This window comes from Actinomadura madurae, from assembly GCF_900115095.1.
Lineage (GTDB): Bacteria > Actinomycetota > Actinomycetes > Streptosporangiales > Streptosporangiaceae > Spirillospora > Spirillospora madurae.
Genome location: NZ_FOVH01000009.1, coordinates 55,836 through 276,548 on the forward strand (window position 1 = coordinate 55,836; position 220,713 = coordinate 276,548).

A 220,713-nucleotide genomic window follows, 5' to 3' on the forward strand; every position below is an offset into this window, starting at 1 on the left:
ATCTAGTTCGTCGCGTTCGGTGCGTAGCGCGGCAAGCTGGTCGCGGGTCTCGGCCAGGGCACCTTCGGTCCGAGCCGCGCGAGCGGCGGCCTCCTCCGCGGTGGCGCGGGCGGTGGCAAGCTCGTTGCGCGTGGTTTCGAGTTGCGTGGTCAGGTCGCGGATCGTCTCAGTGTCGGTGACGTGCTGCCGGTCGAGCTCGGCCTGTGCAGCGCGGGCCGCATCGCGGTCAGCGGATGCCTGACGCAGTTCCTGGGTGATGGTGCGGAGCCGGTCACGGGCGTCCTCGCCGGCCTGAACCGCCAGTCGGGTCTCTCGCTCGGCGGCTTGGCGGGCCTGTTCGGCCTGCTGGGCGAGGCGCTCTGCGGCGGTGGCGCGTTCGTCGGCACGCTCTTGCCCGGCGGCCGCCTGGTCGGCGGCGGTGCGGGCTTCGTCGGCCTCGGTTCGCGCGGCTTCGGCGGCGCGCTCGGCGGCCTGTTGCTCTCGAACAGCCTGCCTGGCCCGTTGTTCCAGGGAGGCGTTGCGTGTGGCGATGGTGCTCTGGAGTTCCTCCAGCGTGGTGGCGAGGCGCTCATCGCGGGCTGCGGCGTCGGTCAACCGCCCGCTCAGTTCCGTCAGTGCGACTGCGTGTGCGCGCCGGGCGGCGGCCTCCTCACCGGCCGCTGCGATGAGGGTGGTCAACGGCTGCTCGATGGCGATGCCGGTTTCGGTGCCGCGGGCTCGGCGGGCGGCCTCCCTGCAGTCGATCCCGCCGGGACCGTGGCCGCGTGCGTGATACTCGCGCGGCCGCCCGGTGGCCTTCGGTGGCGGCAGTGGACCGAGGCAGTGCAGGCAGCGGCCGTGTGGCGCGGCCGGATCGGGAACCGCAGGGTCGGCCACGCCTGAGCCGCCGTCCGTCGGTTCCGCGTCGACGTCGGTCATTTCGCACCTCCGGTCACCCGACAGAGGGCGGCAGGCGCGGCGGCCGCGGCCAGCACTTCACCGGTTCCGAGCGCTACGGCAGCGGAGTGACTGGGGGAGTGGGCGGGGCGGTCACCGCGTGCGGAAGGTCGAGCATCCACGGCCACAGACATGATCATGATCGCCATCCTAGCGTTTCGCGGTCCGGAAAACCCAGAAACGCGAAACAGTTTTGCGGATTTATCGATGACGAAAATCTCTCGGTTTCGTAGGGAAGTATTAGAAGTTCTTCCCTACCTTGATGATCATGCCTGGGTAGGATCGGCTGTCGAGCGGCCGTCGGCGACGGCCTTGCCCGATGGGAGCACTGCTACATGACGCCTACCGACCACCCCGCGACCGAGTCGGCGGCCGACGCCGATGTCCCAGCGCTCGGTCGCACACCGGCCATCTCCAGGTGGGCGACGCCGCCGATCGAGGCCGGGGAATTGGGCGAATCGAGCGCGCGCGCCGCGTACCAGGACGCTTCGACCGTGCTGAGCGGTGTGCCGGTGCGGGCACCCCGACCGGCCGCCGTACCGGCTCCCGAGACCGAGGCCGATCTCGACGCCACCGGCCAAGCCGGCGACGAGGCCGCGCACTGGAACCAGCTCGACCGGACGCTGTCGGCGGGCGCCACCGAGCGAATCGAACGGTCGCTCGCGGCCGGAACCCGAGCGGTGTACGCGCGCGAGTGGGCAGCGTTCGCGCGCTGGTGCTGGCTGACCGGCCGCACCACGCTGCCGGCCAGCGCCCAAACCCTGGCGTCCTACCTCGACCACCTCACCCGGACACCGACCAGCCGCGGCACCCCGCCAGCGCCCGGCACCCTGAACAAGGTGCTGGGTGCCCTGCAGGGTGTACACAAGGCCGCCGGGCACTCAGTCGACGTGCGGCTGGCCCGCAGCGTCCTCAAGGATTACGCGCGCGAGCGCAGCGCCGCCGGGCACCGGCCTCGTCGCTCGGCACCGATCACCGCCCAACGGGTCCTGCCGCTGCTGGTGCACGCGACACTGGACGCGGTCACCACCCCCCGACTGGCCGACCGGATCAGCCCGCTGCGCGCACAGCAGACCATCGTGTCCCTGGTACTGGGGCTGGTGCTGGGCGGTCGCGCCAGCGAGATGGCCGCCCTGGACATCGCAGACGTCACCTTCACCGCAGACTGGATGAGCGTCACCATCCGTGCCTCCAAGACCGACCAGAACGCCGGTGGCTCGGTCCAGCACGTCCAACGGGGCAAGCATGTGGAGACCTGCCCGGTCCGCCTCACACAGGCATGGATCGACACCTTGGCCGCACAGGGCGTCACCGCCGGGCCGTTGATCCGAGCGGTGGACCAGTACGACCGGCTGTCGGGCACGCCGGGCTACGCCGCCCGCGCCTCCACCGACGGCCGGGTCGGCAAGAACTACCTCACTGACCTGGTCCGCGACGCGGTAGCCCGCGCCAACGCCGACGCGGTAGCCCGCGGCCGCAAGCCCCCACTTGGCGACCCGCGCGCCTACTCCGCCCACGGGCTCCGCGCGGGCCTGGCCACCAGCGCCGGCGAGGCCAACATCCCACCGACCACCATCGCCGACCGTGGCCGCTGGAAGACGCTGCTGATGGTGATGCAGTACTGGCGCGACGGCGCAGCGCTGGCCCGCCAACTGGAGGCCGAGATCGGCCTGTAGCCGTAAGACTCGTTGCCCACCCGTTCGCTGCCATTGACGTCGCGGCAGCGCCACGTGACCACCCAGGAGGACACGACAGCATGCGCTTCCAACTGAGGAATAACCCCAGAGTTCCCTGAGCCGCCTCCAGCCTCTGTAGTCCCTGGACCAGGGCTTCCTCTGCGGATCTATGCCTGTTCTGGTATCTGAAATGACTTCAGGATTTCTGAAGGTCCATCGTTCCTCGTGTTCGTCTTGTGACGATAGTGAAGGCGAGGAGGCCGGGGTTGACGCTGGCGGTGGTGCAGGACTTACGAGTCGCGCGTGCTCCGACGACTGCGGAGGATCTGAAGGCGCTGGAGACCGACGTCCTCGCGGGGTTCGTGCTCGCGCGGGCGGCGGCAGGTTTGTCGGACGGGACGATCTCCTCGGACGTGGTGCACCTGGAGCAGGTGCGGGCCTGGTTCGGGCGGCCTTTGTGGGAGATGGAGCCCGCCGACGCCGACGTCTACTTCGGCAAGGTGCTGCGCGCCACGGCGAAGGGCACGCGATTGTCCCGGGCCCAGGCGCTGAAGACGTTCTTCCTGTTCCTCCCTGTTAACTGCCCCTCATCTGGATCACCGACCCGGCATAGGCCGCGGTCTGCTGAGAGGGTGAGGCGTGGTCGAGGACGTACGGCGTGCGTTGGAGGAGGGGCGGGCGACGGTACCCTTGGTGGGGGCGGTCGTTGCCGGGGAGAGCGTGCAGTTACCGTTCCTCGTGGTGGACGAGGGCAGCGAGGAACTCGGGCCGGTGAGCGCCTACCTGCGGGATCTGATGCTCGGGGATGCCAGCCCGTTGACGTGCCGGAGCTATGCGTTTGATCTTCTGCGGTGGCACCGGCTGCTGTGGTTCCTCCACCTGGACTGGGAGAAGGTGACCGAGGCCGAGGTCGCGACGATGGTCGGCTGGCTGCGTACGGCCCGGAACCCGCAGCGAGAACGCAAGCGGCCGGGTGCGGCTCCAGCGGGATCGGTGAATTTGAAGACGGGCAAGCCGTCGCTGCGGGCCGGGTACGCGCCGAGCACGATCAATCACGTGCTCACCGTCGTCCATGGCTTCTACTCCTTCCACGGCCGTTTCGGGGCTGGCCCGGTGGTGAACCCGGTACCGGTCTCGGCGCAGCGTCGGCAGGTGCTGGCGCACCGCAGCCCACTGGAACCGGTGCAGCTGGTTCGCCGGGCCCGGTTGCGGCAGCGGGTGCCGCAGCAGACGCCGCGAGCGATCCCGGACGACCACTTGGACGAGTTGTTCGCCGCGATGGGCTGTGATCGCGATCGGGCGCTGCTGGAGTTCTACGTCAGCTCAGGGCACGAGCGAGTGAGCTTCTGGGCCTGACCTTGGAGAACATCGACTGGGGCGGCCAGCTGATCTACGTCGTCTCCAAGGGCACCCGGCTTCGCCAGCCGATCCCGGCCTCCCCGAACGCATTCCGCTACTTGGGCCTCTACTTGGCGGCAGACGGGCTGTCGACGCCTGGGCAGCCGATCTGGCGGACCCGCCGCGGTGAGCAGCGGCCGATGACGTACTGGGCGATGAGGCGGGTGCTGCAGCGGGCCAACGAGCGGTTGGGCACCAACTGGACGCTGCACGACGCCCGCCATACGGCCGCCACCAGGATGGCCGGCGACGAGCGCCTGACGCTGGCCGAGGTGCAGACCATCCTTCGCCACGCTCACCTGGACACCACGGGGCACTACCTGGTGGCCCGGATCGAGGACATGCACGACAAGTTGCACGAGCACTACACCCGGCCTCGCCCGCAACGTTCCTACCCGGCCGGTTACGACCCCGACGACATCAAGGTGGTCTTCGGTAGCTGAACCGACCACGGCCGCGGAGGCACCTGGTGAAGCCACGAGGCTGGTGCCGACACGGTTCGCGGGCCTGGAGGGCGCTCCCGCCCCGCCGCCCACGGTCCCGCCCGGCCCCTTTGGCCGTCATCTCGTGAGCGCTGACGTCGACGAGATCGAGGCGGCGATGCGCCGGGTCTGGCCAGGTGGCCGTGACTCCGAGCGGAGACGGGCCCGCGGAGCCCGCCTTCTCTTGGAGCACCTCAGCGGTGTCCCGGGAGAGACCTGGCAGCATCGGTGGGAGGCCAGCGGGCTCAACGAAGCGGACCAGCCGGTCAACGTGATGATCCCCGGCGGCCAGGCGCGCAAAGAAATCTGCACCGGCACGGCCTGCCTGTTCGCCCTGCGCGTCATCCGCCCGTCGTTGCTGGCTCTGCGGTCGACCCGGTTTGCCGGCTTCGGCGGACGGTTTCTGGAAGCTCAAAGCGACTCGCTGCTGGAGGAGTTCTGGAAGCGCGTCCAGGACCAGCCGGTGCATCCGATGCACCACACCGCAGCGTTGTTCGACGTCGCGGTCGCGTTGACCACCCAGGGCATCGCCTTGACAGACCTGACGCCCGAGGCGTTCCTGCACTACATCTGGCAGTCTCGCGATCAAGGACTGACTATGAAGGCCCGCGGCAAGCAGAACCGCGGTCAGTTCCCCGGCCAGCTCGCTTGGCCGATCCTGCACGAGATGGGCCTGTTCCCCTCCACCGCACCGGCGACAGTGCGCGCGGCCGTGCTCCCAAGACGGCGGACGCTGGAAGAACTCGTCGACCGCTATGCCATCCAGCACCAGGGAGTGCGGCAGCTGATCCTGGACTACCTGGCCCGGCGCCGCAGCGAACTGGACTACAGCTCCCTCGACCAGCACGCCCGATCCCTGGCCGGGGCGTTCTGGGCCAAGATCGAAGCCCTCTCACCCGGGCAGCCCGACCTGCGCATCGACGCGGACCTCTACGAACGGTGGCGCGAGGCGCTCAACATCCGCGAAGACGGCCAGGGCAAGCGGCACGAGGTCGAACGCATCCTGCGCACAGTGCGCTCCTTCTACCTTGACCTGCACAGCTGGGCGGTCGCGGAACCCGAAACATGGGCGCCGTGGGTCGCTCCCTGCCCGATCCCCGACAACGCGCTGCGCGGGCTCACCGTCCGCAAGCGGCGCACCAAGGAACGCATCGACGACCGGATCCGCCGCCAACCCCTGCTACCCACCCTGGTGGCGCACCTGGAAGACCGCTACCACCACCTGCGCGGGCTCCTGCAACACGCCTCCCCGCTCCCTCCTGGCGTGACCTTCACCCTCGACGGAGGCGTGTACCAGCGGATCTGGACTGCCGGTGACGAGCGGCGGCAACGCCACGGCGGGCAGGCCAACGTCCGGGTCCGCGACATGACCGCCGACAGGGACCTGAACCTCACCGTCGCCTAGGAGCTGGCCTTCTGGGAATGGGCAACCACGGAGGTCCTGAGGCACAGCGGTGTCCGGGTCGAGGAACTTCTCGAGCTCACCCACCTCAGCATCCGCCAATACCAGCGTCCCAACGGGGACGTTATCGCGCTGCTGGTCATCGCCCCGTCCAAGACCGACCGCGAGCGGGTCATCCCGATGTCGGCGAGCTCTTCGCGGTCATCGCCGCCGTCGTCCGCCGACACACCGACGGTGGCCGGACCATACCGCTCATTCAACGCTACGACCAGCACGAACGCCGGATGAGTGAGCCGATGCCGTTCCTGTTCCAACGTCAGCTCGGCACCGTCCGCCGCGTCATCTCGCCCGCCACCGTCCTGGTCATGCTCCGCCGACGCTGCGCCGAACTGGCCGAGGACCACCCAGATTTCCAGACAGCCGGCTTTACCCCACACGACTTCCGCAGACTGCTGGCCACCGAGCTGGTCAACAACGGGCTTCCCATCCATATCGGCGCAGCCCTACTCGGGCATTTGAACCTTCAAACAACTCGCGGATACGTCGCGGTGTTCAACGAAGACCTCGTCCGCCACTACCAGGCCTACCTCGACCGCCGCCGCCAGGCCCGACCGGCCGATGAGTACCGTCGGGTGACCGAGACTGAATGGTCCGGGTTCGAAGAACACTTCGACCAGCGCAAAGTAGAGCTCGGAGGGTGCGCCCGGCCCTACGGGACACCTTGCCAGCATGAGCACGCCTGCCTGGGATGCCCCATGATCAACATCAACCCGAAGATGCTTCCCCGCCTCGACGAGGTCGAGGCCGACCTCCTGACCCGCCGGGCCCGCGCCGAGACTGAGGGCTGGCTCGGCGAGATCGAAGGCCTCGACCTCACCCTCACCTTCCTGCGCCAGAAGCGGGACCAGACCCGCCGGCTCGCCAAGGTCGCCCCGCTCAACCTCGGCATGCCAGGCATGCCTTCCACATGACGGGGGTTGAGGAACCCAGGAACAGTAAGCTCTCGCCGAGAACGATCTTGGATAGGCGGGCGATCGGAACGTTCGCTTTGTGACGTGTTGGTCGCTCAGGGGTGGACTATCTACTGCCCGGTGGCCACGCCCTCCACATTTCGGGCTACCTGCCGGGTGGGTTCGGGTGGGCCGGGATGGGGTGTTTGTGGACCTTGGCCAGCGCGGTGCGGGGCATCGGCGTCAAGATGGCGATCATGGGTAAGGGCAAGGGCTGGTGGCCGTGGCTGGCGGTCCTGGCGGCGGTGGCCGGAGTGCTGGCGCTGGCCGGGTGGACCTTCGAACCGCTGCTGTTCGGCAAGGACAAGGACTGGCTGGAGGAGGCGGCGAACCGCGCGCAGTTGACCGGGGGGCTCCTGCTCGGCGCCGCAGTGGCCCTGGTCACCACGGTGCGTTGGGCCCGGCAGCGCTCCCGCCGACTCGGCGCCGCACCGGCCGCGGACACCCTGGCACAGGCCAAGCAGGTGCTGGCCGAGCTGGTGGACCAGCAGTGGAAGCAGGAGGCGCGGCTGCGGTCGCTGGATGACCCCGACCCGATCCCGGTGCGGTGGCGGACCCCGGACGCGGCCGAGCTGATGGACCACGCCGTCAACATCGACCCGTCCGCCGGGCCGCCCGGTGGGCCTGCGGGTGGATCGGCGCGGTTGTGGTGGGCGGCCTCCAGCGCCGACATCGGCGCGCTGGCCGACCGTTTCCGCCGCACCCGGCGGCGCCGGCTGGTGATCCTGGGCGGACCGGGCACCGGCAAGACCACCCTGGCGCTGCAGCTGCTGCTGCATCTGCTGGCCACCCGCACCGCCGATGAGCCGGTACCGATACTGCTGCCGGTGGCGGGCTGGGACACCCGACGCCATCCCCGCCTGCAGGACTGGATCGCCGACCGGCTCACCGGCGACTATCCGGCGCTGCGCGCACCCGAGCTGGGCGCCGAGGTGGCACGGGCCCTGGCCGGGCGCGGGCACATCCTGCCGGTCCTGGACGGGCTGGACGAGCTGCCCCCACCCGCCCACACCGCGGTGATCACCGCGCTGAACCGCTCCCTGGGCGGAGACGACCAGCTCATCCTCACCAGCCGCACCACCGAGTTCACCGCCGCGATCAGCGCCGCCGGGGACGTGATCACCTCCGCCGCCGTGCTGGAACCACGCCCGCTCACGCCCGCGGCCGCCGCCGACCACCTCACTCGCTGCCTGCCGCCCTCCCCCGGACCGGCCTGGCAGCAGACCCTGACCGCGCTGCGCGCCACACCCCCCGCCGGTCAGAGCCCGCCCGGCCAGGGCCACCGGCCGGCGGCGGCGCTGGCCGATCTCACCGCCACCCCGCTGGGACTGTGGCTGGTCCGCACCGTCTACACCGCACCCGGCGCCGACCCCGCCCCACTGACCGACCCGGACCGCTTCCCCACCCCCGCCGCGCTCCAGGCCCACCTGCTCGACCAGCTCATCCCCGCCCTGATCACCACCCGCATCCCCAGCGACAATCCCGCCGAGCCGTTCCGACCCCGCCGCCGCCACGACCCCGCCCAGGTCCACCACTGGCTGGGATACCTGGCCCACCACCTCACCACCCAACCCGCAACCAGCGGTCAAGGCACCCGCGACCTCGCCTGGTGGAGATTGGCCGCCACCACCAACACCTTCACCGCGACCACCCGGCTCGTCATCACCCTCACCATCGCCCTCACTACAGGACTCACAACCGGGCTCGCGGGCGGCATCACGGAAGGACTTTTCCTGGGCGGGCTCATGGCAGGGCTCGTGTACGGGCTCGCGGGCGGCGCCACGCTCGGGCTCGCGGCCGGCCTCGCGGTCGGCATTACAGCACGATCATGGACGCACGACCCACCCGGATACGCCGACCTGCACCTTCGCCGACGCTCGGCCACCCTCGCCCGCAGCCTCGCAACCCGGCTCCCGCACGGGCTTGCGGCCGGGCTCGCGGTCGGGTTCGTACTGAACCTCACGGCCACAGTCGGGGAGTACTACCTCGCCGTGAACAGCCACACCTCCTACTACAAGTTCCGCGGCAGCGGCGGCTTCTTCGCAGCGGACGGCTACGTTCCTACGGGTTACGAGGAAGCGGGCAACCTGGCTGACTTCCTCACGGCAAATCCCGTGAAAACACTCATGGATTGCCTCCTGATCGGGCTCATCCTCGGGCCCCCACTCGCGATTGGGCTGGGGATCATGGCTTGGGCAGCGACACCAGCGCGAACTCATCACGCCACAACACCGATGAGCAGCTGGCGCACCGACCGGCGACTGAACCTGCTCCGCTTCTTCACCGCAACGTTCGCCTTCGTCCTCACGGGCACACTCGTGTCCGGAATTGCGGCCACGTTCTTCGAGAGCACGGACGAGTTGGTGGTCGGGCTCGTGTCCGGGCCGTTGTACGGGCTCCTGGTCGGGGCCCCGACCGGGTTCGCTTTCGGGCTCATGTTCGGAAAACACCGGGCCTGGTGGGCTTACCTGATCGCCACCTGGAAACTGGCACGGGCCGGTCACCTGCCACACCGGCTGATGCCCTTCCTGGACGACTGCCACCGCCTCGGCCTGCTACGCACCGTCGGCCCCTACTACCAGTTCCGCCACGCCGAACTCCACGACCACCTCGCCGCAACCCACCCGCCCCCACACAACACCAGCAGGCGCCACCGCCGCCTCACCTGACCGGCAACACCAACACCGCCCCGCCCAAGACCGCGGGCGGCACAACAGAAGGCTGCCCCACGGGCCGCCACCCCCGCGGCACCGGTAGCACAGCCGGCCGTCCAGAAAGATGCTCTGCTACCTGGCGCCAAGGTCACGTTCGGGAGAACACCGCCAGCTCCGATGCTCTGGTCAACCCCCTAACCCAAGCCGGGCCCGATAGCACGCCACTAGTCGTTCGGCTGCTGGCACCAGGCCCCGCACAAGATCAATCAGCGATAACTACTGTTCCTGCCAGCAACCCCGATGACCGTGCGCCACCGAGCCCGGCCAAAACCGGAGCGTGCTTGACAAAGTGCAGAGAATGGAGCTGCGACACAAGGTCGAGATCCACCAGATGACCGGCCGGGTCGTCGAGTGCCCGATCGACGAGATGAACCGGCCGCGCGGCCATCAGCAGGCCAAGATCCGGATCCCGCCGACCGCTGAGCAGGTCGGCCGCCTGTTCTCTGGATGGCGGGAGGAACTGGCGACCTGCCGGAAGTTCGCACCGGCCGCGCGGAACTACACGGCCTGCCGGTTGATGGCCGACGTCGGGCTGCGCGTCAACGAGACCTGCAAGCTGGATCTCCCCGACGTCAAGTGGGACCTGGGCCGCTTCGGGAAACTCCACGTCCGCCTGGGGAAGGGCGGTCGCGGCTCGGGCCCGCGGGAGCGGATGGTCCCGTTGATCAACAACGCGGGCGGGACGCTCCGCTGGTTCGTCGAGGATGTGTGGGGCCAGTTCGGCGACGACCACACCCGGCCCGGTGTTCCGCTACTGCTGTCCGAGCGGAAGAACGCCGACGGGAGCTCGGCGCGGGTCGGGGACGAGACGATCCGCGCCGCGCTCGCCAAGGCCGCCGCAACGCACCTGCCGGACTGGCCGGACGTGATCACCCCGCACATCCTGCGGCACTTCTGCGCCTCCCAGCTCTACGCCTCTGGCATGGACCTGATCGCGATCCAGGAGATCCTCGGCCACGCCTGGATCGCCACGACCATGCGATACGTGCACGTCACCGGCACCCACATCGAAGACGCCTGGATCGCCGGCCGGCAGCGCGCCGCCATCCGGTTGGAAGGACTACGGCGATGAAGTGGAACCTGCGGCTCGCGGCCGCCAACCGCGGCATCTGGAAGGCCAGCGAGCTCCAGCGGATGCTGGCCGAGCACGGCCTGGTCATCAGCGCCGGGAAAATGTCCGGACTCTGGTCCGGCGAACCCGCCAGCATCAAACTCGACGACCTCAACATCATCTGCGCCGTCCTCGGCTGCGGAGTCGACGAACTCCTCATCCCACAGCCAGAGAAGGTCCAGCGGGTCAATGAGCGGCAGGATCTCCCGGCCGCGGCCTCGGCGAGCTCGACCGTGACGCCGCGGCGCAAGGACGGGCGGACGCTGCCACCAGCCTGATGGGCTACATCTCCCCGACCAAACCGGCCGCGAGCTGCGTCGGATGCTTCGCATGGGGCGTCCTGCCCGGCCGCTTCTGCCGGGCCTGCTTCACCTACGGCCAGCTCCACAACGAGGGCGAATGCACCTTCTGCCACCGAGCCGTCCCGATCAAGCGCGGTTACTGCCGCCTCTGCTGGCTCCAAGCCAGCCAGGACGCCAAAGGCCACGTCACGGTCCTCGACCCGTTCCTGCGAACGCTCACCCACCAGCAACTCTTCTTCGCCGGGATGCACCGCATCCGCCAACGTGGCACCCCGCTCCTCGGCAAGGCTGGTCGCCGCAAAGGCCGAAAGCCCACGCCCCCACCAGAGCCGCCCGCGCCCGCCTCAACTTGGATCCAGCTCCGGCTCCCGATCGACATCCGCCGCGACTACTCGCACTTCAACCGCCGCGACCACGCCGACCCGCTCCTAATCGAAGCCAGGCGCATCGCCACCGACCTCGGCGAACGCAGAGGCTGGACCCGATGGGTCGCCAGCGACGTTGACCGAGCCCTGGTCATCCTCCTCTCTTGCCACGGCACGGCGACAAGATCAGGTACTCGGAGCTGTTCCCCAAACTCCGCCATCACGGCCTAAGCGCGGAGCGAACCTGCGAGGTCCTGGCCCTCCTCGATCTGCTCGACGACGATCGCGTCTCCGCCTTCGAGGGCTGGTTGGACCGCAAGCTCGACGACCTCGCACCGGGGATCCGATTTGAGGTTGAGCAATGGCTCAGAACCCTGCGCGACGGCGGACCCAGATCCCAGCCTCGCAGCGCCGATACTGTCTGGGCCTACCTACAAGCGATTCGCCCTGCCCTGCTGACCTGGTCAGACCGCTACGACCACCTGCGGGAGGTCACCCGCGACGACATCCTCGCCGTGATCGACGCGCTGACCGGCGCCGAACGACGCCACACGCTCAGCGTCTTCCGTTCCCTCTTCCGCCACTGCAAGAAGAACCGCACTGTCTTCCGCGATCCAGCCGCCCGACTGCGGATCGGAGAGCAACCCCGCAAGCTGATCACTCCGCTTGCGGACGAAGAGATCGACGAGGTCGTGAGCGCCGCGACCTCACCCCGGGACCGGCTTGTTCTCGCCTTGGCCGCCATCCATGCCGCCAGGTCCAAGGCCATCCGGGAACTGCGACTCGACGACATTGACCTCGGGAACCGGCGCCTCACTGTCGCCGGCCGGACCCGCCCGCTGGACGACCTCACCCACGAGCTGCTTCTCGCCTGGCTCGCCTACCGGCGCACTCGCTGGCCGAGCACCGCGAACTCCCACCTGATCATCAGCCAGCAAACCGCGATGGAGACCGGGCCGGCCAGCAAAGTCCACCTCACCGACGCCTTTCGTGGCCAGACCGCCACCCTGGAACGACTACGCGTCCAGCGACAGCTCGACGAAGCCCTCGCGCAAGGCCCGGACCGACTCCACCTCGCAACCATTTTCGGCCTCGCCCCTAAGACCGCCATCCGCTACGCCGAGAACGCCCGCACACTCCTCGCCGCAACAGCCGAGGAACAAGACCCCGCCAGTCGCAGCGAACCCAAGGGCCGAAACCGCCCATGAACCCTGAACATCCAGCAGTTCAGCCTGAAGAACCTTCAGTTCGCGTGAACTCTGGGCAATCACGGCCTGGGAGTCCTAAAGCTGCGGTGAGCCGCAAGGTAGCGGGATGGGTCCAATATTCGTCGCGCGGTGTCCTAAGTGGGTCGTACCGGCTCGTAGCCGGAGGATTGCTCTTGAGAGTGATGCGTGCACGATGAACTCGGCCCGCTGCTGGCCGTCGGTTGTCTGCGCATGGACAACGCCCGCACCACCCCCTACGGGTGATCTCGCCGAGGAGGTAGACCAGGCCGCCGCGATCATCAGGATTCGCATCGTCTGGGCGTCGCCGGTGCCGTGGCCTGTGTTCGCGCCCCGCTCCGCCGACCTGGACGACCAGCGGTTCTGGCGCGCCGACGTCCCCGACAGCGACACCCCGAGCGACTACGGGCCGCTGGGGGCGATCGCCCGCAACAAGATCAACCGGCGGTTGATACACACCCAGTGGTCGGACATGATCCGGGTCGCCGGATCGCTGGTGACCAACCAGGTCCGCGCCTACGACCTGCTGCGCATGTTCGCCCGCAACGGACGCCCGACTCCGCTGGGGCAGGCGTTCGCCGAGTACGGGCGGATCGACAAGACGCTGCACCTGCTGTCGATCCCGGACCCCATCGACGACACCTACCGCCGCAGGCTCAACAAGCAGCTCACCGTGCAGGAGTCCCGGCACCGGCTCGCCCGCAAGATCTGCCACGGCGCAGGCGGGCAGATCCGCAAGGCCTACCGGGAGGGCCAAGAGGATCAGCTTGCCGCTTTGGGGCTAGTCGTCAACGTCGTCGTGCTGTGGAACTCCCGCTACCTGTCGGCCGCCGTCGACCAGCTGCGCGCCCTGGGTGTTCCGGTGAAGGACGAGGACGCCGCCCGGCTCAGCCCGCTCGGCCACGCCCACCTCAACTGCCTGGGCCGGCCTCCTCCACACCGACCGCGGGCCTGCGGCCACTCGGACAGGTCCCCGACGGCGACGGCCGGGCAGACGAGGACGCGTGTACCCCGGCACGGGCGGCGATCAGTCCTTGCGATCCGTCGTTGCCAGGCACGTGACCGTGGGAAGGACGACCGTATGGACGCGGCGCCGGCCGCAACGACGAACAGGCAGGCGCCGACGGTGCAGATCGGCCCTGCGGTCTGGACGCTGACCATCATCGAGACGACTTGGCCGGCCGCTCGCCTACCTGGCCGCCGGGGATACGTTCCGGAAGAAGGACGTCGGCCAGACGGCCCGGTGGCGTCCGCAGGACGGATGAAAACATGACACAAGATGTCAGGCTTTGAAGCGATCATGGGTTCACCGGTCGGCGCCGATGGTGGACGCGGACCGGATCCCACGAACAGACAAGGAGGAGCTGCATGCGCGAAACGCGAGAAGATCTCAAAGAGCTGCAGGCCCTGCTGGACGCCTCTCTGTCCCGCTCCACCTCGCACCTCCGCTCGATCATCAACACCGAGAGCACACTGACCGCAGAGCAGCTCACCGGGGTCCTCACCGGCATGTGCACCCTGGCCCTGTCCACCGTGACGGCGAAGGGCGAACCGCGGATCAGCGGCGTGGACGGGCATTTCCTGCACGGCAAATGGCACTTCGGCACGGCGCGCGGTGCCGCCAAGGCCCGTCACCTGGCCGCCCGCCCGGCCGCCAGCGCCGCGCACATGCGCGGTGAGGATCTGGGTGTGTTCACGCATGGCACGGTGGAAATCCTCAATCCCCAGGACGGCGAGCCGGCCGCGGACTGGCCGGATCTGCTCGCCTACTTCAAGGACTTCTACGGCGCCGACTCCTTCGACTGGGACAACGACGTGGTCTACTACCGGCTGCGTCCGCACTGGATGAGCGTCTACGCCGCTGATATCGCCAAGCTCACTGCGGTGTCCCGGTCCTGATCGGCGGCACGGGCCGTATCGGGACGGCCACGTGCTGGCTGACAGATCTGGTGAAGCGGCCGCTCGACGCCATTGGTGACGAGCGGCCGTCGCGTAGTGGCGTGATCGGTTTGTTCGGCATGGGTGGGGGGCCTGCCCGTCATGTCCTGCTGCGTTGCGAGAGGGTGGACGAAGGTTGACCGTATTCGGGGTGCCGTTAAGGACCGCTACACCGCGGGCGAGGTAAGGGTGATCAGCGGGTGCGTCGGCGGGCGGCGGTGACCTTGGCGGAGGTGGCCTCGCCGAGGCGGACATAGGTACCCAGGCTGGCCAGGTGGGCGTGGCGGGACTTGGCCTGGAGTTCGGCGGCGGTGCGGCCGGCGGCCGCCAGGTGCTGCAACGCCGAGTGGCGCAGCTGGTGCAGCGTCCATCCCTTGCCGTGCGGGTCGAGTGCGCGGGTGGCGGTCTTGAACAGGTACTCCGCGCGCGGGTACGACAACCGGCCGCGGCCGGTGGCGGGGCAGATGTCGGCGGCCGCGGGCGCGCGGGGGCCGGAGGCGGGGGCGCGGCGGTCGGCCAGGAACACCGGCCCGGTCGTGCGGCCCTTGAGCAGGCGGGGCAGCAGGCGGGCGGTGCCGGTGGCCCAGTGCACGTACTCGATCGCGCCGCCCTTGGAGGTCACCCGGGCGCGGCGGAACTCCAGGTCCAGGTCCTCGAAGTTGAGGGAGAGGATCTCTTCGGCGCGGGGCGGCGGTCTCGTAGAGCATCCGCCACAGCACCCGCTCGCGCGGCCCGTGCGCGTCCTCGCCGAACAGCTTCTCCAGCCGGGCGAGCGGGACGGCGCGGGCGCCACGGCGGGCCGGCTTGCGGCGAGTCAGCCGCCGGGCCGGGTTGGTGGCCAGGAGCTCCTGGCGCTGCGCCCAGGTGGTGAAGGAGGTGAGCGCGGACAGGTGCCGGTTCCAGGTGGCGGCCGCCGCGGTGTTCCACCGCTGCATCACCGCGGCGAAGTCGTCGGGCGTCAGGTCGGCGACCGGACTGGCGCCGCCCGCGAGGTCGATGAGGCGGGCGAGGGTGTCGTCGTAGCTGGCGCGGGTGGTGGCGGCCGGGATGGAATCCAGGTAGCGGTCGACGGCGGCCGCGAGCGTCGCCGCGCCGGTCGGGCCGAGGCGGCCGGGGAAGGCGACGACGGACACGGCGGGAACCTCCACGGCGGTGATGTGACACATAACGTTGCCGAGTCACCTGCGCCGCGGCGGGCGGCGAGCTGGGCGGACGCGGCCCGACGCCCGTCAATGTGACAGGTAATCGGAATTCTGTGTCACACCCTGCCCGCGGGTTGGCGGGTGGCGGGTGGTCAATCCAGGAACGCCTGCAGTTGGGTCGCGAGCGCGGCCGTGCTGGAGAGGTCGGTGATGCGGGTGCTCTCGCGGCCGGCGGTGAACAGGATCAGGGTGGGCAGGGTCATGATCTGGTAGCGCCGGGCGAGGTCGGGGGCGTCGTCGAGTTTGACGGTGGCCACGCGCAGTCGCCCGGTGTGCTCGGCGGCGAGGTCGCGCAGGATCGGCATCAGGGCCTGGCATGGCCGGCAGCCGCTGGCCCAGAACTCCACCAGCAGGGGCTGGGATGCGGCGGTCAGGTACTGGTCGAAGTCGGTGCTGCTAAGGGCGGTCAGGGCAGGTGGCGGCGTCATGATCGTCCTTGCCTGTCGGGAACGGTGGGGTGGGCGTCGGGGCGGGTGGCGGTGCCCAGGATGTGCGGGGTGAACGGAAGCCGCCGGCGGGTCTCGGGCCAGTTCACCCGGCGGAGCCGCCGGTGAGTGAAACCGGCACGGTCGATCGCGGTGTCGGTGTTGGTGGCCAGATGGCACCCGCCGTTCAGCAACGGCCACACGGTGGCGTCCAGCATCCGCTGCGCGCGGCGCAGCGCGGAGGTCTCAGCGCTGACGTGCTCGAAGACGTGCAGTCGCCCGCCGGGTCGCAGCACGCGGTACATCTCGGCCAGGGCGGCGTCGCGGTCGCCGATCGAGCACAGCACCAGGCAGGCCACCACGGCGTCGAAGGCGGCGTCGGGCGCGGCCAGGTGCTCGGCGACGCCGTCGATCACGGTGACCGGGACCGGGGCGTCGGGCGCGGCGCGTTCGGCCAGGGCGCGCAGACGGGGTTCGGGCTCGACCGCGACCACGTCGGTGACCTGCGGCGGGTAGTGGGCGAAGTTGGCGCCGGTGCCGGCGCCGACCTCCAGCACCCGCCCGGCGATGCCGGTCAGCAGTTCCCGGCGGTACATGGTGACGCCGCCGCTTTCCATCGCGGGGGCGAGGCGGGCGTACATGCGGGCGAACAGCGGGTGCCCCTGCCTGCGTGGCGCGGCCGGAGTGCTGCTGCGGTCCATCGGTGTCGCCTCCTTCTACGGGTCCGGGCGGGACGCTACGCTCGATTTCGGAGGTTACGACATAGTGAAGCAACTTCACAATGATGCAGGCTCAGAATCTGTGGATGAGACGCCGGGTGCCGGGGCGGGGCATGCGCTGGAGAAACTGTTCGCGCTGGCGGTGGTGACCCACCAGTTCATGGAGGCCGGGCTGGCCGATCGGGGGTTGTCGCGGGCGCGGGCCACGGTGCTGTGGAACCTGCGGCACGGTGGGCCGATGACCCAGCGCGCGCTGGCCGAGGCGATCAGTGTGTCGCCGCGCAACGTGACGGGCCTGGTGGACGCGCTGGAGGCCGACGGGTTCGTGGCGCGCGGCCCGCACCCCAGCGACCGGCGGGCGACGCTGGTGGCGCTGACCGGAAAGGGCGAGGCCACCATGGACGGCCTGCGCGGCGAGTACGACGTCGGCGCGGTGCGGCTGTTCGACGGGGTGGCGGCGGCCGACCTGGAGGGATTCGTGGCCACGGTGGACCATCTGCTGGAGCGGATCGCGCAGGAGACCTGCTGATCGTCGCGTCTCCGGCCACCGCCTGCGGCGGCTGGAGGCTATCGGGCGGCCGCCGGGTCGGCCAGGAGGCGGTGGACGGTGACGGCGATGGCTTGGGCGGCGTGGTCGATATCGGCGCCGGTGGTCCAGCGGCCCACGCTCAGCCGCAGCGCCGCCAGCGCCTGGTCGCGGTCATGGCCCATGGCCAGCAGTACCGGGGAGGGCTCTGGGGAGCCGGTGTGGCAGGCCGAGCCGGTGGCGGCCGCGACGGCAGAGGTGGCGGCCAGCACGTCGTCGCCGCCGACGCCGGTGATGGTGAGGTGCAGGGTGCCGGGCAGCCGCGGCGCAGGGTGGCCGGTGACGGCGAGGCGGCCGGGCAGCAGGTTCTCCAGCCGCCGCTGCAGCAGGTCGCGCAGCCGCGCGTGGTGGTCCAGGGTGCCGTCAGTCAGGTCGGTGCGGGCCAGATCGGCGGCGGCGCCGAGCGCGACGGCCAGCGCGACGTTCTCGGTTCCGGCGCGCAGCCCGCGCTCTTGGCCGCCGCCGGGCACCATCGGCTCCAACGGCACACCGGTACGCACGTACAGGGCGCCGATGCCCTTGGGCGCGTACAGCTTGTGCCCGGCCAGGCTGAGCAGGTCCACGCCCAGCCGCGCCACGTCCAAGGGGATCTTTCCGGCGGCCTGGGCGGCGTCGGTGTGCAGCAGCGCGCCGTGTGCGCGGGTGAGGGCGGCCAGCTCGGCCAGGGGCTGCAGCACGCCGGTCTCGTTGTTGGCGGCCATGATCGACACCAGCGCGGTGCGGGGGGTGAGCGCGGCGGCCAGGTCGGCGGGGTCGACGCGGCCGCGGGCGTCGACGGGCAGGTAGGTGATGCGGGTGCCGTGGCGGCGGTGCAGCGCCCGGCACGCCTGCAGCACCGCCGGCCACCTGCCGGCGGGCCAGGGCGAGCGCCTGCCGGGGCCGGGCGCCGTAGGGATGACCGCTGGAGGGGTTGCCGAAATGGGTGGTCAGATAGGGCAGCATCGCCTCGGTCACCCGCGGGTCCACCGGTGTGGTGCTGTTGTAGTCCAGGTAGACCGGCCCGCCGGCCAGCCCTGGATGCGGCGGCACCGGGCCGGTCACGCCGGCGCCCCGACGGCCACGGGCAGGTCGGCCAGCCGCCACTCCAGCATGCCATCGTGCAGCCGGATCGCGCGGCGGCCGCGGCCGGTCAGCAGCCGCACCGCGTCGTAGGCCAGCACGCAGTACTCGCCGCGGCAGTACACCACGATCTCGACCTCGTCGGGCAGCTCACCGATCCGGTCGGCCAGCTCGGCGACCGGGACGCTGACCGCGCCGGGAATGTGCCCGGCGCGGTACTCCTCCATCGGCCGCACATCCAGCACCAGCACCTCGCCCGCCTCGGCCCGGACGAGCAGCTCCTCGCGGCTCATCTCCACACCGCCGTCGTCGCCGAGGTAGGCGCCCCGGGCCGCCGGGACGGCGGGCTGGTGGGTGTCGGCGACCTTGCGCAGCAGTGCCAGCAGCTGCGCTACGTCGTCGCCGGCGAGGCGGTAGTGGATGCGCACGCCCTCGCGGCGGGTGGCCACGAACCCGGCCTGCTTGAGCGTCTGCAGGTGCGCCGAGGCGGTGGTCAGGTTCAGCCCGGCCGCCTGCGCCAAAGCATCGACGGTGCGCTCGCCCTGGGCCAGGAGGTCCAGCAACTCCAGGCGCTTTCCGCTGGCCAGCGCCTTGCCGCTGGTCGCGAACGCCTCGTACAACCGCGCCTTGGCCTGGGGGGCCGTGTTCTCCACCATGACATCCTCCATAAATCCATGGAATATTGTAGTCGATGGCGGGTGCTGCCACCAGCATCCCCGCCACCGTGCCGCACTGCCTTGGGAGGACCGCCGTGGGCTTCGCCGACGATCATCTGATTCCGCTGGTCGATGAGGGGCTGGGCAACAGCGCCTACCTGGTCGATCTGGGCGACGGCCGTGCCCTGGCCGTGGACGCCAGCCGCGATCTGCGCGCGCTGCGCGCCGCCGCCGAACGTCGCGGCCTGAGCGTCGCGTTCGCCGCCGACACCCACCTGCACGCCGACTTCCTGTCCGGCGCCGTCCAGCTCGGCCACGACACCGGTGCGACGGTGCTCGCCTCGGCCGCCGGGCGCCGCGCCTTCCCCCACCGGGGCCTGGCCGACGGCGACGAGGTCGACCTGGGCGGTCTGATCCTGCGGGTGCTGGCCACGCCCGGGCACACCGACGAGCATCTTGCGTTCCTGCTGCTGGACGGGAGCCGGGAGCTGGGGGTGTTCACCGGTGGGTCGCTGATCGTGGGCTCGGCCGCCCGCACCGACCTGCTCGGCGCCGACCGCACCCAGGCGCTGGCCCGCGCGCAGTACCTCTCGCTGCACCGCCTGGCGATGCTGCCGGACGCCACGGCGGTGTGGCCCACGCACGGGGCGGGCTCGTTCTGTTCAGCCCCGCCCGGCGCCGAGCGCACCACCACCATCGGCGCCCAGAGGCGCACCAACCCGCTGCTGGCCGCGCCCGACGCCGACACCTTCGTCCGCGACCTGGTCGCCAGTCTGGGCTCCTATCCGGCCTACTTCGCCCGCCTGACCGAGGCCAACCGGCGCGGCCCGGCCGTGCTCACCGCCCCGCCTCCGCTGCCCGGGCTGGACGCCGCGCAGGTCAAGGCACTGCTGGACGACGGCGGGTACGTGGTCGACGTGCGGCCGGCGGCCGAGTTCGCCGCCGGGCACATCCCCGGCGCGATCTCGATCCCGTTGCGCGAGCAGTTCGCCACCTGGCTGGGCTGGCTGCTGCCCGCCACCGCCCCCCTCGCCTTCGTCACCGGCCCCGGCCCCGGCCAGGACCTCAACGAGATCGCCTGGCCCGCCTACAAGATCGGGTACGAGCGGCTCGCCGGGCACCTGACCGGCGGCATGGCCGCCTGGACCGCGGCCGGGCATCCGGTGGCCACCACCGCGTTCGTCCCCGCCGACCGGGCCCCGGACGGCCCCTACATCGACGTGCGGCAGCAGGCCGAGTACACCGCCGGGCACGTTCCCGGCGCCCTCAACCTCGAACTCGGCGACCTGCCCGGCCACGCCGCCGGCGCCCCCGCGGGCGCGATCGTGGCCTGCGGGCACGGCGAGCGCGCCATGACCGCCGCCAGCCTGCTGGAGCGCGCCGGCCGCACCGACGTGACCGTCCTGGACGGCGGCCCCGACCAGTACGCCGCCGCCCGCGACCTGAGCCTGGAATACGGCCCGCAGGGAGACGCGGCGTGAGCGCGACCGCCAAGGCGCCGCAGGCCGGGCGCCCGGTCCGGCTGGGTTTGCGGGAGAACTGGCCGCAGTTCACCGTGCTGGTCATCGTCAACGTCTGCGTCGGCGGCCTGGTCGGGCTGGAGCGCACCACCGTCCCGCTGATCGGCAGCCAGGTGTTCGGGCTGACCAGCGACCTGGTGGTGTTCTCCTTCATCATCGCCTTCGGCATCACCAAAGCGGCCACGAACCTGGCCGCCGGGGCGCTGACCGCCCGGTTCCGCCGCAAGCAGCTCCTGCTGGCCGGATGGCTCGTCGGCGTCCCGGTGCCGTTCGCGCTGGCGTGGGCACCGTCCTGGTCCTGGATCATCGCCGCGAACGTGCTGCTGGGCGTCAACCAGGGCCTGACCTGGTCGATGACGGTCAACATGAAGATCGACCTGGTCGGCCCGGCTCGCCGCGGCCTGGCCACCGGCCTGAACGAGGCCGCCGGCTACGTCTCCGTCGGCGCCACCGCCCTGGCCACCGGCTACCTGGCCACCGCCCACGGCCTGCGCCCGGCCCCCGAACTCATCGGGGTGGTGTTCGTGGCCGCCGGGCTGGCGCTGTCGCTGATCGTCCGCGACACCGCCGCGCACGTCGCCGTGGAGCTGGCCCAGCACCCCCGGCCCGCCCCGGCCGGAGAAGCACCCGGGCTGGCGACCGCGTTCGCCCGCACCTCCTGGCGGAACCGGTCGCTGCGCGGCGCCAGCCAGGCCGGCCTGGTCAACAACCTCAACGACGGCCTCACCTGGGGCGTGTTCCCGCTGCTGTTCACCGACCACGGCCTCGGCCTGGCCGCCGTCGGCCTGATCAAGGGCCTCTACCCGATCCTGTGGGGCCTCGGCCAGATCCCCACCGGCCACCTCGCCGACCGCATCGGCCGCAAACCCCTTATCGTCACCGGCATGCTCGTCCAGGCCGCCGGATTCGTCCTGGCCCTTGCCCTGCTGGAGTGGCCGCTGCTGGCGGGCGTCGGCTCGGCGATCGCGCTCGGGATCGGCACCGCGATGGTCTACCCGGCGCTGATCGCCGCCGTCTCCGACCACGCCCACCCCACCTGGCGCGTCAACGCCCTGGGCACCTACCGGTTCTGGCGCGACATCGGCTACGCCGCCGGCGCCCTGCTCGCCGGCATCCTCGCCGACCTGGCCGGACTCAACACGACCGTCATCGCCGCCGCCGCCCTCACCGCCGCATCCGGCCTGCTGGCCGCCCGCTGGATCACCGACCGTCCTGCCTCCACAACGATCACGAAATAGGTGGCGACGCCGCCCGGACGTTCACGGTGCCTTGCCCGCGGTCGCAGGTCCTGGCGGCGCGGCCAGCGCGGCCCCCAGGGACAGCCGTTTGCCAAGATCGAGGTGAACCTCGCCGTAGGGCAGGACGTGGGTCCAAAACAGCGGAGTCAGGCCGCGGCGTCGGCGTCGGTGAGCGCGTCGGCCCACTCGGGCTCGCCGAGCACGTCCTGGATCATGAGCATGTTGATGTAGACCAGGGCGGCCTGCAGGATGTACAGGCACAAGATCTCCAGCTCCTGCTCGTCGCGGCGGTTGGAGGCGATGTCGCCGCGCTTGCCGAAGTGGATGATGTCGTTGGCGCCATTCCAGGGCTCCATCACATTCGGCCCGTCGTTGACTTCGCGCTGCATGTCGCGGATGCGCAGGTAGCGGGCGAGGAAGCAGGTCTTCTCGGCGCGGCCGACCTCCAGCATGGCGGCGTAGGTGGGATGGGAGGCGCTGCGGGTGAAGCGGCGCGGGATCGCCTCGGTGGAGGCGGTGCCGGTGCGGATCGCGGAGGCGTACTTGACCATCTGGTCGTACTGCTGGGCGATCAGGTCCCAGCGGATCGGGCGGGGCGCCAGCGCGGGCGCCAGCCGCGGGTAGTCCTCACGCGTTCCGGGGCTAGGCAGGTACAGCTTGCACCGGTTGATCTGCTTGATCCGCGGCATCAGCTTGAACCCCAGCATTCGGGCCACGCCGAACCCGATCTCAGTCTGGCCGTGCGAGTCGATGTAGGCCTCGTTGATGGTCATGTCAGTGCCGTGCCGCACCACGCCCTCGATCATCGCGGCCACCTCGGACGCCGAGCATTCCAGCAACTGGCTATGGGACGGCGACCGACCCGGTCTCGATGTGCCAGTAGATCAAGATGCCGCGGCCCCCGTACCGGGAGTGCCACTCGGTGAAGATGTTCTGATCGAACGCCGAGAACTGGGTGGAGTCGGCCGCGACCGCCGTACTGCCCTCGCCCCACAGCCAGGCCTGCCGGGCGGCGAAGGTGGCGGTGGCGATCGCAGCGGCGACCAGCCGGGCGGCTTCCTCGCTCAGGTAGCAGCGCCGCACGTACCGCAGAGGGCGGATCTCCCGGATGAACGCCTGCTCGACCCGCTTGGTCGCGCGCGCCTTGATCCGGTGCACCGCGGAGATCAGCAACTCCACCAGCGCGGCCAGCAAAACCAGCCGGACCGGCTCCGGGTGGGCGCGCAGGTGGCTAGGCGACTCGGCGAAGGCCCGGTCCCGCCACCCCTTCGATCTTCGGGGAGATCCCTGCGAACAAGCCGTCCGGCAGCTGGAGGCCCCGCGTCAGGTCCAGTTTGGAGATCTCGGTCAGCATCGAGTTCAAACTGACGTCGCCCGGCGCCTGCTTGATCTGTCCCAGGACGCCGGCGGCCTCGTCCTCAACCTCCTCCCGGTCAGCCTGCTCACCACTCGCATCGCCGTCACCGCTGCCGGGACGGGCCACCAGAGCAAGGATCCGCTGTCGCGCCTCCGGCCCGGACCGCGCCTGCACGCGGGCGATGAGCAACTGCTCCCCCTGGTGCAGCGCCGACCGGACGATCGTGTCGATGCGCAACGCAGTCGGCGGCTCTATCTTGTCGGCCCTGCAACGGGACAACAGCTCGACGCGGACCTGCTCGGGACGGCGTTCCTTGGTGCACAAGTCCTCCGCCAGCGACGTGGCGAGCTTCTCAGCGTCGGGCACGCCGCACGGACGCCACCCCAGCGCCTCGCGCAGCTCCCTACGGTCGCCCTTGATTGTCCGGCCGCCGAAGTCGTAGAAGGCGATGTCGGCCGCCGACACCTTGACCTGCCTGGCCACGAACTCCACCATCTCGTCCGGCAGGTCCGACCGTCCCCGCGGGAACCGGCCCCTCCACGGCAGATACCTGGCCATCAGGGCGAAGCCCAGCCTGGTCGCACCGGTCTTGTTCCGCCGAGCCCAACAAACCCAGCGCCACTCACCCCCCGAATACGGGTCAATGCTGGCGGTAACACTCTCCCCGTGTCCCCAAAACCGCCCAACTGCGGTGGCAGGAAGCGGCCTACCGCCACTTCGCCCCTGATGCGGCGATCCTTAACGGCACCCCTATTCGTACGGGACGTCGCGAGTATGGAGCGCGAGAAAATCGACGTGGTGAGGGCTCGTACCAACAATCTGCGCGCGCCGACCGACGCCAGGCAAACCGGACTTCATCGAACCCGGTGGGCTTCAGTTTCACGGGGTCGGTGTATCCGGCGGTGTGGAGTTTCCAGCTCGCTGCCCCGGACCTTCGGGCCGGGCACTTGTCTGTCGCCGCTCACCTCCGCTATGCCGCCGAGCGGATATCCTCGGCCTGCTCGACGAGGGCCACAGGGTGGGCGACATAAGCGGGGCTGTCGGCGCACAGATCCCTGTGCAGAGGTGGTCGGGTGTCTTGTCGCCTAACCAGGTTTGATTGGTGATAGCGGGTGTGGTGGTGATAGTGAGGCCGGTGGTAGTGAGGCACCGTCGATCACGCCGGGGTGGTGCTGAATGACTTTGAGTCGGTGCTTGATCATGCGGGTGAGGTGGTCCAGGTCGGTGGCCAGGAAGTTGGCCATGGAGCGTTTCATTAGCGACCACACGCTCTCGGCCGGGTTGAGTTCGGGGGCGTAGGCCGGCAGGTAGAACACCGACAGCCAGTCGGCGTGGGCGTCGATGAACGCCCGCATCGCCGCCGAGTGGTGGATGTTCAGGTTGTCCCAGATCAGCACGATCTTCCCGCCGGGCAGGTGCTGGTGGGCGCCGTTCAGCATGCTCTTGTACTCGTTCAGGGTGAAGGCGGCGCGTTCGCCTTTGCGGCGGCGGTAGTGGTGCAGCCGGTAGATCAGCCGGGACCGCTCGCCGGGCCGGTAGCAGACCATCCCGGCGACCGAGATGCGGGCACCGTGTTCGCCGCCGTGCACCCTCACTTGCGGCCATACCTGGTCCTTCCACACCTGCACGGCGTGATCGTCGCGTTCGATGGCGCGGCTTCCGGCCACCTGTACCGACCAGCCGTTGCGGCGCAGCAGCAGCGACACCCCCGGCAGGGTGTAGTCGATCCCGAGCAGCCGGCGAATCAGCGCGGCCACCCGGCCCAGCGTCCACCGCTGGTCATCGGCATACCCGTGCGCGGCCGGACCGCGGTTCAGGTCGGCCTCCAACCGCGCGAAGGCGGCCTGGTCCAGCCGCGGCCTGCGGTGCGGGCCCTTGGACCGCAGCGCCTCGGCCCCGCCCTCACGCCAGGTCCGCCGCCACTTCTCCACCTGCCGCAGCCCGACTCGGAGCTCGGAGGCGATCCATTAGTGCTACCTACTCTTGTGATCTCATCGCGTTTGCCAGTTGCGCGATCGGGTCGGCGGTGACGCGATGACGAGACCGTCCGGTGGGCCAGGTCGAGAATTCGTCGTCCGGCCAACGCGGGATCAGATGGAAGTGCAGATGCGGAACCGATTGCTCCGAGCCGTGCCCGCTGGCATGAAGAATGTTCACACCGCTGGCATCAAGGGTGACGCGTATGGCCTTGGCCAGGCGCTGGACCAATGCCATGGCGTCGGCAAGCGGCCCGGACGGCGTGTCGAAGATATCGGTGTAGTGATCTGTCGGGATGACCAGCGCGTGTCCTGGCGCGAGGGGGCGTAGCGGCGTGAACGCGGCGGCGGAGGACTCACGAGCGACCCAGCGCGCGCTGTTCGACTTGAGTAGGTCACAGAAGACGCACTCCATGAGGAGCGATACTGCCGCTTTCGGATAATGAAGGAAACTCAGCCGCGTACGGGTGAACGTATCGGGACCAGCCCAGCCAACGCGACCGGTCGAGGCCGCCGAGAACCCGTGGGGTCGGGTCAGGTTGGATGTGGCGCGCTGTTAGGTGGTCGGGTCTTTCTGCCAGATCGATAAGTGTTTGGTGCTCTCAGCAGTGAGCTTCGAGCGGTACCAGTCCGCCCAGCGGTACTTCAGGCTCAGCCCGGCGATGCGCGCCATGAGGTCCATCTCGGACGGCCAGGCATACCGGAAGGGAATGCGGCGGAACCGCCCCGTCCCGTCTGGCGACACGGTGACGTGGTTCGACGTGAACTCCTGCGTGACGACGTCGTACTGGTCGAACCCGACATAGCCGCCGCCGTCGGCGTCGGGCGCCACCGCGAACGGGACGACGTCCTGTCCGGGTGGTAGGCGACGCAGATCCGGCAGGCCCACCTCGATGAGGAACAGCCCGCCCGGCCGCAGGTGCGCAGCCGCATTGCGGAAGACGTTGACCTGCCCGTCCTGTGTGGTCACGTTGCTGATCGTATTGAACACCAGATAGACCAGCGAGAACTGACCGGCCACCCGCTTCGTCGTCATATCGCCGATCGTGACTTCGACCGCGTCGCCCCCCGGTTTGCCCGCGATCCGTGCCGCCATCGCCCGGCTCAGTTCGATGCCGCTCACCGGAACCCCGCGAGCGGCCAGCGGCACGGCGATCCGCCCGGTGCCGACGGCGAACTCGAGTACCGGGCCCTCGGCAAGGTCTTCGAGGACGTCCACAGCAGGCGTCACCACCTCGGGTGCGTTCGCGCCGCCCGGAGCGTCGTAGCGCGCGGCCACGCTCTCGGGGAACCAGCCGTCCGCCGGGTCATCTCCCGTGTTCGCCTCACTGGTCATGGTCGCCGACGCTACGCCCATAACCGTGCGCTCCTCACCCCATTTTCGACGTCCAGTAAGGCCACGACATCCGATCGCCTGTCATCGCCCCGATCATGGGGGTCGGCTTCAGCCACCGGCCACCAACCGTATCCAGATCGCCGAGCGGGCGATCGAACTAACCCCACACGCGAGCACGCTGGTCAGTACGCCGACAGTGGGCACCGACTCCTTTGGGACGCGTCGGAGTTCCCTCCGCTTGACCAGGAGGAACAGAACGAAAAACGAACGGCAAAATAAATGACTGAACGGGACACGGTGGCATGACCAGTACCCGCCCGGCGAGCGTTCATCAAACGGATAGCTAGACGAACGTCCCGATGCCCGAGCCGGTCACCTGTGGTGTCTTTCTGTCGTTTGTCCGGCCACGCCCTACAGTGTCGATCATGGGTGCCGACTTGCATGAGAGCGCGGTGGTGGCCGACGCGCACAACGACCTGCTGATGGCGGTGGTGGCCCGTCCGCCCGCACGGTGGGCGTCCTTCTTCAGGGAGCGGTGGCTGCCGCAGCTCCGCGCCGGCGGAGTCGATCTCCAGGTGCTCCCGGTGTTCATCGACGGCCAGTTCAGGCCCGAGGGGGCGCTGCGCGAGACGCTGCGGATGATCGAGTGCGCGCACGCGATCGCCGAGGGGAACGCCGAGGACGTCCGGCTCTGCCTCGACGGGCCGCAGATCGACGCGGCACTGGTCGAGGGGAAGATCGCGCTGGTCCTGGCCCTGGAGAGCATGCCCGGACTGGACGCGAACGTCGAGCTCCTCGCGACCGTGCATCGGCTGGGCGTCCGGGTCGCCTCGCTGGCGCACTGGGGACGCACCCCGCTCGCCGACGGCAGCGGCGAGGACGCCACCGCAAGCCGTCTGACCGCCGCGGGCGTCGAGGCCGTGGTCGAGATGGAACGGCTCGGCATCCTGCTGGACATCTCCCATCTGGGCGCGAGCGGCGTGGAGCACGTTCTCGAGATCGCGTCCCGGCCGGTGATCGCGACCCATTCCAGTGCCCGCGCCCTGCGCGATCACCACCGCAACCTGACCGACGACCAGATCCGGGGCGTCGCGGCGTCCGGCGGCGTGGTCTGCGTGAACTTCCTGCCGGGCTTCCTGGCCGACGATCCGTCCGGCTACACCGTCGCCCGGCTGGCCGACCACATCGAGCACGTCGCGTCTGTAGCGGGCCTCGACCACGTCGGCCTTGGCCCGGACTTCGTCCGCGAGGTCTTCACCGACCTCACCCCGCCCTGCTGCGAGGACCCTGCGGCGACCGTCGGCTTCGACGTCATGGCCACCCTCCCCGGCCTGGCCGGCCCCTCGGGCCTCCCCCTGCTCACCCGCGAACTTCTCGCCCGCGGCCTGCCCGAGCCCGACATCCGCAAGATCCTCGGTGGCAACCTCCACGAGCTGCTCACCACCCATCTCGCCTGACCTCAAGACCTGCCGGCTCCGTCCCGTCCCGGCTGAACGAGCAGTTCGCCAAGCGGTCGGCATGTCGATCCGCGCCCTGGGCGTCCCCGTACACGGCAAGGCCGAGGGGCACCAGGGCCCCATGGTGGACGTCCGTCACTGGCGGCGCCGGTGGCGCTGGCGGATTTGGGGCCGCCATCGCGACAGTGGGCCGGGTGGCGGGCAGGTAGTCAGGGGTCCAGAAGAACAATGGTCGGCACCGTCGGAACGTGGTGGAACGTAGTCGTGGCACGGTGTGGGCGCGTTGCCAGTGCGGGGCGTCGGGCAGGGGTGGCGGTCGGTGTTCGATGGCGGCCTTGGGTGCTGGTCTACAACGCGCAGTTCAACACGTGGTTGCCGTCCAGGCCGTTGTAGAAAGGCGCGGCGATCAGCCCTTCGGCGGCCAGCACCCTAGTTCCGGCGGTGAACAGGTCGGCGGGCAGTGCCCGAGCACGGTCGGGGGCGGGGCCGTCGAAGGTACGGGTGACCAGTACCGCGCACCCGGGCTCGGCCACCTCGCGGTGCACTGGGGTGCTGCCGCCAGGTGCGCCGCCCTATTCGCTCGACTGGCCAAGCGAGTGCCTTTGCGTGGGCCATCCGCGCGGCGGGGGTCCTGCCTACGGCCGTTTGGCTTGTGGCCGCGAGGGTTGTGGTGCGGGAAGTGGGAGGGCCAAGCCGGTTTTGATGGTGTCGAAGACGACCAGGGTCTCGTACCGCTTGATGTTGTCGTCCGCTTTGAACAGGCGGTCGCCGAGCCGGCTGCAATCGCGCATGCTCCGCGCGGCTAGAACGACCACGTAGTCCCACGGTCCGGCGACCCGGTAGGACTGCTGGACCTGGGGTTCTGCGCGCATCCGTTCGGCGAATTCTCGGTGGTGCTCGAACGACTCCTGGGCCAGAGTCACCAGGACCGTGGCCAGGATGGTGGGGCCGAAGCGGTGCGGGTCGAGGACGGTGACCTGCCTGGTGATGAGGCCGTCCTTGCGGTAGCGGGCGATCCGGCGCTGGACGGCGCTGGGGGAGAGCCCGACCTGTTCGCCCAGGTCGTGCAGGGTGCGTCCGGAGTCGTGTTGGAGAAGGTCCAGCAGGAGTGCGTCGATCTCGTCGAGACGCGGGGGTGGCGGTTCGGGCATGCAAGATTATTGCGTGGCGGTGCAAGAATTCTCAATCGGTTCGATCGGGGGTTCCATTAGCGTCGGGCAGGTCCGGGAGGCCCCGAAGGAAAGGTGAGGCGCGTGGATCTGGACCTGGCGCGGATCGAGAAGGCCATGCAGGTGATCGATCCGGTGTTTCTGCACACCCCGCAGTACGTCGACGAGCAGTTGTGCCAGGCGCTGGGCGGCCGTGCGGTGACGGTGAAAGTGGAGACGGCCAATCCGGTGCGCAGTTTCAAGGGCCGAGGCGCCGATCTGATGCTGAGCACGCTTGCCCCCGGCACGCTGTGGTGTGCGCGAGTTCGGGCAACTTCGGGCAGGCCATCGCTTATGCGGGACGGTCTCGCGGGATGCCGGTCGAAGTGTTCGTGTCCGAGACGATCAATCCCCGCAAGCGGGAACGGATAGAGACGTTCGGCGCCGAGGTCCTCGTGGCCGAGGGCGACGGGGCCTCGGCGCGAGAAGCCGCGGCCGCTCACGCTCGGCGCCATCCCGACCGCGTCTACCTGCAAGACGGTGTCCAGGCCGCGATCTCCGAAGGCGCCGGGACGATCGGGGTCGAACTGACCCGTGGCGGACCGGACGGCGCTGGTGGTCCGGGATTTGACGCCGTCGTGCTTCCGGTAGGCGACGGCGCGCTGATCAACGGCGTGGGACGTTGGATGAAGGAGCACGCTCCCGGCACGCGGATCGTGGGGGTCAACGTCGAAGGCGCCCCCTCGATGCTGGAAAGCCTGCGCGCCGGCCGCGCGGTCTGCATCGAGCGCACTCGCACCTTCGCTGACGGCATCGCGGTGCGCAACCCGCCGGAGGCCTCGGTGCGGCGGGCTCGCACCCTGGTGGACGAGATCATCCTGGTGACCGACGAAGCCATCGCCGCCGCCATGGAGCTGGCGGCGCACACGCTCGGGATCGTCTTGGAACCGGCGGGAGCGGCGGGCCTGGCGGCGATCGCCGAGGGCATGGTCCCCGGCGATCGATTGGCGACGGTGTTGACCGGCGCCAATCCGCGTCCCGAACAGGCATTGGGGCGGTTGAGGGCGAGCGAACAGGAGGCGCGCTGAAGGGGCGCGGCACAGAGGAATAGGAGCAGGTTCATGTCGGTATCAGTGCTTGACATGTCGATGTCGCTCGACGGGTACATCGCGGGCCCGAACGACAAACCGGGCAACGCCGGTGGCGACGGCTTCGTCCGGCTCCACGAATGGGGCCTCACGGCGGACGGGGAGTTCCGCCGGTCCGGTCCGGCCGGGGAGGTGCTCGGCGAAATGGCGACGTCCGGCGCGGTCCTGGCGGGACGGCGTACCGCGGAGCAGGTCGATCACTGGGGCGGTGATCACAACGGCCAGGGCATCCCGATCTTCGTGGCCAGCCATCGGCCACCCGACCCGTCCGTGGCGAACTATCCGCTGGTCACCTACGTGACCGACGGCATCGAAAACGCGATGGCGCAAGCCAAGGCCGCCGCCGGGGATCGGCACGTGCACGTGATCGGCGCCTACACGGCGCAGCGGGCGATCGAGGCCGGGGTGCTGGACGAGGTGCAGGTCCATCTGGTGCCGGTGCTGTTCGGAGGTGGCCGGCGATTGTTCGACGTGCTGCCGTCGCGCGTGGAGCTCCACGTCGTCCGGGTGATCGACACACCGGAGGCCACCCACATCCGCTACCGCATCCGCCGCTGAGCCGTTTGGAGACGCTGGGCCGGGCCAGGACGGTCCCCATCCGGCAGCTCTCCTGGCCACCACTGCCGTGGACGAGGGTCGCGGCCGGTGAGACCGGCTCTACTGATACCGACTTATCGTCGCCGACCCGGACCGATTTGGGTTATGACCACCACACAACAATGGAGGTAAGCGCAGTGAAGCGCATCGGCATCATCGGAGTGGGCGAGATCGGCCGGGCCATCGTGACGGGTTTGTGTGACGGGGACGACGAGCCGCCGGCAATATTCCTCTCACCTCGAGGAACGGGCACGGTCGCGGAACTGTCCGAGCGCTTCGAGGGCGTGTGGGTGTGCGCCGACAACCAGGATGTGGTGAACCGGTCCGAGGTGGTGATCATCGCCGTACGCCGCCAGGACCGGGACGAAGCCCTCACCGGCCTCAGAGTGGAGGGCGACAAACCGGTGGTCAGCGTGATGGCCTGCGTTGGCATCGATGATCTGCGTCAGACACTGGCCACTGACGTCCCGCTGGTCCGGGCCATTCCTCTGCCCGCCGTACGCGAACGCCGCTCCGTCACGGTGACGTGCCCGTCGCATCCGACGGTGGACGCCCTCTTCGAGCGCCTGGGCGGAGTGCTTACGGTCGGGGACGAGGCGGCCTTCGACGTCTTCTCCGCGCTGACGGGCACGCTGACCACCCACTACTGGTATCTCGCCACCCTCACCTCGTGGGCCGCCGGCCACGGCATCGCCCCCGACGACGCTGACAGTTACGTTCGCGGCCTCTTCCAGGGCGTCGGCCGCGCCCTGGGCGACAAGACCCGCTCCCTGCACCTGCTCGCCGCCGACCACGAGACCCCGAACGGAATCAACGAACGCATCCGCACCACATGGTTCGACCAGGCCAATTCCGAAGCCCTTAACAAGGCCCTCGATGACCTCCTCACCGACCTTCAGGGACAACGGGACAGCGGTCAGCGATAACAGCAACTTCACATCCCGTCTTCCGCAACTATCCATTCGGCACGTGGGACGTGACGAGGCCAGGGCACGCCTGCGATCGATCAGTCGTCGAAGTAGGCCCTCGCAACGGCGTAGGTGTCCTCGTAGAGGTGGTAGCGGGTGATCCGCCCGTCCCGGACCGTGGTGTGCAGAGCGAACGCGGTGTCGATTTCCCGGCCCGTCTTCTTGACCTCGGAGAGCATGCGCCCAATGAGCACAACGTCGTCGCCTTCGGCGATTACCTGATGGAGTTCGAACTCCTTGGCCTGCACATGGGTCTGGAGCAACTCGAAGAACGTCCGCATGTCCTCCGCCGAGCCGACCTCCGGCACCCATGGAATGCCCGGCGGATGCGGGATCGAGAACGACACCGAGTCAGCGAACAATGCCGCCGCCTCCGCGCTCTTCCCCTCGGCCAGCAGGGGGAACAAGCGTTGTACAGTCTGCGCCGGTGACTCTGCCGTCATGGGCGTCGACTCTACAGGTCGAACATTTCCTGCAAGCCCATCATGTCCCGATTCATCGATGAGCTCAACCGCGCTGAGAACCCAGTAATGACGCCCGCCCACAGGTGTGTGCCGACTCCGGCAGCCCCGGGCGACGCCGGCGCTTCAAGGTCGACCATTGCGGGAGCCGTTGACCGACGTGTCACCAGCCGCAAATGAGGGCGATGTGGGCGGCCGAGTTGGACCGGGTGCGGGGAGCCCGGCAGGCGGTGAGGACGGTCAGCGCTGCTGCGGCGGGCAGAGGGGCGGCGTGTCGCCGGGGTGCGCCGTCCGGAGGTGGGGGCGCGCGACGGTCGGTCATGTATGCCCACCCGGTGGTGCGGCCTTTGGGCAGGCGCGGGAGGACCCGGACGGTGCCGAGAGCCCAACACGTAATCGACCGCGCCACCCTTGGAGGCCCCTGGGCGAGGCGTGTTACCTCATCGTCGTGCGGTGCGTCCTGGTGGTGACACCGTCGTAGACCGGGGGACCGGTGACCGAAGAGGAACAGCTCGCTGCGAAGTTCGATGGCCAGCGCCCTTACCTCCAGGCGATCGCGTTCCGCGTGCTCGGGTCGCACGCCGACGCCGACGACGCCGTCCAGGAGGCGTGGCTGCGGCTTGCGCGGACCGGCGGCGGTGAGATCGAGGATCTGCGCGGGTGGCTCACCACGGTGACGGGCCGGATCTGCCTGGACATGCTCCGCAGGCGCGGGGCACGGGGCGAGCAGCCGCTGGAGTTCGACGTCGGCGTGCTGCAGCGGGAGACGATCACCGACTCCCGGCTTGATCCCGAGGCAGAGGCGGTGCTCGCTGATCGGTCGGTCTCGCGCTGTATGTCGTCATGGACGCCCTCACCCCGGCGGAACGGGTGTCGTTCGTGCTCCACGACGTCTTCGAGGTCCCGTTCGACGCGATCGCGGCCATCTAACCCACCTCACACGGGACCATGCACAGGCATCCCGGCGACGCTGGCTCGCCCTCAAGTCGCCGTCCTCACCCACCTCATCGGGCTGGACGAGCTCGAGTCCACGAACTGACCGGCTCCTGCGCATCGAAGGGCCGTCCCTTCGGGCATGACCGCACCGTGCGGCGGTTCGCGCCCGTCGGAGGCCGCGTTGCCATCGGGAGGTGGAGCCGGGCGGGCACGAGTGGCCCGCCCGGCTCCACCTTCGCTAGTACCCGGCCATCAGGGTGAAGGTGAAGCCGGTGCTCGTCGTGCGGCGCAGCGGAGTGTCGCACTTGATCCGCCGCAGTACCTCGTTCCTGCTGAGGCCGAGCCCGCGCGCGATGAGCCGATCCGGGCGGACCGGGACCGGGTCCTCGAGGACGACCTGCACCTGTACCGGCCACGCCTCGTCCAGCGGAACCGGTGTGGTGTGCAGCCTCCAGGCCCCCCTCCAGTCCAGGGTGTAGCGGTTGCGTCGGGCGAGCAGCGGATCCAGCAGCCTGGACGCCACCATTTCCGGATCGTTGACGCGGTAGGCGTGGAGTGCGGCCGGATCGAAGGATCGGACCGGTACTCGCTGGTGCACGGTGAGCTTGCTCGTCCGGTCGCAGGACACGCATTGGACCAGCAGCCACACGTCCAGCAGCTTGCCGTTGGCGTTGACCCGGAACCTGCCCTCGCCGGTCGTGGCCGTCTCCGACCGGCAGTCCACGCACCGCAGGGACAGGAGAGGCAGCCTGGTTCGGCGGACGACCCAGGGCAGCCCAATATGAGGTTGTGAAGACATGATCTCTCTAGACCTGACACGAGGCCGATTACGCGCGGCCTCGAACGCTGTATGACCGGGCGCGCCTGGGCAGCCCGGCGGAACCGACGGCAGCGTCGGCTACAGGTGAGCGGAAGAAGGTGTCAGGTCTAAAGAGCAGGCGGGGTCACGCGGTCTGTCCTCTGTCCTCACTACGACGGGCCGTAGGCAACCTATGGGAGCGCGGAAGGAAGCATCAAACGGTTTATGGCCGAGGTTCCGTCAAGGTCAATGGAGGTCCCTCGACGCGAAGGCGGCTCAGCTCCCGGCCCGGCCGAGGACGCAGAACTCGTTGCCCTCCGGGTCCGCTAGGACGGTCCACGGGACGTCGCCCTGGCCGAGGTCGATGTCGACCGCCCCGAGGGTTCGCAGGCGGGCCACCTCCGCCTCCTTGCCGTCAACGGGGTCCGGTAGAAGGTCGAGATGGACGCGGTTCCACCATGACCTCTCGCCAGGTGCGCGGAGGAACTCCAGGTAGGGTCCGATGCCCTCGGAAGAACGCAGCACCGCGTGATCGTCGGTGACCTCGTGCAGGGTCCAGTCCAGCGCCTCGTCCCAGAACCGGGCCATGGCCCGCGGGTCCGCGCAGTCGACCACCACCACGGCGATCGGCCCGGTGTCACGGTAGATCTCCCGGGGCTCCAGCACGCAGAACACGTTGCCCTCCGGGTCGGCCAGGACCGTCCACGGGACGTCGCCCTGGCCCACGTCCGCGGGCGTCGCCCCGAGATCCTTCAGGCGCGAGACCAGCTCCGCCTGGTGGGCCTCGGAGGTGGTGGCGAGATCGATGTGCACGCCGTACTTCACCGTTTCGGGGTCCGGGACGGCGACGAAATCGATGCAGACGGCGCTGGGATCCGGCCAGGAGAAGCCCACGGGTTCGACGTTGGTCACACCCGGTCCCTCGCTGGAGACGCCCCAGCCGAGCGCCTCCGCCCAGAACCGGCCGAGGCGCGAGTCGTCCCCAGCCTTGTAGTTCACCTGAACAAGTCGCAGCGTCATAGCGCCCAACCTATGCCCAGACGAATGAGCGATAGGTATGGCCAGCGGGCCCCACCCCCTGGACTTGATCTTCCGTGTCCTCCCCGGCGGGCGCTCATGCCCTCGTGGTCCGTCCGACACGCCAGGGACACGGTCGCCACCGCCGACTCGGCGCCGGGTCGCGTTCACCGGTTGGCGGCTAGTACTGCCGCGAGGCCTTCTTGCAGGTCCTTGACGAAGTACCCGGGGACCTCCAGCGACGGGAAGTGCCCGCCTTTGGCGGGGGACCTCCAACGGACGATCTGTCGGTACCGCTCCTGCGCCCAGGGGCGCGGGCACTTCTCGATGTCGCGGGGATAGATGCTGATCGCTGACGGGACGTCGACCCGAAGTTCCGGGTCCATTGAGGCGTGGCTCTCGTAGTAGATGCGGGCTGCCGATGCGCCGGTCCGGGTCAGCCAGTACAGCGTGACATCGTCGAGAATTCGGTCTCTGGAGATCGTCTCGAACGGGCTGTCTTCGGTATCTGACCAGTCGGCGAACTTGTCGAGGATCCAGGCAAGAAGCCCGACCGGTGAGTCGACGAGCGAGTAGCCGATGGTCTGCGGTCGGGTCGCCTGCTGCTTCGCGTACGGCGCCCGGTGGTGCCAGAAATGGTGGGTTTCCTCAGTCCACCTGCGCTCGACCGTTGTCAGCCCGTCCGTTGTCAGCCCGGGTGGTCCCTCCGCGAAGGTGGTGTGGATGCCGAGAACCTGCTCCGGGAACCTGCCGCCGATGACCGTGGTGATATTTCCTCCCCAGTCACCGCCGTGGGCTGCGAACTTGCTGTAGCCGAGCCTTCCCATCAGCTCCACCCACGCGGCCGCGATCTTCTCGGTTCCCCATCCGGTGGTGGCCGGCTTGTCGCTGTAACCGAAGCCTGGCAGCGATGGACACACGACGTGGAACGCCGGCGTGCCCGCGTCTTTTGGATCTGCCAGTTCGTCCACCACGTCGATGAATTCGGCGATGCTGCCCGGCCAGCCGTGCGTCAGGATCAGCGGCGTGGCGTCTGCGCGCGCGGATCGGCGATGCAGGAAGTGGATCCCCAGATCGTCAATGGTCGTGCGGAACTGGCCGATCTGGTTGAGGCGCTCTTCGAACGACCGCCAGTCGTACCCGGTGCGCCAGTAGTCCACGACATCGACCAGGTCGGCGAGAGGAACGCCCTGGTCCCATCGGCGAGGGTCAGGCGCGGCGCGATGCACCGTCTCGGCCTCTGGCAGGCGCGCCGCGGCCAGTCGCCCGCGCAGATCGTCGAGGTCAGCGTCAGTCGCATGGGCTTCGAATGCCTGGACGTCGCTGGTCGGACGGAACATGAGACCTCCTGGCCTTGACGGAACCGGCTAAGACGGTTCTAGTGTGTCTTCATGCCCGCGCGCAACCCGCCGGCCCCGGGATCCTTCAGGAAGCCCCACCCCGGGGGCGGGGCGTTCACAGCGCAACCCGTGACCAGCCGCCGGCTCGCATACACGCCCGCCTGCCCCCGCGGCTTCGGGGTGCCGGATGGGCGATCGAGGCTAAGGTGGTTCCATGCGTGCTGGGTTCCCTGACTTTCGCCTCGGTAGCGTGCTGGCGACAAGCTTCACGGGGACTCTGACGGAACGTAATGGCACCCCTGTGGAGCGCATTCCCACACCGCAGCGACTCGTCGACTGGCTGGCAGTGAACGACCTAGCCGTGGACTCCTGCACCACTGCCCAACTCGAGCGTGCTCGGGAACTGAGGGAAGCGATCCACGCCGCCGCGACGGCGGCCGCGCTTCAGAGCGCTCTCCCTGTGTCGGCGATCCAGATCATCAATGACTGCAGCATTCAGGGTCGGGCCGCGGCCATCCTGACGCCCGACGGTGATCGTCAGTGGCGTTTCGGTGCGGATTCCTGTGTAGAAGATGCCCTGAGCGTGATCGCCGCCGATGCGATCAGCATCCTCGCAGGTGAGCGAGACGGAAAGTTGGCCTTGTGCGCGTCGCCAACGTGCCAGGCCGCCTTCTTCGACACCAGCCAGAGCCGCACCCGCAAATGGTGCGACATGAACACGTGCGGGAATCGCCAGAAGAAGGCACGCTTCCATGCCAACCACCGCAAGAATGAGAAAGCCACGCCCACGGGTGTCATCTAACCTCCTGAGACGCTAGACAGCGTGGAGATTGTGACTTCTCTGCGGCATAGGTGTTCGCCGTCTGATCAGCGTCCCAGGTGGAGCAGGCGGAGCACGTTCAACCCGAGTGCATGAGGATCGATAGTTCGACTCTGCCATCATGGGATATGCATGCGCCGTCGAGGTCGGGGGCCGGGACCCGGCGCGCCAGGTTGTGCGCGCCGTGGTCCACAGCACCCGATCAGATGGCCGGTCGGCAAACGGACCCAGGGAAACGCCGGGGTCGCCATCGCGGCGGCCTGCTGCGACCCCCGTGTCGACGGCTCAGCGGCTCAGGGCGGTCTCCTGCTGCACGCGTGACAGCTTCTCGGGGTTGCGGACGAAGTAGAGGCCGGTGATCAGGCCGTTCTCCACGCGCATCGCCAGGACGCCGTCGAGTTCCCCGTTCAGGCGGATGATGAGGCCCGGCCAGCCGTTGACCTGGACCGGCTCGACCGACGCGTCGTGGGTGAACCTGGTCAGGCCGGCGGAGAGCACGCGTCCCACCTTGCGGGCTCCCACGATGGGCCGCGGAACGGCCTGCTTGAGTCCGCCGCCATCGCTCAGGGCGACGACGTCGGGCGCGAGGATGTCGAGGAGGTCCTGCAGGTCGCCGGTTTCGACCGCTTTCTGGAAGGCGGCGAGTGCGGCTCGGGTGTCGGCGGGGGAGACGACGACGTCACGCGGGCGGCGGGCCGCGACGTGCGCCCGTGCCCGGTGCGCGATCTGGCGGACGGCGGCCGCGCTCTTGTCGACGGCCTCGGCGATCTCGTCGTAGGCCAGATCGAACACCTCGCGCAGCACGAACACCGCCCGCTCGGTCGGGGAGAGCGTCTCCATCACCAGCAGCATCGCCATCGAGACGCTGTCGGCCAGCTCCACGTCCTCGGCGACGTCCGGCGTGGTGAGCAGCGGCTCGGGCAGCCAGGGTCCGACGTAGGACTCCTTGCGGCGGCCGAGCGTGCGCAACCGGGTGAGCGCCTGGCGGGTGGTGATCCGAACCAGGTAGGCACGCTGGTCCCGGACGGTGTCCAGATCGACGCCCGCCCATCGCAGCCAGGTCTCCTGGAGGACGTCCTCCGCGTCCGCGGCCGAGCCGAGCATCTCGTAGGCCACGGTGAACAGCAGGTTGCGGTGGGTGACGAACGCCGCGGTGGCGGAGTCCACCTGATCGCCGGGAGTGCGAGGCTCGTCCGCCCCCGTGGTGTCCTCGCTCATGGCCCGCTCCTTCGGTCTCGACTGTGCCACACGCACAAGACAGCGGTACCCACTGATTTGTGACGGTGGTGTACGACACATCGCGGCGCTGTCACAGGGATCGGACCGCCGGCATCTCCATGTGCGTCAGGACGCCGCGCCGACGATTCGCGCGGCACGCACACCTCGCGGACAAGGACGCACTCATGGCAACCACGAAGGCGCCGGGCCCGGCGGTCTCGCCGCGCCGCTGGGCCGCGCTTCTCTTCATCGGCCTGGGCCAACTAATGATCATCCTGGACGCCACCGTGGTGAACATCGCGCTGCCGTCGCTCCAGCGGGACCTCGCGATCTCCGACGGCGACCGGCAGTGGATCATCACCGCGTACACGCTGGCGTTCGGCAGCCTGCTGCTGCTCGGCGGCCGGATCGCCGACTACACCGGCCGCAAGCGGGCCTTCCTGGTCGCGCTGCTCGGCTTCGCCGCCGCTTCGGCGCTCGGGGGCGCGGCGGCGAACGTCGAGATGCTGCTGGTGGCCCGTGCCCTGCAGGGAGGGTTCGGCGCGCTGCTCGGGCCGTCCGCGCTGTCGCTGCTGACGGTGACGTTCACCGAGCCGAAGGACCGCGCCAAGGCGTTCGGGATCTGGGGCGGCATCGCCGGAGCGGGCGGTGCGGTCGGCCTGCTGGTCGGCGGGGCGCTGACCGACTACCTGGACTGGCGCTGGTGCCTGTACGTCAACATCCCCATCGCCTTGCTCGCGGCGGTCGGCGGGTTCGCGTTGCTGGAGGAGTCGCGGCGCGACGGCAAGGCCAGGTTCGACGTCCCCGGCGTGCTGCTGGTGACCGGCGGGCTCGTCGCGGTCGTGTACGGCACCGGCCAGGCCGAGTCCGACGGCTGGGGCTCGGCGAAGGTCGTCAGCCTCCTGGCCGCCGGCGCGGTGCTGCTCGCCGCGTTCGCCTTCGTCGAGAGCCGGGTGCGGCAGCCGCTGCTGCCGCTGCGCGTGGTCGCCAGCCGCACCCGCGGCGGCGCCTACATGGCCGTGGGCATGGCCGTGATCGGGATGTTCGGGGCGTTCCTGTTCATGACCTACTACATGCAGGTCGTCAAGGGGTACTCGCCGGTGAAGACGGGCGTGGCCTTCCTCCCGATGGCCACGGTGGTCCTGCTCTCGGCCGGCGGGCTCACCACCCGGCTGCTGCCCAAGGTGCCGCCCCGGGCGCTGATCGTGCCCGGGATGGTCATCAGCTCCGCCGGCATGCTGTGGATGCTCACCCTGGAGACCGACACCGGGTACGCCGCCGGCGTGCTGGTCGCGCAGCTGCTGCTCGGCTTCGGCGCGGGCATGATCATGCCGGTGGCCATCAACTACGCCACCCACGGCGTCGCCAGGGACGACGCGGGCGTGGCCTCGGCCACCGTCAACACCGCGCAGCAGATCGGCGGCTCGATCGGCACCGCCCTGCTGAACACCATCGCCACCAGCGCGACCGTGGACTACCTGGCCTCGCACGGCACCAGCCCCGTCACGGCCAGGCAGGCGGTGGTGGAGGGGTTCGCGACGGCCAGTGCGTGGGCCGCGGGCATCATCCTGGTCGGCGCGCTGGTCGTGGCCGTGCTGATGAACACGCCGCGTCCCGACAACGCGCCCGTCGAGGACGCCGACGGCGCGGTGGACGCCGACAGCGCCGAGGCGCTGCTCGCCCACCCCTGATCCTCGGCGGATCACCCCGATGCGGCGTGGTCAAGGAATCACCGGATACGCGGTTCCCTGACCGCGCCGCCGGCGTGCCCGCCGTCGGCTCAGGCGTCGGGGCCGCCGGGCTTCACAGGCGGGAGGTTCGCGGCAACGTCCGCGAGGGCGCGGATGCGGGCGTTCTCGCGGGCGGTCACCCAGATGGGGCCGATCGGAACCGCGGGCAGATCGCGGATGGGAATGAGCTTGAGGTCGTGGCGGTGGGTCAGCAGCGAGGTGAAGGCGTCGACGCTCGGGTGGACGAGGTGCCCCCGGGCGACCGCGGCCGTCATCACGCCGTAGTCGTCATCACCGAGGTCGTAGGTGCGGTGGATCGGCTTGCCCGAGGGGGTGGCCGGCGGCACGAAATGGTCGAAGAGGACGCGGGGGAACCGGGGCGGCAGCGCGCTGGTGCGGCGGCCGGCGAGGTCTTCCACCGAGATCGAGTCCTTGGCCGCCAGCGGGTCGGCCGCCGCGGCCACCAGCACCCGGGCGGTGTGGTCGATCGCCGGGCCCGCGGTCAGGTCGGACTGCTCGTCGCGATCGAGGATGAGATACGAGATCAGGACGTCGATCTCGTTGCCGCGAAGCGGCTCGTAGAGGTCGGCGTACGGAACGTTGCTCAGGGAGAGGCGCCTTCCGGGGTGGCGGGCCTCGTAGGCGCGGATCAGATGGCTGAGGGCCTCGCCACCGGTTGGCAGCAGGAATCCGACGCGCAGCGTTCCGCCGGCCTGGCGGGCCTCGGCGCGGGCGTCGCGGAGAGCGTCCAGCAGCAGGCGGTAGGCGGGTTCGGCCTCGGCGCGGAGGCGGCGGCCCAGCGGGGTGAGGCGGACCCGGCGGCTGGTGCGCTCGAACAGCGGGGCGCCGATGTGGCGCTCCAGTGCGGCCACGGCCCGGCTCACCTGCGGCTGGGTGAGATGCAGCCGGTCGGCGGTGTGGCCGAAGTGCAGTTCGTCGGCCAGCGTCAGGAAGACCTCCAGCTGCCGTAAATCCATCGTCGACGTCTCCGGCCAGGTCGGTCACTATCCATGCGGCGTCCGCATCGATCGTTGCACAGATCGGTGTTGCCGGTCGATCCCGCCGATGCCCACTCTCGTAGGCAGTACGGGCTGCTCCTCCAGGTCTGAAGGTCTCCATGACACATGTGCTCAAGTCTCCGGTCACCGCCGCCGGCGGGCTGCGGCTGTCGCAGCCCGCCGGCCGGTGGGTGGTCGTGGCCACCTCGCTGGGGGCGGGCCTGGTGCTGCTGGAGACCACGGTCCTGAACGTCGCGCTGCCGGAGATCGCGCGCGAGCTGGGGACGGGCATGGCGGGCATGCAGTGGACGGTGAACGCGTTCGCGCTGGCGCTGTCCGCGCTGATCCTCGTCGGCGGCGCGCTCGGGGACCGCTACGGGCGGCGGCGGATGTACCTGGCGGGCCTCGTCCTGTTCGCGGTCGCCTCGCTGCTGGGCGGCTTCGCGCCGACCGTCGGCTGGCTGGTGGCCGCGCGGGCGCTGCAGGGCGTCGGGGCCGCGCTGCTCGTCCCGGGGTCCCTGGCGCTCATCCAGGCCTCGTTCCGGCCCGGCGACCGGGCGCGGGCGGTCGGCGCCTGGTCGGGCATGAGCGGGGTGGCCGGCGCGGCCGGGCCGCTGCTCGGCGGCGTGGTGGTCGATGTCGCGGGATGGCGCTGGGTGTTCTGGATCAACATCCCGATCGCGGCGGTGGTGGCGGGACTGGTGCTCCGCCACGTCCCCGAGACCCGCGACGAGGCGGTGCCCGGCCGTTTCGACGCGGCCGGGGCCGCGCTGGCGGCGATCGGTCTCGGCGGCCTGACCTACAGCCTCACCGACGCTTCCGGCGGCCTGCCGGTCGCCGTCGCGGCGGCCGCGGTCGGCATGCTCGCGATGGTCGCCTTCGTGCTGGTCGAACGGCGCGCCTCGGCGCCCATGCTGCCGCTGGGACTGTTCTCCGCCCGGGAGTTCAGCGCGGCGAACCTGGCATCGTTCTGCCTCTACGGGGCCGTCGCGGGGCTGTTCTTCCTGCTGCCGATGCAGCTCCAGATCACCAGCGGCTACTCGCCGCTGGCCACCGGGACGGCGCTGCTGCCGATCACGGTCGTGGTCCTCGTCCTGTCGCCCCGCGCGGGCACGCTCGTCACCCGCGCCGGCTCCCGCGTCCTGCTCACTGCGGGGTCCGTGGTCTGCGCGATCGGGGCGCTGATGGCGGTGCGGGTCGGCCCGGACGCCTCCTATGTGCCCGACGTGCTCCCGGTCATCGTCGCCACGGGGCTGGGCATCTCGGCGATCACCGCGCCGATCAGCGTGACGGTCCTGTCCGCCGTGCCGGACGGTCGCGCCGGCATCGCCAGCGGCGTCAACAACGGCGTCGCCCGCGCGGCGGGGCTGCTGGTCGTGGCCGCGCTGCCGCTGCTCGCGAACCTGCCCGAGGACGCCACTCGCAATCCAGAGGCCTTGAGCCAGGGGTTCGGTGTGAGCATGTTCGCCTGCGCCGCGCTGTTCCTGCTCGGTGCCCTGGTGGCCTGGTGGGGGATCGGTCGCGCGCCCCGTTCGCGGTAGCCGGAGGACGCCTCACTCGGGCATCTGCCGTCCATGGTGTTCGGCGACGGCGGTGAACGCCTCGGAGCCGAAGCGCGCGTTGCCGACCGCCCCCTCGTAGACGATCCCGGTTTCGTAACTGATGCCTCTGGCCCGCATGTCACTCCCCATCAATAGGTACTAGCCGTACCGCCGCTGGCCGAGCCGCGTCGTGCTCGGGATTTGCCGCTTACCGGCGGCTGACCACGACGGTGCGGCCGCCCGACACCGGCAGTCTCCGCGGCGACGCCGTGCTGCTGCTGCGCAACCAGTTCGTGGTGCGCGGGGTCCCGAACGCGCCCCGTCCGGCCCGTCAGCGGGCGAGAAGGCCGTCGATCACCCGGCGGACCTTGGTCATGGCTCCGGCGTCGCCGACGCGCAGGGCGGTGTTGGCGGACATCAGCACCGCGTCGATCTGGAAGGCGGCCAGGTCGGCGTCCAGGTCCGCGATCTCGCCGGCGTCGGCGGCGTGCCGCAGCTCGCCGGCGAGGACCGACAGCCACTCGCCGTGCTGGCGGAACAGGGCGTCGCGGACGGGCCCGGGGCGGCTGTCGAACTCGGGCAGGTTCGCCGCCCAGAAGCAGCCGCCGGTGAACAGCGGCGTCTCCGCGTAGACGATCCAGCGCTCGATCAGGGCGCGGAGCCGGGTCACGCCGGGAGACGCGGCCAGGGCGGGGCCGACGACCGCGTCGGCGAACTGCTCGCGCGCCGACTCGACGGCGGCGAGCTGCAGGTTCTCCTTCGTCCTGAACAGCGTCTGGATACCGCTCTTGGACAGCCCCAGGTCGCCGGCCAGCCGCCCGAGGCTGAGCCCGTTGAGCCCTTCGAGGGACGCGACGTCCACGGCATGGCGCGCGATGGTCCGCCGCGTCCGCGCACCGCGCACCAGGCGCCCGTCCGTCACCGCTGCTTCGTTCATCGGCGCCATCCTGCCACATCCCGCCAAACTAGACATACGACCGATCGTATGTTTAACTCCGAGCCCGGGCAACGGCCGCACACCAGAGGGAGAGCCGATGAACGGAGATCGGATGTTCGAGCTGGCGCAGGCGCTGGCCGTGGCGAAGAGCCGGCAGGACGTGCCCGCGGCCATGCGGCTTCTCCACCGCGACATGGTGCTGGAGACCCCCGCCTTCGGTACCAGGGCGAGGGGCACGGCCGAGAACGAGAAGGTGCTGACCCTGTTCTTCAGGGCCTTCCCGGACTACGACGTCGAGCTGGAAGGACACGCCTCCAACGCGGACTCGCTGGTCTGCTGGGGGACGGTGCGGATGACCATGACCGGTGACCGGTTCGGCGTGGTCCCGAACGGCCGCCGCGCCGAGCTGCCCGTGTTCATCCGGTTCACCTTCAAGGACGACCTGATCGCCGGTGAACGGTTCTTCTTCGACCTGGCGACGCTGTGCGCTCAGAGCGGCGTGTCGACCGACGCCGTCCGCAAGCTCCTGTTCGGGGACGCCGCGATGGGGGAGGAGCGGTGACCTCCGACACGCGCGTCAAGCCGATCGGCGGCATCGAGACGGAGCACCTGTTCGACATCGTCGTCGACCTGGATCCTCCGCTGGTCATCGGCGGACCCTCCGGCCAGCGGGTCCTGTTCGGCAGCGCCGGGGGGACGTTCGAAGGCCCCGACCTGCGCGGGGACGTGCTGCCCGGCGGCGGCGACTGGGCGGTGTTCCGCCCGGACGGGTCCATGACGCTGGACGTCCGGCTGACCCTGCGCACCCACGACGGCGCCCTGGTGCAGATGACCTACGAAGGACGCTGGATCGTCCCGCCGGAGCTGCGAGCCGACATCGCCGACCCGGAGAAGCGGCACCGGATCGACCCGGCCCGCTACTACTTCCGCACCAGCCCGCTTTTCGAGACCGGCGCCGAGCAGTACGCATGGTTGAACGGCATCGTCTGCGCCGGCTCGGGATACCTGGTCGAAGGCGGCGTCGCCTACAAGGTCTCCCGGATCCTCTGACGGCCCGTCAGCCGTAGCTCAGCGGCAGCGACGGCCACACGAAGGCATGCGCGTACCAGGCGCCCGCGTCGCCGCGGGCGGGCCGCCTGCCGTAGGTGACCGCGATGGCGGCGATGTGGGCACCGCGGCCGCCTTCGCCGTCCGCCGCGTCGTCGCCGGACGGCCCCGCGGTCGTCTGCTGCAGGATCTCGCCGAGCAGCAGGCGGGTCGGCGCGTGCAGCTCCAGCCGCAGGACGAGCGATCCGCGGCACCGGGCGGTCGCCCGGGCGACGAAGTCCTGCAGCAGCGGCGCGAGCCGATCGGTGAGACTCGCCGCCGCCGGACCCGGCTCCCATACATGCAGGGCGTTCTGGACGATCGAGCGGACGTGGCCCGCCGCGGCCCGCCCGCTCGGCAGCTGCCATCGGCCCGTGTGCGGAACCGGCCGCGATGCACCAGGGCCGGGAAGGATCGTCATGTGCTTTCTCCGATCACGAACATGCTCCGGGCCCGCGGACCCTCGCCCGGCGTCGCCGGGCGGCACGCAGTCGTCACCTCATCGGATTGGTGCCCCGCGTGCCCGCGCTCATGCCACCGGCACGGCGCGGATCACCCGGCGTACCGCAGGTCAGGTGTTCCTCGACGATACGCCCCGCCGGCGCCGTCCGCCGGAGCGGTTCCGGCGTGGCTCGCCGACCGGTGCCGGGGCGCCGGCGGCCGGGGAGCGGGCGCCGGTGATCCTGGCGAGCTCGCCGTCGCCCGGCCGCACCTCGGTCGCCCGCGGGGTGATGCCCGCCGCGGCCATCAGCGCGTCGGTCTCCCGGCGCTGGTGCGGCAGGACGAGGGTGACGACGGTGCCGGGCCGCCCGGCGCGGGCGGTGCGTCCGCCCCGGTGCAGGTAGTCCTTGTGGTCGGCGGGCGGGTCGACGTTGACGACCAGGTCGAGGTCGTCGACGTGGATGCCCCGCGCGGCGACGTTGGTCGCGATCAGGACGGCCACGTCGCCCGTCCGGAAGCCCGCGAGGGTGCGGTTGCGCTGGGACTGGGTCTTGCCGCCGTGCAGGGCCGCGGCGCGGATGCCGCGGGACGCCAGCTTGCGGGCGAGCCGGTCCGCGCCGTGCTTCTTGCCGACGAACATGATCACACGGCCGTCCCGGGCCGCGATGTGCGCGATCGTCTCGTGCTTGTCGGTGTCGCTGAGGTGCAGCAGGTGGTGTTCCATCGTGGTGACGGCCCCGGAGGGCGGGTCGACCGAGTGCGTCACCGGGTCGGTGAGGAACCGCCGGACCAGCTTGTCGACGTCGCCGTCGAGCGTCGCGGAGAACAACATCCGCTGGCCGTCGGCGGGAGTCTGCTCCAGCAGGCGGGTGACCTGCGGCAGGAACCCCATGTCGGTCATCTGGTCGGCCTCGTCCAGCACGGTGATCTCCACCTGGTGGAGGCGGCAGTCGCCGCGGTCGATCAGGTCGGCGAGCCGTCCCGGGGTGGCGATCAGGACGTCCGCCCCCTGCGCCAGAGCGGCGGACTGCCGTCCGATCGACATTCCGCCGACGACGCTGAGCAGCCGCAGGCGGAGGGCGCCGGCGTACGGGGCGAGGGCATCGGTGACCTGCTGGGCCAGCTCACGGGTGGGCACGAGGACCAGGGCCAGCGGGCGCCGGGACTCGGCCCGCCGACCGGTGAGGCGGGCGAGGAGTGCGAGACCGAAGGCGAGGGTCTTGCCGGACCCGGTCCGGCCGCGTCCGAGGACGTCCCGGCCGGCGAGCGCGTTCGGCAGCGTCGCCGCCTGGATGGGGAACGGCGCGGTCACGCCCTCGCGGGTCAGCGACGCCAGCAGCTCCGGCGGCATCCGCAGCTCGGAGAAGGACGTGACCGGGGGGAGGCCCGGAGTCGCGGGCGGCCGCCCGCCGTCACCGTCCGGGCGGGTCCCCCGGCGGTGCCGGCCGGGGCGGGACCGCGCGGTGCGGCCCCGGCCTGATGATCGATTCGATCGGTCGGGAAACGGCAAGGTGGAACCTTCCTCGCAGATAGCACGTGTCGAGGAGTGCTCCGCTGCGCGACAAGGCGACGCAACGGGGGCCCTCACGGGGCCGCCCGCTGCGCCGCCGGGGAGATTCAGGCGGGGACGATGTTCTCCGCCTGCAGCCCCTTCTGGCCCTGAGTGATGTCGAACGACACCTTCTGGCCCTCCTGGAGCTCGCGGAAGCCCTGGGCCGCGATGTTGGAGTAGTGGGCGAAGACGTCGGCGCCGCCGCCGTCCTGCTCGATGAAGCCGAAGCCCTTTTCCGCGTTGAACCACTTGACGGTGCCGGTGGCCATGGTCATCTCCTTTTGGCTCGGTCCCGGTCCCACACCTTGTGGGTCCGAGGACGCCGCGATGACCCATCCGGAAGATCCAGAAAACAAAAAGTGCGCCTGTGGTTGATCCGCAGGCGCACGCAAATGCTTGGGAACCGCAACTGAACCGAACGTTACCACATGCCTCGGCGATGGCCAGGGCGCGGGGACGGCGCGGCGCGGGAAATTCCAGATCAAAAGCGGATCCGGTTCCCGCCACGCCCCGGAGAGGCGCATACTGGCGGTGATGAAACCCCCTCGAGCCGCACGGCGGCGACACCTGCCCACCAGCCCCTTCGAGCCACCGCCGCCCGCCCCGCCCGTCAAGGTCTTCGACGTGGCGGACCGGGTCACCCACGACAAGTACGGCCTCGGCCGCGTCACCGAGGTGGAGGCGCACGCCGTCCTCGTCGACTTCGGAGCGCGCACGGTCCGGATCCTCGCCCCCTACGCCAAGCTCTTCCCGCTCTGACACGCGGTCGCCCGCGTCACGGTCGTCCACGGCCGCCGTCAGGAGGTCGCGTGCGCCCCGTCCGCCGGCGCGGGCCCGGCCGCACGCCGCTCCTCGGCCAGTTCGATCAGCCTCGCCCCGAGGTCGGCGAACAGCAGCAGGTCCCGCGCGAGCGCGGCGGTGAACGGCGGTGCCCCCGGCGAGCCGGCGACCGCGAGCACCCCGCGGATGGCCTCACCCGTTTCCAGCGGCAGCATCAGGATGGGCCCGGCCGGCAGCTCGCTGAGCCCCTGGTCCACCGCGACACGCGATGACAGGGGCCGCCGCGAGCTGAACGCCCGGCCGATCATGGAACGGCCCCGGCGGACGGTCAGGCCGCGGATCCTGTCGGCGGCGGGTCCCACCGCCACATCGATGCGCAGCGTCCCGCCGCCCTCCTCGGGCAGCGCCACGAACGCGAGCGGCACGCGTGCCATGGCGCGGGCGTGCTCGGCGAGAAGGGCCAGGGCCTCCACCGGATCGGCGCCGGCCAGGACGGCCGCCATCAGGTCGAACGACGCGGCCAGGCGGTGCCGCCCGTCGGCCGGCCGTGGCCCTGCGGGGGGCCGCCACCTGATCGGCGGGCCCTCTTCCCCGATGATGGCACCACTGCGGGGGGCCTCCCGGGGAGCGTCTCGCTCCTGCGATGCTGCGGGATCCGCCATGTTCAGGCCGCCGCCGATCCGCCGGCGAGCCGGGCGGCCGGGGCGGGAGGGTCTTTGATGATCATGTCGGGTCTCCGATCCGAGGTCCGCGGGCGCCGCGGGCCGGTGCGGCCGGACCCGCGCCGGCACTGAGGAGCACCCGAATCCGGGTGATGTGATCGTGCGGCGTCATCGGCGCCGGGCCTGTCCGGGCCCCCGAAGGAGACCAAGTAGTGGGAACCAGGGGGACGCAGGCCTGGTCGCCGGCATCGAGAACCCCTCGCTCGCCGCCGAGTCTACGCTCTTCAGGTCCGGTCTGACGGCAGGGCGCTGGCGATGCAGTCCAGCACGCGGTCCAGGCCGTAGCGGAACTGCTCCTCGGTGGTCATGTGGGGCAGGCGCGCGTCCACGACGATGCGCTTGAACATCGGGTACCGGCCGCTGTCGAGGAGCTTCCTGACGTAGGGAGCGCTCTCCAGCATCCAGTGCTCCGGGGTCATGCCGCGCTCGCTCTCCCGTCTCCAGGCGATCTCGCCGCGGACGGCGCGCTCGACATAGCCGTTCAGCATTTCGAGCAGGGTGAGCATGTCGTCGATGGGGATGCCGACGTCGAGGGCGCCGAACGCGAACTCCATCAGCCGCAGCCGGTTCGGGCCGAACGTGGCGCGCGGGCGGACCAGTCCGGCGAGCCAGGGGTGGCGCAGGCCCACCGCGCGGGTGTTCTCGGCGATCAGCGTCAGGTCGGCGCGCCAGTCGCCGCTCGGGCGGTCGGGGACGTCCATCTCCAGCGCGGCGTGGTCGACCATCAGGTCGATCAGGTCGTCGCGGGACGGGACGTAGCGGTACAGCGACATCGCGCCGGTGCCGAGCTCGGCCGCGATCCGGCGCATCGACGCCGCCTCCAGGCCCTCGGCGTCGGCGATGCGGATCGCCGCCTCGGTGATCTGGGCGCGGCTGTAGGCGGGGCGCGGTCCCCGGCCCTGCCGTTCGGGGATCGACCAGATTCCGCCGGACCGCTCGCCGCCTGCCACCTGACCTCCTCGCCGTCCGCCTCCGAGCATCCTAGTTGCGTACATCGTACCCAGTTGTTTACCGTAGCTGCGTACGCCGTACTCAGAAGGAGGGATCGTGACGGACGAACCGATCGTGGTGGCCGAGGCGCTGCGCAAGCGCTTCGGGGACACCCGGGCCCTGGACGGCCTCGACCTGGCCGTCCCCGCCGGAACGGTCTGCGGGGTCCTCGGCCCCAACGGCGCCGGCAAGACCACCGCCGTGCGGATCCTCGCGACGCTGTCGGACGCCGACTCCGGGCGTGCCCGCATCGCCGGGTTCGACGTCGCCCGCCGGCCCGACCAGGTCCGCGCCCGCATCGGGCTGGCCGGGCAGTACGCGGCCGTGGACGAGAAGCTGACCGGGCGCGGCAACCTGCGCATGTTCGGCCGCCTCTACCACCTGCCGCGCCGCGAGGCGCACCGCCGCGCGGACGAGCTGCTGGAGCGGTTCGGGCTGATGGAGGCCGCCGACCGGCAGGTGGCGGGGTACTCCGGCGGGATGCGCCGCCGCCTCGACCTGGTCACCAGCCTGATCCTGCGCCCGCAGGTGCTGTTCCTGGACGAGCCCACCACCGGCCTCGACCCGCGCAGCCGCGGCGAGATCTGGGACGCGATCCGGGGCCTCGTGGCGGACGGCACCACCGTCCTGCTCACCACGCAGTACCTGGACGAGGCCGACCAGCTCGCCGACGACATCGCCGTGATCGACCACGGCCGCGTCATCGCCACCGGCACGCCCGACGAGCTGAAGGCCTCGATCGGCGACCGCCTCGACGTCGTCCTGGCCGACCCGGGGATGGCCGGCGCGGCCGCCGAGCTGCTGCACACCCTCGCCGGCGCGTACCCCACGCTGGACGGCGACCGCCTCTCGGTGCCGCTGCCGCCGGGGAGCGTGCGGCTCGCCGACGTCGTCCGCGACCTCGACCGCGCCGGCGTCGCCGTCGGGGACGTCGCGCTGCGCCGCCCCACTCTCGACGAGGTGTTCCTGCGCCTCACCGGAAGCGGCGCCGACACCCCCGAACGTGAGAAGGAGACCGTCCGATGACCGCCCTCACCGCCCCCGCGTCGCCGTCCGGACGGCTGCGCTGGGCGCTCGCCGACGGGCTCACCCTCATCGGCCGCGAGATCAGCCGCATCCGCCAGGAACCCGGCGAGCTGGTCGCCGCGCTGATCTTCCCGGCGGTGATGGTGGTGCTGTTCGGGTACGTGTTCGGCAGCGCCATCTCCGTGCCCGGCGGCGGCAACTACCGCGAGTACCTGATGCCGGGCCTGTTCGCGATGGTCACCTTCACCGCGACCATCGCGGTCACCATGCGGGTCGCCACCGACGCCTCGCGCGGCGTCATGGACCGGTTCCGCTCCATGCCGATGGCGCGCTCGGCCGTCCCGTTCGGGCAGACCGGCGCCGAGATCCTCAACGGGATCCTCGGCATGGTCATCATGGCCGTCGCCGGGCTCGTCGTCGGCTGGCGCGCCCACAACGGGGTCTGGCAGACCGCCGAGGCGTTCCTGCTGCTGGCGCTGATGCGGTACGCGCTGAGCTGGGCCGGCTGCTACCTGGGCCTGGTGGTGAAGAACGAGCAGACCGCCGACCAGCTGATTCCGCTGGTGTTCCCGGTGACCATGCTGTCCAACTCGTTCGTCCCCACCGGCGGCATGCCGAAGCCGCTGCAGGTCATCGCCGACTGGAATCCCGTCAGCGCCCTCACCGCCGCCTGCCGGGAGCTGTTCGGCAACCCCGGCGTGTCCACCGGGGACGCGGCGTGGCCGGTCGCCCATCCCGTCGCCGCGACCATCGGCTGGTCGCTGGTCCTGTTGGCGCTGTTCGTCCCGCTGTCGGTGCGGACGTACCGGCGCCGCGGGCGCTGAGGGCCCCCGGCCCGCGGACGGACCCGCGGGCCGGGGACCCCGGTGGTCAGACGCCGAACGGCGCCGGATACCCGACCGTCCCGGACGGCACCGGGCCCGGCCCGTCCAGCACCAGCGCCATCAGCGCCTCGTCCGGCACCTGGAACGGCGCCGTGACGCCCAGGCCCGATGCGCGGACGAACCCGAACCGCGGGTAGTACTCCGGATGCCCGAGCACCACGACCAGCCGTTCGGCGCCGGCCGCCGCCCGCCCGGCCGCGGCGTCGAGCCCGGCCCGGACGGCGGCGGCACCCGCGCCCCGCCGCTGGAACTCCGGCAGCACGGCCACCGGCGCCAGCGCCAGCGCGGCCTCGCCGCCGACCGTGCACCGCGTGAGCAGCGCATGGCCGGCGACGCGCCCGTCCGGGGTCTCGGCGACCACCGACAGTCCCGGCACCCACGCGGCGTCCTCGCGCAGCGCGTCCACCAGGTCGGCCTCCTGGACGGTCGGGAACGCCGCGGCGACCACCGCGCGGATCGCGTCGGCGTCGCGTGCCGTCTCCGGCCTCGTCGTCCACCTCATCGGTTCCGCCCCCGCTCCCGGTACATCTGCCGCTGCCAGCGGCTGATCGCCTTGCGCTGGTTCTCCCGCTCGGCGCGCAGCCGCTCGTCGGTGCGCGACGCGGCCCACGCGTTCTCGCGCAGGAGCCTGCGGTAGCTGTCGAAGCGGCGGCGCGGCAGCGTCCCGTCCTCGACCGCGGCCAGGACGGCGCAGCCCGGCTCGGTGCGGTGGGCGCAGTCGCCGAACCGGCACGCGGCGGCCAGCTCCTCGACGTCGGCGAACGTCCGCTCCAGCCCGCCGGACGCCTCGAACAGCCCGACGCCGCGCAGGCCGGGGGTGTCGATGAGGACGCCGCCGCCGGGCAGCGGCAGCAGCTCGCGCCGCACCGTGGTGTGCCGGCCCTTGCCGTCGGTCTCCCGGACGGCCCCGGTCGCCAGGACCTCGCCGCCCAGCAGGGCGTTGCCGAGCGTGGACTTGCCCGCGCCCGACGGCCCGACCAGCACCACCGTCCCGGCGAGGACGGCCCGGACGGCGTCGACGCCGTCCCCGGTCGTGGCGCTGCACGCCACGACGTCCACGCCCGGCGCGGCGGCGGAGACCTCGATCTCCGCCTCGGCGGCGCCAGCGGCCTGGTCGGACTTGGTGAGGACGACCACCGGCCGCGCCCCGCTCTCCCAGGCCAGGGCGAGCAGCCGCTCGACCCGTCCGAGGTCGAGGCGGGTGGCGAGGGAGACGGCGATCGCGACGGTGTCGACGTTGGCGGCGAGCACCTGGCCGCGCGAGTCGCGGGACGCCGACGACCGGACGATCGCGGTGCGGCGCGGCAGGAGCGCCGCGACGGCGGGCCGCCCGTCCGGTCCGGACGGGTCCAGGGCCGCCCAGTCGCCGGTGCACGGCGCCGCGAGCGGATCGTCGACGGCGGCCGGGCCCGTGGAGGCCCGGACGGGGCCGTCCTCGGTGACCACGTCGCACAGGCCGCGGTCGACGGCGGCCACGCGGCCCGGCGTCAGGCCCGCGGCGCGATGAGAGGTGAACTCGTTCTCCAGGGTGTCGTCCCAGCCATAGGCGGCCAGACGGGACGAACCCGTGAACATTGAAGACAACGGAATGGAACCCTTACGTGAAGGGGCCCCGGCGTGGACGTGCCGCGGATGCGTGAGCGCGGAGGTCAGCCGGCGGCCAAGGGAAGAAGGACTGGCTGAGTGCTGCGGGCAGCAACCACCGCGGCGACGGCCATACGTCCTCACCTCCCTTTCGGTTCCGGGCGCGACTCTACCGCCCCCGCCCTGCCCGGCCAAGCGGATTACCGGGCCGAGCAAGCCATGGGTGTTCCCCCGCGCGGGGGAGGGGGATCGGCCACCGCGGGGAGGCGTGGGCCCGGCCGCCACGCGCACGATCGTGCTCATGGTCACCACGTTCACCGGCCGCGCGACCGGCAGAGGCCGCGCCCTCGGACACCGCCTGCCGGCCGTCGCGCTCGCCTGGGTCACCGCCTACGGGATCGTGCGCGTGTACTGGGCGTCCGGTCACCAGCCGGATGACCTGTCACCGGTCGGGGACGACCTCGTCGCGTTCACCGGGTGGGGAGGCGTCGCGTTGTGCGGTGCCGCCGCGGCCGTCCTGGCCGTGCTCGCGCTGCCGAGTGCGGACCGTCTCGGCCGCGTGCCCCGGCTGGCCGTGACGGCGACGGCCTGGGCGACCGCCCTGTGCCTTGTGGCCTCCGGCGCGCTGCTGCTGCTCGACGTGGTCGGCGGGATCCTTCCCGGGCTCGGCATCGGGTTCTACCCGCTCGGCGCGCTGTCGCGGATCGCGGTCGTCGGCGCCGGGATCATGACCGGCCTGTCCGCCCGTGCCTACACCGCCCGTGCCCGCACCGGATGCGCCGCCTGCGGACGTCCCGGCACGGCGCCCGGCCCCCTCGCCCGCACGCCCGCCTGGGCGTTCTGGGCCGCCTCCCTCGCGGTCGCCGGATGCGTCGCCCGCATCGCCGCGCAGGCCGCGGTGGGGTTCGGGGAGTCGCCGATGTCGAGCGGCCCGTCGGTGGTCCTCTTCGAGGCCGGGTTCGTGCTGGGCGGGAGCCTGCTGCCGCTCGCCCTCGTCCACTCCTTCGGGCGGGTGTGGCCGCGCTGGGTCCCCGGTCTGGCCGGACGGCGCGTCCCCCGCCGGCTGGTGCTGTGGCCCGGCGCGGCGATCTCCGGCGGCCTGGTCGTCTACTTCGGGCTGATGCTGCTGGAGATGTGCTGGGAGCGCCTCCACGGCCGCAACCCGTTCCCGCCCGAAGGGGGGCTCGACCTGCCGGAGGCGTTCTTCTGGGTGGCGGTCCCCGCCTACTTCGCGTGGGGCGCCGGCATGGCCGTCGCCGCCCGCGCCTACGCGCGCCGCACCCGCACCCCCTGCGCGTCCTGCGGGCGGTGACGGTCAAACCGGGGGAGTGACATGGTCAATCGGAAGTTATGGTGAGTATGGGCGGATCGCGATGAGGGGGCGTGACCGTGGAGGACAACGACGAACGGCCGGGCGGGCTCGCGGAGCGGGCCGGCAGGGCCGACCGGGCCGCCGCCGAGCGGCTTGAGGAGATCTGGGACGGGCTCGCCCCGGCCGCGGCGTCCGCCGCGCGCGCGGCCGTCTCCGCGGGCGAGCCCCTTCGCGACGCCGCCCGCGACACCGCCGCGCTCGCCGCCTCCCGCATCGTTGAGCGGCTGGCGGGGACGCCCGCGATGAAGGCCGTCGAGCAGGCCGCCCGGGACGCCGCCGTCAGGGTCGCCCGGGGCGCCGCCGAGCGCGCCGTCACCGAGGCCCGCGCCGCCGCGGCGGCCAACCCCGCCACCGCGGGCGCGGTCGAGGCCGCGACCGCCGCGATGGTCCTCGCCGAGCAGGCCGCCCGCCACCCCATGGCCGCCGCCGCGCGCCGCCTCGCCGCAACCAGCCCGCTCGCCCGCGCCGCCACGGCCACCGCCCTGGACGTCGCCGGGCGGACCGTCACCGCGACCGCGTCCCAGCCCGTCGTACAGGCCGCCACCAAGGCCGTCGTGGACGCCGCGGTGGACACGGTCGCCGACGCGGCGGTCGACGCCGCCATGACCGCGGGCCGCGACGTCGTCGCCCGCGTCGTCCGCGAGACCGCCGAGCAGGCCGCCCGCGACCTGGCCGCCGCGCTGCGCGACACCGCCGAGGACACCGGGGTCGCCGCCGAGCTGGCCCCGCTCACGGGCGCCGCCGCCGACCTGGCCGCGCGCGCCCGCCGGTCCGACGCCGCCCGCGGCGCCGGGGAGCTGCTGGCGGTCGCGGCGGGCAGCGCCGTCGCCCGCACGGCCCGCGACCTGGCCGTCCGTGCCGCGGCCCGCGCCGCCACCGCCGCCATCGAGGCCGTCCTGCGGGAGCTGCTGCGCGACGCGCTCAAGCTCGCCATGCAGGACACCCTGCGCGGCATCATCGTCGACGTCTCCCGCGACGTCGTCGTCGACGTCGCCAAGACCACCTGGGCCACCGCCACCCGCCCCGCCCCCGTCCCGGGCGGGGGCGCCGTCGTCGTCCAGGCGAGCGTGGAGAGCACCGACGTGTGGGCCGAGGTCACCGGCGAGACCGGAGCGCCCGGGGACCGGGCCTCCTGAACCGCCCCTCAGAAGATTCTGAGAGAACCATGAGAAAGGCCCTCCGGCGGTCAGGGCCCCCACCGGGGGTGCTTACCGTGAGTACATGGAGCTTGGCATGCGGGGGGCGCGGCCTGCGCGGATCCTGGTGGTCGACGACGAGCCCGCGGTGCGCGAGTCACTGTCCAGCAGCCTGGAGTTCGAGGGATACCGGGTCGCCGGCGCCGCCGACGGCGTCATGGCGCTCGACCAGGTCGAGAAGGAGGCCCCCGACCTGGTCGTCCTGGACGTCCTCATGCCGCGGATGGACGGCCTGACCACCTGCCGGCGGCTGCGCTCCCTCGGCGCCACCATGCCCGTGCTCATGCTGACCGCCCGCGACATGGTCGGCGACCGCGTCACCGGCCTGGACGCCGGCGCCGACGACTACCTCGCCAAGCCGTTCGAGCTGGACGAGCTGCTCGCCCGCGTCCGCGCCCTGCTGCGCCGCGCCGCCATGAACACGGCCGCCGCCGGCGACGGCGAAGGCGAGGACGTCCTCGCCTTCGACGACCTGCGCATGGACACCCTCACCCGCGAGGTCACCCGCGCCGGCAGGCCGGTCGAGCTGACCCGCACCGAGTACATGCTGCTGGAGATGTTCCTCGCCCACCCCCGCCAGGTCCTCACCCGCGAGCAGATTCTGGAGACCGTCTGGGGCTTCGACTTCGAGCCCGCCTCCAACTCTCTGGACGTCTACGTGATGTACCTGCGGCGCAAGACCGAGGCGGGTGGGCTGCCGCGGCTCGTGCACACCGTCCGCGGCGTCGGGTACGTGCTGCGGACGGCGGCGTCCCCGTGACCACCCGGGCGCCGGTCACGCGGCGGCTGACGCTGCGCGCCCGGATGGCGCTGCTGACCGCCGCCGCGGTCGCGCTGGCCGTGGCCGCCTGCGCCACCGCCGGGTGGCTCCTGACCCGCAACCAGCTGTACCGCGAGCTCGACCGCCGCCTCGGCGCCGTGTCCGGCGGCCCGCCCGGCGAGCGGGCCGGGCCGTTCCGCGAGCCGCGGCTGCCCCGCGGGGTGCAGGCCGAGGCCGCCCTCGGCGTCTGCGCCTCCGGCCCGACCGGCAGCCCCGGGCAGACGCTGCCGCCGGGCCCGTTCGAGATCCTCCAGCTGGTCGACGCCGAGGGGCGGCGCTGCACGGTACCCGGCGCGGGCGCCCTGGCGGTCACCGCCGAGGACGCCGAGGTCGCCCGCGGCGAGCGCGAGTACGTCTACCACGACGGGAGCGGCGTCACCGCCGCCGGCGCCGAGGACGACGTCCGCATCCTCACCCGCTCCTTCCTGACCCGCGACGGCACCCCCGCGGCCGTGTCCTACGCGATCTCCCTGGACGAGGTCGACGGTCCCCTGGGCAACCTCGCGCTGCTGCTGACCGCGGTCACCGCCCTCGGCGTCCTGGCGTCCGCCGGGGCCGGCCTCATGATCGCCCGAGCGGCGCTGCGTCCGGTGGACGAGCTGACCGGCGCCGTCGAGCACATCGCCCGCACCGAGGACCTCGGCACCCGCATCCCGGAGGAGGGCACCGACGAGATCGCGCGGCTCAGCCGCTCCTTCAACAGCATGACCGCCGCGCTCGCCGCGTCCCGGGGGCGGCAGCAGCAGCTCATCGCCGACGCCGGGCACGAGCTGCGGACCCCGCTGACCAGCCTGCGCACCAACATCGATCTGCTGCTGCGCTCGGAGGCGACCGGCCGCGACCTGCCGCGGGCCGCCCGCCGCAACCTGCTCGTCAGCGTCAAGGCGCAGATGCGGGAGCTGTCCAGCCTGGTGGGGGACCTGCTCGAACTCGCCCGCCCCGCCGATGCCGAGCCCGTGCACGAATCTGTCGCGCTCCACGACGTCGTGGCCCGCGCGGTCGACCGCGCCCGGCTCCGCGGCCCCGGCCTCGACATCGAGGCCGACACCGAACCGTGGCACGTGCTCGGCGACCCGGCGTCCCTGGAACGCGCCATCGTCAACCTGCTGGACAACGCCGTCAAGTTCAGCCCGCCCGGGGGGACCGTCGCCGTCCGGCTCAAGTCCGGTGAGCTGACCGTCCGCGACCACGGCCCCGGCATCCCCGCCGAGGACCTCCCGCATGTGTTCGAGCGGTTCTGGCGGTCCCCGTCCGCGCGCAGCCTGCCCGGGTCCGGGCTCGGGCTGTCCATCGTCGCGCGGGTCGTCGCCGAGTGCGGCGGCCGCGTCGCCCTGGAACCCGCCCCCGGCGGCGGCGTCCTGGCCCGCGTCCGGCTGCCCGGAACCTCCGCCCCCGCCGACTGACGGCCGCCCGGCGCCTTTCTCATGCGGCGTTAATGGACGGCTCACGGCCCTCCCACGCCCGCCGCCGAACCTCGGTCACATGAGTCACCTTGCCACCGAACGGGGCACGCCCGCCGCGCCGCCTCCGCCCCCGCACGGCCACGGGGGACGGGGACGGCTCGTCGAGGTGGTGGTCCCCGTCCACAACGAGGAGCGCGTCATCGCCGCGAGCGTGGAGCGCCTGCACGCCTACCTGGCCGGCACGTTCCCCTACCCGTTCCGCATCACCGTCGCCGACAACGCCAGCACCGACGCCACCTGGCGGATCGCCGAGGAGCTGGCGGCGCTGCACCCCCGCGTCCAGGCCGTCCGGCTGGAGGCCAAGGGACGCGGCCGGGCGCTGCGGCACGTGTGGGGGACCAGCGACGCCGACGTCGTCGCCTACATGGACGCCGACCTGTCCACCGACCTGGACGCGTTCCTGCCGCTCGTCGCGCCGCTCATCTCCGGGCACAGCGACCTGGCCATCGGCTCCCGCCTCACCCGCGGCTCGGCAGTCGTGCGCGGCCCCCGCCGCGAGGTCATCTCCCGCTGCTACAACCTGCTCCTGCGCACCGCGCTCGCCGCCCGCTTCACCGACGCGCAGTGCGGCTTCAAGGCCGCCCGGACCGAGATCGTCCAGGCGCTGCTGCCCTCGGTCGAGGACGAGGAATGGTTCTTCGACACCGAGCTGTTGCTGCTCGCCGAACGCAACGGGCTGCGCATCCACGAGGTCCCCGTCGACTGGGTCGACGACCCCGACAGCCGCGTGGACGTCCTGCGCACCGCCCGCGACGACCTGCGCGGCATGGCGCGCGTCGCCCGCCGCATGCTCACCGGCGCGTTCCGCGCCCCCGTCGGCGGGCGGCCCGGCCCCGCCGCCGCGCTCCCGGACGGGATGGCCCGGCAGCTGCCCGCCTTCGCCGTCATCGGCGTTCTCAGCACCCTGGCGCAGCTAGTGCTGTTCGTCCTGCTGCGCCTGGTCATGGGGCCGCTGGCGGCGAACGCGCTCTCCCTGGTGATCACCACGATCGGGAACACCGCCGCCAACCGGCGCTTCACCTTCGGCGTCACCGGCACCCGCCGGGCGTTCCGGCAGCAGCTCGAAGGGGGGCTGGCGTTCCTGCTCGGCCTGGCCCTCAGCACCGGCGGCCTGGCCGTGCTGCACGCCGCGGCGCCCGGCGCGTCCCGGGCCGTGGAGGTCGCCGCGCTCGTCACCGCCAACGCCGCCGCGACCCTGGTGCGGTTCCTGCTGATGCGCGCCTGGATCTTCCACCCGCGCCGCCTCGGCGGGCGCCCCGCCGGCGGGGACCCGGTCCCGGCGGCCGAGGAGACCGGAGGGACCCTCCGATGACCTCGACGATGGCGCCGCCCGGCTCCGCGGCACGGTCCGCCGCGCGGGGAGACCGCGTCCGGCGCGTGCTCCTCGGTCGCGACGGCGACCCGCGCTGGGCCAGGCCCGCGCTCTGGATCATCCTCGCCGCCGCGTGCGTGCTGTACACCTGGGGGCTGTCGAAGGCGGGATACGCCAACTCCTACTACTCGGCCGCGGTCAAGAGCGGCACCCAGAGCTGGAAGGCGTTCTTCTTCGGTGCCCTGGACGCCGGCTCCTTCATCACCGTCGACAAGCCGCCCATGGCCCTGTGGGTGATGGGCCTGTCCGCGCGGGTCCTCGGATTCTCCACGTGGAGCCTGCTGCTTCCGCAGGTCGCCGAGGGCGTCGCCGCCGTCGCCGTCCTGTACGCCACGGTGCGGCGCGCCTTCGGGCACGCCGCCGCGGTCATCGCCGCGGCCGTGCTCGCCCTCACCCCGATCACCGTCGCGATCAACCGCGACAACAATCCCGACACGCTGCTGGTCCTGCTGATGGTGGCCGCCGCGTGGGCCTGCGGGCGGGCCATCGACACCGGACGGCCGCGGTTCCTGCTGCTCGCGGCGTTCTTCGTCGGCTGCGGCTTCAACACCAAGATGCTGCAGGCGTTCCTCGTCGTCCCGGCCCTGGGCCTGGCCTATCTGGTGGCGGCCCGGCCGGGCCTGGTGCGGCGCGTCGTGCACCTGCTCGCCGCCGGCGCCGTCCTGGCCGTGTCGTCGTTCTGGTGGATGCTGGTCGTGGACGCCGTCCCCGCCAGCTCGCGCCCTTACGTCGGCGGCAGCACCGACGGCACCGCCTGGGACCTGGTCATCGGGTACAACGGGCTCGGCCGCGTCTTCGGCGATAACGGCGGACCGGGCGGACGCGGCGGCCCCGGAGGCGGAGGCGGTGGCGGGTTCGGCGGCCAGTCGGGCGCCGGGCGGCTGTTCAACGACATCCTCGGCGGCCAGATCTCCTGGCTGATCCCGTTCGCCGTTCTCGCGCTCGCCGCCGGGCTGATCCTGCTGCGGCGCCGTCCCCGCACCGACACCGCACGGGCCGCGCTCCTGCTGTGGGGCGGATGGCTCGCCGTCCACTACGTCGTCTTCAGCTTCGCTGAGGGCATCTTCCACCCCTATTACGCGACCGCCATGGCTCCCGCGATCGGCGCGCTCACCGGCGCCGGGGCCGTCCTGCTGTTCGGGGCGCACCGGCGGTCGGCCGCATGGGCGTGGGTGCTGCCCGCGGGCGTCGCCGTCACCGGCGCGTGGGCGTTCGTGCTGCTGGACCGCACACCGTCCTGGCATCCGTGGCTGCGATGGGCCGTCGCCACCGCCACCGTCCTGGCGGTGCTCGGCCTGCTCGCGGGACGGTTCGGCGGCCGCGCCGGGACGCGCGCCGCCGTCGCCGGGCTCGCTCTCGCGGTGGCCGCCGGGCTCGCGGGACCGGGCGCCTACGCCGTCTCGGCCGCGTCGGCCGTGACCAACGGCACCAACCCGCTGGCCGGACCGTCCTCGGGGAGCGGCCCCGGCGGCCCCGGGCGGGGCGGGTCTCCCGGCGTGCCTGGCGGGCAGGCGCCCGGCGGTCTCCGGCCGCCAGGGCAGCCGTCCGGTCAGAACGGGCCGCCCTCGGACGGGCGCGGTCAGCGCCCCGGGGGCTTCCGCGGCGGGCCCGGCGGGCAGGTGGACGCGGGGATGATCTCCTACCTGGAGAGGAACCAGGGCGGCGCCGGCTGGCTCGTCGCGGTCTCCAGCGCCCAGGAGGCGTCCTCGATGATTCTGCGGACCGGGCGCCCGGTCATCGCGATGGGCGGCTTCACCGGCAGGGACCCGGCCATGACCGTCGCCAAGCTCCAGCGGTACGTCGAGGAGGGCGAGATCCGCTACATCCTGCTCGGCGGACGCATGGGGCCCGAGGGCCGCGACGCCGATGTCACCGCCTGGGTCGAGCGGAACGGGACCCTCGTCGACGCGAGCGAGTACGGCGGCACGTCGTCCGGCACGTCGTCCAGCGCCCAGCTGTACAGGCTCGGCTGACCGCAGGGAGACGACATGACCTCCACGATCCACGACGCCCCGCCCACGCCGAGCGCCCCGCGAGGGTGGGGCGGCCTCCCGCGCCGGCTGCTGCGAGGCCCCGCCGCCGATCCCGCCTGGGCCCGGCCCGCGCTCCTGGCGCTGCTGACCGTGACCGGCGTCCTGTACGTCTGGGGGCTCGGCGCGTCCGGCTGGGCCAACGCGTACTACTCCGCGGCCGTCCAGGCCGGCGCCACCGGCTGGAAGGCGTTCTTCTTCGGCTCGTCCGACGCCGCGAACGCCATCACCGTCGACAAGGCGCCCGGTGCGCTGTGGCCGATGGCGCTGGCGGCGCGCGCCTTCGGCGTCAACTCCTGGAGCATCCTCGTCCCGCAGGCGCTCATGGGCGTCGCGACCGTGGGCGTCCTGTACGCGGCGGTCCGGCGCCGGTTCCCCGCCTGGGCGGCCCTGCTCGCCGGCGCGGCGCTGGCGCTGACGCCGGTGGCGGCGCTGATGTTCCGCTTCAACAACCCGGACGCGCTGCTGGTGCTCCTGCTCACGCTCGGCGCCTATGCGCTGCTCCGGGCACAGGAGACAGCGAGCACCCGCTGGCTGGTGCTCGCCGCGGCCTGCGTGGGGACGGGGTTCCTGGCGAAGATGATGCAGGCGTTCCTGGTCGTCCCGGTGTTCGCGCTGGTGTACCTGGTGACCGCGCCCGCGCCCGTCCGGCGGCGGCTGTGGCAGCTGATCGCCGCCGGAGGCGCGCTGCTGGTGTCGGCCGGGTGGTGGGTCGCGGTCGTCGCACTGGTGCCGGCCTCGTCCCGTCCCCATGTCGGCGGGTCGCAGCACGACTCCGTGCTGGAGCTGGCGCTCGGCTACAACGGTCTCGGACGCCTCAACGGCGACGAGACCGGCGGCCTCGGCAACCTGAACCAGGACGCCGGGTGGGGCCGCATGTTCGGCACCGTGATCGGCGGCCAGATCTCCTGGCTGCTGCCCGCCGCGCTCGTCCTGCTGGTCGCGGGGCTGTGGGCGACCCGGCGCGCGCCGCGCACCGACCCGGCCCGTGCCGCGCTGGCGCTGTGGGGCGGGTGGCTGCTGCTCACCGCCGCGGTCTTCAGCTGGATGCAGGGGATCTTCCACGAGTACTACACGGTCGCGCTGGCGCCCGCGATCGCCGCGCTCACCGGCATGGGCGCCGCGCTGCTGTGGGAACGGCGCCGCACGCCCGAGGCCGCCGCGATCCTGTCGGCGACCGTCGCGGTCACGGCCGTGTGGGCCTACGTGCTGCTCGGACGCTCCCCGGACTGGCACCCCTGGTTCGCGCCCGTGGTCGCCGCCGCCGGGCTCATCGCGGCAGCCGGACTCGCCGCCGTGCGGCTGCTTCCCGGGCGGCTCCTCGGCGGGGTCGTCATCCTCGCGGTCCTGTCCTGCCTTGCCGGGCCCGCCGCGTACGCGGCCGAGACGGTCCGGACGCCGCACACCGGCGCCATCGTGACCGCCGGCCCGGCGACGTCCGGCGGCTTCGGACCGGGTCGCCGCGGTCCGGGCGGCGGATTTCGCGGTCCGGCCGGCAGGCCGCCCCAGGGCTTCGGCCCGGGCGCGGGGATGCCCGGTGGCCCCCGGGGCGGCGGCCCCAATGCAGGACGGCCGGCCGGGGGCGGTCCGGGCGGGCTCCTGGACGCCGGGACCCCGAGTGCCGCGGTGGTGTCCGCGCTCAAGGCAGGTGCGGCCTCCTACACCTGGGTCGCGGCGGCCGTCGGGTCGAACACCGCCGCCGGCCACCAGCTCGCCACCGGCGAGCCGGTGATGGCGGTCGGCGGCTTCAACGGCACCGATCCGGCGCCGACCCTTGCCGAGTTCCAGCGCCTCGTCCGGCTGGGGAAGATCCACTACTTCGTCGCGGGCGGAGGGCGCGGCGGCCCCATGAGGGGCGGCGGCAGCGGCAGCGACGCCGCGCAGAGGATCAGCGAGTGGGTCGCCGCCGGCTTCCCCGCCACGACCGTCGACGGCACCGTCCTTTACGACCTGTCGTCCGGCATCGGGTGACCGGGCGGGCCGCGGTGGGAAGGGAGAAGGTCATCAGCGCCCACGACCAGGGAGTGACCCGATGGCCGACACGCTCGACGACGCCGCGGTCGCCGACCGCCTGCGCGACCTGCCCGCCTGGAGCCGGGACGGCGACGAGATCCGCCGGCGGGTGAAGGCGCCCTCGTTCCTGGCCGGGATCGACGTGGTCACCGACGTCGCCCGCGCCGCCGAGGACGCCGACCACCATCCCGACATCGACATCCGCTGGCGCACCCTGACGTTCGCGCTGACCACCCACAGCGCGGGCGGCCTCACCGGCAAGGACTTCGACCTCGCCGCCACGATCGACGAGATCGCGGCCCGGCACGGCGCGGAGTAGCGCGCCGTGGCCGTCCAGGTGGCGGTGTGCGGGCCGGGCGAGTGCACCGAACGGGAATGGGACCACGCCTACGAGACCGGCCGGATCCTCGCCGAGCACGGGGCCGTGGTCGTCTGCGGCGGCCACGGCGGCGTGATGGCCGCCGTGGCCGCCGGCGCCCGCACCGCCGGCGGGACGGTGGTCGGCGTGCTGCCCGCCGCCGACCGCGCCGCCGCCGGGCCGGACCTGACCGTCGCGGTCCCCACCGGCCTCGGCCAGGCCCGCAACAACGTCATCGTCAACGCCGCCGACGCGCTCATCGCCGTCGGCGGATCGTGGGGGACGCTGTCGGAGATCGCCCTGGCCATGCGCGCCGGCCGGATCCCCGTGGTGCAGCTCGGCGGATGGCGCGTCCACGACGAGGACGGGCGGCCCGCGGGCGGCATCGTGCACGCCGCCGACCCGGCCGCCGCCGTCGAGGCCACCGGCCTGTTCGGCCGGACGGCCCGGGGCGCGGACGCGGGCTAGTGGGCGGAGAAGCCGCCGTCCACGAAGATCGACTGGCCGGTGACGTAGGCCGCCGACGGTGACGCCAGGAACACCGCGGCGCCGGCGAAGTCATCGGCCATCCCGTTGCGGCCGACCATCGTCCGCTCGGCGAGCGCGCTCACCATCGCCGGATCAGACGACAGGCGGGCGTTGAGCGGCGTCATGACGAACCCCGGCACGAGGGTGTTGGCGGTGACGCCGCGGCTCGACCACGCCTCGGCCTGCGACCGGGCCAGCGCGACCAGGCCCGACTTGGAGACCCCGTAGGCGCCGCTGGTGACCGACGCCCGGAACGCCTGCTGCGAGGCGATGTGGATGAGCCGCCCGAACCCGCGCTCGGCCATGCCGGGGCCGAACCGCTGGCCGAGCAGGAACGGCGCGTCCAGGTTCACCGCCATCGTGGCGTCCCACACGTCGGTGCCGAGCTCGTCCATCGGCGGGCGCAGGTTGATCCCGGCCGCGTTGACCAGGATGTCCGGCTCGCCGAACGCCGCGGCGGCGTCCTCGGCCGCCCGCGCGACCGCGTCCCGTGACCCGAGGTCCGCGCTGACGGACGCGGCGCGGCAGCCGTAGGCCTCCAGGTCCTGGACGGTCGCGGCCAGCTCGGCCTCCCGCCGCGCGACGACCACGACGGACGCGCCCGCCCGCGCCAGGGCCTCGGCGATGGCCCGGCCGATCCCGGAGGTGCCGCCCGTCACCACCGCGACCCTGCCCTCCAGCGAGAACAGCTCCGACAAGTACGAGGCGGTGGACGGCCGATCGCTCATGATCGCAGAGTCTACGCAGCGCCGGGATCGTCCGGCGGTGGCCCCGGCGGTGGGTCGTCGCCGCGGCGGCGGTCCCGCCACACCACGAACACGATCACCGCGACGACGATGAACGTCGGCACGAAGAACGGCACCGCGGTGATGATCGGATGGGACGCCAGCGTCCCTTCCGCGACCGTCATGCGCCCGCCTTCGCACGCTCTCCGGACGCGGCGGGGGCGGCCGGCTCGGGGAGCCGCCGCGCGATCCGCGACACGCCCCAGCCGAGCGACAGCACCAGACCCAGCGTGCACAGCAGCACGACCGCCGAGCAGGCCGCCCACAGCCAGCCGGGCACGTCGGTCTTGAGCTCCCTTTGCAGGACGGTCCGCTCGCCCTGCAGGTCCCGGGTGAAGCGCTGCGGGGCGGGCAGTTCCCGCGCGCCGATCGCCGGGTCCTCGGGCATGTAGACGGGGACGCCGGCCAGCGTCCGGCCGTCGTGGACGCGGATCAGCGTCTTCCAGTCGCCGTGCAGCGGCATCGGACCGCTCGTCCGGTAGACGCCGTCGCGTTCCTTCACCAGGTGGGCGACGTGCAGGCCCTGCCCCTGCCAGCCGGTGACGGTGACCCAGGCCGGGCCGTCGATCGCGTCCGCGGGCGCGAACTCGATACGCGCCCCGGCCGTGCGGTGCGCGGCGTCGCCCCGCACATCGGTGAGCGTGACCGTGGCGGTCCGGTCGGGCGGGACGGAGATGATCAGCCCGTTCGCCACCGCCGCGGCCACCGCCAGGATCGCCCCCGCCAGGATCCCGCGCGCCACCGCCGGACGCGGCGTCCGACCTTCCAGGCCCTCGGCCAGCAGCGCCCCGCACAGCCCGCCCGCGACGCCGCCCACGACGGCCATGGCCATGCCCTCGGCGAGGATGTCGGGCGTCCATGGCAGCCGGAACGCGATCTGGGAGAAGGCGTACTCGCCGCCGAACCCGGCGGTGCCGATCAGCACGCCCGACACCGCGCCCAGGGCCAGCGGGCGCCGCGCCAGCAGCAGCGCCGCCGCCTCCACGCACAGCGCCTCGGCGAAGTACAGCGGCACCGCCGCCCACAGCTCCCCGATCGCCCCGCCGACCAGGACCGAGACCCCGCCGCGCACCAGCATGTAGAACGCGACGGCGAACACCGCGCCGCCGCGTCCCGCCCACAGCCGCACCGCGACCAGCGCGCAGCCGGCCGCCAGCGCGATGAGCAGCGGCTGGTGGACGAGCCGGAACTGCGGCACCCCGAAGTCGTACTCGGCCTGGAACACCGACAGCCCGATCAGCAGGCCGCCCCCGTGCATGCAGCGCCGCACGTACCGCACCCAGCCGGACGGCTGCTCCAGGTCCGCGCCGGCGCGGCGGCCCTCCCGCTCCAGGATCATCATCGCGACCAGCGACAGCCCGGCCCCGCCGATCAGCATCAGGTGCGTCGGGCCCCACAGCGTCACGTCCTGGCCGAAGATGCGGTGCCACACGTCGTCGAGCGGGAAGCCGAGCAGCGCGTAGAAGCCGGCGCCGGCCAGGAGCACGCCGCCCGCCGGGGCGTGCCAGTCCCGGGTGATCCGCACGGACGCGGCGCCCGGACGCTCGCCCTTCGGCAGCACCACGGCCAGCACGCCGGCGGTGAAGATGCCGAACAGCCCGATCAGGATCGGGTAGTGGGCGATGTTGGCGAGGGGCCCCTCGTCCCGGCCGTGGGAGATGTGCAGGGAGATGTCCCAGTACATTCCGAGCAGCGCGGTGAGCAGGGACACCATGGCGACCGGGGTCGGCAGCGCCGCCCAGCCGGGCGTGCCGCGGCCCGGACCCCGCGCGGCCGCCTCCGCCAGGCGCGCCAGGAGCGTGACCCGGCCGGTGCGGTGGCCCCAGCCGAGCACCAGCAGCACCGCGGTCAGGACGGTGGCGCCGCCGGAGGCGATGAGGATCTGGTCGAGTGCCGCACCGCCCGCGGGTTTGGCGGGCGCCCCCGCGGCGAAAGGCACCGCGAACGCCGCCTCCATGCCCGTGAGGTGATCCAACACCGCTCCTCCCTCGCCGAGCGAACCCGGACAGAACGGGGGCGAACACCCCCGCATGGAGTATGTCACTTTCCAATGTGTCATTGTCTAGTGTCACAATGTGTGGTGTGGGACACCGGGACGGAAGGGGCACGATGAGGCTGCGGACGCGGGCGAGGTCGATCGCGGGGGCGGTCGTGGCCGCGGCGGCACTGGCGACGGCCGCCGGCTGCGGGGAGCCCGCGCCGTCCAGATCGTCCAGCACCGGATCGTCCAGCGCCCCGGCCACCGGGCCGGGCGGTGGTCCGTCGGCGTCCGCGCCGTCCGCGATCCGCATCAGCGCCACGGTGACCGGCGGGAAGGTGCGCACCGCGCACCGCCGGGTGAAGGTGCCGCGCGGCGCCACCGTCGAGATCACCGTCACCAGCGACACCGCCGACGAGTTCCACCTGCACGGCTACGACCGCGAGCTGGAGCTCCCGGCCGGGCGCCCCGCCACCCTGCGGTTCACCGCCGTCACCCCGGGGGTGTTCGAAGCCGAGCTGCACCATTCCGGGGCCCGCGTCTTCGAACTGCAGGTCGGGTGACCCGTGCACGTCCTCGCCCACGGGCTCGGCGGCCGGACCGACCTGCCCCTGGACGCCGTCGCCGCCATCGTGGGCGGCGGCGCCGCCGTGGCCGCCTCGTTCCTGGCGCTCACGGCGGCGTGGAGACGTCCCCGCCTTCACCCGGCGGCCGGGCGCCCGCTGCCCGCCGCCCTCGCCCGTGCGTTGGACGCGCCGGCTCTCACCGTCTCCGGCCGTGCTATCGCGCTCGCCGCGGCCGCCTTCGTCGTCACGGTCGCGTTCGCCGGACCGCCCTCGGAGGCCGCGAACCTCGCGCCCTGGGCGCTGTTCGTGACGTTCTGGGTCGGTCTCGTGCCCGCCAGCGTCCTGCTCGGCCCCGTCTGGCGGCGCGTCAACCCGCTGCGGACGCTGCACGCCGCCCTGTGCCGCCTCACCCGGACCCCGCCGTCGGGGCGCCGCGCGCTCCCGGCCCGGCTCGGGTACTGGCCCGCGGCGGTGTGGCTCGCCGGGTTCGTATGGCTGGAGCTGGTGGCCCCGCACCGCTCCGACCCGCGCGTCGTCGGGACCCTCGTCGTCGCCTACGCGTCCGTCAATCTGGCGCTGGCCTGGTGGTTCGGCCGCGACTGGTTCGCCCGCGGGGACGGGTTCGAGGCCTACTCCAGCCTGCTCGCCCGGCTCTGCCCGGTCGGGCGGCGCGGCGACGGGACGCTCGTCCTGCGCACGCCGCTCACCGGGCTCATGAACGGCGCCGCCGAGCCCGGCCTCACCGCGACGGCGTGCGTGCTGATCGGCTCCACCGGGTTCGACGGCATCACGCGCACCACCTACTGGCGCGACACCGTCGACCCCTCCAGCGTCCCCGCCGGAACGCTAGGACTCGCCGCCGCGATCGCCGCCGTCACCGGCCTGTACGTCGCGGCGCTGCGGCTCAGCGCCCGGCTGACCGGCCAGGACCCGGCCGCCCTCCCCGGACGGTTCGCCGCGACCCTGCTCCCCATCGCGCTCGGCTACACCGTCGCGCACTACTTCTCCTTCCTCGTCCTCGAAGGGCAGACCACGTTCATCCTTGCCAGCGACCCGTTCGGGACGGGCCTGAACCTCCTCGGCTCCACCGGCAACCGCGTCGACCACGACCTCGCCGGCCCCACCCTGACCGCGCAGGTCCAGGTCAACGCCATCGTCCTCGGGCACATCGCCGGGACGATCGCCGCGCACGACCTCGCCCTGCGCGGCCCCGGCGCGACCGCGCGCGGGCAGCTCCCGATCGCCGCCGTCATGGTCACGCTCACCTGCGCCGGGCTGTTCGCCCTGCTGAGCGGCTGACCGCTTGCGGCGCTCCACCTCCTTGGCCGCGACGCCCACCGCGACGAGGATCGGCACCGCGTACTTCGCCGCCGCCAGGATCGCGCCCACCCACGGCGGAACGGACACGTCCGGCAGGTCGGGCCACGGAGCGTCGGGCCAGGGGATGTCCGGCCACGGGATCGACGGCGGATCGAGGTCGGGGAACCGGACGTCGGGCCACGGGACCCAGTCCAGCAGCACCTTGACCAGCGCGCCCAGCCCGAGCAGCGGGAACAGCACCTGCCCTGTCGCGATCGCCACGTGCCGGGAGGCGTACAGGGTCGGATGGGCCCGCGCGAACGCCTCGCGCCGAGCCGCCCGAGTCCCCGCGGGCGGCTCGAACGTCACCGGATCGGCGGGCGACTCGTCTTCCTCGTCCTTCTCCTCATCCTCGGCGTCCTCGCCGGGCTTGGGCGGGCGCAGCTCGCAGTGTGCCGCCTGCCCGTCGAGCAGGCCCCTGGCGTCGAACGCGACCACCACGCTCAGCTCCCCGTAGGCCAGCGTGGCCTTGGGGAAGCCCGTGGCCTCCTCCGTGCGGTCGCCGTCCACGTACAAGCGCGCCTTGTGGTCCCAGCCGGCGCGTTCGGTCTCGACCTCCAGCCGGTGCCCGTCGTGGACGAGCGTCCAGCGGCCGGCGGGCGCGCCGCTCGGCGAAATACCCCCTGTCATGCCGCCAGTCTTTCCAGCGCCCGCGGCCGGTCCATCGCCCGATGGGCCACGGCGGGTAGACCAAAGTCGGCACCGCGGGCCGACCGTCAGCGCTCGAAGTCCCACCCCATCGCGCCGAACGGCTCCACCGTCCCGACCGTGAACACCGTGTGGAAGGTGATCCGGTAGAGGTACCAGGGCGGAGGGCCGGCGCTCTGCGCGCTGTAGGGCGCGGTGAAGGCGTCGCCGTCCACCTGCGCGGGCCAGCCGCCCTCCCGGTATCCGGCCGCGACCGGCTCCAGGACGGCCGGGTCGGTGACGCGCTCGGCTTCGCCCTCCAGCACCACGTCCCCGATCGGCGTGCGGACCGAGATCGTGCATGCCGGGTTCGCCGCGAGGTTCCGGGACTTTCGCGTGCCGGGGCCGCTGACGATGTACAGGTCGCCCTCATACCACAGCGCGCCGACGCCCGCCGAGTGCGGGCGGCCGTCCGGCCGGACCGTGCCGAGGTACACCGGCGTCTCCGGCTTCGGAAGCGCCGCCGTCAGCGCGTCGCGGACGGTGTCCCAGGCCAGCTCGCCGCTGCCGTAGATGTCGAGGTTGCGCGCCCGGACGGGTTCACGGTCACTCATCGTCGTCCTCCCTGGATTCGGCTTCGATGGGTAGACGGGCGACCGCGCGAGAACTCATCGGTGCGGGGGTCCGTAAGGTTGCGGCATGGCTCCTTCGATCGCCACCGCGAACCACGTCGACCGTCCCGAACTGCTGGAATTCCTGCGTCCCCGGCATCACGCGCTGCTGTCCACCGCCCGGTCCGACGGACGCCCCCAGATGTCGCCGGTGACCTGCGGGGTCGACGATGAGGGCCGCATCGTGATCTCCACCTACCCCGAGCGGGCCAAGGCGCGCAACGCCCGCCGGGACGCCCGTGTGTCGGTGTGCGTGCTGTCCGACGAGTTCAACGGCCCCTACGTGCAGGTCGACGGGACCGCCGAGGTCATCGACATGCCCGAGGCGGCCGACGCGCTGGTCGACTACTACCGGTGCATCGCCGGGGAGCACCCCGACTGGGACGAGTACCGGGAGGCGATGCGCCGCCAGGACAAGTCCCTGATCCGCGTCACCATCGACCGGTGGGGCCCCATAGCGACCGGCGGCTTCCCCGCCCGCCTCGTGGACTGACCGGCCTCGAAACGAGAACCGCGGCCACCGCCCTCTTCGGAGGGGGTTGCGGCGGTGCGGCCCGATGCCTATCTTGGAACGATCGTTCCAAGATAGGGGAGGGGTCGTGCCCGACGTCAAGCACTTCGATCCCGAGCACGTGCTGGACCAGGTGGTGGAGCTGTTCTGGCGACGCGGGTCGGCCTCGACCGGAGTCGGTGACGTGGTGGCGGCGACCGGACTCAGCCGCTCCAGCCTGTATGCCACCTTCGGCGGCAAGCAGGAGCTCTACCTGGCGGCGTTGCGGCGCTACGTCGAGCGGCGGTCCCGGCCGGTGCTGGAGGCGCTGGCCGCCGACGGCCGCGGCCTGCCGGCGATCGCCGCCTTCTTCGACCAGCTGATCCGGGCGCGCTGCGAAGGCCCGCACGCCCGCTGGGGCTGCATGGTCTCCAACGCCCACGCCGGGGCCGGCGGTCCGGATGAGCTGGACGGCCAGGACGCCCAGGTGCGCAAGCTGCTGGACGAGCACCACGCGCGGCTGCGAGCGGCCATGGCCGCGGCGCTCGGGACCTCGCGATCCCGTTCCCAGCTGCGGCGCGGCGTGGAGGTGGAGGCCACCGCGGACGTGCTGGCACTGCTGGCCTACGGGGTGAATCTGCGGTCGCGGGCCGGGGCGCCGGCGGCCGATCTGAAGGCGACCGTGACGGCGGCCCTGCAATCGCTGAGCCTGCCGGAGCCCTCCGAAGGAGAATGAGAATGGCCGAGTTCACCGTCCATGACGAGACCACCGCGCCCGAAGCGGCCCGTCCCCATCTGGAGGCGGCGAAGAAGCGGATGGGGTTCGTGACCACCCTCAACGCCGTGATGGCCGAGTCGCCCGAGTTGCTGGCCGGATACAACGCGCTGGCCGAGCTGTTCGGCAAGTCCTCGCTGCCGGTGAGGGCCAAGCACGTGGTCTGGATCACCGCCAGCGTGGAGAACGGCTGCGAGTACTGCGTGGCCGCCCACTCCACCATGGCGCTGCGCTCGAAGGTGTCACCCGAGGTGGTGGAGGCGCTGCGGGCCGGCAAGTCGCTGAACGACCCCGCCTTGGAGGCGGCGCGCCGCTTCACCCAGCTGATGGTGTCGGGCCGCGGCTGGGTCGAGGAAGCCGAGGTGCAGGCGTTCCTGGACGCCGGATACACCCGCCGCCACGTCATGGACGTCATCCTGGGCGTGGGGATGAAGACGCTGTCCAACTACACCAACCACATCGCCCACACCCCGCTGGACCCCGCCTGGGCCGACCAGCAGTGGACCCGCACCGGCGGCTAGGTCAGTGTGCCTGAAAGTGGTAGGTGTCGGTGGCGCAGGCGGTGACGCGCCAGCCGCCCGGCACTTTCACCGTTCGCATCGACGTCATGCCGGACGTGGTGAGATCGGGGCGGGTTTCGCCCGGTATCCAGATGTCCAGGCGGCAGTTGCCGGACGGCCCGGTTGTGCCCGTCAGTGACAGGCGTCGTGGTGAGGACGAGGACGACAGCGCGGTCAGCCGTCCGGGCGCGGCCCGTGGGAAGGGGCGCGACAGCGGTCCGGTGAACGCGGCCGGGCGGCCGAGCGGCGTGCCGTCCGGGCAGCGCAGCCGGTTCAGGCCGCCGGCCGTCGTCGTCCCGCCGTCGCCGATGCTGTGCGGGTCGCCGCACGCCTGCCGCCACACCCACCAGGCGCCGCCGGCGCGGTGCGCGTCCTCGGCCGCCGCGTACCGGACGACCTTCGGCCCGTCGGTCCCGGGGTCGCCGAACCAGCCCCACTCGCCGCTCCACAGCGCCGCCCCGTAGTGGTCGGCGGCGGCGCGGGCGAGCGCGAAGCCGCGCTCGATCGAGATCAGCGCGCCCGAGTTCTCCAGCGTGATCGACTCGTTGTACAGGTGGGGGGAGAACACGAGCCGGTCGTCGCGCAGCGCCTCCCGGGGCGGCAGCGCGTCGATGCCGAAGGCCGACCACAGCGCGGACGGTTCGACGATCATCAGCCGCCGGGGCGCGCCCGCCGCGTCCTCGGCCGCGCGGATCGCGGCGATCGCGCGGCCGTAGAAGCGGCCGAGCTGCGCGGCCGCGGTTCCGGGCGGTCGCAGGCCCGGGTTGGGTTCGTTGAGCAGGTCGTACCCGGCGACGCCGGGTTCGCGGGCCAGCGCGGACGCCAGCCGCGCCCAGGTGCGCACGAGGTGGCTCTGGACGCCGTCCTTGTCGTCGTAGAAGTTCTGGAACGCCAGCGCGACGGCGGGGGACACCTCCCGGATGCCACCCAGTGTGCAGGTGGTGACGCCGCCCGTGAGCGTGGCCCACGCGGGCGCGCCGTCCCAGCCGCGGGCCCTCTGCATGAAGGGCGGGCACGTGGCGTCGGGCGGTGTGCCGACGGCCTTGCCCCACGCGTCCTGGTGCATGTCCAGCACCGTGTACATGCCGTGGTCGGCGGCGTCGCGGACCGCTTTCCGGATCTTGGCGACGTAGCCGGTGGCGAACGCGTCCGGACGCGGCTCCAGCGCCGACCACGACACGTTCAGCCGGACCACGGTGAACCCGAGCGTCGCCATCTGCGCGAAGTCGTCGCGGGTCAGCGGCACGACGGTGGGGAGGGCGGGGTCGTTGACGGCGTAGTCGACGAGCTGGTTGACGTTGGCGCCGCGCAGCAGCACCGTCCGGTCCCGGGCGTCGACGATGTCGCCGTGGGCGACGCGCAGCGGTGACGGCTCCCAGGCCGCCCCGGCCCAGGCGGGGGTGCCCAAGGTGGGAACGGCCGCCAGTGACGCGGCGAGGGCGGCGGAGGTCGCGAGCGCGGACGCGCGGCGGCGCAGGGTCATGATCGGATCCTCTCCGTCCGGAGATCGGATCCGGCCTGCGGGCGTTACACCGCCGCGGCGGGCAGCCGGGCGAGGTCGCGGCGCAGGAAGCCGGCCGTGACGGAGGACGGGGCGTCCGGCAGCTCGGCGGGCGTCCCGGAGAAGACGATCTCGCCGCCGTGCCGGCCGCCGCCGGGACCGAGGTCGATCACCCAGTCGGCGTGCTTGACGACGTGCAGGTCGTGCTCGACGACGATGACGGTGTTGCCGGCGCCGACGAGGCGGTCCAGGAGGGCGAGGAGGGCGTCGACGTCGGACATGTGCAGGCCGGTCGTGGGCTCGTCCAGGATGTAGACGGTGCCGGTGCGGTGCAGCCGGGTCGCCATCTTGATGCGCTGGCGCTCGCCGCCCGACAGGGTGCCGAGCGGGCGGCCGAGGGGCAGGTAGCCGAGCCCCACCTCGTCGAGGGCCCGCAGCCGGGCGGCGATCCCGCGTTCGTCCGGGCCGGTGAAGAAGTCGCGGGCCTCCTCGGTGGTCATCGCCAGCACGTCCGCGATCGTCCGGCCGCGCAGGGTGTGCGCGAGGGCCTCCGCGCGGTACCGGCCGCCCCGGCAGGCCTCGCAGGTGGTGGTGACGGGGTCCATGAACGCCAGGTCGGTGACGATGACGCCGTTGCCGTCGCAGTCCGGGCAGGCGCCCGCGGAGTTGTGGCTGAACAGGGCGGCCTCGACGCCGTTGGCCCGCGCGAACAGGCGCCGGAGCGGGTCCATCACGCCGAGGAAGGTGGCGGGGGTGGAGCGGCGGGACGCCGCGATCGCCGACTGGTCCACCACGACCGCGCCGGGGTGGCGGGCGGCGAACTCGCCCAGGACCAGGCTGGTCTTGCCCGACCCGGCCACGCCGGTGACCACCGTCAGGACGCCGGCGGGGAACCGCGCCGTCACGTCCTTGAGGTTGTTGGCGCGGGCGCCGGCCACCGCCAGCCAGCCGGACGGCCGCCGGAACCCGGTCTTGACCGGCGCGGTCCGCCGCAGTGCGCGGCCGGTCGGCGTGGCGGCGCCGCGCAGCTGGGCGACCGTGCCGGTGAAGACCACCTCGCCTCCGTGCACGCCCGCGCCGGGCCCCATGTCGATCACGTGGTCGGCGGCGCCGATCACGTGCGGGTCGTGCTCGACGACCAGCACGGTGTTGCCCTTGTCGCGCAGCCGCCGCAGCAGCGCGTTCAGCCGGTCGACGTCGCGGGGGTGCATGCCGGCGCTGGGCTCGTCGAAGATGTAGGTCAGCCCGGTCAGGCTCGACCCCAGGTGCCGGACGACCTTGAGGCGCTGCGCCTCGCCGCCCGACAGGGTGCGGGTCGCGCGGTCCAGGGTGAGGTGGCCGAGGCCGATGTCCTCCAGCCGCCGCAGCCGGGTGACCGCGGCGCCGGCGACCCGCGCCGCGACCGGGTCGGTGATCTCGCCCAGCGCGGCGATCAGGTCGGCGGTCTCCATCCCGTGCAGGTCGGCGATGGTGCGGCCGCCGATGCGGGACGCCAGCGCGGCCGGGTTGAGCCGGGCGCCGCCGCAGGCGGGGCAGGGGTCCTCGCGGGTGACGCGGCGGGCCGCGTCCCGCGCCTTCGGCGGCAGCGAGCCGATGTCGCGCCGGATGTAGAGGCGGTGGAACCGTTCGAGCATGCCCTCGTAGGCGTTGTGGCCCATCGAACCGGTGCGGTTCAGGCGCGGCACGCGGAACCCCTTGCCGTGCAGGAGCAGGTCCCACTCCTCGTGGGTGAAGTCGCGCAGCGGCTTGTCGGGGTCGAACAGGCCCGACTCGGCGTACAGCTGCCACACGAACGTGCCGACGCCGAACGGCGGGAAGTCGACCGCGCCCTCGTTCAGCGACCGTCCGGTGTCCAGGAAGCGGTCCAGGTCGACGCGGACGACGGCGCCGAGCCCGTCGCACTCGGCGCACATGCCGCGCGGATCGTTGAAGGAGTAGGCGGCGGCCTCGCCGGCGCTCGGCGTCCCGTGCCGGGAGAACAGCACCCGCAGGACGGGCGAGATGTCGGTGATCGTGCCGACCGTGGACCGGGCGTTCCCGCCGATCGGGCGCTGGTCGACCACGACGGCGGGGGCGAGGTGGTCGATGGCGTCGGCGTCCGGCCGCTCCCGCTTGGGCATCCGGTCGCGGGCGAACCAGCTGAGCGTCTCGCCCAGCTGCCGCTGCGACTCCGCCGCGACCGTGCCGAACACGATCGAGGACTTCCCCGACCCCGACACTCCGGTGAACGCCACGAGGCGGTTCTTCGGGATGCGCAGCGACACGTCCTTGAGGTTGTTGTGCCTGGCCCCGGTGATGACGATGTGGTCCGTGCTCATGACCGCGACGCTAGGCGGCAAGGAGGTCAGGACCTGGCCTCATTGCCGCGCATACTGGGGTCATGTCGTCGGAACGCCTGCTGCGGCTGCTGTCCCTTCTGCAGGCCCGCCGCGAATGGAGCGGCCCGGAGTTGTGCGAGCGGCTCGGCGTGAGCCCCCGCACCGTCCGGCGCGACGTGGAGCGGCTGCGCGGCCTCGGCTATCCGGTGCACGCCACCCTCGGCGCGGCCGGCGGCTACGGGCTGGAGGCGGGGGCCGCGATGCCGCCGCTGCTGCTGGACGACGAGGAGACCGTGGCGATCGCCGTCGGGCTGCGCGCCGCCACCGGGGGAGCGGTCGAGGGGATCGGGGAGGCGTCGGTGCGCGCGCTGGCCAAGCTCGAACAGGTGCTGCCGGCCCGGCTGCGGCGCCGCGTGAGCGCCCTGCACGCCGCCACGACGCCGCTGACCGGCCCGCCCGCCGGACCGGTCGTGGATCCGGCGACGCTGACCGTGCTGGCCGCCGCGTGCCGCGACCACGAACGGGTCCGCTTCGCCTACCGCGACGCCGGTGACGGCGAGACCCGCCGCCACGTCGAGCCGCACGGGCTGGTGTCGGCCGGGCGCCGCTGGTACCTGGTCGCGTTCGACCTCGGGCGCGAGGACTGGCGGACGTTCCGCGTCGACCGCGTGTCGTCGCCGCTGCCGACCGGTGTCCGGTGCCCGCCGCGCGAGCCGCCCGCCGCGGACGCGGCCGAGTTCGTGAGCCGCTCGCTGGCGCTGTCGCGTCCGTTGCAGCGGGCGGTGCTGCTGGTGCACGCGTCCGCGGAGGAGCTGGCCGACCGCTTCCGGGTGACCGGCGCCGAGGTCGAGCCCGTCGACGACCGCACCTGCGTCCTGCGCACGGCGCCCGGGTCTCTGGAGTGGACGGCGCTGCGCATCGCCTACCTCGACATCGACTTCGAGGTCCGCGAGCCGCCCGAGCTCCGCGACCTGCTGGCCGCCATGGCACAGCGCCTGTCCCGAGCCGTCCGGTAGGGCCGCCGGGAGCGGCCGGTCACAGGACCCGCACGGGCAGGCCGCCGCGGGGCCGCATGGCCGTCACGCTGGTGGGGGTGACGGCGGGCGAGACCAGGCGCAGCCTGGTGCGGCGCAGCAGGCACGCCAGCATGGTCTTGAGCTCCGTCGTCGCCAGCGTGGAGCCGATGCAGCGGTGCGGGCCGCCGCCGAACGGCAGGAACGTCGCCGGGGTGGTGGGGCGGTGCAGGTCCGAGGACGGGTCCCACCGCTCCGGGCGGAACCGTCCCGCCTGCGGCCACACCTCCGGCATCCGGTGGGTGACGAACGGGGAGTAGAACACCATCGCGCCCGCCGGGATCCGGTGGCCGGCGTACTCGAAGTCCTCGACCGGGACGCGGGCGCTGAGCACGGCGGGCGGGAACAGCCGCAGCGTCTCGTTCACCACGCCGTCCAGGTAGGTGAGCGCGGGCAGGTCGGCGGCCTCCACGGGGCGGTCGCCGACCACCTCGGCGACCTCCCGCCGCGCCCGCTCGGCCGCCTCCGGATGCGCCAGCAGCGCGTACACCGCCCACGCCATCGCCGCGCTGGTGGTGTCGTAGCCGGCGGAGATGAGGCTGATGACCTGGTCCTGGAGCTCCTGGCGGGTCAGGCCCGTCCCGTCCTCGTCGCGGGCCGCCAGCAGCATGCCGAGCACGTCGTCGTGCTCGCCGCCCTCGGCCTCCCGCCGCTCGACCTCCTCGTCGACCCGGCGGACGACCAGGTCGCGGGACGCGGCGACGCGCCGCATGTACGGGTTCGGCACCGACCGCAGCATCATCTGCAGGACGAAGTTCTGGTCGATGGCGGCGAGCGCGACCTGCAGCCGCCGGCCGATCACCTCGGCGTCGGCGGCGAGCCGGTCGCCGAACAGGACCTCGACCGTGTTGCGGCGGATCACCGCGCGCAGCTCGGCGTAGGCGTCCAGGGTCTGGCCGGGGCGCCAGGAATCCAGGGCCGCGTCGGTGTTGGCGGCCATCCGCGCCACGTACCCGGCGACGCGGCGGTGGTGGAACGCGGGCTGGACGAGCCGGCGCCGCCGCCGGTGGTCGGCGCCGTCGCTGACGATGAGCGCGGTCTCCCCGTTCACCGGGACCAGCAGGTCGAACGCCTCCCGCCACTGGAACAGGGCGGAGTTGGCGAACACGAACGCGTTGGCGTCCGGGCCGAACAGGTGCACGAACGGCTTGCGGCGCGTCCCGATCGCCGCGACCGGGCCCGCCTCGGCGTACAGGCGCAGCAGGCTCGCGCACGGGTTCATGGCGAACCCGATCCCGTGCCGGACGGTCAGCGACGGGGACGGGGCGCGCGCCGCCCTGCGGACCCTGTGCGGACTGGACGCGCGTACCGGGGTGTCGGGTGCCACGTGCCCACTATGGCACGCCCCCTGCGGCCGTCCCGCCGGACGCGGTGGGAGGATGGGTCCCGTGACGGACGAGCGCACGGAAGGGACTTACCACCCCAAGCCGGGCACACAGACGGTGGACCGGTCGGTGGCCGTGCTCCGCTCCTTCGAGGGCGCCGCCCGGCAGACCCCGACGGAGATCGCGCACCGGCTCGGGCTGTCGGTCAGCACCGCGCACCGCATCGTGCACGCGCTGCACGCCACCGGGATGCTGGCGCAGGATCCGGCGACCGAGCGGTACTTCCTCGGGCCCACCACCGCGATCCTCGGCCGGCTCGCGCTGGAGCGGATGGGCGCCACCCTGCTGCAGCCCGAGCTGACCGCGCTGCGGGACGGGACGGGCGAGGCGGTCAGCCTCGGCGTGCGCGCCGGCGACGAGGTCGCCGTGCTGATGCACCTGCCGTCGGTGCACCCGCTGCGCTACGACCAGCCGCCGGGCGACCGCAACCCGATCCACACGTGCGCGATGGGCAAGGCGCTGCTGGCCTACGACGACGACCCGGTCGCGATGGACGAGCCGTTCCCGCGCTACACGCCCGCCACCATCGTCGCCCGCGCGGACCTGGACGCCGACCTGGAACGGGTCCGCGAGCGCGGCTACTCGGTCAACGACGAGGAACGCCTGGCCGGCGTCCGCGCGGTGGCCGCGCCGGTCCGCGACGGCGGCGGGCGGGTGTTCGCGGCCCTGGCGCTGCAGGGCCCGTCGGTGCGGTTCGGCGACGACCGGCTGCCGGGCCTGACCGAGGCCGTCCGCGCCGCCGCGGGCCGCCTCACCGACCTGCACCGCCACCTGTCCTAGCCCGCCGGGGAGGCCGCGGAGGAGGCGGCCAGCTCGTCCAGCAGCGCCGCCACCGCCGGCGGGCGCGGGCCCGCCGGGACGATCGCGCTGATCGTGCGGCCGCCGACGTCCGGCACGTCGGGGACGGCGACGCCGGGCTCGGCGTGCAGGTCGAGCGCCAGCCCCGGCAGCGTCGTGACGGCCAGCCCCCGCGCGACGAGCCGCTGGATCGCGACATGGTCCTCGGTGGCGAAGGCGATGTCGGGGGTGAACCCGGCCTTCTCGCACGCCCACCGCAGATGGTCGCGGCACCGCGCGCAGCCCGACGCCCACGTCTCGCCGGCCAGGTCCGCGAGCCGCGGCCGGCCGGACGAGGCGACCGGGTGCGCGGCGGGGACGAGCAGCCGCAGCGGGTCCTCGCGCAGCACGATCTCGCGGAACCGGGAGTCGGTCTCGGGCGGCCTGGACACGTGGCGGAACACCACCGCGATGTCGGTCTCCCCGGCGCGCAGCAAGGCCAGCGCCTCCGCCGGCTCGGCGTCCACCAGCGTGACCGACACGCCGGGCGCGCGGGCGCGCAGCCGGGCCAGCGCGTCGGGAAGCAGCCCGCCCGCGGCGGTGGGGAACACCGCGACCCGGACCCGGCCGGCGCGCAGCCCGGCGATCGCGGCGATCTGCTCCTCGGCGTCGTCCATGCGGGCCAGGACGTCCTCGACGTGCTCGACCAGGATCCGGCCCGCCTCGGTCAGCCGGACGCCGCGGCCGTGCCGGACCACCAGCGGGGTGCCGACCTCGGCCTCCAGCCGCGCGACGTGGTGGGAGACGGCGGGCTGGGTGTAGGCGAGGGACTTCGCGGCGGCGGTCATCGAGCCGAGCCTGGCCACCTCGCGCAGGATCCGGCCCCGGTGCAGGTCCAGCATCCCCGCAAGCTATCAACCGCACTGATGGGTGGCCAAGAAAACCGTACTTTGTGCTATGGGTCGTTCGTCGCCGACCATCAGTACATGAGCCTTTCCATCCAGGAGGCGCAGCGCGAGTTCACCGCCGGCGTCACCTACCTCAACACCGCCACCTACGGGCTGCCGCCGCGCGCCGCGCACGAGGCGATGCTGGCGACCGAGCGGGACCGCGCCGCCGGGCTGATGACCTCCGGCGCGTTCGACGAGGCGGTCACCAGGTGCCGGGAGGCGTTCGCGCGGCTGCTCGGCGTCCCCGCCGCCCGCGTCGCGTGCGGGCCGCAGGTGTCCTACTTCGTGGGGCTGGTCGCGGCGTCCCTGCCCGCCGGCGCCGAGGTCCTGGTCGCCGACGGGGACTTCACCTCGCTGCTGTTCCCGTTCGCGGCCCGCCCGGACCTGGCCGTCCGGTCCGTACCGCTGGAGCGGATCGCCGAGGAGGTCCGCGCGGGCACGAGCGCGGTCGCGGTGTCGGCGGTGCAGTCCGCCGACGGCCGCGTCGCCCCCATGGACGACCTGATCGACGCCGCCCGCGGCCACGGCGCCCGGATCCTGCTGGACGCCACCCAGGCCGCCGGCTGGCTGCCGCTGCCCGCCGAGCGGGTCGACTGGCTCGTCGCCGGCGGCTACAAGTGGCTGCTCGGCCCGCGCGGCACCTGCTTCCTCACCGGCACCCGGGAGGCGCTGGACGACCTGCCCGCGGCCGGGGCCGGCTGGTACGCCGGCGCCGACATCTGGGACTCCATCTACGGGCTGCCGCTGCGGCTGGCCGCGGACGCGCGCCGCCTCGACCTGTCCCCGGCCTGGCAGTGCTGGGCCGGGCACGCCCCCGCCCTGGAACTGCTCGAACGCGTCGGGGTCGCCGCGATCCACGACCACGACGTGGGGCTGGCGCGCCGGTTCCGCGCCGGCCTCGGCCTGCCGCCGGGGGACTCGGCGATCGTGCCGGTGCCCGTCCCGGACGGCACCGCCGACATGCTGCGCCGCAACGGGGTGGTCGCCACCGTGCGCGCCGGGAGGCTGCGCTGCGCGTTCCACCTCACCACCACCGAGGCCGACGTCGACAAGGCCGTCGGCCTGCTCGCCCCGGTCGTCGGCGGGGCGGTCGCCTGACCGCGGCGGGGCCCGGGTGAAGTTCTTACAAGGTTCGAACAAGGTGCCTTGACGGGCCCCTTCGCGGCGCTGCGGGCGGGACCGGCGGCCTACGTTCATCCGCATGAACGTACTGCTCACCGGGTCGGCCGGATTCATCGGCTCGCACATCGCCGAGGCGCTGACCGCCGCGGGCCACCGCGTCCGCGGCCTCGACCTGCGGCCGGACGGGCTCGGCGGAGGGCCCGCCGACGTCCGCGACCCCGCCGAGGTCGCGCGGCGGCTGGAGGGCGTCGACGCCGTGTGCCACCAGGCCGCCAAGGTCGGCCTCGGCGTGGACGTCTCCGACCTGCCGGACTACACCTCGGTCAACGTCCAGGGCACCGCCGTCCTGCTGGCGGAGATGGCGCGCGCCGGCGTCGGCGTCCTGGTGCTGGCGTCCTCGATGGTGATCTACGGGGAGGGCGCCTACTCCTGCGACGTCCACGGCCCCGTCCGGCCCCGGCCCCGCCCCGAGGACGCGCTGCGCGCCGGGCGGTTCGAGCCCGGCTGCCCCGCGTGCGGGCGGCCGCTCGCGCCCGGCGCCGTCGGGGAGGAGGCCCCGCCCGGCCCCCGCAACGTCTACGCCGACACCAAGCTCGCGCAGGAGCACCTCGCGGCGTCCTGGGCGCGCTCCACCGGCGGGTCCGTCGCGGCGCTGCGCTACCACAACGTCTACGGGCCGCGGATGCCGCGCGACACCCCCTACGCCGGGGTAGCGGCGATCTTCCGGTCGCGGCTGATGCGCGGTGAGGAGCCGCTGGTGTTCGAGGACGGCGCGCAGCGGCGCGACTTCGTCCACGTCCGCGACGTCGCCCGCGCCAACGTGCTGGCGCTGGAGCGGGTCGCGGCCGGGCCGCCCGAGCCCGCCGGGCTGCGCGCCTACAACATCGCCAGCGGCGAGCCGCGCACCATCGGCGACATGGCGGACGCGCTCGCCGCCGTGTTCGGCGGCCCGCGGCCGCGGGTGACCGGCGGGTACCGGCTGGGGGACGTCCGCCACATCGTCGCCCGGCCCGACCGCGCCCGCCGCGAGCTGGGCTTCTCCCCGTCGGTGCCGTTCGCCGACGGCGTCGCCGAGTTCGCCCGGCGGCCCGTCACCAGTTCGTAAGGGTCATCCTCACGTCACGGAAAGTAGCGTCAGAGCTGTGATCGATGTGGTTCTTCCCTGCCTCAACGAGGCCGAGGCGTTGCCCTGGGTGCTGACCCGGATGCCCGAGGGCTTCCGGGCCCTGGTGGTCGACAACGCCTCCACCGACGACTCCGCGCGCGTGGCCGCCGAGCACGGCGCCTGCGTCGTCCCGGCGCCGGCCCGCGGCTTCGGCGCCGCCTGCCACGCCGGGCTCCTGGCCGCCGAGACCGAGGTCGTGTGCGTCATGGACGCCGACGCCTCGCTCGACCCGGCCGAGCTGCCCCGGCTGACCGCCGCGCTCGGCGTGCTGGAGTCGGGCGGCGGATCCGGGCTGGTGCTCGGGCGGCGGCGGCCGTCCGGGCGGGGCGCGTGGCCGCCGCACGCCCGGCTCGGCAACGCCGTCCTGGCCCGGTCGCTGAACCGGCGCGCCGGGACGCGGCTGCACGACCTCGGGCCGATGCGCGCCGCCCGCCGCGCGGATCTGCTGGCCCTCGGGCTGGAGGACCGCCGGTTCGGCTACCCCCTGGAGATGGTCCTGCGCGCCGCCCGCGCCGGATGGCGGATCGGGGAGATCGACGTCCCCTACCTGCCCCGCACCGGCGCCTCGAAGGTGACCGGGACGGTCGGCGGGACGGTCCGCGCCGTCCGCGACATGCGCCGCGTGCTGGCGGAGGTCGCGCCATGACGGGTACCGCGCAGGCCGACCTGATCGTCATCGCCAAGGAGCCCGTCGCCGGGCGGGTCAAGACCCGCCTGACGCCCGCCTACACGCCCGCCGAGGCCGCCGCGCTGGCGCGGGCGGCCCTGCACGACACCCTCGCCGCGGTCGCCGCGGCGCCCGCCGCCCGCCGCACCCTCGCGCTCGCCGGGACGCCCGGCCCGTGGCTGCCGGACGGCTTCGCCGTCACCGCCCAGCGCGGCGCCGGCCTGGACGAGCGCCTGGCCGCCGCCTTCGACGACGCCTGGGACGGCCGGCCGATGGTGCTGATCGGCATGGACACCCCGCAGGTCACGCCCGCCGTGCTGGCCCGCGCCGCCCGGGAGCTGGGCCGCAGCGACGCGGTGTTCGGCCCCGCGGCCGACGGCGGGTTCTGGCTGCTCGGGCTGCGCCGCCCCGACGCGCGGCTGCTGCGCGGCGTCCCGATGTCGCGGCCCGACACCGGGGCGGTCCAGCTGGCGCGGCTGCGCGCGGCAGGGCTGCGGGTGGCGGCGCTGCCCGAGCTCACCGACGTCGACACCCCCGCCGACGCCGAGGCCGTCGCCGCGTCCGCGCCCGGGACCCGGTTCGCCGCCGCCGTCCGCGAGCTCGGGGTCAGGACCGTCCCGGCATGATCGGTGAGCTGTACGAGGAGGCACTGCGCGGCAGCGCCCCGGTCGAGATCGAGCACGCCGACGGGCGCCGCCGCCCGCTGCCCCTCCAGGACTGGCTGGCGGTCCGCCCCGGCGACGGCGGCCTGCTGGACCGCTGCGCGGGCCCGACCCTCGACGTCGGCTCGGGGCCCGGCCGGCTGACGGTGGCGCTGGCGCGGCGCGGGCTCCCGGTGCTGGGCATCGACGTGGCCCCCTCCGCGGTCGCGCTGACGGTCGCGGCGGGCGGCCCGGCACTGTGCCGGGACGTCTTCGGCCGCGTCCCCGGCACCGGCCGCTGGGGCACCGTGCTGCTCGCCGACGGCAACATCGGGATCGGCGGCGACCCGGCCGCGCTGCTGCGCCGCGTCCTGGCGCTGCTGGCGCCCGGCGGGCAGGTGCTGATGGAGGTCGAGCCGCCCGGCGCCGGGTCGCGGGTGGAGCCGCTGCGGCTGCGCTCGCCCCGGTCGGTCGGCGAGTGGTTCGCCTGGGCGCACGTGTCCGCCGACGCCGCCGCGGCCCTGGCCGCGATGTGCGCCGCGACCGTCACCGAGTTCTGGGAGGAGGCGGGCCGATGGTTCGTCGCCCTGCGGTCGTGAGACCCGCGTTCGTGAAGCCCCCGGCGGTGCTGACGACGCTCTCGGGGCGGTTCACCAGCCGCCTGCACGACGAGCGCGTCGCGTCCTGGCTCGGCATCGCGCTCGGCGTCTGCATCCTGGTCTCGTTCGGGACCGGGCTGGTCAGCCACTTCATGCAGCAGCCCGCCGGGTGGATGCGCTGGCCGTCCCGGCCGGTGAACCTCTACCGGGTCACCCAGGGCGTGCACGTCATCGGCGGGGTGGCGACGGTGCCGCTGCTGCTGGCCAAGATGTGGACGGTCTACCCGAAGCTGTGGCAGTGGCCGCCGGCCCGCTCGGTCGTCCACGGGGTGCAGCGGCTGCTGGTGTTCGTGCTGGTCGGCGCGGCGCTGTTCCAGTTCGTCACCGGGGTGCTGAACATCGCCTATTGGTACCCGTTCCGGTTCTTCTTCACCACCGCGCACTACTGGACGGCCTACATCCTGGTCGGCGCGCTGGTCATCCACGTGACCGAGCGGTGGTCGAAGGTGCGCCGGACGGTGATGACCCGGCCGCAGGACTCGGTGGGCCGCCGCGGCTTCCTGCTCACCGTCGCCGGGGCGAGCGGTGTCATCGCCGCGACCACGGTGGGAGAGGCGTTCACCCCGCTTGCGCGGCTGGCGGTGCTGGCCCCCCGCCGTCCGGGCAACGGGCCGCAGGGCGTCCCGGTCAACAAGTCGGCCGCCGCGACCGGCGTCGGCCCGATGGCCCGCGACCCCGCCTGGCGGCTCACGGTGACCGGCCGCGTCGCCCGGGAGGTCAGCCTGTCCCTGGACGAGCTGCGCGCGCTGCCGCAGCACACCGCGCGGCTGCCCATCGCGTGCGTGGAGGGCTGGAGCGTGGAGGCGTCCTGGCGGGGCGTCCGGCTGCGGGACGTGCTGCGCATGGCCGGCGTCTCCGACGACGCGCAGGTGCGGGTCGAGTCGCTGGAGCGCTACGGGCTCTACCGCACCTCGCGGGTCGCCCCGCCGCACTGGCGCGACCCGCTGACCCTGCTGGCCCTCGGCCTCAACGGCGAGCCGCTCGCGCTCGACCACGGCTACCCCTGCCGCTTGATCGCGCCGAACCGGCCCGGGGTCATGCAGACCAAATGGGTGCACCGGCTGGTGGTCTCGTGAACGCGCGGACCGCCGCGCTGGCGGCGGCGTACACCGCGGGTCTGGCGCTCATCGCGCTCGGGCTCCGCGGGATCGTGATGGAGGTGCCGGTCGCCCGGTGGGCGGCGTGGTTCGCCGGGGCGGCGATCCTGCACGACGGGGTCCTGGTCCCGGCGGTGCTGGCGGCTGGGCTGGTCACCGGGCTCCTGCCCGCGCGGTTCCGGCGCGTCGTGCGGGCGGCGCTCGTCGTCGCCGCGTGCGTCACGGCGGTCGCGCTTCCGCTCGTGCTGGGGTACGGGCGCCGCGCCGAGGAGCCGTCCCGCCTGCCGCTGCCCTACGAGCGCAACCTCCTCATCGTGCTGGGCGCCATCGCCGCGGTGGCGGTCTGTACCGCAGTGGCGCGCGCCGTCATCGGGCGCCGCCGCCTCCGGGGCGGTGGAGCGACCCGCGCGCCCCGGCCATCTGCGAAGGGACCGAGCCGATGACCCTCACCGATGTCCGCAAGCGCCCGGCGGCGACCCTGTCCCCGAGACGGCGCGGATGGCCGGGGTGGATCGCCGTCGCCGTGTGGGCGTCCGGGATCGCGGCCGCGTTCGCGGTGGGCTGGTACCTGCGGCGCGCCGGGCTGGCGACCGAGGACCGGCTGCCCCCGCTGCACGCGCGGGCGCGGGGGTGGCCCCTGACCTGGCAGATGCTGCCCGCCGCCGCGGTCGCCGCCGCGGCGGTGGCGGCCCTGCCGGTGCTCGCGGCGCGGCTCCCGTGGCGGGCGCTGCCGTCGGTCGCCTGGGCGGGCGCCGCGCTGTGGACGGTCGCGCTGGCGGTCTCCGGCGGGTGGGGCGCGCCGGCGGCGCCCTTGGACGCGCCGACCGAGTATCCGGCGGGCCTGGCCCAGCTGCGGCCCGACCCGCTCCTGTGGCTGCAGACCTTCACCGAGCGGCTGGGCGGCTACACCACGCACGTGCGGGGGCATCCGCCGATGCCGATGCTGGTGCTGTGGGCGCTGGAGAAGGCCGGGTTCGGCGGCACGGGATGGGCGGCGGCGTTCATCATCGCGGCGGGGACGTCGGCGGTGGCCGCGATCGCGGTCACGGTGCGGTGCGTGGCTGGGGAGCAGGCGGCGCGGGCGGCGCTGCCGTTCCTGGTGCTGGCGCCGATGGCGGTGTGGGTCGCCACGTCGATGGACGCGTTCTTCCTGGCGGTGGGCGCGTGGGGCACGGCGCTGGCCGCGCTGGCCGCACGCCGGGCGGGGACGTGGGCGCTTGCCTGCGCCGTCGCGGGCGGGGTGCTGCTGGGGTGCCTGCCGTATCTGAGCTACGGCCTGCTGCCGCTGTTCGCGGTGCCGCTGGCGGTGCTGCTGCTCGCCCGTCCAAGGGTCCGGGTGCTCGTGGCGCTCGCCGCAGGCCTGGCGGTGGCGCCGGCCGCGTTCACGCTGCTGGGGTTCTGGTGGCCGGACGGTGTCCGCGCGACCCTGGACACCTACCTGGTCAGCCGCGGGTCGGCGCAGCGCTCCTACGCCTACTTCGCGGTCGCGAACCTGGCGGTGCTGGGCCTGCTCACCGGTCCCGCGGTCGCGCACGCCCTGCCCCGCGCGCTGGCGACGCTGTGGCGGGACGGCAGGTCGCGGACGTTGTCGCCCGCGGGTCCGGTGGCCGCGCTGGCCGGGGCGGCGCTGCTCGGCGTGCTCGCCCTGGACGCCTCCGGGGTCACCAAGGGCGAGGTCGAGCGGATCTGGCTGCCGTTCGCGGCCTGGGCGATGGTCGCCGCGGCCCTGCACCGGTCCCGGCCGCGGGCGTGGCTGGCGGCGCAGGCGGCGACCGCGGTGGCCGTCCAGGCGCTCGTCCTGTCGCCCTGGTGAGCGGCGGGGGGCGGCGGGGCGGTCACATTTCGGCGGGCGCCGAAACGACCCCGGGTTAGCGTCCGGGGATGAGCGACTCCGAGCTGAAGGCGCGGCTGGCCGAGCGGTTCCGGGAGGTCAACGGCGACCATCCGATGACGCCCGAGGATGACGCCTACGTCACCGCGTGGTTCACCGAGCTGGAGGACCTGTGCGCCCGCACCGGCCGCGACGCCGGACGGGTCCGCCGCCTGATGCTGGACGGCGGGCTGCCCCTGCCCGGATACCTGCGCTCCGACGGCGCGGAGATGGTCCCGTCCGACCTGTTCGCCCTCGCCGACCGGGCCGGTGGCGTCGACGCGCTGGAGGAGTGGTTCCTGGCGCACTGGGACGACGAGGCCGCCGGCAAGGCGGAGTGGAACTCCTACCTGAGCGGCCAGTACGTGTGCCTGCGCTCGGTCACGCCCCAGACGATCCAGTACAAGGACGCCCTGGTCAGCGCGATCGATGCGGCGCCGGGGGAGCCGGACGCGGGGACGCCGGCCTGGACGCATCGGCTGCACGCCCTGATCGACGAGCTGGACGCGCTGGCGCCCCCGTTCACCGCCTACGACCGGCTGCGTTTCGGCGGGCCCGTCTCCCGCGACCGGTACATCGACGCGATGCGCGCCCGCTACCCCCGCGCCGCCTGACCCGGAGGACGGCTCACCAGGGGACGGGGCCGTCGTCGTGGAAGAACCCGCCGGTCGGGCCGTCGTCGCCGAGGGTGGCGAGCCGGATCGCGATCGCGGCGCCCTGCTCGGCGGTCCGGTCGATGGTCCGGCCCGTCAGGCGGGCGAACTCCACTGTGAAGTCGGTCGCGCAGGCTCCGGGCGCGGCGGCGTTGACCAGGATGCCGGTGTCGCGCAGCCGCTTGGCGTACTGGATGGTGAGCATGTTCAGCGCCGCCTTGGACGCCGGGTAGGCGGCGGAGGCGGCGGCGTTCCAGAAGTAGTGGTCCGGGTCGGTCATCGCGGTCATCGACGAGGTGCCGCTGGAGATGTTGACGATGCGTCCGGCGGGCGAGCGGCGCAGCATCGGCAGCATCGCGTTGGTCACCCTGATCACGCCGTACAGGTTGGTGTCGAACACGCGGTGGACGGCGTCGAGGTCGGCCTCGTCGGGCAGGTGGTCGGCGCCGCCGGAGATGCCGGCGTTGTTGACCAGGACGTCCAGGCGCCCGGTGGTGTCGCCGACCTGCCGGGCCGCCGCCTGCACCGTGGCGGGATCGGTGACGTCCAGGGTGACGGCGCGGGCGTCGTGCCCGGCGTCGCGCAGCGACGCGGCGGCCTTCTCGCCCAGGCCCGGGTCGCGGGCGCCGATCAGGACGGTCATGCCGCGTGCGGCGAGCCCCGCGGCGATGGCGTACCCGATGCCCTTGTTCGCCCCGGTCACCAGGGCGGTCGTGGTGTCGTTCATGCCTTTCACCCCACCACCGGCGGGGCCGCGGGCTCCAACACCGATCGGCGCGCGATCAATACCCTGGGGGTATGGACGTGGTGGAGACGCGCGAGCTGACCTACTTCCTGGCGGTGGCGCGGGAGCTGCACTTCGGGCGGGCGGCCGAGCGGCTGGGCATCGCGCAGCCGCCGCTGTCGCGGGCGATCAGCCGGCTGGAGCGGCGGCTGGGGGTGACGCTGCTGGAGCGGACGAGCCGCCGGGTCGTGCTGACCCCGGCCGGGGAGACGCTGCTGGCGGAGGGGGCCGCCGCGCTGGAGGCGGTCGCGGCCGCCGTCCGCCGCACCCGCCGCGCCGGTGACACCGGGCCCCGGCTGGTCCTGGCGCTGAAGCCGGGCGGGGACGGCGGCGGGCTGCTCCCGGCGATCCTGGCCGCCTACGAGCGCGAGCCGGACGCGGTGCCGGTGGAGATGCTGCTCGGGTACGGGGCGGATCGGGCGGTGCGGGAGGGCCGCGCCGACGCCGCGCTGCTGTACACGCCGCGGCAGGACGTCACCGGACTGGCCACCGAGGACCTGCTGACGGAGCGGCAGGTCGCCGTCCTCCCGAGGAACCACCGGCTGGCGGGCCGCGCCGAGGTGGCCATGGCCGACCTGGAGGGCGAGGCCCGGCCGCACGCCCCGTACGGGACGGGACCGGGCGACGGCCCGGCGATCAGCGACGGCGGGCAGCTGATGCAGCTGATCGCGCTCGGCCGGGCGGTGGCGATCCTGCCGGCGTCGATGCGGGGGCTGCTGCGCGAGGACCTGACGGCGGTGCCGGTGCGGGACGCCGAGCCGACCACGCTGGTGCTGGCGTGGCCCGAGACGTCCCGGTCCCGGGCGCTGGCGGCGTTCGTCCGCGCGACGGCCGCCGCCGCGGCCGAGGCCACCGCCTCTCACCTGGGGTGATACGGCGGCGGAAAAACTTCTGAAGAAAATCCGGCGGGATGTCGATCCGGCGGCCGGCCGCGCGACGCGTCAGTGAACGGCCGATGAGACACCGCACGGAAGGACCCCGATCATGAGCACCCGGACCCTCACCACCGCCCAGACCGGCACCGCCCAGACCGCTCCCGGCGAGCGCCGCACGCTCCGCAGGGTGCTGTGGGGCGCGCAGATCTTCATCGCCGCGTTCCTGCTGTTCGCGTCGGCGCTGCCGAAGTTCGCCGGGCAGGCCGAGGCCGTCCGGACCTTCGAGGAGATCGGCTGGGGCCAGTGGTTCCGGTACGTGACCGGCGCGGTCGAGGCCGCCGGCGCGATCGGGCTGGTGGTCCCGCGGCTGGCCGGGCTCGCCGCGGCCGGGCTGATCGGCCTGATGGCCGGTGCCGCGCTCACCCAGCTGCTGGTGCTGGAGCCGGCGTGGGCGCTGATGCCCGCCGGGCTCGCGGTCGTGTTCGCGGCCGTCGTCTGGGACCGCCGCGCCGAGTCCCGGGAGGTGCTGCGCTCGCTGAAGCGCTGACGGCGGGCCGGCGCGGGCGCGCACGGCTCCCGAACGGCGGACGGCCCGGCGGCCACCAGGCCCCGGGCCGTCCGCCGTTGCGCGGCGGCCTCAGCCGTCGCCGGGCAGGAGGGATCGGAGTTCGGCGCTGAGGGCTTCGGCGGCCTCGGGGCGGCCGTGGTAGGCGGCCGGGGTGGTCTGGAACAGCGCGACGCGCCACTCGCCCATGAGCTGGGACGCGGTGAGCGTCTGCACGCTGTTGGCCTCGGGGTCGATGTCGGAGGATCCGGGCGGGACCATGCCGGCGACGGCGCGCAGGACGGCGGCGCCGGGTCCGATCACCCGGACCTCGCGCACCCGGCCGATGTAGCGGGCGGTCCGGTGGTCGGCGAAGATCGCGTCGAGCTGGGCGGCGATGCGCTCGCGGCCCGAGTGCAGGGTGCCGTCGAACCCGATCGTCTCGCCGTCGTCGCGGAACGGAGCGGCGAACGCGGCGCCGTCCCGGGCGTTCCAGCCGTCCAGGATCCGCCGGTAGAGGGCGCGGACGGCGTCCAGGGCGCCGAGCCGTTCGGCGTAGCGGTCGTGGTGGACCTGCCAGCGGTCGGTGGTCCAGCCGGCCCAGTCGACGCGGGAGCCGTCCAGGGCCTCGGCGAGGTAGTCCAGGTGCAGGTGCCATCCGGCGAGCGTCTGGACGAGGTACTCGCCGGGTGGCTGGACGTCGCTGGTGAACACCAGGTGCGTCCCTTCGGGGGAGGGGGCCAGCTCCCAGCGCAGCCGGCCGTGGATGTCGGAGTCCAGCTCCAGCAGGCGGGGCGGGTCGAAGGCGGTGACGGTCCCGCGGGCGACGGTCTCGTCGGCGGCGTCGCCGGTGTTGAGCCACCGCAGCGCGAACTTGCCGCCCACGGCGGGTTCCAGGACGGCCTCGGCGAGCCAGGCCGACAGTTCGGCGGGGTCGGTGAGGGCGCGCCAGACCCGTTCGGGCGGGTGGCGCAGGCGGCGCTCGAAGCGCAGCAGGGTCCGCCCGTCCCTCTGGGTGGCCGTGCCGTCGGGGTGCTGCTCGCCGGTGCTCATCTCGCCTGCCTCCTCGGTCGCGTTCTGCCCGGACGTGCGGCGGGCCACGCGCCGCGCGCCGCCGCCTCCGAACATAACCCTTTTCGCATATAACTTTCAAGGCATATACGGTGGAGAGGTCAGGCGGGCGGCCAGGTGATGAGCGTGTGTCCCCAGGTCAGGCCGGCGCCGAAGCCGGCGAGCAGCACCAGGTCGCCGGGCCCGATCCGGGACGTGCGGACGGCCCTGTCGAGGGCGAAGGGGATGCTGGCGGCGCCGATGTTGCCGACGTCGTGCCCGACGATCGCCAGCTGCCGCGGTTCCAGGCCTGCGTCCGGGGCGAGCGAGGCGACCAGCCGCGGGTTGGGCTGGTGCGGCACCACCAGGGCCAGGTCGGCGGGCTTGATCCCGGCGCCCTCGGTCGCTTCGGCCACCAGCCGCGGGAAGATCGCGGTGATGAAGTCGCGGACGGCGCGGCCGTCCATGTGGATGGTGTGGCCGAGCGCGGCGAGGGTCTCGGGGCTGGCGGGCAGCCGGCTGCCGCCCGCGGGGATCAGCACGTCCTCGGCGCCGGAGCCGTCCGAGCCGAGGGTGATCGGGCCGATCCCGTACGGCGCCGGGGCGGGCCCGACGACCGCGGCGGCGGCGCCGTCGCCGAACAGCGCGGCGGTGGCGCGGTCGGCGCGGTTGAGGAACCGCGAGTACACCTCGACGCCGACGACCAGCGCGTACGGGGCGGAGCCGCGCTGGGTGGCCAGCCAGCCGATCGCGGTCTGCAGCCCGAAGACGAACCCGCTGCAGGCGGCGGAGATGTCGAACGCGGCGGCGTTGCGGGCGCCGAGCGCGACCTGCACGCGGCAGGCGGTGGAGGGGGCGATGACGTCGGGGGTGGAGGTGCCGACCACCAGCAGCCCGATGCCGGCGGCGTCCAGCCCGGCGGCGCGCAGCGCCCGGTCCGCGGCGGCGGCGGCCAGGTCGGAGGCGGCCTCGCCGGGCGCGGCGACGTGCCGGCGCGCGATCCCGGTGCGCCGCTCGATCCACGACGGGTCCAGGCCCAGCGCGCGGGACAGCTCGTCGCTGGCCACGTACTCGCGGGGCAGGTGGGCGCCGGTCCCGCGGATCGCCCATCCGCGGCCGGCGTCCGCGTCGTGCCCGCCCGGCCGGGTCCGTCCGGGCGCGTCCGGCACTGTCATGCGCGCACTCCCCCCTGCTCACAGCACTGACGGTTGTCAGCCCCATCCCATGAGTGAATAATCCCATTTCAGGGTTTATGTTCCATATCTGTCTATAACGCAGCATTTAGTCGAATAGAGACGTGAGCCTTCCTTCCAGGTAAGGAGACCCCGCGTGCCGTCCCCCCGAGTCAGCCCGGCCGAGGAGCTCAAACCCGACGACGTCTGCGCCTTCCTTTTCCCAGGTACCGGCTCCGCCGGCGTCCCCGACCTGGCGGGCCTCGCCGCCACCGGACCCGCCGCCGCACGCGCCGTCACCGACGTCCTGGACGCCGTCCAGGAGGGCCTGCCGCGCGCCGGATGGCCGTCATTGCGGTCGATCCTGCTGGTGGATCCGCGCGGGTACCGGGCCGCGGCCCGCACTCCCGGCGTCGCCCAGCTCGCCTCCTATGCCGCGTCCGTCGCCGCGGACCGGGCGCTGCGCGCGCACGGCGTCCACCCCCGGTTCGCGGTCGGGCAGAGCTTCGGGGAGATCGCCGCGCTGGTGTGCGCGGGCGCGTTCTCGATCGCCGACGGCGCCCGCATGGCGGTCGCGGCGGTCGGCGTGCTGGCCCGGCGCGGCCGGGGCGGCGGCATGGGGCTGCTGGAGGCCGGTGAGGACGCCACCCGGGCGTGCATCGAGGCCGCCGGCGCTCCGGAGGTGGTCGTCGCCTGCCTGAACGCCCCGGAGGTCACGGTCGTGTCCGGACCCGACGGGCCACTGGACACCGTCCTGGACGCCGCACGCGGCCGGGGCGTCAACGCCGTGCGCCTCGCCGTCCCCTACCTGTCGCACCATCCCTCGATGGCCGGCGCCGACGACGAGTGGTACGCGATGATCCGCGACTTCCCGCAGCGGCCCCTGGAGCTGCCGGTGCACTCACCGGTCCGGGGCCGCGCCTACCACGACGGCGACGACCTGCACCGCGCCATGGCCGACTGCATCGTCCGGCCCGTCCGGCTGCCGGAGGCGCTGCGCGCCGTGCACGCGGCGGGCGCGACCGTGTTCACCGAGGCCGGCGCGGGCAACGCGCTGTGCCAGTGCGCGCGGCTGACCCTCCCGGGGGTGCGGACCCTGGCGCCGCTGCGCGACCGCCCCCGCCACGGGCTCACCGGCAAGGCCGCCTCCGGCGTGGCCCCCTCCCGCGACCGGGAGGACGGCTCATGAGCACCGCCGCCGATCTGCTCGGGTTCGTGCGCGGCACGTCCCTGGACGCCAAGGCGCGAGCCAGGGTGCGGGAGGCCGTCCCGGAGGAGTTCTTCACCGTCCCCGGCGGGCTCACCGCCCGCGACCGGCAGGCGCTCACCTACGAGCGGCTGCGCCGGGCCGGGCTCGCCGCACCGCCCGCGGGCGAGCTGCTGGCCGACCCGCCGGCGCTGTGCGCGCTGCTGGAGCGCGCCGCGATCGCCGACCCGCCGCTGTTCCACCTGATGCTGCTGCACTACACCCTCGCTCTCGGCCCGGTCCTGCGGTTCGGCGCGGACCAGGACGGGACGCGGGCGGTCCGCGACTCCCTGGAGTCGATGGCGTCGTTCGGCACCCTGCTGATGACCGAGGTGGGGCGCAGCAACAGCCACCTGTCGCCGCGGACCGTCGCCCGCCACGACCCGGCCACCGGAGGGTTCGTGCTGAGCACCCCGGACGGCCAGGCGGCCAAGTTCCCCACCAACACCGCCCATCCGGACGTCCCCAAGACCGCCGCCGTCTACGCCACCCTCGTCCACGGCGGCGAGGAACGCGGCGTGTTCGTGTTCGCGGTGCCGCTGCGGGGCCCGGACGGCTCGGTCCCGCCCGGCGTCCGGATCGTCGCGGCACCGGAGACGACCGGGCTGCAGATCGACTACGCCGCCGTCCTGCTCGACGACCTGCGCGTCCCCGGCGAGGCGTGGTTGCGCGACGGCGCCCGCATCGAGGCGGACGGGACCTTCCACGACCCCGCCGGGACCGCGGCGGCGCGGCTGACCCGCTCGATGGGGATCGCGCCGCCGGTGTGGCGGGCGGTCGTCTCCGCCTCCGCCGCGATCACCCGGGCGTCGGCGGGGATGCTGCTGGCCCATTCGGCGGGCCGCACGACGCTCGGGCGGCTGGCGCCGCGCCGTCCGCTGACCGACTACCGCAACCAGCAGGAGGCGGTGCTGGGCGCGCTGGCCTCGGCCTACGCCCTCACCGCCGTCGCCGCGCACGTCACCGCCCCCCGGCCCGCCGCCGCCGCGGACGCCCCGGCCGGTCCGGCGACCGCGTGGGCGCCCTGGTCGGCGGTCGACCGCGACCTGGCGCTGCTGAAGGCCGCCGCGACCGTCCAGGCGCAGGAGACGGTGTCGGCCTGCCGCGTGCACAGCGGCGCGCCCGGGTTCGCCGCGGTCGAGCGCCTCAACGCCTACCGGGGCCTGGCGCACGCCTACCAGAACGCCGGCGGCGACAACGAGCTGATCCTCTACGACACCGCCCGCGCGATGGCCGACCTGGACCGCTACGTCCCGCCCGAACCCGAGGCCGGGCCGCCCGACGACGGCGACCTGGAGTCCCCGCGCGTCTGGCTGTTCCTGGCCCGCGCCACCGAGCGCAGGATGCGCGACCGGCTCGCCGCCCGGGTGAACGACGCCCTGCAAAGCGGCGAGGACGCCTTCACCGCATGGAACGGCAACCTCGTCCTGGCCGCGCGGACCGCCACCGCCTGCGCCGACCGCATCGTCCTGGAGATCCTGGCCTCCGCCCTGGAGAGCGGGCCGCGCGCCCTCGGTCCCGTCCTGCGGCTGCACGCCCTCGACCGGCTGGAGCACCGCGCCGCCGACCTGCTCAACGAGGGCGTCGTGCCGCCCGGCATGCTCGACGAGCTGTGGGCGGCACGACGCCGCACCTGCGACGAACTGGCCCCCGGCGCCCAGGATCTGGCCGCCGCGCTCGACCTGCCCGCCCCGGTCACCGCACCCGCCTCCTTCCTCGCCTGAGCACCCGGCCGCGGCGGGGCGAACCGGCACGCCACGCCCCGAATTCGCCAAGGAGCAAGGGGAACCAGCGGAGAGTGGCTACCGTTCTGGTAAGACAGACTGCACGCGGGTGCCCTTCACCCGCTGGCCGATACGGAGGTAGACAGTGGGAGTCAGTCTGAGCAAGGGCGGCAACGTCTCGCTGACCAAGGAGGCCCCCGGACTGACCGCCGTCGTGGTTGGTCTGGGCTGGGACGTTCGGACCACGACCGGAACCGATTTCGACCTGGACGCCAGCGCCCTGCTGTGCTCGGCGGAGAACAAGGTCCTCTCGGACCAGCACTTCGTGTTCTTCAACAACCTCAAGAGCCCGGACGGCTCGGTCGAGCACACCGGCGACAACCTCACCGGCGAGGGCGAGGGCGACGACGAGCAGATCAAGGTGAACCTCGCCTCGGTCCCCGCCGAGATCACCAAGATCGTCTTCCCGGTGTCGATCTACGACGCCGACACCCGCCAGCAGAACTTCGGCCAGGTCCGCAACGCGTTCATCCGCGTGGTGAACCAGGCCGACAACGGCGAGATCGCGCGCTACGACCTGTCGGAGGACGCCTCGACCGAGACCGCGATGGTGTTCGGCGAGCTGTACCGCAACGGCGCCGAGTGGAAGTTCCGCGCGGTGGGGCAGGGCTATGCCTCGGGCCTGTCGGGCATCGCGTCCGACTTCGGGGTGAACGTCTGAGCGTCCGCCGCATGTGACGGGGGCGTCCCGGGTGTCCGGGGCGCCCCGTCGCGTTCTCCGGCGGTGCCGCGTTGCAGGTGGGGTGCCAGCGGGGCCAGCCGCGCGGCCTCCGCGGCGCGGGTGCCGGGCCCGGGGGCAGGCGGGCCGCCAGCCAGGCCTGGACCGCGGGGATGAGGAGCCGGAACCGTTCGGGGGCGCAGTGGGTGGCGCCGCGCACGAGCCACACGGTCGTGCCCGGGATCTCCGCCAGGCCGGTGGTGTCGCCGTCCGGGACGGTGACGAGCTCCCGGCGGAACCGGGCGCGGTAGCCCGGCGCCGCCTCCAGGTAGCGCTCCAGCTGCCGCCGGTGCGCGTCGCGGCGGGCCGGGGTGGCCGGGCAGGGGAAACGGGCGGCGCCCCAGCACAGCGAGGCCGCCAGCGGCCCGTGCTCGCGGGCGGCCCGTTCGGCCTCGGCGGCCCAGACCGGCACCCAGCCCCTGGCGTGCGAGCGCCGCCCGCCGTCCCGCAACACGTCCCGCAACACCTGACATCTTGCGGCGGGCGGGCTAGGCGGCGGGGACGACGGCCATGGCCTCGATCTCCACCAGCAGGTCGTCGCGGACCAGGCGGGACACCTCCACCAGCGACGCGGCCGGGGACACGCCCTCGGGGACGAACTCGGCGCGCACCGCCCGCACGACGCCGACACCGCCCGCGTCCCGCAGGAAGTACCCGAGCCGCACGACGTGCTCCCAGCGGGCGCCGGCCGCGGTCAGCGCGGCCTCCAGGTTGGCGAACACCTGCCGGGTCTGGGCCTCCAGGTCGCCGGGGCCGACGAGGTTCCCGGCGGCGTCCAGGGCGATCTGCCCGCTGAGCACGACCAGGCGGCCGGGGACGTCGACGGACACGGCGTGGCTGTAGCCGGGGCCGGGCACCAGGCCGGGCGCGTCGATCTGCCGGATGCCGGTGCGCGGATCGTGGTCGCTCACAAGATCACGATACGCGGCGTCCGGTGGTGGCGGTGCCGCCGGGTCAGCCGAGCAGTTCCTCCCGCAGCCGCGTCTTGAGGATCTTCCCGCCGGGGTTGCGGGGCAGGCCCTCGTCGCGGAACCAGAAGTGCACCGGCACCTTGAACGCGGCGATCCGGCCGCGCAGGAAGTCCTGGATCTCCTCCTCGCCCGCCGCGGCGCCGGGGCGCAGCACGACCACCGCGCCGACCTCCTCGCCGAGGACCTGGTGGGGGACGCCGATGACCGCGCAGTCGGCGATCGCGGGATGCTCGTACAGGGCGGCCTCGACCTCGGCGCAGTAGATGTTCTCGCCGCCGCGGATGAGCATGTCCTTGGCGCGGTCGACGATGTAGACGAACCCGTCCTCGTCCAGGCGGGCCAGGTCGCCGCTGTAGAACCAGCCGTCCACGAACGCCCGCGCGGTCGCCTCGGGCTTGTTCCAGTAGCCCTTGATGATGTTGGGTCCCTTGATGAGCAGCTCGCCGACCTCGCCGGGCGGCAGCTCCTCCCCGGCGGGGTCGACGACCTTGACGTCGCAGACGGCGACGGGCGGGCCGACGCTCTCGGGCCGCTCCAGGTAGTTCACCCCGCCGTTGTAGGTGGTGACCGAGGAGGTCTCGGTGAGGCCGTATCCGTTGCCGGGCATCCGCTCGGGCAGCCGCTCCTTGATCTTCTCGACGAGGGCGGGCGCGGCGGGCGCGCCGCCGTAGCTGACGCCGGTGAGGCTGGAGGTGTCGTACTCGCCGAAGTCGGGGGAGGTGAGCACCTGCCAGGCCATGGTGGGCACGCCGCCGAACCCGGTGACCTTCTCCCGCTCGATCAGCTCCAGCGCCTGCCGGACGTCCCACTTGTACATCAGCACCACCGTGCCGCCCTGCAGGGCGCTGGCGACCAGCACCGAGTGGCAGCCGGTGGCGTGGAAGAACGGGACGCTCAGCAGCGTCACCCGCGGCTGCGGCGCGGCCAGCTCCTCGACCGTCCGGCCGGCGCGGACCCCGGCCGACATGATCCCGTAGGCGAGGCTGACGGGGTTGGTGGCGATGTTGCGGTGCGTGCCGAGGGCGCCCTTGGGCCGGCCGGTGGTGCCGGAGGTGTAGAAGATGGTGGCCTCGTCCTCGGGGTCGAGCGCCACCTGCGGCAGCGAGGCCGCGGCCGGGTCGCCGGTGTCGCCGAGGGCGTCCTCGAACGCCTCGGCGCCGTCGGGCGGCGGCCCGTCCGGGCGGGCGACCAGGCACGGGACGCCGAGCTTCGGCAGCACCCCGGCCAGGCGCTCGGCGCGCTCGGCGTCGGCGATGAGGACCTTGGCGCCGCTGTCGGCCAGCCCGTACTCCAGCTCCCCGGCGCTCCACCAGGCGTTCAGCGGCACCACCACCGCGCCCGCTGCGGCGGCGCCGAAGAACGCCACCGACCATTCGGGGTAGTTGCGCATGGCGATCGCGACCCGGTCGCCCTTGGCGATCCCGTACCGCTCGATGAGCCGGCGCGCGAACGCCGCCGCCCGCGCGTAGTGGACGGCGAACGTGAGCCGGTCGCCGCCGTAGACCAGGTAGTCCTTGTCGCCGTGCGCGCGGGAGATCTCCAGGATGTCGCGCAGGGTGACGGGGGCGTTCTTCCAGACGCGGGTCCGCACGCCGCGTATCTCGGTCTCGGCCATCTCGAACAGCTGCCCGGGGGCGGTCATCGCCGCCCGGACCTCGGCGATGGCGGGCAGCCCGCCGCCGTCCTGCCCGGTGCCCTGCGCGTTCCGGTCCTCCACGTCACGGTCCTGCACGTCGCGCCTCCCGCGGGGTCACGGCGCGCCGCCGCGCGGGCCCCTCCGCCGAACACGGTTCGGTGCGCCGTGCTCGAAATCTATGATCCACATCACGCGCGGGTCAACGCCCCCGCCGCCGCGGGCGGATTCGCCCGGATGGTCCGTCGGATGATCCCTGCCTGCGACAATGGGGGCATGACCGAGCGCAAGCCGATCGAGTACTGGCTGTCGGACATGGACGGGGTGCTGGTCCACGAGGGCCGTCCCGTCCCCGGCGCGGAGGAGTTCATCCGCCGCCTGGCCGCCTCCGGAAAACCGTTCCTCGTCCTGACCAACAACTCGATCTACACCCGCCGGGACCTGTCGGCCCGCCTGGCCGCGGCGGGGCTCGTCGTCCCGGCCGAGTCGATCTGGACGTCGGCGCTGGCCACCGCCCGGTTCCTGGCCGACCAGCGGCCCGAGGGGTCGGCGTATGTGATCGGGGAGGCGGGGCTGACGACCGCGCTGCACGAGGCGGACTTCGTCCTCACCGACATCGATCCCGACTACGTGGTGCTGGGGGAGACCCGCACCTACAGCTTCTCCCAGATCACCCGCGCGATCCGGCTGATCGAGAAGGGCGCCCGGTTCGTGGCGACCAACCCCGACCCGATCGGCCCGTCCCCGGAGGGGTCGCTGCCGGCGTGCGGCGCGGTCGCCGCGATGATCACCCGCGCGACAGGCGTGGAGCCCTACTTCGTCGGCAAGCCGAACCCGCTGATGATGCGGACGGCGATCAACGTCGTCGGCGGGCACAGCGAGAGCACCGCCATGATCGGCGACCGGATGGACACCGACATCGTCGCGGGCATCGAGGCCGGGCTGGAGACGATCCTGGTGCTGACCGGGGTGACCGGCAAGGACGAGATCGCGCGGTTCCCGTTCCGGCCGCACCGCGTCGTGGCGTCCATCGCCGACCTGATCGAGCTGGTCTGACCGGCGGCGGCCGGGCCCGCCCGCGGGCCGGGTCTGTCAGCCGGGGACGGCGACGGCTCCGAGGGCGGTCATGAGGCCGAGCGCGTCCGACACGACCCAGTACTCGGCGAACCGGCCGTCCTCGGCGCGGAAGATGTCCTGGCCGCTGAAGGAGACGGGCGTGCCGGGCTCGGCGGTGGCGCCGGGGATGCCGCCGCGGTAGGAGCCGTGGAAGCTCCATCCGGCGGCGACCATCCCGTCGCCGACGACCGGGCCGACGTCCAGGGTGGTGCGCACGCCGGTGAAGTAGGCGTGGGAGCGGCGGACCTGCTCGGCCGCCTCGGCGGGGCCGTGCACCTCCAGGTTCGGCCAGTGGCCGGTGAAGCCGGGGGTGAGGATCTCGGCGGCGACGGCGTGGTCGCCGCCCCACACCTCGAACAGCCACCTGCGGTAGAGGGCGTCCAGTGCGTCGTCCATGCCCCGGGTGCTGCTCGCGGGCCCGCCCGGCCAAACGTAGAATCGGGGACGACCATGCGCATGATCAGGCAGGGCGGGTCGCGGGAGCTGGAGATCCGCAGGTCGCGGTTCGTCTGCACGCTCGCCCGCGCGGCCGACGAGGCCGAGGCGACGGCGTTCGTGGCCGCGCACCGGCGGGCGCACCGCGACGCCACCCACAACTGCACCGCCTACGTCGTGGGCGAGCACGGTGAGATCACCAGGAGCAGCGACGACGGGGAGCCGGCCGGGACGGCGGGCGTCCCGATGCTGGAGGTGCTGACCCGGCGCGGGCTGACCGGCACGGTCGCCGTCGTCACCCGCTACTTCGGCGGGGTGAAGCTCGGCGCGGGCGGCCTGGTCCGCGCCTACAGCCAGGCCGTCGCCGACACCATCGACGCCGTCGGGGTGGTGGAGCTGCGCCCGGTGGTGACGGTCACCGTGGGGGTGGAGCACGCGCTGGCGGGACGGTTCCTGGGCGATCTGCACTCTAGTGGGCACCAGCCCGCCGGCGTCCGCTACGGGGCGGGCGTGGAGGCCGACGTGGCGGTGCCCGTGCCGGAGCTGGAGGCGTTCGAGGCGTGGGCCGCGCAGGTGACGGCCGGGCGCGCGTCGGTCCGGCGGGGCGCGCCCGGCCACGTCGAGGTCCCGGTGCCGTGACCCGCGGCCGGCCGCCTCACCGGCCGCCTGATCGGGCGACCCGGCAGCTCCCATCAGGCGGCGAGGAAGTCGGCCAGGACGGGCGCGAGAACGGCGGGCGCGACGTCGTGGGTCTGCCCGTCCAGGGTGCGGTGCGACCCGGCGGGCAGGAGCGCGGCGGCGCGGCGGGCGGTGTCGCGCATCCAGTCGGGGCTCTCGCCCCCGTCCAGCACCAGCGCCGGGACGGTGACCCGGGCGAGCAGGTCCTCGGGGAGCTTGGCGCCGGTGGCGGCGTCGTCCATGACGGCGGAGTCGTAGGCGAGGGTGGGCGCGAGCGCCTCCAGCGCGGGCCACATCGGCGCGTGCCGCATCTGCCCGACCATCTCCGCGGGCATGCCGACGTTGGTCATGAACAGCGCGAGCGCGTCGCCGCGGCGGTCGTCGGCGAGCAGGCCGGTCAGCTCGGTGTGGTAGGCCCTGGCCCGGGTGAGGTGGTCGTCGTGCGCCGGGTTGAACGGCGGCTCGAACAGCGCGAGCCGGGTGATGGGCAGGCCGTGCGCGGCGGCGCGCAGGGCCAGGACGGCGCCCGAGGACATCCCGTAGACCGCGGCGGACCCGCCGGCGGCCTCGATGACGGCGGCCAGGTCCTCGATCTCGCGTTCGACGGCGTAGGGCGGGGTGTCGCCGCTGTCGCCGCGGCCGCGGCGGTCGTAGGTGAGGACGGTGTGGACCGGGGCCAGCAGCTCGGCGAGCGCGGCGCCCGATCCGCGGTCGTTGAGGGCTCCGCCGACATGGACGACGGCGGGGCCGGTTCCGGTCCGGTCGATGGCGATGCGGGTGCCGTCTTTGGAGTGCACGGTTTCCATGAGGGGTTCCTTCCCAGGTCGCGGCGGTCTTGGCGCGGCGTTCCACGTGCGGCGGCTCCCCAGTATCCGGTCCGGGTCCGACAGGGAGACAGGCTGTCTCCCGCACGGGGCATGGTGTCGCTTCAGGGGACGGTGGTGTAGCCTTCCCGGCGATGAGCAGGAGCACGGTCATCCGCGACCACGTCAGGGCGGGGATACTCGAGGTCGCGGCCGGCGTGCTGGCCGAGCGCGGCGAGTCGGCGAGCATGACCGACATCGCCAAGGCCGCCGGCGTCGCGCGGGCGACGCTCTACCGCTACTTCCCCAGCCGCGAGGCGCTCCTGTACGCCCTCTACGAGGCCGCCCTGACCGACCTCACGGACCGGCTGGAGGACGCCCGCCTGGACGCGGTCCCGATCGAGGAGGCCGTCGCCCGGATGACACGCGCGACGATCGCCGCGACCAGCAGGTACCGGGCCCTCGGCCTGTTCGAGAAGAGCCCGGCCGAGGCGCGCCGCGTCGAACGCCAGCTCGCCGGCCCGCTCCGCGCGGTGTTCGAGCGCGGCGCCAAGGGCGGCTGCTTCCGCGGCGACCTGCCCGTCCACACCCTGGCCGAGCTGTACTTCAGCCTGCTGGAGGGCGTGGTCTCGCGCGTCATCCGCCACCGCCTGGGCGTGGAGGAGGCCAGCGCCGCCGTCACCACCGTCTTCCTGTCCGGTGCCCTAGCCCCGCCGCCCGACGGTCCAGCCCGCCGATACTGAACCGGTCTCGTCGCCGTCGCCGGGGAAAAGCGGTCATGTCCTGACCGCTTCGCCTGCCAGCGTTGCGGTATGACGATCCACGACGATGACGTGATGGCCTCGGGCGCCGGCGGTGCCGGGTGACCGTCCTGAGCGTCCGGGCGCTGAACCGTGCGACGCTGGCGCGGCAGCTGCTGCTCGAACGCGCCGAGATGCCGGTCCATGACGCCGTCGCGCACCTGTGCGGGTTGCAGGCGCAGGAGCCGCAGGAACCGTTCACCGGGCTCTGGTCGCGCCTGCGCGCGTTCGGCCCGGCGGCGCTCTCGGACCTGCTGGTCCGGCGGCGCGTGGTGCGGACCCACCTCATGCGGCGCACCGTCCACCTCCTCACCGCCGAGGACGTCCTGGCCTGGCGGGCCCGCCACGACGCCATGCTGCGGCAGCGGGTCCTCGGGACCTACCGCCGCGAGCTGGACGGGGTGGATCTGGAGGAGCTCGCGGCGGCGGGCCGGGCGGTGATGGCCGACGGCGAGTCCCGCTCGATGGCCGAGCTCGTGCGGGCGGTGGCCGGGGACCTGCCGGCGCCGCAGCGGCGGGCGCTGGGCGAGCTGCTGGTCGGCGCGCTGGTCCCGATGGTGCAGGCGCCGCCGCGCGGGCTGTGGCGGGAGCGGTCGGGCGTGCGCAACGTGCTGCTGTCCTCGTGGCTGGGCCGCGAGGCCGACCCGCCGGCCCCGGAAGGCTCCCACCCGGAGTGCGCCGACCCGGCGGGCGAGGCGCTGGTGCGCCGCTACCTGGCCGCGTACGGGCCTGCGGCCACGGCCGATCTGCGGGCTTGGTGCGGCCTGACCGGGCTGCCGGGCGCGGTGGCCGCGATCCGCGGGGAGCTGGTCGCCTTCCGCGACGAGCGGGGCCGGGAGCTGCTGGATCTGCCCGGCGCGCCCCGTCCCGATCCCGAAACGCCGGCGCCGGTGCGCTTCCTGCCGGCGTTCGACAACGCGATCCTCGGCTATCACGACCGGCGCCGGATCATCGATGACGTCCACCGCGGCCTGTCGGTCACCGGGGCCCGCGTCGTGCTGGTGGACGGGCGGGTCGCCGCCACATGGGACGTCAGGGACGGCACCGTGTCGGTCACGCCGCTGCGCCGCTTCTCCCGGGCCGACCGCGAGGCCGTCGCCGAGGAGGGGCGGGAGCTGGCGTCGTTCCTGTCGGACGGGGCCGGTGAGCGTGTGCACGTCGCCGCCTCCCCCCGCTGAGTGCCGCCCTCGGCGGCGGGCGGGCCCTTCACCGGAAGCGCGGTGCAGAGCGGCGCCAAGGGCGCGACCGCTCGCGGCGCGGCGCAGGGCCCCGGGCGCCAGTCGAGCGCGGGCGGTGGCCGGGCGTCGGCCGCCGATGGCCGTGGTGCCTGGTCGTTCGGTCACCGTGGAGGCTCCTTCGCCGCGTGCGGCTGACCATCCCCGTGTGCGAGGACCCCGCGGAGCCGTTGGGACAGGGCCCCGGGCGGTCGTACGCTGGGGTGGCGGAACAGTGGCGGAAGTCGGCGGGGCGGGAGTCGGCATGAACGATGCGCGGGCGGGGTGGGTGTCGTCGAGTCCGCGGGCGGAGCGGGCGCGGCGCGCGGCGGAGGTGCTGCGCCGCGACATCGCGGGCGGGACATTCGCGGACGGCCCGCTGCCCGACGAGCGGGTGCTCGGGGCCCGGCTCGGCGTGTCCCGCAACGCGGTCCGGGACGCGCTGGCGCTGCTGCGGGACGAGGGGCTGATCACCCGGCGGCGGGGCGTGGGGACGATGGTGGTGGCTCCCCGGTACGGGCACGGCCTGGACCGGCTGGAAGGGCTGGCCGAGACCCTGGCGGGGCATGGCGCGGTCACCAACGAGGTCCGCGCGGCCGGCCGCGTCGCCGACCCGCCGGCCGGGGTGGCCGCGCGGCTGGGGCTGGCGCCGGGCGAGGGCGCGGTGCGCATCGAGCGGCTGCGGCGGCTGGAGGGGGAGCCGCTGTCGCTGGACGTCAGCTACCTGCCCGCGGACGTGGGCGCCGCGGTGCTGGGCCTGGACCTGGCAGGGCGCGACCTGTTCGCGCTGATCGAGGAGGTGGCCGGGCAACCGCTGGGGCGGGCGGAGGTGACGCTGGACGCGGTCGGCGCCGGACCGGGGCCGGCGGCGCTGCTGGGGGTGGCGGAGGGCGCGGCGGTGTTCGCGGTGGGCCGGCTGACCCGGCTCGCCGACGGCCGCCCGGTCGACTGCGAGGACATCCGGATCCGCGCGGACCGGCTCACCTTCCACGCGACCCTGTACCGGGGCGCCGCCGCGCGGCGGGAACCGGAGCCGTGACGGGGCTGGAGCCGGGGGTGCTGGCGGCGCTGGTGCTGCTGGGGCTGGCCGCCGGGGTGGGGATCACGGCGGTCGGGCCGGGCGGGGTGCTGGTCACGGCTGGGCTGTTCGCGCTGACGGGGCTGCCGCCGGCGCACGTGGCGGGGACGGCGATGGTGACCAATGTCGCGACCGGGGTGCTGGGGACGGCCGTCTACACCCGGTCGGGGCAGCTGCGGGAGCCGGGGACGCGGCGGACGGCGGCGCTGCTGTGCGGGGGCGCGGTGGCGGGGACGCCGCTGGGGGTGTGGCTGAACGGCCTGGTGACCGGGCGGGTGTTCGGCGTGCTGCTGGGGGTGCTGGTCGCGCTGTCCGCGGTGCTGGTGCTGTGCCGCCGCGGTGAGGGCGCGGGGTCGCCGGGTGCGGGGTGGCCGGTGGTGCTGGCGGCCGGGGCGGCGGTGGCGGCGGCGGGCGCGCTGTTCGGGGTCGGGGGGCCGATGCTGTGCGTCCCGCTGCTGGTGGCGCTCGGGTCGCCGGTGCTGGCGGCGCTGGCGGCCGCGCAGGCCCAGTCGGTGGTGATCGCCGGTGCCGGGACGCTGGGGTACGTCGCGGCGGGGGCGGTGGACTGGCCGCTGGCGGCGCTGGTGGGGGTGCCGGAGCTGGCGGGTGTGGTGGCGGGGTGGGCGATCGCGCGGGCGGTCCCGGCGGGGGCGCTGAAGGGCGCCCTGGTGGTGAGCCTGCTGGCGTTGGCGCCGTACGTGGCGCTGCACGGCTGACCGCCGCCCTCGGCCGTGGAGGCAAGGGCCCGCGGGCGGCGGGTCAGGGTCGGGCGCGCAGGCGGCGGAGCATGCGGGCGTCGGTGAAGCCGACGGCGCGGGCGGCGGCGTCGGCGGTGGCGCCCTGCCCGATGAGGTGCTCGGCGCGTTCGAGCCGCAGTTCCTGCTGGTAGCGCAGCGGGGTGAGGCCGGTCGCGGCGGCGAAGCGGCGGGTGAGGGTGCGCTCGCTGACGCCGGCCTCGGCGGCGAGGGCGGCCAGCGGGAGGGGGCGGGTGTAGCGGGCGTCGATGAGGTCCTGGGCGCGGTGGACGGTGTCGGACACGTGCGCGCGGTGCCGCAGGAGGGCGCTGGCCTGGGGTTCGTCGCCGTTGCGGCGCGCGTAGACGACCATGGTGCGGGCGATGCGCGCGGCGGCGGCGGGGCCGTGCCGAGCCGCGACCAGGTGCAGGGCGAGGTCGATGCCGGAGGCGATGCCGGCGGAGGTGATGACGCGGCCGTCGGTGACGTACAGGACGTCGCGGACGACGGTGGCGCGGGGGTGGCGGCGGGCGAGGGCGTCCTGGAGCTCGTGGTGGGTGGTGCAGCGGCGTCCGTCCAGGAGCCCGGCGTGGGCGAGGGCGAACGCGCCCGCGCAGACGCTGGCGACGGTGCCGCCGGCGGCGTGGTGGCCGGCCAGGCGGCGCGCGGCGTGGCCGGAGACCGGCGGGGCGTGGGGGCGGCCGGTGCCCCAGCGCCATCCGGGGACCAGGACGATGTCGTCGGCGGTCAGGGCGGGCCAGGCGGTGGAGGCCTGCAGCGCGATGCCCTGGGCGGTCGGCACGTGTTCGGGGGGCGCGGGTTCGGGCGGGTGGTCCGGCTCGTCCCCGGAGCGGGGCCGGTCGGCGACGTAGGCGAGCCGGTAGGGCAGGCCGGCGCCGGCGGCGGTGGAGAACACCTGGGCGGGGCCGGCGAGGTCGAGCAGGTGCAGTCCGGGGACGAGCAGGAAGGCGATGCGTGTCACGATCCGGTCAGCCTACCGGGGCCGCTCAGCCCACCGGGGCCGGGGAGCCGCCGGCGGGGGCGAGGTCGTCGAGGGAGGCGATGGCGGCGAACCGTCCGGCCAGGGCGTACTCGGTGCGGGCGATGACCTGGTCGGCGGGCAGCGTGGCGGGGTCGGCGAGGATCTCGGCGAGGGGGCGGCCGGGTGTGGCGTCGCGGTGGGCGATGGGGAAGGTGGCGGTGGCGTCGGTGACGAAGGTGACGCGGTAGCCGAGGTCGGCGGCCAGGCGGGCGGTGGTCTCGCAGCACTGCTCGGTCTGGATGCCGCAGACGGTGACCTCGCCGATGCCGCGGGAGGTCAGCAGCTGCTGCAGGTTGGTGGTGGTGAAGGCGTTGCGGGAGGTCTTGGTCAGGACCGGTTCCCCGGGGGCGGGCCGCAGGCCGTCCATGGGGCGGACGTGGCCGAGGGCGGGGTCGAACACCTCGCCGCTGCCGGGTTCGGCGTGCAGGATCCACACGACCAGGTCGCCCGCGGCGCGGGCGGCGTCGGCCAGGCGGGCGGCGCGGGCGGCGATGTCGGGGGTCGAGACCGCGGCCCAGAGGGGGCGGTGGCGGAAGGACTCCTGGACGTCGATGACGAGAAGCGCTCGGTTCATGCGTCCGATGCTGGCGGGGGGCCGCGCCGCGGGGCAGGCATCATCGCGGCGCCGTGCGGAACGATCCGGTCACCGCGGGACCGCCCGCCGTAAAGGATCTTGCCCGGGGGCGGGAGGGGACGTTCCGGACGGGCATCTGCCCGGGGTCAGGGGTCTGCGCGAGCGAGGGGGCACGGGCATGGGCGGAGATGAGCCGGTCGGGGACGGCCGCGCGCCGGACGCCGGGACGGCGGGCGGGAGCCTCGGGGTGGAGGAGGAGTTCCTGCTGGTGGACGCGGAGTCGGGAGAGTGCGTCGGGCGCGCCGAGGAGGTCTTGCGCGCGGCGGGCCCGCACCGGTGGGCGGGAACGGGCGGCTCGTTCCAGGGCGAGCTGCTGGCCTCGCAGGTGGAGGCGACGACCGGGGTGTGCCATGACCTGGCGGGCCTGCGGGCGCAGCTGCGGTACGGGCGGGCGCGGCTGGCGGAGGCGGCGCGGGAGTGCGGCGCGCTGCTGGTGTCGGCGGGGACGCCGGTGCTGGGCGGCCCTGCGCCGCCGGTCGCGCGGGGGGAGCGGTTCGGCGCGATCGTGGCGGCCTACGGGGAGGTGGTGCGCGACTACCAGGCGTGCGGGTGCCATGTGCACGTCGGGGTCCCGGACCGGGACACCGCGGTGACGGTGGTGAACCATCTGCGGCCGTGGCTGCCGGTCCTGATGGCGCTGTCGGTGAACTCGGCGTTCGACCGGGGCCGCGCGGCGGGGTATCCGGGCCGCCGGCAGGTGGAGATGTCGCGGTTCCCGGGGGCGGGGGTGCCGCCGTGGTCGGCGTCGGCGGCCGAGTACGACGCGCGGGTGGCGGCGCTGGTGGAGGCGGGGGCGCTGGTGGACGCGGCGATGACGTTCTGGCTGGCGCGGCCGTCGCCGCGGTGGCCGACGGTGGAGGTGCGTGCGGCGGACGCGGCGGCCACCGCCGACGAGGCGCTGCTGCAGGCCGCGCTGGTGCGGGGGCTGGTCGGCGCGGCGCTGGACGACCTGGCGCAGGGGCGGGAGGCGCCGCGGGCGGACGGGCAGGTGTGCGCGGCGGCGCTGTGGAACGCGTCACGGCACGGCATGGACGGCCCGATGGTGGACCCGGTGGCGGGGCGGAGCGTCCCGGCGTGGCGGCGGGTGGACGATCTGGTGGCCCGCGCGGGCCCGGCGCTGGCGCGCTCGGGTGACCTCGACACGGTGCTGGCGCTGGTGGAGGGCGTGCGCAGGGCCGGGACGGGCGCGGAGCGGCAGCGCCGTGCAGCCCGCCGGGGCGGCCCGCGCGCGGTGGTGGAGATGCTGGCGCGGCAGACCGAGTCCGGTGGGCTGGCGGGCGCGGGCACCGGCTCGGACGGGCCGGGCGGGCCCGCGGAGGGGCCCAGTGCGACATCAGGGGAGAAACCGTGCGTATGGGACGCGGGTGAGCGGGTACCGGAGCCGGACGCCCCCTGATGACGGAGGAGACATGAGCGTTCAGCAGGACCTGCCGCCCGCACGGCGGCCCGCCGGCGACCCGGTGATGCCGGAGCCGCGCGGGCCGCTGTCGCGCGCCGTCGCGGCCGCCCTGGAATCGGGCCCGGCCCCGGGCCCGGGCTTACACGCGCCGGCGCCGCCGCTTGCGATCGCCGGGGTGCCGGGCGCCGAGGTGGCGGGCGCGGACCCCTACGGGGAGGACCTGCAGCTGGCGCTGCACCTGTGCTACGAGCTGCACTACCGGGGGTTCGCCGGTGTGGATCCGGACTGGGAGTGGGATCCGGGGCTGCTGCGGTTGCGCGGCGCGATGGAGGCGGTGTTCCTGGCGGCGCTGCGCCGTGACGTGCCCGGTGACGGCGACGTGGTGGAGGCGCTGGAGGATCTGCTGGTGGAGCCGGTGGACGCGCGCGGCGTGTCCCAGCGCCTGCGCGACGAGGGCGAGTGGTGGCAACTGCTCGAGCACGCGGCGCTGCGGTCGGTGTACCACCTGAAGGAGGCCGATCCGCACGCGTGGGTGATCCCGCGGCTGCGGGGCGGGGTCAAGACGGCGCTGGTCGCGGTGGAGAACGACGAGTTCGGCGGCGGCCGCCCGCGGATGATCCATCAGGGCCTGTACGCCGATCTGCTGGACGACCTCGGCCTGGACCCCTCCTACGGCGCGTACGTGGACGCGGCTCCGGCGGTGATGCTGGCGACGGTGAACATGATGTCGCTGTTCGGGCTCCGGCGGTCGCTGCGGGCCGCGCTGGTGGGGCATTTCGCCGCGGCGGAGATCACCACGGCGCCGTCGGCGCGGCGGATGGTGCGGGCGCTGGAGCGGCTGGGCGCCGGGCCGCGGGCCCGGTTCTTCTACACCGAGCACGTCGAGGCCGACGCCGTCCACGAGCAGGTGCTGCGGCACGAGGTGGTCGGCGGGCTGCTGGAGTCCGAGCCGGGCCTGGCGGGGGACGTGGTGCTGGGGGTCCGGGCGACCGGGCTGCTGGAGGACCGGCTGGGCGCGCATCTGCTGGACCGGTGGCGGCAGGGGCGGTCTGCGCTGCGGCGCCCGCTGCCGGGCTGGCTGCCGGGCTCGCCCGCGGGGCTGCGGGCCGCTGGGTGAAGGGGGGACGGGGAATGCTGCTGTTCAGGCCGCCGGGGGTGTACCGGCCGCAGTCCGACACCTCGCTGCTGGCGGGGGAGCTGCTGCGGGCGCTCGGCCAGGTGGGGGCGCCGCCGGGCGCGCGGGTGCTGGAGCTCGGCACCGGGACGGGCGCGGTGGCGCTGGCCGCGGCGCGGGCGGGCTGCCGGGTGGTGGCGGTGGACGTGTCCGCGCAGGCGGTGCTGGCGGCGCGGGTGAACGCGCGGATGCGGGGCCTGCCGGTGCGGGTGCTGCGCGGGGACCTGTTCGCGCCGGTGGCGGGCGAGGAGTTCGACGTGATCGTGGCCAACCCCCCGTACGTGGCGGGGGACGCCGACCCGGCGTCGGTGCGGGGCCGGGCGCGGGCGTGGGAGGCGGGGCCGGACGGGCGGGCGCTGCTGGACCGGATCTGCGCCGGCGCGCCGGGGCACCTGAGCCCGTCGGGGACCCTGCTGATGGTGCACTCGTCGCTGAACGGGGTGGCGGCCACGCTGGTGGCGCTGCGCGGCGCGGGCATGCGGGCGTCGGTGGTGGCGCGGCACCGTGAGCCGTTCGGCCCGGTGATGCGGCGCCGCGCGGCCGCCTTGCGGGCGCGCGGCCTGGTGGATCCGGACCAGCGGTATGAGGAGCTGGTGGTGGTACGCGCCGCCCGGATCGAGGAGGGGAGGGGACGTGACAGCGCCCGGCGGGCCGCCTGACACCGCGCCCGGAGCCGTGCCCGCGGGGGCGGGGGAGCGGCGACGGGTGCGGATGGTGCCGGGCGGGCCGGTGCTGGTGGAGGGCCCGGTCGAGGTCGTGCTGGAGGACGGCACGACGGTGGTGTCGGACCGGTGGCTGGTGGCGCTGTGCGCGTGCCGCCGCAGCCGCGCCTACCCGTTCTGCGACACCAGCCACCGGCGCCGCCGCCGCGAGTGATGATCCCCCATGGCCGCCTGGGCGCCCCTGCCCCGCGGCCCGCCGAGCCAGATCGCGGGGCAGGGCCGTTCATGCCGGAGTGCGAAGAGGCGCGGAAGTCAGCCGCCTAGGCTGTCGAGGGCGACGTCCAGGCGCTGGGCGAGGCGTTCGATCTGCTCCTCGTTGGCGCCGGTGTCGAGTTCGGCGATGACGGCGTCCCGCGTGGTGATGACCAGGGCGTCCTCGGGGCCGTCGCCGCGGCCGGGGTCGGCGGGGACGACGGTGGCCTCCCCGCCGATGACGACGAGCGCGGCGCCGCGGTCGGCGGAGGCCAGCAGGGCGTACAGGTGGTCGGGTGTGATCGTCGGCATGGGGTGACCTCCGGGTCGGGGCCGCGGCGTGTGGGCCGGTGGCGTCAGGGCTTCGTATCGGGTTCGCGGGGTCAGGGTGTCCGGGTGTCCGGGTGTCAGGGTTTGCGGCCGACGCCGGTGCTGAACTCGCGGGCGCGCATCGGCCCGCCGGTCCCGGGGGACAGCGGCGGGGTGTCGCGGCCGGCGCCGGTGCGCAGGCCCTCCAGGAACTCGGTGATGGCCTCGCGGGCGGTGTGCCGGGGCGTCCAGCCGAGTTCGGTGCGGGCCCGCGCGGTGTCCATGAGCGGGATCTGCAGGGCCAGGTCGAACAGGCCGGGTGAGGCGGGGACCAGGTGCAGGCCCCAGGCGGCGGCGAGGGCGGCCCGCACGCCGCGGGCGGGCAGCCGCACGGTGCGGGCGCCGAGGAGGCCGGCGAGCTCGGCGGCGTCCAGGACGGGGTCGGCGGCGATGTTGAAGGGGCCGCGGGCGTCGCCGGTGGCGGCCAGGCGGAACGCCTGCCCGGCGTCGGCGGAGTGCAGGACCTGCAGGCGGAGGCCGGGCAGGTCCGGGACGATGGGGATGAGACCGGGGCGGGCGAGCCTGCCGGGCAGCAGCGGCCCGGCGAACAGGCGCCGCTGCTGGGCGGCGCTCTGGCGTTCGAAGATGAACCCGGGCCGGATCCGCGCGACGCGGCAGCTGGGGTTGGCGGCCTCGAAGGCGTCCAGGAGCCGTTCGACGTAGGCCTTCTCGCGGCTGTAGGCGGCGCCGGGCCAGCCGTGGGTGGGCCAGGACTCGCCGACCGGGCGGTCCTTGGGGCCGGGGGAGTAGGCGCCGACCGAGGAGGAGTACACCAGCGCGGGCACGCCGGCCTGGGCGGCGGCGTCGAACACCCGGGCGCTGCCGATGACGTTGGCGTCCCAGGTCACCGCGGGGCGGTGCGTGGGCTGGAACAGCCAGGCCAGGTGGATCACGACGTCGGCGCCGCGCAGGAGCGGGACCAGGTCGGTGTCGGTGACGTCGGCCTCGGCCCACTGGAGCCTGCCGGTGCCGGACGGGTCGGTCTCGCTTTCGGCGCCGGGTCCGGGCGGGCGGCGGGCCAGTCCGGTGACGGCGGTGACGGCCGGGTCCTGCGTGAGCGCGCGGATGGTGCTGGTCCCGATGTTGCCGGTGGCGCCGGTGACGACGACGCGCATGGCGATCTCCCCCTCGTCGGCGGTTCCCGCGGGATTCCCGCAGGTGGACGGCCCCATTCCCGTCCCGTGCCGTTCTATGCCCGCGCCGGCTCCGCGAAGCCGGGCGCGCCGGGGCCGGCGGGGTTCAGGTGCGCTGGCGGGCGCGGAACGCGGCGGCCTTGGCGCGGTTGCCGCATTCGCGCATGTCGCACCAGCGGCGGGTGCCGCGGCGGGAGGTGTCGAGGTACAGGCGGGTGCAGGTGCCCGATCCGCATTCCTTGAGGGTGCCGGGGACGGCTCCGCCGAGCAGGTCGATCGCGGCGCGGGCGACCTGGGACAGGGCCGCGCGGACGTCCCCGGCGCGGTGCACGGGGTTACCGGCGGCGCCGGGGCCGGGGAGGGAGGGGACGGGGGGCGGCGGTGCGGCGGCGGCGTTGATCGTGGCGCGGTCGTCGTCGGCGGGGGGTTCGCCGCGGATGGCCGCGCCGGCGGCGCGGAAGATCGCCTCGCGCAGCGCGACGGCGCGGTCCAGGTCGCCGGGCCGCAGGGCGGGGGTGCCGGTGACCAGGCCGGCGGCGGTCGTCCAGGCGAGCAGGTCGGCGGGGTCGCGCAGCAGTTCGCGGCGGTCGTGCCGGCGGTGCTGGAGGGTGCCGGCGAAGTCGAGGGCGAGGTTGCCGCTGACGAACCTGAACGTCATCCCCCCATCATAACCGGCTTGACAGGTTACGTGGCCGGGGCCCAGACTCAGTAACCGTCTTGACCGGTTACCAAGGGGGTCCGATGGCCGTGGACACCGGGCGGGTGGACACCGGGCGGCGGGACGCCGGTACCGGCTCGCCCACCGCGAACCACGCGGGACACGCCGCAGTCCCGGCCCCGCCCGTCTCCGGCGGGCGGGCGGTGCGGGCCGTCCCGGCGGTGTTCGTGCTGCTGTGGAGCAGCGCGTTCATCGCCGGGGTCGTCGGAGTGGACGCGGCCCCGCCGCTGCTGCTGCTGTTCGCCCGGTTCGGGCTGGCGGGGCTGCTGCTGGCGGCGTTCGCGGTCGCCGTCCGGGCGCCCTGGCCGCGCGGCCGGGCGCTGGCGCACGTGGCGGTGAGCGGGCTGCTGATCCAGGCCGTCCAGTTCGGCGCCCTCTACACCGCCATGGACATGGGCCTGCCCGCCGCGGTCGTCGCGCTCGTCCAGGGGCTGAACCCGGTGGTGATCGCGGCGCTGTCGGCGCTGCTGCCGGGGCAGCGGGTCACCGCCCGCCAGTGGGCGGGGTTCGCGCTCGGCGGCGCCGGGGTCGTGCTGGCCGTCGCCGGCCGCCTGGCGTTCTCACCGCTCGGGGTGGCGCTGTGCGCGGCGGGCCTGCTCGGCCTGAGCCTGGGCACCCTCTACCAGCAGCGGTTCGTCCCGGCCATGGACGTCCGGACGGGCACCGCCGCGCAGTTCCTCACCGCCGCCGTCCCGCTCGGCGCGCTGTCGCTGCTGACCGAGGCGCCGCGGGTGGCGCACTGGGCGCCGTTCGGCGCCGCGCTCGGCTGGATGGTGCTGGTCAACTCCATCGGCGCGTTCGTGCTGCTGAACCTGATGCTGCGGCGCGCCCCGGCGGCCCGGGTCGCCACCCTGTTCTTCCTGATCCCCTCGGTCACCGCGGTCATGGCGTGGCTGACGGTCGGGCAGTCGCTGAACGCCATGGCCGTGGCGGGCCTGCTGCTGGGCGGCGCCGGGGTCGCCCTGGCCGCCCGCCGCTGACCGGGGAACGCCCTCTCACGGCCCGGGCCGCGCCTCCTTCCCTTGTGCACGGGCGTCGCCGGTGCCGGGCCGGCGTGCGCGGGGCGCCGCCGGGGCGCCTTCGGCCCGGGCGGGGACGGCCGTCGCCGGCGTGGTGAGGTGGCGGGAGGCCGTGCGGGTATGGCCCGCCGGGTTGCCGCGCCATCGCGCCCGCGGAGGGACCTGCTCGCCCTTCATGAGGAAGGAGTCGGCGTCGAGCGTCGCCCCCTGCCCCATCGTCACGCCGTAGTGCACGAAGGATTCGACGCCCAGGGTGCAGCTGGCGCCGAGCGTGGTCCGGTCGGACTTGAAGACGCCCTCCTCCAGCGAATGGCACTGGATCACGCTGCCGGCGTTGAGCGTGGCGTCGTCCCCGATGGTGACCAGCGTCTTCTCCGGCACCGCGCAGCCGTCGTCGAAGACCCGGTGGCCGATGCGGACGCCGAGCAGGCGCCAGATGAGGTTCTTGAACGGGGTTCCGCTGAACGGTGCCGGCGCGCCCAGCTTCCACAGGCGTTCATGCCACCGGAAGTACGGATCGTAGATCGAGCACAGCTGGGGGCTGAGCGGACGGAACCGCGTGACGGCACGCTCGACCAGCACGGCGTAGCCGACACCGAACAGCAGGCTGGCCAGGACCGCCGCGACGATCCCCAGCGCCCGCCGGCCCTGGGACACCTCCTCGGCGAGCAGCCACAGCGTGATCACCACGGCGGACCCGAACCACTTCACCAGCAGGAACAGGCCCATGGTGGCGAGGTTGTGGCGGTTCTTGGCGGCCAGGCGACGGTGGAACTCCCCGGTGTCCAGGGTCTTGTCCAGGGTCTTGTCCAGGGTCTTGTCCAGTGTCTTGTCCAAGGTCTTGTCCAGGTGTGCGGGCCCGTGGTCGCGCCGCACCGACCGGGGGATCTCGAAGCAGGGCGAGCCCAGCAGCCCGACGTTCTCCCGCAGCCGCCCGCCGACGGGGACCGCGACCTTCGTGCCGAGCAGGACGTTGTCGCCGACGCGGGCCCCGGCCGGGAAGGCGATGGCGTTGCCGAGGAAGTTGCGCGCCCCGATCGTCACCAGCGACACCCGGAAGGACGTGCTGGAGAAGTCGGCGTTCATGATCGACAGCCCGTCGGACACCATCGTGCCGCTTCCCACCGTGGTCAGGTAGGGCGAATGGTGGCTCAGCTCGGTGCCGAAGTTCGTGCCGGTCTGCACGATCGGCCGCGCGAAGCGGTACCCCAGGGCGCGCAGGTAGGGGACGATGTAGGAGCTGTCGCCGAACAGGTCGGTGTAGAACTTCGCGTTCGTCGCGCGCTTGATCGCCGTTTGGGCCCAGTAGTGGATCCCGTAGAGCGGATAGACCCGGTCCCGCCTGACCAGGAGGGTGAGAAGGCGCGGGACGGTCACCACCACCAGCAGTCCGGTGAGAGCGCCGCCGAAGAACAGCACGGTGGACAGCAGCAGGGCGTCCAGGTAGAACCCCGGGCTGCCGAGCCCTTCCGGGTGCGGGCCCAGCACCTCGTCGAGCACCGGGAACCGCGTGAAGAGCACGGTCAAGACCATGGCCGCCAGTGGCAGGGAGACCGCGAGCAGGACGAACAGCTGGGTGAATGCGTAGGCGAATCTCCTCAAGGTGCCGCAGCGTGCCGGGGGAACCGGCATGTAGTCGGCGTCGGTACGCCGGGCCGGGCATCCGTGCCAGCGTTCGTCCTCCGGCACGCTCTGGGAGGCGTGCAGGGACGAGGCGTGCCCGAGCTGGGACCGGTCGCCCATGGAGGTGTCGATGTCCAGGACGGTCTGGTCGCCGACGAAGACGTCGTCGCCGAGGGTGATCGTGCCGGTCCGGATGACGCCCGCGTCGGCGCGGTATCCGGACATCGCGCAGTTCTCCCTGATGATCGTCCCGGCGCCGATCCTGAGCAGATCGGTGCACAGCGGCGTCCTGGAGAAGATCACGGTCCCCTTGCCGATCTTCGCTCCCAGCATCCTGAGGTGCCAGGCGTAGAGCGGTGATCCGGTGAAGAGCGCCATGGGGCTGGCCCGTACCAGCGTCTTGACCGTCCAGAAGCGCACGTACGACAGGCTCCACACGCGGATCTCCCGGGGCTTCCAGCGTCCTATGAGCGCCCACTTCGCCAGGATCGGCAGGACGCACAGGTACCCGTAGACCGCACAGCCGTAGACCAGCCCCCGCCGGTAGAGGTCGAGCGGTCCGCCCGCATGGGCCACCCACCGGTACCCGAGGGCGACCTGGGCACCGAGGTAGACGATCCCGAGGAACAGCAGCAACTGCAGGAGGCCGCACAGCACGTACTCCACCGTGCGCCCCGGTGCCTTCGCCGGCGCCGGGACCGGCGCCGCCACGTACGGCTGTTCTGGCGGCTGTCGTGGTGGTGGTTGGGCGGGCGCGGGGGCCGTGGCGTCCATCATCGCGGCCAGGTCCCTGATCGTCGGGTTCTGGTAGATGTCGGCCATCGACAGTGCCGTCAGGTCCGTCCGCTCCCGCAGCGAGGCGCAGAAGCGGGCCATCACCAGCGAATCGGCGCCCAGGTCGTCGAAGAAGTGGGCGTCGGCCGGCGCGCCTTCCAGCCGCATGAGATCGGCCAGCGCGTCGGCGAGCAGCCGCTCGGTGCCGCGGGCCGGGGCGGAGCCGCCGCCGGCGGGGGCGGCGAGGCCGCGCGGACCCCTCGGTGCGGGGAGCCTGCCGCGGTCGGCCTTGTCGCTCGGCAGCATCGGGATGGCGTCGAGCTCCTCGAAGTACGCCGGCACCATGTAGCGGGGCAGCCGCTCTCGCGCCCGCCGGTGCAGGCGTTCACGGTGGCCGGCGCCGTCCCCGTCGCATTCGCCTCGGCCGTTGCCGGACCGGCGGGTGTAGTACGCGACGAGTTCGACCACGCCCGGTTCTGGCTCGTGGACGCCGACCACCGTCTGCGCGATCCCCGGCACCTCCGACAGGACCGATTCGATCTCGGTCAGCTCGATGCGGTATCCCCGGATCTTGACCTGGGTGTCGATGCGACCGTGGTACTCCAGCTCGCCGTCGGCGTTGATCCGGCCCAGGTCCCCGGTGCGATAGATGCGGCCCGACGGGTTGTGCTCGATGCCGAGGAAATCGGGCACGAACCTGCTGCGGGTCAGGTCCTCGCGGTCGACGTACCCGGCGGCCAGCCCGACCCCCGCGATGCCGATCTCGCCCGGCCGGCCGGGCTCCAGGGCACGGTCCTCGGCCGGGTCCAGGACGACCACCGAGTAGGTGGGAAGCGGAACGCCGATGGTCACCGGCCGGTCGGGGTGAAGCGTCGTCCAGGTGGCGGTGACGGTGGTCTCGGTGGGCCCGTAGACGTTCAGGAATCTGCGTCCGGGCCGGTGCCATCGGGCGACCAGGTCCTGCGGGCACGCCTCACCGGACACCAGCAGGAAGCGCAGGCCGGGAAGGTCCTGGTCGAGCGTGGCCAGGAGCGTCGGGACACAGCACAGGGCCGAGACCCGCGCGTTTCGCAGGAAGTCGCTCAGCTCGGTGCCGACCAGCGCCGCCCCGCTCGGCCGGGGGACCAGGGTCGCACCCGCGACCAGGGGCACCCAGATCTCCTCGACGGAGAAGTCGAAGGCGATCGTCATGCCCTGGTACATGCGGTGCTCCGGCTCCACCCCGTAGACCTCGACCGCGACGCGGACGAAGTTGCAGACGGCGGCGTGCTGGATCGCCACGCCTTTGGGCCGTCCCGTCGAGCCGGAGGTGTAGATGATGTAGCACAGGTCGTCGGCCGGGGCGCCCTTCTCCGTGCTGGTGAGGCGGTGGCCGGGAAGGGCGGCGATCTGCAGCTCCGCCTCGTCCAGGCACACGACCTCCGCCTTGGCGGGCGACAGGTGTTCGCGCAGGTGCGAGAGCGACAGCACGGTCCGCACGCCCGCGTCCGCCGCGATGTAGGACAGCCGGTCGGGCGGGTAGCCGGGATCGAGCGGCACGTACACGGCGTTGATCTTCAGGGCGGCCAGCATGCCCGCGTAGGAGGGCGGGGCCCGGTCGAACAGCAGCCCGATCCGGTCGCCCGGGCGGATTCCCCGCGCCAGCAGGTGGCGGGCGAGCCGGTTGGCCCTCGCGTCGAGGTCGTCGTAGGTGAGGGTGGTGCCGTCGGCGTCGACGGCGGGATGGTCGTGGGAGCCCTGCGCCCGAAGCCGGTCGCACCGCTCCTCGAACAGGTGCTCCAGGCGCTCGCCCCGCTGCCAGCGCGTCCTGTGCTCGCGTCCCGCGCAGACCAGGACGCGGTCTGCGGTGACATGGCCGACCGCCTCGCCGGGGGTGGCCCGGCCCGTGCCGTTCGCCGCCATTCTCGCTCCCCAGATCGGTGAACCACCTGACCATTCATTTCCCGCGATGTCGTCGGTGCCCGTGCATGATGCCCGCCAACACCATCACGAGTCCAACCTGGTCTGGCCAGATTCTGGCTTCATCGAACCGTGGGGCGTTCTTCACATCAACACAATTTCGCTTTGACGATTACAACGACCCGTTTTTCCTTTTCTTGGATGGTCCGGCGGCGTCACTGCCCGGCCATGACGTGCACGTGACCGATCCCGGTGGCGGCAGCGGACGATCCAGCGGGCAGCTGCGAACCGAATGGGCGACGCCGCCCTGGCGAACACCGCTCGACGTCAACTCCCGGCGCTCGGCATGGATATTTTCGAGCAACTCGAATCAGAGGTAAAAGCTATTCTAGGAGCTGGTCCGTGGCCTTCGACGTAGCCGGCAGCCGTCTGCGCGAGAAGGCAAGAGCGAATGACCGGGATCGCCGCCCGCCGCCGACCGGTACGCTCACGCGGGCCGGGGGTCGGGGTCGCCGGGGCGGCAGTGCAGGCACGGCCGGTACCCGGCGGCCCGCGCCGCGGCCAGGTCCCGGAACCCGCGGCGGTGCCCGGGGCTGATCCGGCGGGCGTCACCGCAGGTGGGGTAGCACACGATCCCGGTGGTGTCGGACCCGACGAGCCGCACCCCGCGCCGCGCCAGCTCGGCCGCCTCGTCGACGTCGACGTCCTCGGCGCGCAGCAGCCGCTCCTTGGCGCCGGCGCCGAACACGTAGTCGCCGAGCGCGCCGTCCGACCGGGTCACCCGGTGGCACGGGATCAGCAGCGGGACGGGGTTGCGGCCCAGCGCCGACCCGACCGCCCGGACCGCCTTCGGCCGTCCCGCCTGCCGCGCCACCCACGCGTACGGGCGGGTCTGCCCGCGCGGGATCCGCGCCGCGGCGCGCAGCACCGCGGCCTCGAAGTCGCTGAGGCCGCGCAGGTCCAGCCGCAGCCCGCCGAGCCGCCCGGTGCGCAGTGCCGGGACCAGCCCGGCCGGCGGGCGGGCGGCGGGCAGCAGCGGCCGCGCGAACCGGGCCCGGAACGCCGCCGCGAACTCCTGCTCGTCCATCCCGGCGCGCAGGTAGGCGACGCCGTGGTCGGTGAAGGCGACCTGCAGGCCCTCCAGGGGCCCGGGGACGTGGACGCGGCGGGCGGCGATGCGGTCCAGCAGCGCGGGAGGCGCGTCGGCGGCCAGCGCCGCCAGCTCCCGGGCGAGATCGCGGTCGGGCTCGGCGCCGGCCGGGCCGCCGGCGGGATCGGTGCGGGTCATCGGATGCCCCCTTTCTGCGGAGGGTCGCTGCGGTGCCGTGCGGCCGGCCCGGATGTGGGCGGCCCGGCGGTGCGGAGCCGGCGGAGGCGGGCCAGGCCGCGGGAGATGTGGGACTTGACGGTTCCCTCGGGCACGTCGAGGATCACCGCGATCTCGGCGACCGGAAGGTCGGTGACGTGCCGCAGGACGACGGCGGCGCGCTGGGACCAGGGAAGTTCGGCCAGCAGCGCGGCCAGCTCCCGGCCGGTCTCGTGCCGCGCCACGGCGTCCTCCACACCCTCGCCCGGGTCCGGCGGGTCCGGGGCGTCCTCGATCGGGCCCGGCGGCGGGCGCCGCGCCGCGGTGCGCAGCCCGTTGCGCCACACGTTGGTCAGGATCGTCAGCAGCCACGCCCGCGGCCGGAGCTCGGCGATCCGGTCCGCCTCGTATCCGGCCAGCGCCCGGTAGGCGCGCAGGAACGCCTCGGCGGACAGGTCCTCGGCCTCGGCCCACCGCCCGCACAGCCGCAGCGCCGTGGAGAACACCGCGCCCCGGTACGCCTCGTACAGGACGGCGAACCCGGCGTCCAGGTCGTCGGCCAGCGCCGCGACGACCTCGCCGGCGGCGCCGTCACCGCCCGCGCCCGGACCGGTACCGGCGCCGGTGTCGGGCGGGGTGTGGGCAAGAGCTTCGTCCGTGACCGTCACATCCGTTCAACACCGCCGTGACCGGCCCGGTTGCAGCCCCGTTGCAGCCCCGGGGTCAGCCGAGCCAGCCGGGGCGGATCATTCCCGTCTCGTAGGCCAGCACCACCAGCTGCGCCCGGTCCCGTGCCCCCAGTTTCGACAGGATACGGCTGACGTGGGTCTTGGCGGTGGCGGGCGACAGCACCAGCCGCCCGGCGATCTCCTCGTTCGACAGCCCGGCCGCGACCAGCTCCAGCACCTCGCGTTCCCGGTCGGTGAGGGAGTTCAGCTCGACGGCCGGGGGCGGCGCGGTGATCCGGGACGCGAACTCGGCGATGAGCCGCCGGGTCACCGTGGGCGCCAGCAGCGCGTCGCCGCGCGCCACCACCCGCACCCCGTGGATCAGCTCGGGCGGTTCGGTGTCCTTCACCAGGAACCCGCTGGCCCCGGCCTTGATCGCGCCGTAGACGTAGTCGTCCAGGTCGAACGTCGTCAAGATCACCACGCGGACGTCGGCGAGGCGCGGGTCGGCGATGATCCGGCGGGTGGCCTCCAGGCCGTCCAGGACGGGCATGCGGATGTCCATCAGGACCACGTCGGGCCGCAGCTCCCGGGCCCGCGCCACCGCCTCCTCGCCGTTCCCGGCCTCGGCGACGATCTCGATGTCGTCCTCGCCCTCCAGGATCGACCGGAACCCCGCCCGCACCAGTGTCTGGTCGTCGGCCAGCATCACCCGGATCACGCCTCGTCCTCCCGCTCGCCAAGTTCCGCGGCGCCGTCCAGCGGCAGCCGCGCCCACACCCGGTATCCGCCCGCCGGGCCCGGCCCGGCGGTCAGCTCCCCGCCCGCGGCGGCCGCCCGCTCGCGCATGCCCCGCAGCCCGTTCCCGCCCTCGGCGGCGGGTCCGGGGCCCGTCCCGTCGTCGTCCACCCGCACGATCACCTCGCCGGGCAGCCGCCGCACCTCGACCGTCACCGACGTCGCGCCCGAATGCCGCACGACGTTGGTCAGCGCCTCCTGCACGATCCGGAAGCCGGCCAGCCCGACCGGCACCGGCAGCCCCGCCAGCGCCTTCAGGGCCTCCTCGCCGGGTCGGGCGAGGTCGCCGACGCGCCGGACCGACAGGCCGGCCGCGGCGGTCCGGTCCAGCAGGTCCCCGATCCGCTCCAGCGACGGCACCGGTGACGGCGGCGGCACCGTCCCCCCATCACCCCGATCGCTTCCATCGACCGCGCCCCCGGCGTCGGGGGCGTCGACCTGCCGCAGCACGCCCAGTACCTCGCGCAGCTCCCGCAGCGTCTCCTTGCTCGCCGCCTTGATCGCCTCCAGCGCCGTGTACGCGCGGTCGGGGTCGTCGCGGCGGTGCAGGGCCGCCCCGGCCTGCACGTTGATCAGCGAGATCTGGTGGGCCAGCACGTCGTGCAGCTCCCGCGCGATCCGCAGCCGCTCGGCGACCGCGCGGCGCCGCGCCTCCTCCTCGCGGTCGCGCTCGGCCTGGGCGGCGCGCCGCAGCGCGGCCTCGGCCATCTCCCGCCGGCTGCGCACGTACTGCCCGAGCCCGACCGCGAGCAGCAGCCCGATCGACAGCGACGCCACGCCGCGCGCGTCCACGATCGCGTCCGGGTCACCGCCGCCGCCCCGGGTCACCGCCACCGTCAGGAACTCGGCGTTGACGACGATGACCGCGCCCAGCGACACCAGCAGCCGGCACTCCACGGCCGCGGTGAACAGCGCCACCCACAGCACCGCGCCGACCGGCCCGTCGGGGTACCCCAGCGGGTAGTACAGCGGCGGCACCACCACCCCGATCAGCAGCACCGCGACCGGATGCCGCCGCCGCCACGCCAGCGCGGCCGCGCCGACGACGATCAGCGCCAGCCCGCCCGGCCACAGCGGGCGGTCCTCGGGTTTGGCGGCCGCGGCGCTCATCGACAGCGTCACCACCAGCACCAGGCCCGCCAGGACCGCGTCGGCCAGGTCGGCCGCGCGGCCGCGCGGCCACCACGTCCGGCCCGGCACGGCGGGCAGGCGTCTGCGGTGTTCCGGGGGCGCTGTCACGGCCCAACCGTATTTCAGGTCGCCGCCCGCGCGCGCCCCGCCCTGATCTTTTCCGGTGCGGCGGCGCCGCACCGGGCCCTGACTTTCGTCAGTAACGCCGCAGATCATCGGCCAGTAGCGTGGACCGCGTGAACGACTCCGCCGCCCCCGGCTCCGTCCCGCCCGCCCGCCGCCCGGCGATCCGCCGGGCGGCGCACGCGCTGACGCACGCGGTGCGAGGTGCGGTGCGGGGTGTGGTGAGAGGTGCGGTGTTCCGGCGGCCCTCCCGCGCGGCCCTGATCAAGGACGCCCTGCTGTTCGGCGCGCTGGCCCTGCCCGTAGTGGCCAACCTGATCTCCCCGCTGGAGCCCGCCTCGGCCTCCTGGTGGGCGCAGGTGGCCGGGCTCGGCGTCCTGGCGGCGGCGATCGCGGTCTGCCGCGCCTGGCCGGCCGCCGCGCTCCTCACCGCCATCGCGCTCATCCTCGTCCACGGCAACTTCGTGTTCGCCATGCCCGTGATGTCTTACCTGGCGGGGCTGCGGACCGCCCGGGCACGGCCGCTGCTGTGGGGGTTCACCGCGGTGTTCGTCGGCGGCTCGCTGCTGTCGGCCGCCCGCGGCATGGACGTCACCACCTGGTTCCCCTCGACGGTGTGGCTGGTCCTGCTGGGCGTCCTGCCCTGGCTGGTGGGCCGCTACTGGCGCCAGTACCAGGAGCTCCTGCGCGCCGGCTGGGAACGCGCCGAGCACCTGGAGAACCAGCAGCGCATCATCGCCGAACGCGAACGGCTCCGCGAACGCGCCCGCATCGCCCAGGACATGCACGACTCCCTCGGCCACGAACTGGCCCTCATCGCCGTCCGCGCCGGCGCCCTGGAGGTCGCGGCCGACCTCGGCGACCGGCACCGCGCGGCCGCCGCCGAACTGCGCACGGGCGCCGCCGACGCCACCGAGCACCTCCGCGAGATCATCGGCGTCCTGCGCGACGACGCCCCCGGCGAGAACCCCGCGGACTCCGGCGGCACCCTCCCGGCCGCGGGCACGGCCGGGGGAGCGCCGGTGCCGCCCGCCCGCGAGAGCATCCCCGAGCTGGTCGCCCGCGCCCGCGCCTCCGGCGTCCCGGTCTCCCTCACCACCACCGGCCCCGCCGGCACCTCCGCGGACGCGCCGCCCGCACCGGCACCGCTCACCTCGCTGACGGCGCACCGCATCGTCCAGGAGGCCATCACCAACGCCGCCAAGCACGCGCCCGGCGCCGCCGTCACCGTGACCCTCGCCCACCGCGACGGCGACCCGGCCACCATCACCGTCACCGTCGCCAACGACCCTCCGCCCGACGGCCCGCCCAGCTGGGGAGCGGGGCTGGCGTCCGGGGGCCGCGGGCTCACCGGCCTCACCGAACGTGCCCGCCTGCTCGGCGGCGTCCTGCACGCCGCCCCCACACCCGGCGGCGGCTTCCAGGTCTCCGCCGACCTCCCCGACACCCCGCACCTCCCCGCGCACCCACCGGCCGACATGGCCGACATGGCCGGTGCGGCCGGACCGACGGGCCGCGACGCCCTGCGCGCCGCCCTCGGCCTCACCCCGCCCGGCCCCAGCTCCTCAAGCCACGCGACCTCCTCAAGCCACGCGGCGCCGGGGGAGCGGGCCTCCGAGGGAGCGTGGGCCTCCGAATCCGCCCGGCACCTGGCCCGCAAACGACGCCAGGCGCGCCGCGGCCTCATCACCGCCATCGCCGTCCCCACCGCCCTCATGGCCTTCCTCGGCGCGCTCATGCTCGGCTACCACGTCTACGCCACCCTCAACTCCGTCCTGCCGCCCGACGACTACGCCGCACTGCGCGTCGGCACCCCCCAGGACCGCGTCGAGGAGGCCCTGCCGCCCAGGGAGACCACCGGCACCGGCGTCGTCCGCGCCGCCGTCCCCGAACCCGCCCGCGCCGACTGCCGCTACTACCGGCCCGACGCCGACCTGCTCGGCACCGGCCGCGTCTACCGCCTGTGCTTCACCGGCGGCCGCCTCACCGCCAAGAACTCCTACGACACCCACCAGCTCAGCGTCCAGAACCGCGACGACCGGGAGGACCAGTGATCCGGGCACTGCTCGCCGACGACGAGGCGATGATCCGCGCGGGCGTCCGCGCGATCCTCACCGCCGACCCCGGCATCGAGGTGGTCGCCGAGGCCGCCGACGGGCACGAGGCCATCGACCTGACCCTGCGGCACCGCCCCGAGGTCACCCTCCTGGACATCCGCATGCCCCGCCTCGACGGCCTCGCCGCGGCCGCCGAGCTGCGCCGCGTCGCCCCCGGCACCGGACTGATCATGCTCACCACCTTCGGCGAGGACGAGTACATCGCCCGCGCCCTGTCCGGCGGCGCCAGCGGCTTCCTGCTCAAGTCCGGCGACCCCCGCGAGCTCATCGCCGGCGTCCGCGCCGTCGCCGGCGGCGCCGCCTACCTGTCCCCGAAGGTCGCCCACCGCGTCATCACCGAGATCGGCGGCGGCCGCCTCGCCGGCGGCGCCCGCGCCCGCCGCCGCACCGCCGCCCTCACCCCCCGGGAACGCGACGTCCTGGCCCTGCTCGGCGCCGGCCTGTCCAACGCCGAGATCGCCGTGCGCCTCCACGTCGTCGAAGGCACCGTCAAGGCCTACGTCAGCGCCATCCTCACCCGCCTGGACGTCCGCAACCGCGTCCAGGCCGCCGTCATCGCCTACGAGGCCGGCCTCGTCGACACCACCGACGAAACCCCCTGACACCCCGCCCCCGCCCCCGAGGTGCGCACAGCGAACGGGCCGCCTCAGGCGATGCCGAAGCACCACCCCGAGGCGGCCCGCACGACCGACCACACGATCCGGTCAGGGGACACGGCCCGGCCCCGACCCCGGACGCGGCGGCACACCGCCCATCACGTCCGGCATCGTCACCGACGCGTCACCCGCCCAGGCCCCGCCCGACGGCGCCGGCTGCGCCATACCGGCCGCACCCATCACCGGCGCCGCACCCCCCGGCGCGACCCCCGCGGGCTGCGGGACCCCGGCCCCGCCGGCCGGACCCGCCGCCACCGGCGAACCCAGCAGCACCGCACCCGCCGCCACACCCCGCAGCGCCTCCACCAAAGGACGTAGCGCCCGCACCAGCACCAGCGCCGCCACCGGCGCCACCACCACGCCCACCAGGAAACCCGCCGCCACGTCATGCGGGTAATGCACGCCCACGAACACCCGCGAGAACGCCATCAGCGCCGCCAGCGGCAGCACCACCGGCGCCATCACCCGCCACGCCACCACGATCGCCGCCGCCGACGCCGCCGCGATCGTCGCGTGGTTGCTCGGGAACGACCAGTCACCCGGCGCCGGGCACGCCGCGATGTGCACCGCCCCCGCCACCGCACGGCACGGCCGCTCCTCCTGGATGAAACTCTTCGACACCTCGCTCACCAGATACGCCGCCACCACAGCGAACGGCGCCGCCAGCGCCAGCCCCATCTCCCGCGCGTCCCGCCCCCGGGCCCGCCACCAGCCCGCCACGAACAGCGCGGCGAACAGCAGCAGCCCCCCGTCGGTCCCCACCTCCGCCGCCGAATGCACCCACGACGGCGTGCCCTCCGCGAACTCGGTGATCTCCCGGTACAGATCAGCGCTGAAATCCGGCGCTCCCATGCTCTCCCTCACGTCCGAAGGCAACCCATGCCCGACATCTTTCAGACACCAGACGGACCGCCGAAGTTCAACCTACGGCCACCCGAACGCAACCCTTTCACCTCAGCGCGGTCACCCGCCGGACAATGGCCCCACCGGATCCGGCTCCCGCGCCCCGTCCTGCGCCCCGCCGGCCCCGTCCACCGGCCCCGCCGCGCCGGCCGCCCCGCGGGCACGCCGGTGCCGCACGTAACGCACGGCCTCCACCACCACCGTCACCGACAGCGCCAGCCCCAGCCCGACCGCCACGCCCTTCACCGGATCGTGCTCGAACGCGACCCCGCCGACATAACCCAGCAGCGCCCCGTACACCGCCCACGACACCGCCGCCACCACCGCGAACAGCGAGAACGACCGCAACCGGTAACCGACCGCGCCCATCGTCACCGTCACCGCGGTCCGCCCGCCCGGCACGTACCGCGCCACCACCAGGATCAGCCCGCCCCGCTCGGCCATCGTCCGCCGCGCCCACCCGAACGCCGCGTCCCGCCGCGACCCCGGCCGCGCCCCCCGCACCAGCCGCCCGCCCGCCCGGCGCCCCACCAGGAACGACACATGATCACCGGTGAACGCGCCCAGCGCCGCCAGCACCACCACCCACCCCAGCCGCGGCTCACCCGACGCCGCGTACACCCCCGCCGTGATCACCAAGCTCTCGCTCGGCACCACGGGGAAGAACCCGTCGATCGCCGCCACCGCGAACAACACCAGGTAGAACCACGGCGACGTCACCGCCGTGTCCACCACACCCATGATCCCGTCCATGGGTCACGACGCTAGGAAAACACCACCGCCCGGCGGATCCCGCGAAAGGCCACCGCCATCCCCGACTTTCGGCAGGGGAGGACACCCCATCCTGCGAACGAAGTACACCCCGATCCTCACCCCGGAGGACGACCCGCCCCCCGAACCCACGCGACCCTGGAAGGAGAACCCCGCCGGCCAGAACCGCCCACCGACAGGAAACCCGCCATGGACCACCCCACCGGAACAGACCACCGGACCGGCGACGACCACGTCCGCGCCTCCGACCAGGACCGCGACCGCACCGTCCAGCAACTCACCGACGCCCTCACCGACGGGGCCCTCGACCCCGCCGAACACGACCGCCGCCTCCACCACGCCCTCACCGCCACCACCCACGGCGACCTCACCCCCCTCACCGCCGACCTGCCCCCCTCGACGACCGCCCGCGACCGCGCCGAAAAGGCCCGCCGCGCCGCCAAGGCCGAAGCCGACCGCCGCGCCTGGAACAACGAATGGGGCTACTGGGCCGGCGGCGCCGTCATCATGACCGCCATCTGGGCCGTCACCTCACTCCGCGCGGGAGAGTGGACGCACTTCTGGCCCGTCGTCCCCCTCGGCATCTGGGCCGCCATCCTCGTCTCCTACGCCATCTGGCCCTCAGACGACTGACCCCCGAAACGGTTCGCGGCCCGGCCCGCCCATCGGCCACAATCCACACATGTGACACACCTGCACATCTTCGACATGGACGGCACCCTCCTGACCGGCACCACCGCCAACCTCGAGATCGCCCGCCACCTCGGAACCCTCCCCGAACTCCACGACCTCGAAGCCCGCTTCGCCGCCGGCACCCTCGACACCCGCGGCTTCTCCACCCGGATCCACCGCCTCTGGCGCCACCTCACCCCCGGCCTCGTCGCCACCGCCTACCGGGCCGCCACCTGGATCACCGGCATCGCCGACGTCTGCGCCGACATCCGCGCCCGCGGCGAGCACTCCGCCGTCATCACCATGTCGCCCGACTTCTTCGCCCGCCACCTCCTCGACCACGGCTTCGACGACGTCATCGCCTCACGCTTCCCCCCCGATGCCCTTCACCGGCACCCTCGACACCGCCGGCATCCTCACCCCCGACGACAAGGTCCGCCTCACCGACGACCTCCTCACCCGCCACGGACTCACCACCGCCCACTGCACCGCCTACGGCGACTCCATGTCCGACGCGCCCCTCTTCCGCCACCTCACCAACACCGTCGCCGTCAACGCCGACCACCACCTCACCGACATCGCCGCACTCGACTACCACGGCACCGACCTCACCGCCGCCTACACCCTCGGCCGCACACTCCAACCCCACTGACCCCCCGGCCCGGGGCGCCCGCTCAACCGCCCCGCTCAGCCGTCGCGCCGGCCCTCCACCGGACCCAGCAGCGGATGCACCCGCATCGCCGCCTCCAACTCACCCGGAAGCTCATCCCGGTACCGGCCCAGCGTCGACAGATCCGCATGCCCCAGCACCCGCCGCACCGCGTCCATGTCCGTCGCCGCCGCCAGCAGATGCGTCGCCGTCGTATGCCGCAGCCCATGCGGCGTCACACTCCGCCGCCGCCCCGGCTCCACCCGCTCCAGCACCCGATCGATCACCCCCTGCACATCCCCCCGCGCCAGCCGCCGCCCCCGCCACGACAACAACAGCGCCTTCGGCTCCCGCCCCCGATCCAGCAGCACCCGCCCCTCCGCCAGATACGCGTCCAGCACCTCCACCACCGGACGCGGCAGCGGCACATCCCGCGTCCGCCCGCCCTTACCGAAGATCCGCCAATACCGCGTCCCCGCGTTGACGAAGAAATCCTCCGCGTTCGCCGCCGTCAGCTCCGACACCCGCGGCCCCACCGCCGCCAGCAACAACACGATCAGCCCGTCCCGCAACTCCGTCCGCTGATCCGCCCGCCGCCGCGCCGCCACCGGCTCCTCCGCCAGACCCCGCGCCGCCCCCAGCAACCCCTCCGCCTGCTCCGCCGTCAACGCACGACGCTCCGCCCGCAACCCGCCCCGCTGCTTCGGCCGCACCGTCACCGCCCGCATCGGATCCAGCTGCACCCACCCCGCCACCACCGCATACCGGAAGAACGCCGACACCGACCGCCGGAACCGCGCCTGCGACGCCGCACTCTGCGCCCCCGCACCCCCCTCCGCCCCCCGGCGCCGCCGCTCGTCCGGCTTCCGCGCGAACCGCAACAGCACCTCATCGACGTCCGCACCCGCCAGATCGTCCAGCACCCGCTCCGGACCCGCCAGCGCCGCGAACGTCACCACATCCCGCGCGTACACCTCCGCCGTCGCCGGCGACAACGCCCCCGTCGACGTCTTCGCACGCACCAGCTCCGCATAACGATCAACGCACTCGGCCACCGACAGACGCTGAACATCGACAGGACGCACCCGCCGGACGCTACCCCCCGCCACCGACAGAACCGCCCTAAAATCAGGGCACGATGATGGACTGGGCACTGTTCGACCAGGTCGGCGAGATCATCCGGGGCTCCACCCCACCCGGCCTCGGGCCCCCGCACGTCCAGGTACGCGGCAACGGCGTCAAGGCCTGGTTCGGCGACCCCGCACCCCAGCGCGAACACTACGAAGCCCAGATCATCTCCGCCGACATCGCCCCCGGCTGCCGCACCCACGCCATCGAGATCGGCTTCCACGCCGAACACCGCGCCGAACCCGACAACCAGGCCGCCCTCACCCGCCTCCTCGCCACCGAACCCGCCTGGCGCGCCGAACTCGGCGACGAACCCCAGGCCGGCGCCTTCCTCGGCCCCACCCCCTGGCGCCGCATCTCCGAAACCTGGCCCGACGCCGACCTCACCACCCCCGACCTGCCCTTCGAGATCGGCGTCCGCCTCGTCGACTACATCCGCGCACTGGAACCGCACCGACGGGTATGACCACGAGCACGGACCACCAGGCAGGGGAGGGGCCCGTGCTCATCGGCACATCAGGATGGAACTACGCCGACTGGCGCGGTGTCCTCTACCCGCCCGGCCTCCCGCAGCGACGCTGGCTGCACCGCTACAGCGAGGTCTTCGACACCGTCGAGAACAACAACGCCTTCTACCGGCTGCCCTCACGCGAAACCTTCGAGCACTGGCGCGACGCCACCCCGCCCGGCTTCGTCATGGCGGTCAAGGCCAGCCGCTACCTCACCCACATGAAACGCCTCAAGGACCCCGAGGAACCCGTCGAACGCCTCATGAACGCCGCCGCCGGCCTCGGCCCCACCCTCGGCCCCGTCCTGCTCCAGCTCCCGCCCACACTGCGCGCCGACCCCGACCGCCTCGCCGCCTGCCTGGACCGCTTCCCCGACGGCGTCCGCGTCGCCGTCGAACCCCGCCACCCCACCTGGTGGACGGACGAGACCCGCCACGTCCTGGAACAACACGGCGCCGCCCTGTGCTGGACCGACCGCCTCGGCCACGCCCAGACGCCTCTCTGGCGCACCACCGGCTGGCTCTACCTGCGCTTCCACGAGGGCTCGGCGGACCCCTGGCCGGACTACGACGACGAGACACTCCAGACCTGGGCCACAGAGATCGGCCGCACGGACGACGCCTACGTCTACTTCAACAACGACCCAGGCGGCGCCGCCGTCCGCAACGCCCTCCGCTTCGCCACCCTCACCGACCAGCACCGCCCCCACGCCACCACGGGGTGAACGGCCGCCAAGCGCCACGTCCACCATGGACCGGCCAGGACCTGTACCCACCGCTTCACGTCGATCACTCTCCGAAGTCACCTCGGATATATCGGTAGCGCAAGCACACCTGCACAAGATCACTCCCCGGGCGCCCGGCGCCCGGGGGAGCGGGGGAGTCGGCCCCGCCCTGGAGTGCAAAGGCCCTGATAAGGCGGCCTTCACCTTCACTCGCCAAAGACTGAACTCGGGTCGGCGGAGATCCCGTCGCTGTCTTGTCTCAGTGAACCTGCTCTGCGACCAGGGCTCTGACCTTGAGGTTTAGCAGATTCACTGAGACGGCGGCCCTGAGGCGTCTCAGTGAATCTGCTCCGTGGAGGCGAGATCGACAGTGACGTCTCACTGAATCTGCTTCGCCAGCACCGAAATGATCTATCGCCGCAGCGCTTCCTTCTCCACTTCGACGGCATGGAGGAGATCCGTCACGAAGTCACCGAACTCGGAGTGGGAGACTTTGGACAGTCCTCCCAGGTCGTGGATCCATTGAGAGAACGGGTCGTAGCGGGACCTGTCATCGGTGTAGTGAGGGATGACTCGCTGCTGGATGTCGCTTGTGAGATCGAGGCGCTCGGTCTCGTCGTGGACGATGTGCAGGAGACGAGTTCGCCTGGCGGCGAGAACTTCAATCAAGCTGACGACCTCGGGATATTGGGCTGCACTGAGGTATGGGTCAGCCTCGCCAAACGTACGTCGTCGTTGGTTGCCGCCAATCCGGGCGAGTCGCTCGGCTGCATGATTGCGCGGATCACCCCAGCGGGTCCAATGGCCCAGAAAGGCGAAGGCGAAGGGGGTGACGGCGCGCACCCATCGGCGTCTCAGTTTGTTGATTAAGGCGGTGTGACTGCGTTGCGCAGCGATAATTGCGGTAGCTGGGTTCACGTCCACTTGGCTGCGTTTTGTGTAAGCGCCTGGGCCGATCCAGATTCCGTGCCTGAGGCAGACGTTCTGATCGTGTCGCATCCAGGTGGTGACGTTCTCGGTGATGCCTTTGGCAGCGGTGCATCGGCGACATGGTGAGCGCGCCTCGTTGGCGTTGCCGGCGACGTTGCGGTATTTCACCTTGAGGTGCCTGCGGTCGGGGTGCTGGTCCCGAATCTCGGGAATTGCGTAGGCCAGTGCGGTCATGGATAGTCCGGTGGCCGCGGCCAGGGATGGAAGCTCAGGTTGCGGGAGGGGGTGAAGGTTGTAACGTGTGTGAGACGAGGGTGAGCGCTCTTCTGGCCAGGTGTTCGGGCAGAGATAACAGAGCAGCTCTTCAAGCGGCCAGCGGTGGGCCAGAGAAAGTCGACTCAGGTAAGAGAATGTCGTTTCGTCTGGGAAGGGTTTGAGGGGCCGGGGCAGTCGCCGGATGTCCGGGGCTGGCCATTGCCGCTTCGGCTGCTGATCAGCGGTCACTGGTGGACTTGCGGGCCGCGGCCTCAGCGGCATGGTCTATCCTGATCTTTTCCATGAGACGCCGTGTGACGCACTCGTCCTGAGTCAGGATCGAGCGGATCGCGGACTTGCGGACCAGATGAGACAAGCTGCCGATGGTGCCTCCGGTCCGTTGATGAAGGTATTTCGATTGTCGCGTGAGCGAACCCGACTCGTGCCGGTGCAGCCTCAGCGAGGCTTCCATGCTCGCGACAAGTTGCTTCCATTCGGTGTTGTAAGGGAACTGCTGGGTGTGGGTCATCACGCATCGCCCGGCGATTTGTCGTCCTCGGATCCCGGTGAACAGCCCGCTGCGCTCGACCTCGATTCCGGCATAGACGAACGTGGCCGGCAGATGCTCGGTGAAGTACTTCATGTGATCCGACAGGTCCTCACCCGCAGCGGTTCCAAGGTTGATGTTGTGGATCTCGTCAACAATCACAATGTCGGTGCGGGCATCGACCAGGACCTGGCATACCGCATCGGCGATGTCGGTGACGTTGTGGCGAGGTCGGACGGGAGGTAATTGCAGAAAGCGGGCGAACTCGACTGCGAGTTTGCGGGGCGAGCCCTTAGGCGGGGCGGTGACGTAAACGACCGGAATGCGGTCGACGGTGCTGCCCGGGTGTCGCTTGCGGATCCGCAGCTCGTGCGTGCGACCGAGCTGTTTGATGGCGGTGGTCTTTCCGGTCGTCGCTTCACCCGAGACGATCAGACCCCGCCGGGCCCCTTCCTCGCCCTGGTTGACGAGCGTCAGCAACCGCCCCTCGGTGTTGATTTCCTGGATCGTCGAGGTCATCACCACCGCCATCTCGGAGTGGTAGGCGATGCGAGCCTCGTTGTAGTCCTCCCGCTCCAGATCGCCCAGCTTCTCCCAGACCTCATCGGCAAGGAGGGTGAACGAGGGCGGGTCGGCGTTGACGAACCGCTTCCAACCGTCCAGCGTGGTCGTGGGCGGCCTGCGGTTCTCCAGCTGGACGCCGTCCCGGCTCACCACCATTTCTCTGCCTCCTTGCGGGCATCGAATACCGGCAACGGGATGACCTCCGCAGCATCCTCGGCGTCGTCGCCAGCGATGTGAAGGTCGGGTTCGCTGGTCTCGGGACCGGGCTTGCCTGCATCGTCAACGGGCGACCGTGAAGCAGCCGGGGCCGCCTTGACCTTCGTTTTTGCGACCACTCGTCGGTCTTGCCTGGAGGGCCGGCTCAGACTGGCATCGGGGCCTTCTCCGGCTCTGGTGAGCAGATCGTTGACCGCCTGAGTGATCTCGCTTTCGGTGGCGGACTGGCCAAGTTCCTTGCGGCTGTGGTCCCATGCCAGCTCCCCGAAGGGAGCGACCGCGGTGTCCAGGTGCGTCCAGGGAACGGTGATCCAGCCGCCGTGCCAGTGGTTGCGGACCCAGATCCGGGAGACGTCGTAGGGGTCGTAGCGGATCTCCCAGAGCCCCTTATTGGTCTGCATTCCCGAATCCTGCCGGCGGAACGGTTGAAGCTCCTCGGAGTCGTATTTTCTGTGCCGGATTTTGACTCCGTAGGCGTTGATGCCCCGCCAGGTCGCCGGAAGCAGCTCGATGTAGTCGTCGGGCGACAACGCAGCAAACACATAGCCTGCGGCCTGGACCAGACTGGCGTATTTCTCGTTCGGAGTGAACGCTCGGCCGGGGGCCGAGGGGTCCCGCAGCCCATCATGGGGACGGTTCTGCCAGGCCGCCACGATCCATTCCTCCAGCAGCCCCTGCATTTCATGGATCGACCACAGCGGCTCGTCCTCGACCCGGCGGCCGCGGCGTTCCACCGACGAGCCGGTGTAACCGGACACGAACTGGCAGAACAACGTGCCCACCGACTCGATGGTCCGCTCGATATGCGGCTTGTCAGTTGGCGTGTCCTTATGAGCGGGCTGAAAATTGATGCCCAACGCTGCGCAGGAAGACCGGAAGTTTCGAGAAAAGAACGCCTTGCCGTGATCACACACGATCGTCTCGGGCACGATCACCGGACGAGCCGCCGCCAGCTCAAGCCGTTCGTCCAAGTCCACCATGTGCCGGTAGGGCAGCACCGACCGGCTCATCCTCAAAGCGTCCGGCCAGCCGGGCCGCATCAGTTCCGGGGTGAGTGTTCGAGCCAGCAGCAGCGAGGCGTCCACTGACTTGGTTGTGGGCGACAGAGCCACCGCGGTGAGAGAACGTGTCGCCAGATCGACCATTCCGGTGAGCTCCACTCGGCCGACGACGCCCTTGTCCAGCAGCACCAGCACGTCCAAGGGAGTCGAGTCGATCTCCATGACCTGGCCCGGCCGGACCGCCACCATCTCCCCGAACTTCTCCTCGGGCCGATTAGCCAACGAGCGGCGAGTTCGGGCCGAGCCTGTGATGTGACGACCGGTGGTGAGCCTGTCGAACAGGCGATAGAACGTTGCCCGGGACGGCATCACCACCGTGTCTTCACCATGCTGCTCGGTGAGGATCTGCTCGACCCGCCAGAAGTAGTAGCTGCCCGTCCGTGACGAAGCGTTCTCCTTCTCGGCGATGGCCTGCTGGATCGCGGCGATCACCCGCTGGTCGCTCCGGCCCGCGATGCTCGTGCGCCGACCTGCCCGCTTGTCCAGCACCCCAACCAGTCCCTGGGCCTGGTAGCGCAGTCTCTTGCGGCGGATCGTGTGGACACTGACCCCTTCATGGCCGGCAGCCGTCAACTCCTCAGCCTTGGCCTGCTCCCGCTCGGCCATGGATCGGACAGCCGGGTCGTACTCAGCCCGCGGCGAAGCGCCCGCGGGCGCCTCGGGATGAGTCCCGGTGATCACCTCGAGCAGGTGCTGTTCCCACCACATAGCGAACTCAGCGGCTTCATCCGAGAGCCCGCTCAGCACCTGAGACGACAGCGGGGTCGCCGTGCGTCGGGTGAGGACCTTGAATCCGGGGGAGGCCTGCATAACCGCGACCGGCACCGACCGCACCGCCCCGTGCGGATCCGCCAGATGCACCAACGGCCCAGCCACCCCGGTCACCGTGTGAGGCTGCCCGTCCATGCGAACCTGATCGCCAATCCGCAACGACACCGGCCGCGACACGCTCATCGGCTACTCCCTCCCGCGACGCTTAACGGTGACGACGAACTCAGCAACCGCGTGTGCAGATCCGTCACGATCCTCCGCGACCACATCAGGTGAAACAGCGTCGGCAAGACCGCAAGCCGCGGCCCGGCGGCCCGGACGCCTTCGCCAAGAGCGGTCGGCTCCGAGAAGACCTTCAGCACCCGTTCAGCAACCTCAGGCCGAAGACAGCGGGGATGCCGATAACCCGCAAGCCAATCGACATTGGCTCGCAGCACCGGATCCAGTTCACCCACTCGCCGAAACGCCCAACCGACTCGCTCACAGAGCCTGCTCGTCGCCGCGAACGCCTCCGCGTCCTCCGGCTCGATCCGGTTGTCCGGCCGGACATCGACCACCAGGCCGCCGCCGTCGGCCATGCGCGCGAAATAGTCCGGGACGTGGCGATGGATATTCGACTCGCCCTGCCACCAAATCCGGAACGGCTGGGAGGAGAACCCGACCACGTTCGAGTCGAAGTCCAACAGCATCGCCTGGTCCCGCTCGACCCAGGACTCGAACCCGACGTGCCGGCTGGTCGTCGCTGACCACCACAAGCCCGTGAAGTTCTTCTGGCCTTTGAAGGACGGAAACGACCTCACTGGCAGGGCGTCCTCGAACCTGCGGCCCCAGCACTGTTGGAGGGGCATACGGGCCGATGCACCGCACTCGTCGACGAACTCAAGATCGAAACCCCAACGCTCGCCGACATCCGCCCACGCCTCGCCACCCCGCACCGACACCCCGGACAAGTTCGAAAGACGGCCAGGTACGGGTGAGGACTGTAGCGATCGAACCGCCTTGGCGAGGCAGATTCGATGAGAAATCCGCCCGGAACTTCGCAGATTCAGTGAGACAACCAGTTCGGCAGAGCAGTCTCAATGAGACGACCGCTCGCTAGAGACGCCCCGCGAGGCAGATTCAGTGAGACACCGAGCCGGTCCGTAGCAGCTTGAGTGAGAACCGAGCAGTCTCGCTGAGACGGGACAGTCGCGCAGGTTCGGTCATTCGGCCAGGAATCCGTCAACAGATCACAAACCAGACAGAAGCAGGATTCTGTCTGGTTTGAGGTGAAGAAGAGTTACCGGCCCGCCCGGAGGAGGGGTGGCGCGGGCTCGTCGCCCGCGCCACACGCCCCCTGTCATTTCTTGTACGGACCCACCTTCTCGCGCAGTTCCTGCATGGTGCCCTGGAGGAGCTGCCTGAGCCGGTCACGGTCGGCGCCGTCGGCGTCGGCGTAGTCGTCGATGTCGATCAGCTGCTTCTTCGTCGCGGTGACCGAGTTGAGCTGGTGGTCGAGCTTGATGTCGCCGAACCACGGGCTGCGCAGCATGTTCGCCATGTCGGTCCGGAACATGGCCACCAGGTCGTCGGGGTCGGCGATGTGGTTCTTCACCTCGGCGACGAACGTGAGGGTCGCCTTGCTGCCGAGGACGGCCTGCTGCAGCGCGCTGTCACCGGTCTTGCGGTCCAACACGATCGTGAAGCTGTACAGGACCGGGTCGCCGACCGGCTTGAACCGCACGTACTGCAGGTCGCCGCCGGACTTGATCCCGATGACGGGGCACCCGAGGTGCGCCATCGTGAACACCATCTCGCCGATGAGGGCCTCGTCCTTGCTCTCCCGCGCCTCGGCGTTGTTCTTGAACTTGTTGATCATCGAAAGCATGGCGGTGTCCTCCGGTTCAGGCGGCGATGCGGCCGTGCAGGTACTTCGCGCAGGCCTGCGTGACGGCGGCGATGTGCTCCTGCAGGACGGGGTACTTCACCGTGTAGTGGTCGGCGAAGTACTGGTCCAGGTCCAGCAGCAGCGGCACCTGGACGTAGACGTAGCCGCTGCCGAGGTCGGCGTCGACGGTGAGCACGCCGGGCTCGCCGACGTCGAGGAAGCTGCTCTTGACCTCGGATTTCAGCGCCTGCCACACCGTCCGCGCGTCCTGGACGTACTCGCCGTAGGCCATCGTGACCGCGGCGTGCTGGCCCAGGGTCTTGGCCGCGGTGATGGTCCCGGCGCGGTGCGTCAGCTGGAACATCAGGCGGTGCTTGCGCTCCCGGTGCTGGAACCGCAGGTAGTGGTGGTTGCCGTCGGAGTTCAGGTCGATGAGTGCGTTGCCCTGGGCGACCGCCGCGGTGATGACGGCGCCGACGAGCAGATCGTCGATCTCGCGGGTGTGGAGTTCCTCGGAGAAGCGCTGCCAGCTGCGCTGCACGAGCTGCCCGAAGACCTGGTCGAGGTGTTCGCTCACGGTCACCTTCCGTCGCATGGATCAGGTACAGGGGGTGAGACTCGCGCATTTCGCCGCTGGTTTCATCGTTTTTCCGGCGAGAATGGGGCGGGTGGACGATCCGAGCCGAGTGCCGCGCCTCGTGCCGCCGACGACGGTGGTCCGCGAGTCGTTCCTGGCCGGGGAGCTGGCCGACCTGGCGGCGTCCGGTGGCCCCGGGGACTGGCTGGAGGGCGCCGAGGAGGACTTCGAGGCGTTCGTCGCCGAGCGGCGCGGCGTCCGGCGGCGCTGGGGCGTGCCGTGCACGACGTACTGGTACGTCTCGGGCGAGGACTACATCGGCACGCTGATCATCCGGCACCGGCTGACGCCTGAGCTGGCCGAGGTCGGAGGGCATGTCGGGTACCACGTCGTGCCGGCCTGGCGGCGGCAGGGCCACGCCACGCGGATGCTGGCCGCGGGCCTCACCGAATGCCCCGGCGTCGGCCTGAGACGTGTTCTGCTGACGTGCGCGGCGGACAACGACCCGTCACGCCGGGTGATCTTGGCGAACGGCGGTGTGCACGACGGCCGGGCCCGCGGTGAGGACCGTTTCTGGATCGACCTCGGCACCGAGCACACGTCACGCAACACCTGACGGCACCGTTCCGGACGGCGATCCGCCCCACTTCGCCCGGTTCACACGTGGTCGATAATGAACATTATGTTAAGTAAGACGCCGAATGCCGGATGGAGGCGGCCCAGCCTCATGGGCTGCCCGACAGCGGACTCCGCGCACAGGATCCCGCGCCGCCCTGCGCGGGAGCATCGTCGCGACGCGTTCCTCGGCGACCCACGTCCGCCGCACCGCGAAAGCCGGAGGGTGCGCCGGACGAAGGACGGTGCCTCGCGCCTCGCTCGCGTCGATACGGGACGTGCCCGCCCGCGTAGATCAACGGTTCCATCCGGACGTGCCCGGCTGGTTCAGTGAGACGGGCCCGCCAGCACTACTGCGCGACCTCGCCCGCGCCGCTCCACGGGTGGTCGTGCTCGGCGTATCGCCCGCCCCAGTACTCCTGGTGGGTGGTGGTGTCGTCCGAGCCCGACGCCGTCGTCGTCCAGCAGGTCACCGGCTAGAGCCCGGCACCACCCTCGGAGGACGAGACCGTCGAGTTGTGCTTACCGCCGCAAACCCGTCCTGAAAAGCGGGGCCTGATGGAGAGATCCACCTGCGGCGCGGCTCGAGCTTCCATCGGGGCCGCTCCGTCATCGGCCGGCACGCCACCGCGCTGCGACCCTGGACGACTCCCCCGCGTCACGGTCTAGTGCGCCGTTGGCGCAACAACGCCTGGCTTGAAGACCTGTCGCCCAGGGCCCAGGTGGGTAACCACGGCTTGCGAGTTGCGGGGCTGGAGGGCCTGAGTTCGACCGCTCCGCTTGTGGCACTCCCCCGGATTCGAAAGTATTCCTTGACACGAATATTCGTAGCGAGGAATACTTCTGGGCATGGAGGAACTTCTCGCCGCGTTGGCGGATCCGGCTCGTTGGCGGCTGGTGGGTTTGTTGGCCGAGCGGCCGCGCTCGGTCGGGGTTCTCGCCCGGCTTGCCGGTGCGCGCCAGCCGCAGACGACCAAGCACCTGCAGACGCTGGAACGTGCGGGCGTCGTCACGTCCCAGCGCTCAGGGCAGCGCCGCGTCTACGCGCTGCAGGCCGCTCCCCTGCGGGATCTGGCGGCCGCGCTCGGCCGGTTGGCCGATACCGCGGACCTGGCCGGCGGGGCGCGGGAGACGTTCGACCGCTACGGGCTCAGTCTCGAGGCGGAGCGGTTGGCGGCTGGGGAGGCGGGGTGGGCCGATGGCCGCTCGTTCCGGTTCCACCGGTCGTTGGCGGGAGGTCCTGAGCTGGTGTGGCGCCACCTGACGGAGTCTCCCCTGCTCGCCCGCTGGTGGGCGCCGGAGGACCTGCGTGTCTCGGAGCTGGTGTTCGAGGCGCGGCCGGGTGGGCGGGTCGTCCTGGAGTACCGCGATGTCGAGGACGAGGACGGTTCCGACGCGGTCGCCGGGCGTGCGGAGGGGGTGGTCGAGGAGGTTCGCCCTGGTGAGCGCCTCGCCTACCGGAGTTCGCCGCTGCTTCCCGGTGGCGGCGTGGCCTTCACCGCGCACGTCGACTTCGGCCTTCGGGACACCGGCACGGGCACGGATCTGGACGTCCTGTACCGGATCACCGACAGCACGGTCAGCTCCGCGGACTTCATCGCGGGCATCGAGATCGGGTTCGGGCAGAGCCTGGACAAGCTCGTTGCGCTCGTGGCCGCGGATGCCGGCGGCACTGAGCACGACACCGACAACACGACTCAGGGAGCATGAGATGACGGAGCAGACCGGCGGCCGCAGGGTGATCGCCAACATGAACTTCTCGCTCGACGGGTGCTATGCCAGGAAGGACGCCCCGGAGGACATGGGCTGGGTGATGCCGTTCGCCGTCACCGACGTCGCCCGGGACCACATGAGCGGTCTCTGGGAGACGGCGACGACGGCGCTGCTGGGGCGGGTCAACGCCGAGGGGTTCATGGGTTTCTGGCCGACCGTGATCGGCATGGAGGGCGCCGATCCGCGGGACGAGGGCTTCGCGAAGTGGCTCGTCGGCGCGGAGAAGGTGGTGCTGTCCTCCACTCTCGGGGAGGCTCCGTGGGAGCGGACGAGGGTCGTCGACAGGCCGGCCGCGGACGTCGCCGCGGAGCTGAAGGCGGGCGAGGGCGGCGACATTCTCGTGCCTTCCAGTGCGAGCGTCATCAAGGCGCTGCTGGCGGCGGACATGGTCGACCGGCTGTCGATCATGATCTTCCCGGTCTTTCTCGGCGGCGGGCCGCGTCTGTTCGAGGACGGGCTGCCCGAGGCGCGGTGGACGCTCGCCGGGCAGGCCACGGGTGAGCACGGCGTGCTGAGCCTGGTCTACGACCGGGTCCGCTGAGCGGGGTGTGCGGTTTTGCGGCCGAGGCACGTGGGCGTGTCTCGGCCGCCTGCTCCCCCGGTGTGGAGCAAAGGATCGTCAGTCGGGGCGCTTGGCCATGACGACCAGACCGGGTCCGCTGTACTCCTCCGGGGGGAGCCGCAGTTCGGCGACCGGGTTCAGGCCGGCCTGCTCGATCAGGCTGACGAGTTGTTCCGGCCGCCACTTGTGCGTCGTCCAGCGGACGGGTACGCCTCCGTAGGCCTCGGTGCGGACCGCGTCCTCGTCGCCGACGTGGGTTGCGGTGATGAAGTGTCCGCCTGGCTTCAACGCGCGCGCGAACATGGCCAGGACCTGGGGTAGGACGTGCCGGGGGAGGTTGAACAGTGACCACCATCCGAGCACGCCTCCCAGGGACGCTTCGGAGAGGTCGAGTTCGGTGGCGGAGGCGACGGCGAAGCGGCACTCCGGATGAAGCCGGCGGGCGTTCTCGATCATGCGAGGAGAGAGGTCCACCCCGGATACGTCGAGTCCGCGTTCGGCGAGGTAGGCGGTCACCGTCCCGGGTCCGCAGCCGACGTCGAGGACGGGCCCGAGCCCGCGCACGCTGTCGGCGAAGGCGTCGATCGATGCCTTGTGCCATGGGTGCCGGCGGATGTCGCCGATTCCTGTCGTGACGACCATGTCGGCGTAGTTGCCGGCCACTCGGTCGTAGGAGTCGCGTACGACGTCGAGATCGGCCGGGCGGTCGATGGGGTGTGCGTGCATCAGCAAACGATAGGGCTGTGCCGGGGACGGTCGTGGGCCGGATGCGGGTGTTGAGTTCGGTCAGGCCGGGCCTGGGCGGCGCGGGAGTGGTGGTCTGCTTGGCCATGGCTTTGATGCCGGGCTCGCGGCCGTCATGACGTCCAATGCCGACTTGGGCTGAAGTGCATAGATAGATTTGATGTGTGCTGAATTTGACGCATCTGCGGGTGTTGGAGGCGGTCGCGCGTCATGGGTCGGTGACGGAGGCGGCCAGGGAGCTGCACTATTCGCAGCCGTCGGTGAGCCATCATCTGGGCCGGTTGGAGGCGGCGACGGGTGCGCGGCTGGTGCAGCGTGTGGGGCGGGGCATCCGGCTGACCCCGGAGGGTGAGCTTCTGGCGCAGCGGGCCAGGGAGATCGTCGGGCGGGTGGACGCCGCTTCGGCGGAGCTGGAGGCCCAGGTGGGGCTGCGGGCCGGGCGGGTTCGGGTCGCCGGGTTCCAGACGGTGCTCAGCACGATTGTGCCGAGGGCGGCGGCCGAGCTGGCGGCCTCGTATCCGGGTGTGGAGCTGAATCTCGTCGACGTGCATCCGGTCGAGGGGTTGCGGATGCTGCGTGATGGGCGTGTCGACGTCGCGCTGGTGTTCCGGCATGCCGACACCCCGGATGAGGAGGAGGGGTTCCGGTTGACTCCCCTGCTGGAGGACCCGCTGTACCTGATCGCCCGGGAGCCGGACGCGAGGCTGGAGGATTACCGGGATTCGGCGTGGGTCGGGGGGTGCGAGCGGTGTCGGGCGGCGATGGTGGCGGTGTGCGAGCGCGCCGGGTTCACGCCGCGGATCGCGTTCTCCAGTGACGACATGGTGGTGGTGCAGTCGCTGGTGGCGGCGGGGATGGGGGTGGCGACGCTTCCGGGGCTGGCGTTGGAGGCGCACCGGGAGCCGGGGGTGCACGCGACGGAGATCGAGGGCGGTGCCCGGCAGGTCTTCGCGGTCGCCTACGGCGAGCCGCCGGATCCGCCGGCGACGGCCGCGTTGATCAAGATCTTGGTGTCGAGCGTCTAGCGCGGGCCGGTCGTGGCCATGGGGGCGGGGCGGGCGGTGGCGGTCGTTACATTGGCGGGGCCGCCATGGCGGTGGCGGGCATGCGGTGTGTGGGCGTCGGGAACGGGATGTGGGCGTCGTGGTTCCAGAGCAGTTCGTCCGTGCGCTGGACGGTTTCGAGGCGGTGCTGGCGGCGACGCCCGCGGATCGGTGGCTTTCGCCGTCGCCGTGCGAGGGGTGGGCGGCGGTGGATGTGGCGGGGCATGTCACGGCGGGTCTGCTGGTGGTGGAGCTGCGGGCGGCAGGGCGTCCTCTCCCCCGGGAGGATCCGGACTGGCGGGCGGTGGCCGGTGCGGATCCGCTGGCGTCGTGGCGGGAGGTGCGCGGTCGCATGATGGCGGCGCTGCCGCCCGAGGCGCTGGATCGGCGGATCGGGCTGGCCATCGGTGTGGAGATGACGATGCGTGAGTGGCTGGAGCGGTATCCGCTGGAGCTGCTGGTGCACACGTGGGATCTGGCGCAGGCGACCGGGCAGAGGGTGGTGTTCGACGCGGATCTGGTGGGTCCGGCGCTGGAGACGGCGGAGCGGATGGCGCCTCGGGGGCGTGAGGTGGGCATGGTGGGGCCCGCGGTGGCCGTCCCCGACGATGCCGACGGTCAGGCGCGGCTGCTGGCGCTGTTCGGCCGCTCCCCCGCCGCGGCGGAGGGTGCCCCGGAATAACGGGGGTGCGGGAGCGGGACGGTGGGGTTAGGGTGCGGGGTATGCGACGTCGACATTGATCTTCACCTGAGGCGGGGCTCGCGCGGAGGCTGTACGTCTACGCGTTCCTCGAGGATTTCGTTGTTCTGTACCCGGTGTACGCGGTGCTGTTCGCCGAGACCGGGTTGTCGCCCGCTGCGATCTCGTCGCTGTTCGTGATCTGGTCGGTCACGACGTTCTCTCTTGAGCTGCCGTCCGGTGTGTGGGCGGATGCGTTCTCGCGCCGGTTGCTGCTGGTGGTGTCTCCCCTGCTGGCGGGTGCGGGTTTCGGGTTGTGGGTGTTGTTCCCGTCGTATGCGGCGTTCGCCGTGGGGTTCGTGCTGTGGGGTGCGGGGTCGGCGCTGCGTTCGGGGACGATGCAGGCGCTGGTGTACGAGCGGCTGGAGCGTGTGGGGGCTGCGGGTGCGTACGCGCGTTTGATGGGGCGTTCTGAGGCGGTGTCGCTGCTGGCGGTGGTGGCGGCGTCGGCGGTGGCGTCGCCGGTGCTGGCGGCGGGGGGTTACCGGGCGCTGGGGTTGGCGAGTGTGGCGGTGTGCGCGGTGTGTGCGGTGGCGGGGTGGTTCCTGCCGGAGTCGCGGGGCGGCGGTGAGGATGAGCCGGAGCCGTCGCTTGGGTCGGTGGTGCGCCAGGGGTGGGCGCAGGTGCGGGGTGAGCCGGCGGTGCGGTGGGCGCTGCTGCTGGTCGTGGCGGTGGAGGGTGTGACGGCGCTGGACGAGTACGTGCCGTTGCTGGTGCGGTCGACGGGGGTGGCGGCGGCGTCGGTTCCGTTGCTGGTGTTGGTGGTGACGGTCGGTGACGCGGTGGGCGGCTGGCTGGCGGGGCGTGGTGTGCGGTGGCTGGCGCCGGTGCTGGCGGTGGGTGCGGTGTGCCTTGCGGTGGGGTCGTTGAGCGGGCGGCCGGGTGGGCTGGTGCTGGTGGCGGTGGCGTTCGGGGTGTTCCGGTGGGCGATGGCGGCTGCGGACGCGCGGTTGCAGGACCGGATCGGTGACGGGGCTCGGGCGACGGTGACGTCGGTGGCGGGGTTCGGGTCGGAGACGGTGGCGGTGCTGGCGTTCGCCGGGTATGCGGTGGGTTCGCGGTGGGCGGGCGCGGGGGTGCTGATGGGTGCGGCGGCGGTGCCGTATCTGCTGACGGCGGTCGTCCTGGGGGCGGGGGCGCGGCGGGGGCGCGTACATCGGGAGATGTAGGCGGGCGGGGGGTGCTGCGCCAAAGGCGCAGGGCGGTTGCACGCTCGCGTCCGATTCGGTGGCGGGGTGTGCGCTTCGAGGATCGTGGGGTCGTTGCGGATCGATTCTTGGAGCGTGTGCTGATGGGTGGGGACGCGCTGGTTCTGGCGCGGGTGCAGTTCGCGTTGACGGCCGGTACGCATTTCCTGTTCGTGGCGTTGACGCTGGGGCTGGCGACGCTGGTGGCGTTGACGCAGACGCGGGCGGCGGTGTCGGGCAGTGCGGTGCATGCGCGGATGGTGCGTTTCTGGGGGCAGCTGTACGTCGTCAACTATGCGGTGGGGATCGTCACCGGTCTGGTGATGGAGTTCCAGTTCGGGTTGAACTGGTCGGGTCTGTCGCGGGTGACGGGGAACGTGTTCGGGGCGCCGCTGGCGCTGGAGACGATCGTGGCGTTCTTCGTGGAGTCGACGTTCCTGGGGTTGTGGATCTTCGGGTGGGATCGGCTGAACCGGTGGGTGCATCTGGCGCTGATCTGGGTGGTGACGCTGACGGCGTACCTGTCGGCGTACTTCGTGCTGGTGGCGAACGGGTGGATGCAGCGTCCGGTGGGGTTCGAGATGGTGGACGGCGCGGCGCGGCTGACCGATGCGGGGGCGCTGCTGGCGAATCCGACGGCGGTGCTGGCGTTCTTCCATGTGCTGTTCGGGGGGCTGCTGACGGCGGGGTTCTTCATGGCCGGGGTGAGCGGCTATCACCTGCTGCGGCGGACGGGTGAGGTGGAGTTCTTCCGGCGGTCGATGCGGATCGGGCTGGTGACGGTGATCGTGTCGGTGATGCCGGTGGTGGTCTTCGGCGGGACGCAGTTCGAGTACGTGCAGCCGACGAAGGGCGGCGGGGACGACGCGGCGGCGGCGGTGGCCGATTTCACGGCGCGGTTCGGGCCGGACGACTACATGCCTCCGGGGCTGGCGGGCGCCGGTGAGGCGCTGATGACGACGATGTGGCTGCTGATGCTGATCGTGGCGGCGGTGGCGCTGGTGAAGGTGCCGTTCGGGCGATGGCTGGTGCGGGGCCGGGTCTTTCACGTGCTGGTGATCGCGGCGGTGCCGCTGCCGTATGTGGCGATGCTGTCGGGGTGGATGTTCCGCGAGGTGGGGCGGCAGCCGTGGATGGTCTACGGGGTGCTGAAGACGCGGGACGCGGTGTCGCCGGAGGTGGGTGCGGGGGCGGTCACGGCGTCGTTCGCGGCGTTCTCGGTGCTGTTCGCGGTGCTGTTCGTGGTGAACGCGTGGCTGCTGGCGCGGTTCGCGCGGCGCGGTCCGGAGGGTGCGGGGCTGGGCGCCGCTCCCCCGGCGGGTCCGGCCGAGCCGGTGTTGAGCGCGACGTTCTGACAGGAGCTGTTCGATGGAGTCTCTCGCGGTGGTGTTGCTGGCGGTGTTCGCCGGCGGGTATCTGGTGCTGGGCGGTGCCGATGTCGGGGTGGGGATGCTGCTGCCGTGGCTGGGCCGTGACCAGCGGGAGCGGCGGCTGGTGATCGCCTCGTTCGCGCCGTTCTTCCTGGGCAACGAGGTGTGGCTGGTGGCTGCGGCGGGCCTGGTGGCGGGTGCGTTCCCGGGGCTGGAGCACCGGCTGCTGGAGGAGCTGTTCCCGCTGTTCGTGGTGCTGCTGATCGGCTGGGTCGTGCGGGACATGGGGCTGTGGCTGCGGGGCCGGGTGGACGCGGCGGCGTGGCGCGGGGCGTGCGACGCGGCGGTCGTGGCGGGCAGTTGGGCGCTGGCGCTGGCGTGGGGGTCGGTGCTGGGGTCGGTGCTGGCCGGCGGCGGGCTGAACGCCGGGAGCGTGCTGGGGCTGCCGCTGGCGGCGCTGTTCGCCTGGCACGGCGCGGGGTTCGCGCGGTGGCGGCTGCCGGCGGGGCCGGCGGAGCGGGCGGGCCGGTTCCCGGCGCGGTACGGGCTGTCGGCGCTGGTGATGGCGTGGGCGCCGGTGGTGGCCGGTTCGCAGGTGCCGTGGTCGCAGGTGGTGGCCGAGGGGGCGGGGCTGACGATGACGGCGGTGGTGACGGTGGCGGTGCTGCCGCTGCTGGTGGCGTCGCAGGCGCTGGTGTGGTGGACGTTCCGGGGCCGGGTGCAGGCCCCCTCGTACCTGTAGCGGGGCCGTGGTGAAGAAGGTCGAGCGGCGGCTGCTGGGGCTGCTGCCCCGCGGGGTGGTGGCGGCGCTGGGGGTGCTGGCGGCGGGGCAGGGCGTGCTGCTGGTGGTGCAGGCGGAGCTGCTGGTGCGGGCGGTGGCCGGTGTGGACGCAGGTCCGCTGCCGTGGCTGGCGGGTGCGGTCGCGGGGCGGGCGGTGCTGGCGTGGGCGGCGGCGCGGATGGCGGGCCGGGCGGCGGCGGGGGTGAAGCGGGGGCTGCGTGAGGGGCTGCTGCGCGGGCGTCCGGGTGAGGAGGGGCGGGCGGGGGCGCGGGTGACGCTGCTGACGCGGGGCCTGGACGCGGTCGACCCGTTCTTCACCGGGTATGTGCCGCAGCTGCTGGCGGCGTGCGTGGTGCCGGTGGTGGTGCTGGCCCGGCTGGCGTCGGTGGACTGGGCGTCGGCGCTGGTGGTGGCGGTGACGGTGCCGCTGGTGCCGGTGTTCGGCGCGCTGGTGGGGTTGCGGACGGCGGCGCTGACGGGGCGGCAGTGGGGGTTGCTGCACCGGCTGGGCGGTCATTTCCGGGACGTGCTGGCGGGGCTGGGGACGTTGCGGGCGTTCGGGCGGACCGGGCACCAGTCGGTGGTGGTGCGGGAGCTGGCGGGCGAGCACCGGCGGGCGAGTGTGCGGGCGCTGCGGGTGGCGTTCCTGTCGTCGCTGGTGCTGGAGTTGGTGTGCGCGCTGTCGGTGGCGGTGGTGGCGGTCCCGGTGGGGTTGCGGCTGCTGGAGGGCGGCATGGCGCTGCGGGCGGGTCTGCTGGTGCTGGTGCTGACGCCGGAGGTGTATCTGCCGTTGCGGGCGCTGGGGCAGCGGTTCCACGCCAGCGCGGAGGGGGTCGCGGCGGCGGAGGCGGCGTTCGCCGCGCTGGACGCGCGGCCGGGAGCGGCGGCGGGCGGTGCCGTGCCGGGGCGCGGGGCGCCGGAGATCGTGCTGGAGGAGGTGACCGTCCGCTATCCGGGGTCGGAGCGGGCGGCGCTGGAGAGGGTGTCGCTGCGGATCGCGGCGGGTGAGCGGGTGGCGGTGACGGGGCCGTCGGGGGCGGGCAAGTCGACGCTGCTGCTGGTGCTGGCGGGGCTCGTGGCGCCCGATTCGGGGCGGGTGCTGGTCGACGGGGTGGATCTGGCGGAGTTGGACGTCGCGGCGTGGCGGTCGCGGCTGGGGTGGGTTCCGCAGCGTCCGCACCTGTTCGCGGCGTCGGTGGCCGACAACATCCGCCTCGCGGACCCCGGCGCGGGGACGGGCCGGGTCGCGGAGGCGGCGCGGGCGGCGGCGGTGGACTTCGTGGACGACCTGCCGGACGGGTGGGACACGGTGCTCGGGGAGGGCGGTGCGGGGCTGTCGGCGGGGCAGCGGCAGCGGCTGGCGATCGCGCGGGCGTTCCTTTCGGGCGGGCCGGTGATGCTGCTGGACGAGCCGACGGCGCGGCTGGACCTGCACAGCGAGCGGGTGCTGGTGGACGCGGCGGTGCGGCTGCTGGCCGGGCGGACGGCGGTGCTGGTGGCGCACCGTCCGGCGCTGCTGCGGGCGGCGGACCGGGTGGTGCGGCTGGAGGGCGGCCGGGTCGTGCCGCGGGTGGCCGAGGAGGCGGCGTGACAAGCGCGGGCGGTGTGCAGGGCGGGGGTGTGTGGGGGGCGGTGCGTCCGCACGCGGTGCGGCTGGCGGCCGCGGCGTTGGCGGGCGCGGCGGCGGAGCTGTGCGGGCTGGGGCTGATCGCGGCGGCGGCGTGGCTGATCGCGCGGGCGTCGCAGCGGCCGGAGCTGGCGGCGCTGTCGCTGGCGATCGTGGCGGTGCGGGGGTTCGCGCTGGCGAAGGGGTCGCTGCGGTACGTGGAGCGGCTGGCCGGGCATGACGCGGCGCTGCGAGTGCTGGCGGAGCTGCGGGGGCGGGTGTTCGACGCCCTGGCGGCGGCGCGCGCGGACGCGCGGCGGCGGGTGCGGGACGGTGACGCGCTGACCCGGATGGTGTCGGACGTGGAGGCCGTCCAGGATCTGCTGCTGCGGTGCGCGCTGCCGGCGGTGGCGGCGGTGGTGTGCGGGGCGGCGGGCGTGGCGGTGTGCGCGCTGGTGCGGGCGCCGGCCGCGGCGGTGCTGGCCGGCGGCCTGCTGGTGGCGGGGGTGGCGCTCCCGGTGGTGGCGGCGGTGGCCGGGGGGCGTGCGGCGGCGCGGACGGCGGCCGGGCGCGAGGCGCTGGCGGTGCGTGCGCTGGACGTGCTGGAGGGCGCGGCGGACCTGGCGATGGCGGGGGCGTCGGCGCGGTACGCGGCGCGGGCGGGTGACGCGGCGCGGCGCCTGGAGCGCGCCGAGCGTGCGGCGGCGCGGGTGTCGGCGCTGGTGGCGGGCGCCGGGTTCGCGGTGCAGGGCGTCACCGTCGCGGCGGTCGCCTGGGTGGGCCTGCGGGCGGGGGTGGACGAGGTCGGCGCGGCGGTGCTGGCGCTGACGTCGCTGGTGGCGGTGGAGTCGGTGCTGCCGCTGGCGGGCGCGGCGCAGCGGCTGCGGGAGGCGGCGTCGGCGCTGCGGCGGGTCGCGGCCGTGCTGGCCGCTCCCCCGGCGGCGGGGCGGGAGCGTCCCGCGCCGCTGCCGGCCGGGCCGCTGGAGGTGGAGCTGCTCGGCGTCACCGTCACCTACGGCGGCGGGCGGGGCGCCGGCTGGGAGGGGGCGGCGCTGGACGGGGTGGATCTGCGGGTGGAGCGGGGCCGGCGCGTCGCGGTGGTCGGGGCGAGCGGCGCGGGCAAGAGCACGCTGCTGGCGGCGGTGTGCGGGGAGGTGGAGGCGGCGTCGGGCGCGGTCGTGCTGGGCGGCCGTCCGCTGGGCGAGTACGCGCCCGGGGACGTGCGGGCGGCGGTGCGGGGGCTGGCGCAGGACGCGCACGTGTTCGCCGGGTCGGTCCGGGCGAACCTGCTGCTGGCGCGCCCGGACGCGAGCGAGGCGCGGCTGCGGGAGGCGGCGGCGCGGGCGCGGTTCGCCGAGGTGGTGGAGGAGGAGCTGCCGGAGGGGTGGGACACGGTGGTCGGCGCGGGCGGGCGGGGCCTGTCGGGCGGGCAGCGGCAGCGGCTGCTGCTGGCGCGGGCGCTGCTGGCCGACCCGCCGGTGCTGGTGCTGGACGAGCCGGCCGAGGCGCTGGATCCGCCGGTGGCGGACGTGCTGACGCGCGATCTGCTGGAGGCGCCGGGCGGGGGGACGCTGCTGCTGGTCACGCACCGGCTCGCGGCGCTGCCGGCGGCGGACGAGATCGTGGTGCTGGACCGGGGGCGGGTGGTGCAGCGCGGCCGGCACGCCGACCTGGTGGCCGTGCCGGGCGCCTACCGCGACCTGTGGGACGCCGAGCTCCTGTCCGCTTGACCCGCTCGGGGGGTCGTTTCGCGCAGGATGCGCCCGAGGATCGCGATGCCCTCGGTGAGGGCGGACCCGGGGACCGCCGCGTAGCCGAGGACCAGCCCGGGCGGGTGCGGGCGCTGCGCGTGCCAGGACAGCGGATGGGTCTTCACGCCGTGCTCCAGCGCCGCCGCGGCGAGGTCGGCGTCGCCGGTCCCGTCGCCGGTCCCGTCGCCGGTCCCGTCGCCGAGGCCGCCGGGGAAGGTGACGGTCAGGTGCAGGCCCGCTGCGGCGCCGTGGACGCGGGCGCCCGGCAGGTGCGCGCCGATCGCGGCGATCATGGTGTCGCGGCGGTGGCGGTGGCGGCGCCGCAGCAGCCGCAGGCCGCGTTCCATCTCCCCCGAGGCCATCAGCTCGGCCAGCACGAGCTGGGGCAGGGCGGCGTTGCCGAGGTCGGCGAAGCGCTTCTCGGCGACGACCGCGTCCAGGTGGGCGGGCGGCGGCAGGATCCAGCCGGTCCGCAGCGCCGGGGCCAGGAGCTTTGACACGCTGCCGGTGTGGAAGACGCGGTCGGCGAGCATGGACCGCAGGGCCGGGGCGGGCGGCCGGTCGTAGCGGTGCTCGGCGTCGTAGTCGTCCTCGATGACCAGGCCGCCGCCGGCGGCCCAGCGCATCAGCTCGCGGCGGCGGCGCCCGCCGAGCACGACCCCGGTCGGGAACTGGTGGGCGGGGGTGAGCAGCACGGCGGGGGCGCCGGTGTCGCGGAGCAGGTCGACGCGGATCCCGTCGGCGTCGACGGGGACGGGCGGGGTGGCGGTCCCCCAGTGCCGCAGGTGCTGGCGGGCGCCGAGCGAGCCGGGGTCCTCCACGGCGACGGCGCCGATCCCGTCCCGGGCCAGGACGCGGGCGATGAGGCCGATGGCCTGCGCGGTCCCGGCGGTGACGACGAGCGCGTCAGGGTCGGCGCGGATCCCGCGGGTGCGGGCGAGCCAGGCGGCGATGGCGGTGCGCAGCGCGGGGACGCCGCGCGGGTCGCCGTAACCGAGGGCGGCGGCGGGCAGGTCGCGCAGGACGGTGCGTTCGGCGCGCTGCCAGGCGGCGCGCGGGAACGCGGCCAGGTCGGGCAGGCCGGGTGTCAGGTCGATGCGGGCGGGCCGGTCGCGCAGGACGTCGAAGACGTCCGCGCCCGGTTCGCCGGGGAAGGGCGCGCCGGGCGGCGGCGCGGGCGAGGCGGCGGGCGGGACCGCGGAGGCCGGGACGGCCGGGGCCGGGGCGGGGGTGAGCGGGGCGGCGACGACGACGGTGCCGGCGCGGCCGCGTCCGGCGAGGTGGCCTTCGTCGGCCAGGCGCTGGTAGGCCTCGGTGACCACGCCGCGGGAGACCCGCAGTTCGGCCGCCAGCACGCGGGTGGCGGGCAGGCGGGACCCGACGGGCAGGCGGCCGTCGGCGATCGCGTCGCGCAGGCGCCCGGCGAGCCAGTCCGACAGGCCCCGCGGCGGGGCGTCGGAGGGGTCGAGCTGGAGGAAGTCCGACCCCCGAGTTATGGACCGTTCGGGTTGCTCGCCATTGGACCTGTTCACCAGGCCATTGTGGGGCCACGGTGAACCCCATGGAAACCACGACGGCAGCCGCCGGGCCAGGGGGCGGACCGGGCGGATACGTGCACGGCTACTCGGGGCGGGAGGCGCGGCGGCTCGCCGACCAGGCCGACGCGCTGGCCGCGCTGCTGCACGACGGCACCGCCTACCCGGCCGGGAGCCGGGTGCTGGAGGCGGGCTGCGGCGTCGGCGCGCAGACGGTGCACCTGCTGGGCCGCTCCCCCGGTGCGCGGCTGACCGCGGTGGACGTCTCGGCGGCGTCGCTGGACCAGGCGCGCGCCCGGGTCGCCGCCGCCGGGCTCCCGGCCCCGGGCGGCGGCGGGCTGGTGGAGTGGGTGCGGGCGGACCTGCACGACCTGCCGTTCGCCGACGGGGCGTTCGACCACGCGTTCGTGTGCTTCGTGCTGGAGCATCTGCCCGACCCGGGCGCGGTGCTGGCGGGGCTGCGGCGGGTGCTGCGGCCCGGCGGGACGCTCACCGTCATCGAGGGCGACCACGGATCGGCGTTCTTCCATCCCGACAGCGCCCACGCCCGCGCCGCCGTGTCCCACCTGGTGGCGCTGCAGGCCGCCGCCGGCGGCGACGCGCTCGTCGGGCGGCGGCTGCGGCCGCTGGTGACCGCCGCCGGATACGCGCGGGTCACCGCCGGTCCCCGCACCGTGTACGCCGACGAGGCCCGGCCCGATCTGGCGCGGGCGGTCACCCTGGACACCTTCACCGCGATGGTCGGGGCGGTGCGCGACGACGCGGTCGCCGCGGGGCTCTCCACGGCCGCCGACTTCGACCGCGGCATCGCCGACCTGCGCCGCACCGCCGCCGAGGGCGGGACCTTCCACTACACGTTCTTCAAGGCGACCGCGGTGAACCCGCCGGTCAGTCCTCGGGCAGGAGCGGGCCGAGGGGTCCGAGGTCGAGGTTGAGGTCGTGGTCGTCGAGGCCGAAGTGGTCCTTGAGCCGTCCCATCGCCTCCTCCAGCCGCATCAGCGCCAGGCCGAGCGCCTCGACCTGCTCCTCGGTCAGGTCGCCGCCCTCGGCGCGGCGCAGCGCCTGCCGCTCCATCAGCTGCCGGACCAGCTCGACCAGGGTCAGGACCAGCTTCACCAGGTCCCGCTCGACCGTCTCGGGGTCGGACCGCAGCCGCTGCATCGTCCGCGACGACCGCTCCCGCGGCCCCATCTCCCTGGCGGGCGCCGCCCGCACCGGCACCGCCCCCTCGGAGGGAGGCCAGTCAGTGCCGGTCAAATCAGTGCCGGTCAAGTCCGTGGCAGTGCGGTACGAGGCGGTGCGGCCCGCGAGGATGTCGTCGGTGAACGGGTCCCCCTCGGCGGGGTCGTGCACCGACACCTCTCCCGTCACCGGCTCCCGGCCGGAACCGGAACGCGTCGGTCGGCTCATGAGCGGTCCTCCTCACCGAGCAGTTCGTCGCGGACGGTGGTGATCAGCGCGCGCAGCGACACCTGCACCAGGTCGACGTCGGCGACGGAGATGACCAGGTCCCCGGCGATGACGACGCCGCCCGCCAGGAGGCGGTCCAGCAGGTCCACCAGCGCGATCCGCTCCAGCGGCGCGTCGCCGCCGTGGTCCAGGACGGCCGTCACGCCTCCCCCGCCTCCCGCGCCTTCCGCGGGGGCGTGGCCGCGCCGGGGCCGGAGGTGTCGATGAAGGAGTAGGGCGGCCAGGGCCCGGTCACCTCCACCTCGATGCCCTCCAGGCGTTCGGCCGCGGCGCGCGTCACCGCGAGGAACCCCTCCACCTGCTCGTCGTCCAGCAGGTAGGCGACGTTGAGGATCTGCGTCCCGGGCCGGCCGGACAGGCGGGGGTCCTGCGGCGGGTGGTGCCGCGAGGCGACCGCGTGGTCGGCGAGCTCGGCGTGGACGGCGTCGGCCTGCCCGGCGATCCGGCGTCCCGCCTCGGCGCGGCGGCGCCGTTCCTGCTGCCGGCGCCGCAGGTAGGCGGTCCCGACTCCGCCTGACCCGGTGTCGCCCGGCCCGGTGTCGCCGGTGGTGGGGTGGGGGTGGTGGCCGGTGGGGGGCTCGGCGCTCGGCGCGACCCCCCCACCGGAATCCTGGGCGGGTCCCTCGCCGCGAAGCGACTCGGGGGCGGCGTAGGCCTTCACGCCCCATTCCGAGCGGCCGGAGACCAGGTCGAGGACCTCGGCGAACCGCTCGCCCTGGGCGGCCAGGACCTCGGCGACCCGGGCGTCGTCGCGGTAGATGGTCGCGATCCGCACCGGCGCGGTGGGGGCGGCGTGCGCGGCGCGGTCGACGACGTCGTGGTGGGCGCGGGCGGTGGCCTCCAGCCACGCCAGGTCCTCCAGGTTGGCGCGCAGCGCGGCCTCGCCGTACTCCTCCAGCCGGACGGTGCTGACCAGCGCGGTCAGCCCGGCGGCGCGCACGCCGCGCACGGGCGCGCCCGCGACTCCGGCGGCGTCGCCGAGCGCGGCGGGGTCCAGGCCGCGCGCCACACCGTACAGGTAGACGGCGGTGCCGCCGGCGAGCGGTGCGGCGGTCATGATCGGGTCTCCTTCCCGGTCCCGGCGCCCGGCCGGTCGGCGTGGTCGCCGTCGTCGCCGGTGTCGCCGGTGTCGCCGGCGGCGGCCTCCAGCGCGGCCAGGCGCTCGCGCAGCCGCCGGTTCTCCTCCCGCAGCTCGCGATCCCCGCCCGCGTCGCCGTCGATCTCGTCGCGGCGGGCCTTGGACGACAGGGACGGGTCGTGCTCCCACCAGTCGATGCCCATCTCCCTGGCCCGGTCGACCGAGGCGACCAGCAGCCGCAGCTTGATGGTCAGCAGCTCGATGTCCAGCAGGTTGATCCGGATGTCCCCGACGATCACGATTCCCTTGTCGAGGATGCGTTCCAGCAGGTCGGCCAGGTTGGCCGACTGCCGTTCCCCGGCCATCGAGCGGGCCGGGGAGCGGCCGCCGGTCCAGGAGATCTCACTCAATGCCCCTCAGTCCCTCTCCACTCGTCCGCGGGGATAGCGGCGGGCGCGCCGGTAGGCGACCAGCTCCCCGTCCGCGTCCACCTCGGTGTCGTAGACCGCGAGGATGTCGGCGGAGTCGGGGATGCGGCGGGTCTCCACGACCTCGACCGTGATCCGCCAGCCGTCCTCGCCGGCGCGTTCCACCCCGACCACGCTCTCGGCGCTGCGGCCGGTCATCGCGGTGACGTGCTCGACCGCGCGCTCGGCGGCCTTGGACGCGGACAACATCTTCGGCCTCCTGTCAGCCGCCCGGCTGGTAGCCGCGGGCGCGGCCCTCGTTCAGCCGGCGGATGAGGTCCTCCTCGCGGGCCGCGGCCTCCTCCTCGGTGATCTCGCCCTCGGCGACCTCGTCGGCGATCTGCTGCATCTCCGCGGCGATCCGGCCCGGGTCGTACAGCTGCGCCTCGGCCTGCTCGGTGAGGGTCTCGGCCAGCCACATCACGCCCCGCACGGGCGCGAGCGGCAGCGTGACCAGCCCGGTGAACAGCCCCATCGCCTCACGCCTCCGGGACGAAGTCGTAGGGCGGCAGGGGCCCGATCAGCCGGATCCGGATCCGGTCGCCGTGGGTCTGGCCGAGCTTGTCGACGGCCTCCTCGAACTCGGCGCGGCGGTCGGCGCGGACCAGGAACGAGGCGTCCAGGACGTCCTCCTCGCGGGCCGGGGACTTGCGCACGAACGCCTCGGCGGCGGGCGCGGACCCGTCCAGGAGAACCTGCCCGTCGACCTCGCGGCGCCGGTCCATCGCCTGGGCGATCAGCTCGCCGAGCCGGACCCGGTCGTAGTAGACGGCGTCGGCGGCGTCGGCGGGCACCTCCCGCACCCGCCGCGACAGCTCGGCGATCTCCGGCTCGGCCGTCATGATCTCGCGGAGCACGGCGTCCTGGACGTAGGTGGCCTTGAGGCGCAGCTCGACGCGGCCCTCCAGCTGGTCCAGGACCTGCCCGAGGCGGTCGGAGTTGCCGGCCAGCAGTTCCTTCTCCACGGCGTCGCGGTCCGACAGCGCGGCGCCGAACCGGAACGGCAGCACCACGGTCCCGGCGTCGACGAGCGCGTTCAGCACCCGCTGGTGCGCGACCAGGTCGGCGCGCTCGCCGAGCGCCCTTCCCTGCGGCAGGTCGCTGACGACGGCGGCGCACACGCCGCCGTCCTGGACCAGCGACACCGGCCGGTCGTCCAGGCCGGCGACGTCCTGCGGCAGCGCCGCATCCGAGCGGACCACCCCGTACACGTACTGCGGGACCCGGTCCCCGGAGCCGCCGGGGGTCTGCGGCGTGGTCATTCGTCCTCGTCCTCCTTCTTGCGGGAAGAGCGGCGCCGTGCGGGCTGCTTGTCGTCGTCGGAGTCGTCGTCGGAGCCGCCGAAGGTCTCCTTCAGCCGTTCCTGCGCGCCTTCCAGGGCGCCGCGGGTCTTCTTCTTGGCGCCCGACTCCTGCGCCTCGCCCAGGAACTGCGGCAGGCCCTGGGAGGTGCCGTCGTGGGCGATGTCGAGACGGTTCACGGCCTCGGCGAAGCGCAGGTAGGTGTCGACGCTGGCGACCACGATCCGCACGTCCACCGTGAGGATCTCGATCCCGACCAGCGACACCCGCGCGTACAGGTCGATGACCAGTCCCTTCTCCAGGATCAGGTCGACGACGTCGGCGAGGCTGCTGCCTGAGCCGCCGCGCTGCACGGTGGTGCTGCCCGACGTCTGCTGGGCGATCGGCCCAGTCATGTCATCTCCTCGTCTAGGGGGTCTTGCTTTTGCACGAACCCCGGTGTACCCGTGCTGACCTTCCTAAACGGGCTGCCCGGTTCCGGTCACCCCCGGTTCAAGGCGGCGGGGGGTGGTCCAGGACGCCGCAAACCCCCGGAAAACAGGGCGTTTCCGGGGGTTTGCTCGACGGGTCAGCGTTTGCGGGCGGTGATGCGGCCGACCACGACGCCGGCGGCGGCCGCGCCGACCACCGGGACGGCGCGCAGCAGCCGGCCGAGGGTGAGGAGCTTGGCCAGCCCCGCCACCTTCCCGGGCAGCGCCGTGACCTGGGCGCCGGCCTTGGACGCGCCCCGCGCGGCGGTCGCCGCGGTGTCCTTGGCTCCGGCGCCGGCGTCGCGCGCCGCGCCCTGCGCGCCGCCGGCCGCGCCCTTGGCGGTGCCTCCGGCGGCCTTCTGGGCGGTGCCGGCCGCCCTGCTCGCGTGCTTGCTGACCTTGCCGGACCCGTTGCCCGGCGTCGAGGGGGTGTCCATCGTCGTTTCCTTTCGTCGAGGGGTGTGCGTTGCTTCGGGTGTGCGTTCGGGGGGTGCCGGTGCTCAGCCGCCGCGCAGGAGCGGCAGCACCTCACCGGCGTAGAAGTCGAAGAATCCGTCCTGTTCGGGGCCGATCTGCGTGACGAACACGTCGTCGTAGCCGGCGTCGGCGTAGGCGCGCAGCGCCCGCGCGTGGACCTCGGGGTCGGGGCCGCACGGCACCCGCTCGGCCACCATGTCCTCGGTGACCAGGTCCGACAGCTGCCGGAACTGCCGCGGCAGCGGCAGCAGCTGGTTCGCCTCGCCCGGCAGCAGGTCGCTGGCCCACAGCCGCCGCGCCGTCCGGCGCGCCTCGGCCGGGTCGGGGGCCCAGCACACCTTCAGCCCGCCCTGGACCGGTCTGCCCTCGCCGCCGCCGTGCCGGTACTCGGCCACCAGCGCGGTGTCGGGCATCATGCAGATGAACCCGTCGGCGATCCGGCCGGCCAGCCGCGCCGCCCGGTCCCCGAACCCCGACATGAAGATCGGCGGCGGTTCGTCGGGGCGGGTGTACAGCCGGGCGGTGTCGAGCCGGTAGTGCGCGCCGCGGTGGGTGACCAGCTCGCCGGTGAACAGCCGCCGCATCAGGGCGACGGCCTCCTCCAGCATCTCCATCCGCTCGGCGGCCGGCGGCCACCGCGAGTCCACGATGTGCTCGTTGAGGAACTCGCCGGTCCCGACGCCGAGAGTGAAGCGGCCGCCGGTCAGCACCGCGCACGTCGCCGCGGCCTGCGCGACGACCGCCGGGTGCGTGCGCACCAGCGGGCACGTCACCGCCGTCCCGACCGGCAGCGACGTCGCCTGCGACAGCGCGCCCACCACCGACCACACGAACGAGGACTGCCCCTGCTCGTCCAGCCACGGATGGAAGTGGTCGGAGATCCACAGCGCCTCGAAGCCCGTGCTCTCGGCGAGCCGCGCCTGCCGCAGCAGCTCCCGCGGCTCGTGCTCCTCGGCGGACAGGAAGTACCCGAACCTGGTCATCCGCGTCCGCGCCTCCCTGCTCGTCGGCCGCCACCCGGGGTCCGCGCCGGCCCGTATCGCGGCCTACCCCGCCCGAACGCCGCAAACATGCCGCGGCCAAGGCGGACGCGCACTGGCGGCGGGTGCGGTGGCGGGTGCGGTGGCGGTTGAAACCGTCCGTCCGGGTATTGCGAGGGTCATGCCGGCCCGCGCGTCCGACCCCGCACCCGCCCGCGCCCCCTCCCCCGCCGAGCCGGTGGCCTGGTGGGCGGTGCTGCTGGGGTGCTACCTGGCGCTGGTGCCCGCGGTCTCGGTGACCGAGATCACCGTGGGGGCGGTGGCCGCCGCGGCCGGCGCCGCCGCCGCGGTCGCCGCGCGCCGCGCCCTGCTCGCCACCGGCGCCCCCGAGGGGGACGGCGGTCGCGGTCGGGGCACCGTCCCGCCCGCCCGGCTCATGCGGCCGATGGTGCGGCTGCCCGCCCAGATCGTCGCCGACACCGCCCGCATCGCGGTGCGCGGCGCGTCCGGCGGGCGGTGGGTGACGCTGGCCGCCGCGCCCGGGACCGCCGGCCGCGGTGTCGCGACCCTGCTCTTGTCGGCCTCTCCCGGCGCCTACGTCGGCGGCGTCGACCCGGCGCGCGGGGCCGTGCGCGTGCACCGCCTCGCCGGGGGCCCGTCACCCTTCGAGCGGCGCCTGCGCGACGCCGGGCTGATCGGCGAGCACACCGAGCACACCGAGGAGCGCGGGGACCGTGGGGGCGACGGCGGGGAGCGGTCGTGACGGCCGCCGCGGCCGGTGCCGCCGTCCCGGCGGTGGTCCTCATGGCCGGTGCGCTGCTGCCGGCGCTGGTGGCGACCCTGCGGGGCGGTCCGGCCGGGCGCCTGGCGGGGCTGATCGCCGCGGGGCCGGTGGTGACGCTCGTGCTGGTGCTGCTGGCCGCCGCCTACGGCCGTCCCGCCTACCTCGACGTCGCGCTGGTGATGGCGCTGCTGTCGTTCGCCGGGTCGCTGGTGTTCGCCCGGTTCCTCAGCCGGACCCTGTGAAAGGAGGGACGCCGATGACGCTCGCGCTGCTCGCCGACGTGCTGATGTGGGCCGGTACCGGTGTCGCCGTGGTGGCCGGGCTGCGGCTGCCGCTCACCCGCGGCGCCGCGGCCCGCCTGCACACCGTCGCTCCCCTCACCGTGCTGGCCGCGCCGCTGCTGGTCGCCGGGATGGCGCTGCGGCCCTGGTCGTCGTGGCACGACGTGGCCAAGCTCGCCGTCATCGCGGTGCTGCTGGCCGCGACCGGCCCGGCCACCGTGGTCACCGCGGCGCAGGCCGTCCGGCGCACCGCCGGCGGATCGGAGTGATCCCGCGTGGACGCCCTGGTCCCCGCCGCGCTCGCTCTGGCGGCTTTCATGGCCACCGCCGTGGTCCTCACCCGCGACACCGTCCGGCAGGCGATCGCCCTGTCGGGGTACGGGATGGTGCTGGGCCTGCTGTTCCTGGTCCTGCAGGCACCCGACGTCGCGATGTCCCAGATCGCCGTCGGGACCGTGCTGGTGCCGCTCATCGTCGTCCTAGCCCTGTACGCCACCCGCCGCCACCTCGGCGCCGGCGCCGCGCGCCGCGACGACGGCGCGGGGCCGGGCGGGCGGGAGGTGGACCGGTGAGGCCCCGCACCCGACTGCTGGTGTTCGGTTTCGGCGCGGCCGGCACCGCGGCGCTGTTCACCGCCGGGACGCTCGGGCTCCCCGGGTTCGGCGGCTCCGTGCACCCCTACGCCGACCGGGCCGTCGCGCAGGCGGTGCGGCAGGGCACCCCCAACGCCGTCGCCTCGGTCACCTTCGACCAGCGCGCGTTCGACACCCTCGGGGAGGAGCTGATCCTGCTGGCCGCCGCGGTCGCCGCGGTGGTGCTGCTGCGCGCGGTGCGCCGCGAGGAGGAGGACGAGGGGCCCGCGCCGCGGCGCGGCCCCGCCGAGGTGTCCGACGCGCTGCGCATCGTGGGGTACCTGCTGCTGCCGCTCACCCTGCTCACCGGCGTCTACGTCGTCGCGCACGGGCACCAGTCCCCCGGCGGCGGGTTCCAGGGCGGCGTCGTCCTGGGCACCGCCGTCCACCTGCTGTACCTCGCGGGCGACTATCCGGCGCTGCAGCGGCTGCGGCCGCCGCCGGTGTTCGAGGCCGCCGAGGCCGCGGCCGCCGCGGCGTTCGTGGTGCTGGTCCTGGCCGCCGCCGGGGCCGCGGCGACCGGCCGGGTCCCGGCCCTGAACACCGCCGTGGGCGTCGAGGTGGGGTGCGCGCTGGTGCTGCTGCTCGGCAAGTTCTTCGACCAGGCCCTCCTCGTCCGCGAGCAGCGTCCGCCGGCGTCGAGCCCCGGGGCCGGGGGCGGCGGGGAGGCGCGGTGAGCCTGGTCCCCTACCTGACCGCCGGCTGGATCATGCTCGCCGGCGTCTACGGCATCGTCACCAGCCGCGACCTGATCCACGCGGTGGTGTGCCTGTCGGTCACCCAGTCCGGCACCTACGTGCTGCTGCTGGCCGTCGGGTACCGGTCGGGCGGGACCGCGCCGGTGTTCTCCGACCGGCCGCCGCCCCCGGCGGGCGGGCCCGTCACCGACCCGGTCGTGCAGGCCATGGCCCTCACCGACATCGTCGTCGGCGCCACCGTCACCGCGCTGCTGCTCGCCCTGGCCGTGCAGGTCGCCAAGCGCCGCGGCACCCTGGACCCCGGCGCGCTGCGCTCCCTCGAATCGTGATCCTGCAGGTCACCGTCGCGGTGCCGGTCCTGGCGGCGGCGCTGCTCGCCGCGGCCGGGCGGTGGCTGCCGCGGCCGGCCGTCGACGTCACCGCGGTGGCGGCCACCGCCGCCGTCACGGCGCTGTCCGCGCTCACCCTCGCCCGGTCCGGCCGCGCCCCGCAGGTCACGTGGCTGGGCGGGTGGGGTCCCGGCACCGGCGTCGGGATCCCGCTGGCCGCCGACCCGCTCGCCGCCGGGCTCGCCTGCGTCACCGCCGCGCTGACGCTGGCGGCGCTGGTGTTCTCCTGGCGGTACTTCACCGAGGTCCAGGCGATCTTCCACGTGCTGGTGCTGCTGTTCCTGGCGGCGATGTGCGCGTTCGTGTACACCGGGGACCTGTTCGACGCGTTCGTGTTCTTCGAGCTGATGAGCGTGGTGGCGTTCGCGTTGACCGGCTACCGGTCCGAGGAGCCCTCGACCGTCCACGGCGCCCTGAACTTCGGCATCGTCCAGTCCCTCGGCGCGTACCTGACCCTGGCCGGGATCGCGCTGGTCTACGGCCGGACGGGGCAGCTCGGCTTGGCCGCCGCCGGCCGCGCCCTGGCCGGAACCGGCGGCGACACCGGCACCCGCGCGGGCGCCCTGGTCACCGCGGCGTTCGTGCTGATCTGCACCGGCTACCTGGTTAAGGCGGCGGCGGTGCCGTTCCACTTCTGGCTCGCCGACGCGCACGCGGTGGCGCCCACCCCGGTGTGCGTGCTGTTCTCCGGCGTCATGGTCGAGCTCGGCGTGTACGGGGTCGCGCGGACCTACTGGGCGGTGTTCGACGGGCTGGTCCCGCTGCGGGGCGTCGCGGTGCTCGGTGCCGCCGCGGCGCTGCTCGGCGCCGTCATGTGCCTGCTGCAGCACCACGTCAAGCGGCTGCTGGCCTACTCGACCATCAGTCATGTGGGGCTGCTCCTGGTGGGGGTGTCGGCCGGCACCCATGACGCGCTGTCGGGGACCGCGTACTACCTGGCCGGGCATGCCGGGGTGAAGGGCGCGCTGTTCCTGGGCGCGGGGGCGCTGCTGAACCGGCTCCAGACCGTCGACGACCGCGAGCTCCGCGGACGCGGCCGCGGTATGCCCGTCACGGGCGCGACGTTCCTGGTGGGTGCGCTGTGCCTGGCCGGGCTGCCGCCGTCGGGCCTGTTCGCGGGGCACGCGGTGACCGAGCACGCCGTGCTCGCGCTCGGCTGGTGGTGGTACGCGCCGCTGTCGGTGGCGGTGTCGGCGCTCACCGCCGGCGCGGTGCTGCGGGTCTGGCTGGTGGTGTGGCGGGGCGACCCGCCGCACCCGGACCCGGGCGAGGCGGGCGGCCGTGGGCCTGGTCGGGGGCCTGGTCGTGGCGGCCCGGGCGGCGGGCACGAGGACCCCGAGACCCGCGTGGTCCTCGGGTCGCTTCCCTGGACGATGCTCGCGCCCGGCGTGGTGCTGCTGGCCGGCGGGCTGGCGGCCGGGCTGCTGCCCGGCGGGCCCCTGGCGCGCGCCGCCGAGGTGTTCGCCGGCCGCGACGCCTACGCGGGGCTCGTGCTGGAGGGCCGCCTCACCCAGTCGCACGCGCCGCCGGCCGACCCCTGGACCTGGGCGGGGCTCGCCGGTTCGGCGGTCACGCTGCTGCTCGCGGCGGCCGTCGCCGCCGCCGGCGCCCGCCGTCCCGCCCCGGCGCGGATCCGGGCCCTGGTCCCCTCCGGTGCGGGGGCGTCAGCCTGGCGCGCCGCCGGACGTGGCGCCGGACGTGCCGCCGGTGCGGTGTCGCGCCGCCTGCACGACCTGCATTCGGGCGACATCGGCGACTACGCCGCCTGGCTCACCGCGGGCGTCGCGGTCCTCGCCCTGCTCACCGCCCGTTTCTGAGGTCGGGCCGTCCGGGTCGGCGGCCCGAGCCGAGCCGATCGGGACGGAGTTGATTCGCGAGGGGCGGCGCGCGACCCTGTTCACCCGCCCGCGGCGTGCGCCCGCGGCGTGTGCGCCCGGCGGGGTCGCCGGGGAGGGAGGCATCGTGGTCCGGCGTCTTCCCCGTCCCCGCGCGGTGCTCATCGCCGCGGCGCCGGCGGTGCTGCTCGCGGCGGCCGTCGCGGTGGCGGCCGGCACCTCGCGGACCGCGCCCCCGCCCGCGGGGGCCGCGCCGCCGGCGCGGGTGCTGTCGCGCTACGAGACCGCGGCGCCCGGGAACGCCATCGACCGCGACTGCGGTTTCAGCGCCCCGCTTCCCGGCCGTCCCGGGCGCAGCGTCTGGCTGTTCTGCGACACGGTCTGGACGGGCGCCCGGCGGGGGCTGTGGCTGGGCGCGACCGCCGCGACCGGACCCGCCGTCCCCGGCCGTGTCCCCACCGGCCTGACCGAGCTGCCCACCCCGGCCGGCGCCGGGATCGCGGCGCGGTCCTCGCCGCCCGGTCCCGGGGCGGCGCCGCAGGGGTTCCTCGGCACCCCGCCGGGGCTGGTCCTGCCCGGCGGCGCCCCCTGCCGCGTCCCCGGCAGCGCCTACAGCGCCTCGTGGGTCTCCGGCGCCGCCCGCCCGCCCGGCACCGGCGCGCTGCTGGTCGCCTACACCGACGTGTGCGTCCACGGCACCACCATCAGCACCCAGGGGTTCGGGCTGGTGGAGTACCGGCCCGGCGAGAACGCCCTCACCGGGCGGGCGAGGGTGTTCTCGCTCCCGGCCGGGCTGCCGTTCCAGCAGAACCTCGGGTCGCCGGTCTTCAGCGGCGGGTACCTGTACCTGTTCGCCTCGGTCTGCGACGCCCACGGTCCGGGCGCGTGCCTGGGAGGCCGCGTCACGCTGGCGCGGGTGCGGGCCGATCCGAGCGCGTGGCGCGACCCCGCCGCCTACGAGTACCGGGTGGGCGGCGGCTGGACCCGCGACGCGTTCCAGGCCGGCACCGTCGTCGCCGGCGCCGCCCCCTACGCCGTCCACGTCGCCGACTACACCGCGCTGGGCCGGGGGCTGGTCATGGTCGAGCAGCGCGGCCTGGACGGCCGGTTCCGGCTGTGGCGCGCGCCCGCTCCCGAAGGGCCGTGGCGGGCGGCCGGGGACGGGATCGTGCCGTGCTCGGGCGGGTCGGGGCTGGACCAGTGCCGCGCCCTCATCGGGCATCCCGGGCTCAGCACGCGCGGTGCGCTGCTGCTGTCGTACTACGACCCGGCAGCCGACCACGTCACCGTCCGCGCCGTCCCCTGGTGACCGCCCCGCATCCCCAAAGCCTTTCTGTCCAGGGCCCTGCGCGGGCCCCGGGTCAGATGCTCCAGAGGCGGCGCTTGCGGTAGCGGGGCTCCCACATCACCCGGTTCAGGTTCCGCAGGGAGCGGGGCAGCGCGGTGAGGACGCGGCTGCGCTCCACCGGCGCGATGCCGTCCACCACCCACGGGACGAACAGCGGCGTGCCGGACCCCCAGTCGCGTCCGGTCTCGGCGGCCGCCGCCTTCCACTCCTCCTCGGCCAGCACCGTCTCGGCCAGCGGTAGGGCGTTCATCTCCTCGTGCCGCAGGTGGGCCCCGAGTTCGCGGCGCAGCTCCTCGACCGCGTCCGGCAGGTCACCGGTGCCGGCCATCGCCGCGTCGACCGCGGCGATCAGCGGGCCGAGCCGGGCGTGCTCGGCGCGCATCTCCTCCAGCACCGCCTGCTCGGCGCGGCGCCCCGCCGTCGCGCGCTGCACCCGCGACCACAGCCACCCGTCCTCCAGGCCGTGGTGCAGCCGGATCTGCTCCTTGAGGTTGTCCCAGCCCGCGCGCACGTACGGCGCCCGTCCCTTGCCCGCCGCCGCGGCCGCCGCGAGCCGGTCGAGGTCGCGGCGGAACGCGTCGTGGGCGGCGTACAGCAGGGTGTGGCACGTGGTGTCGCGCGGCTGGACCGCGAAGGTCTCCATATGATTAATGAGGCCGCGGAGGTCCCCCGATGTGACACCTCCGGGCCCGGGAGAGACACACTTCACACCCTCCGGCCACCGCGGGTGCCGCCGCCGGCCGGTGGGCAGGTCGGCGGGCGGGTCAGCGGGGCGCGGCCTTGGCCAGGATCTCCAGGTAGTGCGGGTTGGACATCACGCCGAGGATGTTGCCGAACGGGTCGACCACCGACGCGGTCGTGAACCCGTCGCCCCGCTCGGTGATCCCCTCGTGTTCGCGGGCGCCCAGCGACAGCAGCCGCGCCACCGCCGCCTCCAGGTCGTCCACGTGCCAGTAGATGATCGCGCCGGCAGGCCCGGCGGTGGCGGCGCCGCCGGGCCGGAACCGCGCGTCGACGAGCCCGAGCTCGTGCTCGTAGTCCCCGACGCGGAACTCGTAGTAGGCGGTGCCGCCGTCCGGGCCCGGGGCCGAGAAGTACGGCGGGATGCCGAGGAGCCCGGTGTACCAGTCCTTGGCCGCCTCCAGGTCGTCCGCCCAGTGGCTGATGGTGGCGAATCCTCGCAGCATGGTGGGTCTCCGTTCCTGACCGGGCCGGACGGTTCCGGCCCCGGTCCCACCCACGCTAGGAGGCCGATAGGTCAGTGAACGTCCTAGTGGCGCGGCAGGATGGGAACCATGCGTGATCCGTCCGGGCGGCTGCTGCGGCTGCTGTCCCTGCTGCAGACGCCCCGCGAGTGGCCGGGCGGCGAGCTCGCCGAGCGGCTGGGCGTCACCGCCCGCACCATCCGCCGCGACGTCGAGCGGCTGCGCGACCTCGGCTACCCCGTCCACGCCACGCACGGCAGCACCGGCGGCTACCGCCTCACCGCCGGCACCGCGATGCCGCCGCTGCTGCTGGACGACGAGGAGGCCACCGCCATCGCGATCGGCCTGCGCACCGCCGCCGCGGGCGCGGTCGCCGGCATCGAGGACTCCTCGCTGCGCGCGCTGGCCAAGCTGGAGCAGGTGCTGCCGCACCGGCTGCGGCACCGGGTGGCCGCCCTCACCGAGGCGGCGGTGCCGCTGCCGCCGCAGGACGGCGCGCCGCCCGCGGCCGACCCCGCCGTCCTGGCGCTGCTGGCCGCGGCGTGCGTGACCGGCGAGAAGGTCCGCTTCACCTACACCGACGCGGGCGGCCGCGCGACCCGGCGGCTGGCGCAGCCGCACCGCCTGGTCACCGCCGGCCGCCGCTGGTACCTGGTCGCCCACGACGAGGACCGCGCCGCCTGGCGCACGTTCCGCGCCGACCGGGTCACCGCCCCGCACCGCACGGGCGTGCGGGGGCCGCGGCGGGAGCTGCCCGGCGGCGCGGACGCCGCGTCCTGGGCGATGGACGCCCTGGCCGGGGGGTCCGGGACGATCCGGGCGCGGGTGCTGCTGCACGTCCCCGTCCAGGAGGCCGCCGAGCACGTCACCGCCTGGCAGGGCGTCCTGGAACCGGCCGGCGACCGCACCTGCGTGCTGCACACCCGCTCGGACTCGCTGCGGTTCCTGGCCTACCGCGTCACGCTGCTGCCCGTCGACTACACCCTGCTCGACCCGCCCGAGCTGGCCGGGCACCTGGCCGGGATCGCCCGCCGCGCGAACCGCGCCGTCCGCGCGTTCGGCCCGTCCGATGCGGAGAACTGACGCCGCTGACCACAACCGGTCCTCGACAGCCGCCCATCCGCGCTGCGATAAACGAACCAGACCATCATCGACATGTAACGGTGTAATCGTGAAAACACTGTTCGAGCATGCCGGCGGATACGAGGGCCTGCGCCGGCACATCGAGATCTTCTACAGCAGCGTCCTGGCCGATCCGCTGCTCCAGCCGCTGTTCGGCGACGGCGACCCCGGCCACGTCGGCCACCTGACCGCCTTCACCGCCGAGACCTTCGGCGGCCCCGACACCTTCACCCGCGAGATGGGCGGCTTCGCGCACCTCATCGACGTCCACCGGCACCTGAAGATCACCGAGGAGCAGCGCCTGCGGTTCGTCGAGCTGTACATGGCCGCGGCCGACGCCGCCGGGCTCCCCGCCGACGCCCCCTTCCGGCAGGCGCTGCGCGAGCACGTGGAGTTCGGCACCGAGGTCGCCCGGCAGAACTCCCACGCCGAGACCGACGACGAGCTGCACCCGCTGCGCGAGGTCCCCCGCTGGGACTGGCCCGCCTCCTGACCCCTCCCCCGCCGGTGTCCAGAGGAATGCCGCTCGTCGTGGGTGCCGTGGATCAGGCCGACCGGGGTGGTGAGCACCGCGTGCTCGGCCTCGCGGCTGCGGTGGAGGGCGCCGACTATGTCGATGCCGCGTCCCTGATCACCACGCTGCTGCGCGGGGACGCCGCCGACACCACGGCCAGGAACAACACCATGCCGACCATGCGGCCGAAGGAGTAGCCGGGCGGGCGCCCGGTCACCGTGAGGACGAGGCAGAACACGAACACATAGGCCCGGAAGGCCGCGGAGACGGCCAGGAGGGCCAGGGCACGTCCGCTCCGCGGGGTCATGGCTTCCCGCACGCGCGCCAGTGCGCCGCGACGCCCCGGCCTGGGGAGCGCCGCCCCGCCGACCGTCCGCTTCAGGCCATCAGGAGCCGGGCCGCGCCGGTCCGGGCGCATCGTCCTTCCGCCGTCGAGTTGCCAAATGGGGAACTCCCCGTTTACTGTTTTCAGGCGAAAAGCGGGGAGTTCCCCGTTTTGTTGGGGAAGGGACGGTGGGGCGTGATCAGGTGTGAGGACAGGGCGGCCATCGGGGAGCTGATCGCGCTGCACGGGCATCTGTGCGACGACGGCGAGCTGGACCGGCTGGGCGAGGTGTTCACCGACGACGTCGTCTACGACGTCAGCGACCTGGGGAGTCCGCCGCTGCACGGGGTGGCGGCGTGTGCGCAGGCGGGCCGGGAGCTGGGCGAGCGGAACCCGGTCGGGCATCACGTGACCAACGTCGTGCTGGCGCCGGTGTCGGCCGATGAGGTGCGGGCGCGGTCCAAGGCGATCGGGATAAGCGCCGACGGGACGGCCGCGAGCCTGGTCTACGAGGACACGGTGGTGCGGCTCGCGGAGGGCTGGCGGATCAGCCGCCGCCGGATCCTGGCACGGCGGCGCCCGCTGGGCGGCTGACCGCCGAGGGGGTTCAGGGGGCGGCGGCGCGGGCGGCGCGGGCGGACAGGTCGGCGAGGTGGTCGCGCAGTTCGGGCGGGTGGTGGACGCGCAGGTCGCAGCCGAGCATGAGCAGCCGGGCGGCGAGCCATTCGAGGGTGTCGGCGCGGGTGGTGAGCAGGCAGCGGTCCCGGTCGAGGGGGCGGACGTCGGCGGGGTCGGCGCCCAGGCGGGCGGCGGCCCGGGCGGCGGGCAGGTGGAGGGTGACCTCGGCGCGGTGGGTGGGGGCCAGGGAGTACAGCTTGTCCTGGAGGAACGCGGCGGCGTCGCCTCCGGGGACGTCGCGGGGCGCGGCGCGCTGCCCGGTGGGGCGGGGGGCGGTGACGCGGTCGGCGCGGAACACGCGCCAGTCGTCGCGGTCCAGGTCGTAGGCGATGAGGTACCAGCGGCGCCCGGCGGCGACGATGCGGTGCGGTTCGGCGTGCCTGCGGGTCTCGGCGCCGGCGGCGGGGCGGTAGGTGAAGCGGACGCGTTCGCGGGCGGCGGTGGCCGTGGCGAGGACGGCCAGGCAGGCGGGGTCGACGGCGGTGTCGCCGGGGGGCGTGGTGAGGGGCTGGGTGGCGGCGCCGAGGGAGGCGACGCGGCGGCGCAGCCGGGACGGCAGGACCTGTTCGAGCTTGGCCAGGGCGCGGGCGGAGGCCTCGCCGATGCCGTCGACGGGCTGGGCGGCGGCGGTGCGCAGGCCGACGGCGATGGCGACGGCCTCCTCGTCGTCCAGCAGCAGGGGCGGCATCGCGGTGCCGGCGACGAGGCGGTAGCCGCCGTCGGGGCCGCGGGCGGCCTCGACGGGGTAGCCGAGCTCGCGGAGCCGGTCGATGTCGCGGCGGACGGTGCGGGCGCTGACGTTCAGCCGGTCCGCGAGTTCGGCGCCGGGCCATTCGCGGGGCGTCTGCAGCAGGGACAGCAGGTTCAGCAACCGGGTCGCGGGATCGGCCATGCCGCCCAGCATGCCGGAGGTTCACGACGGGATCCGGCCTGACCGTCTGCGCTGCCCGGACGCCGACCGGAACGGTCTTGGTGGGTGGGGCGTTCACCGGGGACGCGGCGAAGGAAGGATGTGCGATGGGTGTGCCGGGTGTGCGGCTGGTGCGGGACGTGGGGCTGACCGGCGCCGTCGGGTACGCCTACGCGGCGGTCGCCGACACGCCGCTGCGGGCGGTGTGGGTGGCGGGGGCGTGCCCGCTGGACGAGGCGGGCGCGACGGTCGCGCCCGGCGACTACGCCGGGCAGGCGCGGCAGGTGATGGCGAACCTGGAGGCGGCGCTGCGGGGCGCGGGCGCGTCGCCGGCGGACGTGGTGAAGACCACGGTGTACGTGGCGTCGTCGCGGCGGGAGGATCTGGGGGCGGTGTGGGAGGTCTACCGCGACCGCATGGGCGCCCACGACGTGCCGAGCACGCTGCTGGGGGTGGCGGTGCTGGGGTATGACGACCAGCTGGTGGAGGTCGAGGCGACGGCCGTCATACCCCGCTGACACCGCCCCGGGCGGCACCGGGTCGGTCGGGGCGGCACCGGTCGGGGCGGGTCGGTCAGGCGGGCGGGAAGTCGCGGCGCTTGAGCTTGGCCATCCGCCCGTCGGGGGCGTGCCACACGATGCCCTCGTAGGGGTGGGCGCGCAGCCACGCGGCCAGGCCGTCGTAGTCCAGGGGGACCTCGCCGAGGTCGTCGGCGCCGTGCGGGACGAGGGCGTGCTCGTCGCGTCCCTCGGGGTTGCCGTTGACGCGCGGGCCGATCAGCTCGTAGGTGCCGGGCGCCCAGGCGGTGTCGCCGATGGCGGCGCGCAGGTGCTTCCAGAACGCGGACCGCTCGGCGGGCTCCCACCCCATCGTCTTGCCGGTGGCGGCGTCGGTGGACAGGGCGATGAACCCGGGCGGCGCGGCACGGCCGGCCTTGACCTCGCGGCGGGCGAGCCACCGGCCGCCGTCGAAGCGGACGCAGGTGCCGTCGTACTTGCGGGTGGCGCGGCCCTCTCCGGCGAACACCCACGCGCAGGCGGGGTCTGGCTCGCGGGTGACGTGGCGGGGGTCGCCGTCCCAGTCGCGGACGAACACGGTGGGGATCTTGCGCATGGCGGCTCCTGGTGCGGGGGGCCCGGACGTCTCCCCGGCAGGGATCGAACCTGCGGCTCCCGGCTTCGGAGGCCGGCGCTCTGTCCGCTGAGCTACGGGGAGGGGCCGTCCCGTCCCCAGGGTGACTGCGGGGACGGGACGGGAGACGCCGGTGGGAGTCGAACCCACCTGAGACGGTTTTGCAAACCGCCGCCTGTACCGCTCGGCCACGGCGTCACGGGCCCGCGGGTGCGGGCCGTGCGACCCCGATGGGATTCGAACCCACGGCGTCCGGCGTGACGGGCCGGTGCTCTGACCGCTGAGCTACGAGGTCGTGAAGAGAAAGAGGGCGACACTACTGGGCGACGCTGCCGGGCGGGGCCGCAGGGGGCGGCGCGCGGATCAGCGTGCCGCGCGCCGGGTGGCGCGGGTCCGGGTCCGGGGGCGATCGCCGCGGTGACAGCTCAGACAGCTCATCTGCGTCCCCTCCCTCGTGTCCGGCCTTCGCGTCGCGCCCGGCCGTCCGGGCGCCCGCGTGATCAGAGTGCCCCGCCGCGGCCGCCGCCCGCAACGGGTTTTCCCCCGTCGCCGGATGTTTCCGCTGAGCGGAATGATGATGTTCCTTGACGGACCCGCCATGGTGAGGGTGGTGTCGGGGACGTGCGCCCCCGTGCGCGGTCCCCCGTCGCGCGGACCCATCCGAGGAGGAACGATGACGTTGCTCGACCCCGGCATCTGGACCGGGAAGATCTTCGACGGCGGCTGGACGGCCGGGGACGGCGGCGTCTACGACGTCACCGAGCCCGCGACCGGCGGGACGCTCGGCACGCTCGGCGAGGCGTCCGCCGCCGACGTGGCGCGGGCCGCGCGGTCCGCGGCGGCGGCGCAGCGGGACTGGGCCGCCCGCACCTACGAGGAGCGCGCCGCGGTGCTGCGGGAGGCGGGGCGGCTGTTCGCCGAGCACGCCGCCGAGATCGGCGGCTGGATCGTGCGGGAGACCGGGGCGATTCCCCCGAAGGGGGACCTGGAGACCCACTTCGCGGAGAGCCTGTGCTACGAGGCGGCGGCGCTGGCGTCGCACCCGCAGGGGCTGGTGCTGCCGTCGGCGCAGCCGCGGTGGAGCCTGGCGCGGCGCCGTCCCGCCGGGGTCGTCACCGTGATCGCGCCGTTCAACTTCCCGCTGATCCTGTCGATGCGGTCGGTGGCGCCGGCGCTGGCGCTCGGCAACGCGGTGCTGCTGAAGCCGGACCCCCGCACGGCGGTGTCCGGCGGGGTGGCGCTCGCGCGGATCTTCCAGGAGGCGGGACTGCCCGAGGGGCTGCTGCACCTGCTGCCCGGCGGGCGGGAGACCGGTGAGGCCGTGGTCGCGGCGCCGGAGGTGCGGGTGGTGTCGTTCACCGGCTCCACCGCCGCCGGACGCAAGATCGGCGAGGTGTGCGGGCGGCTCCTCAAACGCGCCCACCTGGAGCTCGGCGGCAACAACGCGCTGATCGTGCTGCCGGGCGCGCGGGTCGCCGACGCGGTGTCGGCGGGCGCGTGGGGCGCGTTCCTGCACCAGGGGCAGATCTGCATGACGGCGGGGCGGCACCTGGTGCACGAGAGCCTGCACGAGGAGTACGTGGCGGCGCTGGCCGACAAGGCCGACAAGCTCCCGGTCGGCGACCCCTCGACCGGGCAGGTCGCGCTCGGCCCCATCATCGACGCCGGGCAGCTCGCCCATGTCGACACGCTGGTGAAGGACACGGTCGCGGCGGGCGCCCGGCTCGCGGCGGGCGGCACCCACGAGGGCCTGTTCTACCGGCCGACCGTCCTGGACGAGGTCACCCCCGACATGCCCGCCTACGCGCAGGAGGTGTTCGGGCCGGTCGCGCCGGTGGTGCCGTTCTCCACGCCGGAGGAGGCGGTGGAGCTGGCGTCGGCGACCGAGTACGGCCTGTCGCTGGGGATCCTCGGGGACGTCGGGCAGGCGATGAGGATCGCCGACGCGGTCCCGACGGGCCTGGTCCACATCAACGACCAGACCGTCAACGACGAGCCGGTCGTCCCGTTCGGTGGGGTCGCGGCGTCGGGGAACGGGTCGCGGTTCGGCGGCCCGGACGCCAACATCGAGGCGTTCACCGAGACGCAGTGGGTCACGGTCCGCGACGAGATCGCCACCTACCCCTTCTGACCCCCTTCTGACCCCCGTCTGCCCCCGTCTGCCCTGGGTGCTCTGGCGTCCGACCGGCCACTGGGTGGCCGGCCGGACGCCGACCGGGTCACCAGGGGTGCAGGACACGGGCGAGGGCGATCCACTGGTCGGGGTGGACGTGGCCGACGATCGTGCCGCGGGGCAGGTCCGCCGCCCGCAGCGCCGCGTCGACCCGGTGGCGGGGGTGGGCGGTGCGCAGGGAGGCGTGCAGGGTTCCGCCCCTGCCGGTGAAGCCCACCTCGACGCAGTGCAGGTAGCCCGGCATCGCCTCGGGCGGCACCAGCGGCCGGTCGCGGCGGTCCAGGTGCAGGACGGCGGCGTCCACGCGCGGGACCGGGCGGAACCGGTCGCGGGGGACGCGGGCGCCGAGCCGCCAGGAGAACCGCGGCCAGGTCCGCACGGTCAGCAGGCTCCACCGGCCGTAGTCGCCGGTGCGTTTGCGGGCGTACTCGCGCTGCGTGATCAGCGTCGCCGACTCCATCGACGGCGCCCCCAGCGCCCAGCCGACGATCCGGGACGTGGCCGCGAACGGGATGTTCCCGGCCAGATGGAACGCGGCGTCCGGGGGCCGGGCGGCCAGAAGGTCGCCGGTCACGCACGTCACGTGCGGCAGGGCGTGGCAGCGGCGCCGCAGCCGCGCGGCCGGCGCCGGGTCGATCTCGTAGGCGATCACCCGGGCGGCGTGCGCGGCGAGCGCGGCGGTGATGCGGCCGTCGCCGGCGCCGGCCTCCACGACCAGGCCGCCGGGGACGGCGGCGGTCCGGGCGTAGCGGGCGATGACTCCGGCGTCGGCCAGGAGGTTCTGGGACAGTTCGCGGCAGGCACGGCCGCGGGGCATGGTGCGGATTCGGTGGTTCACGGTCGCCGTCCTGGGCTTCCGGCCGCGCGGGGCCGGCGGGACGGGCCACAGGAGAATCCGCGGGAACGCGCGGCGGGGCCCGTCCACGATGGTCAGGGACATCGGATGAAGCCCAGGACGGTCACCGGCTCACGGCGCGAAGGGAACCGCGCGGTCACAAAGACGCGGCGCCGGGGATGCGGCCCGTGACGGGGCCGCGTAACGACACCCGCGCGGCGCGCGGGGACCGGTCGCCTGCGGAAGGTCAGGCGGCGGCGCGCACCCGGTGGTCCAGGGCGGGGCGACGCTCGCGCGGCCGCGCGTTCGCGGCGGCGGAGACGGTCACCCGCGCCGCGCTCTTGGTCATGGCGCACATGCGCGCGATCCTAGGACCCGCGCACGGCCGCACCCAACAGGTTTTCCGCCGGCCCGCCTCGTAGGCTCGGCGGTGGGGGGTGCCGATGGGCCGCGATCCGCAGTACCTGGCGTTCATGCGCGACCGCCTCGCCGGTCCCGCCGACAGCACGGCAGGCGGCGGGACCGGCGGCGCGGTCGAGGACGCGCGCCGCGCCCATGCCGCCGACCTGGCCCGCTCCCCGCGCCCGCCCGCCGGCACCGTCCAGGACCTGGTCGTGGACGGCGCGGCGGGCCCGCTGCCCGCGCGGCTCTACCGGCCCGCGTGGGACGGCCCGGCGCCCGTCCTGGTGTACTTCCACGGCGGCGGCTGGATCCTCGGCGACGTCGACTCCTACGACCCGGTCGTGCGGGCCCTGGCCGCCGCCAGCGGTGTCGCGTGGGTGTCGGTCGGGTACCGGCGCCCGCCCGAGGACCCGTTCCCCGCCGCGGTGGACGACGCGGCCGCCGCCGCCCGCTGGGTCGTGGCGAACGCGGCGGGCCTCGGCGTGGACGCCGGGCGGGTCGGCGTCGCCGGCGACAGCGCGGGCGGGCAGATCGCCGCCGCGGCCGCGGGACGGCTGCGGCACGCGGGCCCCGCCCGCCCCGTCCTGCAGGTCCTGCTGTACCCGGCCGTGGACCTGCGCGAGGCCCCGCCGCCGCTGCCCGACCCCGACGGGCTTGACTTCGGGCCCTCCCGCATCGACCGGGCCCTGCGCGCCTACCTGCGCGACACCGACCGCACCCTGCCGGAGGTGTCGCCCCTGCTGGACCCCGACCCGGCGACGCTGCCCCCGGCGGTCATCGCGACCGCCGAGTACGACCGGCTGCGCCCCCAGGCCGAAACGCACGCGGCGCGGCTGCGCGCCGCCGGCGTGCCCGTCACCCTCGTCCCCGGCACCGGGCTGGACCACGGCTTCCTCGGCTGGGGCTCGTTCGCGCGCCGCCCCGCCGCCGCGATCGCCGGGATCGGCGCCGCCGTCCACCGCGCCCTCACCGCCACCGGGGTTCCGGCCCGTCCGCAACCACCGCGGCCCCGACCTTAAAGCCGCTTGCCCATGCCGTTTAACCGGCTTGACGTCGGCAATCACTATTGCGCGAACCGATTAACCGCCGACGGTCGAGGAGGCACCGTCTTGTATCGGACGCACGAAATGAGGAAGGTCCGGACACAGGAGTCAGGGCTGGAAGAGTGGGCGTGCCCCACCTGCGGGCGCCGCATGCTGCTGCGGTGGCCGCCCGACTACCAGAAGCGCGTCATCGAGCCCGGCGACGAGGAGGCCTGCCACGTCGGCAGCACCCCCCAGGACACCGGCGCCCCCGACGAGCTCCCCGCCGCCGGCCAGGCCGACGTCATGCAGATGCGCAACACCCGCCGCTGGCTCCGCGAGACCGGCGTCGACGCCAGGGAACGCCTGGGCCACCTCCCGGTCCCGCCCGAACCCGTCTGACCCGCACCCCGCCGACCGCGCCCCGGAGATCTCAGAAACGGGCGAGTTCGGCGCGCAGCCGGTCCAGGCCCATCGGCCCCAGATCCAGCGCCCGCCGATGGAACTCCTTCAGATCGAAACCCGAACCCGCCCGGCGCCGGGCCTCCTCCTGCGCCTCCAGCCAAACCTTCTCCCCCAGCTTGTAGGCGATCGCCTGCCCCGGGCGCCCCAGATACCGGTCTATCTCGAACGCCACCGCCGCGTCGGGGTCGGGCCCCTTGCGCGCCCGCAGGAACTCCCACCCCAGCTCCGGCGTCCACCGCTCCCCCTCGTGAAAGCCCGTCCCCGCCGGGATCGGCAGCTCCAGGTGCAGCCCGATGTCCAGGATCACCCGCGCCGCGCGGAACCGCTGCCCGCCCGCCAGCATCCCCAGCCGGTGCGCCGGATCCCGGTAGTGGCCGAGCTCGTCCATCAGCCGCTCGGCGTACAGCCCCCACCCCTCGCTGTGCCCCGGGTGCAGCTCGCTCGACAGCCGCTGGAACCGGTTCAGCGCCGGGTTCAGCGCGGTCACGCCCAGCTGCAGGTGATGGCCCGGCACACCCTCGTGGAACATCGTCGTCGGGACCGTCCACGTCACCACATCGGCGGACGGGTCCCCCAGCGTCCACCACACCGTCCCCGGACGCGACAGGTCCTCCGCCGGCGCCAGATAGTAGATCCCCGCCTCCACCGGCGAGATCCGGCACTCGATCCGCCGCAGCGGCTCGGGGATGTCGAAATGCACCCCGTCCAGATCCGCGATCGCCCGGTCCGCCAGCTCCTGGATCCACTCCCGGAACGCCTCCGCGCCCCCGATCCGGTACGCGGGGTCGGCGTCCAGCGCCGCCGTCACCGCCGGCAGCGGCTCACCCGGCAGGATCTCCGCCGCCGCGGCGGCCATCTCCGCCTCGATCCGCGCCAGCTCCTCCCAGCCCCACGCGTAGGTCTCCGCCAGATCCAGCTCCGTCCCGAGGAAGTCCCGCACCCCCAGCCGGTACCGGTCGCCGCCCAGCGCGTCCCGCTCCGGCGCCCGCCACGCCAGCTCTCCCGACAGGAACGACGCGAACTCCGCCAGCGCCGCCGACGCCGCCCGCGCCGCCTCCCCCAGCGCCCCCGCCAACGGCCCGTCCCCGTACCGCCCCGCCAGACCCACCAGATACGCCGGGACGTCCCCGCACTCGCGGGCGTTGCGCAGCACCTGCCGCCGCGCCGCCACACTCCCCCGGGCGCACGCCCGCTCCAGCGACACCCGCAGCCCCGCCAGCGCCGCCGGCAGCGCCCGCATCCGCGCGTGCACGGCCTCCCAGTCGGTGCCGGCGCCCCGGTCCAGCAGCTCCACCGCCATCCGCAGCCGCTGGACGGGCCCGTCGGTGGTGTCCAGGAACCCCTCCCGCACCCCCGCCTCGTCCAGCGCCACCTCCACCTCAAGGCGCTCGCGCAGCACCGCAGCCGCGATCCGCCCCGCCTCACCGGCACCGGCCGCGGCGCCGCCGAGCGCCGCCAGCGTCCGCCGCGACAGATCCGCGCGGGCCGCGACCCCGTCCGGCCCGTAGTCGGTCAGCCGCGCGTCCTGCCCCGCGATCCCCATCAGCGCCGCCAGGCACGGGTCCAGCGCCGCGAACTCCTCGACGTACCGGCCGGCAAGGTCATCCAGTTCGGTCACCGCACCAGGCTACGGCCACCACCCCGAAAAGCGATCATGGAAACGTGCCAAACCGGCGCGCCGTCAGCGCGCCTCGGCCGCCAGCCGCACACCCAGCCCCACCAGCACCACACCCGACAGCTGGTCCAGCCGCCGCCGCACCGCGGGGCGCCCCAGCGCCCGCCGCGCCGCCGCGACCGTCCACACCACCGCCGTGTACCAGACCAGGTCGATCAGCGCCCACAGCACCGAGAACCCGATGAGCACCGCCGCCACCGGCCACCCCTCCGGCACGAACTGCGGCAGGAACGACACCGCGAACACCCCCGCCTTCGGATTGGCGAAGTTCGTCACCAGCCCCAGCCGGAACCACCGCCACCCCGCCGCCCCGCGACCGGCATCCGCCCCGTCCACGGTGTCCCCAGTGTCAGCGGTGTCAGCGGTGTCAGCGGTGGGGCGGCTACCGCGCCGCGCCTGCCACAGCGCCCGCACCCCGAACCACACCAGCACCACCGCGCCCGCGATCCGCAGCCCCTCGTACGCCAGCCGCGACGCCGCCAGCAGCGCCGACAGCCCCACCGCCGCCGCCACGCCCCACGCCAGCACGCCCGCCTCGTTGCCCAGCGCCGTCACCACGCCCGCGCGCCGCCCCGACCGCATCGACGCACGCATGATCACCACCGTCGACGGGCCCGGGACCATCGCGATCAACACCGCCGCGCCCGCGAACGCGACCAGACTCTCCAGCATCCCCCCATGCTGACCGGCCCCCGCACCCGCCCGCAACGCCCTTCACCGGCCCGCAGACCCCTACCGCAGACCCCTACCGCGGGGACCTAGAGCGGGGCGCCGTCGTCACCGCCCGTCCCCGACGGCGACGGAGACGGCGTCCCCGGAGACGAGGGCGGCTGCGACGGGGACGGTGTCGGCGACGTCGGCGACGGCGTCGGCGACCGTGACGGCTGCTGGAACGTCGGCGTCGGCTCCGGCGGCGGAGGCGGCGGCTCCTCCGCCGCCGGCTGGCACGCGAACAGCAACCCCATCAGCAGCGCCAGCACCGCCAGCACCGCCGCCAACGCCAGCACCGCCGCCACCAGATTCCGCTCCGGCGGACGCTCCCCCACCGGCCCGGGAACCCCCACCGGCCGCGGCCGCTCCAACGCCGGCTCCCCCGACCCCAGCCAGTACGGCTGGAACTGCGGCCCGCGCCGCCGACCGCCCCACCAGGCCCGCCCCGACCCCTGGAACACCACCGGCTCCAGAAACCGCTCCGCACCCGCACGATCCGACTCGTACAGCGTCGCCACCCACGGCGCCGGACCATCCGGCTGCGCCGCCACCACCGGCGCCGCCCCGCCCGCGTCCCCCACCGGACGCCCCGGACCCGGCACCGCCGCGTTGATCGCGGCACGGAACCGGTCCCGCGCCGCCGCATCCCCGGCGGCCCCCTGGTTCAGCACCGCCACGCTCGCGCGCCGCCCCTCACCGTCCACCCCCAGGAACACGATCCCGGCGGCGGACTCCGACAAACGCGCCGACAAACGGAACGGCCCCAGCTGAGCGGGATCCCCCGGCGGCAACGGCCTCGACATGGCCGCAACACTAACAACCACGCCCTACCATCAGGGCCAGGACGGCCCCACCCCCGCACACCGGGCACACCGGACCCTCAACCGATCACCGGCGACGCGCACGTATCCCGAACGAACGGGTACAAGTGATCGCGTAGGGTCGAAACGCGTCACCCGGCACACCAGAACGGGGCTACCGAGGGACAGTGAGGGACACCCACATGACCATCGCCGCCACCGACGTCGACGAGGCCGCGGCACTCCTGCAGAACACCCTCGCCGAGGTCAAGAAGGTCATCGTCGGCCAGGAACACATGGTCGAACGCATGATCGTCGCGCTCCTCGCCCGCGGCCACTGCCTCATCGAAGGCGTCCCCGGCGTCGCCAAGACCCTCGCCGTCGGCACCCTCGCCCAAGTCGTCGGCGGCACCTTCGCCCGCCTCCAGTTCACCCCCGACCTCGTCCCCTCCGACATCGTCGGAACCCGGATCTACCACCCCTCCACCGAGCAGTTCGACGTCGAACTCGGCCCCGTCTTCGTCAACTTCGTCCTCGCCGACGAGATCAACCGCGCCCCCGCCAAAGTCCAGTCCGCCCTCCTGGAGGTCATGGCCGAACGCCAGGTCTCCCTCGGCGGCAACACCTACCCCCTCCCCAACCCCTTCATCGTCCTCGCCACCCAGAACCCCATCGAATCCGAAGGCGTCTACCCCCTCCCCGAAGCCCAGCGCGACCGCTTCCTCATGAAGATCGACGTCCACCACCCCGCCGCCCACGAGGAACTCCAGATCCTCCAGCGGATGAGCGTCGACCCGCCCGAGGCCGCCCAGATCCTCGACACCGCGGGCCTCGCCGGCCTCCAACGCGCCGCCGAAGAGGTCTCCGTCCACGAACTCATCGCCGACTACATCGTCCGCCTCGTCATGGCCACCCGCGAACCCGACCAGTACCGCCTCCCCGACCTGCGCGGCGTCATCGACATCGGCGCCAGCCCCCGCGCCACCCTCGGCCTCGCCTCCGCCGCCCGCGCCCTCGCCCTCATCTCCGGACGCGACTACGTCCTGCCCGACGACGTCCGCGCCGTCGCCCGCGACGTCATGTCCCACCGCCTCGTCCTCACCTTCGACGCCCTCGCCGACGGCGTCGACACCGCCGAGGTCATCGCCCAGATCCTCGCCGCCGTCCCCCCGCCCCGCGTCGTGTGGAACCACGGAGCGGCGGCGGTGACCACCGCATGAACCCCCGCCCCACCACCACCCGCCGCCGGCGCAGCGGCAAACTCGCCCACCTCGCCCCCGAACGCACCCTGCGCCGCCTCGAACTCCAGGTCACCCGCCGCCTCGACGGCCTCCTCAACGGCGAACACCTCGGCCTCCTGCCCGGCCCCGGCACCGAACTCGCCGAAGCCCGCCTCTACCAGCCCGGCGAAGACGACGTCCGCCACATGGACTGGGCCGTCACCGCCCGCACCACCACCCCCCACGTCCGCGACCTCATCGCCGACCACGAACTCGAAGCCTGGATCCTCGCCGACCTCACCCCCAGCATGGACTTCGGCACCGACACCATGATCAAACGCGACCTCGCCGTCGCCGCCCTCGCCGCCATCGGCTTCCTCACCCTCCGCCTCGGCGACCGCGCCGGCGCCTACCTCCTGCACCCCGACGGCATGCGACGCTGGCCCGCCCGCACCGGCAAAGCCGCCCTCTACGCCCTCCTCCAAGCCGCCCTCGACGCCCGATCCGTCGACGACGCCACCCCCGGCAGCGGCTCCGCCCGCACCGCCACCACCGCCCCGCCCCGCGACCTCGCCACCGCCATCACCGCCCTCGACCGCGGCCAGACCCGCCGCGGCCTGCGCGTCGTCATCTCCGACTTCCTCCACCCCGACGGCGCCGACACCAGCCCCGACGGACCCCACGGCCAACCCGCCTGGGAACGCCCCCTGCGCCGCCTCACCGCCCGCCACCAGGTCCTCGCCATCGAGATCATCGACCCCCGCGAACTCGACCTCCCCGACGTCGGCCTCGTCGAGATGACCGACCCCGAGACCGGAACCGTCCACGAGATCGTCCTCAGCCGCCGCGTCCGCGAACAATACGCCGCAGCGGCCGCCGCCCAGCGCGAGCACACCCGCGCCGCCCTCCGCCGCAGCGGCGCCCACCACCTCATCCTGCGCACCGACCGCGACTGGATCGCCGACATCGCCCGCTTCGCCCTCCGCCAGCGCCGCGCCGCCGGCCGGCCTTTCACCACAGCGGGAGCGCGCCCATGACCTTCCTGTCACCCGAACGCCTCTGGATCCTCGGCCTCCTGCCGCTCCTCGCCGCCGCCTACACGCTGCTGCAGCTCCGCCGCCGCAGCTACGCCGTCCGCTTCACCAACCTCGCCCTGCTCTCCCAGGTCGCCCCCAAACGACCCGGCTGGCGCCGCCATGTCGCCGCCACCCTCTTCCTCATCATGATCGCCCTCATGATGATCGGGTTCGCCCGCCCCGCCAGCTCCGTCAAGGTCCCCCGCGACCGCGCCACCATCATGGTCGCCGTCGACGTCTCCCTGTCCATGATGGCCAGGGACGTCACCCCCAGCCGCCTCGACGCCGCCAAGACCGCCGCCAAGAACTTCATCGACGAACTCCCCGGACGCTTCAACGTCGGCGTCGTCGCCTTCGCCGGCAACGCCAACCTCGTCGCCGCCCCCTCAGCCGACCGCGACGCCGCCGTCGCCTCCCTCGACCAGCTCGCCCTCGCCAAGCGCACCGCCATCGGCGAAGCCGTCTTCACCTCCCTGCAGGCCGTCCGCTCCTTCGACGCCGAAGCCCGCCAGGACCCCCCACCCGCCCACATCGTCCTGCTCTCCGACGGCGACAACACCACCGGACGCTCCGTCCAGGAGGCCGTCGACGCCGCCCGCACCGCACAGATCCCCGTCTCCACCATCGCCTTCGGCACCCCCTACGGCACCGTCGACATCGAAGGCGAGACCACAAGCGTCTCGGTCAACAAGGAGACCCTCAAGACCCTCGCCGAAAGCACCCAGGGCAAGGCCTACGAGGCCGCCGACGGCGGGCAGCTCCGCGAGGTCTACCGCAACATCGGCACCTCCCTCGGCTTCAAGACCGAGCACCGCGACGTCGCCGCCCGCTACATCGGCATCGCGCTGTTGTTCGCCCTCGCCGCAGGCGGCACCTCCCTCGCCTGGTTCTCCCGCCTCCCCTGACACCCGCACGCTCAGGACGGGCACGCTCAGGACAGGCACTCCAGCGCCGCGCGCACGTACGCCTCCGACCGGTCCGAACCGATCACACCCGGCGCCATCCGGTTCATCATGTACGCGATCGTCGTCCGCGACTCCAGATCCATGATGATCAGCGAACCGCCCCAGCCGCCCCAGTAGCACACCCGCCCCCGCGGCACGTACGGCACCGTCTCGGCCTCCGGAAGCGCGTACCCGACCCCGAACCGCAACGGGACGCCCAGCACCAGATCGACCCCATGGCTCTGCTCGTCGAAGACGGCCTCCAGCCCGTCCGCCGACAGCAGCCGCACCCCGTCCACCGTCCCGCCCAGCGACACCGCCGACAGGATCCGCGCCACCGACCGCGCGTTCCCATGCCCGTTCAGCGCCCCCAGCTCCGCGCGCCGCCACGCCCCGGTGTTGGCCGCCTCCGGATCGGGCACCGGCCCCGTGAACACCTTGAACGCCACGCTCCCCTCCTGCGGAGCGCCCCCCTCGGGCGGCGGCGGGACGACCGGCGCGATCCGCCCCCAGTCGCCCTCCACCGCCCCCACCTGGAAGTCCGCGCCCAGCGGACCGGCGATCTCCGCCGCCACGAACTCCCGCAACGACCTGCCCGACACCCGCCGCACCAGCTCCCCCACCAGATGGCCCTGGTTCTGCGCGTGGTACCCCGACGCCGTGCCCGGCTCCCACCACGGCGCCTGCGCGGCCAGCCGCGCCGTCGCGGCGTCCCGGTCGTACATGTCCGCAAGCCGGAACGGCGCCTCCCAGCCCGCCACACCCGAGGTGTGCCCGAGGACGTGGCGGACCTCGACGCGCTCCTTGCCGTTCTCGGCGAACTCCGGCCAGTACTTCGCCACCGGCGCGTACAGGTCCAGCAGCCCCCGATCGGCCAGCATCAGCGCGGCGAGGTTGGTCACCGTCTTGGTCGTCGACCACACGTTGGTGATGGTGTCCCTTGTCCACGGGGTCCGGCGCCCCGTGTCGCACCACCCGCCCCAGATGTCGACCACGGTGCGCCCCTCGACGTCGATGACGAGGCTCGCCCCGAGCTCCTCACCCGAATCCAGCCGCTGCGCGAACACGTCCCGCACCTGCTCCAGCGCGGCGTCGACCTTTCCCTGCACCTCGACCACGGGGGGCTCCTCCCTGCGCTGAACGCAACGTTGGGATATGATCGCTGCATCATGCAACATTTATGGGTCTGTGTTGCAGTTTGGCACCCCCTCCCCACCGGTGCAACCCTGGCGGCACGGCCGAACACACGGACGGCGGCGAAGGAGTCTGCACGGTGACCGAACGACCAGGCACCACGGCCACCGGCGGCACCGCCCTGCAGCGCGCGCTCGGCCAAGGCCCTGCCCGCCGCCGGCCCACCGTCCTGGACGCGTTCGCGGCCGCCCGCCGGCGGTTCGCCGCGGGCGGGCGCATCGAAATGCAGAGCCTCGCCGACGAAGTCGGCGTCAACCGCGTCACCCTCTACCGGTGGGTCGGCTCACGCGAGCAGCTCATCACCGAGATCCTGTGGTCCGCCACGCAGAAGAGCTTCGAGGCCTACCGCGGGCAGATCGCCGACGGCCCCCGCGCGGCGGCCGCGCTCACCATGTTCGTCCGCGACGTCAACGACCACAGCGGCATGCAACGCCTCCTGCACGACGAGCCGGAACTCGCGCTCACCCTGCTGACCAGCGCGTCCGGCGAGTACGAGTGCCGCTACCTCGCCCTGGTCCGCGACCTCATCGCCGAAGACCGCGCGGCCGGGCTGATGTCGGACGAGGTGCCGCTGGACGATCTCGCCTACGCGGCGGTGCGCATCACCGAGTCGTACATACATACACGCGTCATCACCGGCGAAGAGCCCGACGCCGAACGGGCCGGAGCCGTCCTGCGCGCCCTCCTGCGCTGACTCCGCATCGGGCCGCCGCCGCTGGTACGGTCGGCGGACGTGGGGGAACACTACTTCGCCGAACGCCCGGACGCCGCGAGCCACCGCCGCACCGTCGACCTCGTCCTGCCCGACATGCACCTGCGGCTGACCACCGACAGCGGCATGTTCTCCCCCGAGCGCGTCGACCCCGGCACCCGCGTCCTGCTGGAGACCGTCCCCGATCCCCCCGCCACCGGCGACCTCCTCGACCTCGGCTGCGGGTACGGCCCCATCGCCCTCACCATGGCCAAGCGTTCGCCTCAGGCGAGGGTTCTGGGAGTGGATGTGAATCAGCGTGCGTTGGATGCCGCTGAGGAGAATGCCAAAACCGCCGGCCTTGACAATGTAAGGTTCAGCTTGGCGGACAGCGCCGACCCCGCGCTGCGCTTCGCCGCGATCTGGTCCAACCCCCCGATCCGCATCGGCAAGGCCGCCCTGCACGACCTCCTCCTCTCCTGGCTCCCCCGCCTCACCCCCGGCGGCCTCGCCCACCTCGTCGTCCAGAAGCACCTCGGCTCCGACTCCCTCCAGCGGTGGCTCGGCGGCCAGGGCTTCCCCACCGAGCGGATCGCCTCCCGGTCCGCCTACCGCGTCCTGCGCGTCGCACCCCGCACGGAAGGCCCCACCCGATGACCACCCCCGACCCCGCGCAGGGACGCCGCCAGCTGCGCCCCACCGACGTCAAGCGCCTCAACCGCGACTGGCGCCGCCGCACCGGCGCCCGCCTCGGCCTGCTCGTCGAATCGGTCACCCAGCCGTTCAACATCGGCTCGATCGTCCGCAGCGCCGCCGTCTTCGGCGTCGAGCACCTCTGGCTCGCCGGCAACGCCACGCCCCCAACCCAGCGCAACGTCGCCAAGACCGCCCTCGGCACCGAACGGCTCGTCCCCTGGGAACACGCCGGCACCCCCGCCGAGGCCGCCGCCGCCGTCCGCAAGGAAGGCCTGCGCCTCATCGCCGTCGAGCTCACCGCCGACGCCGTCCCCCTCCACGAGGCCCCCCTCGACGGCGACGTCTGCCTGGCCGTCGGCGGCGAGGACCACGGCTGCTCCCCCGCCCTGCTCGCCGCCGCCGACGCCGTCACCTACATCCCGCAGATCGGGCGCGTCGGCTCCCTCAACGTCGCCGTCGCCACCGCCATCGCCCTCGCCGAGGCCCGCCGCCGCGAGTGGAGCGCCTGACCCCACTGCACCCGCGCCCCCTTCACAAATGGGTGCCGCCACCCATGGCCGGAAGCGTCCCCTACACCCATGGTGGAGGTTCGCCATGCCCTGTCCCCGAAGGCCGAAGGGAGCCCACAGCGATGACGGTCAACAGCGCGGTCAACGGTGCGCCCGGCGGGTACCCGCCCGGCGGAGCGGCGGCCCGGCGGGCACGCGACCTGCTGGAGCAGGAGCGCCGCACCCGCGTCGCGCAGCTGGCCGTCCTGGAGCACCAGCGGGGGCCCGAACCCGACGAGGGCGCCCACGCCCGCCGCGACACCCTCCAGGACGCCCTGCGGGAGATCGACGCCGCCCTCACCCGCCTCGCCGACGGCACCTACGGCCGCTGCGAGGACTGCGGCGGCACCGTCCCCGAAGGCCGCCTGGAGATCATCCCCTACGCGCGCCGCTGCGTCGGCTGCCAGCAGCGGCGACGCTGACCGCCATGCCCGCCGCGGAACCGAGCGCCGGCCTCGACCTCGGCAGCAGCCGCGTCCGCGCGGTCCTGCCCGCCCTGGACATGATCATCGACCGTCCCGCCACCGCCGCCGGCCGCCTCCAGGCCGCCGGCGGGGACGTCCGGACGGCCGCCGCCCGCCCCATCGAGCACGGCATGGTCACCGACGCCCGGGCCTGCACCCGCCTCACCCGGCTCGTCCTGCTGGAGGCCGGCCCCGGCCTCGCCCTGCGGCAGATCCTGCTCGCGGTGCCCTCCGCCGCGAGCAGGGTCCAGCTCGGCCGCGCGACCGGCGCCGTCCGCGCGGCCGCCGGCTGCCCCGTCCGGACCCTGGAGGCCCCGCTCGCCGCCGCCGTGGGCGCCGGGATCGGCCTCGGCGACCCGCGCCCCCGCCTCGTCGTGGACATCGGCGCCGGCATCGTCGAGACCGCCGTCGTCATCAGGGGCCGCGTCCACTCCGTCCGGTCCATCCAGTACCTGCCCGAACACCGGCCCGGCCACCCCCTGCCCCGGCTGCCCGAGCACGTCCGCGCGCGGCTCACCGCATGCGTCCGGCACCTTCTGGACGACCTGCCCGCACCGCTGCGGCGCGCCGCCCGCGACGTCGGGCTCGTGCTCACCGGCGGCGGCGCCCGGCTGCCGTCCCTGCCCGGACGCCTCACCGCCGAGATGGGGCTCACCGTCACCATCGCCCGCGACCCGGCCCGCGCCACCGTCCGCGGCCTCGCCCACGCCTGCCGCGCCCCGGACGCCTGGCGCCTCACCGACACCTGACCCGCCCGCGCCGCCGCGCGCTATGATCATCCCGTGCAGTTCCTCATATTTGCGTAGGACGCCCCCGCCGTCGCACATGTGACGGCGGCCTCCGGCATCCCCGCAGTCCGCCCCCTCCGGGCCCCTTCTGAGGAACTCCCCCGTGACATCGTCGTCGTACGCGGCCGTCCTGCGCACACCCCACGCATCCCGCACCTTCGCGCTCGCCTTTCTCGGACGCCTGTCCTACGGGACGGTCTTCCTGTCCCTGACCCTGGCGCTCACCGCCTCCACCGGCTCCTACGCCCAGGCGGGCGCGCTCGTGGCCCTGGAGGGCCTCACCGTCTCCGTCCTGTCGCCGGTGCGCGCCGCGCTCATCGACCGGCACGGGCCGCGCCGCGCCCTCCCCCCGATGACCGCCGCCTACGCCCTCGTCCTCACCGCCTTCGCGGCCCTCACCTGGCGCCCGGGAGCGCCCCTCGCGCTGCTCGCCGTGCTGGCCATGGCCGCCGGTGTCACCGCTCCCCCGGTCGGCGTGGTGATGCGGACGCTGTGGAGCGGCCTGCTGCCGGCCGGCCCGCTCCTGCGCCGGGCCTACAGCCTCGACACCGTCTCCGAGGAGCTGGTGTTCGTCGCCGGGCCGCTCCTGGCGGGGCTGCTGGCGGCGGCCGCCGCGCCGTCCCTCGGGATCCTGGTCAGCGCCGTCCTGATCGCCGCCGGCACCGCCGGCATGGTCACCTCACCGGCCGCGGGCCCGCGGCCGGCACCGCGGCCGGTGACACCGCGCCGGGGGCCGCGCACCCGGATCTTCCCGGCCGCCCCGGCGGTGGCCGCGGCGGCGACCGGCGTCGTCCTCGGCTCGACCGGGCTGCTCGCCATCGCCTTCACCGAGCGCCACCACCAGCCCGGCGCCGTCGCGTGGGTCGAGGCCGCGGTCGCCGCCGGGAGCACCATCGGCGGCCTGGGCTACGGCGCCCTCGGCCTTCCCGCCCCCGGGCGGGCCCGCCTCGCCGTCCTCCTCGTCCCGCTCGGGCTCGCCCCCGCCGCCGCGGGCCTGGCGCCGTCCACCGCGGCCCTGGCCGCCCTGGCGTGCGCCGCCGGGCTGTTCGTCGGCCCGGCCCTGACCACCGCCTACCTCCTGGCGGACGAGGCGGCGCCGCCGGGCGCCCGCACCCGTGCCATGGCCTGGGTGAACACCGCGCTCAACCTCGGCGCCGCGGGCGGGACCGCGGCCACCGGAGCGGCCCTGGACACCTTCCCGCTGCCGGCGTGCTACGTCCTCGCCGCGGCCCCCGCCCTCCTCGCCCCGGCGCTGCTGCTCGCGTTGCCGAAACGGCAACACGATTCGCGGAAACCGGCCGGTGCGGCGCACGATCAGGGCATGGACGACACCACCACCCACCAGGAGTACTGGGACGGCCGATACTCCGAGCACCACCACCTGTGGAGCGGCGACCCCAACGCCGTCCTCGTCGAAGAGGTCACCGGGCTGGAGCCCGGCACCGCCCTGGACCTCGGCTGCGGCGAGGGCGCCGACGCGATCTGGCTGGCGCGGCGGGGCTGGCGCGTCACCGCCGCCGACATCTCCGGCGTCGCGCTCGAACGCGCCGCCCGCCACGCCGCCGAGGCCGGCGTCGCCGACCGCGTCGACTGGCAGCGGCACGACCTCGCCGTGTCCTTCCCCGAGGGGACCTACGACCTGGTCTCGGCGCAGTTCCTGCACTCCCCCGCCGACATGCCGCGCGAGGAGATCCTGCGGTCGGCCGCCGCGGCCGTCGCGCCCGGCGGGGTCCTGCTCATCGTCGGCCACGCAGGTCCCCCGCCCTGGGACTCCGACGCCCACGGCGGCGTGCACCTGCCGACGCCGGAGGAGGTCAGGCTGTCCCTGCGGCTCCCGGACGGCGGATGGGAGGTCCTGCGAAGCGGCGAGCACGAGCGCGTCCAGACCGCGCCGGACGGGCGCACCATGACCCGCACCGACAACGCCCTCAAACTACGGCGCCGGACAGGCTGACCGGCCGGGCCGCCGATGTCACCGGGACGCGGTCCGCTCCATCAGCTCGGCGAACTCCTCCAGGGAGATCCTGCCGTCCCGGTTGGCGTCGGCGGCCACGACCACCTCCACGGCGCGGGTGTCGGTGACGTCCTGCCCGAGCCTGGTCATGAGGTTCTTCAGCTCGTCGGTCGAGATGTAGCCGTCGCCGTCCACGTCCACCAGCTCGAACGTCGCCCGGTACTCGTCCACGTCCGCCATGCGCGTGCTCCTTCGTTGATCGATTGCGGCGCCGACGCTAGCACTGGGCCTTCACCACCCGTGGCCTTTACACAGTAAGGTCAACCTGGGGCGCAAGGTCCGCCATAATCGGTCGGGTGCGGCGCTCGTACGAATTCCTCGACCATCCCGGCCCGATCCCCTTCGCCCACCGCGGCGGCGCCGGGCGCCCGGAGAACTCCATGGCCGCGTTCCAGCGCGCCCTCGACCTCGGCTACCGCTACCTGGAGACCGACGCGCACGCCACCGCCGACGGCGTGGTCGTCGCCTTCCACGACCGCACCCTGGACCGCGTCACCGACCGCACCGGCGCCATCGCCCGGCTCCCCTTCACCGAGGTCCAGAAGGCCCGCATCGACGGCGCCGAGCCCATCCCCCGCCTGGAGGACGTCCTCGGCTCCTTCCCGGACGCCCGCGTCAACATCGACCTCAAGGACGCCCCCGTCATCGGCCCGCTCGCCGAGACGCTCCACCGCACCAACGCCTGGCACCGGGTGTGCATCACGTCGTTCTCCACCCGCCGGCTGGCGCAGATGCGCGCCCGCCTCCCGATGTTCACCGACCGCGAGGTGTGCATGGCGCTCGGCCCGCGCGGGCTGATGGCGCTGCGCGCCAAGTCCTACGGCGGGCCCGCCGCCAAGCTCGTCCGCCTCGCCGCCACCGGCGTCGCCTGCGCCCAGGTGCCCTACGGCCTCGGGCCCGTCCCCTTCGTCACCGCCGCGTTCGTCGACCACGCCCACCGGCTCGGCCTGCAGGTCCACGCCTGGACGGTCAACGACCCCGCCGCCATGGAGCGCCTGCTCGACCTCGGCATCGACGGCATCATGACCGACGAGCTGGTCACCCTGCGCCGCATCATGTCCGCCCGCGGCCTCTGGCCCGGCCCCGCCGGCGCGTCCTGACCCGGCGCGCCTCCCGCCCGCGGCGGGCGACGCTCAGGGCCTGAAGCCGGGCGGGCGGTACTCGGCCGCGACGCGCATCGGCCGCGCGGGCTGCTGCGGCCGCTCGGCGGGCCGGGACGGCTGCCCCGGCGGAACCGTCCCGCCGACCTGCAGGTCGAGGCGCTGGGACCGGATCGTCTCCAGGAGCTCCAGGTCCTCCGGGGAGACCAGGGCGGCCATCACCCGGCCGCGCCGCGTCAGCTTCACGGGCTCGCCGGTGTAGGCGACCCGGTTCACCAGGTCCGCGAACTGGGCACGTGCTTCGGTTACCGGAACATCCACGTGATTCATCGTATAGCGAAATACCCGATCTTCCTCTGGCCGCCCGCGTCCCACGGGTCTAGAGTCCCTACGTACGTAGCGTACGAAATGTACAGATGATCAAGGAGGAGCGCGGTGAGCGTCGAACCGAGGCGGGAAGACGGCGGCCGGAGGCCGGAGACGTTCGCCGGCAGGTCGCGGGCCAGCGTGACGGAGATGCCGCGCCTCCCGGACGCGCAGCTGTACGAGCGGCTCCTGGCGCAGCGGATCGTGTTCCTCGGCACCGAGATCGACGACCGGACCGCCAACCAGATCAACGCCCAGCTCCTGCTGCTCGCCGCCCAGGACGCCCGGCGCGACATCACCATCTACATCAACTCCCCCGGCGGGGTCGTGGACGCCGGGATGGCGATCTACGACATGATGCAGTTCGTCCCGAACGACATATCCACCGTCGCGATGGGCATGGCCGCGTCCATGGGACAGACGCTGCTGTGCGCCGGGACGCGGGGCAAGCGGTACGCGCTCCGGCACGCGCGGGTGATGATGCACCAGCCGCACGGCGGCATCGGCGGCACCGCCTCCGACATCAAGATCCAGGCCGAGCAGTCCCTCTACCTCAAGCGGACCCTGGCCGAGCGCACCGCGTTCCACACCGGGCAGCCGCTGGAGCAGATCGAGGCCGACGGCGACCGGGACGCGTGGTTCACGGCGGAGGAGGCGCGCCACTACGGTTTCGTCGACCATGTCATCGACAGCACCGACCGGGTGGGCACATGACACGCGCGGAAAGGCGCTCCCTCGTCCCCCAGTTCGAGGAGCGGACGAACTACGGGCGCAAGGACACCGACCCCTACAGCAAGCTGTTCGAAGAACGGATCGTCTTCCTCGGGGCGCCGGTCGACGACATCAGCGCCAACGACGTCACGGCGCAGATGCTGGCGCTGGAGGGGATGGACCCCGACCGGCCCATCTCCCTCTACATCAACTCGCCGGGCGGGTCGCTGACCTCGATGCTGGCGATCTGCGACACCATGCGCTACGTCCGGCCGGAGGTCGAGACGACCTGCGTCGGGCAGGCCGGGTCGGCCGCGGCGGTCCTGCTGGCCGCCGGCTCCCCCGGACGGCGCCAGGCGCTGCGCGGCGCCCGGATCCTGCTGCACGAGCCCGCGATCGAGGTGTCCCGCGGCTACACCACCGACCTGGACATCCAGGCGCGGGAGGTGCTGCGGCTGCGCGCGCAGACCGAGGCGATCCTGGCCGAGGCGACCGGGCGGACGCCCGAGACCGTCCGGCACGACCTGGACCGCGAGCGGTACTTCACCGCCGAGGAGGCCAAGGACTACGGGCTGATCGACGCGGTGCTCACGTCCCGTAACTAGCGGGGCGCCGCGGGACTGTGCGGCACGGCCGGAAACGGCAGGGTTGGATCACGCCGGGCGCGGGAATCTTGTCACGGTATTCAGCGTTGGTCAGGGCAAGACCGCAAGCCGTCTGGGAGGCACGTGACGATGGCCGAGCGCGCACTTCGCGGCACCCGACTCGGAGCGACGAGCTACGAGAACGATCGCAACACCGATCTGGCCCCTCGGCAAGAGGTGGACTACACCTGCACGAAGGGCCACCGGTTCACCGTGACGCTCGCAGCCGAGGCCGAGGTGCCGATGACCTGGGAATGCCGCAACTGCGGCGCCACGGCCCTGCGAGTGGATGGGGAGCTGCCGCAGGCCAAGAAGGGCAAGCCGCCGCGGACCCACTGGGACATGCTCATGGAGCGCAGGACCCTGGAAGACCTTGAGGAGGTTCTGGCCGAGCGCCTGGAGATCCTGCGGGCGGGGCGCAGGAAGTCCGCTTGAGGGGCTGAGAGGTTTCGGCGGTTCGGGCCCGCATCGGGTGACGGTGCGGGCCCGAACCATGTCCGGAGGCCGTCAGCGGCCCGAGCGCGGCAGGACCAGGCCGCTCTCGTAGGCGACGACGACGGCCTGGACGCGGTCCCGCAGCCCGAGCTTGCGCAGGATCCGGCTGACGTGGGTCTTGACCGTCTCCTCCCCCACGACGAGGCGGTCGGCGATCTCGGCGTTGGACAGGCCCGCCGCGACCTGGCGCAGCACGTCGGTCTCGCGCGGCGTCAGCGCGTCCAGGACGTGCGGGGCGGGCGGACGGGGCCGCAGCCGCGCGAACTCCCCGATGAGGCGCCGGGTCACGGCCGGCGCGAGCAGCGCGTCCCCGGCGGCCACGACGCGGACGGCGTCGAACAGCCGCTCGGCCGTGACGTCCTTCAGCAGGAACCCGCTGGCTCCGGCGACCAGCGCGTCGTAGACGTGCTCGTCCAGGTCGAACGTGGTCAGCATCAGGATCCGCGGCGGGTCCTCCCCGGCGGTGATGCGGCGGGTGGCCTCGATGCCGTCCATGGCGGGCATCCGCACGTCCATCAGCACGACGTCGGGCCGGTGCTCGCCGCAGACGCGGATCGCGGCGGCCCCGTCGGCGGCGGTCGCCACCACGGCCAGGTCGGGCTGGGTGCCGAGCAGGGCGCTGAACCCGGCGCGGACGACCTCCTGGTCGTCGGCCACCACCACGCGGACGCTCACGGCCCCTCCCCGGGCGTCCCGCCCAGCGGCAGCGTCGCCTCGACCAGGAAACCGCCGACGGGCCCCGGGCCGGTGCGGACGTCCCCGCCCGCGGCGGCCGCGCGCTCGCGCATGCCGATCAGCCCGTGCCCCGCGGTACCGCCGCCGGGGCCCGGCCCGTTGTCGCGGACGGTGACCCGCAGCGCGTCGGCGGCGTAGTCGAACTCCACGTCGACGGCCGCGCCCGGCGCGTGCCTGCGGGCGTTGGTGAGGGCCTCCTGGACGATCCGGTACGCGGCCAGCTCCAGGCCCGGGTCCAGGGCCGCCACGTCCCCGCGCACGATCAGCCGGACGCCCGCCGCGCCCGAGTCGCGGGTCTCGTCGATCAGGTCCAGCAGCTGCCGCAGGCCCGGCTGCGGGCGCCGGGCGGGCCCGGCGCCGGCGTCCTCGCGCAGCACGCCGAGCAGCCGCCGCATCTCGGTGAGCGCGGTGCGGGCGGTGTCGCCGATGGCCAGCAGCCGCCGGGCGCCCTCGTCCGGCATGCCGGGGACGGCGAGCCGCGCCGTCTCCGCCTGCACCGAGATCATCGAGATGTGGTGGGCGACGACGTCGTGCAGCTCGCGGGCGATCCGGGCGCGTTCACCGCGCGCGGTGTGCTCCAGGAGCGTGACCTCGAACGCCCGGCGGGACGCGTCCCGCACGGCCGCCTCCGCGCGGCGGCGCAGGACCCGGCGCCGCACCAGCACCGCCCACACGGTCGCGAACGCGGTGAGCGCGGCGGCGGCGAGCCCGCCGTGCAGGACGCACGCCGCCGCCGCGGCCCCGGTGATCGTGGCGGCGGCCAGGGCGCCCCGGTCCCGGACGAGGACCAGCGGGAGCGTCGCGCACACGTCCACCACGAGGGCCAGCGGGAGGATCACCCCGGAGTCGTGGGACCGGTAGACGGCCTCGGCGACGGCGGCCGCGGCCAGGCAGCCGCCGGCCACGGGCCACACCGGCCGCCCGGCGCCGTCGACGCTGTCCTTCACGGACGCCATTGTGGCGGGAACGGCGCGCCGCGGCGTCCCTCCTCAGAGGGACGCCCGTCCCCCGGGCCCGGGCGCCGAAGACGCCTCCACGGCGTGATGACCCCGCGCCGCGGCGGTCCGTAGCCTCCCAGGTCATGGATGCGACCACCGAAGTGCGGGACCTGCGCAAGAGATACGGGCCCACCGTCGCCGTGGACGGCCTGTCGTTCACGGCCGGCCCCGGGCGGGTCACCGGGTTCGTCGGCCCGAACGGGGCCGGGAAGTCCAGCACGCTGCGGATGATCATGGGGTTGGACCGGCCCGACGGCGGCACCGCCCTGGTGGGCGGCCGCCCCTACCGGTCGCTGCGCACGCCGCTGTGCCGGCTCGGGGCGATGCTGGACGCGTCCGCGGTGCATCCCGCCCGCCGCGCCCGCGACCACCTGCTGTGGCTGGCGCACGCCAACGGCCTGCCGGTCCGCCGGGTGGACGAGATGATCGAGCTGACCGGGCTGGCGGGCGCGGCGCGGCGCCGCGCGGGCGGGTTCTCCCTCGGCATGCGCCAGCGCCTCGGGATCGCCGCCGCGCTGCTCGGCGACCCGCCGGTGCTGATGTTCGACGAGCCCGTCAACGGGCTGGACCCCGAGGGCATCACCTGGATCCGGGGGCTGCTGCGGTCGCTGGCCGCCGAGGGGCGCGCCGTGCTGGTGTCCAGCCACCTGATGAGCGAGCTGGAGGGCGGAGCCGACCACCTGGTGGTGATCGGGCGCGGCCGGCTCATCGCCGACACCAGCGTCGCGGACCTGCTGGACGCCGCGTCCGGCGGCCGGGTCGAGCTGCGCACCGCCGAACGGCAGGAGGCCATGACCGTCCTGGCGCGGGCGGGCGCCACCGTGACGGCCACCGGCCGGGACACCGTCACCGTGGCGGGCCTGCCGTCCGAGCGGATCATCGCCCTGCTCACCGGCGGCGGCGTGGCCTTCAGCGGCGTGTCCGCGCACCGGGCGTCGCTGGAGGAGGCCTACATGGAGCTGACCAGGGACGCGGCGGAGTTCCAGGCCGCGACGGGACGGAGGGACGGGTGACCGCCCCGGCGCCCTACCGCAGCACCGTCCAGGCCGAGGCCCGCGACGGGTTCGGGCGGCTGCTGATGGCCGAGTGGACCAAGCTGCGGACCGTTCCGCGGTGGATGCTCACCCTGCTGACGGCGGTGGCCCTGACGGTGCTGGTCGCGCTGCTGTCGGCCGCGGGCAGCGAGACGACCGGGCCGGGGACCGGTCCGGCGGACCCCGCCCGGCTGCAGGCCGTCGACCTGGGGCACCTCACCTACCGGACCATGGCCGGCGACGGCACGGTCGTCGCACGGGTCACCTCCCAGGAGGGCGGCGGCCGGTGGGCGAAGGCCGGGCTGATCATCAAGAGCGGCGCGGAGCCGCACAGTCCGTACGCGGCGCTGGTCGTCACCCCCGGGCACGGCGTCCGGCTGCAGACCGGCTATCAGGGCGGCGGCGCCGGCGGCGGGACCGGCGGCCTGCCGCGCTGGCTGAAGCTGACCCGGTCGGGGACGACCGTCACCGGCCACGAGTCGGCGGACGGGCGCGCCTGGCGGCGCGTCGGGTCGGTCCGGCTGGAGGGCCTGCCGCGGGAGGCCCTGGCGGGCATGGTCGTGGCCGCGCCCGACGACATCCGCGTGGAGCGGCGGTTCGGCGGCGAGAGCGTCTCGGGGCACCCCGTCTCCACCCGCGCCGCCTTCGACCACGTGTCGGTGTCACCGGCGCAGCCGGGCGAGCCGTGGCGCGACCGCGGCGCGCCGGGCGGGCCCGGCGCCGACCCCTCCCTGGACGGGTCGGCCGAGGCCGGCGGGGTGTTCACGCTCAGGGGGGTCGGCGACGTCGGCCCCAACCTGTTCGCCGACGACGCCACCGAGCTGACCCTCACCGGCGTCCTGATCGGGCAGGCCGCCGTGATCGCGCTGGCGGTGCTGTTCGTGACGGCCGAGTACCGGCGCGGCATGCTGCGCACGACGTTCGCGGCGTCGCCGCGGCGCGGCCGGGCCCTGGCGGCCAAGGCGGCCGTGGCGGGGCTGGCGTCGCTGGCGGCCGGGCTGGCCGCGGCGTTCGGCGCGATGCTGCTGGCGCGGCCGGTGCAGCGGTCGCACGGGCTGACGCCGCCGCCGCTGTCGGACGCCACCGTGCTGCGGGCCGTCCTCGGCACGGCCGCGCTGCTCGGCGTGGTGGCGGTGTTCTCGCTGGCGGTCGCGGTGATCGTGCGGCGCAGCGCACCCGCGATCACCATCGTGCTGCTGCTCCTGCTCGCCCCGCAGATCGTGGCGACCGGGCTGCCGCTGTCGGCGGCGCGGTGGCTGGAGCGCCTCACCCCGGCGGCGGGGTTCGCGATCCAGGAGACCGTCGTCCGGTTCGACCGCGCGATCGATCCGTGGGCGGGGTTCGGGGTCCTGTGCGCGTACACGGCGGCGGCGCTGGCGGCGGCCCTATGGCTCGTGCGGCGGCGGGACGCGTGATGGGCCGGGGAGCCGTGATGGGCCGGGGAGCATTGACGGCCGTGCACGCGGCGCACGCCGAGTGGACGAAGCTGCGGACGCTGCCGGGCATGGTGTGGCTGCTGCCCGCCCTGGCGGCGCTGGTCGCCGCCGTCGGCGCCGCGGTGACCGGGGCGGTGGACACCTCGCACTGCCCCACGCCCGCCGCCTGCGCGGAGGACACGCCGAAGCTGGCGCTGTCGGGGGTCCAGGTGGGGCAGGTCGCCGCGGTCGTGCTCGGCGTGCTGGCGGTCGGCGGCGAGTACGCCACCGGCACGATCGCCCCGACGCTCGCCGCGGTCCCGCGCCGGGCCACCGTGCTGGCCGCCAAGGCCGCCGTGGTCGCGGGCGCCGTCGCCGCCGCCGGCACCGCCGGGGTGCTGGCGGCGCTGGCGGCGGGCCGCGCCATCCTGCCCGGCAACGGGTTCACCACCGCCGCGGGATATCCGCCGCTGTCGCCGGCGGACGGCCCGACGGCCCGCGCCGCGGTCGGGACCGTCCTCTACCTGGTGCTGGTCGCGCTGATCGCCCTCGGCGTGGGGACGGCGCTGCGCGAGCAGGCGGCGGCGATCACGGCGGTGCTGGCGCTGCTGTGGATCGTCCCGGTCGTGACCCGGCTCATCGGCGACCCGGTGTGGGAGGAACGGCTGGAGAAGATCGCGCCGATGACCGCCGGGCTGGCCGTGCAGGCGACGCGCGGGCTGGACCGGCTGCCGATCGGGCCGTGGGAGGGGCTCGGCGTGCTGGCCGCCTACGCGGCGGCGGCGCTGCTGGCGGGCGGTGCGGTGCTCGCCGCCCGCGACGCCTGACCAGGGCTCAGGCGCGGGAGGTGGTGTCGTCGTCCTCCTCGATGACCTCGCCGCGGACCACCGGTCCCGGCGGGGTCTCGACACGCTCGGGGCCCGGACGGCCGAACGCGTCGTAGCCGCCCCCGCCCGGCGGGAACACCCCGGGCGGGAACATCGTCGCGGCGCGTTCCTCGGCGGCCCGCATCCGCCGCGCCGCGAAGGCCGACAGGGCGCGCCGGACGAGGGGACGGGTGAACGGCAGCACGAACGCGAACCCGAGCACGTCGGTGACGAATCCGGGGAACAGCAGCAGCATCCCGCCCGCCATGACCAGCGCCGCGTCGGCGAGCTCCCGGTCGGGCAGCACGCCCCGCTGGACGGTCTCCTGCAGGGCCCGCCACGCACGGCGGCCCTCCCGGCGGACGATCCACACGCCGAGGACGGTCTCGGCGACCAGCAGCCCGACCGTGGGCCACGCGCCGATCACCTCGCCGACCTGGATCAGCACGAAGATCTCCAGGACCGGCACCAGCAGGAACGCCAGGACGATCAGCAGCGGCAGCATGGCTCCATTTTCGGGGTCGTCGAAAGCCTCACCCCGTACAACGCACGGGCGCCCCGAACGTTTCCCGCGTGTCCACCGGGACAGGTGGTCAGCGGGGCGGGCGGTTCTTGCCGACGCGGTCGGACACGCCCCACTGGGTGATGCGCAGCGCGGCCTCGGCCATCACGTCCCGGCTCATCTTGCTGGTGCCGTGCTCGCGCTCCACGAAGGTGATCGGCACCTCCACCACGCGCAGGCCCTGCCGCACCGCCCGCAACGCCAGGTCGATCTGGAAGCAGTAGCCGCGGGAGTCGACCTCGTCCAGCCCGATCTTGTCCAGGGTCGCGGCGCGGAACGCGCGGTAGCCGGCGGTGGCGTCGTGCAGGTGGATGCCGAGCATCAGGCGGGCGTAGGTGTTGGCGCCCCGCGACAGCGCCTCGCGCCGCTTCGGCCAGTTGCGCACCTTCCCGCCGGGGACCCAGCGGGCGCCGATGACCAGGTCGGCGTCCTCCAGCGCCGACAGCAGCCGCGGCAGCTCCTCGGGCTGGTGGGAGCCGTCGGCGTCCATCTCGACCATGACGTCGTAGCCGTGCTCGGCGGCCCATCGGAACCCGGCGATGTAGGCGGGGCCGAGCCCCTCCTTGCCCTCCCGGTGCAGCACCTTGACCTGCTCGTCGCCGGCCGCCATCGCGTCGGCGACCTCGCCGGTGCCGTCGGGGCTGGCGTCGTCGACGACCAGGACGTCCGCCTCCGGGACGGCCTCGCGCACCCGCCCGGCGATGCGCTCGATGTTGTCCCGCTCGTTGTAGGTCGGGATGATCACGAGCACCCGGCCGAGCCCGGCTGGGATCTCCATCGGCGTCATTTCCCCTCGTTCTCCGATGCCGTGTTCGGGGCGGTCCCCCGGGCCGTCCTGCGGGCCGTCCACGCCGCCGCCCCGGCGGCGCCGAGCCCGAGCAGCGCGAGCGCCCATTCGGGTCCTTCGCCCAGCCGGTCCGACAGGGTTCGCGAGGTGCGCGCCGGGACGGTCGCGACCTGGATGTCGGGCACGAACTCCCGGGACCGGTCGATCACCCTGCCGTCCGGCGCGACGATGGCGCTGATCCCGCTCGTCGCGGCAACCAAGATCGTACGGCCATGTTCGACCGCCCGCAGCCGCGACATGGCGATCTGCTGCGGCGGAAGGCTCGTCCGGCCGTAGGTGGCGTTGTTGGTCTGCACGACCAGCAGGTCGCCGCCGGCGACGTCGCGGACCTCCTTGTCGTAGGCCACCTCGAAGCAGATCACGTCGCCGACGCGCACCGGGCCGAGCTCCATCACGCCGGAGCGGGTGCCCTTGGCGAAGTCGCGCGGGATCCGCTCGAACCGGGTGATGAGCTTGGTGAGGATGTCGCGGAACGGCAGGTACTCCCCGAACGGGACGGGGTGCCGCTTGACGTAGTAGTCGCCTGGACCGGTCGTGGGGTCCCACACGATGCCGCGGTTCTCGACCTTCTTCCCGTCGGGCGTGTCGGTGAGGGCGCCGACGAGCACGGGCACGCCGATGTCCTTCACCGCGGCGTCGATGGCGGTGTAGGCCTCGGGCTCGGTGTAGGGGTCGAGGTCGCTGGCGTTCTCCGGCCACACCACCAGCTCGGGCTTGGCGACCCGCCCGGCGCGGACCTGGGCGGCCAGGTCGTGGGTGACCTTGACGTGGTTGCTCAGGACGGCCTTGCGCTGCCCGAGGAAGTCCAGGCCGGCGCGCGGCACGTTGCCCTGGACGACGGCGACGGTGACGGGTCGCCCGGTGGCGGGCGTGGGGATCAGCAGGCCTCCGCCGACGACGGCGGCGGCCGCGGCCAGGCAGACCGCGGCGGGCACCAGCGCACGCGCCGCCCGAGGGGGCCGCGCGGCGCCCTGCGCACCGTCCCCCTCGGCGTCCTGCGCCGCGGCGGCGCGGGCGCGGTGGGCGCGGAGGGCGCGGAGGGCGCGGAGGGCGCGGAGGGCGCGGTGGGCGGACACGGCGGCGCAGGCGAGCAGCGCGCCGATCAGCGCGGTCAGGAACGTGACCAGGGGGGCGCCGCCGTAGGACGCGTACGGGGTCAGCGGCGTGGCGGTCTGGCTGAACGCCAGCCGCGCCCAGGGGAACCCGCCGAACGGGACGCGGCCGCGGATCAGCTCCTCCCCGACCCACAGCGCGGCCGTCCACACCGGCCAGGCGGGCAGCCGGGCGACCACCGCGACGCCCGCGCCGAGCGGCAGGAAGTAGGCGGCCTGGACGAGGCTGAGGATGATCCACCCGTCCGGGCCGACCGCGGAGATGCCCTCCAGGACCGGGATGAAGAACGCGGCGCCGCCGACGAAGCCGAGCCAGGCGCCGGTGCGGGCGGGCAGGCCGCGCAGCGCGAGGGTGAGCAGCGCGACGCCCGCCGGCGCGAGGGGCGTGAGGTCGGCGGGCGGGAAGGCCAGCCACATCAGCAGCCCGGCGGCCACGGCCAGCAGGGTCCGCGGCCAGCCCGCGCGACCGCCGGTGCGCAGGCCCCGGCGCAGGCGGCCCGGCTCCCGCCGAGGCGCGCCGCCGGGGTCCTCGTCCGGGCCCTTGGCCGGCGACCGGTCCGGAAGGGTCTCCTGGGCCACGTCCCACCTCGTTCGCTCGTTCCCTTGCCGGAACGCTACCGGGCGCGGCGGCCGACGGCGACCACGGGCGGCGCGGAACCCGGCGGGCGAGCGGGCGGTTCACGCTCGGCGGAAACGGGACCGGGACCGGGACGGCGGCGGCCGGACACGGAGGAGGGCCCGCGACATCCGTCGGGCCGGAGTCGTCCCACAGGCGGTGAGAGCGAGGCTCCGTTTTCTACTGGATGTCCGGGCCCTTCCCGGGTCCAACCCCCCGCGCGATCGGACGGCTCCGCCGGGGCACGGCCCCGGCTCACCGCGCTGGCTCGGGCGGGCACGATGCCGACCACTCGCGTGATCCCCGTCCCCGTCGCGGCGCGGTGCCCGGCGGCGCCTCGGGCGGCCGATCGGTGAGTCCCGTGCTGGACTGCAGCAAAACTACCGGCTTCCGCCACCTTGTCAACCGCCGCATGTTCTGCGGCGACTCCCTGTTTCCCCAGCTCAGCACCATGATCACAGGCTGCCCGTTTTCCCGGGCGGGCGGCGCGCGGCGGGCGCGGGTCAGCCGCCCGGCGCGGACACCACGACGGTGCCGGACGCGGTGACGGCGACGACCGGCTCGGGCAGCACCTCCGCGGCCGACTCCCCCTTGTCGGGGCGCCCCCGGCACACCACGCGCGCCTCGAAGGCCATGACGCGGCTGCGGGTGCCGGCGCGGGTGAGGACGGCGGTGGTCTCCAGGACGTCCCCGGCCCGGACGGGCGCGCGGAACTGCACGTCGGAGTAGGAGGCGAACAGGCCCTCGTCGCCGTCGGTGCGGATGCACAGCTCGGTCGCGGCGTCCCCGAACAGCCCGAGAACGTAGGCGCCGTCGACCAGGTCGCCGGCGTAGTGGGCGTGCGAGTAGGGGATGTAGCGGCGGTGGGTGACGGTCGTCCCCTCGCGCGGGTCACTCATCGTCGTCCTCTTCTCCGTTACGGGCGGGCAGCAGGGCGTGGACGAGATAGCTGGCGACCTCGGCGGGCGTGGTGCCCTTGCCGAAGATGCGGTCGACGCCGAGGTCGGCCTCGGTGACGGTGTCGAACCGGGGGCCGCCGACGACCAGCAGCGGCCGCCCCATGCCGCCGGCGACGGCGGTGGGGTACTCGGCGTGGAACGCGGCGGCCATCTGCTTGGTGTTGTGCAGGTGGGCGTTGCGCTGGGTGACGACCTGGGAGACCAGGACGGCGTCGGCGTTCTCTGCCTTGGCGCGCTCGACCAGCTCCTCCACCGTCACCTGGGCGCCCATGTTCACCACCTGGATCTCCCGGTAGTACTCCAGGCCCTTCTCCCCCGCGAAGCCCTTGACGTTGAGGATCGCGTCGATGCCGACGGTGTGGGCGTCGGTGCCGATGCAGGCGCCGACGACGACCAGCCGCCGGTTCAGCGCGCCGCGGATCGCCAGGTTCACCTCTTGGGAGGTCAGCAGCGGGTAGGCGCGCTCCTCCGGGGCGGGGATGGAGGCGTAGTCGATGAGGTGCCGCACCTTCCCGTACACGATGAAGAAGGTGAAGTCGGGGCCCATCGGCTTGGCGTGGACGACGCTGGCGGGGTCCAGGCCCATCTTCCCCGCCAGCTGCAGCGCGGCGGCGTCGGCCCGCTTGCCCGCGGGGACGGGCAGCGTGAACGACATCTGCACCATGCCGTCGCCGGTGGTGTCGCCGTAGGGCCGGATCACCTGGCGGGTGTCGGCGGGCTCGGCCGGGGCCTGCGTCCCGGTGCCGGTTCCGGGGGTCTCGGCCGTCATGCGGGCACCTCCTGCTCAGCGGTACGGGCGGCGTGCGGGTCCTCGGTGTCGAGGATCTCGATGGCGGGGTTGACGTAGCCGTCGGCGCGGGGGACGACGCCGTCCAGGCCCTTGCCCCCGTCGGCGGGGCGGCGGGTGACGCCGAACGTCCCCTCGGCGATGGCGTTCAGCAGCCCGTCGCCGGCGACGCGGTCCAGCAGCTCCACCGACTCCGACAGGACCTGCTTGGCGCGCTGGACGACCATCCCCCCGGGGCGGGGCACGAAGTCCTCGGCGAGGTTCCCGCAGGCGTCGCGGACGTAGCGGACGTTCTCCAGCGCCAGGTCGCGGTCCGACAGCCACGGGGTGTGGATGCCCTCGGTCATCATCCCGATCAGGATGATCGACTGCCCGGTCATCACGCCGGCGAGGTTGAAGAAGGCGTCCAGCAGGTAGCCGGCGAAGATGTTGCCGGTCATGTGCTTGGTCGGCGGCATGTACTTCAGCGGCGCGCCGGGGAACAGCTCCCGGACGAGCTGGGCGTGCGCCAGTTCCAGCCGGAACGACTCGGGGATCGCCGGGTCGATCTCGAAGGCGTGGCCGAGGCCGAGCTGGGCGTCTGAGAGCCCCGCCTCGTGCCCGAACCGCTCGTTGAGCAGCTGGCTGACGATCACGGTGTGCGCGGCGTCGACCGCGTCGGCGGTGGTGAGGTAGTTGTCCTCGCCGGTGTTGATGACGATGCCGGCGCGGGCGTGGATCTGCCGGGAGAACCGCTGGTCGATGAACGTCCGGCGCGGGTTGATGTCGCGGAAGATGATGCCGTACATGCAGTCGTTGAGCATCATGTCCAGGCGCTCCAGCCCGGCGAGCGTCGCGATCTCCGGCATGCACAGCCCGGAGGCGTAGTTCGTCAGCCGCACGTACCGGCCGAGCTCGCGGGACACCTCGTCGAGCGCGGCGCGCATGAGCCGGAAGTTCTCCCGGGTGGCGTAGGTGCCGGCGTAGCCCTCGCGGGTGGCGCCCTCGGGGACGAAGTCCAGCAGCGACTGGCCGGTGGAGCGGATCACCGCGACGACGTCGGCGCCCTCCCGGGCGGCGGCCTGCGCCTGCGGGATGTCCTCGTAGATGTCGCCGGTCGCGACGATGAGGTACACCAGCGGCCGCGGCGTCGGCGCCGTGTCGGGGGCGGGCAGCTCGGCCAGCAGCCGGTCGCGCTCGGCGCGGCGCCGGTCGATGCGCGCGATGCCGGCGCGGGCGGCCGCGGCGGCGGCCTCGCGGGCGTGCGCGGCGTCGGTGCCGGACGGCAGCCGGAACGACGCCTTCCCGCGGGCGGCGGCGCGGGCGAGGTCGCCGAGGCCGGCGTGCGGGCCGGTCAGCAGGGCGTCCCAGACGGGCAGGGCCACCCCGTGCTCCAGGCCGACCTGGTCGCGGACGGCGTCGGCGAGGTGGTTGACCCAGGGGCGCCCCTCATCGTCGGCGCCGGTGAGGCCCGCGAGGCGCAGCAGGGCGCGCTCGACGGAGACGGTGGTGTGGGAGCGGGCCATCCCGATGATGGGCTCCGCGGCGCGGGCGGCGAGCCGCCGGGCGGTGCGCACCACCTCCGGGTCGAGGTCCAGCTTTCCCTGCGGCGCCATTGCCGTCTCCCCTCACGCAGCCGCCCCTCTCAGGCCGGGCCCGAACAATCATCCTTCATACCGAGTTCTCTACGAGAGATCTTCCGGTATGAACACCGTATTTCACAAGAACTGGCAGTACATCTTCAGTGACCCCTCCCCCACCGGCGACCACTCCCATCTTCCCTGGCGGGGCGGCCGCCTCACCCTCCGGTGACGGCAATCGGAGAACTCGCCGGTAGCCACGCTGGGTAAAGCTACGCTCACCCGAGGTAATGACGGGTTCCGCATTCAGGAGGGGCATGTTCGTTTACCTTGCGGCCGCCGCGTGCGCGGCCGGCGTGGTCATCGTCGCGAGCCGGCTGGTGCGGCGGGCACGGGCGGGCGTGGACGACCCCGACCCGGACGGCCCCACCTCCGCCCACACCGGCGCGATGCTGTCGGCGCTGTTCCTGCTGGCCTTCGCCATCGCCGTCGTGGTGCCCTGGACGTCGGCGGACGCCGCCCGCTCCAACACCTACGCCGAGAGCCAGGCCATCGCCGAGACGTACTGGGCCGCGGCCCGGCTGCCCGCCCCCGAGGCCCTGCGCGTCCAGGAGGGGCTGAGCGCGTACGTCGCCACCGTCCGCGGCCCCGAGTGGCGGCTCATGGCGCAGGGGCGGCTCAGCTCCCGCGGCTGGGCGCAGCTCGACCGGCTGCGCCGCGACGTGATCGCGGTCAAGGCCGGCGACGACGAGCTCAAGGACGCCCGCAACGGCGTGCTGGAGCACCTCGGCGAGGTCTCCGCGGCCCGCCGGCAGCGCGCCGCCGACGCCCGCGCGACGCCGCCCGCCGCGCTCGCCGCCGTCACCGTGCTCACCGGGATCGTGGTCGTGCTCCTGCCGTTCCTGGCGGGCGCCCGGCCGCGCGGCATGACGCTGGTCCCGCTGGCGCTGATGGCGGCCCTGCTGGCCGCGGGCACCTACCTGACGTTCGACATCGCGCACGTGTTCGACGGGGCGCTCGCCGTCGGGCCGGAGGCCTACACCAGCCTGCAGTCGGACCTGCAGCGCATCGCGGGGGGTCGCTGACCGTGCGCCTGCCCTCCGCCCCGGCCCGCACGCTGCCGGCGGTCCTGCCCGCCGCGGTCGCCGGCGCGCTGGCCCTCCCGTCCGGCGCGCTGGCCGACCCGGAACCGCCGCCGCCCTCGATCAGCGTGTGCGTCGACATCGAGATCGGCGACGCCGGCGCGTCCGGCTGCGCTCCGCCGCCGCCCGAAGCGCCCCCGCCGCCGCCCGAAGCGCCCCCGCCGCCGCCCGAGGAGGTCCCCCCGCCCGAGCCGCCGGAGCCTCCCGTCGAGCCCGGCGAACCGGAAGAACCCGAGGAGGAGCCGCCATCCGAGACCGCCGGCCCGCCGGCACCGCCGCCCCCGCCCGGTCCGCGCACCGCGGCGCCCGCCGCTCTCCCGCCGCCGCCCCGGACGCGCCCCGAGCCCGCGCCGCCCGAACCGGCGCCCAGCGAACCGGAGCCGCCCGCGCAGGCGTCCCCGGAACCGGCGCACACCGCACCGCGCGCGAAGGAGGAGGCGCCGCGGCGCCGCAACCCGCTCAGCACCTCGCTGGTCCTGGTGGTGCTCGCGGTCGTCATCAGCGCGGGAACGGCCATCGCGTTCGCCCGCTGAGCCGCGTTGGCCCGCCGAGCCGCGCCCGCCGAGCCGGATCAGGGCAGCCGGCCGACCCCGCCGAAGACCAGGAACCGCTCGGGGTCCCGCACCGCCTCGCCCTCGTCCGGACGCCACAGCGGCACGTACACCAGGCCGGGGTCGAGCATGTCCCAGCCGTCGAAGAAGCGCAGGATCTCCGCGTGCGAGCGGGGCACGGCCGGGGACGTGGCGCGGTTGTAGAGCTTGCCGATCGCCGCGGTCTTGCCCGGCTGCGCCTCGTCGGTGAAGTGGGAGATCACCAGGTGGCTGCCGGGCGCCGCGGCGTTCCGCAGCGTCGCGACGATGCCCGCCGGATCCTCCTCGCGCTTGATCAGGTGCAGCGCGGCGACGAGCAGGAACGCCACCGGCTCGGACAGGTCGACCAGGCCCTTCAGCCCCGGGTCGGCGAGGATCGCGCCCGGGTCGCGCATGTCGGCCTGGATCACCGCCGCGCGCTCGTTGCCCGCCAGGATCGACCGGCTGTGCGCCACCGCGACGTCGTCGTTGTCGACGTACACCACGCGGGCGTCCGGGTTCACCTCCTGCGCGACCTCGTGCACGTTGCCCTGCGTCGGGATGCCCGACCCGATGTCGACGAACTGGGAGATCCCGGCGCCGGCCACCGTGCGGACGGCGCGGCGCAGGAACGCCCGGTTGGCGTGCGCCAGCTCCCGCGCCTGCGGCTCGACCCGCAGCAGCCCCGTCGCCAGGTCACGATCCGACGCGAAATTGTGGGCTCCGCCGAGCAGAAAGTCATACACCCGTGCGACGCTTGGCCTCTGACTGTCGACCTCGGGTGGAATCCACTCGGAGTCCATTCATCGTCTCCCTTTGACCGAAGGGGTGCCGTCCGTGGGGACCTCAGCGTAACGCGAGACACCCTGGCGGCCCCCGCTTTACGGGACAGTGAGGACCGATGCCCGACAGACCCGGACCGCCCGGCGCGGCGACCGTCCTGCTCACCCCGGAAGGCACGGTCACCGGGTGGAGCGAGGGTGCCGAGCGCCTGTTCGGCCACGACGCCCGCACCGCGGCCGGGGCGCCGCTGCCCGACCTGCTCGGCCGTCCCGACGCCGCCGAACCGCTGCTGGTCGCGCTGAAACTGGCCGGGTCCGGCCGCTCCTGGTCCGGGATGCTGCCGCTCACCGCCGAAGGCCTGCCGGCCGCGCTGGACCCGATGACGGGCGGCGACGGCCGCGTCCAGGTGCTGCTGACGGTCTCCCCGCCGTGGACGGGCGGCCTGGACCTGCTCAACGAGGCGGGCCGCCGCATCGGCTCCACCCTCGACCTGCACCTGACCGCACGCGAGATCGTCGCCGTCACCGTCCCCCGGTTCGCCGACGCCGGCGCCATCTACGTGCTCGAACGGCTCCTCGCCGACGACGACCAGCCCGCCACCGAGGCCGACGGCTCGGCGGTCGTGCGACGGCTGGCCATCGCGTTCGCCGAGGACGACCCGCGCGGCTGGGCCCGCGAGTTCCCCGTCAACGAGGTCATCGTCTACCCGCCGACCACGCCCTACGCCCGCTGCCTGGCCACCGGAGCCATGGTCGAGTTCGGCGGGGACGCCATCCAGGACACCCTCGCCCACCGCACCGGCCGCATCATCGACGGCCTCCTCGACCACGTCTCCCTGCTGGCGGTGCCGCTGCTCGCGCGGGGCCGGTCGCTCGGCTTCGCGGTGTTCAGCCGCAAGCGCGGCCGGCCGCCGTTCTCCGCCGCCGACGCCGCGCTGGCCGCCGAGCTCGCCGCCCGCGCCGCGACCTGCGTCGACAACGCCTGCCTGTACCGGCGCGAGCACAGCACCGCGACGGCGCTGAAGGCCGGGCTGCTGCCGTCCGGGGTCACCGCCCCGCCCGGACTGGAGATCGCGCACCGCTACCTGCCGGCCCGCAGCGGCGTCGGCGGCGACTGGTACGACGTGGTGCCGCTGACCGGCGACCGGATCGCCGTGGTGATCGGCGACTCGGTCGGGCACGGCGTCACCGCCGCCGCCGCGATGGGCCAGCTGCGGGTCGCGGCGCACACCCTCGCCAGCTGCGAGTTCCCGCCCGGCGAGGTCCTGGAGCGGCTCGACGCCATCGCCCAGGACCTGGACGCCGCCCAGTTCGCCACCTGCCTGTGCCTGGTGTGCGACCCGGTGACGCTGCGCTGCGAGGTGGCGCGCGCCGGGCATCCGCCGCCGCTGCTGGCCATGCCGGACGGGTCCGCGCGGCACTTCGCCGTCCCGAACGGGCTGCCGCTCGGGGTGTCCGACCCCGAGCACCCGCCGGCGTACGGGCAGGTCCCCGCGGTGCTCCCGCCGGGCGCCACCCTCGCCCTGTACACCGACGGCCTGGTGGAGAGCCGGATGCGCAACGTCGACGAGGGCATCGCCCGCCTCGCGTCCGCCCTGGTCGCCTCGGACGACGGCACCCTGGAGGAGACCGCCGACGGCGTGCTGGCCCTGCTGGCGGACCAGCAGGGCCACGACGACATCGCGCTCCTGCTGATCCGCGCCGTCCCTGACCAGGCCCCCGCGCCCGGCCATGCGGCCGGTCTCTGACCAGGCGGCCGGTTGGGGCCCCGCCGCTACAGGCCGGGGATCTCGTGGTTGCGGAAGGCGTCCACGAACAGGGTGTGGTCGTCGCGGACGATCTCGGCGTAGCGGGTGCCGAACTCGACCATCGCCTCGACGAACGCGGACTCGTCCGGGCCGATCGCCGCGTTGATCGCGTCCTCCACCTGGAACCCGACCAGGGTGTGGTCGGAGTCGGTGTCGGACACGCAGTGCACCTTGGCGGTGGCGCGGCCGAGATCGTCCAGCACCGACAGCATGTCCTCCGGCTCGGTCAGGCCGCCCCAGTCCAGGTCCTCCTCGTAGGGCGACAGCTCCTGCACGACGTACCCGATGCCGTCGATCTGGGTGTGGCCGAGCCACGGATCGCTGTTGGCCTGCAGCGCGCGCCGGGACACCGCCGTGCGGTGGCCGTGGTGCTGGAAGTAGTCGCGGATGCGGGGGTCGTCGACGACGCGGCTCGGCGCGGCGACGTTGCCCTGCTTCATCGACAGGACGACGTCGTTCTCCAGGGCCTGGGTGTTGCCCTCCACCAGGATGTTGTAGGCCGACAGCCCGGCCGAGCCGATACCGAACCCGGACGCGCCGACGATGTCCTTGACCTCGTAGGTGAGGCTGCCGAACCGCTTCTCCGACGGGATGGTCGCGAGGTACTCCTGGTAGGCGGCCTCGACCTTGGCGCGCTCGGGGGCGTCCAGGCGGCGCACACCGGGGCGGTCGCGGAACCGGCGGTCGGGCCCGTCCACGACCGTCATGCCCGACAGCAGTCCGATGCGGGTGCCGCCCATCGCCGCGACCAGCACGTCCCGCACGTAGCCGTCGGTGGTGTCGAGCGTCAGCGCGAACCTCTCGTCGCCCTCGTGCGCGGCGAACCTGCGGACCTGGTCGACGTAGGCGCGCACGTAGGTCTCGATCAGCCGGCGGATGTCGGCGTCGGAGATCGCCTTCTGCCAGGCCAGCAGCGCCAGGCTCGCCACCAGGCGCTTGACGTCCCAGGTGAAGTGGCCGACGTAGGCCTCGTCGTAGTCGTTGACGTCGAAGACGAACACGCCGTCGTCGTTCATGTAGGTGCCGAAGTTCTGCGCGTGCAGGTCGCCCTGGATCCACACGCGGGAGGTGCGCTCGTCGGCCCACGGGTCGTCGTCGTGGACGATGTCGGCGTAGAACAGGCAGGCGCTGCCCCGGTAGAACGCGAACGGGTCCGAGGCCATCTTGCGGAAGCGGCGGCGGAACTCGGCGGGGCTGCGCTCCATCAGGTCCGAGAACGCGTCGACCAGGACGTCGACGATCTGCGCCCGGCGCTCCTTGGGGTCCCGTCCGCGCAGGTCCTCGGTGATGCTCGCCATGCTCTCTCCCTCGATGATCGGGTGGCCCCGCCGCTGTGGGGCGTTCCCGGTCATTCTGCCGAATCCGCACCGGTCCGGGAGGTGAACAGCGCGCGCACGGCGGGGTCGGATCGCACCAGTTCCAGGGCGGTCCGGGCGTGCCCGGGGACGTAGCCGTTGCCGATGAGCATGGTGACGTCGGCGGCCAGCCCCTCGGCGCCGAGCGCGGCGGCGGGGAACGAGGTCGCCATCGAGAAGAACACGACGGTGCCGCCGGGGGCGGTGGCGAGGATCGCGCCGTGCTCGCAGCCGGGGACGTCCACGCACACGACGGTGACGTCGACCGGCTCCCCGATGGCCGCGGCAACGGCGACCGGGTCGCGCGCGTCGGCGCGGACCACGGTGTCGGCGAGGCCCGCGGCGGCCAGCCGCTCCTCCTCCTCGGCCGTCGGCACGAGCCCGATCACGCGGGACGCGCCGGCGCGGCGCGCGGCCGCCAGCGACAGGCACCCGCTCTTGCCCGCGGCGCCGAGCACCGCGACCGCGGGCGCGCCCTTCCGCGCGGACACGACGCGGTGGGTGAGGGCGGGCGCCCCGCACACGTCCATGACGGCGAGGGACAGCGGCACCGGCAGGTCGTCCGGCAGGACCGCGGCGATGGACCGGGCGAACAGGATGGCGTGGCCGCGCGCGGGCACCTGCTCCGACCGCCCGTCCCAGCGGGCCAGGCCGTCGGTGACGGCGAGCGGCGTGAGGGTGAGGGACACCAGCGTGGCGACCCGGTCGCCGGGCTCCAGCCCGAGCGGCGACTGCGGCCCGGCCTCCTCGACCACGCCGACGAGCATGCCGCCCGACCCGGTCACCGGGTTGTGCATCTTGCCGCGCTCCCCGATGATCCGCAGCACCTCGGCCCGGATGGCGTCCGGGTCGCCGCCGTGCGCGGTGTGCAGCTGGCGGTAGGACGCGGCGTCCAGGTTGAGGCGCTCGACGCCGATGCGGACCTCGTCGGGGCGGATCCGCGGGTCGGTGTCCAGCCTCCGCGCGGCCTGCGGGAGGACGCCCGGGGGGTCCAGGACCCGGTGCAAGCCCACCGCCGTGGCCGTCCCGCCGTCGGTCATCGCCGTCCCGCCTCTCCCGTAAAGTGCGCCGAGGTTGCGCAAGATATACAGGGCACCACTGGTTTCATCGAAAGTCTTCCCGTAACGTCAGCACTACACAAGACTTTTATGCGATCAATGTGAGGCGAGGAGGCGGTCGACGATGACCACTGCCCTGCACCCGGACGCCGTCCTGTCCGAAGAGACCGCACGCCAGCCGTACGTCTACCGGCGCCGGCCTCTGGAGGAGCCCGACTGGCGGCGCCTGCCCGGGTGGCGGGACGTCACGGAGGCCGAATGGGAGTCGGCGCAGTGGCAGCGCGCCCACTGCGTGAAGAACCTGCGGCAGCTCCGCCAGGTCATGGGCGACCTGCTGGACGAGTCCTTCTACGCCGACCTGGAGCGCGACCAGGCCGAGCGCGCCACGATGTCGATGCTGCTGCCCCCGCAGATGCTCAACACGATGGACTCCTCCTCGACCGAGGCCTTCCACGCCGACCCCGTCCGCCGCTACATGCTCCCCGTCCTCAGCGACCGGCGCACCGACTGGCCGTCCCACCCGCACGCCTCCCGCGACTCCCTGCACGAGGCGGAGATGTGGGCGGTCGAGGGCCTCACCCACCGCTACCCCACCAAGGTGCTGGCCGAGATCCTGCCGACCTGCCCCCAGTACTGCGGGCACTGCACCCGGATGGACCTCGTCGGCAACTCCACGCCGGCCGTCGACAAGCACAAGTTCACGATCAAGCCCCCGGACCGGCTCGGCGCCATGCTCGACTACCTGCGCCGCTCCCCCGGCGTCCGGGACGTGGTCGTCTCCGGCGGCGACGTCGCCAACATGCCGTGGCCGCGGCTGGAGTCGTTCGTCGACGCGCTGCTCGACATCGACAACATCCGCGACATCCGCCTGGCCAGCAAGGCGCTCATGGGCCTGCCCCAGCACTGGCTGCAGGACGACGTCCGCGCCGGGATGGAGCGCCTGGCCGCCAAGGCGCACGGCCGCGGCGCGCAGATCGCGATCCACACCCACGTCAACGCCGCCCAGTCGGTGACGCCGCTCGTCGCGAGGGCCGCGCGCGCGATGATGGACACCGGCATCCGCGACGTCCGCAACCAGGGCGTGCTGCTGCGCGGGGTGAACGACTCCCCCGCAGCGCTGCTCGACCTGTCGTTCGCGCTGCTCGACGAGGCCGGGATCATGCCCTACTACCTCTACATGTGCGACATGATCCCCAACAGCGAGCACTGGCGGCTCGCCGTCTGGGAGGCGCAGGAGCTCCAGCACGCCATCATGGGCTATCTGCCCGGCTTCGCCACCCCGCGGATCGTCTGCGACGTCCCCTACGTCGGCAAGCGGTGGGTGCACCAGCTCGCCGACTACGACCGCGAGCGCGGCATCTCCTACTGGACGAAGAACTACCGCACCGGCCTGGAGCAGTCCGACCCCGACGCGCTGACCAGGCGGTACGAGTACCACGACCCGATCTACACGCTCCCGGAGGAGGGGCGTCGGTGGTGGCGGGAACGTTCCGCGTGACGTGATCTGGTCGCGGGAGCCGACCGGCCCGGCGCCTTTACATTGTAGATCCGTAATGTGGCGCATAGGGTCGGTCGGGTGATGGCTTCCGACCTGACGATCGCGCAGCTGGAGGACGACCCGCACCCGCATCTGGCCCGGCTGCGGGCCGAGGAGCCCGTCGCGTTCGTCCCCGCCCTCGGCGGCTGGCTCGTGACGTCCCGCGACCTCGCGCTGGCGGTCATGCGCGACTCGGCCGCGTTCACGGTCGACGACCCGCGCTTCTCCACCGCGCAGGTCGTCGGGCCGAGCATGCTGTCACTGGACGGACCCGTCCACGCCCGGCACCGCGACGCGTTCTCCCGCCCGTTCCGCCCGGCGCGGACCCGCGAGCGGTTCACCGCGTTCGTCGAGGCCGAGGTCGGCCGGCTCGTCGGCGGGCTCGCGCCGGCGGGCGCTGCGGAGCTGCGCGGCGACCTCGCCGGGCCGCTCGCCGTCGCCGTCGTGACCGAGGCCCTCGGGCTGCACGGGGTGGACGCGGCGACCGTCCGCTCCTGGTACGGCGCCTTCGTCGAGGCCGTGTCCGCCATCACCGCGGGCGGCACCGCCCCCGGGCACGCCGGGGAGGCGTACCGGCTGCTGCGCGCCGCGGTCGAGGAGGCGATCACCGCGTCCCGCCCCGGTTCGCTGCTCGCCGAGGCGGCCCGCGGCGACCTCACCACCCCCGAGGTCGTCGCCAACGCCGCGATCCTGATGTTCGGCGGCATCGACACCACCGAGGGGATGATCGCAAACGCCGCGCTGCACCTGCTGGAGAACCCCGGCCAGCTGCGGCTCGTCCTGGACGACCCCGACCTGCTGCCCGGCGCGATCGAGGAGTCGCTGCGGCTGGAGCCGTCGGCCTCGGTCGTCGACCGGTACGCCACCCGCGACACCGACCTCGGCGGGACCACGGTCGGGGCGGGCGACCTCGTCCGCGTGTCGATCGCGGGCGCCAACCGGGACCCCGCCGTGTTCGCCGACCCCGACCGGTTCGACGTGCGGCGGCACAACACCGCCGAGCACCTGGCCTTCGCGCACGGCCCGCACTTCTGCTTCGGCGCGCCCCTGGCCCGGCTGGAGGCCCGCACCGCGCTGGCCGCGGTGCTGGACCGGCTGCCCGGGCTGCGCCTCGACCCGTCCCGTCCCGCGCGGCCCCGCGGCCTGGTGTTCCGGAGACCGCCCCGGCTGGACGTCCGCTGGGACGCCTGACGGCCGGTTGAGGACCGTCCCCGGCGTCCCCTCCGGCCGCGCCGTTATGGGACCATCTCCCAATGATCGTGGAACGCCGGGTCGAGCTGCGCTTCGGGGTGGAGAGCCGTGAGGCCGAGACGCACACCAACCTGTCCGCCGTCCGCCAGGACGGACGCTGCCTGTGGGTCGCGGGCGACGAGACCGCCACCATCGAGCGGCTGACGGCCACCCTCGACGGCGGCCGCGTCACCGGGTACGGCGGCCAGGCCACGATCGCGCTCGCCGACCTCGTCCCGCTGCCCGCCGGCCCGGACGAGGAGGCCGACATCGAGGGGCTCGCCCGCGCCAACGGCTGGCTGTGGGCGATCGGCTCGCACAGCCTCAAGCGCAAGAAGATCAAGCCGGGGCACAGCGACGCGAAGGCGCGCAGGCGCCTCGCCACGGTCGTCCGCGAGGACAACCGCTACATCCTCGCCCGGCTCCCGCTGGCCACCGGCGAGGACGGGCTGCCCGGCGTCGTCCGCGAGGACGGGGACCGCACCGCCGCCGTCCTCGGCCTGGACGGCGACTCCCTCACCGACCTGCTGCGGGACGACCCGCACCTCGCGCCGTTCCTGCCCATCCCGAGCAAGGACAACGGCATCGACATCGAGGGCATCGCCGCGCACGGCGACCGGCTCTACATCGGGCTGCGCGGGCCGGTGCTGCGCGGCTGGGCGGTGCTGATAGAGATCCGGCCGGGCACCCACCCCGACGACCCGCGGCGGCTGGTGGCGCTGCCCGTCGGCGACGGGAAGGACCGCTACCGCACGCACTTCCTGGACCTGGGCGGCCTCGGCATCCGCGACCTGTGCCCGCACGGCGACGACCTGCTGGTCCTCACCGGCCCGAGCATGGACCTGGACGGCCCGGTGCGGGTCGTGCGGTGGCGGGGCGCGGCCAGGGTGGACGCCGGCGAGATCGTCACCTCCGCCGAGCTGGAGGTGCTCGGCGACCTCCCCCACGGCGACGGCGACGACCACGCCGAGGGCATCGCCGTCCTGGACGAGCCGGGCACCCGCCTGCTCGTCGTCTACGACAGCCCCTCCCCCGAGCGCCTCACGGCGGACGGGGGCGTCCTCGCGGACGTGGTCGTCCTCGGCTAGCACCGGGGGCGAACCCGAATAAGCGCTCGCTTGCACCGTCTGCTTGGATGGGCCCTGCAACCGGCAGGAGTTCGAAGGGGCAGGACAGCGCATGATCGAGTGGTCCGAGGAAGACCTGATGATCCGGGACGCGGTGCGCGGCTGGATCGACGCCGAGGTCCGGCCCCGCCTGGACGCGCTGGAGTCGGGCGAGCTCCCGCCGTACGACCTGCTCCGCGGCCTCTACAAGACGTTCGGGATGGACGAGATGGCCCGCTCGTCCTTCCACGCCCGGATCGCCAAGGAGCGCGACGGCGGCACGGGCGGCGACGAGGAGGGCGGGCACGGCGGCAACGCGGCGATGACCATGCTGCCGATCATCGAGCTGTGCAAGGTGGCCCCCGGCCTGGTCTCGGCGATGGGCGTCGGCCTCGGCCTCGCCGCCGGGACCATCATGAAGCGCGGCACGCCCGAGCAGAAGGAGCGCTGGGCCCTGCGCCTGCTCACCATGGAGAAGGTCGGCGCCTGGGCGATCACAGAGCCGAACTCCGGGTCGGACGCGTTCGGCGGCATGCAGGCCACCGCCAGGAAGGTCGGCGACGAGTACGTCATCAACGGCGCCAAGACCTTCATCACCAACGGCCCCTACGCCGACACCATCGTCTTCTACTGCAAGCTCGACGACGGGCGGGACCCGCGCGACCGCGAGATCCTCACCTTCGTCCTCGACCGCGGCATGGAAGGCCTTGAGCAGAGCAGGCCGCTGCGCAAGATGGGGCTGCACTCCTCCCCCACCGGCGAGCTGTTCCTCAGCGACGTCCGCGCGGGCGCCGACCGGCTCCTCACCTCCGGCGCGCAGGGCGGCAAGGAGTCCGCCCGGCAGAACTTCGTCACCGAGCGCGCGGGCGTCGCCGCCATGGCGCTCGGCGTCATCGAGGAGTGCCTGCGGCTGTCGGTCGAGTACGCCAGGACCCGCGAGCTGTGGGGGCGGCGCATCGGCGACTTCCAGCTCATCCAGCTGAAGCTGGCCAAGATGGAGGTCGCGCGGCTCAACGTCCAGAACCTGGTGTTCCGGCACATCGAGATGCAGCGCGCCGGCCGCGCCCCGACCCTCTCCGAGGCGTCGGCGATGAAGCTGTACGCCGCGCAGGCCGCCAGCGAGGTCGCCCAGGAGGCCGTGCAGCTGTTCGGCGGCAACGGCTACATGAGCGAGTACCGGGTGGAGCAGCTCGCCCGCGACGCCAAGTCGTTCCAGATCTACGCCGGCACCGATGAGATCCAGGTGACCCACATCGCCCGCGACCTCCTCTCCCGCTGACGCTTCCGCCCGTCCGCTCCGGCGCCGAACTTCCAGGCGGTCCCGCGCATCGAACAGGTGGGGGGCGGGTGAGGGCGATCGCCCGCCCCCCGGGGCCTCCGGGCCTTTCTGGACAGCCGACGATGGGGACTGGATACTCACGACTATGGACGGACAGCCCTCATTCCCGGTGAGAGCGTCCGACACGGAACGGGACCGGGTGCTGCGCGTCCTCAGCGACCGCGTGGCCGAGGGGCGGATGTCCCACGAGACGTTCGAGCGCCGTGTCGACCAGGTGCTGCAGGCGCGCAGCCAGGCCGAGCTGGCCGACATCGTGCACGACCTGCCGCCCGCCGGGCGCGTCGTCAACCGCCTGACCGGCCTGATCTCCCAGGTGTCCCAGGTGACCGCGCGGATCGAGGCCGCCTGGCGCGGGCCGCGGCTGCCACGGTTCATGCTGCCGCCGCGCGAGCTCGGCCGGATCGTCGTCGGCCGCGCCCCCGGCTGCCAGTTCATCCTCACCGACCTGACCGTCTCGCGCTTCCACGCCGAGATCTACCGGGCCGACGAGGGCTGGATGATCTCCGACCTCGGGTCGATGAACGGCACCCGCGTGAACGGGTGGCGGCTGACCGGCCCGGCGCGCGTCCGGCCCGGCGACGAGGTCGGGTTCGGCAACTCCATCTTCATCGTCACCGCCCCCTGACCCGGCACCGCCCGCTCCCACCGCCGGCGATGCGCGATGCGTGCCGGGGCCGGCCGAACCGCGAAGATGGAGCCCATGACGCAAGATCCGACGCACGTCCTGCTGGCCGGCGACTGGCACGGCAACGCCGCCTGGGCGCGCGGCGTCATCCGGCGGCTCCCCGAACTGCTTCCGGACGAGTCCCCGCGCATCGTCCTCCACGCGGGCGACTTCGGGATATGGCCCGGACCGCAGGGGTGGGCCTACCTCCGCGGCCTCGACCTCGACCTGGCCCGTGTGGACGGCGTCCTGTGGTTCGTCGACGGCAACCACGAGGACCACCCCCGTCTCGCCGAGCTGCCCGATGCGGGTCATCAGGGCGGGCACGGCCGGGTGAGCGACCGCATCTACCACCTCCGCCGCGGTCACCGCTGGACCTGGCACGACCGGACCTGGCTGGCCCTCGGCGGGGCCGTGTCCCTCGACCGGGCCGTCCGCGCGGAGGGCATGTCCTGGTGGCCCGAGGAGGAGATCACCGCGGAGGAGGCCCGGCGCGCGATCGCCGGCGGGCCCGCCGACGTGATGCTCACCCACGACTGCCCCGCCCGCGTCGCGCACGAATTCCCGCCTCTGCCGGGCTTCTGGGACGGCGAGGACCTGAAGCGGTCCGACGCCCACCGCGAACTCCTGCAGACCGTGGTCGACGCGGTCAAGCCCGGCCACCTGATCCACGGGCATCTGCACAGGGCCTACACCAGGGACGTCGCGATGCCCCACGGGCAGGTCCGGGTGACCGGGTTCGACTGCGACGGCGTGGACGGCAACTGGGGCGTGCTCGACGTGGCGGCGATGAAATGGGACCGGCCGGTCGCGTAGGGTTCCCTGGACCGGCACCGCCCTTGACGTTGTAAGGTCCGGTCGGAAAAGGGAGGCAGTGTGGAGATCGGGTTCGCCGTTCCGACGTCGGGTGCGTGGTCCACCCCCGCCAACCAGGTGACCGTCGCCCGGCGCGCCGAGGAGCTCGGCTACCGCTCGCTGTGGACGCTGCAGCGCCTCCTCAACCCCGCCGGCTCGGACGACCGCACCTACCGCAACGTCCCCGACCCGCTGATCACGCTCGCCTACCTCGCCGGGCACACCACCCGGGCGCGGCTCGGCGTCGCCATCGTCAACATGCCGTTCTACGCCCCGCCGGTCCTGGCCAAGCTGGCAGCCACCCTCGACCACGTCAGCGGCGGGCGGCTCGACCTCGGCCTCGGGAACGGCTGGATGCGCGAGGAGTTCGCCGCGACCGGCGCCCCCATGGAGCGGCGCGGCGCCCGCGCCGAGGAGTTCATCGCCGCGCTGCGCGCCCTGTGGAGCGGCGGGCCCGGGGACGCGGCGCGCTTCCACGGCGAGTTCTACGACATCCCGCCGGTCACCATGGACCCGCGGCCGCTGCAGTCCCCCGGGCCGCCGATCCTGCTGGGCGGCGCCGCCGAGTCGGCGCTGCGCCGCGCCGGGCGGCTGGCGGACGGCTGGGTCAGCTCCAGCCGCACCGACCTCACCACGATCGGCCGCTCCATCGGGGCCGTCCGGGAGGCCGCCGAACGGGCCGGGCGCGACCCGGCCGCGCTGCGGTTCGTGTGCCGGGGCGCGGTGCGGGTCCGTCCCCCCGGGCAGGCCGGCCGCAAGCCGCTGACCGGTTCCCCCGAGGAGGTCCGGGACGACTTCGCGGCACTCGCCGCGCAGGGCGTCACCGAGCTGTTCATCGATCTGAACTTCGACCCGGAGGTGACCGGCCCGGAGGCGGGCCCGCGCGCCTCCCTCGGCCGCGCCCTGGAGGCCCTGGACGCGTTCGCGCCCGCCGGGGACGCCGGCTAGAGGGGCGGGCGGCGCGCCTCCCAGGGGGTGCTGAGGACGACCGTCGTCCGCGTCGCGACGTTCGCGGCGGCGCGGATCTGCTGCAGCAGGTCCTCGAGCTCGTTCGGGGACGCGACCCGCACCTTCAGGATGTAGCTCTCCTCGCCCGCCACCGAGTGGCACGCCTCGATCGCCTGGAGATGCGCCAGCCGTTCGGGGGCGTCGTCCGGGGCGGCCGGGTCGGTCGGCTTGATCGACACGAAGGCCGTCAGCGGCAGCCCGATCCGCTGGGTGTCCAGCTGGGCGGCGAACCCGGTGATAATCCCCCGCTTCTGCAGCCGGCGGACGCGCTGGTGCACCGCCGACACCGACAGCCCGGTCTCCTTGGCCAGGTCGGTGAAACTCATCCGCCCGTCGTCGGCCAGCAGCGCGATGATCTGACGATCGATCTCCTCCACGCGGGAAATCTAGCGTGCCGCGGCGGGTGCGTGGGCCCGCTCAGGCCACGGAGCGGGGCGATCCGCCGTTTTTCAGCGGCGGCCGGGGCGAAGCGGGCCGCAGCTGCCGCGCACGACGAGCTCGGCGGGCAGCAGGACGGGCCCGCCCCTCCCCCGCCGCGCGGGCTCGCGCAGCAGCAGCTCGCAGGCGCGGTAGCCGATGTCGTGGCCGGGCCGGGCGACGGCGGTGAGCGGCGGATCGCACAGCTCGGCCCAGGCGACGTCGCCGACCATCGCGATCGACACGTCGGCGGGGACCCGCAGGTCCAGCTCCCGGGCGACGAGGACGGCGGCCTCGCCGAGCAGGTGGCCCGCGGCCAGCACGGCGGTGACGTCCGCGCGGCGCTGCAGCAGGCCGGCGGCGGCCGCGTAGGCGGCGTCGCGGGCGGGGCGGGCGGCGACGACCAGGTCCTCCTCCACCGGGACGCCGAGCTGGGCGAGCGTCTCGCGGAACGCGCGCTCCCGCACCCCGGACGGGCATCCCGGGGCGCCGCCGAGGAACCCGATGCGGCGGTGGCCGAGCCCGGCGAGGTACTCGGTGAGGGACCGGACGCCGCCCGCGTCGTCGGCGAGGACGGACGGGATGTCCGGCCGCCCCGGCAGCACGCGGTCGGCGAACACGACGCTGGAGCACACGCGGGCGGCGGCGGCCCAGTCGGCGGCGTCCCCGGCGGGCAGCGCGATGATCCCGTCGACCCGCTGCTCGACGAGCCGCTCGACGATCTCGGCCTCGCGGGCGGGGTCGCCGTGCGCGGCGTCCACGATCACGTGCTCGCCGAGGCTGCGGGCGCAGGCCAGGACGCCCGCGACGAGCTCGGCGCAGAACGGGTCGGTGACGTCGGGGACGATCAGGCCGATGCCGCCGGTGCGGCGCAGCTTCAGCCCCCGGCCGAGGGCGCTCGGGCGGTAGTCCAGCCCGGCGGCGGCGGACAGCACGCGCTCGCGGGTGGCGGCGCTGACCGAGCCCGTCCCGGAGAACACCCGCGACACCGTGGCGATGCCGACGCCCGCCGCCGCGGCCACGTCCTTGATCGTCGCGGGCCGCCGTGCCGTCATCCTCGGACCGTCCTTTCCGGGCGCCTTCCGATCATCTTCTCACGACCCCCTCTCCCCTGGAAACGATTCCATGATGTTTACTCCAGCCAATGCAATGAAAGCCCTGCTCGGCAGAGGGTAAGGGAAACGTTTCCAACAAGGGGTACCGGATGGCCAAGATCGTGCTCGACCGGGTCGACAAGGTGTACAGCGGCGGCGTGAAGGCCGTGGACGGCCTCGACCTGGAGGTCCGCGACGGCGAGTTCATGGTGCTGGTCGGGCCGTCCGGCTGCGGCAAGTCCACCGCGCTGCGGATGATCGCCGGCCTGGAGGAGATCAGCGGCGGGAAGATCTCCATCGGCGACCAGGTCGTCAACGACCTGGCGCCGAAGGACCGCGACATCGCGATGGTCTTCCAGAACTACGCCCTCTACCCGCACATGACGGTCGAGCAGAACCTGGCGTTCGGCCTCAAGCTGCGCGGCACGCCGAAGTCGGAGATCAAGCAGAAGGTCCACGATGCCGCCAAGATGCTCGGCCTGGAGCAGTACCTGTCCCGCAAGCCGGCCGCCCTGTCGGGCGGGCAGCGGCAGCGCGTCGCGATGGGCCGCGCCATCGTCCGCCAGCCGCAGGCGTTCCTGATGGACGAGCCGCTGTCGAACCTGGACGCCAAGCTCCGCGTGTCCATGCGCGCCTCGCTCAGCCAGCTGCACGAGCGGCTCGGCGTCACCACCGTCTACGTCACCCACGACCAGATCGAGGCCATGACGCTCGGGTCCCGGGTGTGCGTGCTGCGGGAAGGGAGGCTGCAGCAGGTCGACACCCCGCAGCGGCTCTTCGACAACCCCGTCAACCTGTTCGTGGCCGGGTTCATCGGCTCGCCGGCGATGAACTTCGTCCTGGCCGATCTGACCTCGGCCGACGGCGGCCCGCAGGTGTCGTTCGCCGGGTACACGCTGCCGGTGCCGGCCGCGGTGCTGGACGGCAAGCCGGGCCTCGCCGACTACATCGGCCGCACGGTGATCCTCGGCATCCGCCCGTCGGACTTCGAGGACGCCGCGCACGCCGACCCCGAGTGGGCACCGATGGCGGTGCGCAGCAGCGTCACCGAGGAGCTCGGCAGCGAGATCAACGTGATCTTCACCATCGACGCGCCGCCGGTGGAGCACAAGGACACCGCCGACCTCGCCGAGGACGCCGCCGAGGGCGAGGGCGAGATGGCGATCCCGCTCATCGACAACAAGGCGCTGTGGACGGCCCGCGTCAACTCCCGCTCGCACGTGCGGCCGGCCCAGGACGTGAACCTCGCCGTCGACACCCGCCGGCTGCACTTCTTCGACCCGTCCAGCGGCCTGGCGATCGGGCACCCCGACGCCGGCGGCCGGCAGGGCACCGCGGACCTGCGCAAGTCCGGCTGACCCCGCCCCGGACGAAACGGTGCCCACGGCCTGGAGAAGGCCGTGGGCACGTTTCGTTGTCCGGTCGTTGTCCGGGGGCCTACTTCACCGAGCCGGCGAGGACGCCCTGGACGAAGTAGCGCTGGAAGGCGAAGAACACGACCAGCGGGACGATCAGCGACAGGAACGCGCCGGGCGCGAGGATGTCGATGTTGCCGGTGAACTGCCGCATCTGGGACTGCAGCCACTTGGTCATCGGCTGCGCCTCGGTGTCGGCGAACACCAGCGCGACCAGCAGGTCGTTCCACACCCACAGGAACTGGAAGATGCCGAGCGAGGCGATCGCCGGCCCGCCCAGCGGGAAGATCACCCTGCGGAAGATCGTCCACTCCGAGCCGCCGTCCATCCGCGCCGCCTCCAGCAGGTCCCGGGGGATCGCCGCGAAGAAGTTGCGGAGCAGGAAGATGGCGAACGGCAGGCCGAACGCGACGTGGAACAGCACCACGCCGGTGACCGACCCGAACATCTGGAACCCGCCGAAATCGATCTTGCCGTACAGCTTGGCGACCGGGATCAGCGCCACCTGGACGGGCACGACCAGCAGCGCGACGACGACCATGAACAGCCAGTCCCGGCCCGGGAACTCCATCCACGCGAACGCGTAGGCGGCGAGCGCGGCGATCGCGACCACCAGCACCGTCGCCGGGACGGTGATCAGCACGGTGTTCCAGAACGAGTCGACGAAGTCGCTCTTGTCCAGCAGCGCGCTGTAGGACTCGGCGGTCAGCTGCGTCGGCTTGGTGAAGACCTGCCACCAGCCGCCCGCGCTGTTGTCCTCGTTGGAGCGCAGCGAGGCGACCAGCAGGCCGAGGGTCGGCACCAGCCAGAACAGCGCGATCAGCACGAGCAGCGCCTGGGCGGCGCCGCCGCCGAGCCTGCCGACGATCCGGGCGGCCACGCCGCGCCTCGGCGCGCCCGCCGCGCCGTCGCCGCCCCTGCCCCCGTTCCCGCCGGCCGCCGGGGACGGCGCCCCGGCCTCCTTCTCCGCGGTGCTCATGAGCGCTCCTGCCGCAGTCGCCGGATGTTGAACAGCATGGCGGGCAGCACGAGCACGAACAGCAGCACGGCGATGGCGCTGCCGGCGCCCTGGTCGTTGCCGCCGCCGAACGACTCGGTCCACATCTGCAGCGCCAGCACGCTGGCGTCGGGTTCGCCGCCGCCGATGATGTAGACGAGGTCGAACACCTTCAGGACGTTGATGACCAGCGTCACCAGCACGACCATCAGGACGGGTGCGAGCAGCGGGATCGTCACCCGCCGGAACACCTGCCACTCGGTGGCGCCGTCGACGCGGGCCGCCTCCAGCGCGTCCCGCGGGATGGCGGCGAGCCCGGCGGCGATCAGCACCATCGCGAACCCGGACCACACCCACAGGTACGACCCGATGATCGCCGGTGTGATCAGCGTGCCGCCGAGCCACTCCGCACCGCGGTAGGCGGCGGTGAAGTTGTCCTTCGGGAGCCGGATCATGAACGCCCCGTCGGGCACGTCCCTCATCGTGAAGGTGCCGTCGGCGCTCGTGGTCGCCTCGGCGACCACCTTGCCGTTCTGCACGACCTCGACCTTGATCCCGGGCAGCCCGGACTCGCCGGCGTTCGGGACGTTCTGCTGGCCCCCGCCGCCCTTGGTGAAGTCGAACCAGACCGCGCCGGTGAGCTGCCCCGGCTTGGCCGCCGGCGGCTGCGCGGCGGGCTTGGCGTCCTCCGGCAGGTACTCGGGCTTGACCTTCAGCAGCGGGAGGAGCGCGGTCTGGCCCGCCGAGTACGACCGCACCGAGCCGACGGAGCCGTCCTCGTCCTGCCGGACGACGGCGTTGCCGCCGCTGCGCGGTCCCGCGCCGGGGTAGGTCGTGTCCTTGGCGAACGTGTCGTGGATCGCGACCATCGCGGCGTTGGCGATGCCCTTGTCGGGGTCCTGCTGGTACACCAGCCGGAAGATCACGCCGGAGGCGAGGAACGAGATCGCCATCGGCATGAACACCACGAGCTTGAACACCGTGGCCCACCGGATCCGCTCGGTGAGCACGGCGAACAGCAGGCCGATGACGGTCACCACGGTGGGCGCGACCACGACCCAGATCGCGGTGTTGCGCACCG

The 220,713-nt window shown here is 73.6% G+C and carries 230 protein-coding genes, 3 tRNA genes and 4 pseudogenes (2 of these 237 running past the window's edge); 132 read left to right on the plus strand and 105 right to left on the minus strand.

The window, feature by feature from the left end:
• Window positions 1-918, minus strand: the 5' portion of a protein-coding gene (locus BM339_RS24245; RefSeq protein WP_075022317.1) for a coiled-coil domain-containing protein. The gene continues 267 nt to the left of window position 1, outside the view; the window shows 918 of its 1,185 coding nt (coding positions 1-918); its start codon is at window positions 916-918; its stop codon lies beyond the left edge, outside the window.
• Window positions 919-1,271: 353 nt separating this feature from the next.
• Here BM339_RS24245 and BM339_RS24250 point away from each other — a divergent pair, with 353 nt between their 5' ends.
• The 12 genes and pseudogenes from BM339_RS24250 to BM339_RS24290 all read left to right on the plus strand — a co-directional run bounded on the left by BM339_RS24250 (window position 1,272) and on the right by BM339_RS24290 (window position 14,521).
• On the plus strand, window positions 1,272-2,612 hold the full coding sequence (locus BM339_RS24250; protein ID WP_143118578.1) for a site-specific integrase: 1,341 nt from the start codon (window positions 1,272-1,274) through the stop codon (window positions 2,610-2,612).
• Window positions 2,613-3,251: 639 nt separating this feature from the next.
• Window positions 3,252-3,968, plus strand: coding sequence for a hypothetical protein (locus BM339_RS50785; RefSeq protein WP_218163738.1), 717 nt, complete (start codon window positions 3,252-3,254; stop codon window positions 3,966-3,968).
• Between the two features lie 2 nt (window positions 3,969-3,970).
• The gene (locus tag BM339_RS50790; protein WP_218163739.1) at window positions 3,971-4,453 is read left to right on the plus strand and encodes a tyrosine-type recombinase/integrase; all 483 of its coding nucleotides are present in this window, start codon (window positions 3,971-3,973) and stop codon (window positions 4,451-4,453) included.
• 223 nt (window positions 4,454-4,676) lie between these two features.
• Window positions 4,677-5,897, plus strand: coding sequence for a hypothetical protein (locus BM339_RS47835; RefSeq protein WP_083597865.1), 1,221 nt, complete (start codon window positions 4,677-4,679; stop codon window positions 5,895-5,897).
• A 293-nt stretch (window positions 5,898-6,190) separates the two neighbouring features.
• Window positions 6,191-6,865, plus strand: coding sequence for a tyrosine-type recombinase/integrase (locus BM339_RS47845; protein WP_083597893.1), 675 nt, complete (start codon window positions 6,191-6,193; stop codon window positions 6,863-6,865).
• A gap of 236 nt (window positions 6,866-7,101) precedes the next feature.
• Window positions 7,102-9,573, plus strand: coding sequence for an NACHT domain-containing protein (locus BM339_RS24265; RefSeq protein ID WP_143118580.1), 2,472 nt, complete (start codon window positions 7,102-7,104; stop codon window positions 9,571-9,573).
• Between the two features lie 343 nt (window positions 9,574-9,916).
• The gene (locus tag BM339_RS24270; protein ID WP_083597867.1) at window positions 9,917-10,690 is read left to right on the plus strand and encodes a tyrosine-type recombinase/integrase; all 774 of its coding nucleotides are present in this window, start codon (window positions 9,917-9,919) and stop codon (window positions 10,688-10,690) included.
• Window positions 10,687-11,007: a helix-turn-helix domain-containing protein gene (locus BM339_RS24275; RefSeq protein ID WP_021592269.1), complete on the plus strand. Its 321-nt coding sequence runs from the start codon at window positions 10,687-10,689 to the stop codon at window positions 11,005-11,007. Before BM339_RS24270 ends, BM339_RS24275 begins: the two co-directional genes overlap by 4 nt.
• Window positions 11,007-11,627, plus strand: a complete 621-nt coding sequence (locus BM339_RS50795; protein ID WP_218163740.1) for a hypothetical protein — start codon at window positions 11,007-11,009, stop codon at window positions 11,625-11,627. Before BM339_RS24275 ends, BM339_RS50795 begins: the two co-directional genes overlap by 1 nt.
• Window positions 11,561-12,604 (plus strand): tyrosine-type recombinase/integrase, encoded by a 1,044-nt coding sequence (locus BM339_RS24280; RefSeq protein ID WP_218163741.1) that lies wholly within the window; start codon window positions 11,561-11,563, stop codon window positions 12,602-12,604. The genes BM339_RS50795 and BM339_RS24280 overlap by 67 nt, the downstream gene beginning before the upstream one ends.
• Before the next feature lie 343 nt (window positions 12,605-12,947).
• Window positions 12,948-13,550: pseudogene (locus tag BM339_RS51640) on the plus strand (Tn3 family transposase); the annotation flags it as partial.
• A 440-nt stretch (window positions 13,551-13,990) separates the two neighbouring features.
• Complete coding sequence (locus tag BM339_RS24290; protein ID WP_021592266.1) at window positions 13,991-14,521, plus strand: pyridoxamine 5'-phosphate oxidase family protein; 531 nt, start codon at window positions 13,991-13,993, stop codon at window positions 14,519-14,521.
• 232 nt (window positions 14,522-14,753) lie between these two features.
• Here the strand turns inward: BM339_RS24290 and BM339_RS50800 are convergent, their stop codons facing one another.
• The 4 genes and pseudogenes from BM339_RS50800 to BM339_RS24310 form a co-directional block, all read right to left on the minus strand.
• A complete protein-coding gene (locus tag BM339_RS50800) occupies window positions 14,754-15,353 on the minus strand; it encodes a site-specific integrase (protein ID WP_218163743.1) in 600 nt (199 codons plus the stop codon).
• 115 nt (window positions 15,354-15,468) lie between these two features.
• Window positions 15,469-15,726: pseudogene (locus BM339_RS52695) on the minus strand (hypothetical protein); the annotation flags it as partial.
• A 128-nt stretch (window positions 15,727-15,854) separates the two neighbouring features.
• Window positions 15,855-16,190, minus strand: coding sequence for a thioredoxin family protein (locus tag BM339_RS24305; RefSeq protein ID WP_021592264.1), 336 nt, complete (start codon window positions 16,188-16,190; stop codon window positions 15,855-15,857).
• Window positions 16,187-16,888, minus strand: a complete 702-nt coding sequence (locus BM339_RS24310; RefSeq protein ID WP_075022320.1) for a class I SAM-dependent methyltransferase — start codon at window positions 16,886-16,888, stop codon at window positions 16,187-16,189. Before BM339_RS24310 ends, BM339_RS24305 begins: the two co-directional genes overlap by 4 nt.
• 100 nt (window positions 16,889-16,988) lie before the next feature.
• Between BM339_RS24310 and BM339_RS24315 the strand changes: the two genes are divergently transcribed.
• The gene (locus BM339_RS24315; RefSeq protein WP_075022321.1) at window positions 16,989-17,435 is read left to right on the plus strand and encodes a MarR family winged helix-turn-helix transcriptional regulator; all 447 of its coding nucleotides are present in this window, start codon (window positions 16,989-16,991) and stop codon (window positions 17,433-17,435) included.
• A 38-nt stretch (window positions 17,436-17,473) separates the two neighbouring features.
• Here the strand turns inward: BM339_RS24315 and BM339_RS24320 are convergent, their stop codons facing one another.
• Both BM339_RS24320 and BM339_RS24325 read right to left on the minus strand, forming a co-directional pair.
• Window positions 17,474-18,328: a cysteine desulfurase family protein gene (locus BM339_RS24320; RefSeq protein WP_218163744.1), complete on the minus strand. Its 855-nt coding sequence runs from the start codon at window positions 18,326-18,328 to the stop codon at window positions 17,474-17,476.
• Window positions 18,329-18,529: 201 nt separating this feature from the next.
• Window positions 18,530-19,207, minus strand: a complete 678-nt coding sequence (locus BM339_RS24325) for an ArsR/SmtB family transcription factor (RefSeq protein ID WP_021592260.1) — start codon at window positions 19,205-19,207, stop codon at window positions 18,530-18,532.
• A 35-nt stretch (window positions 19,208-19,242) separates the two neighbouring features.
• Here BM339_RS24325 and BM339_RS24330 point away from each other — a divergent pair, with 35 nt between their 5' ends.
• Window positions 19,243-20,688, plus strand: coding sequence for an MBL fold metallo-hydrolase (locus tag BM339_RS24330; RefSeq protein ID WP_083597868.1), 1,446 nt, complete (start codon window positions 19,243-19,245; stop codon window positions 20,686-20,688).
• Complete coding sequence (locus BM339_RS24335) at window positions 20,685-21,965, plus strand: MFS transporter (protein ID WP_075022323.1); 1,281 nt, start codon at window positions 20,685-20,687, stop codon at window positions 21,963-21,965. The genes BM339_RS24330 and BM339_RS24335 overlap by 4 nt, the downstream gene beginning before the upstream one ends.
• Window positions 21,966-21,986: 21 nt before the next feature.
• Here BM339_RS24335 and BM339_RS52865 read toward each other — a convergent pair.
• From BM339_RS52865 to BM339_RS24370, 5 genes and pseudogenes are all read right to left on the minus strand, one after another.
• Window positions 21,987-23,057, minus strand: a pseudogene (locus BM339_RS52865) (Tn3 family transposase); the annotation flags it as partial.
• Between the two features lie 139 nt (window positions 23,058-23,196).
• Complete coding sequence (locus BM339_RS24350; RefSeq protein WP_083597870.1) at window positions 23,197-23,967, minus strand: DUF4158 domain-containing protein; 771 nt, start codon at window positions 23,965-23,967, stop codon at window positions 23,197-23,199.
• Between the two features lie 440 nt (window positions 23,968-24,407).
• Window positions 24,408-25,253, minus strand: a complete 846-nt coding sequence (locus BM339_RS50810) for a transposase (RefSeq protein WP_218163745.1) — start codon at window positions 25,251-25,253, stop codon at window positions 24,408-24,410.
• Between the two features lie 46 nt (window positions 25,254-25,299).
• Window positions 25,300-25,713 (minus strand): HIT family protein, encoded by a 414-nt coding sequence (locus BM339_RS24365; protein ID WP_075022326.1) that lies wholly within the window; start codon window positions 25,711-25,713, stop codon window positions 25,300-25,302.
• 141 nt (window positions 25,714-25,854) lie between these two features.
• Window positions 25,855-26,634 carry a class I SAM-dependent methyltransferase gene (locus tag BM339_RS24370; RefSeq protein ID WP_075022327.1) on the minus strand — a complete coding sequence of 260 codons (780 nt, stop codon included), beginning with the start codon at window positions 26,632-26,634 and terminating at the stop codon, window positions 25,855-25,857.
• 425 nt (window positions 26,635-27,059) lie between these two features.
• Between BM339_RS24370 and BM339_RS24375 the strand changes: the two genes are divergently transcribed.
• Complete coding sequence (locus BM339_RS24375; protein WP_075022328.1) at window positions 27,060-28,091, plus strand: dipeptidase; 1,032 nt, start codon at window positions 27,060-27,062, stop codon at window positions 28,089-28,091.
• A 347-nt stretch (window positions 28,092-28,438) separates the two neighbouring features.
• Here the strand turns inward: BM339_RS24375 and BM339_RS24380 are convergent, their stop codons facing one another.
• The gene (locus tag BM339_RS24380) at window positions 28,439-28,636 is read right to left on the minus strand and encodes a hypothetical protein (protein ID WP_075022329.1); all 198 of its coding nucleotides are present in this window, start codon (window positions 28,634-28,636) and stop codon (window positions 28,439-28,441) included.
• A 90-nt stretch (window positions 28,637-28,726) separates the two neighbouring features.
• A complete protein-coding gene (locus tag BM339_RS24385) occupies window positions 28,727-29,242 on the minus strand; it encodes an Lrp/AsnC family transcriptional regulator (protein WP_021594788.1) in 516 nt (171 codons plus the stop codon).
• 102 nt (window positions 29,243-29,344) lie between these two features.
• Between BM339_RS24385 and BM339_RS51650 the strand changes: the two genes are divergently transcribed.
• The 4 genes from BM339_RS51650 (at window position 29,345) to BM339_RS24400 (ending at window position 31,910) form a co-directional block, all read left to right on the plus strand.
• Entirely contained in the window at window positions 29,345-29,671 is a 327-nt protein-coding gene (locus BM339_RS51650) for a hypothetical protein (RefSeq protein ID WP_256255458.1), read from the plus strand.
• Window positions 29,554-30,327, plus strand: coding sequence for a PLP-dependent lyase/thiolase (locus tag BM339_RS24390; protein ID WP_256255437.1), 774 nt, complete (start codon window positions 29,554-29,556; stop codon window positions 30,325-30,327). The genes BM339_RS51650 and BM339_RS24390 overlap by 118 nt, the downstream gene beginning before the upstream one ends.
• Before the next feature lie 33 nt (window positions 30,328-30,360).
• Window positions 30,361-30,945 (plus strand): dihydrofolate reductase family protein, encoded by a 585-nt coding sequence (locus tag BM339_RS24395; RefSeq protein ID WP_075022330.1) that lies wholly within the window; start codon window positions 30,361-30,363, stop codon window positions 30,943-30,945.
• A gap of 176 nt (window positions 30,946-31,121) precedes the next feature.
• On the plus strand, window positions 31,122-31,910 hold the full coding sequence (locus tag BM339_RS24400; RefSeq protein ID WP_256255438.1) for an NAD(P)-binding domain-containing protein: 789 nt from the start codon (window positions 31,122-31,124) through the stop codon (window positions 31,908-31,910).
• 80 nt (window positions 31,911-31,990) lie between these two features.
• Here BM339_RS24400 and BM339_RS24405 read toward each other — a convergent pair whose 3' ends face one another.
• The gene (locus BM339_RS24405) at window positions 31,991-32,395 is read right to left on the minus strand and encodes a nuclear transport factor 2 family protein (RefSeq protein WP_075022332.1); all 405 of its coding nucleotides are present in this window, start codon (window positions 32,393-32,395) and stop codon (window positions 31,991-31,993) included.
• A 511-nt stretch (window positions 32,396-32,906) separates the two neighbouring features.
• Between BM339_RS24405 and BM339_RS24410 the strand changes: the two genes are divergently transcribed.
• Window positions 32,907-33,452, plus strand: a complete 546-nt coding sequence (locus tag BM339_RS24410; RefSeq protein ID WP_075022333.1) for a sigma factor — start codon at window positions 32,907-32,909, stop codon at window positions 33,450-33,452.
• A gap of 135 nt (window positions 33,453-33,587) precedes the next feature.
• On the opposite strand, the gene BM339_RS24415 is transcribed toward BM339_RS24410, so the two are convergent.
• The 3 genes from BM339_RS24415 to BM339_RS24425 form a co-directional block, all read right to left on the minus strand.
• Window positions 33,588-34,073 (minus strand): DUF1062 domain-containing protein, encoded by a 486-nt coding sequence (locus tag BM339_RS24415; RefSeq protein WP_256255439.1) that lies wholly within the window; start codon window positions 34,071-34,073, stop codon window positions 33,588-33,590.
• A gap of 351 nt (window positions 34,074-34,424) precedes the next feature.
• Window positions 34,425-35,168 carry a VOC family protein gene (locus BM339_RS24420; RefSeq protein ID WP_075022335.1) on the minus strand — a complete coding sequence of 248 codons (744 nt, stop codon included), beginning with the start codon at window positions 35,166-35,168 and terminating at the stop codon, window positions 34,425-34,427.
• A 164-nt stretch (window positions 35,169-35,332) separates the two neighbouring features.
• The gene (locus tag BM339_RS24425; RefSeq protein ID WP_075022336.1) at window positions 35,333-36,505 is read right to left on the minus strand and encodes an epoxide hydrolase family protein; all 1,173 of its coding nucleotides are present in this window, start codon (window positions 36,503-36,505) and stop codon (window positions 35,333-35,335) included.
• A gap of 214 nt (window positions 36,506-36,719) precedes the next feature.
• On the opposite strand from BM339_RS24425, the gene BM339_RS24430 reads away from it, so the two are divergent.
• The gene (locus BM339_RS24430) at window positions 36,720-37,307 is read left to right on the plus strand and encodes a CGNR zinc finger domain-containing protein (protein WP_075022337.1); all 588 of its coding nucleotides are present in this window, start codon (window positions 36,720-36,722) and stop codon (window positions 37,305-37,307) included.
• A 303-nt stretch (window positions 37,308-37,610) separates the two neighbouring features.
• Here the strand turns inward: BM339_RS24430 and BM339_RS24435 are convergent, their stop codons facing one another.
• On the minus strand, window positions 37,611-38,543 hold the full coding sequence (locus BM339_RS24435) for an RNA polymerase sigma-70 factor (RefSeq protein WP_075022338.1): 933 nt from the start codon (window positions 38,541-38,543) through the stop codon (window positions 37,611-37,613).
• 185 nt (window positions 38,544-38,728) lie between these two features.
• On the opposite strand from BM339_RS24435, the gene BM339_RS24440 reads away from it, so the two are divergent.
• Window positions 38,729-40,234, plus strand: coding sequence for an MFS transporter (locus BM339_RS24440; RefSeq protein ID WP_075022339.1), 1,506 nt, complete (start codon window positions 38,729-38,731; stop codon window positions 40,232-40,234).
• Window positions 40,235-40,323: 89 nt separating this feature from the next.
• On the opposite strand, the gene BM339_RS24445 is transcribed toward BM339_RS24440, so the two are convergent.
• On the minus strand, window positions 40,324-41,250 hold the full coding sequence (locus tag BM339_RS24445; protein WP_021594801.1) for a LysR family transcriptional regulator: 927 nt from the start codon (window positions 41,248-41,250) through the stop codon (window positions 40,324-40,326).
• Window positions 41,251-41,390: 140 nt separating this feature from the next.
• Between BM339_RS24445 and BM339_RS24450 the strand changes: the two genes are divergently transcribed.
• Window positions 41,391-42,812, plus strand: a complete 1,422-nt coding sequence (locus BM339_RS24450) for an MFS transporter (RefSeq protein WP_143118581.1) — start codon at window positions 41,391-41,393, stop codon at window positions 42,810-42,812.
• A 12-nt stretch (window positions 42,813-42,824) separates the two neighbouring features.
• On the opposite strand, the gene BM339_RS51655 is transcribed toward BM339_RS24450, so the two are convergent.
• Window positions 42,825-42,950 carry a hypothetical protein gene (locus tag BM339_RS51655; RefSeq protein WP_021594803.1) on the minus strand — a complete coding sequence of 42 codons (126 nt, stop codon included), beginning with the start codon at window positions 42,948-42,950 and terminating at the stop codon, window positions 42,825-42,827.
• A 193-nt stretch (window positions 42,951-43,143) separates the two neighbouring features.
• Window positions 43,144-43,749: a TetR/AcrR family transcriptional regulator gene (locus BM339_RS24455; RefSeq protein WP_177287776.1), complete on the minus strand. Its 606-nt coding sequence runs from the start codon at window positions 43,747-43,749 to the stop codon at window positions 43,144-43,146.
• A gap of 97 nt (window positions 43,750-43,846) precedes the next feature.
• Here BM339_RS24455 and BM339_RS24460 point away from each other — a divergent pair, with 97 nt between their 5' ends.
• Window positions 43,847-44,311, plus strand: a complete 465-nt coding sequence (locus tag BM339_RS24460; protein WP_218163746.1) for an ester cyclase — start codon at window positions 43,847-43,849, stop codon at window positions 44,309-44,311.
• Window positions 44,308-44,799, plus strand: coding sequence for a DUF3237 domain-containing protein (locus BM339_RS24465; protein ID WP_075022342.1), 492 nt, complete (start codon window positions 44,308-44,310; stop codon window positions 44,797-44,799). The genes BM339_RS24460 and BM339_RS24465 overlap by 4 nt, the downstream gene beginning before the upstream one ends.
• 7 nt (window positions 44,800-44,806) lie before the next feature.
• Here BM339_RS24465 and BM339_RS24470 read toward each other — a convergent pair whose 3' ends face one another.
• From BM339_RS24470 to BM339_RS24480, 3 genes are all read right to left on the minus strand, one after another.
• Window positions 44,807-45,256, minus strand: a complete 450-nt coding sequence (locus tag BM339_RS24470; protein WP_021594807.1) for a hypothetical protein — start codon at window positions 45,254-45,256, stop codon at window positions 44,807-44,809.
• Between the two features lie 150 nt (window positions 45,257-45,406).
• Window positions 45,407-46,786 (minus strand): DEAD/DEAH box helicase, encoded by a 1,380-nt coding sequence (locus BM339_RS24475; RefSeq protein WP_024936224.1) that lies wholly within the window; start codon window positions 46,784-46,786, stop codon window positions 45,407-45,409.
• A gap of 107 nt (window positions 46,787-46,893) precedes the next feature.
• Window positions 46,894-47,097, minus strand: coding sequence for a cold-shock protein (locus tag BM339_RS24480; RefSeq protein WP_024936225.1), 204 nt, complete (start codon window positions 47,095-47,097; stop codon window positions 46,894-46,896).
• A gap of 265 nt (window positions 47,098-47,362) precedes the next feature.
• Between BM339_RS24480 and BM339_RS24485 the strand changes: the two genes are divergently transcribed.
• A complete protein-coding gene (locus BM339_RS24485) occupies window positions 47,363-47,587 on the plus strand; it encodes a hypothetical protein (protein WP_024936226.1) in 225 nt (74 codons plus the stop codon).
• Between the two features lie 38 nt (window positions 47,588-47,625).
• On the opposite strand, the gene BM339_RS24490 is transcribed toward BM339_RS24485, so the two are convergent.
• On the minus strand, window positions 47,626-48,111 hold the full coding sequence (locus BM339_RS24490) for a GAF domain-containing protein (protein ID WP_021594811.1): 486 nt from the start codon (window positions 48,109-48,111) through the stop codon (window positions 47,626-47,628).
• A gap of 443 nt (window positions 48,112-48,554) precedes the next feature.
• The gene (locus BM339_RS24495) at window positions 48,555-49,280 is read right to left on the minus strand and encodes a TetR/AcrR family transcriptional regulator (protein ID WP_021594812.1); all 726 of its coding nucleotides are present in this window, start codon (window positions 49,278-49,280) and stop codon (window positions 48,555-48,557) included.
• 97 nt (window positions 49,281-49,377) lie between these two features.
• Between BM339_RS24495 and BM339_RS24500 the strand changes: the two genes are divergently transcribed.
• Window positions 49,378-50,346, plus strand: coding sequence for an ATP-binding cassette domain-containing protein (locus BM339_RS24500; protein WP_021594813.1), 969 nt, complete (start codon window positions 49,378-49,380; stop codon window positions 50,344-50,346).
• The gene (locus BM339_RS24505) at window positions 50,343-51,170 is read left to right on the plus strand and encodes an ABC transporter permease (RefSeq protein WP_021594814.1); all 828 of its coding nucleotides are present in this window, start codon (window positions 50,343-50,345) and stop codon (window positions 51,168-51,170) included. Before BM339_RS24500 ends, BM339_RS24505 begins: the two co-directional genes overlap by 4 nt.
• Window positions 51,171-51,216: 46 nt before the next feature.
• Here the strand turns inward: BM339_RS24505 and BM339_RS24510 are convergent, their stop codons facing one another.
• Window positions 51,217-51,732: a GNAT family N-acetyltransferase gene (locus tag BM339_RS24510; protein ID WP_075022343.1), complete on the minus strand. Its 516-nt coding sequence runs from the start codon at window positions 51,730-51,732 to the stop codon at window positions 51,217-51,219.
• Window positions 51,729-52,805, minus strand: a complete 1,077-nt coding sequence (gene rsgA, locus BM339_RS24515; protein WP_075022344.1) for a ribosome small subunit-dependent GTPase A — start codon at window positions 52,803-52,805, stop codon at window positions 51,729-51,731. The genes BM339_RS24510 and rsgA overlap by 4 nt, the downstream gene beginning before the upstream one ends.
• A gap of 310 nt (window positions 52,806-53,115) precedes the next feature.
• On the opposite strand from rsgA, the gene BM339_RS24520 reads away from it, so the two are divergent.
• From BM339_RS24520 to BM339_RS24560, 9 genes are all read left to right on the plus strand, one after another.
• Complete coding sequence (locus BM339_RS24520; RefSeq protein ID WP_143118582.1) at window positions 53,116-54,126, plus strand: hypothetical protein; 1,011 nt, start codon at window positions 53,116-53,118, stop codon at window positions 54,124-54,126.
• 71 nt (window positions 54,127-54,197) lie between these two features.
• Complete coding sequence (locus tag BM339_RS48870) at window positions 54,198-55,322, plus strand: hypothetical protein (RefSeq protein ID WP_075022345.1); 1,125 nt, start codon at window positions 54,198-54,200, stop codon at window positions 55,320-55,322.
• An 85-nt stretch (window positions 55,323-55,407) separates the two neighbouring features.
• Window positions 55,408-56,142, plus strand: coding sequence for a response regulator transcription factor (locus BM339_RS24530; RefSeq protein ID WP_075022346.1), 735 nt, complete (start codon window positions 55,408-55,410; stop codon window positions 56,140-56,142).
• Window positions 56,139-57,605 carry a sensor histidine kinase gene (locus BM339_RS24535; RefSeq protein ID WP_256255440.1) on the plus strand — a complete coding sequence of 489 codons (1,467 nt, stop codon included), beginning with the start codon at window positions 56,139-56,141 and terminating at the stop codon, window positions 57,603-57,605. Before BM339_RS24530 ends, BM339_RS24535 begins: the two co-directional genes overlap by 4 nt.
• A 79-nt stretch (window positions 57,606-57,684) precedes the next feature.
• The gene (locus tag BM339_RS24540; protein WP_075022347.1) at window positions 57,685-58,977 is read left to right on the plus strand and encodes a bifunctional glycosyltransferase family 2/GtrA family protein; all 1,293 of its coding nucleotides are present in this window, start codon (window positions 57,685-57,687) and stop codon (window positions 58,975-58,977) included.
• A complete protein-coding gene (locus BM339_RS24545; protein ID WP_083597874.1) occupies window positions 58,974-61,010 on the plus strand; it encodes a glycosyltransferase family 39 protein in 2,037 nt (678 codons plus the stop codon). The genes BM339_RS24540 and BM339_RS24545 overlap by 4 nt, the downstream gene beginning before the upstream one ends.
• 15 nt (window positions 61,011-61,025) lie before the next feature.
• Entirely contained in the window at window positions 61,026-63,038 is a 2,013-nt protein-coding gene (locus tag BM339_RS52345; RefSeq protein ID WP_075022348.1) for an ArnT family glycosyltransferase, read from the plus strand.
• 61 nt (window positions 63,039-63,099) lie between these two features.
• Window positions 63,100-63,399, plus strand: a complete 300-nt coding sequence (locus BM339_RS24555; protein ID WP_021599133.1) for a 4a-hydroxytetrahydrobiopterin dehydratase — start codon at window positions 63,100-63,102, stop codon at window positions 63,397-63,399.
• 6 nt (window positions 63,400-63,405) lie between these two features.
• Window positions 63,406-63,906, plus strand: coding sequence for a TIGR00725 family protein (locus tag BM339_RS24560; protein WP_024936232.1), 501 nt, complete (start codon window positions 63,406-63,408; stop codon window positions 63,904-63,906).
• On the opposite strand, the gene BM339_RS24565 is transcribed toward BM339_RS24560, so the two are convergent.
• From BM339_RS24565 to BM339_RS24570, 3 genes are read right to left on the minus strand one after another with little or no spacing between them, the layout of a single operon-like run.
• Complete coding sequence (locus BM339_RS24565) at window positions 63,903-64,694, minus strand: SDR family NAD(P)-dependent oxidoreductase (RefSeq protein WP_021600185.1); 792 nt, start codon at window positions 64,692-64,694, stop codon at window positions 63,903-63,905. The genes BM339_RS24560 and BM339_RS24565 overlap by 4 nt on opposite strands.
• 11 nt (window positions 64,695-64,705) lie before the next feature.
• Window positions 64,706-64,876 carry a hypothetical protein gene (locus BM339_RS50060; RefSeq protein ID WP_177287769.1) on the minus strand — a complete coding sequence of 57 codons (171 nt, stop codon included), beginning with the start codon at window positions 64,874-64,876 and terminating at the stop codon, window positions 64,706-64,708.
• A complete protein-coding gene (locus BM339_RS24570) occupies window positions 64,873-66,726 on the minus strand; it encodes a hypothetical protein (protein ID WP_256255441.1) in 1,854 nt (617 codons plus the stop codon). The genes BM339_RS50060 and BM339_RS24570 overlap by 4 nt, the downstream gene beginning before the upstream one ends.
• A gap of 134 nt (window positions 66,727-66,860) precedes the next feature.
• Here BM339_RS24570 and BM339_RS48875 point away from each other — a divergent pair, with 134 nt between their 5' ends.
• Together BM339_RS48875 and BM339_RS24580 are read left to right on the plus strand one after the other, a co-directional pair.
• Window positions 66,861-67,292 (plus strand): cupredoxin domain-containing protein, encoded by a 432-nt coding sequence (locus tag BM339_RS48875; protein ID WP_075022350.1) that lies wholly within the window; start codon window positions 66,861-66,863, stop codon window positions 67,290-67,292.
• 3 nt (window positions 67,293-67,295) lie between these two features.
• Window positions 67,296-68,594: a hypothetical protein gene (locus tag BM339_RS24580; RefSeq protein WP_075022351.1), complete on the plus strand. Its 1,299-nt coding sequence runs from the start codon at window positions 67,296-67,298 to the stop codon at window positions 68,592-68,594.
• A gap of 776 nt (window positions 68,595-69,370) precedes the next feature.
• Here BM339_RS24580 and BM339_RS24590 read toward each other — a convergent pair.
• The gene (locus BM339_RS24590) at window positions 69,371-69,895 is read right to left on the minus strand and encodes a pyridoxamine 5'-phosphate oxidase family protein (protein ID WP_075022353.1); all 525 of its coding nucleotides are present in this window, start codon (window positions 69,893-69,895) and stop codon (window positions 69,371-69,373) included.
• A gap of 85 nt (window positions 69,896-69,980) precedes the next feature.
• Between BM339_RS24590 and BM339_RS24595 the strand changes: the two genes are divergently transcribed.
• The 3 genes from BM339_RS24595 to BM339_RS24605 all read left to right on the plus strand — a co-directional run bounded on the left by BM339_RS24595 (window position 69,981) and on the right by BM339_RS24605 (window position 71,738).
• Window positions 69,981-70,445, plus strand: coding sequence for a PPOX class F420-dependent oxidoreductase (locus BM339_RS24595; RefSeq protein ID WP_075022354.1), 465 nt, complete (start codon window positions 69,981-69,983; stop codon window positions 70,443-70,445).
• Between the two features lie 106 nt (window positions 70,446-70,551).
• Window positions 70,552-71,178: a TetR/AcrR family transcriptional regulator gene (locus tag BM339_RS24600; RefSeq protein ID WP_021597674.1), complete on the plus strand. Its 627-nt coding sequence runs from the start codon at window positions 70,552-70,554 to the stop codon at window positions 71,176-71,178.
• 2 nt (window positions 71,179-71,180) lie between these two features.
• Complete coding sequence (locus BM339_RS24605) at window positions 71,181-71,738, plus strand: carboxymuconolactone decarboxylase family protein (RefSeq protein WP_075022355.1); 558 nt, start codon at window positions 71,181-71,183, stop codon at window positions 71,736-71,738.
• A 1-nt stretch (window position 71,739) separates the two neighbouring features.
• Here the strand turns inward: BM339_RS24605 and BM339_RS24610 are convergent, their stop codons facing one another.
• Both BM339_RS24610 and BM339_RS24615 read right to left on the minus strand, forming a co-directional pair.
• A complete protein-coding gene (locus BM339_RS24610; protein WP_075022356.1) occupies window positions 71,740-73,260 on the minus strand; it encodes a glycoside hydrolase family 5 protein in 1,521 nt (506 codons plus the stop codon).
• 44 nt (window positions 73,261-73,304) lie between these two features.
• The gene (locus tag BM339_RS24615; RefSeq protein ID WP_075022357.1) at window positions 73,305-75,596 is read right to left on the minus strand and encodes an ATP-binding cassette domain-containing protein; all 2,292 of its coding nucleotides are present in this window, start codon (window positions 75,594-75,596) and stop codon (window positions 73,305-73,307) included.
• A 62-nt stretch (window positions 75,597-75,658) separates the two neighbouring features.
• On the opposite strand from BM339_RS24615, the gene BM339_RS24620 reads away from it, so the two are divergent.
• Window positions 75,659-76,612, plus strand: coding sequence for a helix-turn-helix transcriptional regulator (locus BM339_RS24620; RefSeq protein WP_075022358.1), 954 nt, complete (start codon window positions 75,659-75,661; stop codon window positions 76,610-76,612).
• Window positions 76,613-76,631: 19 nt separating this feature from the next.
• On the opposite strand, the gene BM339_RS24625 is transcribed toward BM339_RS24620, so the two are convergent.
• Window positions 76,632-77,996, minus strand: a complete 1,365-nt coding sequence (locus BM339_RS24625) for a cytochrome P450 (protein ID WP_256255442.1) — start codon at window positions 77,994-77,996, stop codon at window positions 76,632-76,634.
• Between the two features lie 61 nt (window positions 77,997-78,057).
• Between BM339_RS24625 and BM339_RS24630 the strand changes: the two genes are divergently transcribed.
• Window positions 78,058-78,834 carry an IclR family transcriptional regulator gene (locus BM339_RS24630; protein ID WP_021597668.1) on the plus strand — a complete coding sequence of 259 codons (777 nt, stop codon included), beginning with the start codon at window positions 78,058-78,060 and terminating at the stop codon, window positions 78,832-78,834.
• Here the strand turns inward: BM339_RS24630 and BM339_RS24635 are convergent.
• Window positions 78,831-79,733, minus strand: a complete 903-nt coding sequence (locus tag BM339_RS24635) for a LysR family transcriptional regulator (RefSeq protein WP_075022359.1) — start codon at window positions 79,731-79,733, stop codon at window positions 78,831-78,833. The genes BM339_RS24630 and BM339_RS24635 overlap by 4 nt on opposite strands.
• 84 nt (window positions 79,734-79,817) lie before the next feature.
• Here BM339_RS24635 and BM339_RS24640 point away from each other — a divergent pair, with 84 nt between their 5' ends.
• The 9 genes from BM339_RS24640 (at window position 79,818) to BM339_RS24680 (ending at window position 87,616) form a co-directional block, all read left to right on the plus strand.
• On the plus strand, window positions 79,818-80,879 hold the full coding sequence (locus tag BM339_RS24640) for an aminotransferase class V-fold PLP-dependent enzyme (protein WP_075022484.1): 1,062 nt from the start codon (window positions 79,818-79,820) through the stop codon (window positions 80,877-80,879).
• 103 nt (window positions 80,880-80,982) lie between these two features.
• Entirely contained in the window at window positions 80,983-82,008 is a 1,026-nt protein-coding gene (locus BM339_RS24645) for an NAD-dependent epimerase/dehydratase family protein (protein ID WP_075022360.1), read from the plus strand.
• 37 nt (window positions 82,009-82,045) lie between these two features.
• Window positions 82,046-82,714, plus strand: coding sequence for a glycosyltransferase family 2 protein (locus BM339_RS24650; RefSeq protein ID WP_083597878.1), 669 nt, complete (start codon window positions 82,046-82,048; stop codon window positions 82,712-82,714).
• A complete protein-coding gene (locus BM339_RS24655; RefSeq protein ID WP_024936687.1) occupies window positions 82,711-83,361 on the plus strand; it encodes a TIGR04282 family arsenosugar biosynthesis glycosyltransferase in 651 nt (216 codons plus the stop codon). The genes BM339_RS24650 and BM339_RS24655 overlap by 4 nt, the downstream gene beginning before the upstream one ends.
• Window positions 83,358-83,975 (plus strand): class I SAM-dependent methyltransferase, encoded by a 618-nt coding sequence (locus tag BM339_RS24660; RefSeq protein WP_075022361.1) that lies wholly within the window; start codon window positions 83,358-83,360, stop codon window positions 83,973-83,975. Before BM339_RS24655 ends, BM339_RS24660 begins: the two co-directional genes overlap by 4 nt.
• A complete protein-coding gene (locus BM339_RS24665; RefSeq protein ID WP_021600398.1) occupies window positions 83,972-85,111 on the plus strand; it encodes a molybdopterin-dependent oxidoreductase in 1,140 nt (379 codons plus the stop codon). The genes BM339_RS24660 and BM339_RS24665 overlap by 4 nt, the downstream gene beginning before the upstream one ends.
• The gene (locus BM339_RS24670; RefSeq protein WP_218163747.1) at window positions 85,108-85,575 is read left to right on the plus strand and encodes a hypothetical protein; all 468 of its coding nucleotides are present in this window, start codon (window positions 85,108-85,110) and stop codon (window positions 85,573-85,575) included. The genes BM339_RS24665 and BM339_RS24670 overlap by 4 nt, the downstream gene beginning before the upstream one ends.
• Window positions 85,572-86,945 (plus strand): hypothetical protein, encoded by a 1,374-nt coding sequence (locus BM339_RS24675; RefSeq protein ID WP_075022362.1) that lies wholly within the window; start codon window positions 85,572-85,574, stop codon window positions 86,943-86,945. The genes BM339_RS24670 and BM339_RS24675 overlap by 4 nt, the downstream gene beginning before the upstream one ends.
• A 68-nt stretch (window positions 86,946-87,013) precedes the next feature.
• Window positions 87,014-87,616, plus strand: a complete 603-nt coding sequence (locus BM339_RS24680) for a DUF6058 family natural product biosynthesis protein (protein WP_075022363.1) — start codon at window positions 87,014-87,016, stop codon at window positions 87,614-87,616.
• A gap of 13 nt (window positions 87,617-87,629) precedes the next feature.
• Here the strand turns inward: BM339_RS24680 and BM339_RS24685 are convergent, their stop codons facing one another.
• The gene (locus BM339_RS24685) at window positions 87,630-88,382 is read right to left on the minus strand and encodes an SDR family oxidoreductase (protein ID WP_075022364.1); all 753 of its coding nucleotides are present in this window, start codon (window positions 88,380-88,382) and stop codon (window positions 87,630-87,632) included.
• 71 nt (window positions 88,383-88,453) lie between these two features.
• Between BM339_RS24685 and BM339_RS24690 the strand changes: the two genes are divergently transcribed.
• Together BM339_RS24690 and BM339_RS24695 are read left to right on the plus strand one after the other, a co-directional pair.
• Entirely contained in the window at window positions 88,454-89,311 is an 858-nt protein-coding gene (locus BM339_RS24690) for a LysR family transcriptional regulator (protein WP_177287777.1), read from the plus strand.
• A 112-nt stretch (window positions 89,312-89,423) separates the two neighbouring features.
• Window positions 89,424-89,861 carry a DoxX family protein gene (locus BM339_RS24695; protein WP_075022365.1) on the plus strand — a complete coding sequence of 146 codons (438 nt, stop codon included), beginning with the start codon at window positions 89,424-89,426 and terminating at the stop codon, window positions 89,859-89,861.
• Between the two features lie 90 nt (window positions 89,862-89,951).
• Here BM339_RS24695 and BM339_RS50815 read toward each other — a convergent pair whose 3' ends face one another.
• On the minus strand, window positions 89,952-90,911 hold the full coding sequence (locus BM339_RS50815) for an SgcJ/EcaC family oxidoreductase (RefSeq protein WP_218163748.1): 960 nt from the start codon (window positions 90,909-90,911) through the stop codon (window positions 89,952-89,954).
• 119 nt (window positions 90,912-91,030) lie between these two features.
• A complete protein-coding gene (locus BM339_RS24710; protein ID WP_083597879.1) occupies window positions 91,031-92,083 on the minus strand; it encodes a 3-oxoacyl-ACP synthase III family protein in 1,053 nt (350 codons plus the stop codon).
• A gap of 154 nt (window positions 92,084-92,237) precedes the next feature.
• On the opposite strand from BM339_RS24710, the gene BM339_RS24715 reads away from it, so the two are divergent.
• The 3 genes from BM339_RS24715 (at window position 92,238) to BM339_RS24725 (ending at window position 95,771) form a co-directional block, all read left to right on the plus strand.
• Complete coding sequence (locus tag BM339_RS24715) at window positions 92,238-93,269, plus strand: ACP S-malonyltransferase (protein ID WP_021600479.1); 1,032 nt, start codon at window positions 92,238-92,240, stop codon at window positions 93,267-93,269.
• A complete protein-coding gene (locus tag BM339_RS24720) occupies window positions 93,266-95,050 on the plus strand; it encodes an acyl-CoA dehydrogenase family protein (RefSeq protein WP_075022366.1) in 1,785 nt (594 codons plus the stop codon). The genes BM339_RS24715 and BM339_RS24720 overlap by 4 nt, the downstream gene beginning before the upstream one ends.
• A 145-nt stretch (window positions 95,051-95,195) precedes the next feature.
• A complete protein-coding gene (locus BM339_RS24725) occupies window positions 95,196-95,771 on the plus strand; it encodes a TerD family protein (RefSeq protein WP_021599372.1) in 576 nt (191 codons plus the stop codon).
• A 545-nt stretch (window positions 95,772-96,316) separates the two neighbouring features.
• On the opposite strand, the gene BM339_RS24730 is transcribed toward BM339_RS24725, so the two are convergent.
• Both BM339_RS24730 and BM339_RS24735 read right to left on the minus strand, forming a co-directional pair.
• Window positions 96,317-96,739: a RidA family protein gene (locus BM339_RS24730; protein WP_021599374.1), complete on the minus strand. Its 423-nt coding sequence runs from the start codon at window positions 96,737-96,739 to the stop codon at window positions 96,317-96,319.
• Between the two features lie 43 nt (window positions 96,740-96,782).
• Window positions 96,783-98,531: a class I adenylate-forming enzyme family protein gene (locus BM339_RS24735; protein ID WP_075022367.1), complete on the minus strand. Its 1,749-nt coding sequence runs from the start codon at window positions 98,529-98,531 to the stop codon at window positions 96,783-96,785.
• A gap of 177 nt (window positions 98,532-98,708) precedes the next feature.
• On the opposite strand from BM339_RS24735, the gene BM339_RS24740 reads away from it, so the two are divergent.
• A complete protein-coding gene (locus BM339_RS24740) occupies window positions 98,709-99,488 on the plus strand; it encodes an HAD-IIA family hydrolase (RefSeq protein WP_021599376.1) in 780 nt (259 codons plus the stop codon).
• A gap of 36 nt (window positions 99,489-99,524) precedes the next feature.
• Here the strand turns inward: BM339_RS24740 and BM339_RS24745 are convergent, their stop codons facing one another.
• Entirely contained in the window at window positions 99,525-99,944 is a 420-nt protein-coding gene (locus tag BM339_RS24745) for an ester cyclase (RefSeq protein ID WP_021599377.1), read from the minus strand.
• 54 nt (window positions 99,945-99,998) lie between these two features.
• Here BM339_RS24745 and BM339_RS24750 point away from each other — a divergent pair, with 54 nt between their 5' ends.
• Window positions 99,999-100,622, plus strand: coding sequence for an IMPACT family protein (locus BM339_RS24750; RefSeq protein WP_075022368.1), 624 nt, complete (start codon window positions 99,999-100,001; stop codon window positions 100,620-100,622).
• Between the two features lie 53 nt (window positions 100,623-100,675).
• On the opposite strand, the gene BM339_RS24755 is transcribed toward BM339_RS24750, so the two are convergent.
• Window positions 100,676-101,467, minus strand: a complete 792-nt coding sequence (locus BM339_RS24755; protein ID WP_024936695.1) for an alpha/beta fold hydrolase — start codon at window positions 101,465-101,467, stop codon at window positions 100,676-100,678.
• Window positions 101,468-101,619: 152 nt separating this feature from the next.
• Between BM339_RS24755 and BM339_RS24760 the strand changes: the two genes are divergently transcribed.
• The 4 genes from BM339_RS24760 (at window position 101,620) to BM339_RS24775 (ending at window position 105,272) form a co-directional block, all read left to right on the plus strand.
• A complete protein-coding gene (locus BM339_RS24760; protein ID WP_021600173.1) occupies window positions 101,620-102,207 on the plus strand; it encodes a TetR/AcrR family transcriptional regulator in 588 nt (195 codons plus the stop codon).
• Between the two features lie 119 nt (window positions 102,208-102,326).
• On the plus strand, window positions 102,327-103,442 hold the full coding sequence (locus BM339_RS24765) for a winged helix DNA-binding domain-containing protein (RefSeq protein WP_075022369.1): 1,116 nt from the start codon (window positions 102,327-102,329) through the stop codon (window positions 103,440-103,442).
• 301 nt (window positions 103,443-103,743) lie between these two features.
• On the plus strand, window positions 103,744-104,517 hold the full coding sequence (locus BM339_RS24770; protein ID WP_075022370.1) for a GntR family transcriptional regulator: 774 nt from the start codon (window positions 103,744-103,746) through the stop codon (window positions 104,515-104,517).
• The gene (locus tag BM339_RS24775) at window positions 104,514-105,272 is read left to right on the plus strand and encodes a sulfite exporter TauE/SafE family protein (protein WP_075022371.1); all 759 of its coding nucleotides are present in this window, start codon (window positions 104,514-104,516) and stop codon (window positions 105,270-105,272) included. The genes BM339_RS24770 and BM339_RS24775 overlap by 4 nt, the downstream gene beginning before the upstream one ends.
• Before the next feature lie 43 nt (window positions 105,273-105,315).
• Here BM339_RS24775 and BM339_RS24780 read toward each other — a convergent pair whose 3' ends face one another.
• Entirely contained in the window at window positions 105,316-106,272 is a 957-nt protein-coding gene (locus BM339_RS24780) for a GlxA family transcriptional regulator (protein WP_021600032.1), read from the minus strand.
• Window positions 106,273-106,297: 25 nt separating this feature from the next.
• Window positions 106,298-106,906 carry a cysteine hydrolase family protein gene (locus BM339_RS24785; RefSeq protein WP_075022372.1) on the minus strand — a complete coding sequence of 203 codons (609 nt, stop codon included), beginning with the start codon at window positions 106,904-106,906 and terminating at the stop codon, window positions 106,298-106,300.
• Between the two features lie 178 nt (window positions 106,907-107,084).
• Between BM339_RS24785 and BM339_RS24790 the strand changes: the two genes are divergently transcribed.
• Genes BM339_RS24790 through BM339_RS50820 form a run of 4 tightly spaced genes read left to right on the plus strand, consistent with a single transcriptional unit; the run spans window position 107,085 to window position 110,415 of the window.
• The gene (locus BM339_RS24790) at window positions 107,085-108,362 is read left to right on the plus strand and encodes a carboxylate-amine ligase (protein ID WP_075022373.1); all 1,278 of its coding nucleotides are present in this window, start codon (window positions 107,085-107,087) and stop codon (window positions 108,360-108,362) included.
• 13 nt (window positions 108,363-108,375) lie between these two features.
• Window positions 108,376-109,482 carry an iron-containing redox enzyme family protein gene (locus BM339_RS24795; RefSeq protein ID WP_075022374.1) on the plus strand — a complete coding sequence of 369 codons (1,107 nt, stop codon included), beginning with the start codon at window positions 108,376-108,378 and terminating at the stop codon, window positions 109,480-109,482.
• Window positions 109,483-109,496: 14 nt separating this feature from the next.
• Window positions 109,497-110,198, plus strand: a complete 702-nt coding sequence (locus BM339_RS24800) for a HemK2/MTQ2 family protein methyltransferase (protein ID WP_075022375.1) — start codon at window positions 109,497-109,499, stop codon at window positions 110,196-110,198.
• A gap of 52 nt (window positions 110,199-110,250) precedes the next feature.
• A complete protein-coding gene (locus BM339_RS50820) occupies window positions 110,251-110,415 on the plus strand; it encodes a CDGSH iron-sulfur domain-containing protein (protein ID WP_021600351.1) in 165 nt (54 codons plus the stop codon).
• Between the two features lie 98 nt (window positions 110,416-110,513).
• Here the strand turns inward: BM339_RS50820 and BM339_RS24810 are convergent, their stop codons facing one another.
• The 3 genes from BM339_RS24810 to BM339_RS24820 all read right to left on the minus strand — a co-directional run bounded on the left by BM339_RS24810 (window position 110,514) and on the right by BM339_RS24820 (window position 112,613).
• Window positions 110,514-110,765, minus strand: coding sequence for a hypothetical protein (locus BM339_RS24810; protein ID WP_021600350.1), 252 nt, complete (start codon window positions 110,763-110,765; stop codon window positions 110,514-110,516).
• Between the two features lie 95 nt (window positions 110,766-110,860).
• Window positions 110,861-111,937 carry an NAD-dependent epimerase/dehydratase family protein gene (locus tag BM339_RS24815; protein ID WP_075022489.1) on the minus strand — a complete coding sequence of 359 codons (1,077 nt, stop codon included), beginning with the start codon at window positions 111,935-111,937 and terminating at the stop codon, window positions 110,861-110,863.
• Window positions 111,938-112,061: 124 nt separating this feature from the next.
• Complete coding sequence (locus BM339_RS24820) at window positions 112,062-112,613, minus strand: CGNR zinc finger domain-containing protein (protein WP_075022376.1); 552 nt, start codon at window positions 112,611-112,613, stop codon at window positions 112,062-112,064.
• A gap of 83 nt (window positions 112,614-112,696) precedes the next feature.
• On the opposite strand from BM339_RS24820, the gene BM339_RS24825 reads away from it, so the two are divergent.
• The gene (locus BM339_RS24825) at window positions 112,697-113,653 is read left to right on the plus strand and encodes a DMT family transporter (RefSeq protein ID WP_083597881.1); all 957 of its coding nucleotides are present in this window, start codon (window positions 112,697-112,699) and stop codon (window positions 113,651-113,653) included.
• A 15-nt stretch (window positions 113,654-113,668) separates the two neighbouring features.
• Here BM339_RS24825 and BM339_RS24830 read toward each other — a convergent pair whose 3' ends face one another.
• On the minus strand, window positions 113,669-117,991 hold the full coding sequence (locus BM339_RS24830; RefSeq protein WP_075022377.1) for a Pls/PosA family non-ribosomal peptide synthetase: 4,323 nt from the start codon (window positions 117,989-117,991) through the stop codon (window positions 113,669-113,671).
• Window positions 117,992-118,056: 65 nt separating this feature from the next.
• Between BM339_RS24830 and BM339_RS48880 the strand changes: the two genes are divergently transcribed.
• Window positions 118,057-118,368, plus strand: coding sequence for a hypothetical protein (locus BM339_RS48880; protein ID WP_143118583.1), 312 nt, complete (start codon window positions 118,057-118,059; stop codon window positions 118,366-118,368).
• A 107-nt stretch (window positions 118,369-118,475) separates the two neighbouring features.
• On the opposite strand, the gene BM339_RS24835 is transcribed toward BM339_RS48880, so the two are convergent.
• From BM339_RS24835 to BM339_RS24850, 4 genes are read right to left on the minus strand one after another with little or no spacing between them, the layout of a single operon-like run.
• Window positions 118,476-119,276 (minus strand): methylated-DNA--[protein]-cysteine S-methyltransferase, encoded by an 801-nt coding sequence (locus tag BM339_RS24835; RefSeq protein WP_024936602.1) that lies wholly within the window; start codon window positions 119,274-119,276, stop codon window positions 118,476-118,478.
• Window positions 119,273-119,962, minus strand: coding sequence for an RNA polymerase sigma factor (locus BM339_RS24840; RefSeq protein ID WP_021600354.1), 690 nt, complete (start codon window positions 119,960-119,962; stop codon window positions 119,273-119,275). The genes BM339_RS24835 and BM339_RS24840 overlap by 4 nt, the downstream gene beginning before the upstream one ends.
• Before the next feature lie 55 nt (window positions 119,963-120,017).
• Window positions 120,018-120,683, minus strand: coding sequence for a response regulator (locus BM339_RS24845; RefSeq protein ID WP_075022378.1), 666 nt, complete (start codon window positions 120,681-120,683; stop codon window positions 120,018-120,020).
• Window positions 120,680-121,999 (minus strand): sensor histidine kinase, encoded by a 1,320-nt coding sequence (locus tag BM339_RS24850; protein WP_256255443.1) that lies wholly within the window; start codon window positions 121,997-121,999, stop codon window positions 120,680-120,682. Before BM339_RS24850 ends, BM339_RS24845 begins: the two co-directional genes overlap by 4 nt.
• Before the next feature lie 128 nt (window positions 122,000-122,127).
• On the opposite strand from BM339_RS24850, the gene BM339_RS24855 reads away from it, so the two are divergent.
• Together BM339_RS24855 and BM339_RS24860 are read left to right on the plus strand one after the other, a co-directional pair.
• Window positions 122,128-124,068, plus strand: coding sequence for a sensor histidine kinase (locus tag BM339_RS24855; RefSeq protein WP_075022380.1), 1,941 nt, complete (start codon window positions 122,128-122,130; stop codon window positions 124,066-124,068).
• Window positions 124,065-124,733 (plus strand): response regulator transcription factor, encoded by a 669-nt coding sequence (locus BM339_RS24860; protein WP_075022381.1) that lies wholly within the window; start codon window positions 124,065-124,067, stop codon window positions 124,731-124,733. The genes BM339_RS24855 and BM339_RS24860 overlap by 4 nt, the downstream gene beginning before the upstream one ends.
• Before the next feature lie 102 nt (window positions 124,734-124,835).
• Here the strand turns inward: BM339_RS24860 and BM339_RS24865 are convergent, their stop codons facing one another.
• On the minus strand, window positions 124,836-125,639 hold the full coding sequence (locus BM339_RS24865) for a phosphatase PAP2 family protein (RefSeq protein WP_024936606.1): 804 nt from the start codon (window positions 125,637-125,639) through the stop codon (window positions 124,836-124,838).
• A gap of 111 nt (window positions 125,640-125,750) precedes the next feature.
• Window positions 125,751-126,443: a DedA family protein gene (locus tag BM339_RS24870; protein WP_021596015.1), complete on the minus strand. Its 693-nt coding sequence runs from the start codon at window positions 126,441-126,443 to the stop codon at window positions 125,751-125,753.
• Between the two features lie 207 nt (window positions 126,444-126,650).
• Here BM339_RS24870 and BM339_RS24875 point away from each other — a divergent pair, with 207 nt between their 5' ends.
• The 3 genes and pseudogenes from BM339_RS24875 to BM339_RS51670 all read left to right on the plus strand — a co-directional run bounded on the left by BM339_RS24875 (window position 126,651) and on the right by BM339_RS51670 (window position 127,785).
• Window positions 126,651-127,094: a DUF1707 SHOCT-like domain-containing protein gene (locus tag BM339_RS24875; RefSeq protein WP_021596014.1), complete on the plus strand. Its 444-nt coding sequence runs from the start codon at window positions 126,651-126,653 to the stop codon at window positions 127,092-127,094.
• A gap of 75 nt (window positions 127,095-127,169) precedes the next feature.
• Window positions 127,170-127,454, plus strand: a pseudogene (locus tag BM339_RS51665) (HAD family hydrolase); the annotation flags it as partial.
• A gap of 58 nt (window positions 127,455-127,512) precedes the next feature.
• Window positions 127,513-127,785 carry an HAD family hydrolase gene (locus BM339_RS51670; RefSeq protein ID WP_256255444.1) on the plus strand — a complete coding sequence of 91 codons (273 nt, stop codon included), beginning with the start codon at window positions 127,513-127,515 and terminating at the stop codon, window positions 127,783-127,785.
• Window positions 127,786-127,820: 35 nt separating this feature from the next.
• Here BM339_RS51670 and BM339_RS24885 read toward each other — a convergent pair whose 3' ends face one another.
• Complete coding sequence (locus BM339_RS24885; RefSeq protein WP_075022490.1) at window positions 127,821-128,867, minus strand: tyrosine-type recombinase/integrase; 1,047 nt, start codon at window positions 128,865-128,867, stop codon at window positions 127,821-127,823.
• A gap of 53 nt (window positions 128,868-128,920) precedes the next feature.
• Here BM339_RS24885 and BM339_RS24890 point away from each other — a divergent pair, with 53 nt between their 5' ends.
• Both BM339_RS24890 and BM339_RS24895 read left to right on the plus strand, forming a co-directional pair.
• Complete coding sequence (locus BM339_RS24890) at window positions 128,921-129,376, plus strand: hypothetical protein (protein WP_143118584.1); 456 nt, start codon at window positions 128,921-128,923, stop codon at window positions 129,374-129,376.
• Entirely contained in the window at window positions 129,373-130,143 is a 771-nt protein-coding gene (locus BM339_RS24895; protein ID WP_075022383.1) for a DUF72 domain-containing protein, read from the plus strand. Before BM339_RS24890 ends, BM339_RS24895 begins: the two co-directional genes overlap by 4 nt.
• 411 nt (window positions 130,144-130,554) lie before the next feature.
• Here BM339_RS24895 and BM339_RS24900 read toward each other — a convergent pair whose 3' ends face one another.
• From BM339_RS24900 to BM339_RS24925, 6 genes are all read right to left on the minus strand, one after another.
• The gene (locus tag BM339_RS24900) at window positions 130,555-131,307 is read right to left on the minus strand and encodes a hypothetical protein (protein ID WP_337959928.1); all 753 of its coding nucleotides are present in this window, start codon (window positions 131,305-131,307) and stop codon (window positions 130,555-130,557) included.
• 259 nt (window positions 131,308-131,566) lie between these two features.
• A complete protein-coding gene (locus BM339_RS24905) occupies window positions 131,567-132,595 on the minus strand; it encodes an ATP-binding protein (RefSeq protein WP_075022385.1) in 1,029 nt (342 codons plus the stop codon).
• On the minus strand, window positions 132,586-134,670 hold the full coding sequence (locus BM339_RS24910) for a Mu transposase C-terminal domain-containing protein (RefSeq protein ID WP_075022386.1): 2,085 nt from the start codon (window positions 134,668-134,670) through the stop codon (window positions 132,586-132,588). The genes BM339_RS24905 and BM339_RS24910 overlap by 10 nt, the downstream gene beginning before the upstream one ends.
• Window positions 134,667-135,428, minus strand: coding sequence for a TnsA-like heteromeric transposase endonuclease subunit (locus BM339_RS24915; RefSeq protein WP_075022387.1), 762 nt, complete (start codon window positions 135,426-135,428; stop codon window positions 134,667-134,669). Before BM339_RS24915 ends, BM339_RS24910 begins: the two co-directional genes overlap by 4 nt.
• 398 nt (window positions 135,429-135,826) lie before the next feature.
• Window positions 135,827-136,354: a hypothetical protein gene (locus BM339_RS24920; RefSeq protein ID WP_075022388.1), complete on the minus strand. Its 528-nt coding sequence runs from the start codon at window positions 136,352-136,354 to the stop codon at window positions 135,827-135,829.
• A 16-nt stretch (window positions 136,355-136,370) separates the two neighbouring features.
• Window positions 136,371-136,931, minus strand: coding sequence for a hypothetical protein (locus tag BM339_RS24925; RefSeq protein WP_021596008.1), 561 nt, complete (start codon window positions 136,929-136,931; stop codon window positions 136,371-136,373).
• Between the two features lie 91 nt (window positions 136,932-137,022).
• Here BM339_RS24925 and BM339_RS24930 point away from each other — a divergent pair, with 91 nt between their 5' ends.
• Entirely contained in the window at window positions 137,023-137,547 is a 525-nt protein-coding gene (locus BM339_RS24930) for a GNAT family N-acetyltransferase (RefSeq protein ID WP_218163749.1), read from the plus strand.
• A 349-nt stretch (window positions 137,548-137,896) separates the two neighbouring features.
• Here BM339_RS24930 and BM339_RS51675 read toward each other — a convergent pair whose 3' ends face one another.
• A complete protein-coding gene (locus BM339_RS51675) occupies window positions 137,897-138,019 on the minus strand; it encodes a hypothetical protein (RefSeq protein WP_021596006.1) in 123 nt (40 codons plus the stop codon).
• Between the two features lie 376 nt (window positions 138,020-138,395).
• On the opposite strand from BM339_RS51675, the gene BM339_RS24940 reads away from it, so the two are divergent.
• Together BM339_RS24940 and BM339_RS24945 are read left to right on the plus strand one after the other, a co-directional pair.
• The gene (locus BM339_RS24940; RefSeq protein WP_021596005.1) at window positions 138,396-139,256 is read left to right on the plus strand and encodes a metalloregulator ArsR/SmtB family transcription factor; all 861 of its coding nucleotides are present in this window, start codon (window positions 138,396-138,398) and stop codon (window positions 139,254-139,256) included.
• A gap of 1 nt (window position 139,257) precedes the next feature.
• Window positions 139,258-139,860 carry a dihydrofolate reductase family protein gene (locus BM339_RS24945; protein WP_021596004.1) on the plus strand — a complete coding sequence of 201 codons (603 nt, stop codon included), beginning with the start codon at window positions 139,258-139,260 and terminating at the stop codon, window positions 139,858-139,860.
• Window positions 139,861-139,938: 78 nt separating this feature from the next.
• Here BM339_RS24945 and BM339_RS24950 read toward each other — a convergent pair whose 3' ends face one another.
• Window positions 139,939-140,607: a class I SAM-dependent methyltransferase gene (locus BM339_RS24950; RefSeq protein WP_021596003.1), complete on the minus strand. Its 669-nt coding sequence runs from the start codon at window positions 140,605-140,607 to the stop codon at window positions 139,939-139,941.
• Window positions 140,608-140,789: 182 nt separating this feature from the next.
• Between BM339_RS24950 and BM339_RS24955 the strand changes: the two genes are divergently transcribed.
• The 7 genes from BM339_RS24955 (at window position 140,790) to cydC (ending at window position 149,081) form a co-directional block, all read left to right on the plus strand.
• The gene (locus BM339_RS24955; RefSeq protein WP_075022391.1) at window positions 140,790-141,650 is read left to right on the plus strand and encodes a LysR family transcriptional regulator; all 861 of its coding nucleotides are present in this window, start codon (window positions 140,790-140,792) and stop codon (window positions 141,648-141,650) included.
• A 109-nt stretch (window positions 141,651-141,759) separates the two neighbouring features.
• On the plus strand, window positions 141,760-142,350 hold the full coding sequence (locus BM339_RS24960) for a TIGR03086 family metal-binding protein (protein ID WP_075022392.1): 591 nt from the start codon (window positions 141,760-141,762) through the stop codon (window positions 142,348-142,350).
• An 89-nt stretch (window positions 142,351-142,439) separates the two neighbouring features.
• Window positions 142,440-143,576 (plus strand): MFS transporter, encoded by a 1,137-nt coding sequence (locus tag BM339_RS24965; RefSeq protein WP_075022393.1) that lies wholly within the window; start codon window positions 142,440-142,442, stop codon window positions 143,574-143,576.
• A 122-nt stretch (window positions 143,577-143,698) separates the two neighbouring features.
• Window positions 143,699-144,949, plus strand: coding sequence for a cytochrome ubiquinol oxidase subunit I (locus BM339_RS24970; protein WP_075022491.1), 1,251 nt, complete (start codon window positions 143,699-143,701; stop codon window positions 144,947-144,949).
• A 13-nt stretch (window positions 144,950-144,962) separates the two neighbouring features.
• On the plus strand, window positions 144,963-145,706 hold the full coding sequence (locus tag BM339_RS24975) for a cytochrome d ubiquinol oxidase subunit II (protein ID WP_024936611.1): 744 nt from the start codon (window positions 144,963-144,965) through the stop codon (window positions 145,704-145,706).
• A gap of 10 nt (window positions 145,707-145,716) precedes the next feature.
• A complete protein-coding gene (gene cydD / locus BM339_RS24980) occupies window positions 145,717-147,336 on the plus strand; it encodes a thiol reductant ABC exporter subunit CydD (protein WP_083597899.1) in 1,620 nt (539 codons plus the stop codon).
• A complete protein-coding gene (gene cydC / locus BM339_RS24985) occupies window positions 147,333-149,081 on the plus strand; it encodes a thiol reductant ABC exporter subunit CydC (protein ID WP_256255445.1) in 1,749 nt (582 codons plus the stop codon). The genes cydD and cydC overlap by 4 nt, the downstream gene beginning before the upstream one ends.
• Here cydC and pdxR read toward each other — a convergent pair.
• A complete protein-coding gene (pdxR, locus tag BM339_RS24990) occupies window positions 149,042-150,634 on the minus strand; it encodes a MocR-like pyridoxine biosynthesis transcription factor PdxR (RefSeq protein WP_075022395.1) in 1,593 nt (530 codons plus the stop codon). The two genes, cydC and pdxR, sit on opposite strands and share 40 nt — an antisense overlap.
• 29 nt (window positions 150,635-150,663) lie before the next feature.
• Here pdxR and BM339_RS24995 point away from each other — a divergent pair, with 29 nt between their 5' ends.
• Complete coding sequence (locus BM339_RS24995) at window positions 150,664-151,572, plus strand: methyltransferase domain-containing protein (protein ID WP_075022396.1); 909 nt, start codon at window positions 150,664-150,666, stop codon at window positions 151,570-151,572.
• On the opposite strand, the gene BM339_RS51685 is transcribed toward BM339_RS24995, so the two are convergent.
• From BM339_RS51685 to BM339_RS25045, 10 genes are all read right to left on the minus strand, one after another.
• Window positions 151,526-152,047, minus strand: a complete 522-nt coding sequence (locus tag BM339_RS51685) for a gas vesicle protein K (protein WP_021599784.1) — start codon at window positions 152,045-152,047, stop codon at window positions 151,526-151,528. The genes BM339_RS24995 and BM339_RS51685 overlap by 47 nt on opposite strands.
• Window positions 152,044-152,250, minus strand: a complete 207-nt coding sequence (locus BM339_RS25005) for a gas vesicle protein (RefSeq protein WP_075022397.1) — start codon at window positions 152,248-152,250, stop codon at window positions 152,044-152,046. The genes BM339_RS51685 and BM339_RS25005 overlap by 4 nt, the downstream gene beginning before the upstream one ends.
• On the minus strand, window positions 152,247-153,164 hold the full coding sequence (locus tag BM339_RS25010; RefSeq protein WP_075022398.1) for a GvpL/GvpF family gas vesicle protein: 918 nt from the start codon (window positions 153,162-153,164) through the stop codon (window positions 152,247-152,249). Before BM339_RS25010 ends, BM339_RS25005 begins: the two co-directional genes overlap by 4 nt.
• Window positions 153,161-153,595, minus strand: coding sequence for a gas vesicle protein (locus BM339_RS25015; RefSeq protein ID WP_021599780.1), 435 nt, complete (start codon window positions 153,593-153,595; stop codon window positions 153,161-153,163). Before BM339_RS25015 ends, BM339_RS25010 begins: the two co-directional genes overlap by 4 nt.
• A gap of 6 nt (window positions 153,596-153,601) precedes the next feature.
• Window positions 153,602-153,862, minus strand: a complete 261-nt coding sequence (gvpO, locus tag BM339_RS25020) for a gas vesicle protein GvpO (protein ID WP_075022399.1) — start codon at window positions 153,860-153,862, stop codon at window positions 153,602-153,604.
• A gap of 13 nt (window positions 153,863-153,875) precedes the next feature.
• The gene (locus tag BM339_RS25025; protein WP_021599778.1) at window positions 153,876-154,127 is read right to left on the minus strand and encodes a gas vesicle protein GvpG; all 252 of its coding nucleotides are present in this window, start codon (window positions 154,125-154,127) and stop codon (window positions 153,876-153,878) included.
• A 4-nt stretch (window positions 154,128-154,131) separates the two neighbouring features.
• Complete coding sequence (locus tag BM339_RS25030) at window positions 154,132-154,914, minus strand: GvpL/GvpF family gas vesicle protein (RefSeq protein WP_075022400.1); 783 nt, start codon at window positions 154,912-154,914, stop codon at window positions 154,132-154,134.
• Window positions 154,911-155,348 (minus strand): gas vesicle protein GvpJ, encoded by a 438-nt coding sequence (gene gvpJ, locus BM339_RS25035; RefSeq protein WP_075022401.1) that lies wholly within the window; start codon window positions 155,346-155,348, stop codon window positions 154,911-154,913. Before gvpJ ends, BM339_RS25030 begins: the two co-directional genes overlap by 4 nt.
• Before the next feature lie 173 nt (window positions 155,349-155,521).
• The gene (locus BM339_RS25040; protein ID WP_024936764.1) at window positions 155,522-155,860 is read right to left on the minus strand and encodes a hypothetical protein; all 339 of its coding nucleotides are present in this window, start codon (window positions 155,858-155,860) and stop codon (window positions 155,522-155,524) included.
• Between the two features lie 63 nt (window positions 155,861-155,923).
• Window positions 155,924-156,883: a TIGR03557 family F420-dependent LLM class oxidoreductase gene (locus BM339_RS25045; RefSeq protein WP_075022402.1), complete on the minus strand. Its 960-nt coding sequence runs from the start codon at window positions 156,881-156,883 to the stop codon at window positions 155,924-155,926.
• Between the two features lie 178 nt (window positions 156,884-157,061).
• Here BM339_RS25045 and BM339_RS25050 point away from each other — a divergent pair, with 178 nt between their 5' ends.
• From BM339_RS25050 to BM339_RS25085, 8 genes are all read left to right on the plus strand, one after another.
• Window positions 157,062-157,643, plus strand: coding sequence for a hypothetical protein (locus BM339_RS25050; RefSeq protein ID WP_075022403.1), 582 nt, complete (start codon window positions 157,062-157,064; stop codon window positions 157,641-157,643).
• Window positions 157,640-157,906 (plus strand): monovalent cation/H+ antiporter complex subunit F, encoded by a 267-nt coding sequence (locus BM339_RS25055; protein ID WP_021600507.1) that lies wholly within the window; start codon window positions 157,640-157,642, stop codon window positions 157,904-157,906. The genes BM339_RS25050 and BM339_RS25055 overlap by 4 nt, the downstream gene beginning before the upstream one ends.
• Window positions 157,907-157,920: 14 nt before the next feature.
• Window positions 157,921-158,214, plus strand: coding sequence for a monovalent cation/H(+) antiporter subunit G (locus BM339_RS25060; protein WP_075022404.1), 294 nt, complete (start codon window positions 157,921-157,923; stop codon window positions 158,212-158,214).
• 6 nt (window positions 158,215-158,220) lie between these two features.
• Window positions 158,221-158,517 (plus strand): Na(+)/H(+) antiporter subunit B, encoded by a 297-nt coding sequence (locus BM339_RS25065; protein WP_021600509.1) that lies wholly within the window; start codon window positions 158,221-158,223, stop codon window positions 158,515-158,517.
• Window positions 158,514-159,254 (plus strand): MnhB domain-containing protein, encoded by a 741-nt coding sequence (locus BM339_RS25070; protein ID WP_024936762.1) that lies wholly within the window; start codon window positions 158,514-158,516, stop codon window positions 159,252-159,254. The genes BM339_RS25065 and BM339_RS25070 overlap by 4 nt, the downstream gene beginning before the upstream one ends.
• A complete protein-coding gene (locus BM339_RS25075) occupies window positions 159,251-159,604 on the plus strand; it encodes a sodium:proton antiporter (RefSeq protein ID WP_024936761.1) in 354 nt (117 codons plus the stop codon). Before BM339_RS25070 ends, BM339_RS25075 begins: the two co-directional genes overlap by 4 nt.
• Entirely contained in the window at window positions 159,601-161,481 is a 1,881-nt protein-coding gene (locus tag BM339_RS25080; RefSeq protein WP_218163750.1) for a complex I subunit 5 family protein, read from the plus strand. Before BM339_RS25075 ends, BM339_RS25080 begins: the two co-directional genes overlap by 4 nt.
• Window positions 161,482-161,626: 145 nt before the next feature.
• Window positions 161,627-162,808, plus strand: coding sequence for a hypothetical protein (locus BM339_RS25085; protein ID WP_075022405.1), 1,182 nt, complete (start codon window positions 161,627-161,629; stop codon window positions 162,806-162,808).
• A gap of 52 nt (window positions 162,809-162,860) precedes the next feature.
• On the opposite strand, the gene BM339_RS25090 is transcribed toward BM339_RS25085, so the two are convergent.
• Both BM339_RS25090 and BM339_RS25095 read right to left on the minus strand, forming a co-directional pair.
• Complete coding sequence (locus tag BM339_RS25090) at window positions 162,861-163,490, minus strand: hemerythrin domain-containing protein (RefSeq protein ID WP_021600337.1); 630 nt, start codon at window positions 163,488-163,490, stop codon at window positions 162,861-162,863.
• A 121-nt stretch (window positions 163,491-163,611) separates the two neighbouring features.
• Window positions 163,612-164,034, minus strand: coding sequence for a VOC family protein (locus BM339_RS25095; RefSeq protein WP_075022406.1), 423 nt, complete (start codon window positions 164,032-164,034; stop codon window positions 163,612-163,614).
• Window positions 164,035-164,142: 108 nt separating this feature from the next.
• Here BM339_RS25095 and BM339_RS25100 point away from each other — a divergent pair, with 108 nt between their 5' ends.
• The 4 genes from BM339_RS25100 (at window position 164,143) to BM339_RS25115 (ending at window position 166,607) form a co-directional block, all read left to right on the plus strand.
• Entirely contained in the window at window positions 164,143-165,135 is a 993-nt protein-coding gene (locus tag BM339_RS25100) for a helix-turn-helix transcriptional regulator (protein WP_075022407.1), read from the plus strand.
• Between the two features lie 88 nt (window positions 165,136-165,223).
• Window positions 165,224-165,667 (plus strand): group II truncated hemoglobin, encoded by a 444-nt coding sequence (locus tag BM339_RS25105; protein WP_021599758.1) that lies wholly within the window; start codon window positions 165,224-165,226, stop codon window positions 165,665-165,667.
• A 38-nt stretch (window positions 165,668-165,705) separates the two neighbouring features.
• Complete coding sequence (locus BM339_RS25110) at window positions 165,706-165,885, plus strand: hypothetical protein (protein WP_143118585.1); 180 nt, start codon at window positions 165,706-165,708, stop codon at window positions 165,883-165,885.
• A 323-nt stretch (window positions 165,886-166,208) separates the two neighbouring features.
• Entirely contained in the window at window positions 166,209-166,607 is a 399-nt protein-coding gene (locus BM339_RS25115) for a nuclear transport factor 2 family protein (RefSeq protein ID WP_075022409.1), read from the plus strand.
• 13 nt (window positions 166,608-166,620) lie between these two features.
• On the opposite strand, the gene BM339_RS25120 is transcribed toward BM339_RS25115, so the two are convergent.
• Window positions 166,621-167,583, minus strand: coding sequence for a helix-turn-helix transcriptional regulator (locus BM339_RS25120; protein WP_075022495.1), 963 nt, complete (start codon window positions 167,581-167,583; stop codon window positions 166,621-166,623).
• 125 nt (window positions 167,584-167,708) lie between these two features.
• On the opposite strand from BM339_RS25120, the gene BM339_RS25125 reads away from it, so the two are divergent.
• Window positions 167,709-168,119: a RidA family protein gene (locus tag BM339_RS25125; protein ID WP_075022410.1), complete on the plus strand. Its 411-nt coding sequence runs from the start codon at window positions 167,709-167,711 to the stop codon at window positions 168,117-168,119.
• A 55-nt stretch (window positions 168,120-168,174) separates the two neighbouring features.
• Here the strand turns inward: BM339_RS25125 and BM339_RS25130 are convergent, their stop codons facing one another.
• The 4 genes from BM339_RS25130 to BM339_RS25145 form a co-directional block, all read right to left on the minus strand.
• Entirely contained in the window at window positions 168,175-168,714 is a 540-nt protein-coding gene (locus BM339_RS25130; protein ID WP_075022411.1) for an RNA ligase 1 family protein, read from the minus strand.
• 29 nt (window positions 168,715-168,743) lie between these two features.
• Window positions 168,744-168,816: transfer RNA gene (locus tag BM339_RS25135), tRNA-Arg, on the minus strand.
• Window positions 168,817-168,857: 41 nt separating this feature from the next.
• Window positions 168,858-168,930, minus strand: a tRNA-Cys gene (locus tag BM339_RS25140).
• Between the two features lie 24 nt (window positions 168,931-168,954).
• Window positions 168,955-169,027, minus strand: a tRNA-Asp gene (locus BM339_RS25145).
• 378 nt (window positions 169,028-169,405) lie between these two features.
• Between BM339_RS25145 and BM339_RS25150 the strand changes: the two genes are divergently transcribed.
• Entirely contained in the window at window positions 169,406-170,863 is a 1,458-nt protein-coding gene (locus BM339_RS25150; RefSeq protein WP_075022412.1) for a benzaldehyde dehydrogenase, read from the plus strand.
• Window positions 170,864-170,951: 88 nt separating this feature from the next.
• Here BM339_RS25150 and erm read toward each other — a convergent pair whose 3' ends face one another.
• Entirely contained in the window at window positions 170,952-171,722 is a 771-nt protein-coding gene (erm, locus tag BM339_RS25155; protein WP_075022496.1) for an ErmE/ErmH/ErmO/ErmR family 23S rRNA (adenine(2058)-N(6))-methyltransferase, read from the minus strand.
• Window positions 171,723-172,183: 461 nt separating this feature from the next.
• Between erm and BM339_RS25160 the strand changes: the two genes are divergently transcribed.
• Both BM339_RS25160 and BM339_RS25165 read left to right on the plus strand, forming a co-directional pair.
• Window positions 172,184-173,161 carry an alpha/beta hydrolase gene (locus BM339_RS25160; protein WP_256255447.1) on the plus strand — a complete coding sequence of 326 codons (978 nt, stop codon included), beginning with the start codon at window positions 172,184-172,186 and terminating at the stop codon, window positions 173,159-173,161.
• A 108-nt stretch (window positions 173,162-173,269) separates the two neighbouring features.
• The gene (locus BM339_RS25165) at window positions 173,270-173,566 is read left to right on the plus strand and encodes a hypothetical protein (protein ID WP_143118586.1); all 297 of its coding nucleotides are present in this window, start codon (window positions 173,270-173,272) and stop codon (window positions 173,564-173,566) included.
• A 31-nt stretch (window positions 173,567-173,597) separates the two neighbouring features.
• Here the strand turns inward: BM339_RS25165 and BM339_RS25170 are convergent, their stop codons facing one another.
• The 3 genes from BM339_RS25170 to BM339_RS25180 form a co-directional block, all read right to left on the minus strand.
• The gene (locus BM339_RS25170) at window positions 173,598-175,247 is read right to left on the minus strand and encodes a DUF885 domain-containing protein (RefSeq protein WP_075022414.1); all 1,650 of its coding nucleotides are present in this window, start codon (window positions 175,245-175,247) and stop codon (window positions 173,598-173,600) included.
• Between the two features lie 63 nt (window positions 175,248-175,310).
• Window positions 175,311-175,976: a LysE family translocator gene (locus BM339_RS25175; protein ID WP_075022415.1), complete on the minus strand. Its 666-nt coding sequence runs from the start codon at window positions 175,974-175,976 to the stop codon at window positions 175,311-175,313.
• An 86-nt stretch (window positions 175,977-176,062) separates the two neighbouring features.
• Complete coding sequence (locus BM339_RS25180) at window positions 176,063-176,818, minus strand: hypothetical protein (RefSeq protein WP_075022416.1); 756 nt, start codon at window positions 176,816-176,818, stop codon at window positions 176,063-176,065.
• A gap of 200 nt (window positions 176,819-177,018) precedes the next feature.
• Between BM339_RS25180 and BM339_RS25185 the strand changes: the two genes are divergently transcribed.
• Genes BM339_RS25185 through BM339_RS25195 form a run of 3 tightly spaced genes read left to right on the plus strand, consistent with a single transcriptional unit; the run spans window position 177,019 to window position 180,016 of the window.
• Window positions 177,019-178,035, plus strand: a complete 1,017-nt coding sequence (locus BM339_RS25185; protein WP_021597733.1) for an AAA family ATPase — start codon at window positions 177,019-177,021, stop codon at window positions 178,033-178,035.
• The gene (locus BM339_RS25190) at window positions 178,032-179,072 is read left to right on the plus strand and encodes a DUF58 domain-containing protein (protein WP_075022417.1); all 1,041 of its coding nucleotides are present in this window, start codon (window positions 178,032-178,034) and stop codon (window positions 179,070-179,072) included. The genes BM339_RS25185 and BM339_RS25190 overlap by 4 nt, the downstream gene beginning before the upstream one ends.
• The gene (locus BM339_RS25195) at window positions 179,069-180,016 is read left to right on the plus strand and encodes a VWA domain-containing protein (protein ID WP_021597735.1); all 948 of its coding nucleotides are present in this window, start codon (window positions 179,069-179,071) and stop codon (window positions 180,014-180,016) included. Before BM339_RS25190 ends, BM339_RS25195 begins: the two co-directional genes overlap by 4 nt.
• A 26-nt stretch (window positions 180,017-180,042) precedes the next feature.
• On the opposite strand, the gene BM339_RS25200 is transcribed toward BM339_RS25195, so the two are convergent.
• Window positions 180,043-181,173 (minus strand): serine hydrolase domain-containing protein, encoded by a 1,131-nt coding sequence (locus BM339_RS25200; protein WP_075022418.1) that lies wholly within the window; start codon window positions 181,171-181,173, stop codon window positions 180,043-180,045.
• 155 nt (window positions 181,174-181,328) lie between these two features.
• On the opposite strand from BM339_RS25200, the gene BM339_RS25205 reads away from it, so the two are divergent.
• The 6 genes from BM339_RS25205 to BM339_RS50825 all read left to right on the plus strand — a co-directional run bounded on the left by BM339_RS25205 (window position 181,329) and on the right by BM339_RS50825 (window position 186,390).
• Window positions 181,329-181,943 carry a QsdR family transcriptional regulator gene (locus BM339_RS25205; protein ID WP_021597737.1) on the plus strand — a complete coding sequence of 205 codons (615 nt, stop codon included), beginning with the start codon at window positions 181,329-181,331 and terminating at the stop codon, window positions 181,941-181,943.
• 39 nt (window positions 181,944-181,982) lie between these two features.
• A complete protein-coding gene (locus tag BM339_RS25210; protein ID WP_075022419.1) occupies window positions 181,983-182,597 on the plus strand; it encodes a class I SAM-dependent methyltransferase in 615 nt (204 codons plus the stop codon).
• On the plus strand, window positions 182,594-183,145 hold the full coding sequence (locus tag BM339_RS25215; RefSeq protein ID WP_021597739.1) for a TrmH family RNA methyltransferase: 552 nt from the start codon (window positions 182,594-182,596) through the stop codon (window positions 183,143-183,145). Before BM339_RS25210 ends, BM339_RS25215 begins: the two co-directional genes overlap by 4 nt.
• Window positions 183,146-183,267: 122 nt before the next feature.
• Window positions 183,268-183,606, plus strand: coding sequence for a TraR/DksA family transcriptional regulator (locus BM339_RS25220; protein WP_021597740.1), 339 nt, complete (start codon window positions 183,268-183,270; stop codon window positions 183,604-183,606).
• Window positions 183,607-183,611: 5 nt separating this feature from the next.
• Window positions 183,612-184,397 (plus strand): rod shape-determining protein, encoded by a 786-nt coding sequence (locus tag BM339_RS25225; RefSeq protein ID WP_075022420.1) that lies wholly within the window; start codon window positions 183,612-183,614, stop codon window positions 184,395-184,397.
• A 142-nt stretch (window positions 184,398-184,539) separates the two neighbouring features.
• On the plus strand, window positions 184,540-186,390 hold the full coding sequence (locus tag BM339_RS50825; protein ID WP_075022421.1) for an MFS transporter: 1,851 nt from the start codon (window positions 184,540-184,542) through the stop codon (window positions 186,388-186,390).
• An 18-nt stretch (window positions 186,391-186,408) separates the two neighbouring features.
• On the opposite strand, the gene BM339_RS25235 is transcribed toward BM339_RS50825, so the two are convergent.
• Entirely contained in the window at window positions 186,409-186,630 is a 222-nt protein-coding gene (locus tag BM339_RS25235; protein ID WP_021599497.1) for an EF-hand domain-containing protein, read from the minus strand.
• 116 nt (window positions 186,631-186,746) lie between these two features.
• Between BM339_RS25235 and BM339_RS25240 the strand changes: the two genes are divergently transcribed.
• A complete protein-coding gene (locus BM339_RS25240) occupies window positions 186,747-187,550 on the plus strand; it encodes a glycerophosphodiester phosphodiesterase family protein (RefSeq protein ID WP_021599496.1) in 804 nt (267 codons plus the stop codon).
• A gap of 33 nt (window positions 187,551-187,583) precedes the next feature.
• Here the strand turns inward: BM339_RS25240 and BM339_RS25245 are convergent, their stop codons facing one another.
• Window positions 187,584-187,871 carry a type II toxin-antitoxin system Phd/YefM family antitoxin gene (locus BM339_RS25245; protein WP_021599495.1) on the minus strand — a complete coding sequence of 96 codons (288 nt, stop codon included), beginning with the start codon at window positions 187,869-187,871 and terminating at the stop codon, window positions 187,584-187,586.
• A 195-nt stretch (window positions 187,872-188,066) separates the two neighbouring features.
• Between BM339_RS25245 and BM339_RS25250 the strand changes: the two genes are divergently transcribed.
• The 3 genes from BM339_RS25250 (at window position 188,067) to BM339_RS25260 (ending at window position 189,706) form a co-directional block, all read left to right on the plus strand.
• The gene (locus tag BM339_RS25250) at window positions 188,067-188,630 is read left to right on the plus strand and encodes a ClpP family protease (RefSeq protein ID WP_052357945.1); all 564 of its coding nucleotides are present in this window, start codon (window positions 188,067-188,069) and stop codon (window positions 188,628-188,630) included.
• Window positions 188,627-189,232 carry an ATP-dependent Clp protease proteolytic subunit gene (locus BM339_RS25255; protein WP_021599493.1) on the plus strand — a complete coding sequence of 202 codons (606 nt, stop codon included), beginning with the start codon at window positions 188,627-188,629 and terminating at the stop codon, window positions 189,230-189,232. Before BM339_RS25250 ends, BM339_RS25255 begins: the two co-directional genes overlap by 4 nt.
• A gap of 129 nt (window positions 189,233-189,361) precedes the next feature.
• Window positions 189,362-189,706, plus strand: a complete 345-nt coding sequence (locus BM339_RS25260) for an RNA polymerase-binding protein RbpA (protein ID WP_024936496.1) — start codon at window positions 189,362-189,364, stop codon at window positions 189,704-189,706.
• 72 nt (window positions 189,707-189,778) lie between these two features.
• Here the strand turns inward: BM339_RS25260 and BM339_RS25265 are convergent, their stop codons facing one another.
• Both BM339_RS25265 and BM339_RS25270 read right to left on the minus strand, forming a co-directional pair.
• Window positions 189,779-190,441, minus strand: coding sequence for a response regulator (locus tag BM339_RS25265; RefSeq protein ID WP_021599491.1), 663 nt, complete (start codon window positions 190,439-190,441; stop codon window positions 189,779-189,781).
• Window positions 190,438-191,448 (minus strand): sensor histidine kinase, encoded by a 1,011-nt coding sequence (locus BM339_RS25270; protein ID WP_218163751.1) that lies wholly within the window; start codon window positions 191,446-191,448, stop codon window positions 190,438-190,440. The genes BM339_RS25265 and BM339_RS25270 overlap by 4 nt, the downstream gene beginning before the upstream one ends.
• A 134-nt stretch (window positions 191,449-191,582) precedes the next feature.
• Here BM339_RS25270 and BM339_RS25275 point away from each other — a divergent pair, with 134 nt between their 5' ends.
• The 3 genes from BM339_RS25275 to BM339_RS25285 are packed head-to-tail and all read left to right on the plus strand — an operon-like array spanning window position 191,583 to window position 194,775.
• Window positions 191,583-192,512, plus strand: a complete 930-nt coding sequence (locus BM339_RS25275) for an ABC transporter ATP-binding protein (RefSeq protein ID WP_075022423.1) — start codon at window positions 191,583-191,585, stop codon at window positions 192,510-192,512.
• Window positions 192,509-193,948, plus strand: a complete 1,440-nt coding sequence (locus BM339_RS25280; protein WP_083597886.1) for a DUF1349 domain-containing protein — start codon at window positions 192,509-192,511, stop codon at window positions 193,946-193,948. Before BM339_RS25275 ends, BM339_RS25280 begins: the two co-directional genes overlap by 4 nt.
• Window positions 193,949-193,965: 17 nt before the next feature.
• Window positions 193,966-194,775: an ABC transporter permease subunit gene (locus tag BM339_RS25285; protein ID WP_181663243.1), complete on the plus strand. Its 810-nt coding sequence runs from the start codon at window positions 193,966-193,968 to the stop codon at window positions 194,773-194,775.
• A gap of 7 nt (window positions 194,776-194,782) precedes the next feature.
• Here BM339_RS25285 and BM339_RS25290 read toward each other — a convergent pair whose 3' ends face one another.
• The 6 genes from BM339_RS25290 to kamD form a co-directional block, all read right to left on the minus strand.
• A complete protein-coding gene (locus tag BM339_RS25290) occupies window positions 194,783-195,319 on the minus strand; it encodes an FxsA family protein (protein ID WP_075022425.1) in 537 nt (178 codons plus the stop codon).
• Window positions 195,320-195,407: 88 nt separating this feature from the next.
• The gene (locus tag BM339_RS25295) at window positions 195,408-196,154 is read right to left on the minus strand and encodes a polyprenol monophosphomannose synthase (protein ID WP_024936501.1); all 747 of its coding nucleotides are present in this window, start codon (window positions 196,152-196,154) and stop codon (window positions 195,408-195,410) included.
• A gap of 5 nt (window positions 196,155-196,159) precedes the next feature.
• Window positions 196,160-197,914 (minus strand): apolipoprotein N-acyltransferase, encoded by a 1,755-nt coding sequence (lnt, locus tag BM339_RS25300; RefSeq protein ID WP_075022426.1) that lies wholly within the window; start codon window positions 197,912-197,914, stop codon window positions 196,160-196,162.
• 540 nt (window positions 197,915-198,454) lie between these two features.
• Complete coding sequence (kal, locus tag BM339_RS25305) at window positions 198,455-198,850, minus strand: 3-aminobutyryl-CoA ammonia lyase (protein ID WP_021600216.1); 396 nt, start codon at window positions 198,848-198,850, stop codon at window positions 198,455-198,457.
• Window positions 198,843-199,679 (minus strand): lysine 5,6-aminomutase subunit beta, encoded by an 837-nt coding sequence (gene kamE / locus BM339_RS25310; protein WP_021600217.1) that lies wholly within the window; start codon window positions 199,677-199,679, stop codon window positions 198,843-198,845. Before kamE ends, kal begins: the two co-directional genes overlap by 8 nt.
• Window positions 199,676-201,292 (minus strand): lysine 5,6-aminomutase subunit alpha, encoded by a 1,617-nt coding sequence (kamD, locus tag BM339_RS25315; protein WP_024936795.1) that lies wholly within the window; start codon window positions 201,290-201,292, stop codon window positions 199,676-199,678. Before kamD ends, kamE begins: the two co-directional genes overlap by 4 nt.
• 281 nt (window positions 201,293-201,573) lie before the next feature.
• On the opposite strand from kamD, the gene BM339_RS25320 reads away from it, so the two are divergent.
• Window positions 201,574-202,341, plus strand: a complete 768-nt coding sequence (locus tag BM339_RS25320; protein WP_075022427.1) for a bestrophin-like domain — start codon at window positions 201,574-201,576, stop codon at window positions 202,339-202,341.
• A gap of 2 nt (window positions 202,342-202,343) precedes the next feature.
• Window positions 202,344-202,931 carry a hypothetical protein gene (locus BM339_RS25325; protein ID WP_075022428.1) on the plus strand — a complete coding sequence of 196 codons (588 nt, stop codon included), beginning with the start codon at window positions 202,344-202,346 and terminating at the stop codon, window positions 202,929-202,931.
• A gap of 38 nt (window positions 202,932-202,969) precedes the next feature.
• Here the strand turns inward: BM339_RS25325 and BM339_RS25330 are convergent, their stop codons facing one another.
• On the minus strand, window positions 202,970-203,770 hold the full coding sequence (locus BM339_RS25330; RefSeq protein ID WP_033332829.1) for an SAM-dependent methyltransferase: 801 nt from the start codon (window positions 203,768-203,770) through the stop codon (window positions 202,970-202,972).
• A gap of 98 nt (window positions 203,771-203,868) precedes the next feature.
• Between BM339_RS25330 and BM339_RS25335 the strand changes: the two genes are divergently transcribed.
• A complete protein-coding gene (locus tag BM339_RS25335; protein ID WP_021599804.1) occupies window positions 203,869-205,497 on the plus strand; it encodes a PP2C family protein-serine/threonine phosphatase in 1,629 nt (542 codons plus the stop codon).
• Window positions 205,498-205,523: 26 nt separating this feature from the next.
• On the opposite strand, the gene BM339_RS25340 is transcribed toward BM339_RS25335, so the two are convergent.
• Window positions 205,524-206,855 carry a DUF2252 domain-containing protein gene (locus BM339_RS25340; protein WP_075022498.1) on the minus strand — a complete coding sequence of 444 codons (1,332 nt, stop codon included), beginning with the start codon at window positions 206,853-206,855 and terminating at the stop codon, window positions 205,524-205,526.
• A gap of 50 nt (window positions 206,856-206,905) precedes the next feature.
• The gene (kdd, locus tag BM339_RS25345; RefSeq protein ID WP_033332828.1) at window positions 206,906-207,952 is read right to left on the minus strand and encodes an L-erythro-3,5-diaminohexanoate dehydrogenase; all 1,047 of its coding nucleotides are present in this window, start codon (window positions 207,950-207,952) and stop codon (window positions 206,906-206,908) included.
• A gap of 142 nt (window positions 207,953-208,094) precedes the next feature.
• On the opposite strand from kdd, the gene BM339_RS25350 reads away from it, so the two are divergent.
• The 7 genes from BM339_RS25350 to BM339_RS25380 all read left to right on the plus strand — a co-directional run bounded on the left by BM339_RS25350 (window position 208,095) and on the right by BM339_RS25380 (window position 215,649).
• Window positions 208,095-209,468: a KamA family radical SAM protein gene (locus BM339_RS25350; RefSeq protein WP_075022429.1), complete on the plus strand. Its 1,374-nt coding sequence runs from the start codon at window positions 208,095-208,097 to the stop codon at window positions 209,466-209,468.
• Window positions 209,469-209,549: 81 nt separating this feature from the next.
• A complete protein-coding gene (locus tag BM339_RS25355) occupies window positions 209,550-210,698 on the plus strand; it encodes a cytochrome P450 (protein ID WP_075022430.1) in 1,149 nt (382 codons plus the stop codon).
• A 62-nt stretch (window positions 210,699-210,760) separates the two neighbouring features.
• Window positions 210,761-211,825 (plus strand): DUF3616 domain-containing protein, encoded by a 1,065-nt coding sequence (locus BM339_RS25360; protein ID WP_075022431.1) that lies wholly within the window; start codon window positions 210,761-210,763, stop codon window positions 211,823-211,825.
• 91 nt (window positions 211,826-211,916) lie between these two features.
• Entirely contained in the window at window positions 211,917-213,122 is a 1,206-nt protein-coding gene (locus BM339_RS25365; protein WP_075022432.1) for an acyl-CoA dehydrogenase family protein, read from the plus strand.
• Window positions 213,123-213,267: 145 nt separating this feature from the next.
• Window positions 213,268-213,807 (plus strand): DUF1707 and FHA domain-containing protein, encoded by a 540-nt coding sequence (locus BM339_RS25370; protein WP_024935925.1) that lies wholly within the window; start codon window positions 213,268-213,270, stop codon window positions 213,805-213,807.
• Between the two features lie 75 nt (window positions 213,808-213,882).
• Window positions 213,883-214,662, plus strand: coding sequence for a metallophosphoesterase family protein (locus BM339_RS25375; protein WP_075022433.1), 780 nt, complete (start codon window positions 213,883-213,885; stop codon window positions 214,660-214,662).
• Window positions 214,663-214,722: 60 nt separating this feature from the next.
• Window positions 214,723-215,649: a TIGR03619 family F420-dependent LLM class oxidoreductase gene (locus BM339_RS25380; protein ID WP_024935924.1), complete on the plus strand. Its 927-nt coding sequence runs from the start codon at window positions 214,723-214,725 to the stop codon at window positions 215,647-215,649.
• Here BM339_RS25380 and BM339_RS25385 read toward each other — a convergent pair.
• Window positions 215,646-216,086 carry an Lrp/AsnC family transcriptional regulator gene (locus tag BM339_RS25385; RefSeq protein WP_024935923.1) on the minus strand — a complete coding sequence of 147 codons (441 nt, stop codon included), beginning with the start codon at window positions 216,084-216,086 and terminating at the stop codon, window positions 215,646-215,648. The two genes, BM339_RS25380 and BM339_RS25385, sit on opposite strands and share 4 nt — an antisense overlap.
• Before the next feature lie 72 nt (window positions 216,087-216,158).
• The gene (locus BM339_RS25390) at window positions 216,159-217,181 is read right to left on the minus strand and encodes a LacI family DNA-binding transcriptional regulator (protein ID WP_075022434.1); all 1,023 of its coding nucleotides are present in this window, start codon (window positions 217,179-217,181) and stop codon (window positions 216,159-216,161) included.
• Window positions 217,182-217,330: 149 nt separating this feature from the next.
• On the opposite strand from BM339_RS25390, the gene BM339_RS25395 reads away from it, so the two are divergent.
• Window positions 217,331-218,578 carry an ABC transporter ATP-binding protein gene (locus tag BM339_RS25395; protein WP_075022435.1) on the plus strand — a complete coding sequence of 416 codons (1,248 nt, stop codon included), beginning with the start codon at window positions 217,331-217,333 and terminating at the stop codon, window positions 218,576-218,578.
• A 79-nt stretch (window positions 218,579-218,657) separates the two neighbouring features.
• On the opposite strand, the gene BM339_RS25400 is transcribed toward BM339_RS25395, so the two are convergent.
• On the minus strand, window positions 218,658-219,614 hold the full coding sequence (locus tag BM339_RS25400) for a carbohydrate ABC transporter permease (RefSeq protein WP_024935922.1): 957 nt from the start codon (window positions 219,612-219,614) through the stop codon (window positions 218,658-218,660).
• A protein-coding gene (locus BM339_RS25405) for a carbohydrate ABC transporter permease (RefSeq protein WP_024935921.1) crosses the window boundary here: on the minus strand, window positions 219,611-220,713 show its 3' portion. 286 nt of this gene lie beyond the right edge of the window; only the last 1,103 of its 1,389 coding nucleotides appear in the window; the start codon falls outside the window, past its right edge — the gene reads right to left on this strand; it ends in the stop codon at window positions 219,611-219,613. Before BM339_RS25405 ends, BM339_RS25400 begins: the two co-directional genes overlap by 4 nt.

Excerpts from the sequence above, each read along its gene's own strand:
- BM339_RS24250 (WP_143118578.1), top strand. The coding sequence starts at position 1,272 with ATGACGCCTACCGACCACCCCGCGACCGAGTCGGCGGCCGACGCCGAT.
- BM339_RS47845 (WP_083597893.1), top strand. The coding sequence starts at position 6,191 with ATGCCGTTCCTGTTCCAACGTCAGCTCGGCACCGTCCGCCGCGTCATC.
- BM339_RS24265 (WP_143118580.1), top strand. The coding sequence starts at position 7,102 with ATGGGTAAGGGCAAGGGCTGGTGGCCGTGGCTGGCGGTCCTGGCGGCG.
- BM339_RS24270 (WP_083597867.1), top strand. The coding sequence starts at position 9,917 with ATGGAGCTGCGACACAAGGTCGAGATCCACCAGATGACCGGCCGGGTC.
- BM339_RS24275 (WP_021592269.1), top strand. The coding sequence starts at position 10,687 with ATGAAGTGGAACCTGCGGCTCGCGGCCGCCAACCGCGGCATCTGGAAG.
- BM339_RS50795 (WP_218163740.1), top strand. The coding sequence starts at position 11,007 with ATGGGCTACATCTCCCCGACCAAACCGGCCGCGAGCTGCGTCGGATGC.
- BM339_RS24290 (WP_021592266.1), top strand. The coding sequence starts at position 13,991 with ATGCGCGAAACGCGAGAAGATCTCAAAGAGCTGCAGGCCCTGCTGGAC.
- BM339_RS24305 (WP_021592264.1), bottom strand. The coding sequence starts at position 16,190 with ATGACGCCGCCACCTGCCCTGACCGCCCTTAGCAGCACCGACTTCGAC.
- BM339_RS24310 (WP_075022320.1), bottom strand. The coding sequence starts at position 16,888 with ATGGACCGCAGCAGCACTCCGGCCGCGCCACGCAGGCAGGGGCACCCG.
- BM339_RS24325 (WP_021592260.1), bottom strand. The coding sequence starts at position 19,207 with ATGGTGGAGAACACGGCCCCCCAGGCCAAGGCGCGGTTGTACGAGGCG.
- BM339_RS24330 (WP_083597868.1), top strand. The coding sequence starts at position 19,243 with ATGGCGGGTGCTGCCACCAGCATCCCCGCCACCGTGCCGCACTGCCTT.
- BM339_RS24365 (WP_075022326.1), bottom strand. The coding sequence starts at position 25,713 with ATGGAGTGCGTCTTCTGTGACCTACTCAAGTCGAACAGCGCGCGCTGG.
- BM339_RS24370 (WP_075022327.1), bottom strand. The coding sequence starts at position 26,634 with ATGACCAGTGAGGCGAACACGGGAGATGACCCGGCGGACGGCTGGTTC.
- BM339_RS24375 (WP_075022328.1), top strand. The coding sequence starts at position 27,060 with ATGGGTGCCGACTTGCATGAGAGCGCGGTGGTGGCCGACGCGCACAAC.
- BM339_RS24385 (WP_021594788.1), bottom strand. The coding sequence starts at position 29,242 with ATGCCCGAACCGCCACCCCCGCGTCTCGACGAGATCGACGCACTCCTG.
- BM339_RS24395 (WP_075022330.1), top strand. The coding sequence starts at position 30,361 with ATGTCGGTATCAGTGCTTGACATGTCGATGTCGCTCGACGGGTACATC.
- BM339_RS24405 (WP_075022332.1), bottom strand. The coding sequence starts at position 32,395 with ATGACGGCAGAGTCACCGGCGCAGACTGTACAACGCTTGTTCCCCCTG.
- BM339_RS24420 (WP_075022335.1), bottom strand. The coding sequence starts at position 35,168 with ATGACGCTGCGACTTGTTCAGGTGAACTACAAGGCTGGGGACGACTCG.
- BM339_RS24425 (WP_075022336.1), bottom strand. The coding sequence starts at position 36,505 with ATGTTCCGTCCGACCAGCGACGTCCAGGCATTCGAAGCCCATGCGACT.
- BM339_RS24430 (WP_075022337.1), top strand. The coding sequence starts at position 36,720 with ATGCGTGCTGGGTTCCCTGACTTTCGCCTCGGTAGCGTGCTGGCGACA.
- BM339_RS24435 (WP_075022338.1), bottom strand. The coding sequence starts at position 38,543 with ATGAGCGAGGACACCACGGGGGCGGACGAGCCTCGCACTCCCGGCGAT.
- BM339_RS24440 (WP_075022339.1), top strand. The coding sequence starts at position 38,729 with ATGGCAACCACGAAGGCGCCGGGCCCGGCGGTCTCGCCGCGCCGCTGG.
- BM339_RS24445 (WP_021594801.1), bottom strand. The coding sequence starts at position 41,250 with ATGGATTTACGGCAGCTGGAGGTCTTCCTGACGCTGGCCGACGAACTG.
- BM339_RS24450 (WP_143118581.1), top strand. The coding sequence starts at position 41,391 with ATGACACATGTGCTCAAGTCTCCGGTCACCGCCGCCGGCGGGCTGCGG.
- BM339_RS51655 (WP_021594803.1), bottom strand. The coding sequence starts at position 42,950 with ATGCGGGCCAGAGGCATCAGTTACGAAACCGGGATCGTCTACGAGGGG.
- BM339_RS24455 (WP_177287776.1), bottom strand. The coding sequence starts at position 43,749 with ATGAACGAAGCAGCGGTGACGGACGGGCGCCTGGTGCGCGGTGCGCGG.
- BM339_RS24460 (WP_218163746.1), top strand. The coding sequence starts at position 43,847 with ATGAACGGAGATCGGATGTTCGAGCTGGCGCAGGCGCTGGCCGTGGCG.
- BM339_RS24470 (WP_021594807.1), bottom strand. The coding sequence starts at position 45,256 with ATGACGATCCTTCCCGGCCCTGGTGCATCGCGGCCGGTTCCGCACACG.
- BM339_RS24480 (WP_024936225.1), bottom strand. The coding sequence starts at position 47,097 with ATGGCCACCGGCACCGTCAAGTGGTTCAACGCGGAAAAGGGCTTCGGC.
- BM339_RS24485 (WP_024936226.1), top strand. The coding sequence starts at position 47,363 with ATGAAACCCCCTCGAGCCGCACGGCGGCGACACCTGCCCACCAGCCCC.
- BM339_RS24490 (WP_021594811.1), bottom strand. The coding sequence starts at position 48,111 with ATGGCGGCCGTCCTGGCCGGCGCCGATCCGGTGGAGGCCCTGGCCCTT.
- BM339_RS24505 (WP_021594814.1), top strand. The coding sequence starts at position 50,343 with ATGACCGCCCTCACCGCCCCCGCGTCGCCGTCCGGACGGCTGCGCTGG.
- BM339_RS24510 (WP_075022343.1), bottom strand. The coding sequence starts at position 51,732 with ATGAGGTGGACGACGAGGCCGGAGACGGCACGCGACGCCGACGCGATC.
- rsgA (WP_075022344.1), bottom strand. The coding sequence starts at position 52,805 with ATGTTCACGGGTTCGTCCCGTCTGGCCGCCTATGGCTGGGACGACACC.
- BM339_RS24520 (WP_143118582.1), top strand. The coding sequence starts at position 53,116 with ATGGTCACCACGTTCACCGGCCGCGCGACCGGCAGAGGCCGCGCCCTC.
- BM339_RS24530 (WP_075022346.1), top strand. The coding sequence starts at position 55,408 with ATGGAGCTTGGCATGCGGGGGGCGCGGCCTGCGCGGATCCTGGTGGTC.
- BM339_RS24540 (WP_075022347.1), top strand. The coding sequence starts at position 57,685 with ATGAGTCACCTTGCCACCGAACGGGGCACGCCCGCCGCGCCGCCTCCG.
- BM339_RS24545 (WP_083597874.1), top strand. The coding sequence starts at position 58,974 with ATGACCTCGACGATGGCGCCGCCCGGCTCCGCGGCACGGTCCGCCGCG.
- BM339_RS52345 (WP_075022348.1), top strand. The coding sequence starts at position 61,026 with ATGACCTCCACGATCCACGACGCCCCGCCCACGCCGAGCGCCCCGCGA.
- BM339_RS24555 (WP_021599133.1), top strand. The coding sequence starts at position 63,100 with ATGGCCGACACGCTCGACGACGCCGCGGTCGCCGACCGCCTGCGCGAC.
- BM339_RS24565 (WP_021600185.1), bottom strand. The coding sequence starts at position 64,694 with ATGAGCGATCGGCCGTCCACCGCCTCGTACTTGTCGGAGCTGTTCTCG.
- BM339_RS50060 (WP_177287769.1), bottom strand. The coding sequence starts at position 64,876 with ATGACGGTCGCGGAAGGGACGCTGGCGTCCCATCCGATCATCACCGCG.
- BM339_RS48875 (WP_075022350.1), top strand. The coding sequence starts at position 66,861 with ATGAGGCTGCGGACGCGGGCGAGGTCGATCGCGGGGGCGGTCGTGGCC.
- BM339_RS24590 (WP_075022353.1), bottom strand. The coding sequence starts at position 69,895 with ATGAGTGACCGTGAACCCGTCCGGGCGCGCAACCTCGACATCTACGGC.
- BM339_RS24595 (WP_075022354.1), top strand. The coding sequence starts at position 69,981 with ATGGCTCCTTCGATCGCCACCGCGAACCACGTCGACCGTCCCGAACTG.
- BM339_RS24605 (WP_075022355.1), top strand. The coding sequence starts at position 71,181 with ATGGCCGAGTTCACCGTCCATGACGAGACCACCGCGCCCGAAGCGGCC.
- BM339_RS24610 (WP_075022356.1), bottom strand. The coding sequence starts at position 73,260 with ATGACCCTGCGCCGCCGCGCGTCCGCGCTCGCGACCTCCGCCGCCCTC.
- BM339_RS24615 (WP_075022357.1), bottom strand. The coding sequence starts at position 75,596 with ATGAGCACGGACCACATCGTCATCACCGGGGCCAGGCACAACAACCTC.
- BM339_RS24620 (WP_075022358.1), top strand. The coding sequence starts at position 75,659 with ATGTCGTCGGAACGCCTGCTGCGGCTGCTGTCCCTTCTGCAGGCCCGC.
- BM339_RS24635 (WP_075022359.1), bottom strand. The coding sequence starts at position 79,733 with ATGCTGGACCTGCACCGGGGCCGGATCCTGCGCGAGGTGGCCAGGCTC.
- BM339_RS24640 (WP_075022484.1), top strand. The coding sequence starts at position 79,818 with ATGAGCCTTTCCATCCAGGAGGCGCAGCGCGAGTTCACCGCCGGCGTC.
- BM339_RS24645 (WP_075022360.1), top strand. The coding sequence starts at position 80,983 with ATGAACGTACTGCTCACCGGGTCGGCCGGATTCATCGGCTCGCACATC.
- BM339_RS24655 (WP_024936687.1), top strand. The coding sequence starts at position 82,711 with ATGACGGGTACCGCGCAGGCCGACCTGATCGTCATCGCCAAGGAGCCC.
- BM339_RS24660 (WP_075022361.1), top strand. The coding sequence starts at position 83,358 with ATGATCGGTGAGCTGTACGAGGAGGCACTGCGCGGCAGCGCCCCGGTC.
- BM339_RS24675 (WP_075022362.1), top strand. The coding sequence starts at position 85,572 with ATGACCCTCACCGATGTCCGCAAGCGCCCGGCGGCGACCCTGTCCCCG.
- BM339_RS24680 (WP_075022363.1), top strand. The coding sequence starts at position 87,014 with ATGAGCGACTCCGAGCTGAAGGCGCGGCTGGCCGAGCGGTTCCGGGAG.
- BM339_RS24685 (WP_075022364.1), bottom strand. The coding sequence starts at position 88,382 with ATGAACGACACCACGACCGCCCTGGTGACCGGGGCGAACAAGGGCATC.
- BM339_RS24690 (WP_177287777.1), top strand. The coding sequence starts at position 88,454 with ATGGACGTGGTGGAGACGCGCGAGCTGACCTACTTCCTGGCGGTGGCG.
- BM339_RS24695 (WP_075022365.1), top strand. The coding sequence starts at position 89,424 with ATGAGCACCCGGACCCTCACCACCGCCCAGACCGGCACCGCCCAGACC.
- BM339_RS50815 (WP_218163748.1), bottom strand. The coding sequence starts at position 90,911 with ATGAGCACCGGCGAGCAGCACCCCGACGGCACGGCCACCCAGAGGGAC.
- BM339_RS24710 (WP_083597879.1), bottom strand. The coding sequence starts at position 92,083 with ATGACAGTGCCGGACGCGCCCGGACGGACCCGGCCGGGCGGGCACGAC.
- BM339_RS24720 (WP_075022366.1), top strand. The coding sequence starts at position 93,266 with ATGAGCACCGCCGCCGATCTGCTCGGGTTCGTGCGCGGCACGTCCCTG.
- BM339_RS24740 (WP_021599376.1), top strand. The coding sequence starts at position 98,709 with ATGACCGAGCGCAAGCCGATCGAGTACTGGCTGTCGGACATGGACGGG.
- BM339_RS24745 (WP_021599377.1), bottom strand. The coding sequence starts at position 99,944 with ATGGACGACGCACTGGACGCCCTCTACCGCAGGTGGCTGTTCGAGGTG.
- BM339_RS24750 (WP_075022368.1), top strand. The coding sequence starts at position 99,999 with ATGCGCATGATCAGGCAGGGCGGGTCGCGGGAGCTGGAGATCCGCAGG.
- BM339_RS24755 (WP_024936695.1), bottom strand. The coding sequence starts at position 101,467 with ATGGAAACCGTGCACTCCAAAGACGGCACCCGCATCGCCATCGACCGG.
- BM339_RS24760 (WP_021600173.1), top strand. The coding sequence starts at position 101,620 with ATGAGCAGGAGCACGGTCATCCGCGACCACGTCAGGGCGGGGATACTC.
- BM339_RS24770 (WP_075022370.1), top strand. The coding sequence starts at position 103,744 with ATGAACGATGCGCGGGCGGGGTGGGTGTCGTCGAGTCCGCGGGCGGAG.
- BM339_RS24785 (WP_075022372.1), bottom strand. The coding sequence starts at position 106,906 with ATGAACCGAGCGCTTCTCGTCATCGACGTCCAGGAGTCCTTCCGCCAC.
- BM339_RS24790 (WP_075022373.1), top strand. The coding sequence starts at position 107,085 with ATGGGCGGAGATGAGCCGGTCGGGGACGGCCGCGCGCCGGACGCCGGG.
- BM339_RS24795 (WP_075022374.1), top strand. The coding sequence starts at position 108,376 with ATGAGCGTTCAGCAGGACCTGCCGCCCGCACGGCGGCCCGCCGGCGAC.
- BM339_RS24800 (WP_075022375.1), top strand. The coding sequence starts at position 109,497 with ATGCTGCTGTTCAGGCCGCCGGGGGTGTACCGGCCGCAGTCCGACACC.
- BM339_RS50820 (WP_021600351.1), top strand. The coding sequence starts at position 110,251 with ATGGTGCCGGGCGGGCCGGTGCTGGTGGAGGGCCCGGTCGAGGTCGTG.
- BM339_RS24810 (WP_021600350.1), bottom strand. The coding sequence starts at position 110,765 with ATGCCGACGATCACACCCGACCACCTGTACGCCCTGCTGGCCTCCGCC.
- BM339_RS24815 (WP_075022489.1), bottom strand. The coding sequence starts at position 111,937 with ATGCGCGTCGTCGTCACCGGCGCCACCGGCAACATCGGGACCAGCACC.
- BM339_RS24820 (WP_075022376.1), bottom strand. The coding sequence starts at position 112,613 with ATGACGTTCAGGTTCGTCAGCGGCAACCTCGCCCTCGACTTCGCCGGC.
- BM339_RS24825 (WP_083597881.1), top strand. The coding sequence starts at position 112,697 with ATGGCCGTGGACACCGGGCGGGTGGACACCGGGCGGCGGGACGCCGGT.
- BM339_RS24830 (WP_075022377.1), bottom strand. The coding sequence starts at position 117,991 with ATGGCGGCGAACGGCACGGGCCGGGCCACCCCCGGCGAGGCGGTCGGC.
- BM339_RS48880 (WP_143118583.1), top strand. The coding sequence starts at position 118,057 with ATGATGCCCGCCAACACCATCACGAGTCCAACCTGGTCTGGCCAGATT.
- BM339_RS24835 (WP_024936602.1), bottom strand. The coding sequence starts at position 119,276 with ATGACCCGCACCGATCCCGCCGGCGGCCCGGCCGGCGCCGAGCCCGAC.
- BM339_RS24865 (WP_024936606.1), bottom strand. The coding sequence starts at position 125,639 with ATGGGAGCGCCGGATTTCAGCGCTGATCTGTACCGGGAGATCACCGAG.
- BM339_RS24870 (WP_021596015.1), bottom strand. The coding sequence starts at position 126,443 with ATGGACGGGATCATGGGTGTGGTGGACACGGCGGTGACGTCGCCGTGG.
- BM339_RS24875 (WP_021596014.1), top strand. The coding sequence starts at position 126,651 with ATGGACCACCCCACCGGAACAGACCACCGGACCGGCGACGACCACGTC.
- BM339_RS51670 (WP_256255444.1), top strand. The coding sequence starts at position 127,513 with ATGCCCTTCACCGGCACCCTCGACACCGCCGGCATCCTCACCCCCGAC.
- BM339_RS24890 (WP_143118584.1), top strand. The coding sequence starts at position 128,921 with ATGATGGACTGGGCACTGTTCGACCAGGTCGGCGAGATCATCCGGGGC.
- BM339_RS24895 (WP_075022383.1), top strand. The coding sequence starts at position 129,373 with ATGACCACGAGCACGGACCACCAGGCAGGGGAGGGGCCCGTGCTCATC.
- BM339_RS24900 (WP_337959928.1), bottom strand. The coding sequence starts at position 131,307 with ATGACCGCACTGGCCTACGCAATTCCCGAGATTCGGGACCAGCACCCC.
- BM339_RS24905 (WP_075022385.1), bottom strand. The coding sequence starts at position 132,595 with ATGGTGGTGAGCCGGGACGGCGTCCAGCTGGAGAACCGCAGGCCGCCC.
- BM339_RS24910 (WP_075022386.1), bottom strand. The coding sequence starts at position 134,670 with ATGAGCGTGTCGCGGCCGGTGTCGTTGCGGATTGGCGATCAGGTTCGC.
- BM339_RS24920 (WP_075022388.1), bottom strand. The coding sequence starts at position 136,354 with ATGCTTTCGATGATCAACAAGTTCAAGAACAACGCCGAGGCGCGGGAG.
- BM339_RS24940 (WP_021596005.1), top strand. The coding sequence starts at position 138,396 with ATGGAGGAACTTCTCGCCGCGTTGGCGGATCCGGCTCGTTGGCGGCTG.
- BM339_RS24945 (WP_021596004.1), top strand. The coding sequence starts at position 139,258 with ATGACGGAGCAGACCGGCGGCCGCAGGGTGATCGCCAACATGAACTTC.
- BM339_RS24950 (WP_021596003.1), bottom strand. The coding sequence starts at position 140,607 with ATGCACGCACACCCCATCGACCGCCCGGCCGATCTCGACGTCGTACGC.
- BM339_RS24970 (WP_075022491.1), top strand. The coding sequence starts at position 143,699 with ATGGGTGGGGACGCGCTGGTTCTGGCGCGGGTGCAGTTCGCGTTGACG.
- BM339_RS24975 (WP_024936611.1), top strand. The coding sequence starts at position 144,963 with ATGGAGTCTCTCGCGGTGGTGTTGCTGGCGGTGTTCGCCGGCGGGTAT.
- BM339_RS24995 (WP_075022396.1), top strand. The coding sequence starts at position 150,664 with ATGGAAACCACGACGGCAGCCGCCGGGCCAGGGGGCGGACCGGGCGGA.
- BM339_RS51685 (WP_021599784.1), bottom strand. The coding sequence starts at position 152,047 with ATGAGCCGACCGACGCGTTCCGGTTCCGGCCGGGAGCCGGTGACGGGA.
- BM339_RS25010 (WP_075022398.1), bottom strand. The coding sequence starts at position 153,164 with ATGACCGCCGCACCGCTCGCCGGCGGCACCGCCGTCTACCTGTACGGT.
- gvpO (WP_075022399.1), bottom strand. The coding sequence starts at position 153,862 with ATGTTGTCCGCGTCCAAGGCCGCCGAGCGCGCGGTCGAGCACGTCACC.
- BM339_RS25025 (WP_021599778.1), bottom strand. The coding sequence starts at position 154,127 with ATGGGGCTGTTCACCGGGCTGGTCACGCTGCCGCTCGCGCCCGTGCGG.
- BM339_RS25030 (WP_075022400.1), bottom strand. The coding sequence starts at position 154,914 with ATGACCACGCCGCAGACCCCCGGCGGCTCCGGGGACCGGGTCCCGCAG.
- gvpJ (WP_075022401.1), bottom strand. The coding sequence starts at position 155,348 with ATGACTGGGCCGATCGCCCAGCAGACGTCGGGCAGCACCACCGTGCAG.
- BM339_RS25040 (WP_024936764.1), bottom strand. The coding sequence starts at position 155,860 with ATGGACACCCCCTCGACGCCGGGCAACGGGTCCGGCAAGGTCAGCAAG.
- BM339_RS25045 (WP_075022402.1), bottom strand. The coding sequence starts at position 156,883 with ATGACCAGGTTCGGGTACTTCCTGTCCGCCGAGGAGCACGAGCCGCGG.
- BM339_RS25050 (WP_075022403.1), top strand. The coding sequence starts at position 157,062 with ATGCCGGCCCGCGCGTCCGACCCCGCACCCGCCCGCGCCCCCTCCCCC.
- BM339_RS25060 (WP_075022404.1), top strand. The coding sequence starts at position 157,921 with ATGACGCTCGCGCTGCTCGCCGACGTGCTGATGTGGGCCGGTACCGGT.
- BM339_RS25090 (WP_021600337.1), bottom strand. The coding sequence starts at position 163,490 with ATGGAGACCTTCGCGGTCCAGCCGCGCGACACCACGTGCCACACCCTG.
- BM339_RS25095 (WP_075022406.1), bottom strand. The coding sequence starts at position 164,034 with ATGCTGCGAGGATTCGCCACCATCAGCCACTGGGCGGACGACCTGGAG.
- BM339_RS25100 (WP_075022407.1), top strand. The coding sequence starts at position 164,143 with ATGCGTGATCCGTCCGGGCGGCTGCTGCGGCTGCTGTCCCTGCTGCAG.
- BM339_RS25120 (WP_075022495.1), bottom strand. The coding sequence starts at position 167,583 with ATGGCCGATCCCGCGACCCGGTTGCTGAACCTGCTGTCCCTGCTGCAG.
- BM339_RS25125 (WP_075022410.1), top strand. The coding sequence starts at position 167,709 with ATGGGTGTGCCGGGTGTGCGGCTGGTGCGGGACGTGGGGCTGACCGGC.
- BM339_RS25130 (WP_075022411.1), bottom strand. The coding sequence starts at position 168,714 with ATGCGCAAGATCCCCACCGTGTTCGTCCGCGACTGGGACGGCGACCCC.
- BM339_RS25150 (WP_075022412.1), top strand. The coding sequence starts at position 169,406 with ATGACGTTGCTCGACCCCGGCATCTGGACCGGGAAGATCTTCGACGGC.
- erm (WP_075022496.1), bottom strand. The coding sequence starts at position 171,722 with ATGCCCCGCGGCCGTGCCTGCCGCGAACTGTCCCAGAACCTCCTGGCC.
- BM339_RS25160 (WP_256255447.1), top strand. The coding sequence starts at position 172,184 with ATGGGCCGCGATCCGCAGTACCTGGCGTTCATGCGCGACCGCCTCGCC.
- BM339_RS25165 (WP_143118586.1), top strand. The coding sequence starts at position 173,270 with ATGAGGAAGGTCCGGACACAGGAGTCAGGGCTGGAAGAGTGGGCGTGC.
- BM339_RS25175 (WP_075022415.1), bottom strand. The coding sequence starts at position 175,976 with ATGCTGGAGAGTCTGGTCGCGTTCGCGGGCGCGGCGGTGTTGATCGCG.
- BM339_RS25180 (WP_075022416.1), bottom strand. The coding sequence starts at position 176,818 with ATGTCGAGGCCGTTGCCGCCGGGGGATCCCGCTCAGCTGGGGCCGTTC.
- BM339_RS25185 (WP_021597733.1), top strand. The coding sequence starts at position 177,019 with ATGACCATCGCCGCCACCGACGTCGACGAGGCCGCGGCACTCCTGCAG.
- BM339_RS25190 (WP_075022417.1), top strand. The coding sequence starts at position 178,032 with ATGAACCCCCGCCCCACCACCACCCGCCGCCGGCGCAGCGGCAAACTC.
- BM339_RS25195 (WP_021597735.1), top strand. The coding sequence starts at position 179,069 with ATGACCTTCCTGTCACCCGAACGCCTCTGGATCCTCGGCCTCCTGCCG.
- BM339_RS25215 (WP_021597739.1), top strand. The coding sequence starts at position 182,594 with ATGACCACCCCCGACCCCGCGCAGGGACGCCGCCAGCTGCGCCCCACC.
- BM339_RS25220 (WP_021597740.1), top strand. The coding sequence starts at position 183,268 with ATGACGGTCAACAGCGCGGTCAACGGTGCGCCCGGCGGGTACCCGCCC.
- BM339_RS25225 (WP_075022420.1), top strand. The coding sequence starts at position 183,612 with ATGCCCGCCGCGGAACCGAGCGCCGGCCTCGACCTCGGCAGCAGCCGC.
- BM339_RS25235 (WP_021599497.1), bottom strand. The coding sequence starts at position 186,630 with ATGGCGGACGTGGACGAGTACCGGGCGACGTTCGAGCTGGTGGACGTG.
- BM339_RS25250 (WP_052357945.1), top strand. The coding sequence starts at position 188,067 with ATGCCGCGCCTCCCGGACGCGCAGCTGTACGAGCGGCTCCTGGCGCAG.
- BM339_RS25255 (WP_021599493.1), top strand. The coding sequence starts at position 188,627 with ATGACACGCGCGGAAAGGCGCTCCCTCGTCCCCCAGTTCGAGGAGCGG.
- BM339_RS25260 (WP_024936496.1), top strand. The coding sequence starts at position 189,362 with ATGGCCGAGCGCGCACTTCGCGGCACCCGACTCGGAGCGACGAGCTAC.
- BM339_RS25275 (WP_075022423.1), top strand. The coding sequence starts at position 191,583 with ATGGATGCGACCACCGAAGTGCGGGACCTGCGCAAGAGATACGGGCCC.
- BM339_RS25285 (WP_181663243.1), top strand. The coding sequence starts at position 193,966 with ATGGGCCGGGGAGCATTGACGGCCGTGCACGCGGCGCACGCCGAGTGG.
- BM339_RS25290 (WP_075022425.1), bottom strand. The coding sequence starts at position 195,319 with ATGCTGCCGCTGCTGATCGTCCTGGCGTTCCTGCTGGTGCCGGTCCTG.
- BM339_RS25295 (WP_024936501.1), bottom strand. The coding sequence starts at position 196,154 with ATGGAGATCCCAGCCGGGCTCGGCCGGGTGCTCGTGATCATCCCGACC.
- kal (WP_021600216.1), bottom strand. The coding sequence starts at position 198,850 with ATGAGTGACCCGCGCGAGGGGACGACCGTCACCCACCGCCGCTACATC.
- kamE (WP_021600217.1), bottom strand. The coding sequence starts at position 199,679 with ATGACGGCCGAGACCCCCGGAACCGGCACCGGGACGCAGGCCCCGGCC.
- kamD (WP_024936795.1), bottom strand. The coding sequence starts at position 201,292 with ATGGCGCCGCAGGGAAAGCTGGACCTCGACCCGGAGGTGGTGCGCACC.
- BM339_RS25320 (WP_075022427.1), top strand. The coding sequence starts at position 201,574 with ATGTTCGTTTACCTTGCGGCCGCCGCGTGCGCGGCCGGCGTGGTCATC.
- BM339_RS25330 (WP_033332829.1), bottom strand. The coding sequence starts at position 203,770 with ATGGACTCCGAGTGGATTCCACCCGAGGTCGACAGTCAGAGGCCAAGC.
- BM339_RS25335 (WP_021599804.1), top strand. The coding sequence starts at position 203,869 with ATGCCCGACAGACCCGGACCGCCCGGCGCGGCGACCGTCCTGCTCACC.
- BM339_RS25340 (WP_075022498.1), bottom strand. The coding sequence starts at position 206,855 with ATGGCGAGCATCACCGAGGACCTGCGCGGACGGGACCCCAAGGAGCGC.
- kdd (WP_033332828.1), bottom strand. The coding sequence starts at position 207,952 with ATGACCGACGGCGGGACGGCCACGGCGGTGGGCTTGCACCGGGTCCTG.
- BM339_RS25350 (WP_075022429.1), top strand. The coding sequence starts at position 208,095 with ATGACCACTGCCCTGCACCCGGACGCCGTCCTGTCCGAAGAGACCGCA.
- BM339_RS25355 (WP_075022430.1), top strand. The coding sequence starts at position 209,550 with ATGGCTTCCGACCTGACGATCGCGCAGCTGGAGGACGACCCGCACCCG.
- BM339_RS25360 (WP_075022431.1), top strand. The coding sequence starts at position 210,761 with ATGATCGTGGAACGCCGGGTCGAGCTGCGCTTCGGGGTGGAGAGCCGT.
- BM339_RS25365 (WP_075022432.1), top strand. The coding sequence starts at position 211,917 with ATGATCGAGTGGTCCGAGGAAGACCTGATGATCCGGGACGCGGTGCGC.
- BM339_RS25370 (WP_024935925.1), top strand. The coding sequence starts at position 213,268 with ATGGACGGACAGCCCTCATTCCCGGTGAGAGCGTCCGACACGGAACGG.
- BM339_RS25375 (WP_075022433.1), top strand. The coding sequence starts at position 213,883 with ATGACGCAAGATCCGACGCACGTCCTGCTGGCCGGCGACTGGCACGGC.
- BM339_RS25390 (WP_075022434.1), bottom strand. The coding sequence starts at position 217,181 with ATGACGGCACGGCGGCCCGCGACGATCAAGGACGTGGCCGCGGCGGCG.
- BM339_RS25395 (WP_075022435.1), top strand. The coding sequence starts at position 217,331 with ATGGCCAAGATCGTGCTCGACCGGGTCGACAAGGTGTACAGCGGCGGC.
- BM339_RS25400 (WP_024935922.1), bottom strand. The coding sequence starts at position 219,614 with ATGAGCACCGCGGAGAAGGAGGCCGGGGCGCCGTCCCCGGCGGCCGGC.